This window comes from Paenibacillus lacisediminis (assembly GCF_046567315.2).
The window spans coordinates 57672-288357 of record NZ_JBKIAX020000007.1 but is presented as its reverse complement, the minus strand read 5'-3'; the positions used below and the strand labels follow the sequence as shown (position 1 = coordinate 288357).

The following is a 230686-nucleotide window of genomic DNA, read 5'->3' as shown; positions in this document are numbered from 1 at the left end:
TGGAAAAATGGGCAAACACTGTCCCGTGGGAAACTTTTGCCGCTTTGGCAATATCGGAGGTGCGCGTAGCTGTGAAGCCATTTTGAGCAAACTGCGCCAATGTAGTTTCGATCAGGCGTTTTCTAGTTTGTTCTTTTTGTAATTGGCGTTGGGTTTTATGTCCAATCATTTCAGTGACTCCTTACTCAATGACTTCTTGCTCATGATAAGTCTTTTCGTTTGTAATGTCAAGATTTGGATTTTCGGAGCAACAAAAAAACGCCAGAAAAATTTGTTCCGGCGTTTTTTGCTGCACTCTACTTCACGAATGCTTATGCTCAAAAACGGGCATCAATTACTTTTTCTCCACCTGCAGCAGGGTGATGCGTTTGGTCGCGTAAGTGTCCTTAATCCGCTCCTCGGGAATAACGTTCAGCTTAATCAATCCCGCCACCTTTTGCGCATCCGCTTTAGAAATCAACCGCCATACCTCAGGGTCGGGGAGCGCTTCGTACAGCTTTTGGTCGTCATATTCCTTCCGTTCCTGAAAAATCGTCTTCACTCTGTAGCTCCCGATTTCCAACTCGGCAGCTCCCTGCTCGAGACAATGCTTCAAAATTTCGCTGCGCAGTTCGGCCATTTCCAGCTCCGCCTCTTTTTGCTGCTGTTTTAATTGATAATACCGCTTCACTTTTTTATCCAACCTGCTCACGCTCCTTCTAAGGCATGTATATGAACGGACAAGATGGAATAAAACTTTACTTCCTATCCTGAGTGAAAATGCGGTAGATCACGACAGCCGCTTCAGCGCGGGTGGCCCCTTGCTGCGCGTCAAACTTGCCGGCCGATTTGCCCTTCATCACGCCAAGCTTGGCGACAAGGCCAACCGACTCCTTCGCCCAACCCGGGATTTGCGCCTGATCGGTGAAGCCGGAAGGTGCCGAAGCTGTTCCTGCCGTCCCCAGGTAAGCCAGCGCCTTGGACAAAATAACAGCCATTTCGGCGCGGGTAATCTGCCGGTTTGGCCCAAAGGTGCCGTCTTCGTAGCCGGCAACAAAGCCTTTGGCAGCCGCTATACCCACCGTCTCCGCGAACCAACTGCCGGCTGGAACGTCGCTGAATTGAGCTTTTCCGCCCGCGCGCTCATCCGCTTCCAGCTCCAACGCCCGAACCAGCAGCGAGACGAATTCGGCGCGGGTGACTTTTGAGCCTGGGGCAAATACGTTTGCGCTCATCCCGGTCACGATGTTTTGAGCCGCCAAAACCCCAATTTCGTTCACCACCCACGGATAATCCTCCTCGGTTACGTCGGCGAACGAAATTTCTCTGGCCATGAACATGTAACGACTGAAGCCGCTCAAATGAGCTACCACTTTACCGTCAATAAGCCGCCCTGCGCGCTGTTCAAGTACGCCTTGGCCGCCGAGCTTGAACAGGCCGATCTTTTTCCCGTTTACGCCTCCCGCGTTCAGGGCGCTTAATGGAATCGACGCCACAGCAGGCTGACGGAACACGACGTTCTCGATCGGCTTTCCGTCTTTATCCAAAATGGCTAAATCGTAATAAACCCCAAGCGGCTGCAGTTCCGAGCCAAGCTTCAGCCCCTCGATCAACGTGGTTGTGTCGGATTCGGAAGCGGGCGTGACCTGCGCAAAAGCCGCCTCCGAAGCTGGGATGACCCCGGCAGGGATCGTGAGCGTAAAGCCGTTCGGCAACGTAATAACCGTTGGTTCATTCGCTTTGATCGCTTCTTTTACCGCCTGGCTGGGAGACGGCTGTTTTTGCTGATCTTGTTGATCTTGCTGCGTTTGCGTTATTTTTCCGCTGCTTTTCTTTCCGCCGCTGCCGCCCGTGCCCGAAGAAACTTCCGCAACAGTAACGCCTACGGTCGCCGTCAAACCTTCATAGGTAATGCCGATGTTGGTTTTGCCGGCTTTATGCGCGGTCACCGTCCCTTTCGACACGGTTACGATTTGCGGATCCTCCGGCGCGTAATAAACCGCATAAGTCACGTCCGTGACCGTCCCGCCGGTGTCCTTGTAAGTGACGGCCAACTGGCCGGTTTCCCCTTTTTTAAGAGATAGGTTTTGCGGGGTTACTTGCAGTTCGGCCTGCATTTCAACCGACACTTGAGCATCGGAGACCAAACCGACCGGAATTTCGTTTCCATCCTGATCGTACAATGCCAGGTTAGCTACCTGGAATGTATATTGCCCGGCGGGTGCCCCCTGAAACGTAAAGGTAGCCAAAGAACCAGCGCCGGCATACCCTTGTGCGTCATTCAAGCGCTCCATCAATTCAAACCGGGTTTGACCGTTATCCTGTGCATACACCGCCTTCGACACCGTCAGCGTACGATCCGGGTTTTGCTCAGCCTGGCGGGCGCTAAGTTCGGGGCTTGGTGCAACGCTGACCTGTTCCAAGCCGCTGCTGTACAACAAATCGAATTTGGCGGCATAAACGGCCTCCGTCACCGAGAACAGCACATCCAGTTTAAACGGCTCATCCTGCTGTACCCGGGAAGGCTCCACAAAGGGAGTGACGTAACCCGAAAGCTTATAATTAACCACGTGGGCTGAAGTTGCCAACCCGTTACCCGCCAAGTCGTAAACATAAACTTCAAACGTATTATTTCCTGGTGTAATCGGAACCTCAATGGTGAAATGGCCCGTGCCGTCAACGGTTCCATCCATCTGTTCCCACTCGCCGTCCCCGTTGCCGTCAAACAAAGCGGCCACACCAATCACATCGCTCACAGCCGCCCCGGTCTCGGAAACGAGCAAATCGATCAGCAAATCTTTCGTCACCTGGCCGGAGATCACCCCTTGAAGGCTGGCCGTATCCACCTTAATAGCAGGGTCGCTTAACTGCGAGACCGGAGCCCCCCTATCAACGATAAACACCGCGAGCTGATCCTCCAAAGGCACGGCATCCGCCAAGCTGGTGCCGACCCAAGGCACCAACAGGTAACCGTCATCCGGAAGGTCCGATCCGTCCCAACTTCGAAGCGCATAGCTGCCTGGGAAAAGGCCGTCTTCAACTTCAATCAACGAACCAAGCCAAGTGCTGTCCAGTGTGAAAACATCCAGGGAAAAATACTCGGTATTTTCATTAACCGTAAACGTGATGTCCGTTGTATCAAGTTGGCCGTCTCCGTTCGGCGAGAACGGATTCGGAGTTAATGCGAGGTCCGTAACGACATCCGCCTGCGGGACTTCGCCGGCGTAAACCGAAACCGGCATATGGATGACGTGGCCGCTCGCAGATTCCGTCAGGATCAGCTCGCCTTCATAACGCTGACTAACAGCTTCTTCCGGCACTTCCACCGTTACGGTGAACGATGTTTCCCCGCCCGCCGCAACCGCGGCCCCGGTTTCGGACAAGATCAATGCTACGGGAGAATCGCCGCCATACCAATTTGATTCAATAGAATAGTCCGACGCTTCCCCGGCGATATCTTTAACGATGACCTCACGCTGCGCCGATGAACCGTAGCCGACATAACCAAACGAAAGGCTGCCCGTGTAGTACGTCGCAGGCTCATCGCCATCGACGGAATGGGTTACGTCCTCGGCCAGCGCCACCGCCTTCGCTTCGACAACCTGGTCCAGAGCGACGCGCCCGGCTCCCTGATCCATATGCGAGTAGCGGTTGCCGCTGCGGTCGGACAACTTAAACGCATTATTCATCAGCAGCGCTTTGATTTCGTAAGCTCCAAGCTCGGGGTAATGTTGCTTAAGCAGCGCCGCGGCTCCCGCGATATGCGGGGCGGCCATGCTTGTGCCGTTTTGCGCTTTATACCAGCCTTCATAACCCGGCACGCTGGAACGGATGGCGACGCCCGGCGCGGAAATATCCGGCTTGATGTCATAGGAAGGTTTGGACGGACCACGCGAGCTGAAAGCGGCCATAATGTCCTGTTCGACCGTCGAGCCAAACTCAGCCGTAAGTTCCTGCTGATCGAGCGCAGCCTTGATCCGCCCTCCATCCGCCCCGGACAACGCGTAAACCGGGATCGTCACATCGGCGTCACCCAGAGTACCGCTTTCCAACGCTTCCGGCAGATTGTTGTAGATCATTGCGGCCAGGGCTCCGGAAGTTTGAGCGTTTAATACTTTTTCCGCAAAAGGAATTTCTCCGCGTTTAATGAAAGCGACTTTCCCGCTTAAATCCTTGCCCTCAAAATCGCCCGGTTTGCCTAACCCGGCCTCAACGAGCGGATAGGACTCGGTCAAGTTTTCCAGGCCTGCCGATTTATCGAACGTGTCCATATAAAACGCTTCGCCTTCCAGCTCGGCAATTTTCATCACCGGCGTATTGAGCGGAGGTTTGGAAGCGCCGACCGTGATCGCCAGCTCCGCGCTGCCCGGATCCCCTACCGTGGCCTCCTCGGGACCGGAGTTGCCGCTGGATACGACCGCGATAACGCCCGCCTTCATCGCATTGTTGACGGCCACGGAATCCGCCGACTGTTCATTGTTGGAATCCGAGCCCAGCGACAGGTTGATGACGTCCATCCCATCCTCCACTGCTCGCTCGATTCCGGCGATCACGTTCTCCGTCGTACCGCTGCCATACGGGCCCAGCACCTTGTACGCATGGATTTCCGCTGCCGGCGCGACGCCTTCGATCCCCGCTTGACCATTTCCGCCTGCGCCGCGCCCGGCGACGATCCCGGACACATGGGTGCCGTGCGAAGTCCAATACGGTCTGCCGTCCTCGTTTACCTCCGGAAGTGTCGGATCTTTTTCCCGCGCTTTCTCGTAATCTTCCTTGGTCGTTTCGTACGGCTCGTTATCCTCGTTCACGAAATCGTATCCCCAGTCACCGTCCGGTACGGCGGCGGCCAAATCGGGATGATCCTTGGCCACGCCAGTGTCAATGACCCCGACCTTGATTCCCTGGCCTTTGATTCCTTGATCCCAAAAAGCCTCGCTGCCGATAAACGGAACACTGCCCAAAGGAGCGGACGGAGCTTCTTCTTCTTCGGCGGTGACATACACCTCGTTATTTGGGTACACCGCTTTGACCCCGGGAAGCTTAAGCAAATTTTCCACCTGATTGGCGGCGATCGTTAAGGAAAAACCGTTAAAAATCTCCGAATAAGCGCGGTTGAATTTGGCATTCAATTTGCTGATCGCTTGCTTTTTGAACGTTTGCTGCTCTGAATTCACCGTTTGCTTGTGCGCGGACAACGACTTGCTGCTGCTCAGCTTGCTCCCGGCCGCCTCGAACACCTTGACCGGAGCTTCCCGCAATTCTACGATGACGGAAATCCGTCCCGTGTTATCCGATTGAGGTACGAAGTTTTGCGGTTCCGCCGCGGAAGCCGGAGAGGCCTCCTGCCGCTCCAACTGCAATCCTTCACCGGCCAAAGGCGTTTTAGCCGACTTCGCCTTGGCGGTCTCTTTCTTGCTTTGCAGCTTAAAATCCTTCGCCTTGATCGCATCAAGCGCTGCGGGGTCGACGGGATTCAGCTTGGAAGCGGCAATCCTTCCTGCTTCCATTCCCTGCCGAGCGCCTTCCTCAGCCCCCGCCTCCGCCACCGGCAGCAGCAGCGAAAACGCCAGCAGGAAGCTTAATAGCCCTGCGACAACTCTCTTGCTCAAACTATCACTCTCCCTCTCCATATGTAGTTTTCTAGAAGCCGAAACAAGTTGACATATAATATTTATTTGGGGAATTACAATAAATTCCCATTTTATTTTGCAAAGAAAGCTCAGCGCAAAACATAAGGACAAAAAATGTCGCTATTCCGGCGATCCCCGTCCATTTGCGTGAAATAGAGGAAGTTTATGTCGCTATTTTCTCGAATCGCAAGGGAATGCCTGCGTTCTGGGACCCTTCATAAGAAAATAAGGACAAAAAATTCCGCTAATGGGGATAAACATGCTTGGCTTCGGAAAATAAGAACATAAAGTTCCGCTATTTTGAAGGCCTACGGTTCTTCGTCGTTCCAGTCGCCGGTTGCCAAGCGCCGATTTCTAGGTTGAACCCCCAAAAAAGCCCGGAACCCGCTGCTATAGCGTAATTTCCAGGCTTTCCGCATGGTTTATATTCATCGGCACCTACGATTCTATTATCGTTCTGCAAACTAGGAAGCTGACAAAATTTTAAATTCTTTTATATTAAAAAAAATCATCAAATGCCGATATTTTCTTATACGCATCTATATCAGGGGGAGGACAAGAACATACATGGATATTATTGCTGCACTGGTACAAGCCGCACCTTATTTCAAGCAAATTCATTCCCAGGATATTATGATCGGTATTACGGACCGGGAGATTTTTCATTATTACGCTCCCAGCCGGACGCTGGATTTCGGTCTGGTCAAAGGAAGTCCGGTCCCTCCCGAAGATCCGACCCTGATGAATGCCTTGGCCGGACAAAGAACGATCAACCGGCTTCCGGCGGAAATTTACGGCAATCCGGTCATTTCCGCGGGCGTGCCCATTTACGGTCAGGATCAGGAAGTCATCGGGGCATTTGCCATCGCGTACACGCTGGAAAATGAACAAAAGCTTGAAGCGTTGATGGAGGAAGTGAACGGGATCACCGGCCATTTGGTCGATATGGTTCAGAACGTGGCGGCCCATTCGGAGGAACTGTCCGCGACAACCGAGCAAATTCTCGAAAACACCCGCAAGACGGTAGAGGATTCGGAACAGGTAGGCAAAGTGGCCGGACTTATCCGCGAAATTTCCGAGCAAACGAATCTGCTGGGCCTGAACGCCGCCATCGAGGCCGCTCGCGTGGGCGAGCTTGGAGCCGGCTTCGGAGTTGTGGCGAACGAAGTCCGCAAGCTGTCGGTCCATTCCAAAGAGGCGACGCAGAACATCGAAAAATCGCTGGTTACCGTACAACGCTCCATCGAGCAGATGGAAAGGGAAATTCAATCGATCGCCGCCTCCTCCAATGTTCAGGCGGAGCTCGTCAATGAATTCAGCGAGGTCATCGACCGCCTTAACCAGGCCAGCAAGGAAATGGCCGGGTTTATCCAGTCGTTCACGAGATAGTTTGTCGGGAACCGCGGAGAATTGGGCCTACCGTTGAGCGTTTTCCTAGTTTAAACGAAAGTGGGGCCATCAAAAGTCATGTAGATGACTATGATGGCCCCACTGAAATGTAGCGACATTAATTTCACTAGCGTTGCATCAAATTCACACAACTATTCTAACGGTTGCCACAAGCGCTATTTGTTCCAAAAACGTTGATTTCAAATTCTAACGGTTGCCATGGCGCTTATTTCACTGAAACCCAGCCAATTTTGCTTAGATTCAGGTAAATAACGACGCTCACAACCGTTAAAATTTAGAAAAGGGCTTTTTTCGCAAAATAGCCGCTGCTACAACCGTTAGATCTCTGGCGCACGATAGTTTCGATTCGAAAACCTGAGCAATCGCGGAAATGTGGAAAATATTAGGTCTACAACTTTGTATTTTTTGCCCTTATGTTTATCGCCTTATCAGTAAACGAACAAATCGCCCGCCTTCGCCGCTTCCGCTGCACTCCCGCCATTCCCGGTACTCCCTGCACTCCCGGACGCCCCCTGACGGTTTCCTCTGATAAAATATTCGTAACGCCCAAACCGCTTAAGCGCCTCTTGGTCCGGCTGCCAAACCCAGGCCTCGATTTCCGACTGGCAGCGATGGTCCCGGAATGCGGCCAGCTTAGCCGGCAAGTGGCTCTGCACTTCGATTTTTACGATATCGCTGCGGGTGTAGCCAAAAACCTCCGGCCGCTCCATGGCATCGCCGAAAGAAATGAAATATAACGCTCCCCGCTCGCCGAGCCGCCGGAAGGCCGCCGTTGTCGCCTTGCCTATTGCGCAGTGGTCGGGATGGCCGCCTAGCTTCTCATGGAAAGTAAGCACCACATCCGGCTCGATCTCCTCCATCAATCCGGCGATGCGGCCGATCAACAGCTCCTCGTCGATAAACTCAACCGTTTTGTCGCGAATGTCCAAAAACCGCAAATCGCGGATGCCGAGGCTGGCGCACGCATTCCGCAGCTCCTGTTCCCGGGCCGCGCCCATCGTCTCCCTGTTCAAATACAGGGGATTGCCCATGCGCCGCCCCATCTCGCCCCGCGTGGCGCTGACCAGCGTGATTTCCACACCCTCATGGGCGTATTTGGCCAAAGTTGCCCCGCAAATAAAGCTCTCGTCGTCCGGGTGAGCGAAGACGGCCAGCAGTTTGCGTGTACGTTGTTCTGTCAGATTCGTTTTATTCATTCCGGAAACGGCTCCTTTCCAAGATGCAAGGCTACGTTCATCCGGCCCCGCTCATCATAGCCCGCCAGTAAAAGGCGCCCCCGCTCGTCTACCTCATAATGCGTGAGCTCCTCGATGCGCAGCCAGCCGTGCCCGTCAAACCGCAGCGCGGTCCGGTAAGGACCTTCCCCGGCGATAAAAGCTTCCGTCACACTCACTTTAAAATTGCGTACGAACATATAAGAAGTCGCCTCGCCGTGAACATACGCTACCGCGCCAGTAAAAGCCCGAAGCTCCTTCTCCACTTGCTCTCTGTCGATTGGTTTCATCATAAATGCATTCCTTTGCTGCCGTATTTTTTCGCACACCTGCACGACCTAGCTTTCTTTTTTACAGTACCATTATACTCGTCCCGCCCGGATTAACAATAAACTAAATTGCGGCTGCCCTTGAAAACCGCGTCTCCCCTATGTCAAAATAATGGAGGGCCGGGCTGTTCCGCATGATCTTGTGGCATCGCTTTCATATTATCAAAACCGAACAACCCAGCACCTAATCCGCTTTAAGGAGGAATCACGAATGAGAACGATCAAGCTTGGAACGAGCTCGCTGGAAGTGCCGGTCGTGGCCGTCGGCTGCATGCGCATAAATTCTTTGGACAAACCCGCGGCGGAACGTTTTGTGCAAACCGCGATGGAGGAAGGGGCCAACTTTTTCGATCACGCCGATATTTACGGCGGCGGAGCCTGCGAGGAAGTTTTCGCCGAAGCTATCCATATGACGGGCGATGTCCGGGAAAAGATCATCCTGCAGTCGAAATGCGGCATTCGCCAAGGAAGCTTCGACTTTTCCAAGGAACATATTTTGGCCTCCGTCGACGGCAGCCTGAAACGGCTGAAAACCGATTATCTTGACGTGCTGCTGCTGCACCGCCCCGACACCCTTGTAGAACCGGAGGAAGTCGCCGAAGCATTCGATCAACTGCAAAGCTCCGGCAAGGTACGCCATTTTGGTGTTTCCAACCAGAATCCGATGCAGATCCAGCTGCTGAAAAAACACGTCAAACAACCGATCGTGGCCAACCAGCTGCAGCTCAGCATCACCAACGCCACGATGATTTCAAGCGGCATCAACGTCAACATGGAAAACGCCTCGGCCGTAAACCGCGACGGCAGCGTGCTCGATTTCTGCCGGCTGCACGACATTACGATTCAACCGTGGTCGCCGTTCCAATACGGATTTTTCGAAGGCGTGTTCCTGGGAAGCGATAAATTCCCCGAGCTCAATCAAAAAATCGACGAAATCGCCGGCAAATACGGCGTAACCAACACGACCATCGCGATCGCCTGGCTGCTTCGCCATCCAGCGCAGATGCAGCCGGTGACCGGCACGATGAACGCCGAGCGGCTTAAAGATTGCTGCAAAGCGGCCGACATTCGCCTCACTCGCGAGGAATGGTACGAAATTTACCGCGCGGCGGGCAACGTGCTGCCTTAAAACGTGCTGCCTTAAAACGTTCTGCCTTAAAAAGTGCTGCCGTAAGGCGCAATCAGGAGCTCACGCTTCCATATCCATCATCTGCCCCCGACCTTGCCAACGACGGTCCGGGGCATTTTGTCGAGGCGGCTCTCGCTTAGGCTGCGGCCGCTTACTCCTCCAGCAGCCGCAGCTCCTGCGCGGCGGCGAGCGCCTGGGTGCGGGAGGATACGTTCAGCTTCCCGTACAGGCGCGACAGATACACCCGCACGGTGCCCTCGGACAAGCCCAGCGTTTGGGCGATTTGCTTGTTGGCCGCACCCTGCCGGAGCAGCTCCAGCAGCTCCAGCTCGCTCCGGCTCGGCGGCTCAACCAATGAAGCGCCTGGCTTGCGGCTGTCCGCTGCGGCATCCCCATCCGGGAAGCGGCAAATCAGCGCCTCGATGTAACCGTCGGAGACGAGGCCGCCGCCTCCCCCTTCCGGGGTGCCCTCCTCATCCTGATGGCCCGAGCGGCTGGAACGGTACGCTTTCAGCAAACGCAGCATCTCCGGCCCTTCGTCGAGAAAACTGCGGATATATCCGTTTTGTTCTCCCAACGCGAGCGTCTCATGAAGCCTGCTTAGCGAGTTCGTTCGCCGCCCCAGTTTGAACTCCGCCAACGCCTGCAGCAGCGTTATTTCCACGATGCCGGAAAGCTGGCGTTCCCTTTCCGCTTGCGGCTTCAACAGTTCGAGCAGCCGCAGCGCCTCCTCTTCTTTCCGCTGCCTTGCAAGCAGGCGTACCAGCGAAATATATTGAAACTCCTTGTTGTAGGTCGGCTTGTCCTTCGCGGAAATGTCCAGGCGGGCCAGTTCTTTTTTGACTTCGGCCAATTTTCCCTCCTGCAAAAAAACGCGGCAGCGCAGCGCCCGCAAAACCGGCAGCCATAATTCGCGCTGCGGGGGATCAAGCCCGTCCGCCGCTTCATCGATCGTCACATGGGCAAGCTCAAATTTCCCCTCTGCGGCATACAGCCGGACGGCCATGATGCGGTTCGGGATGAGCAGGCCGGCGATGTTGCGGCCGGCAATGGCTTGCCCCACCTCGGCAAGGAGCCTGCGGCTCTCCTCCAGGCGGTTCCATTCGTAATAGCCTTCGCACAGCGACTGCTTGACGTACAGATTGATCAGGGAATCCTTCCAGCCGCGGGCATCGAGCATACCTGTAAAGAGTAGGCCAATCGCTTCCGTATCCTTGGACAAAACTCCGTTCAGCCCCATCGGGGTGCGCCTGACCAGCGGCTCCTGTTTGTTGTAGTCAAAATTGTAGTATAGCGGATTGTCGGGCAGACGCCCCTCTAAAATTCCCCGGCCGGAAGCGAGCCATTTGCCGAAGTCCCCGCTCAGGAAAACGAGATTGGAGCGGACAAACAGTATGCCGCTTTGCAATTTGCCGCGCGCCTCCGAGACCTCCACCCCGCCGCAAGCTTGTTCAATCCGCCCCAGCATGCGCTCAGCCCCCGGTAAATCGCCCGTCAGCGCCCGGACAAAGGCGTACACCAAAGCCAACTCCAAAGGCAGCGAATCCTCTCCGGGAAAACAGCCGAACCAGCGCAGCAGCGTGCGGAATTCGCCGCGTTCCATCACGGCCTTGACATGCCGCTCCAAATAAGCTGCCGCAAGGGAAAAATCCTCCGCCGATACGGCATGATCAATCGCTTCATCCATGTCTCCCTGCCCGGCGAAATATTCCGCCGCCCGGCGGTGCAGCCCGGACCATTCGGCCGGATCATTCCGCCGCAGCTGCTCCTGCAGGAAGCGGGCGAACAGATGATGGTACCTGAACCAGGTCTGGCTGCCGCTTAAAGGTACGATAAACAAATTAAGCTGCTGGAGCGCCTCCAGCTTCTCCCGGCTTCCCCCCTGCTTTGTCACGGCATCGCAAACGGCGGCATCAAGCCGGGACAGAATCGACGTTTTCAGCAAAAACGGATAGATTCCTTCCGGCAGCCGCGACACGACCTCATGAAACAGATAGTCGGCGATATGCCGGGGATTATCCCGGAAATCCGCCGGGAAGTTAGTGCCTTCGGGCCGGGAGTTCAGCGAAAGTGCAAAAAGCTGCATGCCCGCAATCCATCCTTCCGTCCTCTCCGCCAGGCGTTGGATTTGCTCCAGGGAAAGCTCCCGCAGCGTAGACGCGCTCCCCGCCGCCTGCCTGAAATACCGTTCGGCTTCTTCGGAGGTGAACTGCAGCTCCGGGATCGCGATTTCCGCGCTTTGGCCCTGGGCCTTCCATTTAATCGCCGAAAAAGGAAGCTCCGTACGGGTAGCGGTCAAAACGTGCACGCCTGGCGGCAAATATTCAATGAAATAGGACAAGCCGTCATGAATGCCCTGATCCGTGATCGCATGCAGATCATCCAGCGCCAGCGTCAGCGCTTTGGGCAACTCGAACAGTTCATTCAGCAGCGCATCCAGAAACGCATCCCGGGACAACCCCGGCATGGACGCGGCCAGCCGCCGAATCCGCGCCCCCTGGCGCCCCGATACGGCGGAGGCGATAGAACCGGCGATATAACGCCAGAAACGAACCGGGTCGTTGTCCCGTTCATCCAGCGCGACCCAGGCGCACAAGTGCTCGCTCGCGTGCGCCCACTGGGCAAGCAGCGTCGTTTTGCCAAAGCCGGCGGGGGCCCGTACGACAGTGAGCCGCCCGGACGTGCCCGCCTCGATCGCAGCGGTCAGTCTGTCCCGCGGAATGAGGTTGCCTCTTAGGGCCGGCGGGGTGATTTTCGTCCTAAGCATCGGTGGTTCGGCGGATACCTCCGCAAAATCCAATATTTTCACAGGCTTCATCATGGCTGTCCTTCCCTCTCCGGTTCTTTCCCTCATTATAGGAGAAAATCAGCCGGAAGTTAACGTTTGTTAATATGCGAATCTATTAGCTTCTGATAGGATGTCGGTGATGAACAAAAAGAAGGGAGAAATCCATGAGAAAGCTCGGAAAATGCATCTTATCCCTGGTTTTGGCGTCACAATTGCCGGGGGCTTTTTTCCAGGTCAAAACGGTTAACGCGGATGCCGCGGATTTCGTCGTCGCTCCTATACTTGCCGCCGGTTATTATCATGGCGTATCGCTCACCAGCAGCGGAGAGGTATGGTCCTGGGGGCGCGGCGATTACGGACAGATGGGCAACGGTTCCTCGGCCTCCCGGGCTTACCCCGTTCAGGCTCAGGGAATGACTGAAGTCGTAGCGGTTGATTCGGGGGTTCGGGGTTCCATAGCGGTGAAAGCGGACGGAACCGTATGGACGTGGGGCAGCAACAGCAACGGCCAGTTGGGCGTAGGCTCATTGGACAATTCCACCGTCCCCGGGCAGGTCCCCGGATTATCGGACGTAATCGCCGTATCCGGGGCGCTTAGCTACCATAGCATGGCCCTGAAAAGGGACGGAACGGTTTGGGCCTGGGGAAAAAACGACAACGGGGAGCTCGGCGACGGGACGACAACCCAAAGCACGACGCCCGTACAAGTGGCTGGTTTAACCGGCGTCAAAGCGATCGCCGCGGGCGGATACTTTAGTCTGGCCCTGAAGAACGACGGGACGGTTTGGGCCTGGGGATATAATGGAAACGGGGAGCTCGGCGACGGAACCAATACGCAGCGCACCACCCCGGTGCAGGTTGCCGGCCTGAGCGGCGTCAAGGCGATCGCGGCCGGCGGATCGCATGCGCTCGCGCTCAAAGCGGACGGAACCGCCTGGGCTTGGGGACAGAACACGTACGGAACGCTGGGGGACGGAACGCGAACCAACCGCAGCACACCGGTTAAGATCGCAGGTCTCGAGCACGTTGCGGCGATTTCCGGCGGCGGCTACCACAGCATGGCGCTGGACGGGAACGGTGCCGTGTGGAGCTGGGGAAATAACGGCCAAGGTCAGTTGGGGCTGGGAACGGGGATATCCTCTTCCTATGTCCCGCGAAAAGTGGAAGGAATCGAAGATGTCCGGCTTATCGCGGCGAGCGGTTTTTCCAGTTTGGTGATGAAAAAGGACGGGACCGTATGGGGATGGGGACTTAACTCTTCCGGCGAGCTTGCCAACGGCACGTCCCAATCTCAACTCTCACCGGTCAAATCAAAAGCCGTGCTCGACACGACTCCGCCGGATACCGGAAACAGTGTGTTGACCGTTAGCGATGTAACCTTTACCGAAGCTGCGCTCAGTTGGGCCAAAGCGAGCGACAATTTGCTCGACGCGGAAGAGCTTAAGTATCGGCTGTACATGTCGGAACAGGGCAACCTTGCCACCGTGAGCGAAATCGAAGGGAACGGAACCCCGATCGGAGAATATGCAGCGAACAAGGATAGCGAACGGGTGACGGGTTTGTCGGAAGGTAAAACCTACTATTTTAACGTCATCGTTCAGGACGGCACCGGCAATAAAAAAGCTTACTCCATGCTGAAGGTTGCGACCAAAAAACCGGCCATCCACACCTTAATCTATGACGGAAACGGCCATACGGGCGGTTCCGTTCCACAAGACAGCGCCCTGTACGCGCAAGGAGATCAGGCAACCGTGATGGGCGCGGGCGGCTTACAGCGCGAGGGTTATGCCTTCGGCGGCTGGAATACGGCCCCGGACGGGAGCGGAACCAACTACGCGGCCGGCAGCCTTCTGACCTTTCCGGCCGGCGATATGGTCCTGTACGCGAAATGGACGGAAATTCCCGCGCCCGAGCCGTCAGGCGCTTCCTTGAAAAGTTTGGACGTTTTTTCTAATGCGGGTGAGCTGGTTCTTTTAAGCCCGGCCTTTTCCGGGGAAGCGTTCGACTATACGGCGGAGGTGCCTAACGGCGTGAACGCGGTCACCGTCACCACGCAAGTTTACCGGAACGGCTCCTCGGTTACGGCCAGCGTGTACGCCGGCACGAACGGCGGAGCCATCCTTGTGTTGGGGCCGCTTCCCCTTACGCCGGGAGAGAGCAGTCCCCTTCTGCCGCTTGCGGTAGGAGACAATCGGATCGAGCTTGCCGTCATGGCGGAGGACGGAACGCACCAAAAGTATACGGTCATGGCCAGCAGGAAAGCCGGAGAGACCGATCCTACTGATCCAACCGACCCGACAGATCCTGACGGCCCTTCGAATCCGTCCGACCCGCCGCCGGGTGATCCGGACTCCGGTGGAGGCTCGCCTTCACGCGGCTCCGGCTCAAAACGCGCCGCCAGCAATACTCAAAAGGCCGGCGATCCGCCTTCCCCAAGCGCGGACCGGGCTGCGGAAGTGCAGGTGAAGCTGGACGGGGAAACGATGGAGCAAATCGGCACGGGCCTGGTTCAGGAAGCAGAGGGCCGCACGAGCATCGTAGTTCAGTTGAACGCGGCTAAACTAACGGAGAACATCCTGTCCGCGGCGGAAAATCCGGTCATCGTCATCAGCTTGCGGCAAGCGGCCGGCAATATCGTCGTGGAATTGCCGGGAGCGGTCGTTCAAGCGCTGGATAGCCGCGGCGGAAGAATCGAATTGGGGACGCCAAACGGATATTTCATACTGCCCGCCGCAGAGGCCGGCGTCCAACGATGGACACCGCTTGCCGCCGAAGCGAACGGCGAACCCCTTTCGACGGATCGGCTCACGGTGTTGCTTGAAATCGCCGTGAGCTCGGCCGACAGCCAAAACGCTGCGCAAGCCGCAGCAAGCGCAAACGGGTTTACCCTGGCGGCCCCGGCGGCCGACTTCCGCATCGCCGCCCGGTACGACGGACAAACGGTAAACCTGAACCGGTTTGGAGCTTTTGTGGAAAAGGGGCTGCCGCTTCCTGAAGGAACCGCGCCAGGCGATATAACCGGGGCAATCGTCATTCACCAGGACGGAACCGTCGCTCCGGTGCCGATGCGCGTCGTGTCGGCTGACGGGCGGAAAATCGCCGCCGTAAGCAGCTTGTCGGGCGGAAGCTTTGCCCTGATCAGCAAACAGACCGTTTTTGCGGACGTCCCTGCCGATCACTTTGCCGGGCCGGCGATTGGCGATTTGGCCGCCCGCTGGATCGTGCAAGGTTTTGCCGCCGAGCCCGGCAGCGCGGCGGAAGGGAACGGCCGGCGTCAACCGCTGTTGTTCAAACCCGCCGAGCCCGTGTCGCGAGGCCAATTTACGGAGATGCTGATCCGTGCTTTGGGTCTTGGTGGCGAAATGCCCAACTCGCCGGAAACAAGCTTCTCCGATGCCGGTCCCGTAAACGGATACGGCAAGTCGGCCGCCGTTGCCAAAGAATACGGGATCCTGCAGGGGTATGCGGACGGAACCTTCCGTCCGGACGAACGTCTGACGCGGCAGGAAGCGATGGCGATGCTCGCCCGGACCTTCCGGCTGCTGGGACTGGAGGATAACGTCAGCCAGGAGGAGACCGATGGCGTCTTATCGGGTTTTGCCGATCGGGATAACCTGGCGGATTGGGCAAAACCGGCGGTTTCGGCGCTGATTCAAGCGGGAATCGTGCAAGGGGCCGGAAATGGACTGCAGCCCCGCAGCCAACTTACCCGGGCCGAAACGGCGGTCATGATCGATCGGTTGCTGCAGCAAGCAGGGCTGATCCTGTGATACATTAGGACCAACGACAAAACGGATGCCTCCATAGAAGGAAGCATCCGTTTTGTCATTTTTCCACCAAAGCAAGGTCAGCCTTCCTCGCTCCGCCTTTGCAATTGCGCGATTGCCGGCATGGTAAACCGGGCCAAATTGCCGGGAAGCCGGTCCAGTGAAAACCACCGCACCTCTCCGATGGCGCCGCCCTCCTCCATATTGCGCGGTTCTCCGCCCGTCACGGCCACTTCATATAACGCCGAAACCCAGTGATTTCCCTTCTCCGGTTCGATCAGTTCCGCCGTGCAGAGCAAACCCTTCACTTCCACGTCGAGGTCGACTTCCTCTTTGATTTCGCGGACAACGCAGGACTCCATCGTTTCATACGGGTCCACCTTTCCGCCGGGAATGCTCCAGGTATCTTTTTCCGGCTCCCGGTTTCGATGCACCAATAAAATTTCGCCCCGCTCGTTTAAAATAACGGCCCCTACGCCCAATCTCGGAACTTCCGGCACAACACTCACCCTATTCCCCGCCTTTCAATGAACATATTTGTCCATAATTATAAGGCTTAGGGAACGGGCGTTCCAATCAAAATTTGAACCGTTCCACCGATTTGCCGAGCTGATCCGCGATGGATTCCAGCCCTTTGGCGGAGGCCGATACCTGCTCCATATTGGCCAGCTGCTGCTGCGTGGAGGCCGAAATCTCCTCCGTGGAGGCCGTGGACTCCTGCGCTATCGATGACATGCTCTCGATCGTTCCGATCACCTCATCTTTGTCTTCGTTAACCTGCGCAATGCCGCTGACCAGCACCTCGATTTCCTGGGTGATTTGCTGTACCGTGTGATCTATCATGTTGAAAGCTTGTCCGGTCTCCAGGGACGCGGCGCTTGTCCGATTGATGGCTTCGGCTCCCTGCTGCATATAGCTTTTGGCGTCGGCCACGGCCGTGCCGACTTCCCGAACCATGTCCTCGATCCCCTGAACCGCTCCTCTCGTCTGCTCCGACAAAACCCGGATTTGTTCGGCGACCACGGCAAAACCGCGCCCTTGTTCGCCTGCTCTTGCGCTTTCGATCATGGCGTTCAAGGCGAGCATATTCGTTTGCCCTGCCACCGCTTTGATCACCGCCGCAACCTCCGTAATCGCTGCCGATTTGGTGCTGAGCGCGTTCACCTGTTCTTCGATTTTCACGGTGATCTCCGCATTTTCACGAATGGCCTGCTGCAGCTGCTCCATGCTGTTCATGCTGGTATGGTTGGCCTTCCGCGTCTGTTCAATGCTCGCTTTCATCCGGTCCGCGCGTTCTGTCAGCGCCATAATTTCCGCCGCCAGACGGTTAAGCCGGTCCAGCCCGGCCTGTGAATTCTCCGCCAAACCGCCGGATCCGGCCGCCAGTTCATCCGCGGCTTTGGAGATTTCCCCGGCCGCAAAGGAAGTTTCATCGATCATGGCAGTAAGCTTCCGGGAACTTGCAAACACTTGATCCGCGTTCTTCTGAATCGTTTCGACCATTCCGCCCAACGTTTGCCGCATATGAACCAGATCGCCGGCCATCGCCCCGATCTCATCCTTGCCGTGATGAGTCAATTCCCCAGTGAAATCCCCTTCGGCAAAACCTTTAATCCGCTCCGACATCATGGTGATCGGCCGGATCATTTTTCGCGCCAGGACGAGCCCGATGCCCGCCGCCAAAACGAAAATAATCAACGAAACAACAAGCGTTTCAAGCTGCGCCTCGCGGATCTGGCCGTACATGCTTTTGAGCGATAGTCCCACGTTCAATGCCCCCGAAAGCTCCGGACTGTACGTAAAATCGGTGGAAATATTGTAGACTTTCTCCCCGCCGGCCGTTTCCAAAATGCGGCCCTGCGTTTCCTGCCGCTCAACGACCGCCGACAAATCGCTGCCAGTGTTGGCGGTCGAAGCCGAAGAGACAGCATCCGCCGCTCCGGCTCCCCCTTCCGTTTGCAGGCTGCTGTCCGAAACGATCACCTGCCCCTTAGCATCGGCAAGCGAAATGTAGACGATATTGCCGCCGCTGTCTTGTTTGATCGTTTGAAACACCTGCTGCAATTCCTGCAAATTCAGCAGCTCATCCTTGACGATTTCCCTTTTTATGTTGGCCACAAGGGTTGTCCCGTCGCTTTTCATTTGGCTGGTCATCGATCTTTGGATTTCCGCGTACGAGACCAGCGCAAAAGACACGGCGCATACCGCAATCAACGACAGCAGGACGGCAAGTATTTTTCCGGTTAGCGATCTGAAAAACTTGATCCGTCCGGAGGAGAATACCGGCTGAGGCGTGTTGGGCTTAACTGATTTGCTTCGCTTGTTTAGGTTGTTCGAGTTGTTTAGGTTGTTCGAGTTGTTTGGCCTATCTGATTTGCCCGGCTTGACTGGCCAGATCATAAAATTCGCCACCTTGTACGATGATTTACACAACAAAACTAGATGCTTTTGCTGAATTTATCCTAGTAATTGAGACCTGACACCTAATAGGACTACTAAATTTTAACAATTACCACTAAAATCACAGTGACTATTTTCATAATGTCTATGACTTAGGACACGGGTCAGTAAAACGCTGGCGATAAAAACAGCACTATCTAGGGATGGCAAGTCAGGAGGAGGATGACCTGCAAATCCCACGAACGACCAGCAAATCCCGCGAAATGCAAAAGTGCATGCGGATTTCGTCGAACCCCCTCGAAAATGGCTCCTCAAATGCAAATGTGCAGTTCATTTCCGGTCAAAAGATACTTTTTGATCAAATCACTCTAAAACAGATGTATTTTTGCATTTCAATCGCTCTAAAGCGGAAATTTATAGAAAATGGAAGGCATTTTTGCAGTTGATTCGGCCCAAACCTCCAAAGTTTCGAACGCAAGCCGTCACAATTCTTTCACCAAACTCCCCTTTCCTGGAACGGAAAAACACGGCTGCCCGCATATTTGTCCGCAAACGGAAGACAATAACCAGTGAATACCAAATGAAAGGAGCAACAGGATGACCCAAATCAATGAACAGGAGCTGCAGAACCTGCGGCATCTGATTGGCGCCCATGAGACGGAGAACCAAAAAATGCTGACTTACGCGCAGCAATGCACGGACCCGCAGGTGAAGGCTTATTTTCAGAAATCAGCCCAGGACGCGTTAAACACCAAACAACAGCTGATGTCATTTTTGAAATAGGGAGGAATTAGGTCAATATGATGCAAGACAAAGAAATGGTCAACGATGCGCTTTCGATGGTCAAAAGCAGCCTGACCACCTATACCAACGTGATCTCGGAGTGCGCCAATCCCCAGTTGAGATCCACGATTCAGCAGATCAGAAACAACTGTGAAGCATCGCAATACGAGCTGTTTCAACTCGCCCAATCCAAGGGCTTTTACAAACCGGCGATGATGGCCGACAACCAGGAAATTCAGCAGGTAAAGTCGCAACTGGGCGGCTGATATTCGGAAATCTACGAACAGAAAAAAGATGGCCTCGGATAACCGCCGAAGTCATCTTTTTTTACGCGGCTGCCATAAGGGATGCATATCCCCTATACATCGCCATGAACGATAAATCAGCTCACCACAAAACGCGTGTAGCTGTGGCCTTCTTTCGTTTTCTTGACCTCGAGAATGGCCGGGATCGCCTGCTTCAGCTCCTGAACATGCGAGATCACGCCGATCATCCGCCCCGATTGCTGCAGGTCGATCAGCGTTTCGATCGCCTTGTTGAGCGATTCTTCGTCCAGCGAACCGAAGCCTTCGTCGATGAACATCGTTTCCAGCGAAATCCCGCCTTCGTAAGCCTGAATCACGTCAGCCATACCGAGCGCGAGGCATAGCGATGCGTTGAATTTTTCCCCGCCGGACAACGTCTTGACGTCGCGCAGCTGGCCCGTGTAATTGTCGAATACGTCGAGGCCAAGGCCGCTCTGTTTCCCGCGTTTCTCCATCCGTTCGCTGCGGACGAGATAAAATTGGCCGCCGGACATCCGGGCCAGCCGTTCGTTGGCATGGTGGATGATTTTGACCAAAAACTCGATTTGCAAATAACGCTCGAACGAGATTTTTTTGCTGTTTTCCCCGCGTACGACGTCATACAGTTCTTTGACCAGCCCATGTTCCCGTTCGGCATCCTGCCACGTTTGCTCCGCGCGCGCAATCTTCTCCTTGCTCTCCTCAGCTTCCTTGAATTGCCTTTCGGCTGTCTGGCACTCCGCCCGCAGCGCCTCCACTTGACGCTCAAGCTCCTGCAGCCGCAGCTCCAGGGAGGCCAGATCCCGCCGTTCCTTGCCGGCCAATTGCGCCGTCATTTCCTCAAGCTGCGCCCTATTGGCAGCGACGGCCGTATTGTAGGCTTCGATTTGCTCCTTCAGCGTCAGGCGTTCGGCATCCGCCATTTTTACGGCTTTATACTCTGCCTCGGTGGCAAAACCGGCCTGGGTCAAAGCTTCGGCATAATTTTGCCGGGCTTTCTCCCGCTGCGCCCGTGCATCCGTCAGCTGGCTCTCCGCGTGGCTGCGGTTTTCCTGGGCCTTGATGTTCTGTCCGCTTGCTTCCTGATACCGCTGCTGGGCTTCCTGCCACGCCGATTCCAGCCGATTTTTGTGCTGCTCCGCCTGCCGAATCCGCTCTTCCAGCTGATCCAGACTGCGCGCATCCTCGGGCAATGCCGTTAGCGCCTGATCGAACAGCGCCTTCTCCCGGGCGTAGCTTGTCTTCTTTTCCTGATAGGCATGGTCGGCCTGCTCTTTGCGAATCCGCAGCTCCTCCAGCCGCTGATCCAGAGCTTCCAGCTCCTTGCGTAGCTCCAAAAGCCCAGCGTGTTGCTCCTTGAGCGCTTTTTCCTCGTCGGCGAGCGCTTTTCCTTCCTTCACCAGCGCGTCAAAAACATGACGGATATCGGAAGGATTAAATCCGTGTTCCCGCACCTCCTGCAGGCGCTCGTCCATTTGCCGCCGCGTTGCGGCGAGTTCCGCCTGCGCTTGCAGGTAGGCTTTTTCGGCAGCCGATTTATCGCGGCGCAGCCGGTCGAGCGCTTCTTTGTCCGGGGCATCTCCCGAGGCCGCTGCCTTCCGGGGATGATGAACGCTGCCGCACACCGGGCAGGCCTCGCCGTCCTGCAAAAGGCTTGCGAGCAGGGCCGCCTGTCCTTCCATCCAGAGCTCCTCCATCGCCGTATACGCCTCGTTGGCATGATCGTAAGCCGCTTTTGCCGTTTGTTCGGCCTGAAGCTCTTTTTTCGCTTTTTCGGACTGCTTCAAATATTCCTGCACGATCTGGGCCTGCTGCCTAAGAACCGCCAATCTCGCGGACTTATCCGGCAAAGAGGCGACCCGCTGCTCGATTTCTTTAACCTGGGCCCCTTTGGCGGTCCGCTCCGTCCTTAACTGCTCTAACTCGCGCTGAACTTGCTCCGCCTGCTTGGACAGCTTCTCGGCTTCTGCGGCAAGGCCAGCAACTAGCTGCTGCCTGGCGTCGAGTTGTTTGACCGTCGGCAGGTAGCCCTGCAACCGGTCGAGCTCGCGCAAAGCCTGCTCCCTGTCCGCCTTCCTGCCTTCCTCCTCGGCATACCGGGCCGCCGCCGTCTCCAGCAACTGCTTGGCCGCCTCGCTTTGGGCTCGGGCCGCTTCCAGCAGCTTTTCTTTACGCGCCAAATCGTCCGCCGCCTCAAAGTCATGCCGTTCATACACCTGCAAATGTACGGCCTGCTCCGCCCGCTTAAGGCGCCCTGCTTTTTCCCGGTATTCCGGCTCCTGTTCGGTCAACTGCTGTTCGGCTGCAGCTTTCTGCTCGAGGAGATCAAACTGCTCGTTGATGCTTTTGGCCTGATGATACAACGCGGTCTGCCGCTGCTGCTCGGCCGTTTCCCGCTCCAGCAGCTGCTTTTTCTCCTCCGCCTGCCCGGCGTAATAGGCGATCTCCTGATCCAGCGCCTCAAGCACTTGATGGGTATTGTAATATTCCTGCCGAAAAACGTTGTAAAGCGCAGAGCCTTCGCGCCCGTCCAAAGCGCTTTTGACCTGCTCTATGTACAAATCCCGCGTCTTTTGCAGACTGTGGCAAATTTGCTGCATTTCCTTGCGCTTTTCGTTGAGGTGGTCGGCGACGTGCTTGTACAGTCCGGTCTTGAAAATCCGCCGCAAAATCTCCTCTTTGTTTTCCGTTTCCGAAGTGAGCAGCTTGCGGAATTCGCCTTGCGGCAGCATAACGATCTGAATGAACTGCTCTTTGGTCAAGCCGATGAGCTCACGGATTTTTTGGTCGATTTGCGAAACGATCTGGCGGTCGGTCAGCGCAACTTCTTCACCATTTGCCAATTCATACAGCTCGTACCGGTCGCCCGTCGCCACCTTGTTGCCCGCTTTGATGTGAGCAAGCTGACGGTACACCCGGTATACGCGTCCTTTCAGCTCGAACTCGAAATCGACCGAGGTGTACACTTGATCGTCCGCGAAGTGACTGCGCAGCATTTTGCTGTCGTTACGGTCCTCCCCGCTGGCGCTGCCGTACAAGGCAAAACAAATCGCATCGAAAATCGAGGTTTTTCCCGCCCCGGTATTCCCGGATACCACAAACAGGCGCTGCTCCTCCAACACGGAGAAATCGATGACTTCCGTATCTTTATACGGCCCGAATGCCGTCATCGTCAGCTTCAATGGCTTCATCCCGTTCCCCTTCCTTCAAAACGATTTCCTGCAAGGTTTCGGCAAACAGCCGTTCCGTTTCCGCGGAAGGCTCGTCGCCCGTAACTTCCTGGTAAAAAGCCCTGAACAAAGAATACCCGTCCATTTGCGCGCGGCCCTGGGTTTCCTGCAGATCTCCTGTGAGGCTGCGGATCGCTTGTTTCCGCTCCACGTGCATGGCGTTCGGATACACCGAGCGAACCCGCTCCATTGGCGCAAGCACCAGCGCCTCGTCCAGCAGACGCACAAATACGTAATCTTCGTTGACGGGATGGCGCTCGATATCGGAGATCAACCCTTCCACCGTGCGCATATCGCGCCTTGGGAGAAGCGGCCGCTGTTCCACTCGCACCTGCCCCGTACCATCCAGCTCGACGATCAAATATCCTTTCCGGTGATGCTCCTCGGAAATCGAATACTTTAGCGGCGAGCCGGCATAACGGACCGTTTCGTCGCCGACAAGATGCGCCTGATGCAAATGTCCCAGCGCCGTATAATGGAATCCGGCAAAATGCCGGGCGCTCACATGCTCGGCTCCTCCGATCGCGAGCGGCCGCTCCGAATCGCTGGTGTTCATTTCCGGCTCCCCATGCGGCGTCACGAAGGCATGTCCCACCAAGACATGTCTCGCGCCCTTATCCATCGTCCGCTTGATCGCGTCCGTGATGACCCGCATTGCATCATCATGGGAGCGGACTTCCTCCGCGCCGAACGTTTGCCGGATTTTGCCGGGTTCAGTATAAGGGACGAGATGAAAATGAACTTCCCCATGTTCGTCGTGAAGCACCACTGGTTCGAGCGGGGAGGACAGCAGCCCTACAATATGTAATCCCGACGCCCTCATAATGCGGTGACCGAAATCGAGCCGCGTCGGGCTGTCATGATTCCCGGCCACCGCCAGCACCGGCACCTTGAGCCGCAGCACGATGTTCTCCAGCAGATCGTCCAGCAATTGCACGGCCTCCGTCGGCGGAACCGCCCGATCGTACAAGTCGCCCGCAATGATCACCACATCCGGCCGCTCCGCTTCAATCTCTTTTACAAACTGCTGCAATACGTGCCTCTGATCCTCCGTCATGTATACGCCCTGCACTAACTTACCTAGATGCCAGTCCGCCGTGTGAAAAATTTTCATCAGCTTCCGACCATCCTTTCTGTTCTATAACCAAAACACGATTCTAGTGTATTTATACCTCGCCGGTTTCTATTTTCGTCAAGCAACTCTATTATATCAGAAGATCTAGCTCAACATGCTCCAACTGCCCCGTAGTTCCTACGCCCCGACCGCTCCAAATACCCCCGTGGTTCCAACGCCCGGCCGCTCCAAATGCAAAAGTGCATTTGAAATAAGCTAAAATCGGTAACTTTGCCCAATGAAATGCAAAAGTGCAGTTGAAAATAGGGTTTGGAGACAAATTTGATCAAAATGGAAAAAATCGCCTGCACTTTTGCACTTGATCAGCTATTTTGGGGCATTTTGGTGAGAATAGACTGCACTTTTGCACTTCGTTAGCTTGCGAGATAACATGAGGGTGACCACTTCTTTCAAAAGGCGCTGTCATTCATGGAAGAGCTATGAAAATTCGTATACGCTTACGGGAAATCCTCGCCGAACGGAATATTTCGCAAAGACAATTCGCCCTGTCGATGAATATGCGGATAGCGACCATTAACCATCTCTGTTCCGATTCGGTGGACAGAGTCTACATTCGCACGCTTGAGCAGATTTGCGATGCTTTGAATATTACGGTCGATCAACTCCTCGTCTCCGTAGATGAAAATGATCAATAGAGACTGCCCATAGTTTCGAAAAAACGACAAAGTTCTCAAGCCCACCCAACGGGTTTGAGAACTTTTTTAAGGCTTAAAACCAGAAACGGCGCTTGATGATCAGGAAGGCGGCCATCAAGAAGGCGACAATCAGCCAAGCATAACCTCCTCAAGCGGGGCCGCCATTCTAACGGTTGTGCCAGAGCCTATTTTGCCTTTTTTCTGCAGATTCGAACCCTTTTGTACCCAAATAAGCGCGCCTGCATCCGTTAGAAATTGAACCCCCGTCTTTTCGGCGAAATAAGCGCGTATACAATCGTTTAGCGAAAGACTAGGGTCCCGATATGCAGAGCCGTCGCTCCAGACAAACGGGTTGACCAATCACCCGCCCGGCCACCTGAAAGTAACCGCCGAATGCGCGGGCAACGAATAAGCGAATGAACGCGATTTCCAGACCACCTTGACGGTGCGCGGCGTCTCGCCGGTATTGGCGGCGATCAATACGATCGTTCCGTCCGCGTTGCGGAACGCGACGTTCTCGATGTCCGCTTCGGCCGGCGAGGAATCGATCCGGACCGCTCCGGGGGCAACGAATTTGCTGGCGTGGCCCAGCGCGTAATATTCCGCATTCCGGGTGACCGCCCCATTCTCCGGGTCGATGGTCACGACGCCGCGGCAATCCGCGCAGCCCCCGTTTACCGGTCCGCCTTCCGGATCAAGCGCCAAATTCCAGAGCAGCACCGTCTCCGACCAGTTGCGGGTGGCGCCGATAAGCAGCTTGGACATCAGCCAGCTCAGGTTATTTCCGAAATCCTCGCTCCAGCTCCCGCCGCTGCATTCCGTAAAATAGATTGCCTTGTCCGGAAAAGCGTCATGGACTTCGGTCATAACATCCGGCTCGCCGCTGTAACAGTGATAAGCCGTCCCCTCCGTGTACTTGTTCGCTTCCCTCTCGCCCAGCACGGTTCGCGCATACGGTTCACCGAGATCCCAGTTGTGATCGAAGGCGATAATTTTGGTGTCCAGCCCGCTCCGCTCAAGGGCCGGGCCGAGGTAGCCACCTATAAACTTCGCCTGCTCCTCCGCCCCCATGCTCATGCTCGGATAATCCGGGGTGGTGAATTCGGGTTCATTTTGCACCGTAATCGCATTGATCGGAACGCCCGCCGCTTCATATGCCTGAATATATTTGACAAAATAGTCGGCATAAGCGCGGTAAACCCGCTCGTCGGTATAATTCAAATACCAGCCGTTATATACGGTTTCTCCGTATTTCATCCAGGGCGGAGCAGTCCAGGGGGCGCCGAGGACCTTGATCTGCTGATTTTTATTGACGATTTCCCGCAGCAGACCGATAACCCGGGCGTCCCGCCGAACAGAGAAGTTGTTCAATTCAAAGTCTGTTTCTCCCGGAGGAACATCGTCATAGGTGTAGCTGCTCGGCTTGCCGGATCCATCCACCGAAAAATCGGAAGCACCGATCGTATGGCGAACGTAGCTGAGCCGAATTCCGTCTTCCGTAAACAAATCGTCCACAAGCGCCTCCCGCTGCGAAGCGGACAGCTTCCCGCCGATCAAATAAGCGCTTGAACCGGTAACGGCCGCGCCAAAACCTTCCATCGTCTGATACTGCCGACCGGCATCTACATTGATGACCGCGTCGGCATATTTGTCTGTCCCGCTGAAGACCGATACCGGCTGGGGTGTCATTAAATTTTTCCGGTCGGGAGTGGTAAGCCAGGATTCCGCGGTCAGTTTGCCGGCCGGAAAGCCGGTTCGGGACAACTGAAGGTATAGCAGGGCGGCAACACACGCGATAAAAACCAAAACAACCCGGTAGCGGATAAGCGTCTCCCCTTTCTCTTGACTTATAGACAGAAAGAGCCGAAGCGAAGTGCTGCGGCTCCTTCTGCTATGCGGTTTATTCCGTCCCTGACGGATGGCCTTGGTATACCTGCCGGTGTTATTTCCCCGACGGGCTTCCAACCGTCACGCTGGTCTTCAGGCGAACATCCTCGGAAGAGCTGCCGATATAAATCGGAACTTTCCCTTGCGACATCACCCATTCGCCCGACTGCTCGTCCCAATAAGACAGTGCCTTGGGATCCAGTTCAATCTCCACCCGCTTCTGTTTGCCCGGCTGCAGCTCGACCTTAGCCCATCCGGCCAGTTGTTTCGGCGCCGTTTCAACTGCGGCCGGCAGCTTGCCGGTGTAGACTTGCACCACTTCCGCCCCCGCTACCTTGCCGGTATTGCGCAAGTTCAGCGACACCTTGATTTTACGTTCGTCTTTATTGCCGCTTACCTTCACTTTCGTGTTGCGGTACTCAAAATTCGTATACGACAAGCCATGTCCGAAGGCGAACGCCGGCTTGATGCCGTCAAACTCGTATCCTCGATAACCAACCATCACGCCTTCGCTATAATCAGCCTTACTGTCGATCCCCGGGAACTGCTGCTCGGTCGACACCGGGGTGTGGTCATCATCCACCGGGAAAGTCACCGGCAGCTTGCCGGAAGGATTGACTTTGCCGAACAAAATGTTTGCGATGGCATGGCCTTGCTCCTGTCCGGCATACCATGCTTGGAGGATGCCTTTAACGTCCTGCCGCCAGGTGTCCATTTCGACCGCTCGGCCGCTCATCGAAACGACGATGGTGTTCGGATTGGCGGCGGCCACCTCGGCAATCAACTGATCCTGGTTGTTCGGCAGCTCCAAATCGGAACGGTCGATATACCCTTCGCTCTCATAAGTGCGAACCACAACGATCGCGACATCGGAACGCTTGGCGAGATCAACCGCCTTCTGCATCGTCAAGTCGACGGCTCCAGCGGGCGGCTCCCATCCGAACCGGATCAGTCCGCCGAAATCGGAATCCAGGTTGTCCGGCCAATCCGTACGGTATTCGATGCGCACATCGTGTTTTTCTCCGGCGGCAAGGTTCACCTTGGCTTTGCTTGTTCCTACCTTTTCGCCTTTGTTGTCGATCAGCAGCTCGCCGTCAAAATACAGCTTGCCGGAGCCGATGCTCGTAATGGACAATGTGTATTCGCCGGTTTTCGGCGCGGCGATGGTGCCCGTCCAACGGGCCGACATCATACCGTTATATTCGTTGGGCAGCTTCGTCAGTTTCTGGGATTGTCCATTGAGCCCATCATAGTTATAGAAGCCGAGATTCATGTTGACTTGGCGGTCCGTGCGGGTAAGCGACGGATTGCCTTCCATTTTGTTGTTGGTCCAGTATTCCCCACGCAGTCCTGATTCTTCGGATGACCCGTAAGCGGATGACTTGCCGCTTTGCGGGAACAGCATGGAAGAAGGCACCGCGGACGGACCGTTAACGATATCGCCGGTAGAGATCGGGTCGGTTCCCGGCGCATACTCCACTTGAACCTCTTTTCCGGCCTGCTCCCGGATTGCTTCAAGCGGGCTTACGGTATAGTTCGGCTGGACCAGGGAACTGCCGCCGACCGTTGCGTAGCTGTCCGCATCCGGGCCGATGACGGCGATGGAGTCCAATTTGTCCGCATTCAGCGGAAGCACGTTATCTTTGTTTTGGAGCAGCACCATACCTTCCTCGGCCATTTCCAGTGCGGCCTGACCATGTTCCTTGGCAGGGATCTGCACATTCACGGCCGGCTTATCGAACAATCCTTTGTCAAACATCTGCACCAAGATTCTTCCGGCCATACCGTCGATCACATCTTCTCCGACCTGGCCGTTCTTAACGGCAGCCAGCAGCTTGTCCCCCCATTCGCCATAAGGTTTGCCTGGCGTTTCCAGGTCGAGACCGGCCAGCGCCGACTCCGCCGTGCTTAGATTGGCACCGTAGTCGCTCATAATAAATCCTTTAAAGCCAAGGCGTTCTTTGAGAATTTTCGTCAACGCCGTCTCATTTTCGCAGGCGAAGACACCGTTGATCCGATTAAAGGAGCACATGGCGGAACCAAGGTCGGCTTCTTGAACCGCAGCTGCAAACGGACGCGAGTAAATTTCCATGATCGCCCGTTCGCTTGCCCGTGTATCGACCGCAAACCGGTCTGTCTCCTGATTGTTCAGCAAATAATGCTTAGCGGTGGCAATCACCGGATACTTTTGGACATTTTTCACATATTCGACTCCAAGCTTCGATTGCAACAGTGGATCTTCACCCAGCGATTCAAAATTGCGGGAACCCCAAGGCAGCCGCGCGATATCGAAGCCCGGACCAAGCAAAACGTTGTGGGTCGTATTGTACGCTTCATTGCCGACCAGATCTCCGTAACGTCCCGCCGTTTCCGTATTCCAGGTAGCGGCCAGCGCGATCGGCGTCGGAAAAGCCGTTGATTTTTTTCCCTGAACTTCAGGGTTTGCCACACGGACGCCGGTCGGGCCGTCGGCCATCGTCAACGCGGGGATTCCCAGGCGTTTAATCGGGGCATTGTAAAAACCGTAGTTGTTGTTTACGTCCCCCGTTACAAAATCGACCTTCTCCTCAAGCGTCATCTCCCGAAGCAGCAGTTCAGTCCTCTCCTCAGGGGTTTTGGACGTATCGAACCAAGGTTGTTCAGCGCTTGTCCCTGCCGCCTTGACCGTGCCAAACGGCGAAATGATTGCGGCCGAAGCGATCACCGCAACGAGCATCATGCGAAACAGCATTTGTGATGTTCTTTTCACTGGTTGTTCTCCTCCTCATGCATAATCGGATGCTGCAAATTTTTTCGTCGGTTGCCTCTAGTTCTCCTCCGTCTCTTAACGGTATGTACGTAGGAGGGGCAACGGTTGGGGCTGACATGCATCAGGCAATTTACGTGATCAAACGCTCTTAATATTAATTATTCACATGTGAAAAATAAGATTTGATGACGTTTTTCATCCCGGGCGTGTTTGGGAGCGTCCTATCTGCTGACCGCCGAATGCCATCATTCTCGGCTGCGTACTCTCGGATTGAACCGCTGCCCGTGCATGCCTAGTAACACGTTAAGCTAAAAATTAGCTGAATGCACTGTACAAAAAATGGAACTTTCATTTGTATATTTGGAAAATAATATAAGTAACCGTTTTATTGTAGGACTTTATAACTTAAAATTTTGTAACTTTTATGTCCTTTATAAGACTGGAGTTTCAGAAAAATAGTTCTCTTTTTTCATCTATTTATTACAAAAAATTAACTATTGAAAGCTAGAACGAAATAACCAGAAATCCAAAGAAAAAAGCGAAAGCGCACGAGTTATGTGCACCTTCGCTTTTGGGATCACTGGACCGTTTTTTTTAAACCGATGACACCTGCTTGCTCAACACATCAACCGCCAAGATGGCGTTGGCTACTTGCTCGGCGGTGATTTCGTTCGACAGGTTCACCATCGTTTCATTTGGCTGCGTGGCGGCTTGGCCCACTTTCAGCAGTTCCTCAAAAGTCACATGTTCCAGGTGCAGTTCCTTCAAGGTTGTCGGAAGCCCCAGTTCCTGGTAAAAGTCAATATACTTGATGATCTCCGCCTCAGGATGCAATTCCAGCACCAGTTGAACCAGCGTGCCGTAGGCTACTTTTTCGCCATGGGTTAAGTGATGGATATCGCCCGACAACACCGTAAATCCGTTGTGAATCGCGTGGGCCGCCGCCAAACCGCCGCTTTCGAAACCGAGGCCGGACAGCAGGGTGTTCGCTTCGACAACCGCCTCCACATGCCGGGTGACCAGTCCTTTTTGCACGGCTTGATAAGCGGGAATTCCGTACTTAAACAGCGTTTCTTCACAGGCTTGGGCAATCGCTTGCGCGGCAATGCTCGTTTTACCGCCGGACATGGCGGTACCGTTGCTTTTCACCGTGGCGCGCACTTCAATCCATGTCGCCATCGCGTCGGCGATCCCCGAAGCGAACAGGCGGGCGGGCGCTTTAGCCACAACGGCCGTATCGACCAGAACCAGGTCGGGATTTTTATGGTAAAACCGGTAGGACTCGAATACGCCTGCATCGCTATAGATTACGGACAAAGCGCTTGTGGGCGCATCGGTCGACGCCGTGGTCGGAACGATCACCACTTTGGATTTCAGTTCGTCGGAAACGGCCTTGGCCGTGTCCAGCGTTTTGCCGCCGCCGACGCCGATGACGAAATCGACGGATTGCGACTGCCCCTCCTGGGCGATGCGGTTTACTTCATTGCTAGAAGCTTCGCCGTTAAAAGAAACGAAATGAAACTCCTTGCCCTCCGAGGACAAGCTTTGTTTGATCACGTCCCCGGTAATACCCCAAACCACCTCATCGGCGATGATCAGCGGTTTACGGCCCAACTCTTTAATGTGTTTACCCAGTTCCTTGAGCGCTCCTGCGCCCTGAATGTATTTGCCCGGTGAGATAAAAACGATGTTTGCCATTGCGATCACTCCTTACGTGGTTTTTGTCCATATTCGGTTTTAACATGTGCCAATCATTCTATATTATGCCAAATTTATCATACCCAATTTATTATACCAAATTTTTATTTAAAGTTCGTGTTCAAAAAGTCAGGTTTTCAGGACCGAATGACTTTTTGAACAACCTCTAAACGTGGTATTTCTCGATCGGCTGGTTCAGCACCCATTCCAGCATCTCAATCTGGGCTTGTACAACAGGGTCATTGGCTCTTTTGGCCGACAGTTGTTTTAATTCGTATAGTTTGCGCTTGATTTGGTCTTCCGTTCTCATGATATTTCCCCCTTTTGCAGCGGGCCTGATGTAATTATTTCACCGTTCCGATGTATCTGCGCAAGCTGTCCTCCACGCACCCAGCGATCAGCTCCACAAACGGCTCCAGGTCACCCTGAACGCTGGCTGTTTCAAGAGCCTCATAATATCTCAGCCGCTCCGCACTTTCGGCTTTGACGATCGCCGGCGGGTAGCCAGATTTCATTAAGATCAAATTCATCAGCAGGCGTGCCGTCCGTCCGTTTCCGTCCGTAAAAGGGTGTATGTAAACAAACCGAAAATGGAACTCCGCGGCCAACTGGACGGGATGGAGCTTATCCTTATGTTCGTTATACCACTTCATGAACTGCTCCATTTGTTCAGGAACAACCGTAAAATGAGGAGGCGTATGCTTGGAACCGGATATCATGACGTTAATCTTGCGGTAATTGCCGGCATTTTCATCATCGATATTTTTTAAGATAAGTTGATGAAGCGACTTGATGACAAATTCCGAAAGCTCCGCTTCGCGCTGCACAATATCTTCCACATAGTCGATAGCTTCGGAGTGATTGATTACCTCAAAATGCTCACGCAGCTTTTTGCCACCGATCGTTAACCCTTCCTCAAGCACAAGCTTCGTTTCCAGAAGGGTAAGCGTATTGCCTTCAATCGCATTCGAGTTGTACGTCCATTCTATTCGATAAACCTCGTCCAGATTTTTGACGGCCGCCGGTGGCAAAGGCCGAAGTGCGTCCAGTTCTTTTTTTAATTGATCGATGTTGTCAAAGCGCATATCACCCCTCCTTAACTATATTTACCATTATAGCATCCCCCTTTCTGGAATCTACCTTCTCCCCTGCGGTATAATAAACTTACTGAATTATTTTTAGACTTCTTAGCAAAAAAGGACGGTAAACATGACCGATATTTCGTTACCCTTGGAACAAATGAAAGCCTTACAGAAAAAGCTGACCCGTTTTATGATGATGTATAAATTCGCTCTGCAAGAGCTGGAGACGAAGATCGAGATCTTGCAGGAAGAATTCCAGATGCTGCACGACTACAATCCGATCGAGCATACGAAATCGCGCCTTAAATCCCCGGAGAGCATCATGAGAAAGATATACCGCAAAGGCGGTCCGTTCTCTTTGGACGGCATCAAAAGCAGCATTCACGATATCGCCGGCATCCGGATCACCTGCTCCTTCATTTCGGACATTTACCGGATCAGCCAAATGCTGCAAAACCAGAAGGATTTAAATGTGTTGTCAATCAAGGATTACATCAAACACCCAAAACCTAACGGCTACAAAAGTTTGCACATGCTGGTCGAGGTTCCCGTGTTCATGTCGGACGGCGATGAGCCGGTGTGCGTGGAAATCCAGATCCGCACGATCGCTATGGATTTCTGGGCCAGCCTGGAGCACAAAATTTTTTACAAATATAACGAGTCCGTCCCCGAGCGTCTGCTGCAGGATTTAAAAAACGCCGCCGACACCGCGTACGAACTCGACATTAAAATGGAGCAGCTGCAGCGGGAGATGGAGGAGATCAAGCTTGCCAATCAGGCCGCCGCAGCAGGTGAATTTCAGCTGCTGATCGACGACCGCAAGATCAACATTCCCGAGAATTTACTCAGGCTGTTGTCGGGAGAGCCGGAATAATCCGCTGTATCAGGAGTTTTGAGATCAGCAAGGACAGCAAAAGCCGAGGTCCGCATCAACAATATGCAGCCTCGGCCTTGCGTACGTTAATCTCCTCGCTTCACATTCCGAAGCAGTGATTCTTCCCTATTAATCCATATGCGATCCGCCATTGATATCGATTTCTTCTCCCGTGATATAGGAAGCCTCTGCGGATGCCAGGAACGCGATGGCGGAGGCGATCTCCTCCGTTTCGCCCGGTCTGCCCATCGGGATGGAAGCAATGACGGAATCCGCCGTATCCCGGTCCAGCGATTTCCAGATGTCGGTGTTCACCAAGCCGGGGGCTACGCTGTTCACGGTAATTCCATCTTGAGCCACTTCGCGGGCAAGGTTCTTCGAGAAGCCGAGAACCGCCGCCTTGGAGGCGGAATAATGCGCGCCTCCGAACACCCCGCCGCCGCGCTTGGCGGATACGGAGGACAGGTTGACGATCCGGCCGTACTTTTGTTTTTTCATCGTTTCAAGAACGGCTTGCGTGCACAAGAATAAACCAAACATATTCACGTTAAAAATTCGCGTGATATCTTCAAGGGTCATGTCTTCCACTGTTACTTTTTGCGATATCCCCGCGTTGTTAACCAGAATATCGATACGGCCCAAGCTCCGCACTACTTGCTCAACCATGGCATGAACGGATTCCCAACTGGTTACGTTCAATTCAACGCCAAACGCTTCTCCCCCGGCTTCCTTGATGGCGTTTACGGTCTCCTGGACTCCGTCCAGATTGATGTCGGCCACGACAACCTGGGCTCCTTGCCGGGCAAGTGTCAAAGCTATCGTACGCCCGATCCCTTTTGCCGATCCGCTTCCCGTTACTATCGCTACCCGATTGGTCAATTCAAACATAAAATGCCACTCCTTTATGAATAATTGGTTTATTGCTTTCCTATAGCTTCAGCATGGCTTTGGCCGTGGCGACAATATTTTCGGTCGTGATTCCGTTTAGCTCCAGCAGCTTTTCATAAGGCGCGGACTCTCCAAACCGGTCTTGGATGCCGATTCTTCTGAGCACGGCTCCTCCCTCTTCGGCCACCACTTCGCTTACTGCACTGCCCAGACCATTCAGAATATTATGGTCCTCGACGGTAATAATTCTTCCGGTCTGCAGGCATTCGGCAACGGCTTCACGATCCAACGGCTTAATCGTATGCATATCCAGCAGCTTAACCGAAACGGATTGTTTCTCCAGCTCCTTCGCTGCCTCCAAGGCAAGATGAAGGGTGTCCCCGTTGGCGATAATGGCAATGTCTTTGCCTTCCCTTAGCTTCTTGGCCTTGCCGATCGCAAACTCTTCATGCTCGTCATAAACGACCGGAATGGCGTCCCGGGTAAACCGCAGGAAGACCGGCCCGACATGCTCCGCTGCGGCCGCAACGAGCTTACGGGTAGAGTAATAGTCCGCCCCCATGATCACCGTCATATTGGGAATGGTACGCAGCACCCCCATATCTTCGATCGCTTGATGGCTGCCCCCGTCATTCGCCGGAGTCAGTCCACCATGGGAACAGGCGATTTTCACATTCAGGTTCGGGTAGCACACCTCTTGCCGGATCTGTTCCGCCATCCGCAGCGACCCAAAAACGGCGTACGTGCTGACAAACGGGATTTTCCCCGTCGTCGCAAGCCCTGCCGCCAGACCGCAGGCGTTCTGCTCGGCAATCCCCACGTTAATATGCTGTTCCGGCAGTTGATTGGCAAATTCGGTCGTTTTGCAGGACTTGCCGATATCCACATCGACCACATAGATGCTTTTGTTCTTTTTTCCCAGCTCGACAATCTCATGTCCAAACGCATCCCGGGTCGCAATTTTCTTGACGATCGTTGTCTTATCCTGTGTACTCATGATTTCAAACCTCCCGCGATTTCTTCCATGGCTTGTTTGTATTCGGCTTCCTTCGGCGCGGCCCCGTGCCAGCCGCACACATTTTCCATAAACGAAACGCCTTTGCCCTTAACGGTATTGCATACAATGCATTTGGGCTTGCCGTTCTTCACGTCCCTGATTTCGTCCAGCGTATCAACGATTTTCCGCATGTCATGGCCATCGATTCTTTTGGTGTCAAAACCGAAGGCCTTGAACTTCAACTCCAGGTCCAGGTTGGGCATAACCTCGTCACATGTGCCGTCGATCTGCAAATTGTTGTCGTCAACGAAAACAACCAGGTTGTCCAGCTGGTATTTATTTGCCGTTTGAGCAGCTTCCCAGATTTGACCTTCCTGGCACTCGCCGTCTCCCAGCATCGCGAATACCCGGTAAGCCTTGCCGTCCCGCTTCCCCGCCAAAGCCATGCCTACCGCGCAGGAGAGACCCTGGCCGAGGGAGCCGGTGGAAATATCAATGCCCGGGCACTTTTTCATATCCGGATGCCCCTGAAAAGGAGAGCCGTATTTCCGCAGCGTGTGAATGTTGTCAAACGGAACATACCCATGGTGCAGCAAAGCCGCATACTGGATCGGGCAGACATGCCCTTTGGAGAGAACAAACCGGTCCCGGTCCTCCCACTTGGGGTTGGAGGGATCAATGTTCATTTCTCTAAAGTACAGGGCGGTTACAATATCCGCTGCGGAAAATGAGCCGCCGGGATGTCCGGATTGCGCCTCGTAAATCATCGTAAGGGCGGTTTGTCTCAACTCTGCCGCTTTCCGTTTCAGCTCCTCAATGCTTATAGGTTTCATGCCAATCCCCTCGCTCCTTATTTTTTTAATAAGACTTAAACATTTGTCCTGTTGTCTACTTGTCTCCTAAGTTGTTTGGAATAAAAGCGAGTATATCTTTTGCATCGCTATACTCGCCATCTGTATCTCTCTTTTCCGCTTCTGTTCCTTATGCCGACCGCATTCGGAAGCTGGCTGCCAAAAGCGGTTCGATCAGATTGAATTTTTAACGGCTTGGGCAGACTGCCGGGCTCTGCTCTTCCCCGACTGCTTCACCAGCAAAACGATAATACAAGCGCTTACAATCATGCTGATTCCCAAAATGAGCATGCCGAGCTTATGCGAACCTGTGGAATCATTAATAAATCCTACAAAGTACGGGCCGAAAAATCCGCCGAGGTTGCCGATGCTGTTGATCATCGCAATGGCTCCGCCTGCCGCCGCGCCGGTCAGGAATGAAGGCGGTATGGCCCAGAACGGAGAGTATGCTCCAAAGGCCCCGCACAAGCTGACCGTCAGCATAATAAAGGCGCCGACCGTACTGAATTCCGCCAAATATACGCTGCCGATCATAGCGGCGGCGCTGACGATCAGGCATCCGGCAACATGGAACCTTCGCTCATTGGTTTTGTCGGAGCTTTTTCCGATCAGATACATGACTACCATGGCGCAAAGGTACATCAGTCCAAGCACCCAGCCCATATTTTGCAGCGAAAGCCCGGTCGTTTCCGCCAATCCTTCCGAGATGGTCGGCAGGAACATGTTGATTCCATAGTAGCCGAACATCCAGAAAAAATAGCCGAGGGCCAGTATTAGCACATCCCGATCCTTCAGTACTTGCAGAAACGTATATTTCTTTACTTTTTGTTTCTCGATAGCCTCTTTGGTGGTCACGTCGAGAAGCCAGGTTTTCTCTTCTTCGGTTAGCCATTTGGCATCTTCAATACGATCCGTCAGATAGAAGTAGCAAACAAACCCGAGAATGATGGCTGGAATCGCTTCCAAAATGAACAGCCACTGCCAGCCGGCCAGCCCCAGCCAACCATGCTGCAGCAAAAATGTGGAAATCGGCGAGCCTATGGCGTTTGCCGCCGGAATGGCAATCATAAATCCGGCAATCGCTTTCGCATGGTGCTTGGATTGGAAAAATCCGCTCAGATAGTGCACCATGCACGGGTAAAAGCTGGCCTCCGCGGCTCCCAGCAATAAGCGGACGATATAGAACTGCAGCGGTGTCTGAATAAAAGCCATGATGACAGCGATAATGCCCCAGGATACCATGATCCGGCTGATCCACCGTCTGGCTCCAATCCTGGTCATAATGGCGCTACCCGGGACCTCAAGCAAGAAGTAGCCGATAAAAAAGATACCCGCCCCAAAACCGAAAACAGCGTCGGAAAAACCAAGGTCCTGATTCATGCGCAAGGCTGCAAAACCAATGTTTACGCGATCAAGTATCGAAATCGTAAAGCAAAGAAACAAAAAGGGAATCAGTCTTAATGTCACTTTTCGAACGGTTGACTTCTCCAACTGTTGAATATCCATTTGAACCCCCCCAAAAATGGCGCACACGTTGTCCACCGTTTCATTTTTTATTGTTCTTTACCCGCACTCCGGAAAATCAAGTCATATCCTTTCCAATTTTCAAAACATATAAATTGCTTACATGTTAATTACAGCGCTTTCATCAACCTCCTTTAAAAAATGCCAACAAGACCATAGATTTGATCACAGGCAATTTGTAATTGGTAATCTTAATCACTTGTATACTAAGGTACCTTACATCCGTAGTATAAAGTGTGACTTTTTTAATGTCAATAGTTTATAAAAAAGAAAAACCATCCGACAGTAACGTCGGACGGTTCATTTTTTCAATAAATCAGTGCCGGAACGTGGCGGTCCGTCAAAGTTCGACCTCAGTCCTTCCAATATCGATCGTACAGATTCTGCATATGGGAGGTCATGAGACGCATGGCCTCTTCGGCATCGTGATTTTCAATCGCCTGGATAATCCGCTTATGTTCGCTGAAATTCGTATCCCTGTAGTCCGGACGGGTGACCGTTCGGTCCCGGATAAACTTCCACATCTCCTGCTGCTTCATGGCATTGACAATGACAGCCATAAACTGCATGAACAGGTCATTGTGAGAGGCCTTGGCAATCTCCGTATGCAGCTGTTCATCAGTCTCCGGCACATAGTGGCCCGCCTTGGTTTCCTTCTCCATCTGCTTAATGGTGGCGCGCAGAGCCTCAATGTCTTCATCCGTCGCTCTTTGCGCCGCGAATTTGGCAATGAGGGGTTCGATATTCATTCTCGCGTCAACGATATCCTCCGGAGATACGGATTCAAGCATAAAAGCCGTGGCGGATGGCGGCTGCTCCGCCGGATTCTGGGTGCTTTTTACAAATACCCCTTCCCCCTGGCGGGAGTATATGTATCCGTTCATCTCCAGCGCGCTCAGCGCTTGCCTGATTGGCGCCCGGCTTACGCCAAACTGGGCGCAAAGCTCCCTCTCGGTCGGCAGCTTGTCTCCCACCTGAAAAGAGCCTGAAAGGATTTCGGATAATATCTGATCATATATTTGTATGTACAGCTTGTTGCTGGAAACCCGATTAAATTGAATTGGAATCGCCTCCCATTAAAACCCTCTTCAAGCTTAATTATATTCCGTTTCAACTTGTTAGACAACATCATATCATATAACCCTCCATCCTTTTTTGATTTCTAAACAAATTCCTCAACAAAGCCCAAGAGCCGGTTACAACAGGTTTTCCATCGCTTGCACTGCTTTTCTCGCGCCACCGAGACTTAGTAACTTTTCTCCGGCTATTTTGGCATTATTGGCGTATGCGGGATTTTCCTTAAAGTCATGTACGATTTTTTTCAGGGTTTCCGAGTTAAAATCAGTAGCTTCAAGAAATACGCCCGCATTTAACTTGGCTACGGAAGAGGCATTATACCGCCGTTCAAACACGCCGCCCGGACATACGATTTGAGGTACGCCATATATTAAGCCGGTCATAATACTATTTTGTCCTGCGTGATTGATATAGGCGCTGGCTTCCGGCATCAGTTTACTGAAATCAAATTTTTTGCCGGCAATGATGTTGCTTGTCTTAAAAGGTTTTACTTGCTCCGATGCAATATATACTTCATAATCAGATCCTGCAAAAGCTGTAGTCAACTCTTTGATCACTTGCTTTGGTGAAATCACGCCGTTTCCCATATAGGCTATTATTTTGTTTTTTGCCATTGTAGGATTTATTCCCCCTGACCCGGAGAGAGCTCCCACAAAAACTACATCTTCTCCATCCATGGGTTCCAGCTCATAAGAACTGGGAATAATCTTCAAATCCGCCCAATCAAAGATTTCCAAAACCGATTCCACTTTGTCCAAGCCGTTCTCTTGCAAGTATTGATTAACGCCCTTACTGTACTCAGGGTTGGAGGCAAAGCTTTTTTGCACCGGATAACTGAAGCCTGTGGCAATTTTCACTTTCTCCAACCGGGCGGCGACAATCGCTGATATTCTAAATTCCGAATACATCACATCGGGTTTAAACGCTTGAATCGCTTTTCTAATGCTGGACACATCTTTTCGGAAATACCGTCTATCAATGGCTCCGATAAAATGTAAAATATCTTCAAAGCTGTTGGCTTTTTTTTTGGGCTGAAATCCTAAGTGTTGAAACAGTTTAAACATCCCCTTGCCGATCAATACAGGCATCCCTAAGGGTGAAGGTACAGGCGCATAATAATTTTGCACTTTATTTATACTGTAATAATTGTTATCTTCCGGTGCGCATAACGCTACTTCATGACCTCTTTCCATAAATTCGTTTGCCAATACGGCTGTTCTTGAAAAAGGTCCTTTGGTCTCTACCATCGCCGACATGGGTGAAATTAAAACTTTCATAAATATTCACTCCCATTTCAAGGTCGATTCTCATTCAGAACTCCATGCTGAAAAATACGTATGGCGTCTTTAATGATCGCTTCGTGCTCATATTTCCTGTCTTTCAGGGGAACCATCTCTTGGAAAATCACAAACGACCAAATCGAACCGATAAACAGCCTAATCGAAAGAACGGGATCTAGCTCACTGGACACATAGGGCTTTAACATGTTGCCGATGTGCTCGGAGGTTTTTTCGATGACTTCATGGAAAAACAGTTCCCCTATTTCCGGAAAGTTAGGCGTTTCTCCGATAATAATCCGCATGAGCTTGATTCTTCGCGGATCTTGAAAAATAGATAAAAACACCCTGCCGATTTCAGCCAAAACCTCCTCTATATTTAGATTTTCCTGCTTAAACTTGGTAAGCTTTAAAAGGGTCCGCATCTGTGAAGATTCCTTAATGGTGGATATGAACAGTTCCTCTTTGCTTTTAAAATATTGATAAATCGAGCCTTTGGACATGCCGATTTCTTGGGCTATATCCTCGATATTTGTGCGGCTGTACCCTTTTGTCCCAAAAACATGAAGAGCAGCCTCCATAATTTCCTTCCGCCGGAGGTCCTGAGAAATGGAAAAATCCTTCAAATCCATTCGGCCTATGTCCATGAGGATGTCGTCCTTGCTTTTGTAATAGCGGTAAATGGTCCCCACCGCCACCTTGGCCTTTGTTGCAATATCCTGTATGGTCGTGTCCTTGTATCCCTTCTGTATAATCAGCTCCTCTGCGGCTTTTTTGATTTTTGTCTTAGCGTTGTCCTTCATAGGAATGATGCCCTCGCATTATGAATATTTTCTGACTGATTATTCAATTTACATTCACATTATAATGCCGCTTTTTCCGTTAATCAATAGGTTTTTTTCCTAAAAAATGTGAACAAACAATGATATAAAAGGAGCCGCCCGCACGTCAAATGATGACGCTTCGGACAGCTCCGCTTTGAAATCCTTGTATTACTTTAACGAGAAGCCGGCTTTATCGAAATTGCCGATGTACTTGTAGGTCGATCCGGTCGTACCGCGGAACACCACATAAAGGTCTTGCACGCCCGTTACGGTCTGCGTCAAGTCGGCGGTTACCGTAGCATAGGTGCCCCAACTGCTTGCCGTCGGCGGCGTGGCAACCGTACCAACCAAGGTGCCGTCCACGGAGCCAAGATGGATTTCGACTTTCGAGTTGGCCGCCGTGTTCGTGGAGTTGCCCGCATAGGTAACCGAGAACTGGTTCACGCCCCCACTGCCGAAATCCATTCCCTTGTAAGCCAGCCATGCGCCGTCAAACGTATTGGCTACTTGCTGGCTGTTATTGCCATTTTCCGTTTTCAGTGGACCGTTGTTGGCCGGATTGACGTCGGTTGACCAGGCATCGTATTTTTCCAGTTCCAGAGGAGCATAATCGCTTCTGATCTTATCAAACGTGAAACTGTCAAAGTTGCCGATATACGGAAGATCGCCCGTCGTCGTGCCTTTCAGCACGATATATACATTCTGGACACCGGTGACGGTGGTGTTCAGGTTCGCCGAGGCGGTCCGGTACGTCCCCCAGCCGCTGCCGGTATTCGTCAGCGCTACGGTGCCGATCAGGGTGCCGTCTACCGAGCCTAGGCGAATCTCCGCTCTGGCGTCGGCCGGCGCTCTCCCGGTTGGGGCGTCATAAACCACTTGAATCCGGTTCATCCCCGCCGTTCCGAAATCGGCCCGCTGATAGGCCAGCCATGCGCCGTCAAAGGTGTTTTTGACCACGGTCCCGCCGTTGTTCGGTTCCGTACCTAACGGCTTGCCATTAGGGTGCATATCCGTTGACAAGTCGGTATAAGCTTCAAATTGGATCAGGAGTTTCCCGTCTGCCGCCTCGAAATTCGGCGTTTCCGCCGGCGGTTCCGGCTCTACCGCTGGTTCCGGCACATCCGGTGTCTTCACCGGCACCGGCAATGGCTCCGGCAGCGGTTCTTCTTCGCCCGGTTGCCCCGGCTCTTCACCGCCCGGCGTACCCGGGTCCGGCTGCGGTTCGGCCTGCGAGACGATCGGCTCGGCCAGCCAAAGCGAATCATAAATGTTGCCGTCGTATTTGTCGACCAGGTAAATATTCACCTGATATTTGCTGGCGTTGACGTTGAAGCTTTGCGTCAGATCAAAGTTTCCGGTTGCCACCGGCACCGCGCTGGATACAAATGCCTGTTGGCCGCCGTTCATCAATTGGATGACGGCAACGGCCGAATCCGCATAAGCGCCTTTCAGTGTGCCTGACACGTCAACGACCATGTTGCCGGTCCGTTTGACATCGGCGTTCAGATCAAACACGTCCCACTTTATGTCGGAGGTGTATGCAGCATCCGAAAGCAGCGGCTCCCCAGCGGTTACGCCCAGGCTTTCGTTCGCCTTGATTCTGACCTGCACAACGCCCGCGCCGTAAGCGACCGGACCCACGATTTGCGGATTGGCTGTGGCAATCGTCCAGGTGCGGCCTCCGTCCGTGCTGAATTGATAGTCGGACGGCTGCTCGAAGCCCGGCACGTTGGTCCAGCCGAAGGTGTTGGCCGTATCGTCCACGACCGGTCCGGTCGGCGCGGCCGGCTTCGCCATTTCCTTCACCGCGACAAGACCGAAGTCAAAGGCGATATCCGAACTGGTCGCATTCACCTGATGCACCTCTGCGGTCAGCACGTTGGTGCCTTTCACGAGCAGAGAAGGATCGATTTGATAAACATTCCGGTCCCGCTCGTCATTAACGGTCGCATTGGCGTACGTGTTATAGCTAACCGGTCCGGTTGGCATATTGGTACGAATGACTTCATGCCCGTTCAGGTACACAACGGCCCCGTCATCACGGACCAGCGTAGCGTCCAGTTCGAGGATGCCTGCGGTGTCCGCAACCTCGAACGTTTTGCGGAAATACGTCGCCGGGTACTTGTTGTTGCCGTCCGGCCCATAGCTGACGACTGTTTTCGCGTAGCCTTTGTTGTCGTATCCAAGCGGCGCCGGACCCGACTTCCACGCGCTGACGTCATAGGCCGCGCCTGTCCAGCCGTCGCCGGCGTATTGGCCTTTGTCGTAGTATTTCCAGGCCGAGCCTTCGACGATCAGCGCTTGACGGGACAACGAGTTTTCGAAATCGGTGCCGTAGTTGGTCATCGGCGGTGCCGCTTTGGCCTTGGCTCCCCAGGCGGTGTTCGGCTCCGAACCCATGTCGAATTCCAGCGTGCCGCCGGCCATAATATCCTCGTACTTGATCCAGGCTTGATCAAATTCCCCGCCGTTCAGCGTGGCGGATTGAATAAAACGGTTTTCGCCGGACACATTGTCCGCTTTGATCGTAAACGTTTTGCCGCCATCCAGATGCAGCTTCACTTCCGAGAAAATCGGCGATCCGATCAGGAAAGCCGCGTCGCCCGGATTGGCGGGGAACAGCCCCATCGCGCTGTAGACGAACCAGGAAGCCATTGCACCCGCATCATCGTCCATCGACGGCAGGTAGCCTTCCGGGTCGGCCCGGTACAGGCGCGATTTCAGCGGATAGGAATACGCCCCGTGGTTATGGTATTTATGCGTCACCACTTCCGTCGTATACTCGCGGGCAAAATATTGGGTCAAATACGGATAACCCAGGTAGTTGAACAAATATGGCGCCTCCAAATCCTGCTCGTTGACGGCCATATATTCGTCTCTATTGAAAAAGTCCAACAGTTGCTTGGCCATTTCCGTTTTACCGCCCATCAGTTCAGCCAAGCCCTTCATGTCCTGTGAAGCGGACCAGCGGTAATGCCACAGGTTCCCCTGGTAGGCGTATCTGTCCACCGCCGTCACATCCCCACTGCTAACGGTAATCCCGTTCGGGGTAAAGAACCCGATCTTGTCGCCGTTTTCGTCGACCTGATCCGGATTCCACAGGTCCTTATAAGACAAAGCTGCCTGCTTGAATTTCTCGTAAGTCGCTTTGTCGCCGAGCAGCTCGGCCAGTTTCATCGGGAAATAACCGCTTTTTGCTTTTTCCAACTGACCCGATACTTTATCCTGATCGCCGAAGTTGTTCACGTCGACGCCCATGCCCTTCAACGCCGCGTACGCGTCAAAATCCCGGAATCCCTTGGCATATGCGTCCAGAAGGACCGCGCCGTTAAATTCGTTCCGCACTGTCGGGCTCGGCCAGTATCCGTCCCCAAATTGCGTATAGGTGCCGCGTGTCTCGTACAGATCCGCCAAAGATTTCACCATGTTGTTGTATTCCGTTGGCGTCAGCACGGAGAACAAGGCGTATTTGCGAAAATCGTCCCACGTCGCCCAGCCGTTGTAGTACTCAAAATCGTCGCCCAGCTCGGAAGCCTGCCGGATCGTGTTTTCGTCCCGGCCCGCTTTGAAGGTACCGACGGAGCTCGTTACGTTTTTCGGATGAAGGAACGTATGATACATTTGCGTGTAAAAAATCCGTTTGTTCTCTTCGTCGGCATCGGTGATTTCCACTTTGCCGAGCAAATCGCTCCAGGCGCCGCGAATCTTGGCGTGCTGAGCGTCGAAATCCCAGCCCTCGATGTCGTGATCGCGCTCATATTTCGCCTGTTCCACGCTGATCGGCGACAGGCCCACTTTCGCCTGAATCACTTTGCCGGCGGCGTTTTGGAAGTTCACCCACACGCCGCTGTTTGACCCGCTGCGAACCGCGTCCGTTCCCGTCGCATCGCCCTGCCAGGACGTGTAGGAGTCGAAATCATGGTCGAACTGGATGGAATAATACATAACGTAATATCCGTATCCGCAGACGTTTTTCGATTTGACCATGCCGGAAATTTCATTGTTGTTTTCCACTTTAAGATTGGCGTCGATCATGCCGGCATACGAGTTGGACAGATCAACCAGCACGGAGCCGGTCGTTGCCGATGCCGGAAACGTATACCGGTGAAAGCCCACATTGTCCGAAGCGGTCAACTCAACGCCGACACCGGAGTTCAGGTTCACTGCGTAATATCCGGCGGAAGCCTGTTCGCTGGCTTTATCGTATTTTTGCTTGTACTCGTTGACGTTTTTCGTGAAAGAGCCGGTTTCCGGCATCATCAAAATGTTGCCGCCCGCCCCGCTGCAGCCTGCGCCGCTGAATCTTAGGTGCGAGAAACCCTTCAGGTTCTTATCCTGGTAGTAGTACCCGCTGAACGCTCCGCCATCGCTATCGGGCCCCAGGGAAACAAGGCCAAACGGCATCGTGGGTCCCGGATTCGTCTGGCCGTTGTCGCCGAGCGTATTGATGAACGGATCCACGTAGTCGACCGGATCGAGGTTGGCCGGCGGATAAGCCGGCGTTTGACCGGCATCAACCCCGTAGAGCTCAAGCTCATACAAGCGCACGGTATTGGAGTCATGTGCTCCTTTGCTTACGTAAAACCGGACGTACCGGGCGGAAAAAGGCTCCGGCAAATAGCGGTCGACGATTGTCTGCGCATTGTTTTGCACGACATCGACGTCCGTCCAGGTTTTGCCGTCAGCGCTTTTTTGCAAGCGGAAATTTTTCGTGTTCCAGAACGGGCTGTTGCTTTCGTTGATGCCCGCGTTGATGACGACCCATTCATTGATGTTGTACACTTGGCCCAAATCAAGCTTCATCCATTTGATTTTGGCGTTCGTATTGTCGCACCATTTCGTGTCGGTTTTGCCGTCGACGGCAAATTTGGCGGCTTCATTGCTGTTGCATTGCCCCGAGGCCGTCACGGTCGCGTTCAAAGCGACGTTCCGCGTCGGTTCTCCCTGGACCGCAGGGCCCGCGGCCGCGGCGGAAACGGGAACGGCGCCCGGAAGCATCGACTGGACCAAGCCGCTCAGCAGCAGCACCGTCATGAGCGCTGCAAAAATCCTCTTCTTCATTGCGTTTGGTTCTCCTCCTTCTTGTTCGCACTTATAGAGGTAATTCAAAAAGTCATCTTTTGATCACGAAGCAGGTCAAGGAGCGGACTCGACATCGAATCTTGAATTCAGCCGGGCCTTCCGTTGCTCACGTACCCAAAACGTACGCTCCGCTACTCAGTCCCTAGCTTCATCCAACCTTCTCGGTGCTGAAAACCTGACTTTTTGAACTCCTATTATAGAGAACTGTCCGTAATCAGCCGTTTAACCATAACAGCAACCTCGGCACGGGTCACGGCCCGGTCCGGGCTGAATTTCTGCCCATCGCCTTGAATCAGGCCTTTGCTCCATGCGCTGCTGGCGGCGGCCTTCGCCCAGCCGGAAATGCTGCCGGCATCGGTAAAAGCGGGCTGCCCCCCGTTCGCCGCCAGGTTGAAATAATCCGCAGCGCGGACCAGCGCAACGACCGCTTCCTCACGGGTGATTTGGTCGTTCGGCCGGAACTTGCCGTTATATCCGGTAACGATGCCAAGCGCCGCCGCGTCAGCCACATTCCGGGTGTAATATTGGCCAGCCGGCACGTCCGTAAATGCCCCCTCAGTGCTTTGGTCTGCCAGCAGTTTGCCCGATTGCTCAAGCGTCCGCATGATCAAAGCGACGAATTCGGCGCGGGTAATGCTGCGTCCCGGCGCGTAATGGTTTTCGTCGACGCCCTTTACGATACCCTTGGCGGCCAGCGATTTGACGGAGCTTTCCGCCCAATGCCCGACCAAATCCACAAATGTTTTGCTGTATTGCAGAATCGTGTAATAGGAGAAATGCCCAACGGTAAAGTTAAACGTTCCGTTCTTCACCGTACCAGGCGTATATACAAGCGTTTTGCCGTCCGCATAATAAACACCGGCAAGATCCGCAGAAATCTGCTTCGCCTGCTCGTCCGTCAGCTTCAGCGTTACCACAGCGGGTTTGTCCAACTGATGGATTTCCGTCACGTTGTCGCCGGAGATCAGTTGTATCACGACGGAGAGCACAACGCCGGTGGATGTATAGTCAGGATTTGCGCGCAGCGACTGCTCGACCACCGCCTTGGCTTCATCGCTCCAGGCCGCGTTCAGCACGATGCGGACTCGCGTGAGCTCATCGGCGGAAACCGCCAGTGAGCCTGCCGGGAAACGGACGGTTCGGTTGCCGGACGTTACGATCAGATCGATCTCGCGATCCTCCAGTCCGGTTAACGATTTCGCCGGGAATTCCAGCGCCGATCCGGCTTCCGCGGCGGATGCGGGCAGTTCGATCGTCACCGCATCGCTCGCTTGCTGCGCGGCTTTCGCCAATACGTCGCTGCCGGCAATATACCGGCCGTCCTTGGCCAATTCCAGCTGAACATTTGCGCCGCTCACCTGTCCCGCGGCCGGCGGAATATCTTTGGAATCGGAATTATTCGCCGGTGGAGTCGTTGTGACGGGATTCGAATTCGAGCCTCCGCTCGGGTTATTTGGTCTGGAGGGCTCCTCGGGATTATTTCCGCCTTTGCGCGGAATCGTAAACGTACCGGACTGAGTCAAGCCGCCGTTGCCGGCAACGACCGTATAAACGCCGGAGGGCGCCAGGTCTTCCGTCTCCGGAATTGCCACCGTCTTCGTATAAGCTCCGTTTTCGGCAGAGATAACATCGATATATAAAACCGTTTGATTCGGGCTCACAATTTTGACCACGACGTCGTCCGTTTCGTCCGCCACCGTTCCGGAAAGCGTAATTTCGCCGCCGCGCAGCACCTCCTTCACGCTTAACTCCAGCGTGAAGGAAGCCGCGGCGTAGACCGAAACCGGCGTAAGCACGAACAACAACGCCAGGATGGCCGCCACATATTTTTTCACCGTATTGTCCTCTCTTTCTGTCCGTTACTGAAACATAACCGGTCTAGCCAGCTGGAGCGGCACTTCAAGGTTGCTGTTAAACTCGTCGAACACAAACACTTTGACACTGTACTTGTCTCCGCTGACATTAAAATATTGGGAAACATTTAGCTTGCCGTCCTGCAGCGGAATAGCGTTGATCAGCAACGGCTCGTTTCCATTCAGCAGCTCAAACACCACGTAGGCGGGGCCGGTGTAATCGGCCAACCGCTCGACCTCAACGTCCACCTGAAGCTGGTTTTCTCTCTTGAGGACGCCCGACAGGGCATACGTATCCCGAACTCCGTTTACGGTAAACGGTTTATCCGAAGCCAACGGCAAACCGGCTACGGTTCCTGCCGCTTCGTCCCCTTTTACGCGCACCAGCACCGTGCCTGCGGGGTAATCATAATCCCCTACCGGCTGCGGTTTGGCCGTTACCGGCTGCCAGGTTTTGCCGCCATCGACGCTATATTCGTAAGCGGATGGCTCGTCATAACCCGGAACCGCGGTCCAGTCAAACGTGTTGCGCGCGTCGTCGACCACCGGAGCGGTCGGCTCCGGCGGCACATCGCCCTGCAAAACGGCCGTTTGAATGTCCGAATTGTCCCGCTTATCCACCGCTCTAACCGCAAACTCGTACGTTAAAGCAGGATCCGTTTTGTCTACCGTGTATTGATATTCCGTTTGACCTTGTACCGCCGGTACGTATACGCTCCAATTCGGGCCAAGTCTACCGTTCACTTCGTAAATCCGGAAGCCTCGAACAGCGTCATCAGCGTTTTTATCTGTCGGTTTGGTCCAGGAAAGCTCCGTTTTCTTGCCGTCAACCATCTTGGCGGACAGCCCTTCAACCGGATTTGGTTTTTCACTGTTTTGGACGATCGTATACTTGTCGAACGGAGTATCTTCACCCGAAATATAGGTGCTGATGGTCAGGTTGTCCTCCGTGATATGAACGCCCGAATAAATCGGTTTATTCGGTTGCTGATAAGTCGCAGCGTAATACTTGTCCGCGTTTGGATTGATTTGATAATATTTCCGTCCCGGCGAGTTGTTGATCATATAAAGCGTTCCGTCCGGATTGAGCAGCCGGCCGTTCGCGTCCTTCTTCACATTCGTCACGGGTTGGTTGTTGTACATTTGATAGGATCTCATGAAAGTATGGTCATGCCCTTGCAAAACCAGGTCGATCCCAAGCTCGTCCAGCACCGGATAAAGCTTCTTCCGCAACTCTGCAATATCGGTATCGGTAGCGTGATTGCCCACGGAATAAATCGCTTTGTGGAAGGCTACAATTTTCCATTTTTTGTCCGTTTGGGCCACTTCTTTTCTCAGCCACTCGATTTGCTTGTTGAACGAATTTGTCTGCGCTGCGTCCCAAGGGATATCACCGGTATTCAATACCATGATATGAGCGGGTCCGTAATCAAACGAATAGACCGTACCTCTCGGTTTGGGATCAGTGTGCGAGTCGTCCGGCAAATTAAAATGATAGAAAAAATTGTTGTTGTTCGGCCCCTCATGGTTGCCGATCGTTGCCATCAAGGGCAGGTTCATCAGCTGGTCTTGCGGCTGGCCGAAATAATCGCTCCACTGTCCTTCGTTCGCTCCAGCATCCACCAAATCACCGGGCATGACCAGAAATCTTGCGTCAGGATAGTCGTCCAAGGCATTCTTGAGCGAATTGGCCCAGACGCGGTAATCCTCGGTATTCGCGCCCTGCGAATCCGTCATATACAGGAAATCGTATTCGTTCTCGGTATTACCCTCAGTCGTAATGCGACCGGTTTGGCTCCAGTTGCCGTCACTGCCCACCCGGTATTTGTAGGCCGTTCCAGGAGTAAGGCCCGTCGCAATCGCCTTATGGCTGATAAAAGAGCCGGTGGTGCTGCCAAGATTTAAGTTCTTAAGGATCTGCGTATCCTTAGGATCGCCGACAAAACGCATCCCCGCCGCCGAATCGAAATCCTGATCGGCAGGCACGACTTCCACGATGCTGTCCAAAATATTGGCCGGCGCGTTATCCGGGATCTCATAAGAGGTATACCAGGCAAACGAACGGGTCGTTTTCGCGTCGCCGTAAAGGGACATCGCTATATCCTTCGGCGAATAGTCCACGGCTTCGGATTGGTTGACCGGACTGAAGGTAAAGCCGTCCACGCTTCCGCCGCCGGCAAACTTCAGCACGGCTTGCCCGTCATAAACGACATTTACGAGTTCCTTGGGCTTGACGGTAGCCTCCAGCTTAAGCTTAAGCACGGACAGATCGGCGCCCTGCTCCACGCTTTCGACTTTAAGCTCTTTGCCGCCGGCTTTCACCGACAGATGGTCCTTCAAAGCGGATGGCAAATCACTCAGATCCGCCATCAGGTTAAGCGAAACGGTCAGGCCGTCCGCCGCCAAGTTGCCCGAGATCGGCCCGGTATAATTTTCCGGCAAATAAAAAGCGGTCGCCGGCACGATATCCTTGAGCATGTTCGGCGTCGACCAGCGCAAATACAGGTTCGAGCCGCCGTAATCCTCGAAATACTCAACCTTGAAGTTGTATTTGACACCGCCCTCCAGGGTCACCGGCTGGCTAGTCTGCTCCTTGTCCCAGTCATTCACCCAATGGTCGATGACGACTTTATCGTCGATCCATAACTTGAACCCGTTGTCGCCGATCATGTAAAACGTATAATCGCCCGATTCCGGCGCCATGATCTGCCCGGTCCAACGCACGTTGGCGTCGTCCTGTCTGCCCGCCCAGGTTTGCAGGACCGGGTCGAGATTCGTGAAGTTGATTTGCGAGTCGACGATAGTCGCTTTGTGTTCGACAAAATTAAATGGCATATCGCCGTTGTTGGTGTAATATTCGCCCAGCAGCCCTTGATTTTTTCCAAGTACGGGCGGGGTCGAGTCGGAACTGTTCAGTTCTAATGAAAAATAGAGGTCGGAACTGTCCGCGCGCTGCTGATGGACTTCCGCGGCAATCACGTTCGTGCCGTCAACAAGCAGGGACGGATCGATATCGAAATGTTCCTCGTCCCGCTCGTCGCCCACCGCTTCGGGAGCAAGCGTATTGTACGTGATGGCGCCTTGAGGCAGATTCGTGCGGTGCACCTCCTGACCGTTCAAATAGATGACCGCGCCATCGTCACGGATCAAAGCGGCGGAAAGCTGTTTAATCGCGTCGGCATCCGCTACCTGGAATTCCTTGCGGAAATAAGTTGTAATGTATTTATTGCTTGAACTGGAGCCGTATTCGATCACGGTTGTCGGCTGCGGTTTGCTGCTGCCGGCATATCCAAGCGAAGCCGGAGCCGTCTTCCATTCGCTGTCATCAAAGGCAACGGCGCGCCAGGCCGTTCCCTGATCGGTGCCGTTGTCGAGATAGGTCCAAACGCTGTTCTTCGCAATCAGTTGTCCGTCAGCGAGAGCTACCGATGCCACCTCCGTGACGGTGACCAGCGCGGACGCTTTATAACCGCCATCCGCCGTGGACGCGGTGATTCCGGTCGTACCCGGCGATTTGGCCGTAACGAGACCGTCGGCGTTTACCTCGGCGATAGCCGGATTATCCGACGACCATGTATAGGCAGGATTGGTCGCATCGCTAGGCACAACCGTCGCCATCAACCGCTCCGATTCCCCGGCCGCAAGCTCCAAGCTCGGCTTGTCCAGCTTAATGCCGGTCACCGGTACGGCAGCCGGATTTTCCCCGAACGCACCGTAAGCCTCAAACTCATAGATGTTCGCCTGATAGTTCCCGTTTTCGTTCGCATCCCCTGGATCGGTGATGTTCAGCTTGAAATAACGAGCCGTCACCGGTGTATCCAATTCATGTTCCGTCGTGCCGTACGTGTTGTCCGTCACTGTCACCGCGGTCGTCCAATGCACGTCATCGGAACTGGTTTCAATCGTAAAATCGCGGGTATTGAAGCCGTCCGGTTCGCCCGCCGCGCCCGCATGGGCCACCACGAACCTGTGCACCGTCGCTTCCGAGCCCGCGTCGATTTTGAGCCAATAAGGGTTCTGCGCGTCAGGGGACTGCGTATCTCCCTCATAAGACCACTTACTATCTGTAACATTTCCGTCAATCGATTTAGACGAGGCATAACCGCCCGATATCTCTCCGTTTGCCGTGGCCGTTACGCCCGCGCCGGCAAACACATTGACGTCCCCGGACTCCGCCAGCGCCGGCCGAACCGGAACATACCCCGCCGAGAATAACGAGGTTAAAAGCATAACCACCGCAAGCACCCGGCTTGTCAGCGCAACCCTACTTTTCACTCCCAAACTCCCTCCCAGTCAAAGTAATGATGATCGAAGGAAATGATACGCTTTAGCTTGGTTTCATTCAATTCATGCATCGTTAAGGGGATATTAAATTTTCGTTAAAGACTTTTGATAAAATGGCCCGATCCAAAAACCCCCTCCCATTCGCGGCAAGTTATTAATCCCGCGGCTGCTTTTTTTTGTAAGGAAAAGGATGATAATGTGAAGGATTTAGACCTATGCGGAAAACAAGCCAATCTGCTAATGCCTCTAGAAACCCGATAAGTAAGCGTTTGCAAAAATGTTATTATCACCGCTCATGTAAGCCTTATGGAACGTCCTCCCCCTTTGTTAAATCTATGTAAAAAACGTCGCTATATTTCCTAAATTATGGGTGATTTATTTTTGCCGGAAAACGCAAAAAAAACGCTGGAGTGTCAGCGGCTTTCAAATATATGTAAATCCCGATATATGCAAAACACGATAGCGGTATTTTTTGTACTTATTTCGGCCCCATTGCCTTTTTCGAATCAATAGCGTCATTTTTTGTACCTATTTCCTCACGCCCCCCTCGGAACCCTCCTGTTTTACCCGGTCTACGGAAAATAAGAACCTTTAAAGTCTCTATTTTGCTCATAGCCCGGATTTGCCAAGAAATAAGAACATAATTTTCCGCTATTCCAGATCCGGAGGGCCAGCGGCATTACTCCTGTCCGGGAGCATGTACTCTGTCGTAGGAGACATGCACGTCTGTCCGAGCCCAGAGAAGCCGACGATTCCCTCACTTCACGAAATCCCTCACATCGCACAGCCAAATCATGTGATCCTGGCCCGGGCCCCAGTAGTCTTTAGCCACCTTATAGGGTTGGCCGAATTTCCGCAGCCATTTTTGCTGCGCGCGCCGGTAGCCGCTGTCCAGGCAAAACCGGCCGACTCCCTGCCCGGCCAGCAGCGTCAGCATCTCCCTGATCAAAGCCGAGCCAACGCCCCGGTCCTGGTATGAAGGCAGCACATACAGGCTCCCCAACTCTCCGACGTCATTCAGCTCGTTTGCCGTCGTGCATTGCCGGATTTCCTCCCCGCACGGGCCAAAAGAGATCGTGCCGACCACCTCCCGCCCCACTTTGGCGATCAAAAACTTGACGTCCGCATCCGCCGAAGCCAGCGCCGCGTCCAACAGCTTTTGCTTATGCCCGATTTCCCCACGGATGTCTTCCTTTAAATGTCCGAGCCCTTCCCGGGCAAACGCATCGGGGATGGCCAGCTCAAAAACCCGGCAGGCCGCTTCCCGGTTGCCCCGGGACAGTGAGGTTACAGTGATGCCGACTGTCATCATCGCGCTTCCCTCTTTTCATTATTTTTTTCAGACCAATAAAAAAACTTAATATCCAGTTCATATTCTAAATAATGTAACGAAATAAAAGCAAAGGGATGATTCCATGAAGAAAACGCAGTCTTACGTGTCAACATGCGGGAATATGCGGGTTTTACCTGCTGATGGATATGGTATAATCTCCATGATTTGCAAATTGGAAAAATCATCTTTCAGCGTAAATGAGAGAACAAACAGAAGCAGGTGATCAGATGTTTGAACTAAAATGGCTGTGGCAAAATCTGCGCGGGGACAGGACCAGGTACATACTGGCACTCATCCTCTCCGTCGTGGGCTCCTCGCTCATGATCGTGAATCCGTACATAGGCCAGCGTATCGTCGATACGTTTATCGCCGGGCCCGATGCCATGCAAAACTTGACGCAGGAACGGCAATTGCTGATTATGCTCTGCCTGGGAATGGTCGGCTTTTCCTTGCTGCGCACGGGTCTGGCTTACTTAACGATGATGCAGTACGAGCGGGCCTCGCAAAACATGCTGTACCGCATCCGCATTTATCTGTACGACAAAATCCAAGAACAGGACATGCATTACTACGATCACAACCGCACCGGCGATCTCATGACCAAGATGACAGGCGATCTGGACATGGTTCGGCACTCGATGGCGTGGATTATCAAAACGATCATCGAATCGCTGACGATTTTCGTTGCCGCGGTTGTTTATTTTTTCACCATCGACGCCGAACTGACCTGGTGGCTGCTGATCCTGTCGCCGCCGATTTTCATCGTGGCCTACATGTTTGCGAAACGCGTTCGCCCCATGTATGTTGACCTGCGCGAACGGCTGTCCCAGCTGAACACGACGACCCAGGAAAATATTTCGGGCAACCGCGTCGTCAAAGCCTTCGCCCGCGAGAAGTACGAAATCGAGAAATTCATCGAGAAAAACGAAAACTTCTCAAAGGCCAACAAAGCGGCCGCGCTCGTATGGCTGGACTATTTTCCTTATCTGGAAACGTTCGCGCAAGCCTTCAACGTGATCCTGATGATCGCCGGCGGGCTGTTCGTGATGAACGGACGGATCACCTTTGGGGAATATTCGGCGTTTGCTGCGCTGGTGTGGGCGGTTTCCAACCCGATGCGCAACATCGGTATCATCATCAACGACATTCAGCGCTTTTTCGCCAGCTTGACCAAAATCGTGGAGATCTATTATGCCAAACCGCAGATCGTCAACGGGCATAATGCCGAGAAGCCCCAGCGCTATGAAGGACGGATCGAATTCGATCATGTCAGCTTTAAATACGACAATGCGCTGGTGCTGGACGATGTGAGTTTTACGGTCGAGCCGGGTGAAACCGTTGCCATCATGGGCTCGACCGGATCGGGCAAAACGACGCTCGTCAACTTGATCCCGCGCTTTTACGATGTGACCGAGGGGCACGTGCTCGTAGACGGCACGGACGTGCGGCAGCTTGAGCTCGATGAGCTGCGCGGAAACATCGGCGTCGCGACCCAGGACGTGCTGCTCTTCTCCGATACGATTGACGGCAATATCGCTTTCGGCGATCCCGACCTGCCGGAGGAGGAGACCGTCGAATACGCCCGGCTCGCCGCGGCGCACGACTTTATCGTCAAAATGCCCGAAGGATATGACACCATCGTCGGAGAGCGCGGCGTCGGCTTGTCCGGCGGCCAGAAGCAGCGGATCGCGCTGGCACGCGCCATGGCGGTCCGCCGGCCGATTCTGATCCTGGACGATACGACCTCGGCGGTCGATCTTGAAACCGAAGAGCATATCCAGAAAAGCCTGCGCGAGCTGGAATACCCCTGCACGAAAATCATTATTGCGCAGCGGGTGTCCACGACTGCCGAAGCCGATCGTATCCTCATTCTAGACGGAGGCCGGGTGATCGAGGAAGGAACCCACACCGAGCTGCTGGCGAAGCGGGGTTATTATTACGATGTGTTTATGCTGCAGAACGAAGGCGTTGGAAGGGCGGTGACGGCAAATGGCAAGGAATAGATTCGACATCGACGAAAACCTGGAATCGCCTTTTGACATCAAGCACTTCCGGCGTGCGATGGTCTATATTAAGCGGCAGAAAAAGCCGATGCTCGTCGCCTTTGCGCTCAGCGCTTTGTCCGCGGCGATCGGGCTGTCGGCCCCGCTGATCATGCAGCACGTCGTCGACGTGACGATTCCCGAGAAGGCCGTCCTTCCCCTGCTGGGCTGGTCGGCGCTGATGCTGGCGACGATCGTCGTCAGCGTGATCCTGGCGACGATCCGCTCCCGTATTATGACGGTCGTCGGCCAGGATATCATCTTCGACATCCGGACGGACCTGTTCAAGCATTTGCAGGAGCTTCCGTTCAAATATTACGACGACCGGCCGCAGGGCAAGATCCTGATCCGGGTCGTCAACTACGTCAACGCAGTTTCCGACGTACTGTCCAACGGCATCATCAACTTTATTTTGGAATTGCTCAACTTGATCTTTATCGCCGCGTTCATGTTCGCCGTTGACGTCCGGCTTTCGCTGATCACGCTTGCGGGGCTGCCGGTGTTCCTCGGCATCATGCTGATGATTAAAAACAAGCAGCGCCGGTCATGGCAAGCGGTATCGAACAAAAGCTCCAACATGAACGCTTATTTGCAGGAGAGCATCAGCGGCATTCGCGTGACCCAGATTTTCTCCCGCGAGCAACGCAATGAGGGGATATTTACCCGCCTGGCCGGCAATTACCGGCGCGAATGGATGCGGGCGATCCACTACAACGCGCTGATTCCGTTTTCGGTCGACAATCTGGCAACGATCGTGACGATGCTGATCTACATGATCGGCCTGCTTGCGCTAAATCCGGCGGAGGTCACCTTCGGCGTGATCCTTGCAATGAGCAACTATGCGGCCCGCTTCTGGCAGCCGATCCTGAACCTGTCCAACCTGTACAACAACTTTATCAACGCTGTCGCTTATCTGGAGCGGATTTTCGAAACGCTGGATGAGCCGGTCACCGTCAGCGACGTTCCGAACGCGAAGGAACTGCCGCAGGTGAAAGGCAATGTGACCTTTGACGACGTCACCTTCGCGTATGACCCGGGACTTAACATCCTGGAGAATCTCTCCTTCGAGGTGAAGGCCGGGGAAAGCATCGCACTCGTCGGCCCGACCGGGGCAGGCAAGACGACCGTCGTCAACCTGATATCGCGGTTCTATAACATAACGGACGGCAGGATCCTGATCGACGGTGAAGACATTTCCCAGGTAACGCTGAAGTCCCTGCGCAGCCAAATGGGGATTATGCTGCAGGACAGCTTTATTTTCTCCGGCACGATCTTGGACAATATCCGCTACGGCCGGCTGGACGCCACCGAGGAGGAAATTATCGCCGCCGCCAAGACGGTATGCGCCGACGAGTTCATCCGCGAGTTCGATCAGGGGTATCAGACGGAGGTGAACGAGCGCGGCTCGAAGCTGTCCCAGGGGCAACGCCAGCTCATCTCGTTTGCCCGGACGCTGCTCGCCGATCCGCGCATCCTGATCCTGGACGAAGCGACCTCGTCCATCGATGCCAAAACCGAACGTTTGCTGCAAAAAGGCTTAAACGAGCTTCTCAAGGGGCGCACCTCGTTCATCATCGCGCACCGGCTGTCTACCGTAAAAAACTGCGACCGGATCATGTACGTCTCGGACAAAGGCATCGCCGAATGCGGCTCGCATGACGAACTGATCGCCCGCCGCGGCCTTTACTACCGCCTGTACACGGCGCAGAAGATGGAAGCTATGTAAAAGAACCGCCGGGGCATCTCGCTCCGGCGGTTCTTTTGATGCAGCTCCATACTTTAAGCGTTGCTAGAGGATGGGAGAGAAACCTCCCCTGCCGCTTTAAATCCGGCCGAGAAGATGATCACATGGAAAGCTAACTTGACATTCAACGTTTGGGTGTGTTAATTTTTATGTAAAGTTAACTTTCCATTTCAAGTATTTGAGGTGAATATGTGAAAAACAGGCTTGAGGAAATACGCAAACGGGACGGGATTAGTCAGGAAGATCTGGCTGCTGCGCTCAAGGTTTCACGGCAGACGATCGGCTCGCTGGAGAACGGGCGGTACAATCCGTCCATCATCCTGGCCTTCAAGATTGCCCGATACTTCGGTATGCGTATAGAAGACATTTTCATCTATGAGGAGGAGACATCATGAAAATAAAAACATCGGTTTATATAGTTGCGTTGATCGCGGGCATTTGCTGTATCGCGGCCAGCTTCGGTTTCAAAAGCGAGGAGGTAAAAGCCGTATCCGGAATGCTGATCGGCGTCGGGGCGGGATTGATCGGGATGAGCGTGGCTCAGCTCTATATGAAACGGTATGAATCCAAGAATCCCGAGTTCGTAAAGCAAACGGAAATCGAAATAAGCGATGAGCGGAACACGATGATCCGCCATCGGGCCAAAGCGAAAGCCGGTGACATCACCCAGTGGCTCATTATGGGCATTGCATACATGACGATCCTCATTTCAACCCCCTTATGGGTCACGCTGGCGGTTGTAGCCGTTTTTCTGCTCCATACCGCAATCGGCCTCTATTATATGAACAAATATCAGAAGGAAATGTAGGCCGCCAAGAACTATCCCTCCATCGGCAAACATGTAATTCGAGAGAAAATGAGCGGATGCTCCCGCTTGGAAACTTTGTCCTCCGGATCAAAGATTTTCATTGACTCCCCCTCTCCAGGAGGCTACAATTTTCGACATGAGCATGGATTATCCGAGGAGATGGGGAAAATAAAAAATATCATCATCGGCATTCTGAAGAACACCGGAGTTCTTCTATTATATGCGTGTTTTCTTTTTATCGAATTCAGGTTTTACGGGCATATTCCGCTGCCGATCCAATTGCTGGCCATCGCGCTCCTGATCGTGTTTACCTATTTCGTCGCCTCGCCCCTATGGATGAAATCGTTCCCCAGGAAAAGAAATTTCGCGATCCGCCTGATGTTGGGCATTATTATCTTTTTAAGCTACGCTTGGGATTTTCTGAGGTCTCAACACTCGAACCATGTGTTCAGCGTTGAGATTTTTATCGTGCCTATCATTTTAACGTTATTGTTTTTCTCTCTGAAAGAATCGGTTTTCGTCCTGATGTCCTGTGTCGTGATCAGTGCCGTCAACGTCCTCTGGCATATGCGCGGCATCAACGGGGATGCGGTTTTTTCGGGGGTGCTGGAGGTGGGGATCTGTACGCTGCTCATTTTCATCATGAATCGGGCGCTGAAAGTAAGATCCAGACTCATCAACAAGCAAAACATTTTCGTGGAAAACTCTCGCGCCTTAATGATCGGAATCGACCGCACCGGAAAAATCGACTTGTGCAATCCGGCGATGTGCCGGCTTTTGAAAATGAAACAAGACGAGGTGTTGGATCACTTTTTTTGGGAGGTTGGCGCCAAAGTATCCGGCGAAGCGGTAGATCAAATCTTTCAACTGCTGGCTCAGCGCAAAAAAACGGGGCAATTCGAGCTCCAGGTTCCGGACGGCCAGGGGGCTTCCACGTTTTTGGCGGATACCTATCCCGTCGAGGATGACGGTCTGGTAAGCGGTATTATCGTCGTATTAAATGATATTACCGACCGAAAAACCGCCGAAAAGAAGCTGTACGAGCTGTCCGTTACGGATGATTTGACGAAGCTGGCGAACCGGAGGCATTTTGAGCAGCGCCTTGACGAAGAAATCATTCGCTCCAATCGATATGTCCGCCCGCTTTCGTTATTACTGATCGATCTGGACCATTTTAAAGACATCAATGATACATACGGTCACCGCATCGGGGATCTTGTGCTGTCAACGGTAGCCAAGCAACTGGAAAGCCATGTGCGGGATACCGATGTTGTGGCCCGCTGGGGCGGAGAAGAATTCGCCGTTTTAATGCCTGAGACCGAACTTAAGGAAGCGGAAAAAATCGGAAACAGATTGTTAACAACGGTTCGAGAAACCCCCATTCCGGTTCCGGAAGAGCATGGAGAACCTATTATGGTGACCTTCTCGGCGGGAGTCACCACCCAAACATCCGGCATTGTGAAAGAGCAAATTATCGAATCCGTCGACACGGCCTTGTATGAGTCCAAGAATAACGGCAGGAACCAGGTTACGCTCGGTCTTTAGAAGGATTTGGGAGAGATTTGTCGAATAGGTCTACAGACCTGGAATTATGAATTGGAGGGAATCTAAGGAAGTGCAACGCCCATCGAAACCAACCGCAAGCCCGGCGCAAAGATCATCCGCGCCTCAAGCCGGACGAACGGCCAGCGGGCAGGTCAGAGCGGCCGGCAACTCGCCAAGCCGCGCGTCTGCCGCTACGTCCCCAGGAGCAGGAAATCCGGCTAACAGCGCAAACCAAAAAACCGTTGTTTGCCGAAAATGCAAGTCCCCGCAGATCGCTGCCAACAAGCGGGGGTACAGCTTCGCCTACCTGTTTACCTGTCTTGTCACCATGATTCTTTTCGGCATTTTCCTCTTTATACTTAACGGCGTGATGCTCATTTCCGCCAATACGGCTTCGGCTTTTGGCTTTTTGGGGCCCCTCGGGCTAGTTTTTATATTCTTTTCATTGCCTGTCAGCATATTGGTTGGCTTTGTCGGAAGAAGCACGATTGTAAACGGCTGTATGAACTGCGGACACAAATGGACACCTGCCAAGAAAAAATAAGAAAACAACGCTGCCGATCGATATTGGCGGCGTTGTTTTCTTTCCGGACTATGAATTGTTTCACACAGTTTGTGAATTTGTTCACAAAATTTTGCAGGCAATCATGCTATAGTAAACGGGAACAACAGGCATAGAAAGTGGAGGGGTAATCATGACCAAGAAAACAACGACAGCACTGATCCTCGTTCTCTCGCTCGTCCTCGTACTGGCGGGATGCGGCGGCGGGAACCAAAATCAGACCAAGAACCAGACCCAGGACCAAAACCAGAGCCAAAACGCCGGAAACAAGGACGCAGGCAAAGAAGCCGAAGCCGTTTCGGGCGCGTCGCAAACGAGCTATACGCCAATCGACCAGCTTAAGGACAAATACGATATCATCATCGTCGGCGCGGGCGGCGCCGGGATGACGGCCGCGCTTGAAGCGAAAGCCAGCGGGATGAACCCGGTGATTTTCGAAAAAATGCCGGTGGCCGGCGGAAACACGACGAAAGCCTCGTCGGGGATGAATGCTTCCGAAACGAAATTTCAAAAAGAGCAAGGCATCGAAGACAGCAATGATTTATTTTATGAAGAAACTTTAAAAGGCGGCCATGACACCAACGACAAAGAGATGCTCCGCTACTTCGTTGATAATTCCGCAGCGGCGATCGATTGGCTGGATTCGATCGGGATTCGCTTGAACAATATTACGATTACGGGCGGGATGAGCGAAAAACGCACCCACCGTCCCGAAGACGGCTCCGCCGTCGGGCAATACCTTGTCAACGGGTTGCTGAAGAACGTCAATGAACAAGGAATTCCACTGTTCGTGAACGCTGACGTCAAAGAGATTACGGAAAAAGACGGCAAGGCAAACGGCGTCAAAGTGCTTTTTAACCAAACGGATGAAAAAACGATCACCGCGGGTGCCGTTGTCGTGACGACCGGCGGTTTCGGGGCCAATATGGATATGATCTCTAAAGTTCGGCCGGATTTGCAAGGATATGTGACCACGAACCAGACCGGCAGTACCGGCGACGGCATTCAGATGATCGAAAAACTCGGCGGTACGACGGTCGATATGGATCAAATCCAGGTTCACCCGACCGTGCAGCAGGAAAAATCGTATCTGATCGGGGAAGCCGTTCGCGGGGAAGGCGCGATTCTCGTGTCCAGCGAAGGCAAGCGGTTCACCAACGAGATGGACACCCGGGACAATGTCACGGCGGCAATTAATAAACTGCCGGAAAAATCCGCTTATCTCGTATTTGATTCCGGCGTCAAATCACGCGTGAAAGCGATCGAACAGTACGAAAAAATGGGCTTTGTGCTCCAAGCGGATTCCACCGAGGCGTTGGCCGAGCAAATGAGCGTACCGGCGGATGCGTTGAAAGCGACGCTGGACACGTGGAACGGCGCGGTGAAAAACAAAAACGACGCCGAGTTCGGCAGAACGACCGGGATGGACAACGACTTGTCCGCGGGTCCGTACTACGCCATCAAAATCGGCCCCGGAATCCACTACACGATGGGCGGCGTAAAAATCAACACCAACACGGAAGTATTGAATAAAGAAGGCCAAGCCATCCCAGGCCTGTTTGCAGCCGGAGAAGTAACCGGCGGCCTGCACGGCCAAAACCGGATCGGCGGCAACTCCGTAGCGGAAATCATCATTTTCGGCCGCCAAGCCGGGATCAAATCGGCGGAATATGTGAAGGCGCAGTAAGAAACTAAGAACAAACGATGCAACAAAACAAACAAACGCTTGGGCCAGGTGGGCCCAAGCGTTTGTCGTTTTGGGTTGTTATTTCAAATCAAGGCAAGCCTACCCCTCGAGAGCTAACGTATAAGGTGTACCATTCATCGCGGCTCAATACGATGTTTTCGGCTTCCGCGCACGCCTGAATTCGGGAGGGGCTGGTTGTCCCGATGACCGGTTGGATGGCGGCAGGGTGTTTCATCAGCCACGCAAGCACAATCGCTTCCGGCGAAGTGTGCTTCTCTTCCGCCAGCCGCTTAACTAGCTGAGCCGTATTTTTCACACTTTCGCTGGCATTCTCCAGGCTGGCTCCTGAATATAAGCCTTTGGCCAACGAACCCCAGGCTTGGAGCTGAATGTTTTCCAGTTGGCAGAATTCAAGTGTGCCCTCGGGAAAAATATTGCCCTTCGCCGCGTCTTGATTCACATGGATGCCGGTTTCAAGCCAGCCGATTTTGTGCAAGCTCAGTTCCAACTGGTTTATCACCAGCTTTTCACTGCAATGGGCTTGGAATAAACGAATTTGTCCGGCGCTCATGTTGGAAACGCCAAAATAGCGGACTTTTCCTGATGCTTTTAACTGATGAAAGGCTTGCCCTACTTCCCGCGCGTCCATGAGCGCGTCCGGTCGATGCAAGAGCAGAATATCCAAGTAGTCAATCCCCAGTCTGGAAAGAATCCCGTCCACACTCTCCAAAATATAGGCCTTGGAAAAATCATAACGAGCCGGAATGCCCCCCGCTTCATCCGGAAAGCGAATCCCTAACTTGGATTGAACGATCATTTTTTCTCTTAACTCCGGTTTTTCCTGCAACACCTGGCCAAAGACGGTCTCAGCTTTTCCGTAGGCGTAAATATCCGCATGATCGAACATATTGATCCCGCTGGCCAAAGCCGTCTCCACCGCTTCATGCGCCTGCTTTACATGTTCGGTTAGAATGGGATCCCGGCTCCAGCCTCCGCCAAGCCCCATACATCCAAAAATAAGCCGGCTTGCGTTCAATCCGTGATTATGAATTGGCAATACTGTCATCTCAAGCACATCCTCTGTTATACAAAATATTGTTTCATAACGCCATTTTCATCCGTGTAATCGATGACCGACTGCTTCGTTTTAAGATTAACGAACAAGGTGCACCGCGTTTCATCCTTTTGCCAGGAAAGCCGAATTTCATCCGCCGCGGAGTTAAGCACCTGGAACTCCCCGTTAAACGCCTCATATTCATTGCGAAACCGGATCAGCTTCAACAGTCTCTGAACCGCTGCTTTTTCCAAAGCTTGTTCGATTTCCCCAAGGGTAAAATTGTGGCGGTTGATTTCCCGCCCTTCCCCGGTTTTTTTCACATTTTCAAGATCGTTTTCCCCGGCCAGCAGTCCGACATAATAAACCTGGGGTACGCCCGGCGTAAAGAACTGCAGCGCCCGGGCAGCCAAATAAGCATCGTCATCGCCATTTAGAACGGAGTAGTATGAGCATCTGATTTGATGAACATCAAAACCATCCTCGGCTTTATGCTCGTCCGATAAAATCAGGCTAAGATTCGCCCCTCTTTCCAGGCAGGTATCGACTAATTTTCTCGCTTCTTGGGTATCCAGCAAATCGTCCAAATCCGGCTTGACCGGAATGCCATCATGGCAGTCCAGCATCGTAAACTGTTTAGGCGGCCGAGCTTTCAGATACTGCTTCAGAGATTCGCCCGACTCATTGATGAACGCCTCCAATATGCGATAAGGCAAAATGAAATCGTAAATCCAATAGCCGCGTTCCGCCAGTTTGTACTGGATGGAGTAATGAGCGTGCACTTCGGGAAGCAATTCGATTCCCAAGGACTCGGCAAGCCCTTTGATCCAATCGAGAAACTCGTAGATTTCCGGCTCCACGAAAAAGCAGCTCGTGCCCAATTTTTTAACGACATATCCGACAGCGTCAAGACGTACGATTTTCACATGATGCCTTTTAAAATGCATAAAGAAGTCGCTAAACAGCTGCTTGACCTTCGGCGAGTTTACATCCAAATCGATTTGTTCGGAGGGATCGGTTTTTCCAAACGTCGTCCACACCTTTTCTTCCTGGCCGGTTTCTTCGATGGTAAACGCCGAATACGGCAGCGGTCTGCGCAAGAACATTTTTTCAATATCCGCTTGTACCGGTTCTCCGTCTCGCCAAATCTTATCCAGCGTAATAAAATAATCAGCGTATTCGGATTTCCGGCCTTTTTGGAGAAAATCCTGAAAATACTGTGACTGCCGCGAAATATGATTCACCATCAAATCGACCAATACGTCAAAGTTTTCGCCAATTGCTTTCACATCGTCCCAGGTGCCGAAGTTCGGATCAATTTCCAAATACGTAAGCGGAGCAAACCCCCGGTCTCCCGAGGAAGGAAACGGCGGAAGAATATGGACTCCGCCTTTAAAGATATCCGGGAAATACGTGGAGAGAACGCGGTTGAGCGTCTTTAAATCACCTCCTAACGAATCCGGATACGTGATCAGTTGCACTTGATTATGGACTGCCACTTTTTTACTCCTCCCGTAATCCATACATGTCTTTTATGACTTCCAGCTTTGGCAAATCGGCAATGGCGCCGGTATATTTCAACTTATAGGCGCTGACCGCAAACCCCAGGGTCAAGGCTTGTCTGATCGTATACCCTTTTACCGCCGCCGCGTAAAATCCCGACCAAAAGGCATCTCCCGCACCCGTCGTATCCGCCACCTCGGTGGCCAAGGTGGCGAAGCGGACGGTTTCCGAACCGTTGGAAACCAGGGCGCCGTCTTTTCCCAAGGTCAGGATGACAAGTTTCGCCCCAAGCTTCAGAAACGTTTCCAGATATCGTTCGGGCGTTTGTTTGCCAAACAATCTTTCCGCATCGTCCTCGGACGGTTTTACAATATCCACCTTCCCGATGAGCGACTTCACATACCGGACGCCATCTTCACCGTCTTCCCACAACATCGGGTGGTAGTTTGGATCAAAACAGACCAATAATCGATTCGTTTTTGCCGCTGCTATGATCTTTTCAATCGTGTCTCTCGCCGGTCTCCTGGAGATGGGCCAGCAGGAGAAATGTACGACTTTGGCATTTTTCAAAGCCTCTTCAAGCTCCGCAGTGTAAGACAGGTGATAATCCGCTCCTCGATAAAAAACAGGAATCGGCGTAGATTGACTTTTTGTTACGACGACCATACTCGTGGAATAATCAGCTGCCCTCTGAACATAACTCGTATCTATACCGGCGTTGTTTAATTCATTGATTAAAAAGGCTCCTAATCCGTCTTCCCCCACGGCCGATGCTACAACAGGCCGAATTCCTAATTTCTTCGCGTTCATCGCGATATTGGAGGGCGACCCGCCAAAAAACCTGTGGTAAGTATGGCATGTAAAATCATCATTATAGTCCGCGGATATCATATCGATCAGAATTTCTCCTGCCACGAGCAGATCGTTACTATTATTTTGAAGCTCGATTGGATGATCAAAATTGAACATGTCAGTCCCCCGGAATCCGCTTACTGAGCCCATATTCTTGTTGAAGTTCTTACTTCTTGATGCGGATTTTTAAGCGCCGCGTCCATCATCAAAGAAATATAAGTATCCTGCAGCGCTTCTTTTAATGAATAAAATTCGATTCCGTCAGCCAAGTATTCCCCCATCCGCTCCAAGCAAGCGGACACGGCGATTTCATCATCGTTCAATCGAGCATTCGCAAACGGATTCCTATAAACGAATTCTTCACCCAACATGATTCCGTAATGAGACCATTCCTGATTGTTGTATTTGCCTAAGTCGATACGGTTTAATTCCTGCGTTACCGGCACGTTGCCAGGCGCAAGATATCGCACGGTCAGGTCATCGATTTCGCCTCTTACGCCTTGTACGGTCAGTTGGCGGGTACGGATAAAAGAGTGGTACTGCGCCGGATCGGAAAAATCAAAAAACGCGACTTTCCCATGATCGAATTCCAATGTCAAACGGTCTCTTGTACAGGAAAAAATCTGCCCGTCAACGACCATCCCTTCCCGTCCGTACGTTTCCGTGACATCAAAGGAAAACCTTTTCCCGTAGATGATACAGTTTTCATATCCCGCGTTCAAAAACTTTCTGATGATGCTGACGCCGTGATACCCATGCAAGGACGATAGATTCATATTGCTGACTTCTCCTAGTTTACCGTCTTGAATCACCTTTAACCAAGCGGCATACAGCGGTTGCACAAAATATTGTTCGGCGATTTGAATTTTGGCGTTGTATTTATTGGACTGTTCCCATAGCTCTTCCAATGCTTCTATCGATTCTCCCGGTGGGGTCTCGCATAAAACGGGGATTCCTTTTTTAAATAAATCGATTAAATAATCGGTAACAAAACCTCTTTTGACGGATAACACCACATAATCAGGCTGGCTTTTGAGCAGCTCGTCCAGCGAATGGACGACGTTTACTCCAAATTTCCGGGCGAACTCCTCTCCTTTTTCCCGGTTCCGAATCACCACCCCGGTTAATTCGAATTTCTCGGGAATGGCCTTTGCAATACGAATGTAAAATTCAGCTCTCCACCCTGAACCTATAAGCCCAAATCTTATTTTATTCATCCTCATTCTCCCTTTGAAGTTTCTATCCTTTAATCCCCCCGGAGGTTAAGCCGGCAATGATTTTCTGCTGGAAGATTAAAACCAATACGATGAGCGGAACCGTTACAACGATGGACGCCGCCGCCATGTCACCCCATGGCAGTTCATAATTGCTGGGAAACAGCGCGATCCCAACCGGCACCGTTCTCATGCTGTCGTCCGTCATAAAAGTCAAGCTATAAATATACTCATTCCAGGAATTGATAAAAACCAAAAGGCCTACCGAAAAGGTGGCGGGTTTAATGAGCGGCAGCATAATTCTGAAAAAAGTTTGCAGCCTGGAACACCCATCGATGGTTGCCGCTTCCTCGAAGCCCTTCGGCAGTTGACTGAAGAAGTTCGTTAATAACCAGATCGCCATAGGCAAAGCAAAGGTTGTATAAGGGATAACAAGCCCGGCATACGTATTTAACAAGTCCATCTTTTTCAAGATTAAGAACAAAGGGCTGACCGTGGAAATGGTGGGAAACATGGAAATCGTCAGGATGGACAGCAGGATGACTTTTTTCCCTTTAAAGCGCAGTCTCGCCAAGGCATAGGATGCCGAAGCGCCAATTAAAATGCTTACAACGGTGGTGATCGTTGCAACAATCACACTGTTGAATAAATATCTGGCAAACGGATGTTTCTGGAATACATTAAAATAATATTCAACGTTAATTTTGCCAGGTATCCATTTGGCCGGAATGGCCGATATCTCCGCAAGCGGTTTAATCGAAGTTAAAAATTGCCAGATATAGGGCAGCAAAATGAAGGCTAAAAATAACAAAACCAACACATATAATAAGCTCGACTTTAACGTCCTCGATATTTTAAGATCCATTGGAACTTCCCTCCTTTCCGAAAAATACTAGGCCAGATTTTTGCCGATTAATTTCATATAAATTAAGCTAATGGCAAACACGACCAAGAAGATCAGAATCGATAACGCTGAACCATAGCCAAAATTCAGAAATTTCATCAGGTGGGCGTAAGCATATAGAGATACGCTTTCCGAACCGTTTGCCCCGCCGGTCATCACGGAAACCAAATCGAATACCCTGAACGCGTCGATCGTTCTGAAAAGAAGAGCGACGAGCACGGTGCTCTTGACCATCGGCAAAGTAATTTTTACGAACGCCTGAAAAGCATTGGCGCCGTCGATTTTCGCCGATTCATACAAATCGCCGGGAATCATTTGCAGCCCCGCCAAGATGAGCAGCGCCATAAACGGAGCCGTCTTCCAAACATCCGCAATAACCAGCGCCATGAATGTACCGCTTTCCGTGCTTAACCAGGCTTTATAGCCGTCAATCATCCCAAGTCTGTACAGCACATCATTAAACAAACCGTACTGGTCATTATATATAAATTTCCACATCAGGGCCGATACGGTAGTCGGAATCGCCCATGGAATAAGAATCGCCGCTCTAACCAATCCTCTGCCTTTAAACGTTTTGTTCATAATCATCGCCGCAGCAAAACCAACGATTAATTCTAAAAAAACGGTTGCAATCGTGAATTTAAATGTAAAAAAAATCGAAGCTCCCGCTCTTTCATCCCGAAATATATCGGAATAATTTTTTAAACCGACGAACGGATATCCTGAGCCCGGATCCGTAAGCACCATCTCATGCAGACTTAACCAAAATGTCCTTAAAATCGGATAAACCGCAATGACCAATAAAATAACTAGCGCAGGGAACATCATCAGCCAGGCGTCTCTGGTTTCCTTTCTTTGCTTTAAACTCTTCATTCCCTCATTAACTCCTTCTGGCGGCATGGACTGCAGCGAAGCGGGTATTATTTAAGTTGCCCCGATCCGTACAATCAATAGTTCAACTTTTTAACCCTGCCTGCAGTCCAAACCGTCCATTTTCTTTATTTGCTTAATGCTTCGAGATCACTTTGGATGGTGTCCAAAGCCGTTTTTATATCGATATGTTCCGACAGCGCCGCATGGATATTACGTTGAATCGAATCGGAAACTCTAGAATAATGAGGAGACATCGGTCTTGCTTTCCCATTCATAATAATGTCATAGAAATCCGCGTAGAATGGATTCGCTTTCAAAACTTCGGGATCTTGATAAACCTCTTTTAATACCGGCGGTTGGGCGGCGATCAAATTCATTTTCTTCTGTACGCTTTCGCTGGACAAATATTTGATAAAGTCGACGGCAGCCGCTTTATGCTCGTCATCGATGGAGTTATTGATCACCAAATTCAGACCGCCTAAAGTGGAATGCGCTTCGGTTCCTTTAGGACCAACCGGCAGAGCGGCAACGCCCACTTTATCCTTTACTTTGGAACCTTCTTTGTTGGCTTGGCTCCAGAATCCGGACCAATCCCGGATAAAAAGCGCTTTGCCGTCCAAGAATACTTGCTCACTTTCCGGCTCGGTATAAGTTGTTACACCTTGAGGAGCATAGTTTTTGACCATATCAAGCATGATTTGCGTCGCTTCGATATTATTTTCCGAATTGACAACCGGTTTGCCTGATGCATCCAAGATCTCTCCACCGTTGTTGGCTACATATTCAACCCAGTTGCATACCAACGCTTCGGACAGAGCCGCTTGAAAAACCCCTGTGTATTGAACATCGTTCATGCCTTGCACTTTGCTTTGCAGATCCATCCAGCCTTGATACGTAGTAGGAGGTTCTACACCCAATTGATCAAGGACGTCTTTACGGTAAAAGAGAGCGCTTGCATTTGTAAACCACGGAAAAGCGACAAGTTGACCGTTGTATGTTGCCGTTTCAATGGTACCCGGCAAATATTTATCCTGCGTTGCTTGATCAAAATACGGAGTTAGATCGGTTAACCACCCGGCAGCCGCGAACTCTGCCACATAGACGACGTCCAAAGCCATAACGTCCACGCTTTTATCGCCGGAGGCCAGCTTATTCACAAAATCATCGTGAACCACATTGGCGTCCTGCGGCAGGATTTTCGTTTTGACAACGTACTGATCCTGGCTTGCGTTGTATTCATCAACAAGCGTTTGCGCCGGCTGCCCGATTCCTTGGTCAAACGAAAAGGTGATGGTCACCGGGTCTTTTGTGCCGTTTGTTGCCGGCTCCGTTTTGGCCGAATTCCCGCCGCATCCTGCCAACGAAAAAACAAGAGAACCCGCAATTAAAGGCAACCAAAATTTTTTCCCTTTTAACAGTGTCATGAAAGTACCCCCATCTAAGTATAAATTGCTAACCTTCTAATACAAAAAAACAAATAGGAAACGCTTTCTTGAATGGCTAAAAAAATTTATCCCCCTTTAAAATCATCTTTAGGAAAACCTTTTCCTGCTACTCAAAAAAATAACTCTCATTTTTACCCCTAATCCCCCCCTTATTTCCTCAGAAGCAAGGTTTTCCGAATCAATTTCAGGAAAACCTTTTCCCGATGTGTGTATATTATACCTCGAATTTTTGGTAAAAATCAATAGAAATTTTGCACCTTTTCAAAGAGATATTTGGCGCACACTAATTCTTCTTATAATTTTATGCGGAATAAATTGGGTTTTTGGTATAGCTTGCTGCTTATGGTGAATCAGCTTGAACAGAGTCTTCACGGCTTTTAGCCCCTCATCAAAATACGAGATTCGAACCGTTGTCAATTCGGGACTGAAATACTTGCCGAACTCCAAGTCGTCAAAACCCATAATGGAAATATCCGCAGGTACCGAAACCTTCGCATTTTTTAAAAACCGGATAGCCCCAATCGCCATAACATCGTTGCATACCATGACGGCGGTTGGCAGAACATTATTTTCTTCATATATTTTTCTCATGCACTCATACCCGGATTCGAAGGAAAAGTTCCCATGCTCGATATAAGAATCCGGAACTTCAATGTTCTGTTCTTTCAGGGCCAGCTCGTATCCTTTTAAACGTTTTTGTCCAGAGGAATAGTCGTTTTCCGGTCCGCCTATAAAAGCAATTTTTTTATGCCCGTTTTCAATTAAAAAAGAAACCGCATCATACGTAGCCTTCACATTGTCATGAATAACCGTATGAATAACCTCGTCTCCTTCCGAAGCTTCTTGGGTGACCAGCACGATGGGGTAATCTCTCCTTTTCATTTCTTCCACCAGGGTAGAATTAACGTCGACTCCCGCAAACAAAACCCCATCAACCTTTTTATTGGCCAATACCCCCAGCAATTCAATTTCCTTTTCCTGTTGTCCCCCCGATTCACATACCATTAAAGTATAACCTTTCTGTTGGCAGAAACTGTTAATCCCCCTGGTCAAGGCACCGAATACCGGATTTGAAATGTCCGGAACGATGATCCCGATAATGTTGGTTTGATTCATGATTAAACCTCTGGCCAAGGAATTCGGCTTAAAGTTTCTTTTTTGAATTACATCATTTACTCTTTTTTTCAGCTCCGGACTAACCGCTTTGGAATTATTGATCACTCTGGAAACGGTTGCGACCGAAACCTGGGCCTCTTTGGCAATATCTTGAATCGTAACAGACATGACACCACTCCTAAAAACTCACTATTTGCTTGTAATCGGATTTTCCGAACACATACTAATTTTGACAACATTGAAGTATTAAATCAACGTGGAACTTTTGTACAGCCGGTACATCGGCAGCTCCTCGCTCATCGTTATGGCCAGGGCGTAAGCTTCTTCCCCGCTTTTTCCGTGCTGGATCATTTCATAGAAAAACCGTAGCACGAACATGAGCGCATCATTCCCGTCCGGATAATCGTCCGGGCCGATATAGATGTGGCAGCCGCGCTTGAGAAACGCCCGGGCAAACTCTGGATCGCCGAGCGTACACCCGTTGCCGATCACGATTTTCCCGTCCAGCTTGGCATAGCGTAAAATCTCGGCCGCCCCGAAGTCTCCTTGGGGTTCCCCTTCCTCGTAAATGTCCTCGCCCAATTCCGGCATGATGAATTTCCCTTCATCGCCATGAAAACTGAGGACGATCATATCCGTCCCGGCGTACAAATCTTCGCCCGACAGGACGGAAATCAAATCATTGGGCCGGCCGATCCAATACGTAAACACCCGTGCGCCAAAAAGCTCCAGCGCGGCCCGCACCGCCTGCGTTTCCATATCGCAATCCGGCCCGCATACCAATGCAATGTTCATTACAGGCTTAGACATCCCAAACCTTCGCTCCTTCCGCTTATTTATCGTTATTTCGCTTTTGCCCGCTTTAGCTTTCTTTTTCTTTCTCTTAAATAATGAGCCAGCCCTTTAAAGAAATGTCCGTTGGCAATCAGCAAAATCCCGTCGAGCATCGGCATGTTGACGACGCCGCCGGTCATTCTGGCGATTCCTCTGAACGGCATATGATAGACCGACATCATGATCAGATTCGCCGTGCTGCGTTTGCCTATCTTTCTTAGAAACCAGTAAGCAAACACGATGGTATGATAGGCCAACCGGGCAAATACGCCCTTGGCATACTGACATTGCTCGATCGTATCGTTGTACCCGAGCGGTTTGGCGCGGTCCCAGTTGGGAACCGGCACCTTGCGTCCAATCAGGGTTTCGAATTCCGCGGTGCCGACGTCGGCGATTTGGCCCGAATAATAGGCCGGAAGCTTCGCCTTGTTATAAGGCGCAGGCGCGCCCGTACCCGCCACAAACAAGGTATCGGTCAACCGGATGTCTGCGCTCGAGGCGCCAACCATGATGGTGTAGTCCGCTTCTTCGATTTCCCACCCGTTTGTTTTTACGTTAAAATAGCGGAACGTCTTGTCGTCAAACGGAATATACACCGTCTTGGACTCGCCGGCATTAATAAATACTTTGACAAACCCCTTTAATTCTTTGCGGGGTCTGAATATTTCTCCGGAATTGCAGCCGACGTAAAGCTGCGCGACTTCCATCCCGGCAACACCGCCGGTATTGGTCAGTTTGAACGTGACCCCCGCCTTATCGATTTGCAGGCCGGAGTACTCAAACGTCGTATAACTCAGCCCGTATCCAAAAGGAAATAGGACGTCGACATCCGCCGTATCGTAATAGCGGTAACCGATATAAACGGCTTCCCTGTACTCCGCGCTGGCTTCATTGCCGGGAAAATAGCGGGAGGACGGGGTGTCCTCATAACGAAGCGGATACGTTTCCGCCAGTTTGCCCGAAGGATTGACGTCTCCCGACAACACCCGCAGGATCGCTCTTGCCCCGGCCTGTCCGCCCAAATATCCGTGCAGCAGCCCTTTCACTTTATCGATCCACGGCATAGCCACGGCGGAACCGCAGGAAAGAATCGCCACGATATTCGGGTTCACCCTGTGCAAAGCATCCAGCAGCTCAATCTGATTGTCCGGAATCCCCATGCTCTGCCGGTCCAGACCGTCCGCCTCCGTCACTTCATCCAGACCGATATATAATAGAACGACGTCCGCTTGCTCCGCAAGGGCGCAGGCTTTGCCGATTTTTTTCCGGTCCTTCTTACCGTAGCGCTCAAAGCCGGGTTCATAGCCGATGCTGACGATGCCCGACTGCTCAAAACAATCAAGGGTATGATCCAAAATAGTCGGGTTGACGATTGAGGAACCTGCTCCCTGAAACCGGGCGTTTTCCGCAAAATCGCCGATCACCGCCACCTTTTTACCAAACTTGAGCGGCAAAATATTCCCTTCGTTTTTCAGCAGCACGATCGACTCTTCCGCCACCTTCTGGGACATCCGGTGATGATATTCCACATTAAACTCCAAATGCGGCCGCTGAAAAGCCTCTTCGCTGGTAAAAACCAGTTCAAGCAGCCGGTCCACGTTTTCGTCCAGCACTTCTTCCCGGATTTTTCCGCTGCGAACGGCCTGGACAATCTCCTGATCGGTCTCGCCGGCGGTTGTCGGCATTTCCAGTTCATTTCCGGCCAAGAGTCCTGCCACCCGGTCGTTGCTTCCGCCCCAATCTGTGATCACAACCCCTTGGTACTCCCACTCGCCGCGCAAAATATCCTGCATGATATGTAAGTTTTCGTTCGTGTAGGTACCATTCAATTTATTGTAAGAAGACATGATCGCCTTCGTTTTGCCTTCCCTCACCGCAATTTCAAACGCGGTCAAATAGATCTCCCGCAGCGTTCTTTCATCAACGATGGCATCGATCGACATCCGCCGCTTCTCCTGATTGTTGACGGCAAAATGCTTAACGCAAGCGGAAATGCCCTGCGACTGAATGCCCCGAATGTACGCCGCCGCCATTTTCCCCGCCAGATAAGGATCTTCGCTGAAATATTCGAAATTCCGGCCGCACAGGGGATTGCGCTTCATGTTGACGCCGGGACCCAGCAGGACGCTGACTTTTTGCGCGATCGCTTCTTCCCCAAGATACTCTCCTACGGTTTCTCCCAGTTCAACGTTCCAGCTGTTGGCCACCGTCGCGGCCGTGGGATAACAAGTGGCAGGGACGCCTTCATTAAGGCCCAATTTGTCCGCCGCCACCGCCTGTTTCCGGATTCCGTGCGGTCCATCGGCAAGAAATATACTTTGAATGCCAAGGCGCTTAATGTCCTGGGTCTGCCAAAAATCTTTCCCCGACATTAAAGACGCTTTCTCTTCCAATGTCATTTGTGCAATGATCTCTTTGTATTTCATCTTTGGTTCCTCTTCTGTATGATGGACGGGATATTCAAAGATATTCTACTATAGATTTCCTTCACTTTCTAATCGGAAAAGAAGAAGCAGGACACCCTACAGGCTCCTGCTCTCCTCGTTAGTTAAACCCTACCAATCGTTGCGAAATCTTGTAAGCCCCCACGGAAATGCGGCGGCCGGCCCGTCCGGGCAAATTGATCATTCTTCCCATCAGGCCGTATTTCAGATCCTGGTACAGCTTCATATCTTTATTTTTAATATAGTCCCATAATTCATCTTTCTTCTCAAGATGTTCGTCCGTTCCCGAACGGATCAAAAGAATCACCGATACGACCGTGACGATTTCCAGATGCCTGAACATATAGCGGCGCAGGTTCGGATTTTCGATCATATCCAGCTGCACTTGGTCAATCATCAGTTTATTGACTTTAATTTGCTGATCGATTCTGCGGATCATAATGCTCTCCTGAACCGACTGGCCTTCCCTGCCAATAAAATACCGGTAAAAATCAACGTTGACATAATAGAGCGTTTTGACATGCGCCAGCGGCGTATAAACAAATAAATTGTCGACATAAAAGGTGTGCTTCGGAAGCTCCAACCGGCAATCCCGGAGAAGCTGCGTCCTGTACATCACGGAATGCATCAACATGTACTGGCCTTTGCGAAAACACTGGATATCATCCCACGTAAAAATCCGGCCTTCCGGAAGCACATCATCGTATTTCATGATTTTTCTGTACTTCTTGCCTTCTTTTTCATAGACGAAATTGCTGACCAGCATGTCCACATGTTGATCTTCCCGGGATAAACCGCTTAGGGTCTCCAGGATTTTCAGATATGCCCGGACATCCACCCAATCATCGCTGTCGACGACTTTAAAATATAAGCCCGTTGCATGCCGGATCCCGGCATTGACCGCTTCCCCGTGTCCGCCGTTTTCCTGATGGATCGCTTTGACGATCCCTGGGTACCGGGCTGCGTACTCGTCCGCGATTTGCCCGGTCCGGTCCGCCGAACCGTCATTGACGATCAGCAGCTCCACCTGCTCTCCCCCAGGCAAAAGAGATTCAATGCAGTACTTCATATAGTCTTGCGAGTTGTAGCAAGGAATTACCACGGATAATAGTTTCATTAACTCACACTACCTTTAAGAGGTTGAACTCACACTTTAACTGTTCCTACTTTTCGGGTTCCTGTTTAAAAATGATTTTGAAAATCGGGAAAAACACCCAGAACGAAATGGCGCTGTTGATAATCATCGTAATCACGTCGGCTGTCGTCTCGCCGGTGGCGCCCCATCCCCACGTGTTGATGAACAGGTTGTAGATCGGCGCTTTGTAGAAGCCTTGAGCCGCCGCGGCGCCGAGCGTGATCACGATATAAGCGACGACGTACCAAAACGCCGCCTGCCAAATGTTGCTGTTCGATTTGAACGTAATGCTTCTTTGCGCAAAAAAATTGAGGATCTGGGCGATCGCAATCGTGATTTGCACGGCGAGAAAATAGGCCAGACCTCCTCCTCCGCCCGCGGCCAGCGGGCCCGCGGCATAATCGAATACATAATAAAGGCTGCCGTCAAAGTTATGCCCAAACTGCAAAATTTGAAAATTGCTGTTTACTAGAGACGTCCGGGCGAACAGGCTTTTAAATGCGGGCATTAAAAACAACTGCAAGACGGTAATGCCGTTGCTCAATATAAAGAATATCAGAAACTGCGCAATATGGGGATGTTTTTCTTTGTATCTGGCCCAAAGGCCCAGCGGCCTGGCCGCTGTTTTTCTACCGCTCATATTTCTTCTCCTTTTGTGGCTTGGGCTGGCAGGCTTGCAGGCGCTTTGACGCCCTTTAACATCTTGCTTCTCTCTTTCAGAAAATACTTAAGGCCCTTGAAGAAACGGCCGTTAACCATCATTAGGAGGCCGTCCAGCATCGGCATATTTACGATCCCGCCGGTCATTCTGGCAATGCCGCGAAACGGCATATGGTAGACCGACATCATAATCAGGTTGGCCGTGCTTCTTTTGCCGGTTTTCCACAAAAACCAATGGGCAGCATTCATCAGGCGGAAGGCCAATCTGGCCACGCCGCCCTTGGCATACTGGCATTGGGCAATCGTATCGTTGTAACCGAGCGGCTTCGTCCGATCCCACGTGGAAACCGGGACTTTCCGCCCCAGCAGGCGTTCGAATTCCTCCTGACCAACTTTGTTCGCTTTGCCCGAATAATAGGAAGGAAGATTTTCCTTCTCATATGGCAGCGTCGCCCCCGTCCCCTCTACCTCAAGGGTTGCGGTCAGCCGGATATCCGCACTGGAGGCGCCGATCATGATTTCGTATTCTGCGGCTTCGATTTCCCACCCGTTCGTGTTCACGTTAAAATAACGGAACGTCTTATCGTCAAACGGGATCGTGACCGTTTTCGTCTCGCCCGGATCAACGAATACTTTAGCAAATCCCTTCAGTTCTTTATTAGGCCGGAAGACTTTTCCCGATTTGCAGCCGACGTAGAGCTGAGCGATTTCTTTGCCGGGCACGCTGCCGGTGTTCATGATTTTAAAAGTGACGCCATCCCGGTTCACTTGCACGTCGGAATAGACAAAAGTTGTATAGCTAAGACCATATCCAAACGGGAAAAGCACCTCTACCTGCGCCGTGTCATAGTAACGGTAGCCGATATAAGGGCCTTCCCGGTACTCGACGCTGACTTCCTTGCCGGGAAAATGGTGAAACGACGGCGTATCCTCGTAACGGAGCGGATATGTTTCCGCCAATTTTCCGGAAGGATTCACCTTCCCCACCAGCACTCTAAGGATCGCTTTGGCTCCCGCCTGCCCGCTTAAATAACCATGCACCAGTCCTTTTACTTTACCGATCCACGGCATTTCCACCGCGGAGCCGCAGGACAGAACCGCCACGATGTTCGGATTCACCTGATACAAGGCGTTTAATAGTTCGACCTGGTTCTCGGGAAGCTGCATGTTTTGCCGGTCCAGGCCTTCCGCTTCGGTCACCTCGTCCAGGCCGATATATAACAGCACGACATCCGCTTGCTTGGCTAGGTCGCACGCTTTGGCGATTTTCCCCCGGTTTTTCTTGCCGTACCGTTCAAATCCGGGTTCATACCCAACGCTCGTCAAGCCCGCTTCCGCCAAACCATCCAGAGTGTGGTCCAGCACGGTCGGGTTAACGATCGAAGAACCGGCGCCTTGATAACGCGCTTCCTTGGCAAACTCGCCGATGATCGCTACTTTCACGCCATCGTTAATCGGTAATATATTACCTTCGTTTTTCAGCAGCACGATAGATTCTTCGGCAGCCTCCCGGGCCGCGCGATGATGCTGATTTACGTCAATCTGTTGTTTATCCGCCGCTGTCTTAAACACTTCTTCCGTGGAAAAAATCAGCTCAAGCAGCCGATCCACACATTCGTCCAACACTTCTTCTTTGATCTGTCCGCTTTGCACGGCCCGGATGATCTCCGCATTGGTTTCCCCGGCCGTCGTGGGCATTTCCAGCTCGTTTCCGGCGATCAGACCGGCCACGCGGTCATTGCTGCCGCCCCAATCCGTGACGACAACCCCGTCGAAATTCCATTCCTGGCGCAGAATTTCCCGCAGCAAATGAATGTTTTCATTCGTATACTCGCCGTTCAGCATGTTATAGGAGGACATCACCGTCTTGGTCCGGCCTTCCTTCACGGCGATTTCAAACGCGGTCAAATAAATTTCCCGCAGCGTCCGCTCGTCGACGATCGTATCGATCGACATCCGTCTTTCTTCCTGATTGTTGACGGCAAAATGCTTCACGCAGGCGGAAATGCCCTGCGACTGAATGCCTCGGATATAGGCCCCCGCCAGTTTGCCGGCCAGATAAGGATCTTCGCTGAAATATTCGAAGTTTCTGCCGCACAGCGGATTTCTCTTCATATTTACGCCCGGCCCCAGCAGCACATGGACTCGTTGGCTAAGCGCCTCTCTGCCGAGATATTCGCCAAGCCTCTCGCCCAGCTCGGTATTCCAGCTGTTGGCGACCGTTGCGGCCGTCGGATAGCAAGTGGCCGGAAGGCTCGGATTCAGGCCGAGATGGTCCGCCGCCTCCGCCTGTTTGCGAATGCCGTGCGGTCCGTCCGCCAGAAAAATGCTGGGAATGCCAAGGCGCGGAATATCTTGCGTTTGCCAGAAATCTTTCCCCGACATTAAAGAAGCCTTTTCTTCTAACGTCATCTGCTCTATCAAGTGTTCGTGTTTCATCTCCAAATACCCCATTTTAGCCTTCGGGCGGTAGCCGACAAATCAGCTACCGCCTAAAGATCTTATATAATCTATATATTTTGGTTTTGCATTTCAATCGCTTCGATTTTACGGACCTTCCGGTGTGCCACTTTATAGAACCCGAGTGTCAGCAAGGCCAGAAGGATGATGTTGGCGAGACCGAGAAGCAGCAGCCAATACGGATACGGCGCGGCGTTGATTTCCAAAGCTTTGCTGTTCGCCACAGTATAAAGGATGTTGTGGCTCGCTTTGCGCATTGCCTGTTTCCCCGTATTCGTGTCCGTGCTCAGTTTCGTCGGTTTGTCGCCCAGCGTTGTCAGCATCAGGTCGCCCCCTGCGCGAATCGCCCGGTCCACATCCATATGCGGGAACATGTCCCAGTCGGTGATGACCATGCCTCTAAAGCCCCATTCATCGCGCAGCACGGTGGTCAACAGGCCGTAATGTTCGCCCGCCCATGTCGTGCCGATCCGGTTAAAGGAGGACATGACGGCGGTGGTTTTCCCTTGCTTGACGGAAATTTCAAAAGGCTTCAAGTAGATTTCGCGAACCGCCTGCTCATTGGTCCATACGGCCACGCCGTCGCGGTTTGTCTCCTGATCGTTCAGGGCATAGTGCTTGATGTAAGCATATACGCCTTTGGACGCGGCTCCCTGAACCACAAAGGCCCCCATTTGGCCGGAAAGGAAAGCATCTTCCGAATAATATTCGAAGTTTCTGCCCGAGAACGGCGTACGGTGAATGTTCATGGCCGGCGCGTACATCCCGGTCACGCTGTAAACCAGCGCTTCGTTCGCCAGAGCTTCGCCCATTTTTTGAGCGAGCTCCACATTCCACGTCGACGCCAGCACCACTTCGCTCATAAACTGCACGCCGTTAATGCCGGTAAGCAGCGCATTGATCCCGGCCGGGCCGTCCAGATCGGTTGTAGCCGGCTTGTTGATCGACTCGACCGGCTGGGTCGCGTAGCCGCCAAACCCGATTAACTTCGCCATATCCTCAACGGACAGCTGCTCCAGCAGTTCGCCCCATTTCGGATCGTTGTAGTCCAGCCCGGCCATATCTTCCAGTTCCAGGCCGTGTTTGGCCAAGACGATATCCTGGTCGTCCGGATTGTCGGCCACCTGCTTGTTTTCCAAAGCCTGGACCAGTTCCTGCGGAGCATCCTTTTCCGGAGTCCGCTGTGCCGGCAAGGTGCCTTCCCAATCGGCTCTGGACACATAGGTCAAATCGCCGATCGCATCATCAAACACATTCGTTGCCGTGACTTGATCCGAAGCACGTTTGTTGTCACCGCCATAAACCATCGTGTCTTTCACTTCATACGTTCTGGAATCGATCGCCTCATGGGCGTTTTTCATCAGCTTGATTCCGTAGGTTCCCGCTTCGAGTACGTATGCTTTCTCATTCTTGTAGTCGTAAGACGCCATGTCTTCCACCGGGATTTCCAGCGAGACCGTCGCGGAAGCGCCCGGCTCGAGGATTTCCGTTTTATCGAACGCGCCCAGCACGACATGGGATTTTTCAATGCCGCCCTCATAGTAAGGCGGAGTGTAATACAACTGCACGACGTCCTTGCCGGCTGCATCGCCGGTATTCGTCACTTTCACCTCGACGGTAATCTTATCGTTCGTCGTTTGATAGTTCGTAATTTCCTGTTTGAAATTCGTATAGCTTAAGCCGTAACCGAACGGATATTGAACGGCTTTGCGGTACGCCGCCTCATCCACTTGCCCTGTCGCGTTGTCGGCGTAGCGGGTTTCGTAGTAGCGGTAGCCGACGTAAATGCCTTCGGCGTAATTGACGAAAGCGTGGTATTTTTCGCTCTCTTTGCCGAATTTGTCTACGGATTTATGTTTGGTGTTCAAGTACCTGAAGTCGCCCGCATTGTAAAAAGCCGGGGATGTCGATACATCGTAAGCATAGGTGTCGACCAGACGGCCCGACGGATTCACTTTGCCGGCCAAAATGCTGCCGACGCTGTTGTTGCCGGTCGAGCCGGGACCGCCGATCAGCATTGCGGCATCGATCCCCTTATTTCCCAGGAATCCAAGTTCCATGGCATTGCTGGAGTTAATCACCACGATCACCTTGGCGAAATCGCGTGAAGTGACCATGTTGATCATTTGTTCTTCGGCTTCCGACAGCTCAAGATAATGACGGTCTTTGGAACCGCCGTATTCCGCCGTTTCAAATGGCAGGTCGCCGCCTTCGCCGCCCGATCTGGAGAGCACGATAACCGCCACATCGGAAAATTCCTCCGCTTTAGCGAGCAGCTCGTCGCTGAAATCGCTGGTAGCCGGTTCGCTGAGCGTATAGTCGCCGCCGTCCAGATTAAAGGTGTCCGTTTTCTTTTTCTCGGGGGCATGGGCTTTATAGAACTCGGTGAGTTCGCTGTTCACCTTAAACCCGGCCTTCTCCAGACCTTGCTGGATCGTAACGTTCGCGCTTTCGTCGCCCGAACCGGAGCCGCTCCCGCCGTAAATCATTTTTACCGAAGCCTGGCCAAATACGTTGACATTTTTCTCCTTGGCGTTGTTCATATCCAGAGGCAGGGCATGCTCTTTATTTTCGAGCAGCACGATCCCTTCGTCTTCGATTTGTTCCGTAACCGCTTTGGAATCCGCGGAAGCTTTCGCCAGCGCCGCTTCGTCAATCTTCGCTTTGGTCAGGTATTGGTTAACGACAACCTGATACTTGTATACGGCCACGTCGAGGCCAATCACGATGACCAGCCCTAAACTAAGCAGCGCCATCAGCGTTCTTCTTAAGCCTTTTCTCTCTGTTTGGTTCCGTCTCGCCCACATGAAACCGCTAACCAATACAATAATGGAAACAATAACGGCCGCAACGAGCAGAATTTGGATCGTTTTTGCAACCGATGCCATTGAAACGGTTACAACCATACCGATGGCCAGCGCCAAAAATAATGCCGCCCATGCCTTAAAAGTTTTCTTGCCTTTGCCTGACTTGCCCACTTCTTCGCCTCCTATGTAAATAACCGAGTTGCAACAATCATAAAAATTTTGTATGTGCTTTCATGATTGCAAATTAACGGGTACCCTTAGCTAAGGTTACTTCATCGGCCGGCAAATAACTATCAACCAAGCGTTAGGGGGCGGCAACTTTTAGTTTATAGAGGTAATTCAAAAAGTCGTCTTTTGATCACGAAGTAGGTCAGGAAGTATTCTCGACGTCGAATCTTGAATTCAGCCGGGCCTTCCGTTGCTCACGTAGCTCATCCTACGCTCCGCTACTCAGTCCCTAGCTTCATCCAACCTTCTCGGTGCTGAAAAGCCGACTTTTTGAACCCGACACTTATAACGAAAAAAGCCGTTTCGACGGGCGGTTCGTTCCGTCAAAACGACTTGCATTTATCCGTGACATAGCTCTGGAACAAGGCGATGGCTTTCGATTGAATCCCCCTTTTGCGGAATACGAGATAGATATCCTGGGGGATCTTTTCCTTCAATCTGATCCGTTTCAGGTTGTCATTGCTAAGGGAGTCCTCGACAAAATCGATCGAAACGGCCACGGCTCCATTTCGCTCGCACAGCCGGTGAGCGGATATAATATTGCCAAACTCATGGATCACATTGGGGGTAAAGCCCTGCTCCAGGCATTTTTCGACAAACCCGTTTTCCTTCCCGCTTCCCGCCGCTTTAACGACCAGCGCCTCGTTCGCCAGCTCTTTGACGGAAATTTCATCTTTGCCGGCCAGGGGGTGGCTTTTCGCAACAACAACAACGACCTCGCCGCGGACCAGCATCTCAAATTCACAGTCGTCCATCTCTTCGATTCCGATCACTAGCCCAACATCCGCTTCTTCCTGAAAAATCTTCGTCAGGGGATATTCGTCGGGGAATTCTTTTAGCTTGATTTGAATCTCGGGATAATTCGCCGAAAACCGATACAAAAAATCCACCGGCAGCACCGATGAGATCGAATAGGTGATCACCACATTTAAAGTCCCTTTTCGGCCGTTCATGATCCGGATCTCTTTTTTGATGTCTTCGATCAGGTAATGGATATGTTTGGCCCGGGCATGCAGCAGCTCACCGGCTTTGGTCGCCTCCATCCCTCGCGGGCCGCGGTAAAACAATTCGGTTTCCAGCTCCATCTCCAACTGCCTGATGGTTTTGCTGATGCCTTGCGGAGTTATGTACAAGTCCTTGGCGGCCGCCGTAACGCTTTTTTTCTCGTAAACTTTGATAAAATATTCCAATGCTTCGGTATTCATTCCGGCTAGAACCCCCTACATCCCCGTCCCGGACACTCATTAGCCAATAGTATAGCATAAATTTCTTGGCACGCTGTAGTTGGCACCGCGCGATTATGCTAAGATGTGATGGGAGCAAAACATTACGAGGAGTTTCTATCATGTATGATTACTTAATCGTCGGCGCGGGTTTGTTCGGAGCCGTCTTTGCTTATGAAGCCAAAAAAAGAGGCAAAAGCTGCCTGGTCATCGATAAAAGAAACCATATCGGCGGAAACGTCTACACGGAAGAAGTCGAAGGCATTCAGGTGCACAAATACGGCGCCCATATTTTTCACACGAACAGCAAAGCGATCTGGGATTATGTGAACCAGTTTGCCGACTTCAATCGCTATACCAATTCGCCCATCGCCAATTACAAGGGAGAAATCTACAATCTCCCGTTTAATATGAACACGTTCAACAAACTATGGGGCGTCGTCACCCCGGATGAAGCCAAACGGAAAATCGACGAACAAAGAAAAGCCGCCGGCATCACGGAGCCGAGGAATCTGGAGGAGCAGGCCATTTCTCTGGTCGGAACCGATATCTATGAAAAACTGATCAAAGGCTACACGGAAAAACAGTGGGGAAGATCCGCCAAAGAGCTGCCTTCCTTCATCATCAAACGCCTGCCCGTGCGTTTTACTTATGACAACAACTACTTTAACGACACGTATCAAGGCATCCCGATCGGCGGTTACCAGGCCATTATACAAAAGATGCTTGAGGGTGTGGACGTTAGATTAAATGCGGATTTCTTTCATGACCGGGGAGCGTTGGAACCACTGGCCAAAAAGATCGTTTATACCGGCATGATCGACCAATATTTCGAGTACGCCTACGGCGTGCTTGAATACCGGAGTTTGCGGTTCGAGACGGCCGTATTAGGCGACAACGCCAATTATCAAGGCAATGCCGTGGTCAATTATACGGATAGAGAAACACCGTATACGCGAATCATCGAGCATAAACATTTTGAGTTCGGAACGCAGGACAACACGGTCATCACCCACGAATATCCCACAGAGTGGAAGCCGGGAGACGAGCCTTATTACCCGATAAACGACGATAAAAACAATGAAATCTACAAGAAATACAAGGCTCTGGCCGATGCCGAGGCAAATGTGATCTTCGGCGGCCGGCTCGCCACCTACAAATATTACGACATGCACCAAATCATCGGCGCCGCCTTGGCTGCGGTTGATAAGGAGTTTGGGGACTAAGCAACCTTGTATGGTCGTCCAGTACCTTGTTTTGCCGTTGGCAATGCATGAAAATGTGAGAAATGAGTATTATCGTTAGAGGTGCTGATCCCAACTTGACCTATTTCATGCGGGAGGTTTGACATGAGCGAAACAACGATCGTTATCTTACTCATCGTATTCGGGTTGACCACAGGTTCGTTTACTTTGATTGCCGCCCTAAAAACACTCCGCGCCAATCAGAAAACCCAGCGGGAGCGTCAGGATATCTTGGACGATGGAATCCGGGCAAAAGCACTCATCCATTCCGTTCAGCAGACTTCATCCAGTATAAATGATCGTCCGGGCATCCAGCTCGATTTGACGGTTACACAGGAGGATGGCCAAACCTTCCGGGCCACGGTGAAAACCTTTATATCCGTCGTTCACATTCCCCGTTACCAAGAGGGGGCCGTCATTGATGTAAGATACAAAATGGTTGGGAATGAACGTAAGGTCGAAGTGGCGGAGGCCTATATTCCATCCGCGTAAATGATCCGGAAATAATATGGCTTCTCTACGGACAGGGGCCATGGATCACTTTGTTCTATTAGTCTTGTGCTCAGTATCATCCCCATAAAATAGAGGAACTTTTGGGTCTTATTTTCCGAATTTGAGCCTATTCATCACCATAGGGGAACTTTAGGGTCTTATTTTCCGATGAACAGGTCCAAAGGCGGCCTTTCGCTAATAAATCGCAAAAATAGCTCCATAAAATTCCTCTATTTCACGCAATATGGGGATATCGCTAAAATAGCGCCCTTTTTTTCCTTTAAGTTGTCACCCAGGATCTTCAATTAGAGACTAATTTTGCCTTTTTCTCAAGTCTTCACTTGCCATCATGTTAACGTTATTTCCAGAATCGTCTACTAATTGTTTTGTCAAGCCCCGGTTTGATCACTAAACCTAAAAAAGACGCTGATTTGTTCAGCGTCTTTCATGTTTAATCTCGTCGACGATCCCTTCCAGACAACGATTCAACTCATCTAGCGTAACCCCGGTTCGGCCAAGCAGACGGCCCTCTTCAACGGCTAACAGTTCTGCACGAAGGTTCAACTTTTTCTCGCGGCGGGAAAAGGCTTCCATATCCATGACAACAAGATCTACCTTGCCGTTTTTGGTTAAGAATACCGGTTCTCTGGAAGACATCTCTCCGCTTCATACTTTTTTAAAGAAATTCTTAGAACTCCCGCTAGTGTTGCAGAATTTAGATACGGATGACCATAATGAAATGTTGTATTACGAATTTGCTCCGATACTATTTTTTTGAATCTGTCGGTGTCATCTATACTCCTCTCTTTAAATTCTTCTTCCAAAGATTTATGATATATAAATTCATATTCTTTGATCCCTTGAATTACCCAAAATGTGTCGTACAACGGCGTCCCATATGCCCGAAGCCAATCCCACATAATCTCTGGATCTGTGACATTAGGGTTTTCCAAATGGCATCTATGGCATAGCAATACAAGATTCGAGGGAGCATCCTCACCGCCCAAAGAAGCAGGAATAATATGACACCTTTCTAATGACTTTTCGGATCCACATCTCCAACATCTCTCATGTGCCTCGGATGCGTCAACACCTAATCCACACTCATCTACTATTGAAAACCAATAATCTACTATTTCCTCTTTTGAAATTTTCATTTTTTCCCTTCCCATTTTGTATCTCCTCCGAACATTTTCAAAACTCTCCCATTGTTAAATAGACCACGTACGAACTTTTCATTAAGGATCAAGGCCAGGCCATAAATTAAAAAGATAGTGCCGAGAAAAAGCCGAAACATGGCGGGTACCGATTTGCTTAAGATGCGAATAACCAAAAATCAGACTTCCCCTGCTTCATCCATGCTTAAAAATCGCTGCCGCTGCTCCGGCGTTGGCAACATGCATTCGCTGCGTTTGCCGAACCAGCGGTATCGGTTGCGGGCAAATAAGCGGTAGGCCCAGTTCCGAACCGGTTTGGGGACGATGAGGAACAAGGCCGCTGCTTTCCAGATCCCGTCCAGCTTTCGAGCGATACGAAGCACCGCGGTGGATTCGGTGAACACCCGATCATTTTCAATCAAAATGATCGAGTCAAGACTGGGCGCTTCCACCCGCCCTGCGAGCAGCAACTTCGCCGCATCCGACTGTAGCGAAGCAAACCGGAAGTAACCAGCCCGATCCCTCCGAATGATGAACTGCACTGATCCGTTGCAGAAATTACATACTCCGTCAAAAAGAACAACGGCATGGTTTTCCGATTTGCCCACGGCGTGAGCCCCCTTTCACCTGTTGCAATGTCTATTGTAATATAAAGTGGTTAACTTTTAGTAAGATATTCATTTAAATTTGAATTAAAAAAACTTTGCCTTTCAATATAAATTTGATGATTTATTTTGTACTTTTTTCGCAAAACGGTATATAAGATTTGACTTTAATCAACACTAATGCATATATTTAAATTGTAATTTGCGAAAAAACCGCAAAATGGAGGTGTCACTTGTGTTGCTTGAGTTTAGAACCAAAAACTTCAAATCGTTCCAAGGTGAGCTTGTTTTCTCCATGATCCCTGCACCCAAGCAAAAGGGACTGGACTTTAGTTTGTTAAAAGAAAAAATCGGAGCTAAAGAATACAAGGGCCTAAGTTCAGCGGTCATTTATGGTCCAAACGCATCGGGCAAATCAAACATCATCGGGGCAATGGATGTCCTAAAAAATATTATTTTAAGAGGGCATATCCGAAATGAGGATAAAAAATCCCGATTCAATCCTGCAGCGAATACATTGGAACTAATCCCCAATAAAGCAAACAAACATAAAAGTCCTGTAGAGTTTGGCATAAAGTTCACAGACGGCGGATTTCTCTTTGACTATAGATTGTCCCTTGATTTAGGGAGTTTTTTGGAAGAGGACTATGATCGTCAAATACTGATGGAAACTTTGTATATAAACGAAAAGATGCTCTTTTCGCGGAATCCTTCGCTGGAGTTCGGCGATACAAAATTAATCAAAAATTATTTGATCAACGGGTTTGAGGAGAACGAAACCGGCGTAAAAACTTTAGCCAAAAACAATTTAATTGACGATGAGCTATTCTTGATGAACGGCTTTAAAGCCTTGTTCAGTTCAAAACTGGTCACCATTATAACAAAGTGGCTTGAGGATAAATTCATGGTTTTCTGCAGAGCGGACGCTCTTCAGTCCCGGCCTTCCAGTTCCAAGAAAGATACCATCTACATCAACACAACGGTGAATGATGCAGCCCGAATATTCGGAATCAATTCCAATGCGCTTGGCTACCTTTCATCGGAGGAAAATGCCGAACCGAAACTTTATTCGATTTTGGACAAAAACATGATAGTTCGATCAGACACTTTTGAATCTTTCGGGACCATCCGCTTTGTAAACATCTTCCCGGTTGTTATCGATGCTCTACTCAACGGGGGGACGTTAGTCATTGATGAATTCGATGCTTCCCTGCATCCGATGGCTTTAATGAGTATTGTGAACGTCTTCCATAATGATGACCTGAATAAAAAAAATGCACAGCTCATCTTCAACACACATAATCCTATATTTCTTAATTCGAACCTGTTCAGACGCGATGAAATTAAATTTGTCGAGCGTGATGAAGAAACTTTTTGCAGTACCCACTATTCATTATCCGATTTTGGTACTTCAGGAGAAAAGGCCGTCCGGATGGGCGGAGATTACATGAAAAATTATTTTATCAGCCAGTATGGCGCTATCAAGGATGTGGACTTCACCTCTGTGTTTGAAAAATTACTGGAAGCCAGAGGGGAGTTGTAGAATGGATGGCCGCTAAGAAGACAAATATGAAATATTATTTTACCGTCGAAGGAGAAACGGAAAAATGGTATCTGGAATGGCTGAAGCAATTAATAAACAACAATCCTTCGTCAGTTCACACAGTAACCATTGATAGCAAGAAAGAAAAAAATCCGGTGAAGCGAGTTAAGTCATTAACAGTGCTAAGTGAAACGACCATCACGCATTGGTTTGACTACGAAAGTAATGATGAAATTCATGAGAGACAATTTAAAGAAACATTGGATGCCCTAAAAAAGACCTCGACCTTAAGAAAACAAATCAAATACAAACTAGGATACAGCAATTTCACTTTCGAGCTTTGGATGATCTTGCATAAAAAAGATTGCAATGCTGCTCTTGCACACAGACGGCAATATCTGCAATGGATAAATAATGCTTTCGGAGAAAGTTTTGCAGAACTCTCTGATTATAAAGAAGAAGCAAATTTCAAAAGAGTCCTCAAAAAAATAACTTTAGATGATGTACGGGCAGCAATAATACGTGCAAAGAGTATCATGAATAGAAACAAAGAAGCCGGCTTAACCTTGCATGAGTACAAGGGATACAAATTTTATAAGGAAAATCCTTCTCTCTTGGTTCATGAATCTATTGAGAAGATATTGAGAGATTGCGGACTGATCTAAATGTGTATTGCGGTCGCCAAGTCAATGCAACAGCCATCACTAAAGTCAGCGTAACAAATGGCTGAAGCGGAATTGTCTTGGCGACTTCCAAAACAAAGTACTTTTAGAAAACCACTATTAAAAATACATCTGCTCCGTTTCGTTTTCCATAATCCGCTCAAAATGCTCTATTTTCCCCCGAACAAAATCATAAGTCCCTTTGTCTACACCTATACCTTCTAACTCCTTTAGAGAGATCGGGACAATCATCTTGCCACCGGAAAGTTGGTGTTTAATTTCTTCTATAGCAAACGATGTAAAACCTGCCCTGCTAAAAACCATTGCCCCAGTAATTCCTTTAGCCTCCATAGTTGGAACCAGGTTGCGAATATCCGATACCTCTACCTTATTTTTTCGATTCTTGCATTCGATCAGAATCAAGGCACCAAGTCTCCAAAGCCAGGAATCATACGAAACATTGCAGCAGTATATATCGACCTCGGCCCGTCCTCTTTTTGATCTGATGTCCGTGACTCTTATTCCAGGTATGGCACTCATAAAATACTTCGTCAACTCTTCCAACTTCTTTCCCTTTTCATATGATCGTGAGATTTCTTCCAGTTGAGAAAGAGCCTCCCTCCAATAGCCATAATCCAATGTAATGGCGGGTGTGTTATTCAAAACTAGACCAGAATTCCTGCGAATAAATCGATGAACTTCAGGTAAAAAGGCATGTCGGTTTCGCATCATCAGCAAAATATTTTTAGAAACTCCCGTTTCCTCACCCCCTTTTAAAAACTCTCTCATATTGGCCAACGTTTTTTTCAGTACTACTATAAATTGATCTACCTCTATAATTTTTTGTTCGATTATAATGTAGGAGCAGATATGTTTTCCTAAAAATTCACAAAAACGACGGTATAAGAATTCGAGATTAATGGTTGCTAGTTCTTCCTCATCAATTGTCGCCAGCCCGTAAAGAAAAACGTAGAACCACTCACAAATTAAATCAATGTGTTGATAATCGTATCCAAAAGCATAAATTGGATTGAGCAATATCTCTTCCACTTCTCCTATGGTCCATTGGCCAATATGCATACTATTCAGCTTGCTTAGGCCTACTTCAAAATCGTCTGCTAACGGCAAAAAAATTCCACCCTCCAATAGCATGCCCCAGTTTCCAAGCCTGTCGGGGAAAGTAGCCAACACCTTACGTCCGACCATATTCCGCAAAATAGAAGAACGGCTTAAACATTGATAACCTCTTAAAGCTAATTGCTCACGATCCAACCAAAAAGAGATAGTATGCCCCACCTGATCTATAGGATCAACGTTTGGACTAGGAGTCCAATAAAAAACTAATATAACCAATTCCTTGTCCTCTGTTGAAAATTCTGTCATTCTAGGATAATAAACGTTATCAGTAGTTATCAACTCAGCTAGGTAAAGCCAAAACATTGATTCCAGACAGTAATGATCTGTTTTTTTGATCATTCCTTTTATTCTTCTCTGGATATGCTTATTCCGTATAAGTTGTTCAAAGACTTGGTTAATTCTTGTTCTCCAAACTTGCCCTACACGGCGGATCTTTTCATTATGACCAGCGATAATATACAGTCTAGGAGCTTGTACACAATCTTTAAGATCCACCGAGGTCAAATCTCTTTTTAGGGCCTTCACTATAAAATCACGAAAGGGATAGTGATAATTATCAACACACTGAACCATCATTTCTTCATCCTTGATAAAACCATCGACAATGGAAAGTAATAACCCTGAACTGTTAGGAAATCTCATACCTCTCCCCCGTATTAATCGAAAAATGCAAATCTGCGAATCTTCGAATCATGTGCATAAGAATCAAGGCGGAATTTATACTGGGCAGCTACTGTCTCTTCTACCTTTCCTAATACTTGATGGTACGAATTCCACAGAAACTCGCATACGCCTAAAGAATCAAGAATGTCCAATAGTTCTAGATTTTCACAGTGTTGAGCTAAGTCAAGTTCATATTCTTTCTCATCGTTATCTATTAAAGAGCCCTGTTGCATAATGAACCGGCCTAACCGTAATAAAGCTGAGTGATTGTTCTTGCTTTCCCCCTCAGAACTACTCATATAAAGTTCCACTTCCAACAAATCGTGGCCAATAAACTCTAACGCAGAAATCTGTAACCCATTGCAGCATGATCCTGAAAATTCAGGAAGAAATGTATCCTGGGAAATTTTAAAATTTATAGTGAGTTCAAGAAAACTAAAAGTTGAGGAACCTACTGTCTTGGGACTGGTTGTGTCTACAGCATCTAAGTATTCCTTTAAAACCGGGATTAAATAATAGCGATTAAAATTTTGAAGATCTAACTCCGAGCTTAATATCCAAATATCGTGTTCAATATCAATAAAATAAGAACCAAGATCCAAAAAATTACTATAGGTAGCTGCACTTTCTTTTTCATTAAGGCAAAGAAATTTTTTTAATGACAAATAAGCCTGAAACTCCAAAGTTTGGAACTCATACCACTTACCTCTTAGAACTAAGAAAGGAAAAGACAGTATACTTAATAAGTCTATCTGACTGTCTTCCAGTTTCTCCTTAAAGGCAGGATGGCTTTCGATCATTTGTTCAGAAAAAATCGTCTGTCCTTTTTTCATCGTATCAAACGCAAATTCAGAAAACATGTTTACGATAGAATTTACATTGCTAAAAGAAGCCGTCTCGCAATACTGGTAAATTAGGTAAGACGCTAATTGCTCATAAAATAATGCACCAGTTGGCGGTAACTTTTTCACATCATGATAATAAGCCAGCAAAAGTGATAATCTGTTCCAATAACTAAAAAACGGCCAAATATACCATGGATTTTCATTCTCAAATAAAGAAATCAGCTCCGAAGCTTCTGTTACACTTTGCGAGTTCTTTTGAATGAAGTCAATGATATCTTCGTCATTCATTTCATCTGTTACTCCTAAAAGTGCGTCCCTTTCCGCCTTCATCATTTCTTGTATTTCTTTCTCGTTTTCTTCTTTATCTCCAATTCTTGTTCTGTCTTTTATATTCATATCCAACGTTTTTTCATAGTTTTCGTAATCTTCATCATCATAATAACCTGCAGCTAACCTTAACTCCTTCCAAAATGACTTGATGTCACGGAGTCTATACTCTTTCAATATCATTGGATAGATATAATCGATAAGAAAATCGATTCTGTCATATTCCCCATCTGAAGCAAAAAAATTGATATCATCAAGGAGTAAAAATTTAATATTATGCTTTATCGTTCTATAGTTAATTTTCTTAAAATCGTTAAATTCCTTTGGGAAAATCTCTTCAAAATCATTAAGTACCAATAGATGTTCAGCAAATCTAGACCGCTTATAATAGTCATTGATTAATAAATTTCCGTCAAATTTAATTCTTAATGGGGTGACCGTTTTGATTAAATGAGGGAACTCAACCATATCATCGTAAGAAAATGGGTACTTTTTCTCGTGAAGTCTCGAACATAAATATTGAGTTTTATCTATAATAAAGTTATCCATTTTAACATTTTCATTTACTTCAAAATGAAATGAAACATCCTGTAATTTTCTTACAATACATTCTTCAGGATCAACGTACACGGAAGGTTTATTTTCGAAAACATCTTTTTCGACATAAGAGTACTTTAGAGCATCGAATTCAGAAATAATTTTATCACTCAGCATATCTTTAAGTTTTTCGGGTAAATATATCTTTTTTTGATAAAAAATATCCCCTTCTGAATCAATATCATCAATATAACGTACTGAATTTGTAGCTTTAAACATAAATAGAAGTTGGTTTAAAAAGACGCACCCTTTGATAAGCATCTTGCCGTAATAAAGCACATTTTCGGCCAAATGCTGGTATAGAAAGTCCTTAATAGATGGATTCTGAAACTTTACTAAAATTGTTGCTGTTTCGTTCTGATAGGTCTTAATGATGGTTTTTTCTAATTGAGCAACAATGCTATCGAACTCTAGCTCTTGAATTGTTACGTTACTTTTCCCACCAGCCTCTATGCAAGAGTAGTAAGAGGCCTTTAAATCGCTTAATCTCATAGGTTGGGAAGATAGAAACAAAATAAGAGCTGTTAGTTGAGCACCATAAGTCTGCTTCATAAAGATACTCTTCCAGAAAGCTAGCGGCTCTTTTAAGTATTTTAGGAATTCCTTATAATACTCCGATGGGGAACTATTCTTCAATAAAACCGACCCTTGACTGAGAAAAGTTTCAATTATTCTTGGATTATAATTAGGATGGGTAATAATTCGTTCATATTCATCAGCAATAACCCTGACATAATCCCACTCAAGGAGGCGGGAAAAATAAAGGTGGTTGAATAAAATTTTTGCCTTGACTAAATCCGAATAATCTTCTAGTTCAAGAAGGCATTTTCCAATATCGAATGTTCTTTTGAGTTGTTCATCTTGGTATTCGGCTAAACCTTGCTGTAATACATATTCACGGGAGGTTAAAATCAAAATTTTATTGTGAGAGTTAGAAACACGTTGAATAAATTTTATCAAGTGTTTTTCTTCGTTATGGGGGAGTTTTTCATCTTTAAATATATCTCCCCAAAAATCATTAAAAAAGAAAATCTGTTTTTCCTTCTCTTTGTACATCCTGAGAGCTGACCCTACCGTATCTGCATAAATAAACTCTGCATATCCCCTTTGCTGTAAAAAATAAGCAGCTAAACAGCGGCCTAAAGTTGTTTTTCCAATACCGGGCTCACCCGAAATCAATACGTATTTGAAATTTTCTAACATATCAATAGCCCGTCCAAAACTAGGATTTTGAACGAAAACTTTAACCGTGTTCTCTATTTCTTCTAACTCCGCCCTTGATTCCGCATAGATATCTCGGTGGACAATTTCCTCAATAAGCGAAGTCAAGACGCCGGTACTGCTAAGCCATAGTTTATAATGGGTACGTTCAACATTTTGATAAAGCTCTTGACCAAGTAGTTTGTTCAATACGCCCCTATCTATAATGTCATCCCGAGTCTTTATCAAACCGTCAAATAAATCAAATATTTCATCCCGCTTCTTAAAATCCAGTTCAATGGAGGTGACAAGAATGTAGCGGGTTGGCTCTAACGCCTTCGCTTTTTGTTTTTCTTGGTTTTTTAAGACATTGAACAACTGGCTGTAATTGTTTTGATAACATTTTACCTGAGCGATAATTTTTGTCGTGCTGTCCCAAAAGCGGAGATCAGCTCCCCCATCTTTCCCCCGACCGGAAATTTCAAATGGAACTTTTTCCTTGATCTCCAAAATATCTCGGACCAATTCCTCAAACTCACGCGGAGACAAACAATTATGGAAATCATAATTAGGCATTTACTCACCTGCTTGGGTATTATTTAAAAATTGCTATCTTTAATCAACAAAGGTCGTGACCCGCTATGGCTCGCATCAAAAGACTCCACCGTAACGGAGGAGTCTGATATAATTTTCCGTTTCATTTACCTTCCGTCATGGTTCCAATAAATTAAGCCAAATAAACATTCTCATTATGCCATAAAAGAAACTAAGCTGATGGTCGTTCGTATTGCTCTTGTGGCATTTCCATCATTTTTTTGCCGTGAAAGGCATAGTATTCTTTCCCATTGCCAGTCCTCTTTAATACGTTTACTTACTTCAATTCGAAGCTCTTCATTAATGGTTAAGTAACCGCGGTCAAACAATGTATGCATATCTCTACTTAACAAAAGGCCATTACTTGTAATATTGGTGCCGTTTTGAGAATACGGCTTGATATGTGCAGCCCCAAAACGGGAAGTGTTTTTTCACCTATTATTGCACATCTTCGATGATAGGCTTCCGTTACCATAACCTTAAACGTTCCCTGGCCAATTCTCGGGTACACAATTGGGGCCGCCCCGTAACGCTTCAATTCACTCTCTTCCATTACGTGCTGAGAATCTGAAATTAATGGACCCTGGATTATAGACAACCTTCAAATGAAGAAGCTGACCCAATCAGTATCTGTATCATAGATTTTACCTTGTACAATATTGGGTTTCCAATCTACAGGAACGGGAATCCAGTCTTTCATATCAAAGAAAAACGACGTGGTCAGGATAATACAACCAATTGTCGGATCAGGCTCAGTACGAAAATCAGTCTTTCTATATCTATAGATTGCATTTCTAAAGCTCAGATAGTCGGTTGTATCATTCTTATTTCCAAAGGCTTCCCATGCCAACGAGATCGGTAAAAAAGAGTGACGGACAAAAAAACGCCACCAACAATGAAATTCCGAGGACTATACAAATAGAAACAGATCATTGGAATGTATCGCTTTAAAGGACCGTTTTCCACCGGGTTGCCAAAATTCAGCTCACCCGGCTTTTCGGTAGCCAGGTATTGAAACCAATTCTGGACTGTACCCCCCACATATATCTTCATTGTCGGCCTCCCATTTTCTCCCACGGACAATCCATATTATACCATACGCTCTATCTCTTTCATGGTAAAAAAATCAAGATTCTCAGGTACCGATTGAATATTCTCACATTTGATAACAGCATCGCAAGCAAAGACTCCGAAACTTTTACTTTCATTTATCTAAAAAATGCCTGACACATTTTTGTGTCAGGCTTATTTAATCAAAGGCCATTGCCTCAGTTATTTATCGCACGCGAATCATGATACAGGGAATTGATTTTCTCCACGGAATTTTTATTCGTCAAGTATTCGGACCAGGTCATAAAGTAGACAAACCGGGGTTGTCTTTCCTTTAAGACCTTAGGGTCGGGCAGCTCCCCGTTTTCACCGATGGCGATAGGTCTTCCGCCGCTAAGTTCCATCAGCTTTTCGTAATAGGCGTCCTTGTAGTCGTTATTGTAGATGTCCATGGCCAGCACATCCACATAATCGTGGCCGGGGTAATAAGGAGCTGAGTCAAAGGCCCATTCGCTTTCCGCGTTTGGACTCCATACCCAGATCAAGTTATTCAAATGGTGAACATTGGTGAACCTGTCATACATGTTTGTCCATAATTGCTTGGACAGTTCCGGACGTCCGCCCCACCAGAAAAATTCGGCGTTCATTTCATGGTAAGGCCGCCATAACACGGGAACTCCCGCAGCCTTAAGCTGAGTCAGGTAACCGGCTACCTCGTCCACCTGGGCGGCCCACTGATTATACAGGTCCGTACCGGGCGTAACGATCTGCTCCATTTGCTCCTCCGTCACCTTCGCTTTAACGCTTTCCCATCCGGCGGTTTTGGCGTCAAAAGGACGAATCTGATGATAAGTCAGGGTGATCATGGCGCCGCTTTGGGCTTTGGCGATGGCGGTATTAATCATCTTTTGCCTTAAGCCCGCAAAGTCGCCGCCCGTATAATAGGCAAAATCGGAGCCCCACAAGGCCGGATAAACACCGGTTATTTCGGCTGCCTTATTGTACCAATTGGAGGGGTCCTCATAGTAATTGTGCTGCCCGGTAAAAATACCGTTCCCCGTGGTGTCATACAATCGCTCCAGCAGAGATAGCGCCTCGGTGGAGGCATCCGGGTTGGAGGCTCTCACAGAGCTTGTGGCTGCCCGTAAAGCCGCTCCCTCCGAAACCAGATCTCCTTCGCTGACAGCTTTTACTTCAATGTCATAATCCGTTTCCGGGGATAAACCCTCCAGTTTATAGGAATAAGACGTCTGCCCCTGGACAGCGGGAACCGTTACCGTCCGCCCTTCCTCATTTTCCCCCTCTTCCTTATAGGATATCGCATAAGCCTTGACTCCATAAGGTCCTTCCGACGCCTCCCACCTCAGGTCCGCCGATACCCAGTCCACTCCGTTTACCTTAGCATTGGCCGGGGCGCTGGGCTCAAGGTTCTCCGGAAGCTCAGGCAGGGCCCCCACAAAAACATCATCCATAAACATATCGACGCCCGTCGTATTCCACATGGCCAGTCTCATCAGCTTGTCGCTGCTTCCGGCCTGAGCCTGTCCCTCAGTCTTGGTCCATTCCGTGCTGACCGGGACAGCCATTGGCACCTTGGTTTCCGTTGACCCGAATAAGCTGAAATCCAGTCCGAAGCTTGTGACCGGTGCGCTGGCGAACCGGGTCCAAAAGCTGACCAAATAGGTAGTATCGGGTGTTGTGTTCATTTTTTTGGTGCCGCCGCCGGTCAGATTTTTGATTTTCAGGGCGTATTGGCCGCTATGCGGATTGTCCTTTGTGGTCTCAAGGTTTTTCCATACCTCCCAAGGGGATACGGAACCGGTCTCAAGCCCCGGATTTTCCACCAGGTTGGGACCTGGTGTGGCTTCCAGCCCAATAACGGCGTCCGAGATGTTGCCCGCCTCGTCCACGGCAGTCAGCTTGATGGCATATACCTGATAGGCTTCCAGATTTTTGAGGTTATAGGTGTACTCGCTTTGTCCCTTCACATGGGGGACATTCACGGTCTGCCAACCGGAATCCTCCGTCTTCTTGTAGGAAAGCTGGTATGCCTCCGCGCCGGAATCATCCGCAGAACCTGTCCAGGTCAGCTTAAGACCATTTTGAATATGCTCCGTCTTCAATGCCCCGGGTGCGGTTGGCGGTTCATCGTCCGCATATTCCTGAATCATCGCATCATCAATAAAATAATCAACCGCCGTGTTATTCCAAAAAGATACCCGGACATGCTGCACACCGGCAGTAGGAGTAAATAAGACTTCTTGATATTCCCAGTCCGTTGATCCGGAGAATTTCAGGCTTTCTTTTCCCTGCTGGGAACCGAAATACTCCATTGAAATCGCATGGCTGGTCACGCCGGTGCCGGCAAATTTAACCCAAACGCCGATCCGGTATGTTTTTCCGGCTTTCACGGCTACGGATTGGGAAGCACCGCCCGTATTTCGCTTCACCTGAAGGGACTGACTTCCGCTGTGTTTTTCCGCCTTCGTAACCACCGGGTTCCCCCACTTCTCCCAAGCGGTATCCCCGGCTTCAAATCCGGGATTCGTCAGCAGATTGTCTCCTGCGGCCAGAACTTGGCCAGGCGATGCCACGATCACCGTTGACGCCAGAATGACTGCCAAAAACGCAGCCGCAATCCGTACAAAAATTGCTTTGGACCTTGCTCGTACCCTACTTGCCATAAATGTTTTCCTCCTTGTGCGGAAAGAATATACAACTTTTCTAAAGGCAAGTAGGTAATTCGCCAAAATACGCTATTTCCCTTCATATTCCATTCATGATTTTTCCAGTAGAGAGCCGGTTATTGCATACGTCTGTATATTAGATTCCTGCTTAAACGTTTGCCCAGGCTCTTCATGGCGTCACCCACAACAACAACAATTATCACAATGATGACAGCAACAACTTTGAAAGCTTTCATTTTCGCACATCCTTTCAAATTTCACATCCCTCGAAGAAACGGCAAAGTTGCTCTCCGCTGGATCCCGTATTTTCAAATGTTTCCCCTCATGATGTCGTCCCTATTCTACCGGTGCGTTGTTTTAGAGTTGCTTCTGAAATGTTTAAGAAATATTAATCGTTAGACACAAAAAAACAGCACATCTTCGTAAATAACCGAATACATGCTGCTCTACCTGCGTGATTACCGCGTAGGGTTGACTTTCAGCCTTACGGTGAAGGTAGCCCCTTGGCCTGGAGCGCTCCGGACCGTAATTGAGCCGCCGGCCAGTTCAATGACACGCAGCGAAAGCGCGAGTCCAAGACCGTTGCCTTCGCCGGAATGGGAGGTGTCTCCTTGATAAAATTTATCGAAAATATGCTTCATCGTTTCCTCGTCCATGCCGCAACCGGTGTCGGAAATGGTTACTGTCACATGATCCTCATCCGAGACTTGCGTTAAAGTGATTTTGCCGCCGGGTTCCGTAAATTTTAGCGCATTGGAGAGAAGGTTATGCCATACAATCTCCAACATGCTTTCATCGGCATGGATGATCGCACGGTCCTCGATATCGGCCACAAACTCAATCTCTTTCCGCTCCCATTCATTCTCAAAGGTAAGCGCGCAGTCGCTGAGCTGACGGCACAGGTCAAAAGGCTTGATGGCCGGAGCGATCTCCTGGTTTTCCAGCTTACTGAGCTTTAAAATATTGGTCACCAGTGCCGTCAGTTTTTTGGAGGCAGCGATGATCGTGTCGGCGTATTCCTTGCGCTGTTCCGGCGGCAAATCTTGCTTTTGCAGCACCGTGGCGTAGCTTTGGATCACCGACAGCGGGGTCTTGATTTCATGGGATACATTGGCGATAAAATCGTTTTTCAGCGTTTCGATGCTGCCCAGTTCCTCCACCATTTTATTGAAATCCTCAAACATGACGTCCACATAATCCCGTTTGTCCGCGGAGTGGATAGGCTCCAGATAAACCGAAAAATCGCCCTCGGCAACTTGTTTGGCGGCCAAGCTTAGTTTTCTCATCGGTTTGTCGAAGGTACGGAACTTTTGACGGGCGGTGACAAAGCAAAAAATGGCGGTAACAATCGCCCAATATCCGAGCATCCCAAAAATAAAATCCGGCGGCATGTCGTAAACCTTCATATCCATAGTTCTGGCATAAATCATCACTTGTCCGGCGGACAACGTCAGCAGTACAAAATAGATCAGCGCGTATTCCTTCCACGAAAAATGCTTTGCCTTGACCCGGTCGTCCTTTTCGATCGGCTTCTTTTTCATTCTACGACCGCCTTATATCCCAAGCCATGCACGGTAACGATTTTAAAATCGTCACAGCTGGAGAACTTGTCCCGGAGCTTGGTGATATACACATCCACGGCGCGCAGGCTGGTTTTGCTGTCGATGCCCCAGAACTCATCCATAAGTTGGGCACGGGAAAAGGTGTGCTTCGGATAAGACAGCAGCTTATACAGGATATTGAATTCACGCACGGTCACCGGAATGTCTTCCCCGTTCACCGTCGCCGTCATCGCGTCCGCATCCATCACCAGGCTCCCCACCGTCAAGCGCCTTTCATTGGCTATATTCGCCCGGCGGAGCAGCGCACCCACCCGCAGCACCAATTCATCCAGATCGATCGGTTTCACCATGTAATCGTCAATGCCGACCCGAAACCCCCGCTGCTTGGAAGAAATATCGTCACGGGCCGTCATAAACAAAATCGGGATATTCTTGTTAAGATCCCGCACGGTTTCGGCAAATTCATAACCATCGATCTCCGGCATCATAATGTCCGAAATGATCAGATCGTACAGATTGTTATACATCAAATCATAGGCCTCTCGCGGATTCAAACACCCTTTGGCGGCATATCCGTGATCGCTTAAATAACTGCAAACGATTTGATTGAGCTTTATATCATCTTCCACAACAAGTATATTGATCATAATAAAACCTCATTTCTCCGCAAGTGGAATCATCATAACAGGCAAATGTTAAAGAAATGTTTGAGGGGCTCAATAATCAGATTACCCAAAATGAGAAATTGTTGCATCTCCAATCCTGACAACCATGGTGTCAGAATTATTAGTGTAGGATCGATCTCAGATGACCTGCACAAGTTTATCGGCAGAGGAGGCAATGGCTGTGAGATTGGACCGTTTGCTCGGAATCACGCTGGAGCTTATGGCTAAAAAGAGGGTGACCGCCGCGCAGTTGGCCGGCAAGTTCGAAGTGTCGGTGCGCACCGTCTACCGTGACGTCGAATTGATCAATCAGGCCGGCATCCCGGTCGCCTCGTTCACCGGCGCGGATGGCGGATTCGAGCTGATGAACGGATTTTTTCTGACGCGGCAGCACTTCTCGCTCGAAGACTTGTCGGTGATCTATTCGCTTTTGAAGGCGATGGAAAGAGCGATGGGCGGCGCGGCGGCATCCACGATGCGGAAGCTGGCCAGCCTGCATCCGGCGCTGGCGAACGATGGAAACCATGAAGCCGTCATTCTTAGCATGAACGCGCCGGAACAGGAGCGGGACTACGTCCGGCGGCTGTTCCAGGCCATCCGGCAGTCGCGCGTGGTCGAACTGGCATACGCGAACGCCTATGGCGCGCCATCCGAGCGCAGCGTGGAACCATTGAATCTGCTGTGGGAAAACGGCGTCTGGTATCTGGAAGGGTACTGCCGCTTACGCCAGGCGAAAAGGTATTTCCGCGTATCGCGTATCGTCCGCCTCGATGTGTCGGAAGCCACATTCGTCCCCAGAACTACTCCGGACGAGCCGGAGCAGGAAGAACCGCCAGGGATCCGGGCCCATCTTCGCTTCGCCCCCTCGGCGCGCACCCGCGTGTTTGAGCAGTTTCCTGGCGAATGTACGTACCTGGGGGATTGCATCGACGTGCATACGACCTTTTATACGAAGGAGTATGCACTCTCGGTGATCGCCAGCTACGGAACAATGGTCGACATTGTGTCGCCGGGCGAACTGCGGGACGACATTGTCGCCCATCTCGAAGCCATCCGCCAGCATTACGCGAAAAAACAAGGAGGAGATGCGACATGACGATTTTGGTGACAGGTGCAACAGGAACGGTCGGACAACATGTGACGGATTTACTGGTGAAGCGGGGAATGCCCGTGCGGGCATTAACGCGGAATCCCAGGCAAGCGAAAACGAAGCTGCCGGAAGGCGTGCAGATCGCCGCGGGCGACCTGATGAAGCCCGAAACGCTGCGGGATGCAATGCAAGGCGTGGAGGCGGTGTTTCTGATCACCTCCAGCGACGAGCCTGAGGCTGACCTCGATACGGACCCGCAAGTGGTGGCGCTGGCGGAAGCGGCCGGCGTGAAACGGGTCGTCGTGTTGGTCGGCTTCGAAGAAGGACCGGTCGAGACAGCGCTACAGGCCAGCGGTGTACAGTGGACGCTGGTGAAGCCGGCTGAATTTATGGCCAACGTGCTGGCGGATTGGCGGGATATGATCCGCACGGAAGGCGTCGTGCGGGAATTTTACGGCGAGGCGCTGAGCGCGCGGGTGCATGAAGGAGACATCGCCGCGGTCGCCGTTCGGGTACTGCTGGAAGAAGGCCATCACGGGCGGACGTATCCGCTGACCGGTCCCGAAGCGCTGACGCGCAAAGAAGCGGTGCGCACGATCGCGGCCGCCATCGGGAAGGACATCCCTTTCGTCGAGCTGTCGGAGGAAGATGCGCGGCAGCAATGGCTGGGCCAGGGCTATGACGAGGAGAGCGTCGAGTTTTTCGTACAGATGGCGAAAAACACGCCTGAAGCCGGCTACACCATCCTGCCGACGATCGAGCAGGTGCTCGGTAGGCCGGCCCGCTCGTTAGCCGAATGGGCGAACGAGCATAAGCGGGAGTTTCTGTAGAACGGAGGAAGCGTGTAAATGAACTTCGCCATCGAAGCGCACAATTTGCGCAAATCGTTCCGGACGCATGAGGCGGTGCGGGGAGTGGATCTGGCCATTCGGCAAGGGGAGTTGTTCGCGCTGCTTGGCCCGAACGGCGCTGGCAAAACAACGACGATCCGCTTGCTGACAACGCTGCTGCGCCCGGACGTCGGATCGGCGCGCGTCTGCGGCTGCGACGTCGTGCTGAACGCCGCTGAAGTGCGCAGGCGCATCAGCGTCACGGGGCAATACGCGGCGCTGGATGAAGCGTTGACGGGCGTCCAAAATCTAACACTGTTCGCCGGGCTGCACGGCTATTCGCGCAAGGAGGCCCGCGCGCTCGCGGCGGAGCTGCTCGAATCGTTTGGGCTTGCGGAGGCCGGCGGGCGGACGGTCGCAACTTACTCCGGCGGCATGCGCCGACGGTTGGACCTGGCCGCCGGCATCCTCACGCAGCCCGAGGTACTGTTCCTCGATGAGCCGACAACCGAGCTGGACCCGCAGAGCCGGCACGAGCTGTGGGACATGGTCCGCCGTCTGGTGAAACAAGGGACAACCGTGCTGCTGACGACGCAGTACCTGGAAGAAGCCGATCGGTTGGCTGACCGCATCGGATTTATCGCCGAGGGGCGGATCATCGCCGTCGGTACGCCGGCGCTGCTCAAAGCTTCCATCGGCGGCAAGATGCTGACGATCCGGCTGGCGGCAGGAACCGATCCCGCCGGCGTCTGCCGCCTGCTCGCAAGCGAGCATGGGTTGGCCGGCCAGCCGAATGAGGATGGGTCGATCGTGAAAGCAGCGGTGCAGGAAACCGGGCTGGCGCACGCCGTTATCGGCACGCTGCTCGGCTACGGGGCGGCGATCGACGATTTCACCATGGGCGATCCGAGCCTCGACGACGTGTTCTTCGCGCTCACCGCCGCTCGCGGAAAGGAGGTATCGTCTGCATGAATATCACCCAGGCAACCGGAGCGAGGAAGCCGCGGCGCAGTCCGGGCGGTCTGGCCGCGACGGCCTTGTTCATGCGAAGAACGCTGTATCACATGCGAAACAACGGCTTCGGCTTCGCCATAGAGGCGCTCTTGTCGCCGATCATCATGCTGCTCATCTTCGCCTTTTTGTTCGGCGGAGCGATCGCCGGTTCCGTTACGGAGTATATCCAGTATCTGCTGCCGGGCATTCTCGTGCTGACGGTGGTGCCGATGACGGTATACAGCGGGACGACGTTATGCACGGATATCGCTAAAGGCGTCTACCATCGTTTCCGTACTATGCCGTTTTGGCAGCCCGCCGCCATTTTGGGCTCGGTTGCGGCCGATGGCTTGCGTTATTTGGCCGCGATGCTCGTCGTCCTGGCGGTGGGTTTTACGCTCGGATTCCGGGCGGACGGCGGTGTCGCCGGTACCATCGCAGCCGCATTGTACGTTCTCTTTTTCGCTTTCGGCGCAAGTTGGGTATTTGCACTGATCGGCAATGTGGCCAAACGGCCGGAGACGGTATCGGGCACAAGCATGATGATCGTGTACCCGCTTCTTTTTGCCAGCAACGTGCTCGTCGACACATCGACCATGCCCGGATGGCTGCGGACGGCGGTTGATTTGAATCCAATCAGCATCGCCGTCCAGCTGACAAGGAAACTGCTGCATGGTACGGCCGACGCGGCCGACCTGGCGTCCGGCATCGGCGCAGGACTGCTCCTGATCGCCGTCTTCGCCCCGCTGACGATATACGTTTACTTAAGAAGGCAACTGCGGTGAAAAGGGAGGCATTTCGCCTCCCTTCGATCGCGCCTTGGTGACATCTGAGGCATTTTTTTCCGGTGAGGCTTGATTAGATTTTCCCTTCGCTGCGCAGCCACTCCAACGTGTCAGCGATGGTTTCTTGAAACGGCCTTGTGCGGAAATAGAGCTCCTGCCGTGCCTTATCGGAAGAGAACTGATTGTTGCGGGTTAAGTTGTAGATTTCAAATTTCAGAGCCTCAAGGTTGGCCTCGCCTTCGGATTGGGCGAAACTGTGTTGCGGCATGGCCTGCATCTGTTCCGGCGTCAAAATGGTCTCGACACGCGGGGCACCGCTGGCTTCGCTGATCAGGTCGAACATCCGCCGCATTGATACCATCTCATTGCTCAAAATGTACCCCTCCCCCTTTCGTCCCTGCTCCGTGCAGGCAATTACGCCTTCCGCAAGATCGCGGACATCCACTGCATTGAAGGAGCCTTCAACGCCCACGGGCATTTGCCCCTGGCAATAACGGATCACAAAACTCGTGAATGGCCCAAAGGCGCTGTCGTTGGGTCCGGATATTCCGGAAGGATAAATGATCGAAGCATCCAGATCTTTACCGCGCACCGCTTCCAACACATATTGCGTAGCGGTGGCCTTGGTTTTTGCATAATAGCCGACCACCTGATCCGGAAAAAACGCTTCCGGCTCCCGGATGACCTGACCGTGCGGCGCTTCAAGAATGGCCCCGGTGGAGCTGACATACACCAATTTTTTCACCTGTTTGGCAACGCACAAGTCTACAATATTTTGTGTTCCCGTCACATTGACGTCATATACTTTTTGACTTGCCTGCGGCGATGTCGTTACAAGGCTCGCACAATGAATCACAACGACCTCGTGGTTCTCGGGCACCGTAAAAAAAGATTCCAACGAATTCAAATCCGTTAGATCGCCATAAACCACATCCGCCTCATCCGGTACATATTTCACCGCGGGATCGCCGTTTAATACCAGAGTCCGTACTTTTTTGCCCTGCGATACCAGCTTGCGGGAAATATTGTTACCCAAAAATCCGGCCGCACCCGTCAGCAAATAAATTGTATCCTTCATCCTGTTAATCCCCTCTCCTATCCCAATTTCAATATTGTTTTTATCTGCCTCCTACCTTACTGAGAATTTGTTTATGAATTACTTCAGAAATGTTTGAGAAATGCTAATAAACGAAAAACGTTAAAGACGAAATTTGTTTAGGAGGTCATCTTATGAACGACAACGAAAAAGCAGAAAACCAGCTCGAACAGGCAAAGGCCAAGGACTCGACCGATGAGGGACGGACGAAGGCGCTTATGACGAAGGACGCGTGGAATCAAGACGGCAATCCCGCCGCGGCAGTTGATGAATTCGGTCCGGAAATGGAACAGGAGAACCCGCCGACACATAATGGGAGGCCGATGTAGATCAGCCATAGGGGAGTTTGTATTGTGTACTAAATTTCGGCGCCGGCGGATAAAGGAGCAGTTGCCATAAAACAAACTGCTCCTTTTTTATATTGCTACTTGTCTACAACGGATTCGGGTGAAGGTGGCGATTTGTAGGGTTAATCCGTTTACCGGTTGTCTAACAAGATGTCTGCGGTAAGTTGGATGTGCGCTCTAAAGATCTCGACGGCACGATCGCTGTCGCGGCTAAGAACGGCATCGGTTAATGCCTTATGCTCGGCGCGGCCATCGCGAGTTGGCTGCTGCTGGCTCGACCAATGCCGATAAAATTCGCTCAAGTCCCAAAGGCGTTTGCAAATATCCAGGAGAATCGGATTTGGACATGCGGCGATAAGTTCGTAATGAAATTGACGGTGGATTTCAGACCATTCCTCGCGAACGGCAAGCTTTTGATTCACTTCCATGTACTCGGGTGTTTGCGATAATTTGTGATGAACGGCGATTACATTGGATTCCCATGTGAGATCGCCATGAGCGATGGACAGGCGTAATGCTGCGGATTCATTGATCGAACGCGCCTCTATGATGCTATTCAGTTCTTCTTCCGACACCGTCTTCACGGAAAATCCGTGATTCGGGTTTTGCAAGATGAGGCCTTGGGTCGCCAACCGGGTCAGTGCTTCTCGAACGACGGCAACCGAGACATCGAAACCTTGGGCTAATTCTGAAACAGTTAATGAAGACCCCGGTTCATATTGTCCAGACAGAATATCGGACTGCAGTTTCTTTCTGACATTTTCGCTTAAAGTGGACGAACCGTTTCTTTTGGCCATGAAGCCAGCACCATCCTTCATGAAATTCGGGATTATACACGTTTAAATATTTTACATCAAATCTATAAAAAAACAAACATCAAATTCGATAATTAGTATATTAAACGATTTGTATTTACAAAATCGATTCTTATCAATATAATCGAATTATATTTTAATTAAGGAGGTCATATACAGTGAGCAATAATCCATTTGCCAAATTGCCGGAAGTCGCAGGCTTCCAGATAACAAGTAACGACATTGCGGAGGGCCTTCCTCTACCGCTTCAGCAATACTCGGGGATGTCAGGAGTTGAGGGCGGCAAAGATCTTTCGCCCCATTTGAAATGGTCGGGTGCGCCCGAAGGAACGAAAAGTTTCGCCGTAACCGCGTATGACTCGGACGCCCCGACCGGATCGGGCCTCTGGCATTGGGCCGTCATCAACATCCCGGCCAGCGTCACCGAACTGCCGACCGGCGCAGGCGACGAGCATGGCAGCGGGTTGCCGCAAGGCGCTTTGCAACTACCGAACGATTTGCGGCTCGAACGGTTTATCGGTGCAGCGCCTCCAATGGGACACGGCCCTCATCGGTATTATTTTGTCGTTCATGCGCTGGATGTCGAGAATATCGGGGTCGACCCTAGCGCCACGCCGGCTCTCTTGGGATTCACCATGCTGGGCCATACGCTGGGGAGAGCCGTTCTCGTGGCAACAGGGGAAATCAAGTAACCCAAGCCGTTTAGGGGACATAGGAGACGATGGTAACGTCCAATGCTAGAAGCGAAGCAGCGTCAAGTACGGAGGAAGTGGTGAAGCTGGGCGATCCGCTTCATCAAGGTGTATGCTCTATGTGCCACCAGCCAATTAAAAATTTGAAGCATACGATCATTTGCGGCTGTGGGAGCAAAATCAAAAACAAAATCAAATTCATATAACTCGAAAAAAAGCTTATCCTTGTACGTAAAGGATCACTTTGAAAAAAAGAGTCAGGCCACATTAAAGAGATGACTCCTGTATTGTACAGGGGTCATCTTTTTAACCCATTGGTGCAACTTCTTTAAGCGCCCCTTCTTTATTCTTATCGATTTGCTTTAATGGTCCCCCTATCAGTCTGCATTCGTGTTTAACGTATTCGATGTTATCTCTGGTTTTTCGGAAACGAAAGGAGGATCGTTAAACAACGCAACAACAAGTTGCATACCGTCGATCATCCCTTGCATGTATAAACGTTCATTTTCTAATGCCCGCCTGAAGTGGTGCTTGTCCTCCCAGTCCATAAACTCTGGCAGCATCGTTTTATTCACGCCAGAAAACATAGCATCAAAAGCCTCGTGTTCTTCGGCTCGAAGTTTACGTAAATCAGGCTGACGTTGAATCCGCGCCGAAACCTCGTCCAGCCTTTGCTGTATCGCTTCCCGAAACCATAATGGAAATGGCATCGCTGCTTAACCTCCTTTGACAATGGTTTACCCGATAAATCCATTATCCGTCTGTTATACCAACCACACCAGATAAGGTTTGCAACAAAGTGGAATTTATTTGCAAATTAAGCTTCATTTTTTGGAGTACTCTCCCTCTAAAAAATTAAAAAAGCGCCCTCAGCACTAAGTACTTAAAGGGCGCTTTGGTGCTATTCTTTTGATTTGAATTCCGGAAAGAAATAAGCCACCATGGCCGCATACCGGTCCTGTGCCGATAAACATGTATCGATTAGATACCCTCTTTCTATCTGAAACTCCTTTAATCCCCGATAATAAAAAAGCTTATACTCGTGATCAATAATGAAAGGCATGACATCATACTTCAGGCATTCTTTGAACATGATCATCCTGCCTACCCGGCCGTTCCCATCCTGAAAAGGATGAATGCTTTCAAACTTATGATGAAACTCTATTATATCCTGGGCGGTAATATGTTTTATCTGATGATAGGCAGCAAGCAGCTTTTTGATTTCTCCTTCAACCTTACCCGGTGCTATCGTCTCGCTATCCCCAACTACGTTGGGTCGCGTTTTGTAATCTCCAACACGGAACCATTCTTTTTTTTCATCTGAAGTATTTCTTTTCAGGAGCCGGTGAAACGCTTTGATCATTTCTTCAGATAAATCCTCCGCTGCGTGGTCCAGCATATAATCAAAGCAGGTAAAATGATTTACCGTTTCAATGATATCATCAACGCTTGCCGCTTCTTCCTGCTCCATATAAATAGTATTGGTTTCAAAAATATACCGTGTCTGATCCTCGGAAAGTCGGCTGCCCTCAATACGATTGGAATTATAGGCAAGCTTAATCTGGGTCTGATGGTACAGGCCTCCCTTTAAGCGCATCTCTTTTTCTTCCTGTAACAGTTTAAGCAATCTATGTTCCATGGGCATCGCTCCTTTCCTCTTATGTTATTAATATAAATATAGCATATTTCCATTCTTTATCTTTATTCCTTATTAAAAGTATTCCCCTGATGACATCCACATACAACATCAAAGCGCATAAAAAAAGAACGCCGGGGTTACCGACGTCCCTTTACACTCCCACTTCTCCGTTACACTCATATCTAATCAATCACCAAAACAAGCGGCGAACCTTATCGTTTCGCAGCCACAGTCCTCCCCAGGCAAGTATCGCCAAATAGACCGCAAACAGCGTGTTCGAGAACAAGGGAGCATCCACGCGAATTTGCGTGGCAACGACACCGCCATAAAATGCGGTCAGCAGTACCGCCCCCAGGATAGCCGTTCTCGGAATCGCATACAACACGGTAGGAAGAAGCGCGAGTATACCGATCGTCACGATATGATGCTCGGCAAACCCGAGCGTTACCGTGCCCTCAACTACGACGGCTGGCTTGAAAAGCTTGGATATGCCATCAAACAGCATAAACAAAATGACAATTCCGCTCATAATTCGCCCTGTCCAGAGCCGGCCTTTGGAGATCTTTTCGTTCATCGTTCATCCACCTCGATCATGAATTTACTCGTATCATAGCATGAACGACACTCCTTCGTTTCTTACGGATTGCCATCTTTCTAAGGCTAGCGTCCAGCATGCCCCCCATCACCCGGAGTCATACCTAGAAGCTTGCCTTGGCAAAACAACAAAAAAAGCCCTCCACTCGTACAAAAACGAATGAAGAGCTGCTCCAATTCAACTAGTTAACGGGTGAGGAGGAGTGAACCTCCATCTCCTTCTTAGCGGGAAGGTGTTCTCATTAAACCCAGCTGATTCTCCGTATCTGCAATTGCTGAATCCGGAACTAAGCTTGCTTGCTTCCTCTTCGCAGCTGCAAAATTCATGGACGGCGGAGTCCCAGCAAATTTCCGTGGTCGAGATGCTCGAAGTGCAATTAATCAACGTGACCGCGCCCTTTTTAATCAATACCAAACTGAAAAATGCCATGACGCAAAGCCCGAATCCTAACCGTTTTATCGTAAATGTGTCTGCGGCGGAAGGCCGCTTTCAAATGAAAAGAAAAGGGGGCTACCACGTTCACACCAACATGGCGAAGGCCTCGCTGAATATGATGACTCTAACCCAGTCCAAGGAATATAAAAAGGAGCGCATCTTCATTACCAGCGTGGATCCTGGATGGGTATCGAACCAGTTCCCGGAGCAGACGAAGGCCCGCAAGGTAATCGAATTGCCTCTGGACTTTGAGGATGCCGCAGCCAGAATCTGCGACCCAATTTATGAAGGCAAAGATGCCGAGCGCCCTTGGACCGGAGTATTTCTAGAGGATTACAAGCAGGTGGATTGGTGAAAAAGAAAGCTCTCTTTCGCCGGGAAAGAGAGCTCGTTTGCGTTCGAGGCGCGATTTTACGATTTTATTGAACTCTTCTCGCCTCCAATTCCGCAATAATCTCATGATGCGGTTTCTCCCACCGGTACAGAAAAACCAAGATGAGAATCGACAATATACATAAAAGGATCGGCAGCCAAATAAAGCTGATTTCTATCATATGAAGTGCGGATGGCGTCTGAGTTTGATTCGCAACATATCCCCCTGCCGCAAGCAACCAAGCCGGAATCGCTCCGCCAAGACCGGAGCCTAATTTAATCGCGATCCCGGAAGCGGTAGAAGCAAGCAAGCCTTGCGCGCGGACGCCCGATTTCCATTCGCCATAGTCAACCGTATCGGCAATGAGTGCAAACAATAACCCGACCGGCAAGCCTAGACCAACGGCGCCAATGACTATACCCGTAAGCACCATGGCCGTACTATTACCACCAAGATAAATAATCAACTGACCGAACATGCTGATGGCCATTCCGACGATCATCAACGTTTTTTTACTAAACTTCTTGGATAAGAACGGCACACAGATAATTCCCACCAGTGTCAATGAGCCGAGCGTATTGGCCGTAGTGACAAGGTCGGGCTGATTAAGATTGTAGGTAATGTAATAAATGCCCGACGACAATTTCACCACGTACAAGATAAAAAATACGACGCCTACTAAAACCCCGGCAACCCAGGGCATATTGCCTTTAATCGCTTTGACGCTCTCTCTTACAGGCAATGATTTGCCCCCGGATCGATCCTGAACCCGTTCTTTCGTATTGAAAAACGTGATCAGGAACATCACAAGCCCCACCGCGCCAAAAAGAATCATCGTATGGAAGAAGCCTTTTTGCTGATCCCCATTCCCGAAAAACGCGACAAGCGGCAATAACGTCAGATTGACAAGCAATCCGCCCAGTTGCCCGCCAAACATCCGAAAGGAGTTAGCTACCGTTCGTTCCTGAACATCGCTGGACAAGCTCGGAAGCAAGGTGGTTAACGGATTGTTAACGGCGGTATACAGGATGTTGGAAGCAATATAGAAAATGTAGGCATACGCCAGCTTCCCGGACGCGCTTAACTCAGGTCCCATAAACAACAGGATCGTCACGATAGTGAACGGAAAACAGGACCATAAAATCCACGGTCTTGATTTCCCCCACCTGGTATGCGTCTTGTCGATAAAGATGCCGAAAATGGGACTGTCCAGCATATCCACAAGTCTTGCAACCAGCAATAGCGTACCTACGGCGGCAGCGCCTATGCCATAGACATCCGTAAAATAGAAAGTTAAATAAGTGGTAACCACCGCATAAATCAAGTTTGAAGCCGTGTCCCCCAAACCGTAGCTTACTTTTTCCAATAAAGACAACTTTTGATTCGACTCTTCTCTTGTAGCCATTGTGCACCCTCCTGATGGGAACGTTTTCAAGGAGAAACTAGTGTAAGTTAATGCTTCCCTTGATTAAATCCTTCTCCGCGCTGCTGGTTCCGATGTACACTTCATAGACCATCTCTTCAAGCTCCCACCGGTTTGCGGCAGGATTAAACCACTTGATTTTTTCAACCGGGCAGGCGAGTTCAACCTTCGCTTTTTGACCCGGCTTCAGCGTAATCCGCTTAAACCCGCGCAAAACTTTAACAGGCCGATCTATCTTGGAGTTGGCGAAACCGACATACAGTTGCACGACTTCGTCGCCCGTTACGTCCCCTGTATTTTCAACCTCGCAAGCTGCGATGATTTGATCATCCGCTACTTTGAAGGAGGCATTGGAAATTGCAAAGCTGGTGTAAGATAAACCAAATCCGTATGGCAAGGAAGGCTCGATGCCTTCTTTCTCCAATTTGGCATACCCGTGATAATAGTCATATTTGATCTCGGTTGCATCCCAATCCACTTGGGGAAGGTGGCTTTCGCTCGTCGGCACCACAAAAGGCAGTTTACCGCCCGGGTTGACGTCCCCGAACAACGTTTTGGCTATGGCGGTGCCGCCTTCCATTCCGGGATAATAGGCCATCAGGATGGAGGAAACCGACCGCTTCCATTCTTCAATCATGATCATATTGCCGCCGATCAATACCGCAACGGAGTTTGGGTTAACGGGTCCAACCGCGTTGATCAGTGCGATATCCTTCGTATGCAAACCAAGACTGTTTTTACGGTCCCCGCCCGCCTTCAAATCGGCATCTTCGTTCGTGACGGATTCCCCTTCATCATCGTGGTCATATCCTACGACAAAGACAACAGCATCAACGGATTTCGCCAATTGCTTCGCCTGCTCCAGGTCTGCTCCGTTATCGAAGATCACCTCGGCATTTGGAAGTAAAAGTTTGATCCCCTGGAGCGGCGTAACAACGTATGGCGGAAACACACGGCTTGAACCATGATCGCCAATATTTCCTTTGCTGCCGAGTCCGCCAATGACCGCGATACGTTTTGTCTCCGTTTTGGAGAACGGCAGGACATGGTGATCGTTTTTCATCAAGGTCATGGACTTCTCGGCCGCTTCCAGCGCCAATGCGATATGCTCTTTGCTTGCGATCAGGTCTTTGCCGTACGTATCCTTGTCCGCTTCCGTAAATGCCAGTAATGTACGGACAATTCTTACTGCCGACTCATCGATTTTATCTTCACTGACTTGACTGTTTCTTACGGCTTCAACCAGCTTGTCGCCAAAAAATTTCGTATGGCACATTTCAACATCCATGCCGCCATTTGCCGCTTCGACCGTATCTTTGATGCCCCAGGCAAAATCACTGACCACAAATCCGTCAAAATCCCATTCATCCTTCAAAACCCGGTTTAACAAATAATCATGATGCCCGCAATGAATGCCGTGGTACAAGTTATAAGCACTCATGACACTGCCGGCACCCGCATCAACACAATCCTTAAAGTGCGGTAAAAAGACCTCGCGTTCCGTTCGTTTATCGGCGATGACGCTCACCTTAAACCGAGCCCATTCCATGCTATTGAAAGCATAATGCTTCACGCAAGCGATTACATTTTCTTCCTGAACGCCTTTTACCAAAGAAGAACCCATGACGCCCAAGTGGAACGATTCCTCGCCGTATACTTCCTGGCTTCTGCCCCAACCCGGGTTATACGGGAGATTAATGCAAACGCCGCCGAAAAAATTGCCGCCTTGCGCGCGAACTTCTTTGCCTATCGCATGCCCAACGCGCTCTTCAAGTTCCGGGTCAAAGGCAGCGCCTCTTGCCATGGAAACCGGAAAACAGGTGCTGTTGCCGGACACAACTCCGCGCGGGCCGTCGACAAATTTCATTTCCGGCACCCCCAAGCGGTCATTTCCGCCGGCGGGATAAGGTCTCCAGTTGTAATGTCTAACCTTAAAATCTTCCAGCATCTCTTCCATGGAGACTCTTCCGCTCATGAGATATACTTTTTCTTCCAAACTCATTTGGCTGACGATTTCCTTCGCCTTCGCGGTATAAGATAAGCGAACCTGTTTATTGGCCTTCATCCAATATCTCCTCCAATCTGTTTGTCAAATCTCTATAAAACCGCTTTCAAACAAATTTTAAGGCAGATCAGTCCGTGATTCCTTCCGATTTCTTGGCCAAGTGATAGGAAGATAAGCACAAGTACAGCGGATATCGTAAGAAAAAATAAAAAACCAAAGAATTACCCCCAAATAAAGTGGGGATTTCCTTGGTTTGCTTTCAGGAAAGTCGTTTTTCAACTCTTACTTGTAGAACTTATTTAAAATGATGCATTCGATCCCGTGAACCGGAACATGCAAAGTAAGATGAAAATCGCCTGTTAAGGTAAGCTGCTTTAATTGCAGAGAGGGTCTGGATATATTTTTCAAGTAATCCGTCTCTTCATGATTCAGATCAGCATATTCGCCCATGCGAATCCATTCGTCATAAGCGGAGCCATGTTTTCGGTTAAGGCTGTATTGTTTGCATTTATAGGTTCCGTATATATTTTGAAGGCGAATATTTAATAGTAAATCATTGGATTCCTCAAAAATATCATAAGAATGTTGCTCCGCTTGATCTCCCTTCATAAACAATTGGTCAGGATAGGTGTGATTATAGACCAAAATTTGGATATTGTCGCCTTGTTTAGTCATGATATAATTTTTGCCTTTGGCAAACACGGTGTTTCCTAACTTAGATAAAAATACAAAGGCATAGTATGCGGATTTCTTTATCCCTTCCGTATTAACCAATCCTGTCCCCCCAAAAAAGGGATTGCTTTTAATATCCCATTCATAGAGAATATCGGAAGCCGATAAAAAACCGATGGCCTTGGCATGTGCCGCCGACGGATCAAGCATATTATCGATAATAAAAGTGGCCATAAAGGCCGTATCATGAAGAAAGTTCGTAACATCCCAGCTAAAGTTCCAGCGTGTTACGATGAATTCAATATCCTCCTGATCGTGAGCTTTCAGCATGCGATGCATCTTTTCCAGCAAATGCTTGGTATGGTTTTTGGCTTCATATTGAAACGGAATTACCTTAATATCAACGGGACTTGTTTGGGACCGTTCCAGCCAATCTTTAAATTTGACGCGATTGTGGTAAATATTGCAACTGTAAAAGTCAAGGGGCACTGCATTTTTTCGACAGAATTCGAGCAGTTTCTCGGAAAGTTGATCGTCCGTATGGAAATTTTCCGCTGCAGGTCCCACCTTGAGCAATGGAGATATTCCCTTGATGAGCAGCGCCGTTTGCTTATATAATTCGAAATACTGCTCCAGCGTGCCGCTCCAATGAATACCCTGCACCGGAAACTCGGTCCATATTTGAAAATACCATTCCGAAACCGCATCAAGGCCGTAACGATTAATGCAATTCATCATAAAGGATTGAACCAGGGATAGCCACTGGCTCATTTCTTTGGGGGGAGAAGTATTTCCCTGATAATTAAAAAAACTGGTGCTTTTGCTGGCAAATAAAAGCGGCATGTAACTTAAGCAAATAAATGGTTTGAGTTCAAGCTCCCGTGTATAATCCAGAATATTGTTAATAAATTTCCAATTGAATTTTAACCCGTCTCGATCTTTCTGAATCACGTCCAATTCCTGATTGAATACGCCTTCAAAACGTAAATATTCGATCGGGATTTCTTCCCGCATCTCTTTGATTTGATCGCGAATATTTTGATTTAACAGCGTATTGGCCGATCCAATGTTCATCATTTTGTTCCACACCTGCTTCAATTCGTATCCATCCGATTGAATATCTTTGACAATGGCGGATTGGTTCGTATGTTCCTGTATTGTTTTTAATTCGATCGGAAGCGAAGCGTAATGATGAATCAATTGCTCCTTGGAAGCGTCGATCAAAGCCGGGCCTTCGTTATTCGCCTCTTGATTTTTTTTGCGCAGCTGTAGCGGGGTTAACGAAAATTTACTTTTGATGGCTTTATAATAGCTTTTTTCATCGCTAAAGCCTGAAGACAAGGCCACGTTCATGATGGATGTTTCCTGGTTTTGCAGCAAGAACAAGGAATACCTGATCCGAACTTCCTCCAAATAAGCTTTAAAAGTAACCCCGACGTTTTTTCGGAAGATATCAGACAGATAAGATGAATTATAATGTTGTTCCCGTGCGATTTGATTTAACGTAACTTTCCCTTTGAAATTCAGCTCGACCCTGTTCAATATTTGCTGGACAATATTAAAATCTTTATTCGAAGCAGGATGTTTCGGTTCCGGCGAAGGGAGCTGTTTACTGAAACGAGATGTTAAGTATCCGAGCAATCGAAGAACATCTTTGTTCTTTGCCCGACTCCCTTTGTTCGGATAGGCAATCAATTGACTGAATAAAATACGAACAACATCATACGGATGTTGATTATCTTCACTATTTTTAAAGGATTTCAGATTATAATTCAAGCTGTAAAAATCGTGATTGTGTTTATATATATAAAGACTGTCCACATGCAACTGAATAAAGCGAGTATTAAAAACTTGCGGAACGGCGCGATGGGATTCGAAATGGTTAATTAAAAACAGATCGTCTTCATGCAGATCATAATCATTTTGGCCGACCGTTACTTTCAGTTTTCCGGCCAAGAGCCAGATAATTTCCAGTCCTGAGTGTTGATGGAGCTCTTCGGAATTAGTATCATTCATCATGAAATGGATCGGACATCCCGGCAGATATGGAATCGGAACAACGGAATACTTCAAATCAACACCCCCTCTTTAATAAATAATTATAACCAACCGGTTTGTTACCAAGTCTACAAAAAAATCGTTAAGTTTATAAAAATTTAGGGATTCAACATACTCATTTGTATGTGAATCCCCGTTTTTTGATTGGATTTAATTCGCCATAATTCCACATGCCATCGTATAATTTATTTTAGTGTATACTTAGTAAATTAATCAATTATTATTTATGAGTACCGTTCACTCCCCCCGGCTCACCCGAAAACCTTGATCAGCCCCAAAGCCATTCGCCTCGAACTTGCCGCGAAAAAACAACTCGATGCTGTGGATGTCGCCAACCCAACCGCCGCCTTTTACAACCCGGTAAGATCCGCCGCTACTAGTATCCAAATCGTCTCCGTACCAGTTCCAGCACCATTCCCGTACATTGCCCGACATATCGTAAAGCCCCAACTCGTTGGGTTTCTTGCCGCCGACAGCTTTTGTTTTACTGTTGTTGTTCTCTATGATGGGCCAGTTCCAGTCTCCGGATAAGTATTGATCTCCGGCGTTTCGCCAATTCCATGCTGCTTCATCCGCGTTATTGCTTCCGCTGTAGGTGTAGCTCTTGCTCATTTGGCCGCCGCCCGCGGCGTATTCCCACTCCGCTTCCGTCGGCAATCGGTAACCGTTAGCGCCCGCATTGATCGTTACGGTCCATTTTATATGATCGTAATCGCTCAGATTATTCGGGTCCTTTTTATCCTTATCTATATTGTAGTAAGGTTCTAAGCCCTCTTTTATACTCCGTTTATTACAGTACTCAACAGCGTCATACCAAGTTACCATTTCTACCGGCATATTATCGCCTATGAAATGTGAAGGGTTGCTTCCCATGACCTCGACCCACTCTTTTTGAGTGACCTCGTATTTGCCGATATAAAAATCCGATAGGGTTACATCTTTGCCATAGTAATTGGACTTGGTGTTCTTAAAAGCTCCGCCTTTGACGAATACAAGGGTATTATTCTTGTCAGTCTTTTCTTGCGAACAAGCGCTAACCACAAACATGATTGCTATTAAAAGGAAAATCAATAGCTTTCTCACTACTATATCCTCCTTTAAAGCCATAGGCTGTCCTATAGTATGTAAATAAGTGCCTTTTGCTGAAATAGTTAAGGCCGTCGGCCGTGAGACCGTCCGGCCTTAAGCAATACCAATGATTAACCGCTTACCACACCGTTACGTTGGAGCTTCCGCTGCTTTGATATCCCTCCGTCGCCAATACCTGATAAGACCAACTGCTTCCCAGATTCATTCCTGCATTTCTCCATGCATTTACGTGGTTGCCAAAATTGATAGAGACGTTGCTCCCGGTTGGTCTCTTCGACTGCCGCACGCTCCAGAATTGTTGGAATGTTTGTACGCCGTCAATGGAAGGTGCGTTGTAGCGCATCGTCGTATATATGTCATAGGTGCCCCCATCGCTGTTCACGGTGCCTTTATACGTTCCGGTAGGTCTGTAAGTACCCCAGCTATCCACGACGTAATATTCGATGAGCGAGTTTCTCGTCCACCCGTAAAGCGTCAAATACGCATTGCCGGACGGCGCCCAGACACCGGCATTGTAGTTTACTGTTCTGGATGGCGATCCGGTAGTCCAACCTTTACCGACAACAAAATTCCCGGTATTTTGCCATGTGACACTATAGTTGCCGCCGGAACCATTGACCGCGTTGACTGTCCCGCCGCCATCGGTCCAATTTTGCCAATAGTCTGTCGCCGCATTTGAGGTTGCCGCCAACAAGCTAAAACTCATTAAAGCTGCCGTAAATACCGTCAAAATTTTCTTCTTAAACTTAAACATGCATTTACCTCCTCAACTATTTTTCATCGCCGCTTTAACCTCTACCCTACTTCTTACCGGCTGCTTCTCTTTGCGGTATACCGCTTATCCTGTGTCTAAGAACATCTTACTTCCACCCCCTTTATTAGAAAATTATAGAAGGTAAGCGCATACATTTCACTTCACAAATTAAAGATGTTACCCCCCTATTTTTTACATAAATGCACAGAAACTGCCGAAGAAGCGAGGTCATAACGGGTTCGGCAGCGTCTCCATAATGCGAAAAGCCGCCCTATTAAAGGACGGCTGGACGATACGACACTACTTTTGTGTGCCGCCATATCCTTCCGGCGCGGGAATCCCCTTTTCAGCCGATCTGCTTACAGATTCCCAATCTTCCCATGTTTTTATGCGCTCTTGATAGGTGTTCCTAACGAGGTCAAAGATCATACTTCCCAAGATCAGTCTTAAGGGAGGATTTTCACTTTCCACCAACTTCATAAGAGCCTCAGCAGCTAAGATGGGATCGCTATCTGACGAGCCTTCCGCATACTGTTTCACCAATTCTTCCCTAAGGGAATCGTAGGCGTCCAGCGGATTGCTGTAACGCATTGCTGTATACAAATCTGTCCAGTAGCCGCCAGGTTCCACCATCGTGAGCTTCACCCCAAAGTGGGCAGCCTCTTGTGCCAAAGCTTCACTCAATCCCTCTAGCGCAAATTTGCTTGCACTGTATAAGCCTGACATTGGACCAGAAATCAATCCCCCGATACTGGAAATCTGAATCAAGTGCCCTGCCCTCTGTTCGCGCAGGTAAGGAAATACCGCCTGACAGACCCAAAGAGCACCGAAAAAATTGGTTTCCATCAGGTCTCTTGCATCGCTTTCACTCAATTCTTCGACCATACCTAAAGTCATAACACCCGCGTTATTCACAACGATATCAAGATGTCCAAAATGTTCTACAGCTACTTTAACAGTTGCAAAGACAGCCTCCCGATCCCTTATATCGAGATGCAAAAACAGTAACGAGTCTTGGTATTGCTCCTGCAGCTTTTCTAATTTACCAATGGTTCTTGCAACAGCCACAACTTGATCTCCTGCTTCTAAAGCCGCACTGGTGAATGCATAACCAAGACCTTTGCTCGCTCCTGTAATAAACCAGACGCGCCTTTTTCCAATATTTCTATCCGTGAGTTTATCGGGCTTTTGTGTTGTCATTGAAATTCCTCCTATTGAAAAATAAAAAGCACAGGCAATTCTCTGCCTGTGCAAATCGTAATCGAATAGGAATATCCATATGAGTCCATGTTAACAGCAAAGATAAAGAAGCTACCCCAGAAAAACAATGGAGACAACACTTTATACTTACACTTATAAATGAACAAGACAGCATATGGACAGACTCATCCCGATTACTCTGCTAACAGGCAGAGTTAAAAGAAAGCTCAAATTAATGCAATGTGCATTAATGTTTGCTTATCGGGAAGAATCTATCACACATAACCCTCCGTTCATTTCAGATAGAGACAGTATAACAATGGCTATCACAATTTTCAACTATGATATCTGCACTTTATGAATTATTCTCCCTTTCCGGATAACCAATCAATTGTATAAAGCACGCTTTAAAGCCGCGTGATATTCTTGAATCACTCTCTGGCTGATCTCGGCTGAAGGAAAGTATTCTTCGCAGCCATGAAAACATCCGGGGTACAAATGAAATTCCGTTGGCACACCAGCCTGCGTTAGCCTTAGTACATAGTCGATAGTTTCATCGCGAAACGGATCCAGGTCACCGACACAGGTGTACGTAGGCGGAAGTCCCGACAAATCGGCTGCGCGTGCCGGAGCGGCATATGGAGATGCTTCACCTTGTTCCCCTAAATACATTTCCCAAGCCAATTGGGTTTTGGCTTTGCTCCACACTCTGTCATCCGTGATTTCATTGCTGGACTTGGTTATGATTCGATCATCAAGCATCGGATAAAGAGGCATTTGGAACAGAATCGAAGGGCCGTTTCGATCTCTTACCAAAAGAGAAACAGCAGCCGTTAATCCGCCGCCGGCACTGGGGCCCGCAACCGCGATTTTGGATGAATCACTCCCCAGTTCTTCAGCGTGTTCGGAGAACCATTGGAGTGCGGCGTAGCAATCTTCGAGCGGGGCCGGAAAAGGATGCTCCGGAGCCAGCCGATAATCCACGGAAACGATGACGCACTCGATTTCCGATACCAGATGCTGCAAAGCAGGGTCCATCATATCGGCGGAACCGAGGATATAGCCGCCGCCGTGAATATATAGAACGCCCGGAAGCGGTCTGTTCTTCACTTTTGGTTCGTAAATCTTGATCCGGACATCCGGATCTCCCGCTGCGCCCGGAACATATCTTTCCGAGGTCAAAACGGCGTCATTAACAGGCAACGAGGCTGCCGTACCGGCAGCAAACTCTTGCATCTCTTTCCTTTTGGCCGCTAAATTCTCCCTGGTGTAAACGACTTCCGGTAAAAGGGAAAACATATTTTTAAGTTCCGGATGTACTCTTTCTTCCATCGTCATTGAATGTCACCCCTGACTGTTTCGCCACGCCGTTTGCCCTAGCAGATCCCGCATGGTTGCCATGTACTTTTCTTCCGACTGAGACCATCTCAGTTTAGCCGTTTCTTCCGCGTCCGGACCTGCGAGATAACGCAGCCGATCCGACGGATCACACGCGGCGGCGTAAACCTGATCCGCAACCTGGTTCTCATCCGCACTATCAAACGGGTAGTTCATCATGGAGTTCATCATATGATCAAAATAAGACTTGTACGTTTGTGGAATGGATACGTTTTGGGCGGCGGCCATGGTGTTCGACGCGAAATTCGTGGTTCGCATAGCTCCGGGTTCCACAAGTTTGACGGAAATATTTTGCGATTCCAGCTCGTACGACAGCGATTCCGACAACCCCTCGACGGCATGCTTGGTCGCCACATAGACCGTCAAAAGCGGGTTGGATACAAAGCCCACGTTCGAAGTGATATTGACGATGGTTCCGCCCCCTTGTTCGCGAAAATAAGGGGTAATCGCCTGGATGACGTTCATGACACCGAAGACATTGGTCTCAAAAATCCCGCGGATCACATTCATCGGTGTGGCTTCAAATATCGATAGGATGCTGACTCCGGCGTTGTTCACGACGGCGTCGATCCGGCCGAATCTGGCGATCCCTGCCGCAATCGCCGCCTCGATGGTGGCGGGCTCAGTCACATCAAGTTCGGTTACGAAAATCCGTTCGGGATTTTCCTCCGCCAGGCGCCGGTCCGGCTTGCGCATCGTCGCAACCACGTTCCATCCTTCATTGGCAAACTTCTTCGCTGCCGTATTCCCTAGTCCGGTCGAACTCCCGGTAATCAATACCGTTTTGCTCATTGAAGATCCTCCTCTTCATCACTTTTGTTATTTCTCCCTTAGCTTACCGGGTTGAAGCCGCTCTAAGTCAAATCCAAAACTCGATCCCTTATGGACAAGGGGATGATAGACTGATAGCAAGTTCAGATTGTAAAATAGATGAGAGTAACTCTAACACTCAAAGGCGGTGAAGAAGGCTTATGGCTTATACGATGAAGGAAGTGGTGAAAAAAACGGGCATTAACCCGTATACTTTGCGTTTTTATGAGAAGGAAGGCGTATTGCCGGCGGTTGACCGGGATGCTAACGGGGTGCGTAAATTCAACGACCACTACGTCGATTGTGTAGAGATGGTACAAGCGCTTCGTTCAACAGGTTTGCCTTTGGCGGAAATAAAACAATATGTTGAGCTGTACAAGAGCGGAGATCGGACACTTCCTTTAAGAAAAACGATGCTGGCCAACCAAAAAAGCAGAGTGGAGGAACAAATAGCACGACTGATAAAAACGCTGGAAAAGCTCAATTACAAGCTGGCGTTAATCGATGCCCAAGAAAACAAATTTGACAGGCTGCCCTGAAAGATGGAAGCTGTTAGCACTGCTGAAGTGTACAAAAAAATGCCGTTTGAGCCTGGTTTCCCATTGGCATTGGCGGCATGGTGATCTTATTAGGCTTTCCGTAGAATATACGCGAAATCTTTACACTTTCTGAATGACTCTCCCTTGACCAAGCATAAAAGGAGAATAGCGATTTATTAAAAGCACCAGAGGAATGATGACAATCACCGCCGAAACGGTATAGCTAATTCTTTTAATGATCAAGGCATAAGTGTTATCCATCGCATATAGAGGAACGGTCTCCAGTATGATACCAATAATAGGGAACACAATGTATTGGTGCAGGCACAAATAGATGAGAGAATGCTTGCCAATAAAAGTCAGCACTCGGATTTTCTCCAGTTGCCTTTCAAATTTTTTCGCTAATGAGATCATGGCAAACACACCGCTAAACGCCGAAATATAAAATAACAGGTAAGTGCTATACTGGTTTTCAAACATGTTGACCCAGCCATTTATGTAACCTGCAACAATGTTGATAACCAGAAACGGAACGAACAACCCCATACTGCCATCTATTTTCTTTATTTTTTCCTTCAGAAGATATCCTGCTCCCAAAAACACAACCCCTGTGAGAGCAGCATCAAAACTCCAAGGCAGCTTTACACCGAGATATGTGCAATATAAATAGCCAAGTACTGAACAAAGCAATAAGCATATGCCTGCTTTCTTATAGGAATCGCCTGTTAATTTAACAATAAAGTAAAGCAATAGTTCACTCAAAAATAAGCACGGTAAAAACCACAGAGCTACGTTATGCAGGGTCCATGGCAAATCACGCATAGCCAATATTGTTCCCCAAAGCGGGCTTAATATATTAATGCCGCCATTAGTGTATGGGTTATTTCCGACATTGTGATAAACCAATAGCCAAAAAATATAATTCAATATAGAAAACGAAAGATAAGGAACAACTAAAGTTATAAACTTCCGTTTAAAAAATGAACCAAAACTGCTGTACTTCTGAACGGAAAATAAGATCCCCGATAACAAGAAAAAGAGCGGTACATGAAACGTGTAAATCGCTTTTTTCAGTTCCTCGGGAATGGGCGCATGTCCCAGCATAATCAAAAGCATACCGCTGCCTTTGCTGATATCAATCCAACCTAATCTCTGCTTTGATTTTTTTTCCATAAGTTTCTCCTTGATCTTTTCTTGTCACTGAATGCGGCAAAAACAATACCCGGAATGATAAAATAACATCCGTCTCTAAAAGTTGAACTATAGACTGCCTCAGCACCGGAATTTATTACCGGGGTGGAAGCCGCAATAGAATGAATTGTCTGAGCATTCATGTTTATGTTAAATAGAGATACGACTCTTCAATTCGTTTGGCAACCAATATCATTGAAATGATCCCAATCGGCAAGTTGATGAAAAAAACGGCTCTCCAACCGGCCATCTGAGTAATAACCCCACCAAGAGCAGGACCGCTGGCGGAGGCTAACCCGGCAATAGCGCCCCATAAACCGACGACCATTCCATGTTTTTCAGGAGGAAACAGGTTTACCGCCAAAGGCACTGTCACAGGAACGATAAAAGCTGCCGAAAATCCTTGCAGGACTCTAAAAGCAATCAGCATTTGTACATTTTGAGATACCCCCGCCAAAAGCGAGGAAATGGTAAATAACAACAATCCCGCTGAAAATAATTTTTTTCTGCCAAATTGATCGGCAAGTTTGGAAGCGGTGATCAGCATAACCGCAAAAGCCATGTTATACCCGTTGGCCACCCATGACATATCCTTGACCGTCGCATGGAAGTATTCCGTCATTTTCGGAAGTGTAATATTCACAATCGTCGTATCAAGCAATGCCATAAAGAATCCAAGAATAATGGCAATAAAAGAAATGGCGGTATTTGTTTTTTGGCGAATCATATGATCCTCCTTTTCACTTCCCAGTGTATTTTATACTACTATACTTTATAGTATATATTTAAAAAAATTGATGCTTTCGCATCAATCGTTATCGCGGTCCATCTTTTTCTGTAAATCCGCTGACCATTTGTGCAGCAGCCCATATATCTCTTTATATAGTTCTACCAACTCCGTCACATGCCCCGGTCTACCCTTCTTTATTTCCTGTTCATACACATCGTCCATCATCCTTTTTTTCTCATCCATCGATGCCTTGAAATGAGCAACAAGCTTTCTTTTCTCATCTTCCGGCATATGATAAAGATTCACAATAAATGCACTGAAATCAAAATAAACACCGGAAAAATCAGCTGCATTCTCTTCCATTAGCTCATAAAAATGGGCACGTCCGGCATCATTAATTTCATACATGGTTTTTTCCGGCATTTCGCCTTCTTTAACCGTTCTTGCGTTTAAATACCCGCTCTTATGGAGCTTTATAATATTCTTGTATATGGATGGATTACTTATTTTAACCCAATGACCGATGTTCCAGTTCTCAAACTCTCTGACCATCTCATAAGCACTTTTCTCTCCATTAAGCAAAGACCCCAAAATGACTAAATTAATTGAAGACAAGCATCCCATCCTCCATATCCTTTATACTACTATACAGTATAGTATGTGAATGGTTTTGTCAATTTAATTGGTATTTTGTTTAGTAAATGGAATTGCTCCGACCTTCTTAGGATGGTACAATTGCTCTAGATTGGGAACACGATTTGCTCGCGTCCCCATTCCATCGGAACAAAATCAGAAACCCAAGTGGAAAAGAGCGTGATGTATGAATATTAGGGCAGCAAGTGAGATTGACTTTCCCGAAATAAGGCAAATCTATCTGGAATCCCGCCGCGGAAGTTTTCATTGGGCAAAGACTGAGGAAATGAATTTGGAAGACTTTGATAGGGATACGGTAGAGGAACTTATCATTATAGCGGAGGAAGATTCGCACATTCTTGGTTTTGCTTCGCTGTATTTGCCGGAAAATTTCATTCATAATTTATTTGTGCATCCTGATTTCTTCGGCAGAGGAGTTGGCGAACAATTGCTTCATACCGCTCTGACAAATCTGGGTAGACCCGTTAGATTAAAGTGTGTCTCTGCCAATCATAAAGCAATGAAATTTTATGAGAAGCATGGTTGGAAAAAAATCGTTGAAGAAGGCCCCTCAATAGAAAAGTATTGGGTTATGGAATACAAATAACTAAAAATTATAGGTGCCTCCCTCTCTTTCAAACAAATCTTGCCTCCTATCCTGAATTATGGACGGGAGGTTTTTTTGCGTTAGGAAAATGGTTCAAACCCGATTTGGAACGAACAAATGGTGTTAACATGGCTCGAATTTGTCCGGATATCATTCCAATTTGAATCTATAAGAATAGAAAAGTAATGCTACGAAGCGATAAAACATGCGGCTAGGTATTCAGGTTATGGAGGTTGCGGGAAATGACGATCTACGGACATGCCCTCCGATCTGCGGACCAGGCAGCCGCCGATAAACTGGATCAGCTATTTGCTCCACGCAAAGACAAACAGGACAAAAAGACGCTCGGCTAAACGAATCCGGGCGTCATCTTTTATGTCGAATCATCGCCATTTGTTGGCTCTTATTTAGATTTTTTACATCAATTTAACATCAATACACCAATTCAAACACTGTAATATTCGATTTACGAAAGCTTCAACAACTCAAAATTCCTTTTACATAGCGGTTTTATCAGACTGTATCACTGACGTACCAATATCGCGACACTCTCAACGTGCCTCGAGTGTACAAAAATGATGCCGATTAAACCTGGAGGGGCCTTGGCGGAAAATCTATCGTTTTTAGATCAGATTCTTTATTGTATTAGTTTCATACCCTCATGGATAATAAATCATTGCCCGGATAGTAGCGGTAATGATGTCCGCAAACATAACAGAATCCGAATTTTGGGTCAACAGTACTGATATGGTTTTTGTTTTTTCCCTTCATACGTTTATTGTTGCTCGGCAAATCTCCACCAAGCAAATATTCCAACTATTCCGGCTATTCCCGTAAAGCCAAGAATAATTATACTACTCAAATTTAAGAACCCGATGCTTTGAAATATCGACGGGATTGTCCACGGAAAATAGGGGGCAAACCCAAAAGAGGCTAAAACATTTGAGAGAATAACGATTACCAGGATGAGTCCTAATGGGGCTAAGTACCCCCTGCTAACATTTGCCAGAAAAGCACCTGGTGTGGTAACAATAATAAACAATAGCGATGTTATAATAAATTTTGAAAAAATATTCCAAATAAGAGAAACTGACCAGCCCGTAACCCCTAGAATACCTCCAACGGCAAGAGCCGTGGCAAACATATAGATGGAAAGTAATATGCTCCACGCTAAAATTACCAGCAATTTGGACAGTACAATATTTGATCTTGATACGGGCTTTGCAAGCAAATCCTTAATTGTTTTATCTGTAAACTCTCGCCCAAATACCCATGCGGCGATAAATGTGTATCCGATCAGTCCCAGTGGGGCAAGATTATTAAGCAAATCTGTTAAATACATTTGCCAATTGATGCTACCGGTGTCACTGGATAAGATAATTCCGATTCCCATCATGATTGGCCCAAAGGCAAAAACAAGAAACACCAACCAAAACACATTAGCGCGGATAATCTTACGAATCTCACAATGTAAAACAGAAAAAATATTCATTAAATATTCCCCCGCGCCATACCAATTGTACGAAGAAAGTAACCTTCCAAATCTTCCGTAATCACTCGAAGCAGTGTTGGCGGTTGATTAGATTTAACCAGCAGTTCGGCTAGCCGTTCAGGACGATCTGCTGCGTGGTCATCGGTTAGTTTGATATAACCGTCCATTGTTTCCTCAAATTCATATCCATGCTCTTTAAGCACATTCTTTAAAGCATTTTTGTCGCGGCCATTCACCACCAAGTTTTTCTGTAACGATTGTTCCAGCCTATCCATTGCTATTTCCTTCATAAGTTGACCATTGTGAATAATCCCAATGCGTGTGGCAACTTTTGAGAGTTCTTCTAACAGATGGCTGGATATAAAAATAGTTACGCCGGAATTTTTCGCTAAGTCATACAACATATTCCGTATCTCAACAACTCCTGCCGGATCAAGACCATTTATCGGTTCATCCAGTATTATGATTTCCGGATTGTGTATCATAGCTTTCGCAAGTCCCAGGCGCTGTTTGTTTCCTAAAGAAAGATTCTTCGCCTTTTTCTTTTTGTGCGGCTCAAGCCCCAACTTACGGATAACCCGATTAACGGATTCTTTGTCAGGTACTCCTTGCATACGTCGTGCTATGTCAAGATTTTCAACTACGGTTAAATCAGGATAAAACGTAGCTTCCTCCAAATACCCAACCTTATCCCATAATTTATAGTTTCCGGCATCAACCTTTTCGCCTAACATATAGAGCTTGCCGGAGGTTGGCTTGAGCATCGCTAGGAGTGTCTTTATGGTCGTTGTCTTTCCAGCGCCATTCAGCCCTAGAAATCCAAATATCTCTCCTCGGTTCACTTCCAGCGAAAGATTGTTCAATGCTGTATATTCGCCAAATTTTTTGTGCAATCTCTCAATTTGTATTGCGGCTGTTCCACTGATTGTTTGCTTTGAGAAAATACTCATAGTCTTCAACTCCTCCCTCATGGGCTCTAAGTATGAAACTCCTGAACAAGCTCAATCAGAAATCTTCTAGCGATCACTTGGGCGAGGTGCGGCCGGCCCAAGCCCAATCGAGCAGAGCCAATTCAGCACTACCTCGTGCGGCATCCATTTAAGCATTGCATCCCAGTCGAACGCGTGCGTGCCGCCGTCGGAGATGACGGCAGCAATCCTGTGGTCGAACGAAGCGAATCGCAGAGAATCGTATGCCGCGAAGCTCTCCCCGTGCACAATAATCTTATCCGGATCGACTTCCGGCCGTGTCAGAAGAAAGTCGATCGCTCGTGAATGGAAAGCCTCGCTATCAGCTCGCCTCGCCTTTCCCTTTTCATACAGTGAGAGGCCGGTCCCAGGCTGGTCGTAGACCAAAAAGTTGTATCCACACGCAATAACGGCGGGACCTAGCCAGAAATAGTTCTCAATTGACCACTCATCGCCACCGTTGAGAGCAAAAATTGTCGGCTTCGGACCTTTTATCCAGGGAGGGGAGAAGAAGTACCCATCGAGCTTAACATTCTCGTAATCGACTTGGATCTTCTCAGGGGGGACATCGAAGTACTTTCCGGCGGCTTCGAAGAGTTCATTTACCTTCCTAAATAGACGGATTTTCTCGGTGTCATCATCCATCACCACATATTCCGAAATTCGGTAGTAATTGCAGGAGCGAATATAGCAGTTTCGCGCTGTATACCAGTTTCCAACCGCTTCGGCCTCCTTGCCGTGCCTTTCTAGGGCTTGAGCGGTTATGAGCCATTCCCTGTGCCACGTGCCCCCATCATTTGGGTCGATTTTTTTGCAGGCTTCGTAGATCTCGGTAACGTCCGTAGCACCGAGGCTTGCCATACCCAGAGCTTTGGTGACTTGGTACGACATCCCGTAGTTATTGGGCCAACGGCTGAATTCGATTGACATTGCAATATCCTCCTCTTCTAGTTCTAGCGATTATGGCGGCGCCGCGAAAATGACTACAAGTAAGTTTTACGACACAAAGATAAAGCTTCCCTAAAAGGAAAATAAATGTTTGTAAAGATAATATAAAAAATTATAAAGCACTGAAAAATAAAAATGGCCACTACCTTAGTGCTCACAGCTGGCAGCGGCCTTTAACTTTGTTATAGAGGTTGTTTAAAAAGTCCGCTTTTGATCACGAAGTAAATTCAAGAAGTTAATCGGCATCGAATCTTGAATTCAGCTGGGCCCTCCGGTGCTCACGTACCCAAAACGTACGCTCCGCTCCTCGGTCCCGGCTTCATCCAACCTTCTCGGTGCTGAAAACCGACCTTTTTGAACACGCACTTATAAAGAAAATGTGCAAAAATAAAATTAATGTTATGCCACAAGGGGGAGGCTGAACTTTATCCCCAAACCTCCGTATTCGGAAGGATATGCATAAATTTTGCCCCCATGATGTTCAATAATGGATTTACAACTTGCAAGGCCAAGCCCCAGCCCGCCCTTTTGGATTTGCCGCGATTTATCCACAGTGAAAAATTTAAGGAATAGAGAAGGTATATCCTTATCTGGCACTCCAATTCCATTATCTTCAATATGAAAATAGGCATAATGCCCTTGTGGGTATCCGGTCATATACACTTTTAACTCATTTTTTCCTCCATATCTTACAGCATTGCTGAAGAGATTACCGAAAACCCGGCGTATCATCGGTTCATTGACCGTCAGCAACATATTTCCCGTGAATGAATGGCAGCAAGTAAGCTCGCAATCAAGTCCTGCCAACTCATATTCATATTCTAGGGCAATGTCTTCGAATAATTTTGATGCATCTATAGGTTTGGCTATCATTGATTCTAAATCCAGTTTTTCTTTGGTGAAGCTGGAGAAGTCATCGATGAGTTCAACCATATATTTTGACTTCCTTTGAATCAACTCATAATATTCCTGTTTTTCAGTTTCTGGTAGATTCTTGTGCGTAGCTAGCAGTTCAGCAAAACCATTAATAGAGGTTAAGGGTGTTTTTAAGTCGTGGGCGATTGCCGCAATCATATCGGTTTGCTCTTTATGCGCTAGTCGGAGCCTCTCTTCCATCTTATTAAAGTGTTTATAAAGGTCTCCAATTTCATCATTACTCCTTTGAGCAAGTGGAGGCATTGGATGCACAATATTTACTTTCTCCAACCTGGTATTAAGAAGCTGAATTGGTTGTTCTATACGAAAATGAATATAGATAATCAAAATAATAAATATGAAACAGGCAATGGCAAATATGGGCAGAAGCAATCCTATATATCGCGGATCCAGCAAGGAACTGCGTATAGGTGAATATGCTGCAAAGATAATCTTCAGATATATTCCAATTGAAACCATAAAAACTATAAACATCAGCAGGAACAGCAGGGGAAGCTTTATTTTCAGTGTCATACTCTTACTCTCTTTCCGTGTATTTATATCCTATGCCCCAAATTGTTTTAATAAAGTCATATTCAGGACCAAGTTTCTTACGGATATTTTTTATATGAACCGTTACGGTATTTAATTCTCCGTATCCGTCTCCCCAGACATTTTCATATATCTGCTCACGAGTCAATACATTATTGGGGTGATGCATGAGGAAGGACAATATTTGAAATTCCTTCGTTGATAAGTCGAGCTTCTTGCTGTTCAGGAATGCTTCAAACGTCTTATCGTTCAAAATGAGCGGAGAATCCGCCTTTTCGTTATTGGGACTAAATTCATTCCACTCTTTAAACAGCCTATCAACTTTTCTGAAGTGGGCCTTTATCCTGGAGGTAAGCTCCTGAATACTGAAAGGTTTGGTCATGTAATCGTCTGCTCCTATTTCGAGCCCCACGATTTTATCAATATCCTTATCACGCGCGCTTAAAAACAGAATTGGAACATTATAAAATTCTCGGATACTTCTGCAGACATCAAGTCCATCCATATCAGGCATCACTATATCAAGAACAATGAAATCAATGTGATTTTCTTCCAATGCTGTTAAGGCTTCTTTCCCGGAATATGCCGGAAGTATTTCAAATTGCTCATACCTTAAACTCTTTGTGATGAGTTTTACGATATCTTCATCGTCGTCTACAACTAATATCGTTTTTAGCATATTTATTCCCATTCCTTCCGTTTCGTTCAGGGCAAATTGGTTTTCTTCATATCATTCTAAAATTGGCTGGTCCGTGTTACACATCTCTAAACTACTTTACCTCTCCCCTTAGTAAAGGTATAGTCACTTTCTATTATAATTTTAATTTCTAGCATTCTGAAAATACCGAATGTCACCTATAAAAACACTAAAAAAAATCGGGCTGAAAAACGCATTTTCAGCCCGATTTTGCTTATCTTTTTTTAAACCTGCCTAAATAACATCTTAGTTCTTACCGCCATAGCCCTTATAAGTAGCGTAAACTGCATCTGCATATTGATTAGCCAGAATAGGACGGCCATAAGAGTCTGTAGCTCCCGGATACCAGTTATCTCCTCCGTTATAGTGCAATAAGCCATTATATATGTTGCCGAATCTAGCAATCTTTTCATTTAAAATCAGTCCGCCCAAGCATACCTGATCTTGTTCACTGCCGTGATTATAAGCACGGCCAAATTTTGAGCTGAATTGAGATAAATAAGCATTACGTGTGTTTGGTTCTACCTGCATCAATCCGTCGCCGGCTGATGGACTACCCGGTAAGCCTGCTCCAAAGCTGCTTTCCTTTTTGATAACAGCACTCAGCAATAAAGCAAAGTCTCCGCCTTTACCAAATTTTTTGTCTACATTCATTGCATATTTCCATATGTGGCTTGGAACTTCGGATGGCTTTGTTACTGAAGGATTTGGTGAACCAGTATAAATCTTAACCGATGACATTTTGTCATTGGCAGCGTCTCCAACCCAGGAAGAACTAGATTTATAGGTCCATTTTTTCCCTCCAAAATTATCATTTTCATATACTTCAACAGTCCAGCCGCTAGGAACCTTGAGAGAGGACATCCAGTCATTCGGAATTCCTTTTGCGTTCAACTGAGACAGTGTATAATTGCCTACTCCAAGTGTTTTTGCTGTTCCACCATAGTTTTTATCTGCATAGAATGTCACTCCGTTTGTTGCTGGTGGTGTTGTTGGTGTAGTTCCGCTGCCGCCTTTCTTCCATAAAGCAGGAACATTGGATGGTTCCCAGCCTACAAGGGAAGTATGTGCCTGAAGACAGGTATAAGTACTTCCGCTATATGTTACTGTATCATTTACCGCATATGCAGTATTTGGAGCCCATGCTCCTCTACCGGCTGCGCTCACCGGCAAGACCGCGCAAAAGGTGGATATGAATACTGCTAAAACTACCAAAAGTGATGTGGCTTTAAAAGAAAACTTTGTATTAGTCATTATCAGATCTCCTTTGTACTTTATTTAGCCAACTTTTTCGTCCTGCTCATTTTTAAAAATTACTCCCCCCCTATGCTTTTACAAATACTTCAAATTTGTTTCATATTAATACGCGCTTAGACAAATTATTACAATGCAGATAATACAGTAACATGAAAATAATTCCAATAGGACATAAGTTCTACTTTACTTGAAATTTTTATTGGGCTGGAAATCTTAAAATGAGAGCAACGTATTATGGCAAGGAAGCACAACAGGTACCAATAATACAAGAGGTTCTGCAATCGTAAAAATAAAGAGGCTAAGCCTCCAGGTCATTAAAGTTAACCTAAATACTCAGCCTCTTGATTTCGCATAAAATTTTAAATAAACTTTTTCTTATTTAATACCGCAAATCCAAGCTGGCTCATGAAATAACATTTCAGCTTTTCCCGGCTGGCCACTCGAACCGGGGACGCTCCCAATCTACAACGTCTCCGTACTGAGCGTAAATCCTTCAATCACGGCGTCTTCGTCAACTTCGATCAAGATGCAGCGTTTCCCTTGATAATTCACCTGTCTCACGTACTTCAAATCTTGAGGACTGATCGATATCGTGGCAATCTTCGTATCGATCTTAATCGATTTCGAAGTGAACTTCGGAATAACGCTGCTCGCTTTGATTTCATAGTTTTTATCGTCAACGATCGTTTGGAACGCCCGTTCCACCTTTTCCGTCGTCACGTTCTCCACGCCGCTCACCGTCAGCATGCGTTCCACATCTTTATAATCCAGCTTCGGCGGTTCTTCCTCTTCGTGGGTCTCGATGACCTGATGAATTTCCTCGTATACGCTAGCGATCGTCGAGGCATCGAGCTGATCTCCCGTCACTTCTTTCACGATCTCCTCAAAAATGGCTCTCTCTTCTAACGCAGTCACGCTCTTCTCAGCATTCAAGACTTCCTCAACGAAATGCTGATTCGGTTCATGCGCTCTCCCCGAGGAATATAGAATACGATTCACATCGGAATAACCATCCGTCACGCTGGGGTAGAAAAAACCTTGCTCCGGCGAACTTAACTTTATGATCGGATCTACGATGACGTTATACTTGAATTCCCGCTCGACATAATCGAACATGAGCGTTTTCTTCTGTTGTTCCGTAGAATTTATGCTGCACAGAATGAAAGGATTCGCGAACATTTCGTCGTTTTCGCTCTCCTCGGCATCTTCGTTCCTGGCCTTGGTCGGCTGGTAATATTGCCCGCGAACAAAAGTAATCACCGTATCCCGTTCATATTGGGTATCCGCCAGCATTTTCTCCACCAACAGCAGCATCAGATCGTGCCATTCTTCGGGGTCGCCGGTCACCAGACCTTGATGAAGAAGCACCCGCGTTGGCGTCTCCGCCTCCTCATGAAGCTTTAACTCGAACAGCTTTTGATCCAATTCGCCGGCCAGCAGCTTTTTGAAATTGCCCATATGCAGCTCCTGCTTCTCCCTGTCCAATAGTTCGAACGGCTGGCGCTCGTAATGATAGATTTCATTGGTTTCCTTCATAATATACACATTAAGAATATCGTAAATATGAAGCTTTTCATGGTCCAGCTTAAACTGCTTGCGAATATACGCAACTTCTTTCTTTAACATGATGTATCAGACATCTCCTATGAAGTGAAATGGACTTACTAGAAAACGATGGAACTGGATGTTTATAACGGAATGATTTGGCTCTTGATCCCACCTGAAGCCGGCTTCCCTCCAAAATTCAGACCCTTAGCAAGCCGCGGAACCCCCTGGCAGCATAGTAGGATTCTGCTCCATTGTGGTACACAAAGACAGTCTCGTAGCGACGATCACAAAAGATGGCCCCGCCGAGTTTTCTAATATTAGCGGGTGTTTTCACCCAGCTCGATGTTTTCGTATCAAACTTTCCAAGTTTCTGCATCTCCCGGTATTGTTCTTCCGTTAAAAGCTCAATGCCCATGGCAGCAGCCATATCAATGGCGTTATTTTCCGGTTTATGTTCTTTCCTTGACTCCAGCGCTTCACGGTCGTAACAAACACTCCTGCGACCTTTAGGACTTTCCGCTGAACAATCATAAAAAATGTATTCGTCCGTCTCTTTATCATGACCAACAACATCCGGTTCGCCGCCAGTCCTCTCCATTTCATGGAGCGACCACAGTTTTTCAACATTAGCTTCGAGTTTTGCTTGAACATTAGCCCATTCAAGACCATTATGGCGGCTCATGTTTTTCTCAAATCGGGATTTCAATGTTCCGAGCAGCTCTTCACGCTGTTCTGGTGACAATTCCTTTTTGTTGTTGGTTTCATTACTCTTGGTCATGGTCGATCCTCCCTCATACGTATTTCAAAAATTACGCATTTGCTCCATTCTACCTCAGCTCTTTATACCACAACTTTATTATAGTTGTTTAATGCTCTTGTGAATATGTCCATAGGATTCGTTCCAGAATAGGCCGATGCTTTCTTTCGAAAACTTAACAAGCTTTTCATATACTCATAATGTTTTACGCCGTAGTTCATAAAAATACTGCACAATGGGATGCTTTAACTTCATCTGATCGGACATGTTTAAAATCCGCTTTTTCCCAACTCTTCTGTCCACCAAAGCTAGAATATTCAATAGAATATCATGGCTCTCCATGCTATCCTCTACAGACGTAGATAAGAACTTATTAGCCACAGCGATAAAATTGGATTTACTTAATGAAGCCTGTGCGGACAAAAGCTCTTTTGCATGCTCAGAGCTTTTTCTGCTTCGGGCAATGACTATTAAGCGATCCTCCGGCACGGGCCCCTTGGTATCTTTTCTGACCGCTTCAATTTCGTCACTGGTGATAGGAATTTGAATATCGGGATCATTCTTAATTTCCAGCTCCGTTTGATACCATCTGATGGAGTTCGTTTTATCACTCATATTGAGTACGTTCTTTTTATCAACTGAAATATAACAAATCCCTGATTTATCAGGTAAATAACGGTAACCCGGTGCGCGGTATTCTACCCTTCCATGTAACGCAGGACTGAGAAAGCTCTCCAGTTGTTGCTTCAATTTGCTCCAGGACAAGTAAAGTCCCCCTTCATATAAAAAACAGAGGAAAGGCTTGTTGGTTCTGGGTTTGTCCCCTCTCCATTCATCCGATCCTCATGCTCTTGATGTCTTTTTTTATTTCCCACACGGATTCATTTGGAATTACTTAATCCCCACGTTCCTCCGCCCCGGCATGCTCCTTGTTTCTAAACTCATCGAGCAGCGCGCGTACTTCACTTGTGGACCTTGCGTTCATTAAGCTGTTTCTTAATTCGCTCGCCCCTCGAAATCCGCGGACATATATTTTAAAAAATCTGGGTAGAGGGCTGAACGAACGCGGCGGCCCCAGTGCTGAATAGTGATCATGGAGATCCAGATGCAACCGCAGCAAATCAAGCAATTCTTCGCTGCTGTGTTCCCTCGGCTCCTTCTCAAAGGCAAACGGATTATGGAAAATACCGCGCCCGATCATAATCCCATCCACACCGTATTGCTCTGCGAGCTTGAGGCCGGTCTGGCGGTCAGGGATATCCCCGTTAATGGTCAGAAGGGTATCCGGCGCCACCTCATCACGAAGCTTCTTAATCTCCGGGATGAGCTCCCAATGCGCAGCCACTTTGCTCATTTCTTCTCTCGTGCGCAGATGAATGGACAGATTCACAATGTCTTGTTTCAAAACATGGGTTAGCCAGTCACGCCATTCGTCAATCTCGCTGAAACCAAGTCTTGTTTTTACGCTGACGGGCAGTCCTCCGGCTTTGGCGGCCTGGATAATATCCGCTGCGGCTTCCGGACGGCAGATCAGGCCGCTGCCCTTCCCGTTCTCCGCTACATTCGCTACAGGACACCCCATGTTAATATCGATGCCTTTAAAGCCTTCCTTCGCCATACCGATGCTCATTTGACGAAAGTATTCCGGCTTATCTCCCCAAATATGCGCTACCATGGGCTGCTCATCCTCTGTAAACGTCAAACGCCCGCGCACACTCTGGTTCCCCTCCGGGTGACAATAGCTTTCTGTATTCGCAAACTCCGTAAAAAACACATCCGGTCTGGCCGCTGCACTGACGACATGGCGAAAAACAACATCCGTCACATCTTCCATGGGCGCCAGTATAAAAAAAGGCCGTGGCAAATCACGCCAAAAATTTTCAATCATTTCAAAAACCTCTCTATATCAAACGTCTGTAAGTGTTAATGGTCTACATTTAAACGAGTATATCATAAACCCTGGAGTGAAGCATACTTACCCAACAGCTTCAAGATGAGGGGGAAGCCTCCTCGATCATTGGCCCGGATACATTTTCTGTTGATTTCTTGAATCGCACTTTTATGAAGGATATCACAGGAATTTATCGAAATATATATTGAAATAGACTCTCCAAAATTGGCGAGTGAGAATTCCCCTGTTCATGGGTAAAACGGAGGTTTAGAATATGGCGCTTTTTAAAAGCGGTGAAAACCGCGAGAAACACATACAGCAGCTTCAAGAGTTTTTATTCGAAGGTGAGCAGATTGAACGCACTTATGGCCTTTCCTCTGACTTCGTCGCACTAACCAATAAACGTTTGATTTATGTAGACGCTCGGCTGAACGAATCCGGGCGTCTTCTTATATGTCGAATTATCACTTATGAATAACTATTTATTTAATAATCTTTCTGTTTCTGAAATGAGCTCTTGAAGTATTCCAATACCTTCCTTTGTACTGTCTTGATTTGAGGAAATCAAAGTAATAATTTGGTCTATCTTTTTCTTATAATCATTGGGTTTTGTATTAAAACCTTCAATCATCCGCACTGCCTTTTTCTCATTGATGCAGTATTCCCCATTTAATGCAAATATCACTTGATTTAGACATGAAATAGAGCGGAAAGCATGGCCTGCAACGTACGAAATGTCATCCTTATCTAAATTTTTCTCAGCAAACATGAGGGAGAAGGATGATTCAAACATAAAATATCCAATCATTGCATCTTTTAATGGTTGTGGATACGGCATGGCTTTAGCTTTTAGTTCGGCTATTTGATTGGCGGGGTCAGATAATACTTTACAAATTGAGATTTCACCCATATACATAACGTTAATATAAGCATGGGGGTGTCCTGTCTGATAATTGGGAGAAACCTTTCCCATCAAACAGTCATCCATAACCTGTGATACACGTTTTACATCACGGAATAAGAAATCCACATGATATCCTTGAACAATGAGCCATCCCCCACCATTTACCCATGGACCCCATTCTCCTAAAGATGTAATGATATTTTCCCGATGTTCATCATCTAACTTTGTAGCGATCTTACTAACTTCACTGACATCAAAGCCTGCCGCTTCATCATAATAAATCCCAATATCAATGTCCGAAGTAGCATGATTAGTTTCTCTTGCTCGTGAACCTCCTAGAACTACGCCCACAATGCCCTTAACTCCACTAAGTTCTTTATTTATTTGATCAATAACCTGTTGTACAGTCATACATTCTTCATCTCCAATTCAAAAAAATCAGCATTTTATTCATTAAAACCCTTCCATAATACTCGTTTATATTAATATAGGTCATAGGTTTGCAGTTCATATTGCACCGCATTCCTTTTCTTCCGTGGCTACAAATCCCAGCCGGGCAGCGATATCTTGTAATTCAATATCTGTGTCCTTTATGACTAATACCTGCTTGTTTTGTATAATTTCTAAATTTTATAGACATAATTTTATCCTCCCTTTAAGGAGTATTGTATATGCTAAATCCGTACAAAAGTATTCCGACTTTATCTATAATCATTCTACACCAAGGTTTAGGGGGACGTAGAATTAACCACGCCCCCCCTTTACTAATCCAATCACCCCACGCTAATCTCCTCAAGGATTCGGCATATTTGCACACTCGCCATCCATCGTAATAAACCGCCTTGCAGCATAGTTGGATTCTGCTCCATTATGGTACACAACGACAATGTCGTAGCAACGACCACAAAGGATGGCCCTAAGGCCTGGTCGCCCCTTGGCGGAAAATCTATCGTTTTTAGAATAATTTATTGCTCAACTACCCCAAAATCATCCACATAAACATATGCTGTACCAGGATTCTTGTAAGCATACACTGTTGCCCTGGTAGCGCCTGCTCCGGTTGTAAAAGGAATGTTTACCATTGTCCAGGACGTACTGTCAGATGTTGCAGATGCATCCGTTCCTTCAAAGCCATTAACGCCAATCTGAATCTGCTCTCCTTTGTCTGCCTTAACCCAGGCGGTACACACATAGCTGGTATTAGGTCTTAGCCCCGTAAGTTCCTGCTTGATACCATCTTTTCCGGGTCCCAATCTAACGCTCTTAGAGCCGCTTCTTGGTACCGATACACTTGCAGCAGTATCTGAATATGTTGCTGCCCATGGTGAGATTATCCCTTTCTCGAAATCAGATTGCCTTACGTTATTAACATAAAGTAAGCTGACACTCTCAAAAACCGGGTCCGGAGGTGAAGAAAAATCATGCCCGGCAGTCCAGTCAGTTCCACCGAACTCATATGCTCCAATATCCGGTGCCGCACCAACATAATCATTCGTGATTCCGGATATTACAACCCCTGCATTAATAGCTGGAGAATTAGACTGCAGCCTGAAATCATATGCTGTAGGATTCACAAATAACGGATTGGTTTCTGAGGTAATGTTATTTCCCTCTATATGAGTACCAGGCAGTGTAAAGGCTGTAGTAAAGATATTGTTGAAAATTCTATCGCCGTACATATCTGACTGAAAATTACTTCCCCAATATCCTACATTTCCGTTACTGTAGGTGGTATTGTTATAAATCAGGTTAAAATTACTGGGTGTATTCAATCTTATCCCTGTATAGTTTCCCCATACAACATTATGATGCACAATATAGCCCTTGCTCCCGTTATCCAGATAGATACCCGTGCCGGAATAATTCTTTGCCAGATTATCATGAATGTAATTATGATGAATTACCGTCCCTTGCCCATCCCAGGCAAATTCATAGAGTATTCCGCAGTCTTTTGTCAGCTTTCCTGCATTGTACAGATTATTATATTGTATCTGGCTGTTTTGGGTAGGCATAAATATCAGGTGACGCCCAGCGTTATATACCGTATTATGACTGATTAGATGGTTTGCCCCCAATAGATAGATTGCCGGAATATCCGCTGCCGAATAATTGGCTTCATGAATAAGATTATTAATTATTTTATTTCCTGTTCCCTCTATACTCACCAGATTACCGGAACTGTAGGTCAAAGTACTGTCTCTAAGCTCATTATTGGTACCGGACATAAATATCCCTGTACTGTATTGTCTGGTAACATCCGAATCATGACTGACATATTTCGCAATCATATTAGAAACTTTACAGTAATTAGAATTAGACATTTTAATGCTGGAGGCAAAGATATTAATTCCGGTAATATTTATGTAAGAGCGGGAACTTAAATCAAATGCATAAGTCCGCTTCTTTGCTTCTACTGTCAAAGTATTCGGATCAACTCCACCAGACGCCCATAAATAAAGTCTGCCAGTAATGCTGTCATAATACCATTCTCCCGCACTGTCAAGATCTTCAAGATTACCAGTAATATAATAGCTGTTACCGCCTGTCGCTGCAGTAGCCATTTGATCAAAGGTAATGGAGCCGTCACTTGAGCCGGTAATGGTACTTTTATAAGATTTATAGCCTGTTCCCGGAACACTCCAAACCGTTTTGCCAACCCAGTATCCAGGTGCCTGAGTTAAGTCCCTATCCTTGATGGTTGTAGTGGAACCGGAATCAACTGTTGCATATGTTGAATTTAAGGGATCAAGTGTTGGTGAATTGGGCCATCTGGCTTCAAATTGCATTTGCTTATTAACAAATATCTGATCTTTTGTTCCAAGGGAACCCGTCATTTCCGCATAATAGATGGATCCGGAGTAATTTTTCCAGCCAGTAACCGGATCGGCACCGGATACCGTTACGTTCTCTCCTGTATAAGCCTTAAAGTTTATGGGATTTGCAGAAGTTCCGGAAGTATGAAGTGTTACTGTTTCCCGGTATGTACCACCTCGTATGATGCAGGTATCTCCGGCTTTCATGGTATCTGCTGCCTTTTGTATGGTTTTCCATGGATTTGATAGTGTACCGGTTCCAGTGATGTCATTCCCCGTTGTAGAAACATAATATACGGAATTTGCCTTTACAATTTCCACACCCAGATTAAAAGTAAATACATAAATCAACATAATTACAACTAAAAATCTAATGCCTGTTCTCTTATTCATAGCTTGCCTCCTGTAATGAATTCTATTTTTAGATACGGCTTCTACGCCTGAGCTTAAATTAACTGCTAGGTATGTTCTAATATAGAAATTTATGTATATAAGCCCTAATTATTTAATCGACTTATACCGACCTAAAGTTTATGATTCGTGAAAATGCGATCATCGTGGAAGCGGAAAACACCTCAGACTATGAGCCGGGATTATTCGGGCATGCCGAATTCAACCTTGTGCATAAACTGGCCAACAAGTACCCGGATAAATTATATTTGGCAAAAGAAAAGACAGCCCTGCGGCTGTCGTCGAGTTTAAGCTTTGGATGGTGATGTAGGGAGTACATTTTTGCTTACTGTCTCAGCACTTATACTTCTTCCATAGACAACCCCGTTGCTTCCGAAACAGTTTGCAGATCTACCCCTTTGTTCAGAAGTCTGATGGCAATTTCTTTGCTTGTTTCAGTCTTGGCTCCCTCAATTCGGGATTTCTCATCGCTCAGCACCTCCCAATTTGATTTATCTACACCCTTTAAAAATAGCAGCCAGTTCACCAGACCGCCTTCTTTAAGCTCTGCTCATGCTCATTCAGCTTGGTCAGCTCGATGGTATGTATCTCAATATCATTCAGGAGCGGAATCCCTGTGCGATCCTCACGTAGATGAAACACGCTATGGTAGCGGTCGTTGGGCAGAGATGAATAATTCAGTATATTGATAGTCACGCATTTCTTTAAATTATTGTAATTGCCGCCCTTCTGAGTTAATTGCCCCTCCGCACCAACAGTGAACATCACTCCACGTGCACCATATGCGGGAATATAGGCTAGTTGGTTCCCATCTGTCGTTCGGGAGCTAACGAGTTAGGGCTCAAGACCAAAATCAGTGCTTGACAAAATAAAAGATGACGGAGATAGGGGGTGTTGTCTCTCCAAATCACTTTGCACGATTATCCCTCTGGTTCAGGAAGCCAAGTCACCCGATCAAACGGGATAATCGTGAAAGCCCCCGGATCACGAGTCTCGCTTCAGGCCACGGTCTGTTGCCGGCTTGACTGTCAAGCACTGATAATTAGGTTTAACCCTTTATAGCAGGGAATACAACGTTAACGATAAAAAGCGGACCGCCAAATGTAAGGCGATCCGCTTCTGCTTGCTTCATTAGAAATTAAATTGTTCGACGTTTTCCTTCGTAAATTCGGTCGGCGGTCCCATGATGACCGTTTTGTTGTCCGATTTCACTTGAATTTTGCTTACGCCCGGCACCTCTTGCCCGTCGGTCGGAAGCTTGCCGCTAACCAAGTCTTTCGCTAAGGAGACCGTCAAATAGCCGAGGCTTTCCGGGTTCCAGAGCAGCGCGGAAGACATCGAACCGTCCAAGATGTACGGCTTCGAGTCGGTCGGCAGAGACGCGCCGACGAGCGCCACTTGGCCCTGCAAGCCTTTCTCTTGAATTGCTTGCGCCGCGCCGAGCGGAGCGACCGTCGAGAACGCCATAATTCCCTTCAAATTCGGATATGCTTTTAACAGGTCGAGCGTTTTTTGGTAAGCGACTTGCTGCTTCTCGTCGGTCGCGATTTTATCATTGACGAGCTTCAAATTCGGGTATTTTTCTTCCGCTTGCTTTTTCGCCCAGTCGATCCACGTATTGAGGTTCGCCGCCGACATGCCGCCGGTCAGGATTGCGATTTCGCCGGAATCGGTGCCCATTTTTTCGACCAATTTATCCGTTACCGTACGTCCGAAGATTTCGTCGTCAATTTGATGAACGGACAAATCGACCACCGATTGATCCGCAGGCGTATCCCAGTCCATCACTTTGATGCCTTGTTCTTTTGCGCGCTTGAGCACCGGCGTGAGCGATGCCGGGTCGTTCGGCGCCACCGCGATGACGTCGACTTTTTGCGAGATCAAGTCTTCAATGATTTTGACTTGCTGTGCCGCGTCCGCTTGGGTCGGGCCAGTGTATATCACTTTGACCCCGAGATCTTCACCCGCTTTTTTCGCGCCGGTCTCCGATGCGTTAAAGTACGGGATGCCAATCACTTTCGGCACGACCGCGATTTTGATCTCCCCGCCCTTCTCATCTTGTCCGCCGCCAGACGTCGCCGAATTCGTGCTGCAGGCCGACAGTACAAGCATGCTTGCCAATACTGTCGTAATAACTCTGGAAAACTTCTTCATCTCTAATTGCCCCTTCCTTTTCTTATAAGAATGGATTTATGATTCATGCCCTTCGAGAGATGGACAGGATCAATTTAAACCGACGCTTTCGAGCTTATCGCTTGCTTCAAAGCTTTTTTGCTTTCCTGTTTGGCCGAGAAATAATTCAGCGTCAGCACGGCTATCAAAATGATGCCCATCAGGATGTCGACGATCGTCCGCGGCACTCCAAGCAAGTTTAGCCCGTTGGACATCACCTGGAAAATAGCAACCGCGAACACCGTGCCGACCACTTTCCCGTAACCGCCCGAAATTTCCGTTCCGCCGAGTACCGATGCAGAGATGGTGAGCAGCAAATACGAGGAACCTAGGTCGACCTTCGCCGAATTGTAGCGCGAGATCATAATGAGTCCGGCGATCGCCGCCATTAATGCCGAGAACAAATAGACGCCCATTAACACTTTCTTGACATTAATGCCGGAAAATTGGACAGCGATCGGATTGATGCCGACTTTATATACGCTGCGCCCCCACGGTGTCCGGTTGAGCATCACCGACGTGATTACCGCAATCACTGCGAAAATGATGACTGGCAGCGGAATCGGGCCAACCGACACGTTGCCGAGCAAGCTGAAAGATTCCGGAAAACCGGAGATGGCGTTGCCCTTCGTAATCGTCAAAATAACGCCTTCGAACAGTACCATGCTTCCGAGCGTGACCAAAATCGGCGAGATGCCGATGACCGAGACGAAAAATCCATTAAGCAACCCGCACAATAGCGCGCTCGCGACGCCGGCGGCGACCGCCAGCGCCGTTGGCATGCCGGAAGCCAAGCAAAGTGCGGTCATAACGCCGGCGAAGGCGGCGGTGTACGTGATCGATAAGTCGATGCCGGAAGTCACAATGACAACCATCATGCCGAGCGCCAATATGCCGAGCTCAGGCAATTGGAACATCATGTTGCTCAAGTTGTACGGGTCCAAAAATCCCGGTGCAACAACCGCCATAAGAATGAACATGCCGAGTAAAATGACACCGAGTATCGATTCTTTGGAAAATTTGAATTTCATTCGCCACCCCTCCCTACTCCTGTACTTCGACTTTCATCAGTTTCGACTCGGCGCGCTTGCGCTGAATGACATCGTAGCTGACAGCCGTCAAGATGACGATACCGACGACGATTTTTTGCCAGTACGTATCGATGTGCGTTAGAATGAGACCGTTCTGCATGACGCCAAGCAGCAACACGCCGAGAAACGTCCCCCACGCGGAGCCGCTGCCGCCGAGAATGTTCGCACCGCCGATGACGACTGCGGAAATAACGGTCATTTCAAACCCAAGCATACCGTTGGGGTCGACCGACTTCGTATACATCGTCTGCGCCATCGCCGCGACGCCCGCCATAAAACCTACGTAGCCATATACGAACATCTGCGTCCGCTCCAAGCTTATGCCGGCGCGCACTGCGGACACCGGGTTGCCCCCAATCGCGAATACGGAACGGCCGATTTTGGTATGCTTCATGACATACCAGGTCAAAACAGTGATGATCAGCATCAAATAAACCAATATCGAAATGCCGGCGATTTTTAGATCAGCGAACCGGATGAAAACTGCCGGGAAGTTGCTGCTGTTCATGTACATGCCGTTGGTGAAATACAAAATACTGCCATTGATAATGCTCATCATGCCGAGCGTGGCAACGATCGGCGGAATTTTCACCCTCGAAATGAGTAAGCCATTGATGAGTCCAAACACGATTCCGCACAAAATTGAAACCGCAAACGCGATGATTACGGACAACGGCGAGTCCGGCAGCTTGGCCATCAAATGCCCCGTAATGACGATGGATGCACTCGTGACGGCAGCCACCGACACGTCGATCCCGCCCGTAATAATTACCAGCGTCATTCCCATTGCCAAAATGGCAAGTACGACGTTTGCTTTTAAAATATCATGAAGATTGCCACCCGTTAAAAAGACGGGATTAATGACGCTAAGCACGACGCATAAAAACAGCAGAACCGCGAGAATCCCCGTCTCTTTGGAACGAAATAACGCTTTCACTTCTTCCACCTGCCCCTTATTCTCACAATCCTAAGCGTTTTGGGTTTGTTGGTGATGCGAGCCCAGGACCGCCAGATTCATAATTTTCTCTTGCGTCGCTTCTTTGATGTCGAGCTCACCGGATAGGCGTCCTTGCCGCATGACGAGGATGCGGTCGCTTACCGCGAGCACTTCCGGCAGTTCGCTGGAAATGACGATGATGCCCATGCCTTTGTTGAGCAGCCGCCGCAGCAACCGGTGAATTTCCGTCTTCGCACCGATATCGATGCCGTTGGTTGGTTCGTCGATAATCAATATTTTCGGTTCGGTTGTCAACCATTTGGCGATGACGATCTTCTGCTGGTTGCCCCCCGACAATTGCCCGGCGTTCATCTCCGGCAACGGCGGACGAATGTCGAGAATTTTAACGAAATTGTTCGCAAGCCGCTCTTCTTTCGCCCGATCGAGGAGGCCGAGCTTATTTTTCATCTGGCCCAACACCGTCACCGAAATATTGTCGATCATCGATTGGCGCAAAAACAGCCCTTGCGTTTGCCGGCTTTCGGGGATATAAGCCATCTTGTGCTTCACCGCGTCGCCCGACGATTTAATGTCGACTTTCTTGCCCGAGATGTAAACGACGCCGGAGTCCGGCTTGTTCAGCCCGAATAACGCCTGAGCGAGCTCCGTCCGCCCCGAACCGACGAGACCCGTGATGCCGACGATTTCACCTTCGCGCAGCGTAAACGAAATGTCTTTGAAGTTGCCGCGTTTCGACAGCCCTTCGACGCGAAGCACTTCCGCGCCCGCTTGTGACACGTCCAGCCGTTCTACCATCTCGATTTTCCGGCCGACCATCAATCCGATCAATTTGTCCTCATCCAGCTCTTCTTTGTCGTAACTGCCAACGAATTTGCCGTCGCGCAGGACAGTGAACCGATGTGCAACCCTGAACAACTCTTTCAATTTGTGACTGATATAAATGATGGCGATGCCTTTCGCGCGTAAATTTTCGATGATTTTGTATAATTGTTCCACCTCGCCCGAAGAGAGCGATGAAGTCGGCTCGTCCATAATGATCAGCTTCGAGTCGAAGATGAGGGATCTTGCGATCGCCACCAATTGCTGTTTCGCAATGCTCAGTTTTTCCAGCGGCATGGACACATCAACCTCAAGTCCGAGCTCAGCGAGCGCCTGCTCCGCAAGTATTTTCATGCGGCTCCAAGGCACCCGTGACAATGCTTTGTTGGCGTTTTCACGACCGATACAGATGTTTTCGGCGATTGAAAGGTTCGGAAATAAACTCAAATCCTGATAAATCATTGCTATACCGCGAAGCGTCGCGTCGATCGGCTTTTGGAATTGCACCTTTTCCCCCTCGAACACGATGTCCGCTCCGTCGTCCGGCCGCTCGGCTCCAACCAATATTTTCATTAGCGTCGACTTGCCCGCTCCGTTTTCGCCGATCAAGGCGTGCACTTCGCCGGGCTTAATGGCGAGCTGTACGTTGTCCAGCGCTTTGACCCCGGGATACGTCTTGCTTACGCCGCGCATTTGCAGCAAATATTCCATTTACGATACACCTCCCTCGTTTTTCCGCACGTCTACGGAAATCCCGCGTTCTCGGCAAAACGCTTCCAATTCGGTCCGCGTCGGCAGGCCTTTTTGCGCCCCGAGCCGCGTCACTTTCAACGCGCTCACCGCGGTCGCGAACCGTGCCGCTTCCGGAAGCGTCGCGCCGTCGTCCAATGCAGCGGCCAAAGCCCCTGCAAATGAATCGCCCGCTCCCACCGTGCTGACTGCATCGACCGGAATACCTTCGATCCTGAAGGCTTTCCCTTCCGTGTATAGTACGGAACCTTGTTCCGCCATTTTAATGATGCTGCTCTTGACGCCTGCTTGTTCGAACCTTTTCGCCGCTTCGTTCGCCGACGCCTCGTCGGTGACGTCGATGCCGGTCAAATGTCTCGTCTCTTGCCTGTTCGGCGTTATAAGATCCGCATGTTTCACCATATCGAGCGTTAAACCCTCCGCTGGCGCGGGATCCAAGATGATGTAAACGCCATGCTTTTTCGCGGTCTCCATCGCGTACAGGACGACGTCGTGCGGCACCTCCATTTGCACGAGCAGTACGCTGCTCTCTTTAATCCGTTCTTCGCATGCGTCGATGTGAGCCTTCGTCAGCCGCTCGTTCGCGCCTTTGATGACGATCATCGTGTTTTCCGCTGTCTCGTCGATCGTCACGATAACAGTGCCCGTCGAAGCTTCGTCCGTCCTGGCGAGCAGGGCGTCGCTGACGTTGTTTTCCTTTAACGACTGTACGAGCAGGTCGCCGGCCTGATCGTTTCCGACACAGCCGATCAGCGCTACACTCGCTCCCAGCTTGCCGCACGTGGCGGCTTGGTTCGCGCCTTTGCCGCCCGGCAACATCTCGACCGATTTACCGATTTTCGTTTCGCCGTAGAGTGGGTATTTATCAACTACCGTAACGACATCCATATTGATGCTGCCGACCACTGTAATCATCGAATTATCCCCTTTTTTATCCGGGTAGCTTCATATTGAGCCGTTTTTGTTCTCCCGCAATAAATTGTTTCAACGTAATCGTGTTTTTCTCTAAATCGTTGCCGCAGAACAAACTGGATGTGCCGCACACGAGCATATCCGCCCCGCGCTCTAACACTTTCGGAATGGTATCGTAACTAATATTTCCATCGACTTGAATTTTTACGTCGACTTTCCGGCGGTCGATCAACGTTTTAAGGTCGGATATTTTTTCGTACATGCTCGGAATAAACTTTTGGCCGGCGAACCCCGGATTTACCGTCATGAGACAGACATAGTCCGTCACGTCCAGAACGTATTCCAACACCGCGAGCGGCGTCGCTGGATTGAGCGCCACGCCAGCCTTGAGCCCGAGATTGCGAATTTGCTGCAGACCCCGTTGGAGATGAATCTTCGTCTCTGCGTGAATCGAGATCATGTCGGCACCCGCACTCGCAAACAATTCGATGTATCTCTCCGGTGCTTCCACCATCATGTGAACGTCGAACGGTTTCTTCGTGAGTCCGCGCAACGATTTCACCATGTCCGGCCCCATCGTAAAGTTCGGAACGAAATTCCCGTCCATGATGTCGAAATGATAATAATCCACTCCCCCAAGTTCCAACTGCTCGATATTTTCTTGCAGTTTGCCGAAGTTGGCGCACATGAGGGACGGCCCGATGAAAGCCATTTCTCCCACTCCCTTACTGACCTCTTCTTGATCCAAAAGAGGTTCTCTCTGTTTTTTTATTTGAACCACATTGAAAACGCGTTCATATCTGCATTTTACACTATAATAATCTTTGTTTTCAACATATTTTTTTTGAATCAGACAAAAAAAAGACCGGATGCCATGTTAGCACCCGGTCACTTGCGCTTATTTTCAGCAATTCCAAGGAGTGTTTAAGAGGTTGTTACGATTTTTATTCCTTTGTTTTTCAGCGATTGAACATCGGAGTTCGCCATCTTCGTGTCCGTAATCAACAGTTCCACATCTTCGAGGCCAAGCAGGCGAATCAACGATTTTTTGCCAAACTTGCTGCTGTCCGCGACCAAAATATGTTGGTCCGAGATGTTCAATATTTTCTCTTTCAACCTGGCGTGCGACTCGTAGGGTTCGCTCACGCCGCGCTGGTCGTCGAACCCTTGGCAGGAGAAGAAAAATTTGTCCACGTGATACGCTTCTACCATATTTTCCGCCGACATGCCGGTGATCGCCATCGAATCGCTGTCGAAGTTGCCTCCGATCAAAATGACGGAAATCTCTTTTTTCTTGATCAGCTCGTTGACAACGGCCAGCGAATAGGTCAACACCGTCAGCGGCCTGTTCGGCAAATGCTTAACGAGCTGTAGACAAGTCGTGCTGGCGTCCAGGGCGATGATTTCTCCTTCTTCGACAAGGGACGCGGCGTATTTGCCGATCGCTTCTTTTTGTTCCAAATGAATCGATTCCCTCTGCAATACCGGCGGTTCGAACCCTTTCTCTTTCGGCACGAGCACTGCACCGCCGTGCGTCCGCAAAATGACGCCATCCGCCTCCAGCCGGTCCAAATCCCGCCGGATCGTTTCTTCCGTAACGCCAAATAGCTTGCTCAAATCCGCCACTTTCGCATTCCCGTTTTGTCTGAGCAATTTTACAATCTCTTCTTTACGATTTGTAGCCAAGGATGAACCTGCCTTTCCGCCCGAAACGTCCCGATCCCGGCGTCACCGGCACAAACATAAAATCTTCGTTTCACAGAAAAAACTGTGTTTAAAAATAAAATGACTCTACCTCAATATACCAAAATTGTTCCATTTGTTCAATTTTATCTTCTTTTCCGAATTTCTCTTTCATTATACCAAAGATATGTGTGCGCGTAACAACAAGGCGTCCTTTCCAACAAAAAAAGCATTCCGTATGTTTGATTCATCCATAATTCACAACTTAGAAATATTTTCTTTTAGAACTAGAACTGGCTTAAACCTTTATTTTATAGAGCTTGGCGAGCCCGCCTTCTGCAGTTTCGCGGTAACCACTGCTCATATCCAGGCCTGTTTCATACATGGTCTGTACAACCAGATCAAAAGATATTTTACGGGTTTTAGATAAGAATTTTGCCAGGCTAAGCGCATTGATAGCTCGCATCGCACCCACAGCGTTCCGCTCAATGCAAGGGATTTGAACCAATCCGTTAATCGGATCACAGGTTAACCCCAAGTGGTGCTCCATAGCAACCTCCGCCGCATACTCAATCTGGTCGATCTCCATACCAGACAGTTCAGCCAGTGCAGCCGCTGCCATAGAGCAAGCCGTGCCAACCTCCCCCTGGCAGCCGCACTGAGCGCCGCTGATGGAGGCGTTCTGCTTGACCAGGTTGCCAATGAGCCCGCCTACAGCCAGAGCCCGGAGGATCTGTTCGTCCGGGACCTGCATCTTTTCCTGCATATAACGAAGCGCGGCGGGCACGACACCGCTGGCCCCGCAGGTCGGGGCCGTTACGACTGTGCCGGCGGCGGCATTCTGTTCGTTGACGGCGAAAGCGTACGCGCTGACGATCCTGTTCTCCCGCGTCTCCGGGCTCTCATCCATATGCCGCTGATGATACAGATATTTCGCCTTGCGTTCGACATGGAGACCGCCTTCCAGAATACCTGTGACTGAAAGCCCTTCGTTGACCGAACGCTTCATCGCTTCCCAAATTCCTTGGAGGAAATCCCAGATCTGTTTGCCTTCACACTGCTCGACGTAATCGCTTAGGCGGATATTATTCGCTTTACAAATTTTACTGATTTCTGCAAAGCTGTTCTCCCGATAGACATCGGGCGCCAGCATCTCCTCCCGTCCCTCAATAACGATGTCCCCGCCGCCGATACTTACAGCACGCATGGATGTGGTTTGCCGCCCGTCTTTGTAAGCAATAAAATCAATGGTATTGGGATGGGGCAGAATAAAATCTGCGTGTGGAACAAATTCAATCTCCGTTGGAACGGGTGACAGTGCTTTAATAATGGCCTTGTCCGTCATATGGCCTTTGCCTGTTTTGGCAAGGGAACCATATATCAACGCCTTGAATTGTTCTGCGCCTTCATTTTCTGATTTGAAGATTCTGGCAGCTTTTTCCGGCCCCATGGTATGGGAACTGGACGGTCCACTGCCAACCTTATATAATTCTGTCAACGATTTCATAGCACCCTTATCCCTTCTCAGTTGTCCTTGGCATAAGATCTTCCTATTGCTTGACCAAAATATACTATCGCTCATTCCTCTGAAAACGTTCCCTAATTCTAAGCAGTCGCTCAAAAGCACCTTCTTCATCAATGGCCATGTCATACAATTGGTGAGTAAGCTGGAACCCTTGATCATTGGCAAGGGCTTTTTTCCATGGGTGCGACAGAATTGAATGAGTAAGATGTCTTGAAGAGCGGGGTGCCTGCATGATCATCTCTGCCAGTTCCCACGCACGTGGAAGAAGCTTTTCATGAGGCAGTACCTCGCTAACCATACCGAGCTCTAATGCCGCTTGAGCATTCATGTTCATACCCGTGTATGCGTAAAATGCCGCTTTCTTGATTCCTACTATTTTTTGAAGCGCTAAGACGATTCCATCTCCAGGAGGTACACCGCCCAGGTAGTGAGCATCGAAAAACTCTGTGCCTTCAGCACAAATGGTAATATCACAAAGCGTTCCCATTTGCCAGTGTGATCCTGTCCCATTGATCACCCCAATGGTGGGAATGTCGATGCAATGGATCATATTTTCAATCATTCTCAACGATTCATGATACAATTCCAGTTTCCGGCTATTCGGCCAATCCATGAATTTTGTTGTCCAGACTTCAGGATTGCCTATTTGCCACAAATCTCCTGTCCCTGTAAGGATCATGACCTCATTCTCAGGGTCACGGCCAACATCTGACCATATATTACCATATGCAGTTTGGGCGGCCCAGTCAAATTGTAACGGTCCCCCGCGAGTGTGCATACGCACTTCGAGTATGCCGCTGCTGCGGGTCATTAAGAACAAGTCCTTGTACTTCTCCGAGTATTCTTCGAATCTTGTAGGTCCCACTATACATCTCTCAGACATTCCGATCCCTCTTTAGCATAAAATGTCATTTTTTCTTAAAGGGAATATAGCAAAGAGGCTGTTTGGCCTTTAGCATTATAGTTAAAGACAAGTACAGCCCCTCTGCCAATATTCCTTCACTTTCAACGCCAATGGACTGCTATTACACTTCTTTGCCCATTAAACGTCCTTGCATCTTCATCAGTCTCTCAAGAGCACCTTCTTCATCAATAGCCATGTCGAACATTTGGTGAGCAAGCTGGAACCCTTGATCACTGACCAGGGCTTGTTTCCATGGACGGGATATAATTGAATGTGAAAGATGTCTCGTTGAACGCGGTGCCTGCATGATCATCTCCGCAAGTTCCCATGCGCGAGGAAGAAGCTGTTCGCGGGGGAGGACTTCACTAACGATGCCTAGATCCAATGCGGTTTGACCATTGATATTCTTGCCAGTGTATGCGTAGTATGCTGCTTTCTTAAAACCTATCATGTTCTGCAGCGTAAGTAACATTCCATCTCCAGGAGGTGTGCCTCCCAGAAAATGCGGATCAAAAAAGTCTGCGTCTTCTGTACAAATGGTAATATCACAGAGAGTTGCGAGTTCACAATGCGTTCCCGGCCCATTGATCGCCCCGATTGTGGGGATGTCAATGCAGAATATCAAATTTTCAAGCAGTCTCAGCGATTCATGATACTGTTCCAGCTTCTTTTGCTTCGGCCAATCCATAAATTTTGTATTCCAGACCTCCGGGTCCCCTACTACCCATTTATCCCCCGTTCCAGAAATAATCATTACTTCGTTCTCAGGGTCGCGGCCAATATCTGACCATGCATGGGACCATGCCGTATGGGCTTCCCAAGAATGCTTGTACGGTCCTCCGTCGGTGTGCAGCCGTACTTCGATGATTCCGTCACGACGGGTCATTAATAGAAATTCCTTGTATTTCTCCGAGTACTCTTCAAATTTTGTTGGTCCAATCATACGTCTCTCTGTCATTTCAATTCCTCCTAGTTTTGTTTAGTTATTATCTATTACTTTCAAGCCAATCTCTGGCGAAAGCAGCGTAAGCCGCAGCCCCTCTATAGAGCACCTCATCCGAGAACATTGTCTTTGGATGGTGCACAGGGTAACCATAACCTTCTTCGGCATTGCCTGCGTTAAGAAACACTGAGGTACTTGGCACCGCTTGTGATACAAATGCGAAGTCTTCCGATCCCATTAATTTACCACCGGGTATCAATTGTGTTAGATCGATAAAGGAACTGGCGCCAAAGGTATTTGCAATAGTAATTCTCATTTGATGGTTAAGCTCACTGTCACTTTTCACCTCAGGACAGCCCCTGGTATACGTCACATCCACCTTTGCATGAAATATTTCTCCAATACCTGCAGAAATTTCGTGGATGCGGGTTTCGATTGTATCACGCAATACGGCGTTAAATGTGCGTACGCTGCCTTTCATTCTGGCAGTATCGGGAATCACATTGTTTGTACTTCCACCTTCCATCACTCCAATTGTAAGGACTGCACTCTCCATTGGCGAAATTTCACGGCTTATAATCCCCTGCAGCGCCAGATGAAGATGAGCAGCTACATTTAATGGATCCACCGCGGCACTCGGCATCGCTCCATGTGCGCCCCTTCCGCGGATGATTAGTTCAAACCAATCTGAAGAGGCTGAAATTGCTTCTCCGGCCTCAGGCACTACAAATTGCCCGGCAGGAATTGGCATTCCAGTCAACACATGAAGCATCATTGCCGCATCCACTTTAGGATTTTCCAGGATCCCATTTTCAATCATCATCTTGGCCCCGTGTAAAGTTTCTTCGCCCGGCTGAAACATAAGCTTGACCGTCCCGCGAAGCTGCTCTTCGATTGCCTTTAGGATCTCTGCAGCGCCCAGCAGCATTGAAGTATGCAGGTCGTGACCGCATGCATGCATATTTCCGTTGGATGACGCAAAAGGAAGATCTGTTTCTTCTTTCATTGGCAGCCCATCCATATCCGCGCGGATAAGGATTACCTTCCCGGGACGTTGTCCGCCGATGGTAACCATTAAGCCTGATTCTCCTACGGGAGTGGGCTCAAGACCAATCGACTCCAACACCTCTTTTACATAAGCAGTAGTCCTGGGTAAACTTAAATCAAGTTCCGGAATCGCATGAAGATGATGCCTGTACACGACCAATTTTTCCTGTAGCTGATTAGCCATACTCAAAATGTCTCCGGTCAATTCAGCCATAATTATTCCCATTCCTTTCGCTTCGTTCAAGGCACAAAACGGGATGAAATCCGTCAGCCGTGTCGCCTCGAACTCGTTTATAGCTGGGCAATCAGTCCCTGCCGGCTATCTCTGTACTACACCTCCCTAAACATGAATTGAATTAGCGGAACAACAGAAAGAAACTTGCCCTTTTTTATTTCAGGACATTTTAAGAACATACTTACTATACTTTAAAAAAGAAAATGGTGTCAACAATATTTTAAGACATTTTAGGAATAATATTTACTAGCTGTTGAGGAGATTGAACTTCACATTCTCTATGATATAATTTTTGTCATTGAATGGTTTATGAAAGGAATTTGCCATGAAAATCAGGTTGGGTATAATCACGACGGAATCTTATATAGACTATTTCCGCGACATTGAAGAAGAATTTCGGTCGGTATGTCAGTTTCGGATTCTTACGATTAGTAACTTCCGGGAAACTAAAGACGTATATCTGGAAAACTTAGGTTCGGTGGACGGATTTGTTATCAGCGGCAGGCTTCTTTACGAGTCAATAGATAAGGAATGTTTGGATGCGAAAATACCTACGCACATTTTACAAGATAATGAAACCCTTCTTTATAGAGAACTTTTCCGACTGCTGATTACGGAACCGGGGCTTGACATATCCAGGGTCTATGTAGACTTTGCATATATTATCGATTCTTTCAGTGAATTCCAAAAGTACCTGACTGATCAGGGAAAGCCTATTGACAGCGACGATCTGTTCGTAAGAGTGGAGACAATGCTCGAAAACCATATAACACTGTGGGAAGAGAAGAAAATAGACCTGTCCATCACGGCGTTTGGCCATTTTGTTCCGGAACTCAGAAAGCATGGGGTAAGATATATCTTAATACGGTCCACTTTGGAAAACGTTAAGGAGGCCATAAGCGGGATTATCAACGAAATTACCATCCTCAAGCTTAAGAACCGGAGGGCAGTTGTAGCATGTTTGTCGATTGAAACAGAGCACTCGCCATCCGAAGAGCAACTTTATGAGTTGAAAGTCCTGGCCAGCAGGTTTCTGCGAAACCTAAATCTTGCCGACACAGCCCAAATTTCGGAAGGCTCTGTCAGACTTTACACCACCTACGGAAGTTTTAAGAAAATCACCTCTAACGCACAAAACTGCACTCTACTGAAATATCTGGAAGAGTGTGTGAGCGACAAGGTAAAAATCGGGTGGGGCACGGGGTATGAATATTATCAGGCCAACGAAAACGCAGCCAAAGCTCACCGACAGGCCAAAGCCTATACAGGCAGCTGCAGCTTTTTTATAAACGAGGATCAGAAGGTTATCGGTCCAATGCAGAACATGAATGTTATACAGTTTAGCGAACAGGGGGATCCGGAAATCATCGCATTGGCCAAAAGTATTGGAATAAACAACATCAATCTTCAGAAAATCATGTCCTATGCAGAAATTATGAGAACAAATAAATTATCCTCTGAGGATGTTGCCGGGTGTCTGTCCATCACCGTAAGAGGCGCAAACCGCATCCTAAACAAAATCGAAGAAAATAAATATGCTCAAACGGTTTTTGAAAAACGAGAGACCGGCAAAGGAAGGCCCCAAAAGTACTATGAGCTACTGTTTCTCGACAAGGAAGGGCGCAATTCAGGATTGTAACCACGGTACTGCGGTTAAATTCCCTTTTAACATGGAGATAGCGGGATTCGAACCCATGACCTCTTGAATGCCATTCAAGCGTTCTCCCAACTGAGCTATACTGTGTCTTATTTTCTTTACAAATGCCTATTTAATAGACATTTCTCTGATTACACTCAATGTCATCCGTGGAAGAGCCAAAAAAACGGGGCCAAAAATCGCATTTTTCAGCCCCATTTTTTGCTCATTTTTCACCCAAAAGCCACTACATATTGTGGTACAACCCATCTATTTCTTCTCTTTACCACAATACGTCATCATTATCACTGCTTCAACATGCACCGTATGCGGGAACATAGGCTATTTGGTTCCCATCTGCCGCAGCAGGCTAAAACCTTGATTTATAAGGGGCTCAACGATTTGCATACGGTCCCGTTTGGCTGCCGTTGGCTCGAAAATGATGGCTTTCGTCCCCAATCCGTCCCCACAACAGTTCAGCATGGAGAAAATTATTATTTGCCAAGCATTTTCTCAATGACATGAGCGTAGTTGATTTGTGGTACCGATGCCATTTTCGCCACCTCTTCTCGTAAATGGGTTGTGCTACCACGCGAACCGCTTACACCTTATCAAGTGCTCAGTTGAATTGCCAATATCGAGTGCAGTACCGATACGAATATCTAATTTGAAAAAATCATCAAGTGTTGCCATGAGTATGCCTTGCTCCTTGTAAACAGATTTTTTATCTCTTCAGCGCAATTATTCGTCGTACCCTAGAATCATTTGGTCCAGCGGCGTGCCGGCAAGCACCATGGGGTACACATTCTCATTGGTCGGGATGACGAACTCGACGAGCACAGGTGCTGTCGTCTGCAGCGCTTCTAACCAGACCTTGGAGGCTTCATCCTTGTTCGTTGCCCTTAATCCCTTGATCCCGTATGCTTCCGCTAGCTTGACGAAGTCCGGACTGCCGGACAGATCAATCTGGCTGTAGCGTCGTTCGTACATCAATTCCTGCTGCTGCTTAACCATGCCGAGCACCTGGTTGTTCAAGACCACGATCTTGACCGGAATCTGATGAATCGCGCAGATCGCCATCTCCTGCGCGCACATCTGCATGCCCCCGTCGCCGTTGATCGAGACGACGAGACGATCCGGATTTCCGACTTTAGCGCCGATCGCGGCCGGGAAGCCAAAGCCCATCGTGCCAAGACCGCCCGACGTGATGAGCGAGCGAGGATGCTTGAAGCGGTAAAACTGCGCGGTCCACATTTGGTGCTGGCCTACATCGGTGGTGATGATTGCCTCTCCTTGCGTCGTCTCGCTAATCATCTCGAGCACATATTGCGGCTTAATGACTGCATCCGAATCGGTATACCGAAGCGGATGCTGCACCTTATACTCTTGAAGCTGCTCAAGCCAGGTGCCCGTCTGGGCTGCTTGCGCTTTCGTGTTCGCATAAGCCAGCACGTTTTTAATATCGCCGATGCATGCGAGATCTGTCTTGACGTTCTTGCCGATTTCCGCAGGATCGATATCGATATGGGCGATACGTTTGGCCTGAGGCGCAAACCCGTCCAGCTTCATCGTGACCCGGTCATCGAAACGCGAGCCGATCGAAATAATGAGATCCGCATTCTGCACCGCCATGTTCGCCGCATATACGCCATGATGTCCGAGCATGCCCAGCCACATCTCGTCATCGCTCGGAAACCCGCCGAGGCCGAGCAGAGTGGTCGCGACCGGAATCCGCGTAGTGTGGACGAACTTGATCAGCTCCTGCGAGGCGTTCGAATAGACAACGCCGCCGCCTGCGATAATAACCGGCTTGCGCGCTTCCGCAATCGCCTGAAGCAGCGCATCCATTTCTGCCGGATTCGGTTCCGGGGCTCCATGGTATCCGCGCAACCGAACCGTGTCCGCTGGACGATATGCCATCCGCTGATTGGTCACGTCTTTTGGAATATCGATCAAGACAGGACCTTTGCGGCCCGTATTTGCAATGTAGAACGCTTCATGAATGATGCGAGGAAGGTCGTGTACATCGCGAACCATATAGCTGTGCTTCGTAATCGGCATCGTAATGCTAATGATGTCCGCTTCCTGAAAAGCATCCGTGCCCATGACATTCGTAGATACGTTCCCCGTTATGATCACCAGCGGCACCGAATCCATATAGGCGGTTGCAATCCCGGTCACCAGATTTGTTGCTCCTGGACCGGATGTCGCGATGCATACCCCAACCTTCCCCGTCGACCTGGCATAGCCGTCCGCCGCGTGGATCGCGCCTTGTTCGTGTCGGGTCAAGATATGCTTGAAATCTGGCTGATGTACCATCGCGTCATAGATATAGAGCACATTTCCTCCAGGATAACCGAATACGCACTCTACGCCTTCCTGCAGCAAGCCGCGCAAAAGCACCTCCGAACCGGTGATATATTCCTCTGATGACGTCGTTGTTTCATTCGTCATTCCTAATTGCTGTTCCACTTGGGCAGCCTCCTTTGCAAAATAAAACCCCTCTCCTCCTGAGCAAACTGACAGCGGTCAGCTCATACAGGGACGAAAGGGGATTTTTTCGCGGTACCACCCAAGTTCGCTGCCACCCTCGCGAATGCAGCCTCATGAGGTAAGGCCGATGCCTTACCTGCGGCGCGTTAACGAGCACCATTTCGGTTAAGCCTACTTGCGGGCACGGAAAGAGATCAGCCGCGCTTTCGGTTAACAGCTCCGAGACGACACCATACAAAGGGTTAAGGCAAAGGTTTCAGCGTTTCCTCTGCTCTCTGGGCATAACCGCCCTTGCCGGCTTTCTCTTCATCGCCTGTTGGTATTAAATAACCCCTTCCTTCCCAAGGCTCAAGCTACTGCTTGAAGCCTTGGGACGAAAGGGGAATGTTCGCGGTACCACCCAGGTTTACTGCAATCTCGCAATTGCAGTCTCATGAGGTAAAGCCGATGCTATACCTGCAGCATGTTAACGGATGCCAGGCCGGTTGATCCTACTTGCGGGCGTGTTATCACGCCTTCCGCGTTCGGTCAACAGCTCCGAGACGACACTATACATACGTTACGACGGAGGTTTCAGCAATCCCTCCGCTCTCTGGACATAAACGCTAGTGCATAGCCTTCTCTTCTTCGCTATATTTGAACTTTTTCTGATAATAGCACAGACTCGGCTTTTTTCCAACCGAATTTATACTAAGCTGCTTTATGATTATTGAGCTCTTGTACCCGTTAAGTTTAACCCATTCATGCTCCAGATGAGAATTCACGGTTTCGAAAAATATAAAATTGCCGGCAACACCACATGATCAACAATCTCTTCCAATTTCTGATGCGACACCCGTCCATTTTCAAGCATAAACGTATAGCGAATTTGCTCAAAAAGAATGAGTTTGGTCGCTTTAGGTGGGAGCTTTGTGATTTCTCCCCGTTGTACGGCCTGTTGAAGAACGTAATCCATAATCTTAATATTGGAACCCGTTGCTTCGGCCAACATCTGGCTTGTCCGTTCTCGCTCCTGCTGGCTAATCATCTCGGAAAACAGCATTTTAAATAATCTAAACGGTCCATTGTCGGACTCCAAAATAAAATGCTGACCAACATATACTAAATGATCACGGAGACTGCCTTCGTCAAAATCCAAATTCTTGAATTTCTCTTCCGATTGTTGCATCCGTTGTTGGACAGCTGCAAACACTAAATCAAACGGGGTATCCCAATAACGATAAACCACCGAACGACTGGTATTCGCCTCACGAGCAATACGCGTAAAATTAATCGCACTGTACCCTTCCGTCTCCAGCAGACGATACGTTGCTGCATAAATATCATTTTGTAATTGGTCGCCGCGGCGGCGGCTTTTATTTGATTCCGTCATCACTCTTTCTCTCCTTGTACATTCATTATACAGCAAACTGTATCTTAAATAAATAAGATTCACTAGTGTATCTAATTGACTTTTTAAGATACGTTAATGTATCCTAATTATAAAATAAGATACAGCGATGTATTTAAAGGAGAGGTAATCATGAAAGTTATTGTTTTAGGAGCATCGCACGGGGGGATTGAAGCGGTTGAAGCGTTACGATTGATGTGTCCAAAAGCGAACGTTCAATGGTATGACAAAGGAGACTTCTCCTCCACTTCGGCCAAGGATCTTAAATCCATTCAACAACAAGGAGTATCCATCTTCAGCAACACTGAAATAACTAAAGTAGAACCTCGCAAACACCAAGTGGAAATATTCAATCATGCGACAGGGGAAACGCGAAAGCAGGGTTATGACAAAATCATTATAAGTCCTGGTGCAAAACCATTTATTCTTCCTGTCCCTGGACATCATTTAAAAAACATCGGTACGATGAGCAGTCGACAAGATCTATTCAATATGAGAAAACATGCTGCAGATCCAGATATTAAAAACGTTGTTATTGTTGGCGCAGGATACATTGGGACTGGAGCAGCTTCATTATTTGCCGAATCAGGGAAAAAGGTTACGTTAATGGACATCAACAATCGTCCTTTAAGCTCCTATTTAGATCAAGAATTTACGGATGTACTTGAAAAAGAAATGAAAGATCGCGATGTGGAATTGGCACTAGGCAACTCGATCATCGAATTTGTCGGTGATGAAAATGATAGAGTCATCGAGGTTGCAACTATAAAAGGCACCTATTCAGCTGACCTCGTCATCTTGTCTGCCGGCAATCGTCCCAACACGGAATGGTTGCGAGGCGCAGTGGAATTATTGCCGGATGGCAGAATTAAAACAGATGAATACATGCGTACAAGTGATCCCGATGTTTTCGCCATTGGGGATGCAACAACGGTTTGGTACAATCCCGGTAAAATGCGGATGAATGTTTCATTAGGAACCAACGCGCGTCGTCAAGCACATTATGCAGTAAAAAATTTATTCGAAGCCATTCATCCGCTTCCTGGTGTACAAGGCTCTTCAGGTGCGCATATCTTCGATTATTATTTCGCTACAGCTGGTTTGAATGATAAAACGGCAAAAAAGCTAGGCATTGAAATAAAATCCGTTTACTTGGAACAAGAGACGCCCCTGTTTTCTCCGGAGACGACCGTTATGTTCAAGCTGGTTTACGATCCAACAACTTTAGAGATTTTAGGAGGACAAATCATGTCTAAAGTTGATTTGACTGCTAATATCAATACGGTCTCCCTTGCGATTCAAACCGGATGCACATTAGAACAATTGGCCTATGCCGATTTCTTCTTTCAGCCAGAATTAAATACACCATGGAATGTAATAAATACGGCAGGATTAAAAGCACTACTACAAGAGAATTAATGTAACAGACTTTCATTTCGCATCCACGAGGATGTAGAAAGGGCTTTTGCTATCTAAGGAAAAGCCCTCAGATTGCAGACAAACTCTTTTGTTCCGAATAGAACTCAGGAGTTTGTCTTGTTTTGAAAGCAAACCCCTTTAAATGAATGTTGAGCAAAGGTGTTCCAAAATTTCATCGGGTGAATAGCCACGAACATCTCTTTGATAAAAATATGAATCAATACTTATGGCGATCAGCAGCATATCTGCTTTAAATATACTATTTGGGCTTGGATGATCCGCTGCTGCCATCTCATCGAATAACTCGACTGCGATTTGATGCATTTTGTTATAGAGCGGATTCTGTGATTGATACGGAAGTCGCTGAGCTGACGCGGATCCCTTGCCTCCTGTTAGCAGTTGTGCTTTCTTCTCAATGAAAGGCATGTAAATTTTGAGAATTCCTTTTAACCGTTGATCCGGCGGCTCTTGCTGATGCTGCAATAGATACTGCTCAATATCTTCGAAGAACCGAAGGACACTGTCTTTTATTAAATCCAAACACAATTCACCTTTATTGGCATAACGACGATATAGGGTGCCCGGACCTATCTGGGCTTCCGCTGCGATCTGGTTCATACTTACCTGGTCCACGCCGTTCTGCTCAAAAAGTTTATGGGCTGCGACCAATATTCGTTGACGATTCTCGGCGGCATCACGTCGTTCAATTCGCGACTGAATTACCTTGATTTCCTCAGACATGTTAACCCCCTTAATACTAAACTTGGTTCATATTGACATGTGGAGACCTCTCCGTTTAATGTAAAGAGGAGAACTCTCCGTTTAATGTTAATCTAAATTTAGTGCAAATTCAACAGAACTATGGCCGAAGGAGATTGAGGATGGATTCTATCGCAAAACCTATAAACGAAAAAGCATTACTAGCCCTATTATTAATTGCCTCATCATTGGCTACGATGAATGTCTATATGTTCAACATTGCTGTTCCATTTATTATTAAAGACTTGCATCTGTCCACTTCCGAAAGCAGTCTGGTAACGACGCTGTATGCAGTTGTACTAGCAGCAGGTTCGGGTACGTATGGAAAGCTTACCGACCGTTTCTCTGCACGGTCATTAATACTAATAGGGATAGCCCTATTCACTCTGGGTTCGCTAATGGGGGTTTTTTCGAGCTCTTTTCCGGCCGTTGTAACCGCAAGAATTATTCAAGCAGCTGGTGCTGCGGCTATTCCCTCCCTAGCGTATGTAGTTCCGCCTAAATATTTCAAACCCGAGAACAGAGGCAAAGCATTAAGCCTTGTGTCTACTACTTTCGCGCTGATGGGCGGAGTAGCCCCGGTCCTCAGTGGATTTATTATTCAACTGTTTGGTTGGCACGGTCTTTTTGTTGTTTCTCTCTTGATCGTATTTATTATCCCATTTGTTGTGAAACACTTCCCTACTAATGTTGCACAAGGGGAGAAATTCGATGTCTTAGGAGCTATATTATTCTCCTTGGCAGTAGGCATTCTGGTACTAGGTATCAGCCTAAATCCTTACCTTTTAATAATTGCTGTCCTGATGCTTATTGCGTTTTCATTCCACATACGCGGGAAGAACGCACCTTTTATCACCATCTCTTTACTCGCTAACAAAAACTACAGAAATTCCTTGCTCTCTGTATTTGTAGGCACATCTGCATATCCGGCCGCTTTATTTTTATTGCCCTTGGGTCTAAAACAGGGCGGTAACTTGCAAGCAAGCCTGATCGGCATCGTCATGTTCCCAGGCGCACTGATTGGTTCGTTGTTCGGCCCTTACATGGGAGCACTTTCTCGCAAGTACAATGGCAGGATCATTATCCTAGCTGGTCATGGTTTTATGATTCTGGGAGCACTGCTTATGGCGGTTTTGCAAGACATGCCCATCGGCATTGGGATAGTCATGTTCATCTTTGCGCTCGGCTATACTACATTAGTATCATCCGCTGCCAATGTTGTGCCATCGACCTTGAAAAAGACGGAGATTGGTATCGGGATGGGACTCTTCACGCTTTTAAGTATTTTAGGAGGTGCATTTGGTCCTTCTATTTTAAGTCGATTTTTATCCTTCAATACTAACTTTACAATCTCCTTTATCATTGTCATCGTTATGTCAGTTATCGGCATTTTTCTAATACTCGCAACGCGAGCAGATAATTCCCAAGATGATCTGAACAGGCATCCGGCCAATGGCTTAAGGTGAAAGCATTTTTTAAGCTTAGCCCCTTCCGCTGAACCAATAGCGCAAGGGGCTTTTCCTTTATCCGACACTTTGAGCATTCTGTCACCCTTCACTATGACAATGTCATACTCTGGCTGATTCGCACCTTACTGTACAGATACATCAAAGTCACACCATGCAAACAATATTAATAATTATATGGGTACACAGCAAAAACTTCGCCCTACTTGTGATAAGGTTCACCGCGCTGTCTGTAACGGCAAGTTTTTTCACGGCTTTTCAAATAAAGCCCCCTTTCGCAAGGAGGCTTTCAATTTTTCAGGAGAATAAACATGCCAGCCATCATCACCTGGCGGTTAGTTCCTCATACATACGCCACAATCGTTTCCGCACTTCTTCATCAAAATTAGCCTTAACAGGCACCACCTTCATTTTGTCGTTAATAAAGGCTCCATTCATGTTCTAAATCTCTTGTGCTGTATATCCTCAAAAGAACCGGATCCCGCTATCCGTGTCTTTTTGGCTTTGACATGCGTTCCATGATCAAGGCTACCCTGCGCCTGCTAAAAAATCGGACCATTTGAGCCATAAGGTAATTGTTACGGCCATCGATGATATAGCTGCGTCCCTGGTCAATCCCTCGAAATCCGACCCGTACAACCTTCTCCGGGGTCGAGAGCTTTTGGCCCGCCCCCATTTCCTCGCTGCCGACCGCATCGAAAAATCCCGTCTCTGTTGCACCCGGGCACAGTGCGAGCACGCGAATACCACGCCCGCGCGTCTCCGCCCATAGCGCCTCAGAGAAGGACAATACAAATGCTTTGGTACCCCCATAAACTGCAGAATATGCACAAGGCATGAACGCAGCCATCGAAGCTACGTTAACGATGACTCCATCCTTTCTCCTCAGCATATCGGGCAGCAGCCGATGCGTAAGATCGACTAACGCAGCCGTGTTCAGCATAATCTCTTCTTGCTCGCGCTCCGGGTCTATTTCCTCGAAACGGCCATATGTGCCAACGCCTGCGTTGTTGATGAGAATATCGACCGACAAGCCCAGTTCGGATATTTGTTCGGCCAGTTGACGCGGGGCATTCGCTTTGGACAAATCGCAAGCGAGCGCATAAGCCTGTACGCCGTACTGGCGGTTGATTTCCCTTGCCATTGCATCCAGTTTGTCCTTGGAGCGCGCTGCCAGAACGACATGACAGCCTCGTGCCGCCAGTTCTTTGGCATACGCTTTCCCGATTCCGGATGAAGCACCGGTGACTACAGCCAGCTTGTTTCTATATGCATACTTGTTCAAGATACAAAGCCTCCTATCGATAGCACTGCACTGATGTAAATTATCTTAATCGTACTATCGGTAGGAGGGGTTAGCCACAGCATGTTTATACTATTAACGGGAGTAACAGCATCGGTACTCGTTATGGTTCTCTTTTGTGGCAACGAAACCTTAACAGAGATTATAATGATCGTATATGAAGTGCTTTGAGTCCATTTGGTTAATTACGATACGTATTCTTCCATATAAGTAATTAGAGGTGAGCTTCTTGAAAACAAATCGTTTCTCATCCGCATTGGGTGAGTTCATAAAATCGCGCAGAGAACGCTTGCAGCCTTCAGAGGCAGGGATCCAGCCGCTGCCCGGACGAAGACGCACTCCGGGACTTCGAAGAGAAGAAGTCTCTTATCTTGCCAATATAAGCGCGACTTACTATGCCTGGCTGGAGCAAGGCAAGGAGGTGAATCCTTCGCCGGAAGTGCTGCTAAGTATCAGCAAAGCGCTTCAGCTTGACGAAGACGAGCAGAAGCATCTATTCGATCTGGCCAATGTAGACGCGGCGAGTGTCGTCACAGTGCCAAATAACGGAGGGCCGGATACGGGAGTTTTGCAGAAAATCGTAGATCAACTTTATTATCCTTCTTTTATCACGGACGAAGGTACGGATGTTATCGCCTTGAATCGAGCGGCAGAACTGATCGTAGCCGATTTCGGCAGTCTGCCGGACAACGAACGGAATATGATGAACATTATGTTTTTAAAGCCGGATTACCGTACAAGACTGCTGAATTGGGAAGGTTTTGCTCGTTACTCCGTAGCGGTTCTGCGGGCAAGCTTCGACCTTTACAAGAACAACCCGTTATATATGGAACGGTTCGAACGCTTGAGACGGGAAAGCGAGGAATTCATGCATTTCTGGGAGCTATATGAAATCAAACAAAAACGCGTAGCCACCGCTTTATTCTGTGTTCCTGACGGACAGGAGATGGAGTTCGAGCTCCATTCCGCGGCTGTAATCGATAATGACCCGGGACTGCACTGGTGTTTCTTTGTTCCGGTGCCCGGTTCAGGTACGGAGGAGAGATTATTGCGTTTACTTGAGCAGGACAGGCAGCTCCCGTAGACTGTTACTCCCGTTAATAGAATAGACGTGCTGTGGCTAGCTCCCTCTAGTTGTTTGTATAATTCAGTGGATGACAACGAATGGAGGGTGTTTAGCATGCAAACATGGTTCATTACAGGAGCATCAGGAGGCTTGGGTTCACGTATAACTCGCCAGTTGCTTGATAGAGGGGACCGTGTAGCCGCAACGGTACGCAAGCCGGGTGTGCTGGATGATCTGCAGGCACAGTATGGCTCTGGGCTTTGGCAGGCTAATTTAGATCTGACAAACTCTCAGCAAATTGCTGAAGTGGTGGAACGTGCATTTTTAGAACTGGGCACGATCGATGTGTTTGTCAATAATGCAGCCTATGGCTTGTATGGCGCAGTGGAAGAAGCAAGCGACGGGCAAATTGAGCATCAGTTTATGACCAATGTGCTTGGCTCCCTGCGTGTAGCGCGTGCAGTCCTGCCCTTTTTCCGTAAGCAGGGCGGCGGTCACATGGTACAGATTTCGAGTATGGCGGGTCATTATTCTATTCCGGGTATGGGACTGTATTGCTCTTCGAAATGGGCGGTCGAAGGAGCCTTTGAAGCGCTGGCTAAGGAAGTGGCTCCGTTCAATATTAAGACCACGATGGTGGAGCCCGGCGGAATCCGAACGAATTTCATTACAAGCAACGCCGTATTCGGTGAGCGGATGGACGAATACCGGGATACGGAGGCGGGCCAATTCGTTAGCCTGATGAAGGGAGAACTGCCTGGTATAGATATGAGCATGTTCAATCAAATGGTTGTCGGCGATCCGGATAAAATGGCGCAGCAGATTATCCGTCGTGTCGACCAGGGAGAGGGTCCGATACGTATGGCGTTGGGCAGTGACGCCTATGAGCAAATCCGGGCAGCCCTGCTGGACAGACTGGCCGCTCTGGAAGCACAGAAAGAGCTGGCTTACTCCACTGATTCAGATGATGTGGTAAAACAATTTTAAAGGACCAAAGAATTCGACATCCACGGCAACTGATATGCTCCTCTGAAGTAGCCGGTTTATTTATTAAACCTGCTTACTTAAAGGGGAGCATATTTCATACTTGCCGTTATTTGCGATATTGATCAAAATTCAGAATGTACCACACCCGCTTGAGGGATATAATGACGATGTATCAAGAAGAGGAGGAAAATCATTTTGACTATTGAACGTTTTCAAATTCAGGTCTCTGATGAAATCCTGGACGATCTGCAATACAGACTTCATCACATCCGTTGGCCGGATCAATTGGAAAATGCGGATTGGGAACGGGGCACGGAATTAAATTACTTAAAATCGCTAGTTTCGTATTGGAGGGACCATTATGATTGGCGCGCACAAGAAGCCAAGTTGAACCGCTTCTCCCAGTTTCGCTGCAAGATCGATGGGATCGACGTGCACTTCGTACATGAACGCGGTAAAGGACCTACCCCTTTGCCCCTGATTCTTACTCACGGATGGCCCGACAGTTACCTTCGTTACCAAAAAATCATCCCGCTGCTTACGGATCCGGCCAGCCATGGCGGCAACCCCGAGGACGCTTTTGACGTAATCGTCCCTTCATTGCCTGGCTTTGGATTCTCCAGCCGCCCTAAATATCCCGGGGTCAACAATTTTCGTGTCGCCGAAATGTGGGTTAAACTCATGACCGAAGAATTAGGCTACAGAAAATTCGCTGCCGCCGGTGGGGATATGGGCTCCGGTGTGACCAGATACCTGGCGGCAAACCATCCCGACCGGTTATACGGAATCCATCTAACCGATATCGGGATTATTCGAGATCGAACTTTCTTTAATTCTCTATCAAATCGCCATAATTTGATTTGAAGTCCCTCTTCAAACAACTCCAGTCAATCCAATCTAAATACACTTCTGTCTAGCAGATAATAAGAAAAGTACCACGGACCGCGGTCGTTCCATGATCCTGCATCATGTTGCCGCTCAGTTCCCCTGTCGGAAAACGAGCGGCTTTCTCTTGACCTTGTTGAGGTAGGTTAGCGATAGAAGTCAACCATATCTCCAAACAGCCGTTTAATAAATTCGAGCTCGCTTTCGTTATATCTTTCCAAAAATTCGTACATTCTTTGCTTTTCCTTCGCATGGAGCTCATCATGAGCAGCAAATAGCTTTTTGCCGACAGGCGTTAGCCGAAAATACACTTCCTTTTTGTTATCGTTGAGTTGGGCTTTTCGCACCCAACCGGCCTTTAGTAATTTATTTGCGATCTTGGAGGTATTCCCTTTGCTTAAATTTATCCTTTCCGCGATGGAAGTGACATTGATCGGCTCCTGCTCTCCGATACACGCAATGGCGTGCAGTTCCGTCATGTTCAAACTGAATTCCAGTTCGGTATGCTTCCGGATATCCTCCAGATATGTGGCAGTAATTCGGCTTTCATATTGCTCTTTTTGCTCAAGAAACTGAACGAAAAATTCATGAATTGCAGCTTTGTTTTTATTGGCAGTATCCATGGTTATGCTGGCTCCTTGACTCATTTGTTTTATTATATCATAGATTGTTTCGCTAGAAACAAACTTGTATGCTCATATTGAGATTGGGGTTGACAGGATATATAGTGACCAAATACAATAATATTGTTTCATATGAAACAAAAATTATATATAATTTTTATCACACCTATTTTTAACAAGCAATAAAAAGGGTTCTAACGAAACAATAATTAATGAAGGAGGTGCATACCTGCCTATGGAAATCGTGAATCCGAAGACATTGACGGATAAGGTTACACCTGTAATTTCTCATGTCGTGGTAACTACTGTCTCTAAACTGGCCTTCATCTCAGGTCAGGTTGCTGTAGATGAAACAGGCGCATTGGTCGGTTCAGGGGACTATTACGCACAAGCGATTCAAGTGTTCACCAATCTAAAGCATGCATTAGAAGCCGCACAAGCGGAACCATTGTACATTGCAAAAATGAATATTTTTGTGGTAAACCACAAACCGGAATTGATTTCGATTATTTTTGACGCCGGATTTCATGTGTTTGGCTCTAACTGGCCGAAGACAGCAAGTACCTATATAGGCGTTCAAGCACTAGCCGATCCTGAATGGCTTATCGAAATAGATGCTATCGTGATCTTCCCATAATGTTTAAGAAAAGAGGTAATTTATATGAAATATGAAGTCATCCTTATCGGTGGCGGACCTGTCGGCATGATGTTGGCTGGAGAGTTGGCATTAGCCGGTGTAAAGGTCTGCGTCATTGAGCGGTTAAAAGAGACAACCCCATATTCGCGTGCGCTTACCGTACATCCACGAACTCTTGAAATATTAGATATGCGTGGAGTGAAATCACAATTAGTCAGTAAAGGCCGCTTACTTTCGAGAGGACATTTTGCCGGATTAGAAACTCCTTTGGATTTCTCGGCGTTGGATTCTTCCTCCAATTACACTCTCTTTTTACCGCAGAGTGAGACGGAGAAGGTGCTGGAGGAATGGGCTCTTAGCCTTGGCGCAGAGGTCTGGAGAGGGGTTGAGGCTCTATCTGTGCATCAGGATGAGGATGGGGTCGACGTTAAGATCGCCGGACCTAATGGAGAAACAACGTTACGATCTGCTTATGTGGTAGGTACGGACGGAGCCAGAAGTTTGGTTCGCAAACATGCAAATATATCCTTTGAAGGTACAGACGCGACCTTCACGGCTATTCTGGGGGATGCCGTTCTATCTGATTTGGCTCCTATGAGTGTCATATCCCGGATTACAGAACAAGGTTTGGTCAGCATCATGCCGATCAATGATCATATCTATCGGGTCTTAATTATCGATATGGAGAGACGCAACATCGCTAAGGATGAGCCCGTTACATTGGAAGAGTTTCGTTCATCGATCATCCGTACGACCGGAAGCGACCTGGGATTGAACGATGTGAAATGGGTGTCCCGTTTTGGAAATGCGACGCGGCAAGCGGGACGCTATCGGAATGGTCGATTGTTTTTGGCGGGAGATTCGGCGCACATTCATTTTCCCGCTGGTGGACAGGGAATGAACGTCGGCTTACAAGAAGCGATGAATTTAGGCTGGAAGCTTGCAGGAGCAATCAAAGGCTGGGCTCCGGACTGGCTATTGGACAGTTATCATGCCGAACGTTTCCCATGGAATACAGCCTTGCTCCGGAATACCGAGGTCCAAACCCTGCTTCTGGACGTGACTCCTCCCATCACGGAACTGCGAAGCATGTTGGCTAATCTTTTTCAAATACCAGAGGCTAATTATCAAATCGCCGCACAAGTTTCCGCAATGGATGTACATTATGCTCCCGACGCCGAAGCGCCTTCCCATCCTTTAAATGGGAAACGGTTCAAGGATCTCAGATTAAAGCTGAAAGACGGGCAATTGATTAACTCCTATCCGTTCCTGCACAAAGGTACTTTTCTTCTGTTGCATTTCCATTCTAATGAACAGAATAGCGGCCAATGGGAAACGTATAGCAACCTCCAAGTTTTACATGCATCTTTGGCTGAGGCAGACGCGGATTGGAACGACGTCCACACGGCACTTATTCGGCCGGATGGACATATTGCCTGGGCAATTTCTCTATCAGATCCGAATCCAATGCAAAAAATAAATGAAGGAATCACTCGCTGGTGCGGAGACATTACGGATTAGTGATTCGTTTGAGGTGTGTAACCGCCTCCCCCTTACCCAGCTAAGGCAAGGTCTGTAGATAATTGAACAAGCACTGTCCTTTACGTCAATGGAATCAAGTTCTTGTCCTCAGATTGGATAAAACTTGATTCCTTAAATTCCTCTACGTTATGGCTATGCCGATTCTGAGGCGTAATTTCCGCTTCGATCTCCTACTCCTGCAAGATGCGCCCGTAGCTTTACATGATACGGTTCAGCTTAACGGGTCTTTCGGCGAAAAGCGCGAAAGAAGCTTGTCACCTCGCGTAGTTACCTACCTTTTTAATACCCGACCCAGAAGCTGTAATCAAGCTAACATGCACAGAAGGCCACCGAAGAAATCGGCAGCCTGATCTGTCAGTGATTCAAAGGTAAGCAAGTGAAAGAATGCGGGAGAAGCAAGCGTATGCTTCCGAAGCGAAAGCCCCTTCACCGCGTTTCGTCCCCAAATCCCCTAACTACCTACTCAAAACCCTTATAAATCAAGGAACAAACCGCTTCTACATGCACCGTATGCGGGAACATATCGACCGGTGTGACCTCGACCGTCCGATACCCGCCGTCCTCAAGGATGCGTAGGTCGCGGGCCAGAGTCGCGGGGTTGCACGATACGTACACCACTCGCTCAGGCTTCATTTCCAGGATGGTGTCCAGCAGGCGCGGATCGCAGCCCTTGCGTGGCGGGTCCACGACGATGACATCAGCTTCGATGCCCTGCTCCTTCCAGCGCGGGATAACATCCTCCGAGGCGCCAACCTCGAATTTCACGTTGGCCATTCCGTTCAGTTGCGCATTGCGGCGTGCATCTTCAATCGCCTCCCTGACAATCTCGACCCCGTACACCTGGTCTGCATGCCGCGCCAAAAATAGCGAAATCGTGCCGATGCCGCAATAGGCGTCAATGACGGTTTCCTTGCCGGTCAACCCGGCGTACTCCACCGTCTTGTTATACAGAACTTCCGTTTGCACCGGATTCACCTGATAAAAAGAACGCGCCGAGATCGCAAACTGCACCTCGCCAATATAGTCATAAATCACGTCTCGCCCCCAGAGGACACGCGTTTCGTCTCCGAAGATGACATTGGTCTGCTTCGTGTTCACGTTTTGGCAGATGCTGACCACCTGCGGGATTTGCTCCCGGATGAGGCCGATCCAGGTATCGGCATGCGGGATATCCCGCCCGTTGGTGACGAGAACCAGCATCATCTCGCCTGTGCGGAACGCCTTCTTCACGACGACATGGCGCAGCAAGCCGCGCCCGGTCTCCTCGTTGTAGGCGGTGACGCCAAGCTGGCGGCCGATCGCTTTGACGCGGGAAACGACATCGTCGTTATGTTCGTGCTGAATCAGACACGTTTCCATATCGACGATGCGGTGACTGCCCCGCGCGTAAAAGCCGCCGACCAGGCCGCCCTCGGTGACGCCGATCGGCACCTGCGCCTTGTTGCGGTAGCGCCAAGGCTCGTTCATGCCCAGCGTCGGGCGGACGACGATGCCTTGCTCCGGCACGGTGAGGCTGCTGGCGCTACCAACGGCATCATCTGTACCGAAGCCGCTTGGAACTGCACCTTCGGCAATTGCCGTGTCCATGCCAGGTGCGTCCTTCACCGCTTTGGTTGCACCTCCGCCCGCCGCAATAGCGCCCCCGTGCATACTGCCGGCCGAGTCGGCCGCACCAGAAGGCGCGGATGCCGACTGTGCCGCTGTGGGCACCACGCCTGACACGGCCGGTTGCGCCGCCCTCGCCACGCGCAGCTTGCCGATCCGCTCCAGCGCGTCGACGACGTGCTGCCGCTTCCAGGACAGTTGCGCCTCATAGCTCAAGTGCTGCAGCTGGCACCCGCCGCACTGGTCGTAGATCGGGCAGGGTGCCGCTACCCTGTCCGGACTAGCCTTCACGACGTCAAGCAGCTTAGCGTAGCCGTACTGCTTTTTCGTCTTCAGCACCTTGACGCGGACCTTCTCGCCCGGCAGCGCACCGGCCACGAACAATGTGTAGCCTTCGGCACGGCCGACGCCTTCCCCATCATGATTCATCCCGATGATATCGATGACGAGTTCATCGTTTTTGTTGACGGGAAGCCCGGTAAGCCCCGCCGTGGCTGCCGCGTTCCGCATATGCTTCTCCCCGCCGCCAGCCGCTTGTCCCTTACTTCCAGGGGGGCGCCCGCTTCCAGGGGCTCGCCCCCCTTTCCCAGTACCTCCGCCTGCTCTACCGCCGGAACCGGCTTTGAAGCTTTTTCGTTGCTTAGTCATGGAACTGCTCCTTCACGTTTTACCAAAGATTTATGCGAAAAGTTCGAAGGCTTCTTTTTCCCCGAAACTTGTTGGTTTGTCTATTCGCTCGCTATCATCATCATATCCTAAGCCCGGCCATTTGTATCCAAACTTTGAGTCCATCACTGGAAACTACACCCAAAAATTGTGGCAATAACGCGACCGCTTGATGGTACTGAGTGTTGCCGTTTCCCTAACGGACAGGAGAGACCTTATTCGCTCATTTCCCCGGTATTTCCCGCGCTAACGGACTCAGATGACGCTATTCGCCCCAAACCAGACGATTTTGGGGTGGTTTGACGGAAATAACGGCACCTCGGTCCGTTACAATTTTGCCGCGCCCATTTTGAGCTTTTTAAGGTCTCTGGAGTCCGTTAGCGTACGGGTAGCCGTACGGGGTAGCATACGAGTGGCCATACTTGTGAGAGCGTACGAGTTCGTACAGTAATCGTGTAGTCAATGTGTAGTTAGCATAGAGTTATCGTGCAACCGGCGTACAGTCTGCGTGCAGTCAGTGTGCAGTCAGTGTGCAGTCAGTGTGCAGTCAGTGTACAGTCTGCGTGCAGTCACATCCAGCCAGCGCACAAATCCCCCGCCATCCCGGCGGGGGACCCTACACCAATATTAGTGCTTCTCCTAAGCACTAAGCGAAAATCCGCAAATGCTGCGGCAAAATCTCGAACACGCCCGGCAGTTCGCCGCCCAGCTCCCCGTCGAGGTTGAGCTGCACGCGGGCCGGCGAGGTGACCTCCATCCGCCGCGTCTTGAAGTACAGCACGTGCGGATCGCTGAAATGATCGCCGCGCAGCGCCATCGTCACCAGGCGGATGAACTCCGCCAGGTTGCATTTCTTGAGGGCGATGACATCCAGCAGCCCGTCGTCGATGCGCGCATCCGGCGCCAGCTTCTCGAAGCCGCCGACCGAATTGCTGTTGGCGATCAGGAACAGCATGAACTCTCCTTCGATGACCTCGTACCCCTCGGCCTGAAAAATCAGCTCCGTCGGCGACAGGCTAGCCATCTTTTCAATGCCCTTCATATAATAAGCGAGCTGCCCGATCAGCGTCTTCAGCCGGCTGGGGACCTCATACGTCAGTTCCGTCAACTTCCCGCCCCCGGCGATGTTGATAAAGTGACGGCCGTTGACTTTGCCGATGTCGATCGGTCTTGTCTTATTCTCGATGACCAGGTCGCAATAATCCTCCCAGCGCCTCGGTATTCCCATCGCCCGGGCGAAATCGTTGGTCGTCCCCAGCGGGAAAATGCCGAGCGGCGGCAGATTGCTTTTCCCGGCCATGCCGTTCACGACCTCATTCAGCGTACCGTCGCCGCCGGCCGCGATGATGATGTCGTATCCACGCCCCACCGCCTCGGCGGCTTCGCGCGTAGCATCCCCCGCCCCTGCCGTCGCGTGACAGGACGTTTCGATGCCGTGGCGATCCAGACGCTCCAGTACATCCGGCAAAATGCGCCGCATTTCTTCCCTTCCCGAGGTGGGATTATAAATCAACCTAGCTCTTTTCATCCTAACGCCACCTGATTTTCATATTGTCAATGATCCCATTATATGCAAAATATGCTGCGACATCCAGCGGGACAGGAGCGGATGCGGCAGCAGGGCATCCCCCGAATACCGGTACGATAGCCCGTTTAACCGGGAAGGAATCATCGTTTTGGTAAAATACCCGGCGCTTAAAAACAACGGGGCCACGATGACGTCATATCCCTGCTCTTCCGTCCAATAGCCGACTTTGCGCCGCACGCTGTCAGGATTAAGCAGAGCGTAGTCGGCGGCCGCCAGCCCGCTGATTTGCCCCACCCGCGCGGCCAGCGAGGAAATCCCCCGCTCCCAGCGTTGCAGAAATGCCTCATGGATGCTGCCATGGCCCACGAGCAGCAGTACCTCTCGATCCGGACGCGCCGACAGTCCCTTCACCTTGTCCCAGACCATCTCGGCGACCAGTGGATCATCATCTATAGGATCGCCAAAAAACACGCGGGCGGATACCCGGAATCTTTCCAGATCGGTTTCCTTCTCCGGCGTATCCTTTACGCCCAGCGCGTAAGCGATCTCATCGATATGCGTGCTGCCCGAAGATACAAATAAAGGAATGACAAGCAAATCTGTCACTCCTTGCGCTTCCAGTTCGTTTATCCCGTCCTGAATGAGGCGGCCCTCCACGATTTCCAGAAATGCCGACACCACGGGAAGGTCCGCAGGCAAACAAGCTGCCGCTTCCGCGACAGCCTCGTCCACCAGAGCTATCCAATGATCGTCTGGAGACCCGTGGCTGATCACCAGTACTCCCGGTTTTGAAGCAAGCGAATCCAAAGGCGGCGGCTCCTGAAGCGGCCGAGCCTTTGCCGCCCGCCCCTTGTCCGCCGTCCGCATCTTTTCCTGCATCGGCTTACCGCCCCAAACGGTCCAGCGTCATCTTGTACCCGTCGTTGCCGTAATTCAGGCAGCGCTTCACGCGGGAGATCGTCGCCGTGCTGGCTCCGGTTTCCGCCTCGATCTGGTTGTAGGTGCTGCCTTTGCCGAGCATTCGCGCAACCTCCAGCCGCTGGGACATCGATTGGATTTCATTTATGGTACACAGATCGTCGAAAAAAGTATAACATTCCTCAATGTCTTTTAACGTTAAAATAGCTTCAAATAATTGATCGATCGTTTTGTCATTCAATTTCTTCAGCTGCACTGGATAATCATCCCCTACCATTACTTAACCACACCCCCATTGTACCCGAGCGGAGTCCCCCTTTTCAAGCATTAACGGTTTCACGCATCACAGAAAGAACGCCCAAAATCCGCGAACACCCACCGGAACCGGGACATTCGTCCATACGCCACGCGCCCGGGTCTCATAAAGTATAGTATTACAAACGCCTATATCCCCAAAAAAAGGCGTTCCGATAAAATACCCTAAAAAGGACAGTGATACCATGCCACATCATCATGCTTACCGGCAAAGCACCGCGCCCACGGCATTTCCGTATAGCGACTATTACCCGGGGGTAACGTCCCCCTCCGATTCTACGGCGCTCACGCCCTACACTCCGCCATCCATCGAACCGTTCGATGGCGCTTCGAGCGCGGCGGCGGGCGGTTCCGCGGGATCGGCTGGCGGCCTTTCCATCCCCAATCTGGGCGATCTGAAAGGCATCGTCGACAAGCTTGGCGGCGTTGACGGAATACTGGCCACTGTGGGCAAAGTGCAAAAGGTGATGGAAACCGTTCAACAATTCGCCCCGATGGCCAAAATGATTGCCAGCCTCCTTCCGTTCGGCAAAAAACGGCAAGGCGGAGGTTCTGGAGGACGGTACGATGAATACCGGCCCCGCCGCCGCAGAAAAAGCCGCAGCGGCTCGCGCAGACGCGGCAATGGCCGTAAGCGCAGCAGCAAGTCAGGCAAGCCGGCCAAACGCCGCCGTTAATCCGGCGGCGTTTGCCCTACACCCTATTTAAACCAGCCCCGCTTGCCGAACCAGAGAATCATCCACCCTACAAGCGCCAGCATCAGGGCTATGACAGCAAAATAACCGTATTTCCACGACAGCTCGGGCATATAGACAAAATTCATCCCGTAGATGCCGGTGATCAGCGTTAGCGGCATAAACACTGTCGTAATGACGGTCAATGTTTTCATGATCCCGTTCATCCGGTTGGAATTCAGCGAAATGTAGGAGTCGCGCAAATCCGCAGTCATTTCCCGGTCGGCCTCAACCATTTCGGACAGCTTCAGCAGATGGTCGTGAATGTCCGCATAATAGGCGCGCGGCTCCTTATCGCCCTGCACATGCTGCGAATTCAAGATGCGGTACATCAAGTCGCGCATCGGCACGATCGTCCGCCGCAGCTTCAGCAGCCGGCTCCGCAGATCGAACACCTGGTTCATCAGCAGCTCCACCGATTCATGGCTTCCCTTTTTCTCCAGCTCGTCCAGCTCATCCTCGATCGCATACACACAAGGGAAATACTGATCCACCAGGCTGTCGATCACCATATATGCCGCGGAATAAGGCCCGTGCACCCAAACCTTCCGGTCATGGGCCCGCTTCAGCATGTTTTCCCACGCCTCGTTCATTTCCCGCAGCCTGCGCTGATGGAACGACACCAAATATTTGTCCCCGATAAACAGGTTCACTTCCACCGTGCCCAAAGTGTCCGGGTCCAGGGCGTGCAGCACCAGAAACTGATAATCCTCGTAATAGTCCATTTTGGGGCGCTGCAATACATGCAAACTATCCTCGATCGCGAGCGGATGAAAGTGAAAAAAAGAACCCAGCAACTCGGCTTCCTCCGGCACCGGCTCGTTAAAATCGGCCCAGATCCATACGTATTTCTCGTCAAACGACCGCTCCAGCGGAAGGTCCGAAACGACTTTATGGTCGTGCGTCATCCCCATTACTCTGATCAAGCCGTCTTCTCCCCTTTCTCCATGCCGCTGCTAATGATGATTTTAGCGTACGCGAAAACGCCCCTTTTCGCAATTTGTCTCCGGCGCCCTATTTGGCTTTCCGCGCCCCCAGCTTGCCGCGGATCCAAGCTGTCGCCCCTGGGTAATCTTTCCCTTTTCCACCATTTACAGCACCTCATCAACTTATTAAGCTGGAAAGCGGCCGGTACAGCCAGTCGATCAACATAAGCGGTCCCGGTATTTTCGGAAATAGAATGATCAGCAGGGCAGAGACCCAGCCTATGGCCATCACGGCGACGAGTGCCGCCCGTTCCCGGGTGCTGCCTTCGTTCAGACGAAGCCACTCGAACCTGACGATCAAAGCGGCGATCAGCGATATGCCCGCAATTTTCAGCCAGATCATTGCTTCTTTTCCTCCTGCTGCGTCAACCCGACGGGAATGCTGTTCATGCCGATGCGGCGCAAGTCCGTCTCAACCTCTACCTTGACGGCCATCTGGGGAAAGAAACGATCCCAACGGGGCGCAAGCTTTTTCCATTCGCGGGGATTCCGGCGGTTGATCGCTTCCCCGAATCCAAAAATATCGGTACGCATGCGCTGCGCCTCTTTTACAGTCTGCTCGACCATCTCCCGCATATGTTCAGCCATTGCCGTTTCAAGCTTCCGGGCATGTTGCGGATCGGCCATGGGCAGACGGGTTGTGTTTTGGATCATGCTTAGTTCCGAACCGATGCGAATTTCCATTTGCCATTCCCCTTCCTTACGGGATGGAATCAAGCGGGAGTTCGAGGCGGTGATCACCAGCGTTACGCGGGAGGGAGACCCGCTCCCCACGTTTACGGTTTGGACATCGTTTTTCAATTGATTCATCACCCATTTCGCGGCGAGAAAAGAGTCCCCCGTCATTGTTCCGATCATCCGCCCCTGGTTTAAGACCGCGAACCCCTTAATGTACGGATCCCCGCCATTCTCCCCTCCTTCTTGCGGAACATCTACAAAGGGCAGGATCGCTCCATTCTGATCACCGCTAAAACGCTGAACCAGTTGACTTATCGTCAACGGTTTATGAAAAACGCGCGCGGCTTCGCTCTGCAGAAAGTCGGCTTTCGTCTTTTCCAGTAAATAAGGCGATTCGAAAAAGTCCCGGACCTTTCCGCGCGTGACGAAAGGCATAACCCGCAAGCGGATTTCATTGTCGCGCACCAGATAATCCAGTTGCTCGCGCAACCCGTCCCTCGCGAGCGCTTCCCCGACAACAAGTACTTGCAATTGTCCCCAATAAATCGTACGCGGCAGCATCATTTGCAGCCGGCCCTGCGCATCTGCCGCCGTTTTCCCGGCCGCGGTGCGTATGATCGTTTTTCCGTTCTTTTGCTTTTGGTCCCCGCTTGGCGGCTTGCCGCTTTCTCCCTGCTGCGGAGCGGCGACTTCCAAAGTCAGTTCGATGGTTCCGTCCTCCGCCCGGTCAAAGCCCGCGCTCGTGACGATCGCAAGTCCGTTCACTTCCTCCCTGTCCCAGCAGCCGGTCAAGGACAGAAACGCCGCTCCTGCCAATATAGGCAAAAGCCGTTTGCCGAGCAGAAACATGGCGGATATCGTTTTACTTTTTCGCATATCGCTTCAATGTTCCCCGCCTTTCCCCGGATTCGGCCGCTGCCCCGGCGCAAGGCGCCGGCGGTTTCTTGTTCCTGAAAAGCTCGGACGCGTAAGCATTTTCCACCACGGTACCCGAACCGCCGCATCCTTCATCTCGCTCGCCACAAAGGGCGCGATCGGGGACAAATAAGGCACTCCGTAAGAACGCAGCGTGCACAGATGGATCGCAATGGCGATCAGACCGTACATGACGCCAAGAATGCCGAGCGTCCCTCCGGCCAGGATGAGCAGGAGGCGCAGCAGACGGACAGAGAACTCCAGCGAATAATGCGGAGCCGTAAATCCCGCGATGCCCGTAAAGGCGATGATAATGACGATCGGCGCCGATACGAGGCCGGCGGATACCGCCGCTTCGCCCACAACGAGCGCACCGACGATCGTCACCGCCGAGCCAATTTGCCGCGGGAGACGAAGCCCGGCCTCGCGCAGTACCTCGAACGCCAACTGCATCATCAACACTTCCACGATGGTCGGAAACGGGATTTCCTCCCGCGAGGAAGCGATGCTCATCAACAGTTTGCTCGGAACCATCTCCTGATGGAAAGTCAGCAGCGCGACGTACACCGCCGGAAGCGTCAGCGAAATAAACAGCGTGCAGTAGCGAAGAACGCGCAGCAAGCTTGAGTATAACGAGCGGTTGTAATAGTCGTCCGCCGCCTGCAGCAGTGTAACGAGCGTTACGGGAACGATCAGCACGTCGGGCGTACCATCGACCAGGATGACGATACGGCCTTCAAGCAAGCCGGCCGCGGCGATATCGACCCGTTCCGTAAACTGGTTTTGAGGAAACGGAGAAAACGGATCGTCCTCCGTAAGCTCTTCAATGTATCCGGTTTCCAGCATGCTGTCGATATCGATGCGTTTCAGGCGGTTCTCCACCTCCCGGATTAAGGCCGGCTTCGCAATGCCTTCCAGATAAGCAAGATAAACCTCGGTTTCGGTATAGCGGCCAAACCGGAACGATTTTAACTTCAGCTTGACGCTTTGGACTTTTCGCCGCAGGAGCGACAAATTGGTCGAAATCGATTCGGTAAATCCTTCGCGGGGGCCGCGCAGCGACGGCTCGGTCTGCGGTTCTTCCACCGACCGTTTATCCCATTTGGCGATCTTGAGCAGCAGTGCCCGGTCGCTGTCCTCGAGCAGCAGTAAAGGGTAACCTTTAATCAACTGTCTGACGCATTCGTGGGCATCAGCGACTTCCTCGATCGACCCAACGGGCAAAACCCGGTTTTTGATCGCAGACAAATCCCTGGGTTCCGCATCGGTCATCACCATAAGCGGCTTCAGGACGTTATTGTCGATTTCCAGTCTGTCCGACATATCGGGAATGTACACGAGCTGCGCCGCCAGCTCTCCGCCTATCCGGAAGGAGCGGAACATCACATCGTCGGCTTCGCCCAAAATGGTTTTCAGCGTTTCGATATTCCGGTCAAGCGATGGAACCAGCGCCGTAGCATCGGCTGGGGTGTTTTCTCCGGACTTTTTTGGGGGAAGCGAAGATCGTTTTTTCATTGCGGGCCACCTTACCTATCCTGTCAAGTCAATTCGATCATGATTTACATATGTTTTCCTCTTTCCGTTATTTTCACCAAAAAGTCCAATTTCATTTCCCGGTATTTGGGCTTATGTAAGAAAAACGCCTGACGGCGTCCTTTAGTGGCTCTGAATGGCTCTGACTTCTACGCCAGAGCGATTCCACGTCTTTCATGAGCCGAGGCACCGAGAACTTTGGCCCTTTCCAATCTTTGTACGCTGCTCTAACGGACACCAGCGACCATATCCGCCCATTTCCCGGATATTTCCCAGCCTAACGGACACAGGCGGCCCTATTTCGCTCTAAACCCGTTCATCCATGCCGATTTGAGGTGAATAAGGTCATCTGTGTCCGTTACATTTTGCAAACCTCCGTTTCTCCGCAAATAACGGCTCTGGTGTCCCTTACACCCAGATTCCTCTTCTCCCCCCTCTCTACCTGCGCTTCGCCTTCTACCATGCACAAAATTTAATAAGGTTTAAAAAAAGAACCACCGGAGTAATTCCCTCCGGCGGTTCTTTGATATCACTAGCAGACAAACGATTCTAACGGTTGCCACAACCGCTATTGGTTCTAAAAAAGTTGATTACAAATTCTAACGGTCGCCATGGCGCTTATTTCACTTAAAACCGGCTATTTGTGCCTCGATTAAGGCGGATAACGGCGCTCACAACCGTTAGGATTTAGAAAAGGTCTTTTTTCATTAAATAGCGGCTGCCACAACCGTTAGAGCTCCGGCGGGCCGGGCCCAATTTCGCTGCGAAAACCTAAGCTTTTTCCGGGAAATCCGAAACCGTTAAAACAGCAGCAAATAAATGCCGCCGGCCATCACGGCCACGATCGGAATCGTAATTACCCAAGCGACGACGATCCGCCCGGCCATCGACCAGCGTACGGCGGAGAAGCGCTTCGCCGAACCGACACCCAAAATCGCCGATGTGATGGCGTGCGTCGTACTTACCGGCAGGTGAAACAGCGTGGCGCCGAAAATCACGGATGCGGCGGACATGTCCGCGGCGAAACCGTTAATCGGTTCGATTTTGAAAATTTTCGTTCCCATCGTTTTGATGATTTTCCAGCCGCCGATCGAAGTGCCCAGCGCCATCGCCGTCGCCGCGGCGATTTTGACCCACAGCGGCACTTCCATGTGATCCTGGAACTTCGCCGTAACCAGGGCAAAGGTAATGATCCCCATCGCCTTCTGCGCGTCGTTGGTGCCGTGCGTGAAGCTTTGCAGCGCCGCCGTAACGATTTGCATCGAGCGGAAGCCTTTATTCACCGTATGCGGGCTGCGGTGCGCAAAAATCCACTTCAAAATCAGCATGACGATATAGCCGATCGCAAAAGCGATCAGCGGGGAAAAAACCAGCCCTTCGACAATCGTCCGAAAACCGCTCCAGTTCAGCTTGTCCGGCCCCCCGCCGACATACACCGCGCCGGCCAAAGCGCCGATCAGGGCGTGGGAAGAAGACGAAGGAATGCCAAACCACCAGGTAATCAGGTTCCATATAATCGCCGCCAGCAGCGTCGCAATCAGAACCTCAAGGCCATTGTCCAGCGATGCCGGATCCGCCACGCTGCCCCCTATAGTTTTGGCGACACCGGTGAACATGATTGCTCCGAGGAAGTTCATAACCGCCGCCATCAAAATCGCCGTGCGCGGCTTGAGCGCCCGCGTGGACACCGATGTCGCAATCGCGTTCGCCGTGTCGTGGAAACCGTTGATGAAGTCAAATCCGAGCGCCAGTATGATAACGATGATAATGATCAGTAAACTCGTATCCATATCTATTCTTTTGCACAGATCGTTTATCTATATGTGTAACCCGCGCAATTCCACCCTCCCGAATATCAAGTGTTAAGCGAAGTTCTCAAGAATTACGCATGATGATGGATTCCAGCATGTTGGCTACCTTCTCGCAGGCATCCGTCGTCGTTTCCAGACGCTCGTAAATTTCCTTCTTCTTGATCAGTTCGATCGGGTCCGTCACCTTCAGGAACAGCTCGTTGATGCAAATCCGCAACAGCTCGTCCCCCTGGTTCTCGAGGTCGTTCAAGCGGATCGTGTATTCGCGGATCGCGAGAAGTTTTTTCTGGGAAAGCAAATGAACCGCTTTTTGGATCTCGTATGCCGAAATACGCAAGATTTCCGCAAAGCGGGCGATGTATTCGTCCGGCTGGGAGAGGTGGTACATGAAGAACCGGGATGTCGACGCCTCCAAACCGTCTATGACATCGTCCAGCGCCGTGATGAGGTTCATGATGTCGTCACGTTCGATCGGGGTGATAAACGTTTTGTTCAACTCGACGATAATGGTATGTGTGTATTCATCGCATTTGGATTCGAATTCCTTCATCTTTTTGGCGAACTGTTCCACGTCCTTGAACTCCGCTACCTGCTGGGCGAAATAATCCGCCGAATGCACGATCGTGTCCGCCATGTTTTCTAACGTCTGGAAAAAGATGTCCTTCTTCTTCACTCGCATCAGTATCCCCTTTTCTCTGCATGAGGTATTTCTATCGGACTGCGCTTTTACACGGTTTTAACACAGCCCTGATTATCTTAACACAATCGGTCGAAAGATGGTTAATAATGTCGCAAACATTTCATGACCTTTAGCTTAAAGTTGCCTGAATAAGCCAGAAATATCCTTTATCCTCCTCAAAAATACAGACTTCCCCAGTGCGTCCGCCTGCTATTCCACGGCAACATGGCTGTCGAAATCCGGCGAAACGGGCACGACATGAATAAACGTATTGCCGGGAACAAATGGCAGCTCTTGATTGTCCACAATGAAGCGAATGATGTCGCCCTTTTTATGTATCCATTCTGCACGGATCATTTTGCCCTTTTCGAAAACGATCGCGTCTCCGCCCAGCTCCAAACCGACGTCCAGGCGCCCCACATCATCCAGCACCCGGTGTTCGGCGCCCAGAACTGCGACATTGGCGACCGTCAGCTGTTCACCGGTCTCCAGATCAGTGTGCGGTTCGCCATTAATGAAACGTTTATATCGTCCGCTCGCCGCGTCATATTCATAACTCACCCGGTAATTGTCCAGTTGAAACTTGATCTCTACCCGGTTTGCCGCCTGTCCGGAAACAGGTTCTTCTCCTTCGCGGTAAAACGTATACCCCGGCGCGTTCGTATCTTCGGTGGCAAACCCGCGTTTCTCCGTCCCTTCGAGCAATTTTTCCGGATTCGAGTACAGGTTGTGCGGCGCCTTCCGGGACTTGTCCCGCCAGAAGTAAGCCCCCGCGTTCGTAATCTCGTCGAGATCCTCTTTATGCTGCCGCTGCAAAATAGCGAACGCATCGTTGCTCGCCCCCGCGTGGACCAATACGCCGTGATGGCTTTCCCCCAGCTCGATCATGTACGGGCGAATGCTGCGGATCGGGCCGATTTTGGCGCTGTCCGCCTTGCTTTGGTAAATCGTCACCAAGCGGGTTACCCCGCCTTCGGCCAGCACTTCATACACCAGATCGGCGTCCATCAGGCCAGACTGGGGGCGTGCGGCCGGCGCATTGTTGATCATGACCGCCAGCGGGCGGCGGGTTACCGGCGCTTCAGCCGGCAAGCCTGTAAGCGGAGCCGTATAAGCGGGTACCTCCGGTTGGGGCGGCTCCGTCTCCTCCGGTGCTGTTTCGGGAGGAGCGATAACCTCCCGGGTGGCCGCCTCCTTCACTCCTCCGCAGCCGGAGATAAGCAGCAGAAAAACCGACAAGATCAGTAGTATTCCAAATTTAGATCGTATTAAGTTCATCGTACCTCCGTCATCCCATGCGTTTTTTTACATTATACGTCGAATTAAAGCGCTTGGTAAACGCCAAGGATCACATCTTAATTTTGAAAAATGATAATTTTAGATTTTCATATTTTCAGCTAACCTGTACAATAGACATGTCCCTTGAAAGCTAATTGAAAAGAAGAGGAGAGTGAATTATGATCGTTTCTTGGTTACGCGGCAGCGTGTCAGCCTCCTGGCTGCTCCTGCTTATCCGGCTTTACGTCGGGTACCAGTGGCTAACGTCCGGATGGGGTAAAGTGACGGGAGGATTCGACGCCGCCGGCTTCCTGAACGGCGCCATCGAGAAAAGCACGGGAGAACATCCCGCCGTTCAGGGATGGTGGGCAGCCTTCCTTGAGCATTTCGCCTTGCCCAATGTCGGATTATTTAACGTACTTATACCTTATGGGGAAATGCTTGTCGGAATCGGGCTTATTCTGGGGACATTCACCTGGGCCGCCGCGTTTTTCGGCATGGTGATGAATTTCGCCTTCTTATTTTCCGGGACGGTCAGTACGAATCCGCTGTTGCTTCTGCTTGAAATCTTCATCGTCGTTGCCGGAGCCAATGCCGGATGCATCGGTCTGGATCGCTACATACTTCCTTTTTTCCGAAGATCCTTCGGCCGCAGTTAGGCGAATAACAACAAAAGCGCAGCAACCGTACGAATCGGTTCTGCGCTTTTTAATTATGTTCTATCGGTCTTCATCCCTCGGCGCCGAACCTCCAGCAATTGAGGCTTAAGCAGCCATACTGGTAGTCCTGGAACAGCTTGACGGCCTGCCGGTCGTCATCGGCGGCGCCCATCGCATAGAGCAGCGGCACAAAATGCTCCCTGCCGTAGGGAGGAATGGCGTTTCGGACATGGGGGGCCTTTTTGTCGTAATCGAACAGCATACGCAAATTCCAGTCCTGAAGCTGCTCCCCAATCCAGGCGTCAAATTCGACAGCCCAGGGGAACGGCTCGCTCTCCTCGTCTCCGACCATGCGCAAATTGTGGACCAAACCGCCGCTGCCGATGATGAGAACGTTTTGCCGCCGAAGTTCGGTCAGCATTTTGCCGATCGCATACTGCTCCTCAGGCGAGCGCTTGGAATCGACGGACAACGCCACCACCGGGATGTTACCTTCCGGAAATAGCGCGCGCAGCACTACCCACGCCCCATGATCCAGCCCTCTCCCTTCGGAAAGCCGATATTGCAGATTGTGGGCATGAAACATAGCGCCGATCTCTTCACTGAGCTCCGGATCACCCGGGGCGGGGTAGCGAATTTGGTACATTTCCTCGGGAAAACCGTAAAAATCATGCAGCGTTTCATGTCTGCGATCCGTCGTCAGCCATTGATCGGGCGAATCCCAATGTGCGGAGAAGATAACAACGGCTCTGGGCGGCTTTAGCGCCGCTTGCCCCAGTTGCCGGAGAAAGCTCGTATACGCATTTTGCTCGATTGCCAGAGTCGGCGATCCATGTGCGATAAACAATGCAGGTTGAGTCATCGCTCTCAAACCTCCCTGCGCCAAATTGGTGATATCTATCTTCATTGTATCCCTACAGGAAGTTATTTACCAGTTCGGCATGATTTTATCGCCACATCACCTCGCCATCGCCCGCTCCAACGCTCGAAACTTAGATCATCCAGTGCTGCCAATCCGTCTGGATCGCCTCCAGGCTGTCAAGCCACTCCTTCGTTTTGTCGATGAGCTGGGCTTGATGTTCCCCGGAAGAATACGTATGGTTGGCCTGAAAAATAATCTCCTTGTCGCAGCGTCCTTCCGCACGCATCCAAAACACCTTCTGGTACAAAAAAGCATAATCGACCGGAACCGTATCGTCCGAAGTTCCGTGCACCACCAGCACATTTCCGGGAAATTTGAGCGCTTCCTGATAGGGCTGCGACGAACCCAGCGAATCGAAAAACTGCGGCGTCAAACCGTAGCCAAGGTAATCGGCGGACCCGTGTTTGACGGCCTCGTCATATACCTCACGCCCGGTAATCTTTACGATATCATTAAAAGGATATCCGACGGAGGACCATAGGACGAGATTTTTGATGCGGCGGTCCCTAACGGCGGCCAGCAGCGCAACGGTCCCGCCCAGGCTGTGCCCGATCAACGTGACCCGCTGCGGATCGATATCAAAGGATTCGAGGCCGTAATCCAGCACGGAGCGGGTTTGGGCGATCAGGGAATCAACGTCCTGTTCCCCGTAGCTCCCGCTGCTTTCGCCGCAGCCGACGTAATCAAACCGGACTACGAGAAATCCAGCCGCCGCAAGCACTCTGGCCGCTTTGAGAAACAGCCGGTCCACGCCGATCCGGTTGCCGACAAAGCCGTGGCAAATCAAGACCAGCGGAGCGCGCTGGCACCGCCCTTCCCGTTTGTTTTCCGACGGATAATGGATATTCGCCGCAATTTCTTCTGTCCCATATTTGATCGTAATTTGTCTTTCCATACAACCGCCTCCCGCCCGTGGATATCCGAAATTGTTTATCCATTAAATTCCGATAAGTTTAATGTGTTTTATGAAACTTATCTTATCACCGGCCGGAAAACGTGTCAATCAGGCTCACTGGTTATTCATAAGATTGCCTAAAATAGGCATGGGTTTGCACTCGTCCTTCCCACTCTTTCATGAACTGCTGATTGCCTAAGCGCTCTTCATCGCCGCAATCGTCCCCGCACAGAAAATCCGCGTTTTCTTCCGAGTTGGCCTCGTTCGAAGCCACCTCTTCCAAACTGCCCCGAGCGCTTTCGTTAAGCAAATACCTCCGGGTCAGCTCCGAATCATATTTTCCCACTGTATCCGCCTCCCGATCAAAAGATGACTTTTTGAACTACTTCTTTTAAAGTAGTTTTTGGAGGGATGGGGCGTTTTTATACCTTGTTCACCAAATGTCCATCATTCCCTGGTCCGCCCTACTCCCTCCTGAGGACTCTTGCGGAACGGACAAATTTTGCAGTATACTACGAAAGAAAATTAGTAATTTTTTGGCAGAGTGTCGTATGTTCGAGAGTGACTTGTACGGATCTGGGAGGAGAGATACTTTCATGTACATCCATGAAATGATCGGAGAGACCAAAAAATTAAGGCAGCAGATGACAGCAGAGAACGAAAGTTATTTCGGGGAAATGGTGATGTATTTCCGCTCCGGAGCCAGTTCGCTGACCGAAGCCAAAGGGGAGGAAATTTTGCTTAGCCTGGCCCGGCAAATTGTCAAAAATCAGGACAAAGGCGTGTCCGCCATGGATCTGTTTGGCGGTGATCCCAAGGCTTATTGCGCTGAGCTGGCGGACGATGTCCTGACGGGCACACCCCGCAGCCTGAAAGATAAAATCATCTATTATACGATGATTCCCTGGGTCGCTCTAACCTGGGTTTTCTTTATTTATATGATCACTGGCTTTTTCAGCAAATGGTTTGGCGGAGAGCTGGAATACACGCTGATCAGCAGTTCGTCGCTGATCATCATCGCCGGGTTGGCGATTGTGCTGGTCGAACTGGTCACGCGCTTTCTCGGCCCCGGCCGCACACGGGCCGGAGGTTCCCCCGAACCCGCGGAATCCCCGGAGCCTTCGGGTCCCCGCCGGTTTGATCTGAAGGCGCTGGGCATATACATCGGCGGCGCGGTGCTGCTCATCGCTTTGGGAACGCTGCTCAACCGGATAATGCCGGCATTCACCGTATCCCCTTGGAACAGCCTGATCATTTTTGTGATCGGCCTGGCTGGGCAAATCGTTTTGCTGCGGGTGCGCTCCAAAGCGTGATTGAAAAGGGGCCATAAGCAGCCCTATGGCTGCTTATGGCCCCGCTTTATATTTACTCGTTGGTCTTTGATTCCTCAGAGGAGTGCACAGGCGTTGGAGCTTTCACCTTGTCGATGACAATAATTCCGTCGTACTGCTCCTTCGGGGTAAAGCGCATGACGTTCGGCAGCACCTGCTCCGTGGTCATGCCGTCCTCAGAAGCGTAGATCGGCCGGAACATCCAGGCATTCTGCCCATTCTTCACTTTATGCCGGCTCAAATCAATAAAGGAATTGGCGTAACCGCTTTGCATGATCAGGTGCTCCAGGCTTCCTTTTGTCGCCGGCTGGATGGTGAATGGCTTGCCCGAAGTAATCGTTACCGATGAACCGCGATTCATGTAGAGCCCGATCACATACATTTTATCCCCGAGCTTCCGGTGCATCAGTTCACCCATGCTCGTAAAGCTGTTCGTCCACTTGCCGTCTTGCTTGACCCGCATTTTCGAGGTGTTTTTGGCCAGATGGTCATTGTGGGCCCACAAAATCACCTTTTTCCCCGGATACAACGTCTGCATCACCCATTCTAGATTTTCCGTCATCAACTCATCCCGGGAAGAATACATATCCTTCACATCCTTCAATCCGCTCTCAAGAAAGGCGACATGGTCGCTTAAAGATTTCAGGATGATTGCGTCAAAATGCGGCTGGCTGGGATAAAAAACTTTCAACTTGGCATTTAATTCGTCACGGTGCTGCTCAACATACTTGATCACCTCTTGATACTGAGGCAGATATTTGTCGACAACGGCCTGCAGTTCCTTTTTGTATGCCGGATCCTTGCTGAAAGGAGCGTCCGGGAACTTATTAAGAACCTTATAAGCATCCGGGATCGCTTGATATTCCATTTGCACGAAGGCCTTTCCCTTCTCGGAGTCCAGCTTGCCGATCGCCGCCCCTATAAACTGGGTCAAAAAGTAGTCCGTAAATTGATTGTCATATCCCGCCAAATACAGCGGTTTGTCGCCCTTTCCCTGCTCTTTGATATAATTAAACAACTCCAGCGTTTCCTTGGAATGCCAGATTGGAAGGAGCGACGCGCCCATCATCTCCTCCGGGGTAAGGGAATCCCGGTTTTCGTATACGGCCGCCGCGTCTCCCATCCCCGATTCAAAAGCGATCACGTCAAAGTCCATCTCTTCATGCAAAAACTTGATCAGCCTTGTTTTTATGCTGCTGTATTCGGCCACCTGGTGAAAATTTTCCCCGAGGCTGACGACGGTTTTGTCCTTTAACAGCGGCTTTAAAAAGGCCAGATCGCTATAATCCTCGGACTCTAGCGACTTCAACTGATGGGCGTTTTGCCGCAGCCATTCCTTTTGGCTTCCGGAGGCCGCCGCCGCAGCGCTTGTGGCTGACGGCAACATGGAACAGACTACTGCTAAAGATAACACGGCTCCGGCCAGTTTATTTAATCCCTTTTTCATCATTATCTTATCTCCCTAATTGGTTCTATTATATTTCCATTCTCTTGCTCAACAAATAAATCGTGGCATAGAACATCAACCCCGCAAACACCGCTTCAAACAAGAACTGGGCAATGCTCAGAAACTGAATGCCGCCCGTTGCCACCGTAAGCGCATCATTCGTGCTCCCGCGGAAAATACCAAGGCTTAAATCGGATGAGTCGCTGTTCCCGAACAACAGGCTTTCCAGCCAGCTCATCACGTTAATGATCACGAAGAAAGAGACGATGCCGATCCAGGTTCCCGCTTTTCCCCGTATGCTGATGCTCGCGCCGATGGTGATCGCTGTGAAAATGGTCAATACCAGCACGGTATATCCCCACGCCGCCGCCAAAGCGATTAGGAGCCAATCCTTCGCGCTTGCCTGCCCAAAAGTCAGATCGTACGAAATCCCCTTGAAATGGAGATATAACAAGGCGTGGGTAAACATAACAGCTACGAACACAGCCGCCGTAACCAGGCCGAGCAGCAGCGATGACAGCACCGTCCAGGCTGGATGGACCGGCAGCAGTCTACGGTTGTACGCCTTGATATTGGCCTCAAAGGTTTTGCATACAAGCACCAGCATGATAATGCCCGCCGACACGTACAAAATGATGTTGAAAGCTATAATCAGCCCGTCGTCCCAGCCCTTGACATTGCCGACGATCGACAACACGGCCTGCACAATCACCAGAATCGCCGCCATCCCCAAAAAGGTATTGGCATTCCGTTTCAAGTCATATTTCAGCAGTTTCATCATTCCGCAAACACCTCTTTAAACATGTCGTCTACGCTTTTACCATATTTGATCCGCAAGTTTTCGACTTCCTCCTGCAGCACGATCTCCCCGTCACGGATAAACAGCACCTCATCAAAGATCCGCTCGATGTCCCGCACCAAATGCGTAGAAACGATCAAGCTGCTGTCCTCGCTGTAAAACTCCACGATCGCATCCAAAATTTTGGCCCGCGCTAGCGGGTCTACGCCTCCAATCGGTTCATCCAGCAAATACAGCTTGGCGTTCCGCGACAGCGTTAGCGTAAGCTGCAGCCGCTCATTCATCCCTTTGGATAGCGAGCTGATTTTATCCCCTTCATTCAGCTGCATAAACTTCAGCATCGCCCGGGCCTTCTCTTCGTCAAAATCGCTGTAAAAATCCCGGTAAAACCCTACCGCGTCACGCACCTTCATCCATGACTCCGTCAGCGGCCGGTCCGGCATAAAAGCGACGAGCGACTTGGTCGCCAGTCCCACCGGCGTGCCGTCTACCGTCACCTGTCCGTTAGAAGCCGGTATCAAACCGGCGACAATCTTCATCAACGTGCTTTTGCCGCTGCCGTTCGTACCGAGCAGGCCGACGATTTTCCCCTTGCCGATGCCAAAGGAAACGCCGCGCAGCGCTTTTTTGCTGCCATAAGACTTGGACACGCCTTTCAGCTCCAATAGTTGGTCCGTCTGAACTGTCTGACCTTTCCAATCTATTTGATCCATTCTATCGCTTCTATCCATATGATCTATCTTATCCTTCTGATTCTTCTGATTCTTCTGATCCATCCGATCCATCGTCCTCCCTCCTATTCCCGTTTTTCGCCTTGCACGGCTTCCGCGACAATCGCCGCGATGTCCTGATTGCTAAAGCCAAGCTCCTGCATGCCGCCGATAAAGCGGTCGAGCAAATCGCCGGCCATTTCTTTTTTGATCGTCATAATTTTCGATTCCTCGCTTGTCACATATCTTCCGAGTCCGCGTTTCGTTTCCACGACGGCTTCACGCTCCAATTCCTGAAAAGTCCGCTGTACGGTATTCGGGTTGATTTGCAGTTCGGCTGCCAATTCTCGCACGGAAGGGATTTTGTCCCCGGCCTTCAATTTGCCGGTCACGATCTCCTTTTTCAAATAGTTCATGATTTGCAAATAAATCGGCAGATTATTATCGAATTCGATGCTCACGTTCGGGTCAGCTCCTTTCCGCCATTATGCCGCCAGCAGCGCCTTGATTTGATGGGACGGCATCCCGTTGATCTTTAAACCCAACCATGCCGGCTTCGGGAATTTCGCTCCCCGCATTAGCTGCCGCACATAACCACTCCTTTGATGTATCAGTGTTATAGTTAAATAGTACACTAGTGATTTGGTATTGTAAAGCCCTTTTTCAAATGCGTGTTCAAAAAGTTGGGTTTTCAGGACCGAGAAGGTTGGATGAATCTAGGAACTGAGTAGCGGAGCGTACGTTTTGGGTACGTGAGCAACGGAAGGCCCGGCTGAATTCAAGATTCGACGTCGAATCTTCTTCATGAACGGCTTCGTCATGGAAAGATGACTTTTTGAACAACCTCTAAAAAAATAAAAAAACCTTCCCCGACTATTAGTCAAAGAAGGCTGTATGCCACGTTATAACGGCCCATGTTACATTACTTTTGCCTAAGATTCCCCGTCAAAAAGCTGCCCGAAAATCTAACGGTTGTATCAGCGGCTATTTTCCAAAAAAAGCCCTTTTCAAAATTCTAACGGTTGTGAGCGCCGTTATTTGCCTGAATCTAAGCAAAAATAGCCTGGTTTAAGTGAAATAAGCGCCATGGCAACCGTTACAATTTGAAATCAACGTTTTTAGGACAAATAGCGCTTGTGGCATCCGTTAGAGTATAAGTGCAGTTGAAAAAGGTATCTTGTCAAATCAGCAAATTAAACAGGTTCAAATCCCGGTTGAGCTCGGTATAGGCGATGCCTTTCGAGGCCATTCTGCCGATCAGCGCTTCGTAATCCGCCTTGTCGCTCAGCTCGATGCCGACCAAGGCCGGGCCGTTTTCCTTGTTGTGCTTTTTCGTGTATTCGAACCGCGTGATGTCGTCGTTCGGGCCCAGCACCTGCTCCAGGAACTCCCGCAGAGCGCCAGCGCGCTGCGGGAAGTTGATCAGGAAATAATGCTTTAGCCCCTCGTAGATCAACGAGCGCTCCTTCATTTCCTGCATCCGGTCGATGTCGTTGTTCCCGCCGCTGATGATGCAGACGACGTTTTTGCCGCGGATTTGGTCGCGGTACATGTCGAGCGCGGACACCGGCAGCGCTCCGGCTGGTTCCACGACGATGGCGCTGTCGTTGTAAAGCTCCAAAATCGTCGTGCACGCCTTGCCCTCCGGCACCTGAACGATATCGTCGAGGATTTTCGCGGAGATTTCGTAGTTCAGATCCCCCACGCGTTTGACCGCCGCACCGTCCACAAACTTGTCGATCGCTTCCAGGGTCACCACTTGCTGCTGCTTTAACGCTTCCGTCATCGAAGCCGCGCCCGCCGGTTCAACCCCAATCAATTTCGTCTGCGGACTGACCGTTTTCAAATACGTACCCACGCCCGACACCAGTCCCCCGCCGCCGATCGTCACAAACACATAGTCGGCCGGCACATTGAGGTTCTCCATGATTTCCATACCGATCGTCCCGTTGCCGGCAACGATTTTCGGGTCATCAAACGGGTGGATGAACGTCATCCCGCCCTCAGTGCACGCCTTCATCGCTTCTTCATAAGCGTCGTCGTACGTGTCGCCGGTCAGCACCACCTCGACATGCTCGCCGCCAAAGCGTTTTACTTGCCTAACTTTCTGGTTTGGCGTCGTGCTCGGCATAAAAATCTTGCCTCGGATTCCCAGCGCGTTGCAGGAAAAAGCCACGCCCTGCGCATGATTGCCGGCGCTCGCGCAAACGATGCCCCGCTCCAAATCCTCTGGCTGGAGGCTGCGGATCATATTGTAGGCCCCGCGGATTTTAAATGAACGCACGACCTGGAGATCTTCCCTTTTTAAATATACATTACAGCCGTATCTTAACGATAACGTCGCATCCAGCTGCAGCGGAGTCCGCACCACAACCTCGCTCAGCACATGATGCGCTTTGACGATATCTTCCATCCCTACCGTTTGGCGTTCCGCCTGCTTCATCGCTTTCTCCTCACTTTGGCTCTATTTCTCTCATTCTTATAAAAGTACACCTAAAACCGCTTTCCGTTCAAGTCATTTTCCGATGCAAACGAGGAAATCCCCGCCAATGTGCAGGCTGCAAAAAAAGCCTCTCCGGCAAATCCAGCGCGTAGGCCGGCAGGCCGGAGAGGCTTCGAGTGGGCGGATCAGTCTTTTTTCGGAATCAAACGGTCATCGGTATGCCCCTTGGAGTTTTTCTCCTGAGCAAGCTCTTTAAGCTCCCACTCCATCGTCCCGTACACCGGATCGGACGGAAATTCCTCGCCCTTCCGCAAGTACTCCTCGCGCCCCAGCTCGTCCCGGTACACGCCGCTCACTTCCACTTCTTCGCGCGATACCGGAAGCATTTCCTTCATTTTGTCGCTCATGATGATGCCGCCTCCCGCAATCAGAGAATGACAGGGACTAATCTCCCCATTCTCCCTTAACATGTGCGAAAAAAGAGCGGATTATCCTCGCACGCCCCGAAAGGCGGAGCCTCGTCCGAACCGCTGCTAAACGAGCGCCTTGGCCGCAATATCCGTACGATTGTGTTTGCCCTCAAACGTGATGCGCTCCGCCGCTTGATAAGCTTTGTCCCGCGCTTCCGCGATCGACTGCCCAAGCCCGACAACGCCCAGAACGCGGCCGCCGTTCGTAACCCACTCGCCGGCTTCGTTCCGGGCCGAACCGGCATGGAACACAAGAGCCTCCCGCACCTCGTCCAAGCCTGCAATCGGCAGGCCTTTCGGATAGGAAGCCGGATAACCGCCCGAGGCCAGCACGACGCAGACGGCCGCTTCGTCGCTCCACTCGATTTCCGCCTGATCCAAGGTGCCGTTCACCGCCGCCAGAAAAATATCGAGCAGATCGCTTTTCAGCCGCGGCAACACGACTTGGGTTTCCGGATCGCCAAAGCGGGCGTTAAATTCGATCGTTTTCGGCTTGCCGTCCGGCGCAATCATCAGCCCGGCGAACAACACGCCGCGGAAAGGCCGGCCTTCGGCCACCATCGCCTTAGCCGTCGGTTTGATGATCGTTTCGACCGCTTCTTCAATGATGCCGGGGGCGATATGCGGCAGCGGGGAATAGGTGCCCATGCCGCCCGTGTTTGGCCCTTTGTCGCCGTCGTAAACCTGCTTGTGATCCTGCGCCGCCGCCATCGGCCGCACCGTTTCCCCGTCGACGAACGAAAGGATCGACATTTCCTGGCCTTCAAGGTATTCCTCGATGACAACCTGGCTCCCGGACTCGCCAAACACCTTCTCGACCATAATGTCCTTCAAAGCGGCTTCCGCCTGTTCTCGGGTGAAGGCGACCGTCACGCCTTTGCCCGCCGCCAGCCCGTCCGCCTTAATGACGATCGGCACCGGCCGGCTGCTCAAATACGCCAAAGCCGGCTCATAGCTGTCGAACTTCTCGTAAGCCGCTGTCGGAATGCCGTATTTTTTCAGCAAATCCTTCATAAACGTTTTGCTGCCCTCGATATGGGCCGCGTTTTTGCGCGGGCCGAACACTGGAATATTCTTAGCCTCGAACACGTCGACAATGCCGTCGGCCAGCGGATCGTCAGGCCCGACCACAACCAAGCCGACGCCCTTCTCCTCGGCAAACGCGGCCAGCTTGTCGAATTCATGCACCTGAATCGGAACCAGTTCAGCCACCTGGCCGATCCCGGCGTTGCCCGGGGCGCAATAAAGCTTGCCGGCTTTGGGGCTTTTCGCCAAACTCCAGCAAATCGCGTGCTCGCGCCCGCCCCCGCCAATCACCAATATATCCATTTGTCGTCTCCTCCTTGATAGCCCGCAAGCGGACCGTAATGACGTTATTCACTCATTTCCCCGCCCGCGTATAATCCGAAAATCGGCAGACCGCCGCACGCCGCAGCGGTCTGCCGATTGGAGCCGTGGCTTAATGTTTGAAATGGCGGACGCCGGTGAATACCATAGCGATGCCGTATTCGTTCGCGACTTTGATCGACTCTTCGTCCTTCACGGAGCCGCCCGGTTGGATAACCGCCGTAATGCCGGCCTTAGCCGCCGCTTCCAGCGTATCGCCCATCGGGAAAAACGCATCCGAGGCCAATACGCTGCCTTTCGACTTCTCACCAGCCTGCTCGATGGCGATTTTCGCCGCGCCCACGCGGTTCATCTGACCGGCGCCGACGCCAATCGTCATATCGTCCTTGGCCAGCACGATCGCATTGGATTTCACATGCTTAACTACTTTCCAGCCAAACAGCAGTTGCTTGAGTTCTTCCTCCGTCGGCTTGCGGTCCGTGACCACCTGCAGGTCCGATTCCTTCAGCACATGAACATCGCTCTCCTGAACGATCATGCCGCCGTCGATCGAGGTAACGACAAACTGGCTGCTCCGTTTGCTGCCGAGTTCCAAGCCGCCGAGCTTCAAGAGGCGGATGTTTTTCTTTTTCGTCAAAATGTCCAACGCTTCCTCAGTAAAGCCCGGCGCCAAAATGATCTCCAGAAAAATTTCCTTAAGCAATGTCGCGGTATCGGCATCAATGATGCGATTGGCAGCGACGATGCCGCCGAAGATCGACACCGGATCGGCCTCATACGCCTTTTGATAGGCCTCCAAAATGCTGCTGCCTACGCCTACCCCGCAAGGGTTCATATGCTTCACCGCAACGACGGCCGGCTCCTCGAATTCTTTCACGATTTGCAGCGCCGCGTTGGCGTCATTGATGTTGTTATAGGACAATTCCTTGCCGTGCAGCTGCTCCGCATTGGTCAGCGTATCCGCTGCGGCCAGCGGTTTGCGATAGAACGCCGCTTGTTGGTGCGGATTTTCGCCGTAGCGCAAATCCTGGATTTTCTCGTAAGTGACGGTGTAGCGCTCCGGCAGCGGATCGCCGGTCACCTTCGACAAATAATCGGAAATCAGGGCATCGTAAGCCGCCGTATGGCGGAAAACTTTGGCCGCAAGCCGTTTGCGTGTGTCCAGCGTCGTATCCCCGCCCTCGCGGATTTCCGCAAGAACCGTGCCGTAATCGGCCGCATCGACAACCACGCTGACGAAGGCGTGGTTTTTGGCCGCGGAACGCAGCATGGTCGGCCCGCCGATGTCGATATTTTCAATCGCATCCTCATAGCTCACATCCGGCTTGGCGATCGTTTCCTGGAACGGATACAGGTTTACAACGACCAAGTCAATGTAATCCAGACCCAGCTCCTTCATTTGCGCCTGATGCTCTTCGCTGTCGCGGATCGCCAGCAGACCGCTGTGGACGGCCGGGTGCAGTGTTTTGACGCGTCCGTCCAAAATTTCCGGAAAACCTGTCACATCGGAAATGCCGATCACCGCCACTCCTTCCTTCGACAGCAGGTTTTTCGTTCCCCCCGTCGAAATGATCTCCACGCCTAACTGCGACAGCTCGCGGCAAAAATCCACGATCCCCGTTTTATCCGACACGCTTACCAGCGCTCTTTTGATACTCAAAATCGGCCCCTCCTTTAATTTGGCGAATCATGCCCGATATTTCTCGGGAAATATCGAAACCCCTGCGCACTTTATGTCCTATAAAAGTATGCCCTATTGTTCCTCATCCGACAGAATCGTCACTTTTCGGCCGTCTGCCTTAATCCGGCTTTTGGCAAACCACGACACGACTTGCGGGTACAACTGCTGTTCTGCAGTATGAATCCTAGCCTCCAACGACTCCAGGGTATCCGAGGCGAAAATTTCCACCGGTTTTTGGGCGATCACAGCGCCGCTATCCATTCCCCCGTCGACCAAATGCACCGTTATTCCGGTCACTTTGACGCCGTAGTCCCACGCTTGCCCGATCGCATTTTTGCCCGGAAAAGCCGGAAGCAGCGAAGGGTGGATGTTGATCATTTTTCCCGCGTAAGGCTCCACCAGCACCGGAGTCAACAGCCGCATATACCCGGCCAAAACGACCAGGTCAATTTGCCGCTTGTCCAGCTCCGCGGCGATTTCCGCCTCATAATCTTCCCGCCGCGCATAGTCCTTAGGTTGAAAAAGAAAGCAGTCGACCCCGGCCTTGCGGGCCCGTTCGACGACAGGCGCCTGCGGTTTATCGCACACCAGCAGCACGATGTCTGCGCCAAGCGTTCCCGCCCGGGAAGCATCCAGCAAATTTTGAAAATTGCTGCCCTGCCCGGAGGCGAACACCGCAATCCGAAAACCCGCCGCCATTACACGTCCGCCCCCGCAAACGTCACTTCCCGGCTGCCTGTGGTCACTTTGCCGATGACGTATGGGCTTTCGCCGGCTTCGCGCAGCGTTTGCAGGGCTGCCTCCGCCTGATCGGCGGCAACGATAATGACCAGCCCGATTCCCATGTTGAAGGTGGTAAACATGTCGCGGTTGCTGACGTCGCCCTTTTGCTGCAAAAGCTCAAAGATCGGCAAAATCGGCCACGAGCCGTGTTCGATCTCCACATTTACGCCTTCCGGCAGCACGCGCGGGATATTTTCGATAAATCCGCCGCCCGTAATGTGGGCCATGCCTTTGACGTCGGCCTGCTCAAGCAGGGAGAGCACCGGCTTCACGTACAGCCTGGTCGGCGTCAGCAGCACTTCGCCAAGCTTCTGTCCGCCCAGCTCCGGCAGGGTATCCTGCAGGTTGTATCCGGCCTGCTCCAGCAGCAGCTTGCGCACCAGTGAAAAGCCGTTGCTGTGCACGCCGCTGGAAGCGAGGCCGATCACCGTATCGCCGGGAGCGATGGTGCTGCCGTTGACGATTTTGCGCTTGTCGACGACGCCGACGGTGAAGCCGGCGATATCGTATTCGCCTTCGCTGTACATGCCCGGCATTTCAGCGGTCTCGCCGCCGATCAGCGCACAGCCGGACTGGCTGCAGCCTTCGGCGATGCCGGCAACGATCGCCTCGATTTTCTCAGGAACGACCTTGTCGCATGCGAGGTAATCGAGGAAAAACAGCGGCTCCGCGCCCTGCACGACGATGTCGTTGACGCACATCGCCACCGCGTCGATCCCGATCGTATCGTGCTTGTCCATCGCAAACGCGATTTTCAGCTTGGTGCCCACGCCGTCCGTCCCGGAGACCAGAACCGGCTCCTCATATTTGGCTTTGTTCAATCCGAACAAAGCCCCGAAGCCGCCCAGATCCGTCATCACTTCCGGACGAAACGTCCGTTTGACGTGTTTTTTCATCCGCTCCACGGCTTCATTCCCGGCCGCAATATCGACACCGGCGTTTTTGTATGCTTCTGACACGAGAAGGACACACTCCTTAGGTTTATTTTTTTGGGGGACATGCGTTTCTTTGTAACGCTGCCTGCTCTAATTGGAAAAAATCCAATAGATCGCCGGAAATCGCACGCCATTCTGGACCCTCATTGGAAAATATCCAATAGATATCGCTCAAACCGCCTGTTTTGCACCCTATCGGACCTCATCTATTGGAAATATCCAATCGCGCCGCTGTATTTACCACTTAATTTCCAATTCTATTGGATATATCCAATCACTATGTGGTGTTAGCGCAGAAACCTGTCACTCGACTATAACGGCTTGTAAGCTGGCTAAATCGGCTTGCAACTCGCCACCCACCAGTACTGCCTCGTACCTATGCCGAGTTCCCGCCATCACCTCAAAAACTTTTAATCATGTAAAATAAAGCTGCCTAACACGTACACCCGTACTTCTCTTCCCCGTCAAAATCCGTCCGCGTCGGGTAATCATTGTCAAAGCAGGCCATGCAGAGGCCGCCTTTGTAATCCCCGGCGTTGTCGCCGCCTACAGCCCGGATTAAGCCCTCCGGGCTCAAAAACTCCAGCGTGTCCGCATTGATCTCCCGGCAAATTTCCTCGACGGATTTGTACGAAGCGATCAGTTCGCCGCGGTCCGGGGTGTCGATCCCGTAGAAACACGGGTTCTTAAATGGCGGCGAAGTGATGCGCACATGCACCTCCGTCGCCCCGGCCTCACGCAGCAGATTGACGATCCGCCGCGAGGTCGTGCCGCGGACGATCGAATCGTCGATCATCACCACGCGTTTGCCTTCCACGACGCGGCGCACGGCGCTCAGCTTCATCTTCACGCCCTGCTCGCGCAGCTCCTGGCTCGGCTGAATGAACGTCCGGCCGGTGTATTTGTTTTTGATCAGACCAAGCTCGTAAGGGATGCCGGTTTGCTCCGCGTAGCCGATGGCGGCGGAGATGCTGGAGTCGGGCACGCCGGTCACGACGTCCGCGTCGACAAACGACTCCTGCGCCATCACCTGCCCCATCCGCTTGCGGCTCGCGTGCAAATTCGAGCCGTTCATATCGCTGTCCGGGCGCGCGAAGTAGATGTATTCCATCGCGCACAACGCCTTGCGCTGCGGCTCGGTATAACGGTCTTCGTGCAGACCGTTGCCGTCCAGCACCAGCATTTCGCCCGGCTGGATCTCGCGGATCGTCTCCGCGCCGACCACCTCAAATGCGCACGTCTCGGACGAAAACAGGTACGCGTCGCCGAGCCGGCCCATCGTCAGCGGCCGCAGCCCATTGGGATCGCTGGCGGCGATCAGCTTGTCGTTGGTCAGCAGCAGGAAGGCGAAGCCGCCGACCAGTTGCCCCAGCGCGTCCTTCGCCGCCTCGACAAAATCCTTCGGCGAGCGCGCGATCAAGTGCGCGATCACCTCCGTGTCGCTTGTCGTCTGGAAGATCGAACCGCTTTGCTCCAGCTCGCGGCGGATTTTTGGCGCATTGACGATGTTCCCGTTCGTCGCTACTGCCAAATCGCCGTCGCGGTATTTGAAAATCAACGGCTGCGCGTTCGTCAGCCGGCTGTCCCCGCTCGTCGAATAACGCACATGCCCGATCGAGCGATCGCCGACCAGCGAAGCGAGCTTGTCCCGGTCAAACACTTCTTTTACGAGCCCCATGCCTCTGTGGTAATTAAACTCCGATCCGTCCGTCACGCACATCCCTGCGCTTTCTTCGCCCCGGTGCTGCAGCGCATGCAGGCCGTAATAAGAAAGGGAAGCGGCATCGTGATGGCCGAATACGCCGAACACACCGCACTCCTCCCGCAACGTGTCGAACGGATCTACACGTCCCGCACCTTCGTTGTAATATGCTCCTGTCCAAAGCCCACGCGGCATTATTTCATCAGACATGGAATGACATCCTCCCAGATGCGTTTCAACTGCTCGACCGGCTTGTTCAGCACGGAAGCACCGTCCACCGCAACGGCCAGCTCCGCCCTAGCGGCAGCCGCGCCTGCAACCGACCCGATCCGCGCCACCGGCACGCCGCGCTCTGCAACGAGCCGCTCCAATGCATCCGCCTGATCAGGCGATGTCGACAGCAAAATCCGCGACTGCGACTCGCTAAACAGCAAAACATCCGCACGCAGCCCGCCGCTCACCACATCGACCTTCGCGCCCAAACCGCCGCTGATGCATGATTCCGCCAGCGCCGCGGCCAGCCCGCCTTCGGACAGGTCGTGCGCCGAGCGAACCAGCCCGCCTTGAATCGCTTCAAGCACAGCGCCCAGCAGCTTTTTCTCGACTGCCAGATCCAACTCTGGCGGACGCCCTTCAACGACGCCATGCACAACCGCTTGGAACTCGCTGCCCCCAAGCTCCGCCTTTGTTTCGCCGAGCAGAAAAATCACGTCACCCTCGGACTTGAAGCCCTGGGTCGTAATGTGGTCCACATCGTGCACAAGCCCCACCATGCCGACGACCGGCGTCGGGTAAATCGCGCCTTTGGCGTTTTCGTTGTACAAGCTGACGTTTCCGCCGATGACCGGCGTATCCAACTCGCGGCAAGCTTCCGCCATGCCGTCTACGGCCTTTTCCATCTGCCAGAAAATATCCGGTTTCTCCGGGCTGCCGAAATTCAGGTTGTCCGTGATCGCCAGCGGCTCAGCGCCGGAGCACACGATGTTGCGCGCCGCTTCGCTGACCGCGATGCGCCCGCCCACCTCCGGATCGAGGTATACGAACCGGCCGTTGCAGTCGGTCGTCATCGCCAGCGCCTTGCGCGTGCCGTGGATCGTCACGACCGCCGCGTCCGAACCCGGGCGAACCGCCGTGCTGGTACGCACCATGTAGTCGTACTGATCGTAGACCCACGCTTTGCTTGCGAGCGAAGGCGAAGACAACACTTGCTCAAGCGCCCCGCCCAGATCGCGCACTTCTTCATACCGCTGCGTATCCACCGCCGCGTTCTGCTCATAATAAGCCGGTACCGCCGAAGGCTTGTCATAAATCGGGCATTCGTCTACGAGCGCCTTGACCGGCATATCGCCGACCACTTCCCCGTGATGGAACAGCTTCAGCCGCCCGTCGTCCGTCACCTTGCCGACCTTCGCGCAAATAACGCCCCAGCGCTCAAAAATCTCCCGCGCCTGCGCCTCATCCTTCGGCTCGACGACAAACAGCATCCGTTCCTGCGATTCCGACAGCATCATTTCGTAGGCGGTCATGCCCTCTTCGCGCTGCGGCACCTGATCGAGATACAGCTCCAGGCCGTTGCCGGCCTTGCTCGCCATCTCCGCGCTGGAGCACGTCAGCCCAGCCGCGCCCATATCCTGAATACCCAGCACGATGCCGGTGTCGATCAGTTCGAGGCAGGCTTCCATTACCAGCTTTTCCATAAACGGATCGCCGACCTGCACCGCCGTCCGCTTCGCTTCCGACTCCTCCGTCAGTTCCTCCGACGCAAACGTCGCGCCGTGGATGCCGTCGCGGCCCGTTGGCGGGCCCACGTAAAACACCGGGTTGCCTACGCCCTTGGCGACGCCGCGCTGGATTTTATCGTGGTCAATCAGCCCGACGCACATCGCGTTGACAAGCGGGTTCCCTTCATAGCTTTCGTCAAACACTACTTCGCCGCCGACCGTCGGGATGCCGATGCAGTTGCCGTACCCGGCGATCCCGGACACGACGTGCTCGAACAAATATTTCACACGCTCGCTCTCCAGCTTGCCGAAACGCAAAGAGTTAAGCAGCGCAACCGGTCTGGCCCCCATCGAAAAAATATCGCGGATAATCCCGCCCACACCCGTCGCGGCCCCCTGGTAAGGCTCCACCGCGGAAGGGTGGTTATGGCTTTCGATTTTGAACACAACCGCTTGGTTGTCGCCGATATCAACGATCCCCGCGCCTTCCCCCGGGCCCATCAGGACGCGTGGTCCGCTGGTCGGGAAGCGGCGCAGCAGCGGCTTCGAATTTTTGTAGGCGCAGTGCTCGGACCACATGACGCTAAACACGCCGATTTCCGTGTAGTTCGGCTTGCGGCCCAAAAACCCGCAGATCAGCTCGTATTCGCTATCCGAAACGCCCATCTGTTTGTAAATTTTCTGCTCCGCAATTTGCTCTGCATTCGGTTCCTTAGCGGACACTTGCTGACTCATGCCGATCCCTCCAAGCCTTTAAAATGGATGTAAACATTTTTTTGCCGTCTTCCGAACCAAGCAGGGCGTTTACCGCACGCTCCGGATGGGGCATCATGCCGACCACGTTGCCGCGTTCATTGGAAATGCCGGCGATATCGTCCACCGACCCGTTCGGATTGTCCACATACCGGAAAATAATCTGGTTGTTTTGCCGCAGCCGGGCCAAGGTTTCTTCATCACAATAGTAATTGCCTTCGCCGTGCGCGATCGGAATCGTAATCTCTTCGCCCGGCGCATACAGCGACGTAAACGGATTTGCGTTGTTTTCGACCCGCAGTACCGTATCATGGCAGCGGAATTTCAGCGACATGTTGCGGCGCAGCGTCCCCGGGAGCAGCCCGGCTTCCGTCAAAATTTGAAACCCGTTGCAGATACCGAGAACATATTTGCCTTCCTCTGCGGCTTTGGCCACCTCGGCCATCACCGGAGCAAACCGGGAAATGGCCCCGCAGCGCAAGTAATCGCCATAGGAAAAGCCCCCGGGAACCAGGATGCAGTCGTACGCGGAAAGATCGGTCGCCGTATGCCACACGTAATCGACGGGTTCGCCCAAAGCTTCCTCCACCGCTTTATAACAGTCGATATCACAGTTGGAACCGGGAAATACGAGTACCGCGAATTTCATCGATTCAGCCCTCCAATTCAAAACGGTAATCTTCAACCACCGTATTGGCCAAAAGCTTCTCGCACATCGCCTTGACGCGGGCTTCCGCCTCAAAGCGGTCGTTCGTGTCCAGCGTAAGCTCCATATATTTGCCGATGCGCACGCTCTCCACTTCCTTGAAGCCCATGGAATGAAGCGCTCCCTGCACAGCTACTCCCTGCGGATCAAGTACGCTTTGCTTGATCGTGACATAAACGTTCGCTTTAATCATGTTACTCGTATTCCTCCTATTGTTTGGACTTATGCAGCGGTTTGGACTTATGCGCCCCGCCGCATGTGTTTGTCTTTTCCGCCTGCCTGCTCCCTACTCCAACTCGTGCCCGGTCAGCCGCCGGTAAATGTCGCGGTAACGCCGGGTCGTCTCTTCAACCACATGCCCCGGCAGCGGATCAGGCTGGCTGTTCTTGTCCCAATCCGAACCGGCCAGGTAAACGCGCACCGGCTCTTTGTCCATGCTGTCGATTTCGATGTCCAGGGCATAATTTTCCTTAGCCCAAAAACGCGACGCATCTGGCGTAAAAATCTCGTCGATCAAGATCAGCTTGCCGTCCACCAGCCCAAATTCCAGCTTGCAGTCGGCGAGCATGATGCCGCGTTCTTCGCAGGTATCGCGGGCAAAAGCGTAAAGCTCCAGGCTGCGGCTGCGCAGCTGCTCCGCCAAGTCCGCGCCGACCTTGTCCGCCATCTCCGCAAAGGAGATGTCTTCGTCGTGGCCGACGTCGTTTTTCGCCGCCGGCGTAAAAATCGGTTCCGCCAGCTTGGCGTTTTTGCGCAGGCCCTCCGGCAGCTTGATGCCGTTGATCTCGCCGCTGTGCTCGTACTGGCGCCAGCCGCCGCCGGTAACGTAGCCGCGCACCACGCATTCGATATCGATGCGTTCGGCTTTGCGGGTGACCATCACGCGGTTTTTCAGCAGCGGCTTGTGCGCTTCGGGAACGACATCCTTCAAAAGCTCCACATCCGCATGAATCACATGATTCTCCAGCAGATGCTGCGTCTTGTCGAACCAGAACGCGCTCAGGCGGTTCAGCACATTGCCTTTGTCCGGCACCGCCGGCTCAAGCACATAGTCGAAAGCGGAAATACGGTCGGTCACGACGATCAAATAATGCTCGCCAAGATCGTACAGCTCCCGCACTTTGCCTTTATACAACAGCGGGGCGTTCACCAACTCCGCCGCCGTGGAAATTGCCTGTGATGACATGTCGCCGTCCTCCTCAAATTACGCTTAATGATTGCAATAACGGTATAAAAAGCAGCTATCCTTCCGCGATTCAACAAAATTCGCAATATAGCGGTAAAATGGGGCGCTATTTTCTTCTGCTCCGGCTGCAAACGTCCATTTTGACCACTTTCCCCGAAAATAACGTCTTTTTGTACCGCTATTTGACGGTGCTACCGCAAAACCGGATAAATAGCGGTATTTTTTACCACTATCATCCGAGATGGCGCCCTTCCTACTCAGCCAAACCCAGCTTGCGGAAAATCGTATCCACATGCTTCAAATGCCAGGCCGGATTAAATGCGTCGTCGATCTCTTCCTTGCTCAGCACGGCGGTGATTTCCGGCGTTTCCTCGATGATGTCGCGGAACTGCCGCTGTGTTTCCCAGGCCTGCATCGCTCGCGGCTGTACCGTATCGTACGCCTGCTCGCGGCTGAAGCCTTTGTCGATCAGCTTCGTCATGACGCGGCCGGAAAATGGTACGCCAAACGTGCGGCCCATGTTGCGTTTCATGTTTTCCGGGAACACCGTCAAGTTTTTCACGATGTTTCCGAAACGGTTCAGCATGTAGTTCAGCAGCATCGTCGCATCGGGCAAAATCACCCGCTCCACCGAAGAATGCGAGATGTCGCGTTCATGCCACAACGTCACGTTTTCGTAGGCCGAAACCATATGACCGCGGATCACCCGCGACAGGCCGGAAATGTTCTCGCAGCCGATCGGATTGCGCTTGTGCGGCATCGCCGACGAGCCTTTTTGCCCTTTGGCGAACGCTTCCTCCACCTCGCGGAATTCGCTTTTTTGCAGGGCGCGGATTTCCGTGGCGAATTTGTCGAGCGACGTGGCGATCAGCGCCAGCGTGGCCATATACTCGGCGTGGCGGTCGCGCTGCAGCGTTTGCGTGGAAATCGGCGCGGCCGTTGTGCCCAGCTTCTCGCACACAAACTGCTCAACGGACGGATCGATGTTCGCGTACGTCCCTACCGCACCGGAGATTTTGCCGAATTGCACTCCGTCCGCCGCACGGCGGAAACGCTCCAGATTGCGCTTCATTTCTTCATGCCAAAGCGCCATCTTCAGCCCAAACGTCGTCGGCTCGGCATGCACCCCATGCGTCCGGCCCATCATCGGCGTGTCTTTGTAGGCGATAGCTTTTTCCTGCAAAATATCGATAAAGTTCAAAATATCCCGCTCGAGAATTTCGTTGGCCTGCTTCAGCAAATATCCCAGCGCCGTGTCCACCACGTCCGTCGAAGTGAGGCCATAGTGCACCCATTTCCGCTCCGGGCCCAGGCTTTCCGAAACCGCCCGGGTAAAGGCGATCACGTCATGGCGCGTCTCCTGCTCGATTTCGTAGATCCGGTCGATGTCGAACGAGGCGTTTTGGCGCAGCAAAGCCACGTCCTCCTTCGGGATGACGCCCAGCTCGGCCCAAGCCTCGCAGGCGCAAAGCTCGACTTCGAGCCAAGCCTTGAATTTGTTTTCCTCCGTCCAGATCGCTCTCATTTCCGGTCTGCTGTAGCGTTCGATCATTTGCGTTCATTCCTCCAAATATTGGTTTGCTCTATCCAACGAAGTCCGTCCTCCACATCCCGGCAGAGCAGATTGATATGCCCCATTTTACGCTTCGGCGCGGCTCCGTTCTTTCCATATAAGTGTACTTTGGGAATGACCGGGAATCCAGCTTGCCGTCCGGCCTTTTTCCCATCCACCGGGGTGGAGTCCAGCAAAGGCCGCCCGGCCGGCGAACCGTCTTCCTGCGCCGCCATTTCCTTCCCGCTCCCTTCGCTCGGCCAACCCCCGCTTACCATCGCCTCGCGCACGGCCTCCAAATGCTCGCCGAGCACGTTCACCATCACGACCGGCGAGAGCAGTTCCGCCTTGCCGAGCGGCAAATTGCAGATGGCCCGAACGTGCTGCTCAAACTGCGAGGTCGTGCAGGCCTCCATCGTATAGTGGCCGGAATTGTGCGGCCGCGGCGCCAGCTCGTTGACGAACAGTTCGCCGCCCTCGGTCAAAAACATCTCCACGGCCAGCAGCCCCACCGCTTCCATGCCTTCCGCGATGCGGGCGGCCAACCGTTCTGCCTCCCGCTGCACCCGCGCTTCCACGCGGGCCGGCACGATCGATAGATGCAAAATATTATCGACATGGATGTTTTCCGCCACCGGGAACGTTTGGATTTCCCCGCGCGGACTGCGCGCCGCGATCACCGACAGCTCCTTCACGAACGGAATAAACTGCTCCAGCACAAGCTCGGTGCCGGCTTTGCTCAGCTCGGCGTAGGCCGGGGCGATTTCCGCTTCCGAGCGGATGACCCATTGCCCTTTGCCATCATAACCGCCGGTGGCCGTTTTCAACACCGCTGGAATGCCAAGCCGCCGGACCGCCGCCCTGAGCTCCTCTTCGCTGCCGATCTCCGCATACGGAGCCACTTTCACGCCCGCCGCCTCGATTGCGCGTTTCTCGCGCAGCCGGTGCTGGGTCGTGTACAGCAGCTTGCTCCCCTGCGGCACGTACGACAGCTCCTCGAGCAGCGCGGCCACGCCCGCGTCCACGTTCTCGAACTCGTACGTGATCACGTCCGAACGCTCGGCGAGCTGGCGAGCGGCCTCTTGGTCGTCGTAGCGGGCGACGATTTGCCCGGCCACCTGGCCGCACGGGGAGTCCGGCGCCGGATCCAGCGTCACGAAGCGGTAGCCGAGGTTACTGCCGGCCAGCGCCATCATCCGCCCCAGCTGCCCGCCGCCGAGCACGCCGATCGTCGCGCCCGGAGCGATCACTCTCGCTTCGTGCCTCATTCCGCCGCCTCCAGCTCCGCGCCGCTCGCCAGCACCTCTTCGCGAATCCGGTCGCGGCGCTCCTGCACGCGGCGCATCAGCTCGGGATCAAACGCGCCGAGAATCTGCGCGGCCAGCAGCCCGGCATTGATCGCGCCGGCTTTGCCGATCGCCACCGTCCCGACCGGGATACCGCCCGGCATCTGCACGATCGACAGCAGCGAATCGAGGCCGTTCAACGCGGCCGACTTCACCGGCACGCCGATGACCGGCAGCGTCGTTTTCGCCGCCACCATGCCCGGCAAATGGGCGGCGCCCCCGGCGCCCGCGATGATCACCTTAAGCCCGCGCTCCGCGGCCTGCTCCGCAAACTCGAACATTAAATCGGGCGTGCGGTGTGCGGAGACGACATTTTTTTCATATGGAACTCCCAATTCATCCAAAACGGCGCAGGCGTGGGACATCGTCTCCCAATCCGATTTACTGCCCATGATCACTGCAACTTGTGCTGCCATCCCTCATCCCACTTTCTATCATTATTCTATGGTTCCAAAAAGGCTCAAAACCAAAAACGGCGCTGACATTAGAAGGCGTAGTACGTTAGGCGAATCCCCCATCAAGCGATGACGTAATTCTAACGGTTGTGAGTGCCGCTATTTCGGTAAAATGCAGGTGAAACCAAATTTAACGGTTGCTACAGAGCTTATTTTGCCTTTTTTCTGCGGATTCGAGCCTTTTCCATCCAAATAAGCGCGCTTGCAACCGTTAGAAGTTGAACTCCCGGCTTTTCGGCTAAATAAGTTCGTGTACAACCGTTAGCGAAAGACTGGAGCCCCGCGAGGCCAAACAATTGGATAGATCAACTATCCCTGTAGTCAAGCGCCGATTCTCTAGGTAAAGCCTTCAAAAAGGCCGGATACTTAAAAAGGCCCGCACCTCTGAAAATAACGAAGTATTTTCGAGAAATTCGCGGACCATGAGAGAATACGGTGGACGAGGCCTGAAGGTAAGAGTTAGGCGAGCGGCGCTGCATGACGGTGGCCGGTCCATCCGGCCGTTCAAGACCGGGCTAACTCGAGCCGCTTAAGCGGCGATGCGAACCTGCGCAGCCATCGTGCCGTCACCCTTACGCAGAGGCGAAAATCTTTCGCCAAGGGAACATAAAGCCCGGTGCATGACGCCCAGGCCTTATACGAGGTAGCTCAAAAAGTCATCTTTTGATCACGAAGCAGGTCAAGAAGCGGATTCGACGTCGAATCTTGAATTCAACCGGGCCTTCCGGTGCTCACGTACTCAAAACGTACGCTCCGCTCCTCAGTCCCTAACTTCATCCAACCTTCTCGGAAAACCTGACTTTTTGAACTCGCACTATAAGGAAATTCCCCTCCGATATCTTAAAAAGGCTTCCACTGCGGATCCGCCTTACCTTCATCACGTATTCGCTCGTAGTCCGAAAATTTACGGTTCTCGGGTAGAAACTTCCGGGCCTTATCCCCGGTATTATACGAGTTTAAGAGGTAACCCTCACTCTATTATGTTCGACAGAGGACTGCCGTTGCTCTACTAGTTTACCAATGGCGGACACGACATGTCAACTCAAACACGAACATTAATGGAATGTAAAATGCGAATGTTCGTTTTTAGAATCTCATTTCTCTAATCCCCTTACCTTATCACCCGAGTCCAGTTGTCAGGGTTACAGTCTGCGAAATACCGCAAAATTCCATCAAATGCAAAAGTGCAGGCGATTTCCGCCCAAACGCCCCAATACCGCCTGTTCAAGTGCAAAAGTGCATTTCATTTTCCAATAATCAACTAAAATTTACCACTTTCACCTTTATAAAATGCACTTTTGCTCGCCAACCGGCATCGGAATCGGCATTTTGCCCTATACGAGATGCACTTTTGCCGTTGCTTCATTTATTCTACTTGCAGCCGGAAAACAGATAATCCATCGTATAAAAAAGCTCTGCAAGACGATATATCAAGATCTTAATCCGCAAGAACGCCTATTGAATAAGTACAAAAAATGGCGCTATTCCAGCGATATCCGTTCATTTAAGTGAAATAAGGGAAATTTATGTTGCTATTTTCTCGAAGTGCGAGGAAATGCCTGCGTTCTGAACCATACAGAGGAAAATAAGTACATAAAATTCCGCTAAGGGTATGAACATGCTGGTGCGCCGGATAATAAGCACATAAATTACCGCTATTCTAAGGCAAGTACCGCTCTAGACGGCAAGTACTACTGTTTTACGGCAACTTCCGCTATCTTAAAGCCGACGCTACCACCCGGTCGTTCCAATCATCATCAAAAAAGCCGCAAGGCAGCGGCGAACTATCCGTTCATCTGCTCCTGCAGCTCGATATACAGCACCTGCAAAAACTTTTTGATGTTGACCTTCACCTTACCGCCGCCGCCCCCGGTCTCCCGGCCCTCTTCGATCTCCTTCATCTTCAGCCGCACGTCCTCGAAATCGAAATATAGCGGGGCATAGTACTCGAACCGGGGGTTGCCGTAGTCGGTCAAACCGAGCGAAGCCAGATTGGTCAGCCCCGCCGCCAGCGCGCGGCGCAGCCGCTGCTCGATCGCCTTGACTTCCTTGGCGATCTCCTCCGGCTTATCCTTGTACGTCGCCGCCGCCTGGCGGTACAGCTCCTTCAGCGGCGGCATGTTCGCTCCGGCTCCGCGTTCAATCAGCAGCTCCATGATCGTGATCATGTCGCGGCTGCCGCTTTCCCCGATCAGCCCCATATTCATCAGGATCGGCTGAATCGCTTCGCGCACGGCCCGTTTTCCGGCCGTTACGTGAGGCACAGGCCGAAGTCCCTCCAGTTTTTTCAGGCTGGAGCGGATTTCCTCCAAATAATGCCCCATGGCGTAACGTTCGTTCACCTTTCGCAGCACGGTTTCCACCTCGATCCGGTTGATCGGCTTACGAATAAAAAACTCGATGCCGCTCCGGTACGCCCGTCCGACCATATCCTGATTTTCAATCTGCGAGATCATCACGAATTTGGCGCTGCAGCCTTGGGCGCGCAGCGAATCGATCGCCTCGATGCCGTCCTGATCGGGCATCAAAAGATCCATCAGCACGATGTCCGGGGCCTCGCTCAGGATTTGCCGCACTCCTTCCTGCCCGCTGCCTGCCGTTCCCGCCACTTCGCCGAGCCCGCCGTCTTCAATGATATGCTGCAGCATTCTTCTCGCGCTAATATCATCGTCTACGATACAGAAAGAAAGCGCCATGCATGACCCCTCCCCAAAGTTTTGTGAGCACTACTGCAATGAATTGCCTCGAACAAAACTTACTTCGGAAGCGTAGGCTTACGCAGTTTTCCCGTCGGAATGCGGACCTGGAACATCGCTCCCCCGAGCGTGGGAGACGTGCCGACTTCAACCTCCCCCGCAAACATGCTCACGATGTCGCGCACATGGGACAGCCCGATGCCCGTGGCCGCCACCCCCTCCTGGTTAAACTTAGTCGTAAAACCCGGCTCAAACAGCAAATCGCGATCGCGCTCCGCCACGCCGCCGCCGCTGTCAGCTACAATAACCAATGTATACTCCTCACGCTCGCCTACCTCCAGGTGAATCATGCCCTTCCCCTCGATCGCCTCAACGGCATTGGCAGCCAAATTGTTCATGAGCGTCAGCAGCGGAACATAGCTTGCGGTCACATAATCGGTACGGATATCGTACGAAAAAGAAATCGTTTTGCCCAACATTTCGGCGTATTTGCCATTGCTTTTCAAGGTAAAATGAACGAGTGCGGACAGCGGCATATCCCCCGGCGCTTCCCGGTCGGTCAGCTTGACCAGCCCGGCCAAAATCCGCTGCGAATCCTTTTTGACCTCATGGATCTGTTGCGTAACGCGCAGCACCTGCTGCCGGTTCTCCTGCCGCCCCTCCTCGCTCAAACGCCGGTACAGCTCGTAACTGCTCAGGGTGACATCCTCCAGCGTGCCGATCGATTTTTTCAGATAAAAAACTTCCCCATACAGCCCCGAACTAAAACTGAGCATCTGCTCGATCCGGCGGTTTTGCTCCTTTTGAATGATCCGCATCCGGCTGACCGCAATGCTGCTGTAGATGCCCGTAACGAAATACGTCCGCAGCATGGCGATCGCCATCAGAAACGTCCACTCGTTCAGCTTGAACGTGGCCGTGCCCGTGACCAGCAGCCGGGTCAGCAGCTCCGCTTCATTGGACAGCAGATCGATGACCGCTGTCACCGCGCCCAACATAAGCGGGTAAAAACGATCCACCCTCGCCCTGATGAATTGCATCCCGCAGGCAAACACAATGTAATAGACGCCCGCCGAACAATGCCGGCTGAGGCTGTCCGCCACCGTCAACCCGCCTGCCATCACCTGGTCCAGCCCCATCCGAAACACCAGCACAACGGCGCCGGTGATGACGCCGGCCATGATGTAAGGCAGCTTCCTCATGAGCAGCAAAAACAGCAGAAACGCGCTGCTGCCCAGCCCAATCCTGAAAATATCGCCGTCAAACGGGTTGATCTTCAATTCCCCGGCCACAGCCGTCCCGGCCGCAACAAGGCCGAGCTGCACATATTTCGATTTGAAAAGAGCTGTCCCCATGCCCCTCTCACCCGGCTCCCGCAAGTAGATATTGCCCACTATACTACCATATTTCGGGCTGGGCGCCTATACCTTCCATGCCACGCCGTGTCAGGGTTAAGCTTAAACGTGCCGGGCCTCCAAACGCCTGGAAACGAGAGACAGCAAAAAGTTGACCGTAAAATAAATCAGCGCGACCAGCAGCAGGATCGGAATCGTGTAGGCGTAGCTGTGTCCGATTACAATGCCGGCGTGGTGCATCAGCTCCGGCAGGGAGATGACAACCGCAAGCGATGTGTCTTTCAGCAAGGATATGAACTGGCTGACGAGCGGCGGGACCATCCGCCGCAAGCCCTGCGGCAGCACGATGTGCCACAACGTCTGCAGCGAGCTTAAACCCGACGAGCGGGCCGCTTCGATTTGCCCTTTGTCGATGGAGGCCAGTCCCCCGCGCACGATCTCCGCGATCATCGCCGCTTCGAAAATCGTCAGCCCCGTAATCGTGGCGGTCACCAGCCCCAGCTTAATGCCGATCTCCGGCAGGGCAAACCGCATAAAAAAGATGATCAACAGCAGCGGCAAATTGCGAATCAGCTCCACAGCGACCAGCAAAACCGGCGACAGCACCGGCAACCGCGTATAACGAATAATGCCGACGATGCAGCCGAACAGGAAGCTAAGCACAATCGAAGCCACCGCCACCAGCAGCGTAAAATACAACCCTTCCAGCAAAAAATGCAGATTCTCCGCGGAATACGCCCCGGCAAAGTCCATCAGGATTACCTCCTTTCAGCCGCAAAGCCCCCTCAATATTTACGTGCCAGCTTGCGCTCCCAGACCCGCACGCCGTAGCTGAGCGGCAAGGTGAGCGCCAAATAAAACAAAGCGACAAAAACATAGGTATCGAACGTTTGGAACGTATCGGTATTGACGATGTCGGCAAAATACATCAGATCCAGACCGGCGACGATCGACAGGACGGACGAGTTTTTGATCAGGTTGATAAACTGGTTGCCCAGCGGCGGGATGACCAGCCGGATCGCCTGCGGCAGCACGATGTGGACCATCGTCTGCGCGTAGCTGAGCCCCGAAGAGCGGGCCGCCTCTGTCTGGCCCTGCGGGATCGACATAATGCCGGCGCGGATAGCCTCGGCGATGAAGGACGACGTGTAAACCGCCAGCCCGATCGTCCCGGCGGTAAAACCGTCAAGCGGCAGCCCCAGCGCCGCCGGACCGTAATAAAAAATATATACGACGAGCAGCAGCGGAATATTGCGGATAAATTCGACGTACCCCGTACCAAACCAGCGCAGCCCGCGAATGGGCGCGATCCGGAATACGGCGATGAGCGTCCCCAGCGCAAAGCTTCCGACGAGTGCAAGCAAGCTGGAAGCGACCGTCCCGCGAAATCCTTCCATAAAGGTGCCGAAGTAGTCGGTTAAAACTGAAAAGTCCATGCTCCCATCACCTTCCCCTGACCGGCAAAAACGCTCTCAACTTACAGCGCCCCGGTGCAACGTTGACAGCCGCGGCCCGCATACCCGCATTATTGCGCCGGCTTTTTGCCGATCCATTTTTCGTACAGTTTGTCGTATTCCCCGTTCTCATGCAGCTCCTTCAACGTATCGTTGATGGCCTGCACGATATCGGCGTTGCCTTTCTGCACCGCGATGCCGTACGGCTCGTCGGTGAACGGCTCGCCGACCACCTCGAAATTGGAATCCTGGGCGGCCATGCCGTACAGAATGGAATCGTCTGTCGTCAGCGTGTCGCCTTGGCCGGCTTTAAGCGCGTTGAATGCATCCTGGTAGTTGTCAAACTCCAACACTTTGACCCCGGACACCTTGTCGCGGATATTTTTTACCGAGGTGGAGCCTTTCGTCCCCAGCACGGTTGTATCGGCCGTGACGTCCTCGATGCCCTTGATCGGGCTTCCTTTCTTCACCAGCAGCGATTGGCCGGCTTGAAAGTAAACGTCGGAGAAATCGACCTCCTTCTTGCGTTCCTCCGTAATGGTCATCGTGGCGACGATCATGTCGATCTCGCCGTTGTTCAGCATCGGAATCCGCGTCTTGGAGGTAACCTCCTTCAGCTCAAGCGCATTTTCATCGCCGAGGATATGTTTGGCAATCGCCTTTGACATGTCGATGTCGAAGCCCTCAACGTTGCCGGAGGCCGGGTCCTTCAAGCCAAACAGCTTCGTATCGAACTTCACGCCGACCACAAGCTTTCCGCGCTCCTTGATTTTGTCCAGCGCGCCGGAGCCGCCCTCCGTCGCCGCAGCATTGCCGCCGTTGCCTCCCGCACCGGTGGATGCACTGCCTCCGCCCGCGTTATTGCCGCCGCAGCCCGCAAGCACGAACAAAGCGCATACGATCGCGATCCCGGCCAATTTCCATCTCTTCTTTTTTGCCATGGTAAAAACCCCCTCGTTTTTAATGACTTAACAAACGACTAAGAAATGTTCGCGTCCGCTCTTCGCGCGGATTGGAAAAAAACTGCTCAGGCTGGGCCTCCTCCACGATTTGCCCCTGATCCATAAAAATAATCCGATCGGCGACCTCCCGGGCGAACCCCATTTCGTGCGTGACCACCACCATCGTCATCCCTTCGCGGGCCAGCGTGCGCATCACGTCCAACACCTCCCCGACCATCTCGGGGTCGAGCGCCGATGTCGGCTCGTCGAACAGCATGATTTTCGGCTTCATCGCCAGCCCCCGCGCGATAGCGACGCGCTGCTGCTGTCCACCTGACAGCTGGGACGGGTAGGCGTGGGCCTTTTCAGCGATACCGACCTTTTCCAAATAAAACATCGCCGTTTGCTCGGCTTCGGCCTTCGAGTTGCGCAGCACCTTGATCGGAGCGAGCGTAATGTTGTCGATTACTTTTTTGTGCGGATACAGGTTGAAATGCTGAAAAACCATGCCGATATCGCGCCGGACCTTGTTGATGTCCGTTTTGCGGTCGTTCACCGGTACGCCGTTCACCGTCAGTTCGCCGCTAGTGATCGTTTCCAGGCGGTTGATGCAGCGCAGCATCGTACTTTTGCCGGAGCCGGACGGGCCGACGACAACTACGACTTCGCCCTCCTGAACATGGAGATTAATCCCCTTCAGAACATGGAAACTCCCGTAATGTTTATCCACCTCGTGAAACTGGATCAATCGCAGCCCTCCTTTGTGGTCAGATCGTTTTTTACGACACTACGCAGGCCTTATGTAAGTAATCGTAACATTTGAATTCAACCTTACTTTAGAGACTATAAAAAACTACATAATCCTACGGAAAATGAATTTACCGTTTTAAATTTAATTTTATTAAAGCGTTTTCTTGGTAGCTTGTTTCATCCGCCCATTGGACAAGCGTCACCTTATCTGACACCGATCTCCCTCCCTTTTGATTATAAATCCGCACAAAAAAAGAAGACCGTCCATCAGGTCATTCATCGACCTAAAGGACAGCCTTCTTGCCTGCTGTTTACTGGTTATTTGACGACCAGCACCGGGATTTGCGCGTGTTGAACGACATTATGGCTGACGCTCCCGAGCACAAACTCGCGAATGCCGCCCAGCCCGCGGCTGCCGATGACGATCAGATCGGCTCCGTTTTTGCCCGCATATTCGAGAATCGTCTCCGCCGCCGGGCCTTGCACAAGTTCCATCTTAGCGCTTAACCCGGCTTCTTTGATCCGCTTTTCCGCCTCATCCGCCGTTTTCGACGCCAGATTGAAATAATCCTGATTCATCGAAGCCGGGACCGGAGCAAATCCCTCGGCCACGTAAAACCGCGGGAAATCGTAAACATGGAGTACCACAAGCTCCGTATCCGGCGACAGCTTGGCCAATTCGAGCGCCTTGTCCAACGCTTTGTTCGCCGCCTTCGACCCGTCATACGCAGCAACGATTTTGTTAAACAACATGCGTGACACCTCTCTTTTGTTATAATGTGAGTTCAAAAGATGACTTTTTGAACTACCTCTTATATTAGGAAATATCCGTAGAGTACCGCGTTAAGTAGAAGCAGAAGTGGAACGCCAATCCGAAAGCTAAGATGTTTCGTCTTATGCCGCTTCGTATTCATCGCCAGCAGCACGCCAAGTGCCCCTCCGATCGCGGCCAGCAGAAACAAGGTTTTCTCGGGAATCCGTTCCCGCCTCTGCTTCGCGCGCTTTTTATCATCGGACATCACCAAATAGGCCACGACATTAATAAACAAAAACCAAAACAGCAAAACCGTTCGCGTATGCGCCGCCTCCTTCCTGCTTGAGAGCATTCTAAGCGCTTGCCTTAATTCCATTATAACTTTATAGCCTTCATAAGCAAAAGCGGGTTTAGACAAGGCATATCCTCAATGATGGCAGATAGGCAAAAGCGATGGGCCGTCTTTACATTCCGGCATCATGTGACTCTATATTAAACACATAATATTCTTTCATAGGCACAATAAACTTATCATAGGTCATCCGAAAATAAATGGTTGCTCCATTCGGAACATACATTTGATTGTTCATTCACGGATATAGAAGCGCTGTTATCCGCAAACACACAGGCTGCAAAGTGATAAGCGAAGAAACGGCTAGCATGGCAACAATAAACTTTTTGACTTTCATTTCATCATCCACCTTTCGAAAATATAGAATATATTCAGGCTACATAAAGGCCCTTCACTATATATGACAATCCAAATCAATGATTTCATGACAAAATTTTTATTATTTGTCTGGAATTTCTTCGGAAGCTTGCTTGCTTCTATTATTTCGGCCCAATAAGAAAAACGTCTATCGGCGCACTCTCTAAGAAGCCAGACCGCCTTTAGCGATTGTTTTTCTTGCGATTATAGAAATTGTTCAGCTCCGCGGAGCTTATAACTCAACTTTCGCAGCAAAAAATCGGCAGGCAAGCCTTGATGTAGCTGGGTAAAGCAGCAATCCATTGCCGGAGTTGACGCTTCAGAGGCGGACAGTGTCTTCCCGGCTTTTTGGGCTTCTTCGTTGATCAAGAGCATAGGAGATCCCTTGTAAAACGTGCTGGTGGCATGATCTCTAAACCGGGCAAGCAACTCGACCGCTTTGCTGCAATTCCGTTCAAACACGGAAACATGGAAGCGTCAACGATGAAGAGGGCGTCACGATCCGCCGAGGTCAGCGCATCTACCTTTTGCACCGTAGCCGTTTCGAACAGTGTCGCAAATCGACGCCAAGTGAGGGGGCTGCCCAAAGGGTTGGTGTCTTGGTGTCTTGGTGTCTTGGTGTCCCTGCCTTGGTGTCCCTGCCAGCAGCCTTTGCACGATTATCCCTTTCGTTCAGAGGGCAGGGGGTGGGGGCTAGGCAAGGGTTCCAACAAAAGAGAGAAGAAAAAATAAAAAGATGAGGAAAAAATGAGGCGGTTCAGGTGAGATTTTCGGCTTGATAAGAGAACGTACGTTTGGTATAATGAAATAAACGGAACTTATGTTCGCAAATTCTTGATTTGGGGGCGAGCAAACATGGAGATCAATGCGGGAACGGAACTTCAGCCATTCACCAGCCGTTATAACAGCGAGCAGGCCTGCATGGAGGCGCTGATCGCGATGAAGTGGCCAAACGGCTTCGTCTGTCCGCGCTGCGCTCACACCCGGTGCAGTCGTTTGACCTCTCGGAATATCCCCTTATTCGAGTGCGGAAAGTGCAAGCATCAAACGTCGGCTTTGGTCGGCACGATTTTTGAAGGAACGCATCTCCCCCTGGTGAAGTGGTTCCAGGCGCTGGAGTTGTTCCTGCTCCCTGACGGCATCTCGGCGCTGCGGCTGAGCCAGGTGATCCGGGTGACCTACAAAACCGCCTGGTTGATGCTGCACAAAATACGCCATGCCGTCGGGGAATTCGATGCCCGGGAGCTGCTCAGCGGAGACGTGAAGGTGAACAGCGATCTGTATGGGCGTAACCCGTCCCGGTGTGAGCTTTCGCATCCATATGCCACGGCGGTCGTAGCGGGATGCACGGTGACGGAATCGGGCGAGCCAGAGCAGGTCAAAATCCGCCTGGTGCCACATAAGAGAGGAGACGGGAAAAGAGTAAACCGTCACGAACTCGCCGCTTTCATCAACGGGCATGTGGATGCTCGCACATCGGCGGTACAGTCATTCCCTCTAGCCTTTCGTCTGTATGCACCCTTGCGGAAAGTAGTGAGAGAGGCGTGGGAATCGCTGAAGAGTACATATATGGCCTTGGGACTGAAGCATCTGCAGGCGTACCTAAACGAATATACCGGACGCCGCTGGCTGCGCATGCCCGGAGCGGAAGAAACGATGCGGAAGAAGTTGCTGCGTATGTGTATGACGATTCCGGCGATCCCTTACCGCTGGCTGATCGCGCGCCAACCGAATCGGCCCCTTGCGGCTGCGGCCTGATCGAGACGCTAGAACGGTGGGGGGAGCTTGACCCAGATCAACTTAATGGGTAGGGGTTAGCTTAATGCGGATAAACTTGATTGGTGTGAGTTAGCATGAACGGTGCGGGCGTTGCTGCAGAGGGAAGGGTTTAGGCTACAGCAAAATCACGGTCTTTTCGTTTCCCTCGCGTCTTGTCCTTGATCCCTTGTCTTGATGTCTTTGTCTTGATCTTTTGTCCAATCTGTTTCACCTCCCCTAAACCTGATTCCTTCTCCTAAGCCCGTCTAAATTATTTCGAGCCTATCTGCTTCTCCACTAAATATTTTCTTCTCCCGAGCTTGTCTGTTTCTCTGCTACCCTGATCAAACGGGATAATCGTGCAAAGCGTCCGGCAGCGAGTGTTGATCTGCCGCCCAACCTACCGGTCTCGGTCTTCCTATCCTCAAGCTTTCAACGCCCTTGGCAGTTGATTTAGGTCTGGCTGATGTCTATAACAATGAAAGACACAGCTGCTGTCTTCTGCGAATGTTGAGTTATAAATTCTATAATTTTAAAAAAAGCTCCCTGCCAAGGGAGCCCCACATCGTTTAAATCAAGTTTCGTTTTTTGCAATTTCGTTCAGATTAGGGGGATAGTCCGCCTGTTTTTTCGGTTTAGCGGCGACGGTCTTCTCCAAAATGCTCGATTTGTTCTGCCGGTTTTCAGTATCCCGCGCTTTATGATGCGGCACCCTCATCACCTCCAGTACGTAGCGTCCCGTAGAGGCGGCCGTTTTATGCGGCAATCCTTACGAATTGTTCTTTTTCTCCATCGCCGCTTTCAGCAAATCGCCCAAATTGGAGCCGATCGATTCCGGTTTGGAGTATTGCTTAACGAGCTTCTGCTGTTCGCGTTTGTTCACATGCTTGTTGTCCTTGTCTTTGCCGAGCACCTCAGTAATTCCGCAAGACAGGCACTGTACGTACATTCCAGCTTTGCCTTCCTTCAGCTCCATCTTCTTGTGGCACTGTGGACAACGGCGGTTCGAAAGCCGCTTCTCCCCGGACCGGCGGTAGCCGCAATCCTCGGCCGGACATACAAGCAGCAAGCCGCGCTTGGTCTTCTTCTCCAGCAGCCGCGTTCCGCAATCGGGACAATGACTGTTCGAGACATTATGCAGCTTGTAGGTCGCGTCGCTGTTTTTCACTCCTTGCACCAGCCCCACGGCCATCTCACGGATTCCTTGCAGGAACGGTTCCGGCTTGCCTTTGCCGCGAGCGATGCGTTCCAGCTCCGCTTCCCATTGGGCGGTTAATTCCGGCGTGCGCAGATCCGAAGGAGCCAGCTCGATCAGTTGCTTGCCTTTGCCGGTCGGGTGCAGGAAATTGCCCTGCCGCTCGATCGTGTCGGAGTTGACCAGCTTTTCGATGATATCCGCCCGCGTCGCCGGCGTTCCCAGGCCGTGCTTCTCCATTTGGGTCAGCAGGGCCGCTTCGGTGTAACGCTTCGGCGGCTGAGTCCGGCCGGGCGTTACCCGGCAGCGGGTCACCGTTACCGTCTCGCCCTGGCTTAGCTCCGGCAGCGCGCTGCTACCGTCCTCTTCGCGGTCGTCTTCGTCCTCGTCCACCGCTTCGCCGTCGTACACCGCACGCCAGCCGCTGTCTTTGATCGTCGTTCCCTTCGCGTGAAGCGTCTCCCCGCCTGCCTCCACCGTAACACTGACTTGGTCGAAACGGGCCGGCGGATAAAACAAGCTGATAAACCGCCGCACGATCAAATCGTACAGCTTCCGCTCCTCCGTGCTTAACGCGTTCAGCAGCACGGTCTGCTCGGTCGGGATAATGGCATGGTGATCCGTCACCTTGCTGTCGTCAACGATGCGTTTGCTAATCGGCAGTGATTTCCGCAGCAGCGGACGCGCCAGCGGCGCGTAAGGCCCGACGGCGACGCTGGTCAGCCGCTCCTTCAGCGTATCCGCCATATCCGCGGTCAAATACCGCGAATCGGTCCGCGGATACGTGACCAGCTTGTGCTGCTCGTACAGCCGCTGCAGCACGTTCGAAGTTTGCTTGGCTGAAAAGCCGAGCAGCCGGTTGGCGTCCCGCTGCAGTTCGGTTAAGTCGTAGGCGAGCGGATGCGGCACTGTTTTTTCGTTTTTCACAAGCTTGACGATTTTGCCGGTCTTGCCTTCGAGTTTGCTTTTGAGACCAGCCAACCGATCCGCGGCAAAAATGCGCGAATCTCCGCCTGTCCCCCGCCACACCGCTTCAAACTTGCCAAAATCGGCGTGCAGGACGCTGTACTCCTCGGAGCGGAAATGCATAATTTCGTTTTCCCGCTGCATGATCATGCCAAGCGTCGGCGTTTGCACGCGTCCGGCGGACAGCGGCGCGCCAAATTTGCAGGTCAGGGCCCGTGTCACGTTCAGCCCCACCATCCAGTCAGCCTCGGCCCGGCAGCGCGCCGATTGGTACAACCGCTCGTATTCGCTGCCTGGTTTCAGCGAAGCAAAACCTTCCTTGATCGCCTTATCCGTTTGCGAGGAGATCCACAGCCGCTTAAACGGCTTGTTCCATTTCACCATATCCATAATCCAGCGGGCCAGCAGTTCGCCTTCCCGGGCCGCGTCGGTCGCCACAACCAACTCGCCGACATCCTGACGGCGCATGAGCTGCTGCACCGCCTTAAACTGGTGGCTGCTTTCCCGCAGCACCTTCAGCTTCATTTTTCCCGGCAGGATCGGCAAATCCTCTAAGGACCAGGTCCCAAATTTCCCGTCGTAATCCTCCGGTTCAGCCAAGCCCACCAAATGGCCCAGCGCCCAGGTAACCACGTACTTCGGTCCTTCGAAATGGCTCTTATGCTTATCGCGGCTGCCGATCACCCGGGCGATTTCCCGTGCGACCGACGGTTTTTCCGCCAATACCAACGTTTTCATGAGTTCTTTAGAAACACTCCTTTCCTCACTACATTATACCATTACCTATCTTCCGCGGAATCCACCGTTTCAAGCGGCTGCGTATTCCCATAGCCACACCGCTTCGCACTTGCCAAAATCAGCATGCAGGTCGCCGTACTCCTCCGAGCGGAAACATGAAATATGCGGGGCCCATAAGCTTTATCACTTACATAGCCGATAAAAATATGAGAAAACCTTTTATCGATTTGGAATTGTTTTCCATAAAACTAATGTGAGGTACATAAAAATATGGATAAATCGGGTTTGACGCTCCCGAAAGGTGGTTCGAGTTTCAAATGACCATCTGGGAACGATTAGGTATCGGCCGGACGGAAGATATCAAAGTCATTAAACGGGCCTATGCCAAACAGCTTAAAATATATCACCCGGAGGACGATCCTACAGGTTATCAGGCTTTACGCGAGGCCTTCGACGCCGCCATGTCCTATGCCAAGAGACAGGCCTCCATGGTAGAAAAGGAACCGGAGGGAGAACGACAAGCGGAACCAGTTCATATGGAATGGACGGAAACAGGGCATCCTGATGCTGCACCGGAGCCGGACGAGCCGGGGCCGCTTCTCCCGCCTCTCCGAATCCCGTTCGGCTCTCTTTGGAATGAGCTGGAGCCGGATGCAAGCGAACAAAGCGAAACGAACCGGCCGGCCCCGCCGGAATCTGCCCCAGAGTCCATTCCTGATTCCGCTCCGGTAAATGCGATCCGAACGGTTGAAGCGTTCCTGGAGCAAGCCGCCGCGCTGTATGACGATTTCCCGTCACGGATTTCCCTGGAGAAGTGGGTGGAGCTTCTGGATGCCGACGTAATGTGGAACATGGACGCCAAACCGGTCATCGGGTTTCAGCTTCTGAAGTTCATGCAATCACACCGGTATCTGCCCGCCGAAATTTGGCGGCTGCTTGAAAACAGTTTTGGCTGGCTGTATCTTTTGCAAGAATCGGAGCAATCCGACAATGATCCTGCCAGCGTTTCGTTTCTGATTTATTACAAAAGGCAGCTTGCCGACCCGGGCCTCCGCTATCGCTTTCTGCTGGGCGCGGAAGGTATCGATACCGATAAATTTCTGCATGACCGGGATCAGGGACAACTGGCCTTGGTTCGTAACGATTTAAAGAAGGCGATGGAGTTTTTAAAACAGGCTTACGCGATGTTCCCGGATGATCCCGATCTGCTTCGCCTGCTCGGCGAGCTCTATCTTCGCGAAGGCGATAAAGAGAAGGCGCTCGCTATGTTCGAGCGTTTGGTCGTGCTGGCGCCTGGGGAAATCGACGGATACCTGTACCGGGCTAGAATTTGGCGAGATTTGGGACAACCTGACCGGACGGTAGACGAATGTCGGTTTATCTTGTCTCGCTGGCCGAACCGGAGCGAAATCGCCATCTTAATGGCGCATGCCTTAGAAAGGCTAAGCAATCGCGATGAAGCGGAGAAATACCTCAAGCAAGCGGTACAACCCGGCGCTTCCGATGCCCCGGCGGACCGCTCACTCGACACTTCCGACGGCCCGGCGGACCACTCTCTCGGCGCTCCTGCTCCTTCCGGCGAAGGTAAGCGGTGGAAGCTGTTTTTTAACTGGCCTATTCTCCTGCATTTGTCGCTTTCGCTTGTCCTTGCTTTATCTCTGATCGTATGCCTGTACTACTATAGGGAGAATGTCCATACCCGTACGCCGGAAAAGATTGCCGGAGCACAAGAACTGATCGGCATGGACGAGCAGCGTTATGCTGAACTAACCATTAAGAATGTCACGGACATACACCTGGGCAAATATTTAACCAGCGATGGTAAGGTCGTCTTTCAAAATGAAGACTACGCCTTTATCCATGCTGACTACTACGTAAACCTGTCAGGACATGTGTTTCTTGAGGAATTTTCCGAAAAACAACTGATCGTTCTGGCGGATTACACACTTGGCCTGCTAGATGACCGGAAGGAGATAAACATTAAAGGCTATGTTCATCCCCTAGATACGGACATGAAAACGTCAGTGAGCAGAATGCTGCAGTGGGAACCGGCATATCCCGCCGATTCTACCGAAAGACTTCTGGAAGCTTACCAATACGACTTAAATAAAGTTTCGAGCTCCCAATCGGAGGAATCCGCCGCATCCGTCCCGGAATTTCAGCCCGTATACTTTGAAGTCGCCAAACCGCAGGTAAAATCGGAATTCACAATACCGAACCTGCTGCTCTTCGGATTTCTGTTGGCGCTGTGGATTTACAGTCTGTATCGGCTTGCTTTCGAATACCGAAAGGTACGCCTGCTAATCACAATCTTAGACTTGAGGGGACAAAACGATGCGGGTTAAATCTTTACTGAAACAACCCACCTTCTATCATTGGATGACCGCACCGCTGTTTAATGCGGGAACGGTTCGCTTCGGGAAACTCCGCAGTTATCATACGCTGGATACCTGCCCGAAATCCGGGCTCAAGGCTTGGCTGATATTTCAGGGAGTGCGCGATGGTAACAGTTATCATAACCAACGAAGGTGGCTGCTGTATGAAGGATACCGCAAGGAGTTTAACGAACTTTCCGAAACGTTATCTTCCTTGTCGTTTGAGGCCCGAGTACGGCACCTGTCGTCAGCCGAAGCGCAGGGCAAGAACGAAGCGCCAACGCTGGCTTGCGTACATCAATTAATGAATGTTGTTCCTACGGCCACGATCGCGGCCTTTGATTTCGCCCTGCTGGTAGCCTTAAATAAAGCGGGGGAGCGGTTAAATCTGCTGGACGGGAAAGAGGCGGCTTTCTCCAACATGGACGCCGTCAAAATCGTCCAATCCAAATACGCCAGCTGGTATGAATTTTATAGCGGATGTATCGCGGGAGTCTACTTCCGGAACCCGCCCAAGGATACGGCCACATTGCTGCCCGCCTATGCACAATGCCTGCTGGAATTTTCCCGGATCCCCCCCTCCATACGCTGGGATTATCCATTTTAAATGAACAAAGCCAACCCCCGATCAGGCCGTTAGTTAAGCTTCGGGGCGTTGGCTTCGTTATTTAGGAAAGTACATAATATCCGGATGTCTGAGACGGTATTCATCCCAAATCGTGCCTTCGCCATCTCCGTATACCGCAAATTTGATTTGTACGTTCTGGACATATTCGTCCAACTCGTCAAATCCTAACCTCCGAAACGTCGGAAAAATACCGTAATTCACGAACTCTTCCTCTACCTGCTCGATGAGCTGCTCCTTTTCCTTGTAATACTCAATAGCTTCAGGCGAGGACAACCTTCCAGGGTCAATAGATTGGTAATAAACTTGCTGTGCCAAAGGATATAACTCCTCGATCATTTGGGTTATACCCTTCGACTTTACGTCCTCCCCATTTTGCAGAGCTGTCAGGATTCGATCCTGTCTTGCCTTCAAGTCCAACAATTGCTCTATGTAGGGGGCTAAGCTGGTTTGCAGCTGGGCCATTTCAAAAACGGCCAAGTTTCTTTCGTAGCCGTCATCAGGGTTGTAGGGGTAGAACTCCCGGGCCAGTTGAAAGTAATCGTAGGCCACTTCTAACTGTTTGTCCTTGATCGCCTCGTCCCCTTTGCGGATCAGCGCATTCGCCACCTCGACCGCTTTCAGCGCCTTTTCTTTTTTCCACCAGGCCTCCGCATCTTGGGGGCTTCTCTCCAGAAGCAGCTCGTATTTATAGATGGCACCGTCGAAGTTACGCTCCCCCAATAAACTATCGCCTTGCGTCATAAGCTCCGGTTTTTCGCTGTTCGCTTGTTCTCCCCGGTCGGCACGCCCCCAAGCGAATATCAGTAAAACGCAAGCACAAGCTATAAAAAAGATTCTCCTCTTCGATCTCCGAAACATAAGTCTTCAAAATCCTTTCGGCATGGCGATTCAACTCAAGTCAGTTGCATATACAATGTATGTCGGCAAAAGCCGGGGGAAATGTTATCTAGACTTGATATTAAATTTCACGTCAAACCGGACTTTTTGTATTCAAACGGTGTTTTCCCCATCACTTCCTTAAAGGCCTTGCGAAAAGACTTTACGTTGGGGAACCCCGTTTCATAAGATATTTCCGTAAGCGACTTATTTGTGGTTTCCAATAAATCGATAGCCTTCTCCAAACAAAGAATCTGCTTATATTCGGTAAACGTCTGGCCGGTGTATTTATGAAACATGCGGGACAAATAAGCCTCGGAGTAGCCGCAGATGCGGGCGGTTTCGGCCAGGCTGATATTTTCGGCGTAATGCTCTTTCATGTAGTCCATAATGGTCTTGATTTTTTGTTGCTTTTCGCTGAATATTTCCGGCGGAATGTCCGCGGCCTGGCCAAAATGATGGACCAGCCGGTATTTCAGCTCAATAATCCGGCTTTGCTCCAGGATGTAGTCGTATTTGCCCGCAGAAAAATGCAGCTCGTATATTTCCATCAGCAGCTCTCTTAATTTAGCGAGGATAATTTCTTCAGCCTGATTCTCATGCGTATTTAATTGGATGATGACTTGTTCATTGGCAAAAAAAGTTTCCGGAAATTGCAGCACAAGAACGCGGTTTTCCGTAATGCTCTGGGTGGAATGCGGAACATTGCTGTTCATGAACAACATGTCCTTGTCCGTTAAAATCGTAATTTTTCCTTCATGCCACACCTTTAGGCTTCCACTCATACAGTAGATCAGCTCCATATTGCTGTGAAAATGCATCGGAATGACCCGCTCCGTATCTCTTGCTTGGAACATGAACAGGTTGATCATTTTTTTACGGTCGATTTCGATATGTTCATAAATTTTTTTCATCGGACACCTCACCTGCCAGTCATGAGCAATCGTCAGCTAGTTACTACTATACTGATGGTAAATTACCCGGACAAGCCGTAATTCATCCCGTAGGCCCCAGACAAAAAGAAGGCCGCTCTTTCCCACGCAAGCGGAAAAATGAACGGCCTTTCTCTCTTTAATCTAAACATTCTTGCAACCGATAAATGCTGACTTCTCCTTCATTGCCGCCGGCCTCGATCCGGACGCTTCGCTGCTCGGCATCTTCCGTGAAATAACGCAGAGAAAACACTTCCTCTCCCCCGTTCACAAAGATCTCCAGGCTTGAGCTTTCCAGAAATAACCGCATTTCAGCGAGTTTATGAGTTAATGGTGCTTTTCTGTGTTCTCTCTGCTTGGTCGCCCAGTTGGTTCTCCAGACGGTCAGACTGTTTTGATCCCGATCATAGTCAATTTGCACGGCATCCCTGATCATCATCCGGAAATTTTCGCTGAGCTTGGAAAAATTAATGATAAGTTCCGCTTGCAAAGCAGGCAGCTGCCATACTCCATTGTTGCCGAGATTCCCCTGCATGCCGTCCTGTCTTAACCCTTGCAATTCCCGGATTGGCTTCTGGTAAAGCCTGCCGTCCGCCAGCACGATTTCCCGGGGAAGGGTCAGCGTGTGGATCCAGCCTTCCTGAACGGTCGGAACGGCCTTCTCCGTTTCCTCATTCATGGCGCTCATCCAGCCAAACATGATGATTCGATCGCCAACCTTAAACGATTGCGGCGCATAAAAATCAAATCCGCGATCGAGCTCTTGAAAATCGGCCAGCTCACCGTGGAATTTGCCTGTCTCCGCTATTTTCCCAACAATATATCCCGATTGATTGGGATTTCTAAAGTTTTCTCCTTGTTCCGGCAATCCTTGAGGACAAAACACAAATACATCATTTTCGGGAAATTGCAGAACATCCGGGCATTCCCACATGTAACCGAATTTATGATCATGTTCCAAAAACGATCCTTCACAGGTCCAAGCGCTCAAGTCCGCGGATTTGTAGACCAGCGCGTCACCCGTTAAATCGTCCGTTTGCGCGCCGACAATGAGCCGCCAGATTCCGCTTTGATCTCTCCATATTTTAGGGTCCCGAACATGTCTCGTATAGCCGGAGGGATGTTCAAACAACGGGCCGATTTTGCGGAAATACTCGCCGTCTTCGGAAACGGCCGCGCACTGATAACTTTCCTTCACCCCGTCGTCCCGGATTACATTTCCCGTGTAAAAGAGGTACAGCTTGCCATCATGAACAACACTCCCGCCGGAATAAATCCCGTCCTTGTCATACCATTCCGAAGGCTCCAGCGCGGCGTTTTTCCTGCGCCAATTCACCAGGTCGTCCGAAACCATATGGCCCCAGCATTTATTTTTATGTTCGGTACCGTGTGGATTCCATTGATAAAACACATGATATTGACCGTTGAAAAAAGCAAGTCCATTCGGGTCGTTTAATAACCCGTAAGGCGGGGTGATATGATATTTCAAGTCATAAGCGCCGCTTCTATTCATGTTCCTCCTCCGGCAATAAAACAAAACTAAAACTCAAGGAAATGTCTTGCGAGCTTGCCCCGATATAAACTTCAAACTCGCCCGGCTCGCTTTTGTACTCCATGTTGTTTCCGTAAAATTTAAGCATCTCTTCGCCAATCGTAAATTGAACCTTTTCGGTCTCGCCGCTGCGCAGGAAGATCTTTTGGAAGTCTTTCAATACCTTCACCGGCCTTGCCACACTTGCAAACTTATCGCGAATATACAACTGGACCGTTTCTTTCCCGTCATATCTCCCGGTATTGGAGACAGCGACGCTGATCTCGATCGACTCATTTTTTTTCATTTCCTTCCGGCTGACAGACAAAAGGCTGTACGCGAACGAGGTGTAGGATTTGCCGTAACCAAACGGATACAACGGTTCATTCACTTCATCGATATAGCGTGACGCGAACCGGTAAGAGCCGTTTTCCGGCAAATTCGGTCTGCCTGTATTGAGCTCGTTGTAATGCACCGGAATTTGTCCGACGCTGCGTGGAAAAGTCATCGTTAATTTCCCGGACGGATTTGCTTTTCCGTACAAAATATTGGCCAGCGCTTCCCCGCCCATCGTTCCCGGATACCAGGCCTGAATCAAGGCATCGGCTGTCTCAGCAACTTCGGTGAGAATCAAAGGTCTGCCGCTATAAACGATCACGACGAGCGGATTGCCCAGCCCGCTTAATTCGCGAAGCAGATTCAACTGCGGTTCGGGAAGCGCCGGGTTTGTGCGCGAGCCGCCTTCCCCGCTCTGGTAAATGCTTTCCCCCAAGGCAAGGACGATGACGTCCGCTTCGTGCGCATTCCGGATCGCTTCCTGCAGCAATTCCTCCTCGCCGGCCGTTTCGGCAGACAGCTTGTCCGCATATTTGCCAAGGGCTTCCCGTTCGTCAAGGGGCACCATATACGCCCCGCGGCAGACCGAAAGCCGGGCGGGATCGGCATGCTTAAGCAACCCGGTTTTCAAGTTGACGGTATCCGCCTCGTTCCCTTTAATCGCCCATATGCCCAAGGTGGAGTTTTCTTCCGCGTAAGGACCGATTAAAGCGATCTTAGTTTGAGGCGGCAACGGCAACAGTTCTTGTTCATTTTTCAGCAAAACGACGGATTCTTCCGCCAAAGACAGCGCGGCCTCTTTATGTTCATTTGACAGAATGCTGCTGCTCCCCCGCCGTACGGTTTCCTGCAAACCGCGGAACGGGTCCTCGAACAACCCCAGATCGTTTTTCAGTTTTAAAACGCGGTATACAGCCTCATTCAAAAACTCCAGCATATGCTCATTGCCGGAAATGACCTGCTCCAACTGATTGGCGTATACCGCCGTCTTCATATCCACATCGACGCCGGCCAGCAGGGCCAGTCTGGCGGCGGCAGCCTCATCTTCGGCATAACCGTGCATGATCAGTTCCTCGATCGCGGCGTAATCCGAGATCAACACACCGCCAAAATTCATCTCCCGCCGGAGCACATCGCGATTAAGCCATTCGTTCCCGGTTGCAGGGACGCCGTTCAAGGTGTTAAATGCGGTCATCACCAGCTTGGCCCCCGCTTCGATGGCGGCTTGATAACCCGGCAAATAATATTCCCTGAGCGTATGCTCGGACATGTCCACCGCATTGTACTCCCGCCCGGCGACAGGCGCTCCGTAAGCGGCAAAATGCTTGACGCAAGCGGCGATTTTATCCGCCGGGACAGCGCCGCCGCTCCGCGCATTTCTTCCCTGGATTCCCAGCACCGTGCTTTCCGCATATTTCCGCGCCAGTAAAGTATCCTCGCCGGGCGATTCCATCACCCGCCCCCAGCGGGGGTCTCTGACGATATCCACCATAGGCGAAAAGGTCACGTGAGTCCCCTCTTCGTAACATTCCCGGGCCGCGATCGCAGCGGCGCGCTCGATTTGCTCAAAGTTCCAACTGCATGCTTGAGCCAGCGGAATCGGGAAAATGGTCCGGTATCCGTAGATAATATCGGCCATAAACAGCAGCGGAATTTGATGAGCCGAATGTTCCAAATACTTCGTTTGCAGCCGGATCATTTTTTCCGGATCGGTGACGTTCAAGATGGAGCCGGTGTTGTAAACATTGAAACTTGGATTTAGCCCCAATTTTTTCAGCGGCCCTGTTACGACCGTATCGATATCGCCTTCAAAAAAGTCCCCGGTCAGTTGGACCAATTGGCCGATTTTCTCTTGAACCGAAAGGCTGTCCAGTTTTTCACACAGTAATTTGTCGTCCATGTTTCTCTCCACAAAAGTTTTATTTGTTGTCTGTTTTCTCTTTAAACCCAAAGAACCAAGTGAGGCCAAAAGCCACCGCAAAGCCGATGATGCAGACGGCGATATACGGAATGATTTGATTGTTCAGATACAATAACATCCCCGGGATGGCCGTAATCGACATGCCTGTTGCTTGGACGTTGAATATTCGGGCGAAAAATCCGCCGGCCGCCCCGCCGATCAACGCCATCAGGAACGGCTTGCCGTAGCGGATATTGACCCCGAAGATAGCCGGTTCCGTTATGCCCAATAACGCGGATAAGGAGGATGGATAGGCGATGGATTTGGTTTTTAAACTTTTGGCCTTCAGACCAACAGCCAAGGCCGCCCCAGCCTGCGCACAAATCGACGCCGAGCTGATCGGGTTGACGATATTCCAGCCGCTGTCCACCAGCATCTGGATTTCTATCAAGTTCAAAGCGTGGTGCAGTCCGGTAATGACAATAAGCTGATTGATGCCGCCGTAAATCAAGCCGCCGATGCCAAACGGCAATTTCAAAATCGCCGTAACCCCCGCCAAAATAAGCACCTCAACCTCGTGAAAAACAGGGCCGATCACGAACAAGCCCAGCACCAAACTGACCAGCAAGGTTAAAAACGGCGTTAAAATCAGATCCAAGGCTTCGGGGACCCATTTTCTGATTCTCTTCTCCAGCAGCGCCCCTACGACCCCCAGGATGAAGGCCGGAAGTACCGAGCCCTGATAGCCGGCGACTTTAATGAATCCGAAAAACACCATGGGCTCCTTTACATGTTGGGCGACATCCCAGGACGTTGGCAGCGAAGGACTGACCAGCATTAATCCGAGCAATATCCCCAATAGCGGCGACCCGCCAAATACCCTAAAGGCTGACCAGCAGACCAGTACGGGTAAAAAGGCGAAGGCAGTATCGGTCAATATTTGCGTAATCAGCAAGAAATCCGCCGAAATATTCTCGGGGGTAAGACCAAATAATTGAAGCAGCGCAGGCTGAGTGACCAACCCTCTGACCCCCATGAACAACCCTGTAGCTACCAATGCCGGGATAATCGGGACAAATACGTCTCCGAATATCCGAAGCATTCTTTTGAAAAAGTTATCATCCTGGGCCGAGGCCTTTTCCTTCAGCTCCGCTTTGGAGGTGGCGGATACGTTCTGTCCGATCATCGCCTCGTAAACCCTATTCACAATACCGGTGCCGAAAATAATCTGATATTGCCCGGATGTAAAAAACACACCCTTGGCCTTGTCGATATTTTCAATGAACTCATCGTCGATAATGTCCCTGTCTTTGACGATCAGGCGCAACCGTGTGGCACAATGGGCCATGGAAATAATATTGTCTTCTCCTCCAAGCCCTTTAATCACGTCCTGGGCTATTTTAACGTATTCTTTGTCGGAACTCATCAGGCTCTCCCTTTCCTCTCAACTGGTTGTAGTATTGACCGGTTTGCTTCTCAAGCATATCATGAGCGCGCTTACAAACAGCGGGATTATTTTACTTCATTAAGGTCAAATTTTGACCTTTTTATACCGCCGTGCAAACACGGAAATACTATAATCCGAGCACATGGACAGCAGAACGATTGGAAAATGAAAATAAACCTGCTATACTCTTCTTAATACCTGGTACTAATACTTGATAATAAAACTTAATACTAAAACTATGTAAGCCACATCTCGAAGGAGTGATTCGTTTGTCAATCGTATCGAAAGCTCGCATTACCGCGTTTGGTTCGTATGTTCCGGACCGGATCCTCACCAATGAAGACATGGAGCGGATCGTGGACACCAGCGATGAATGGATCGTGCAACGCACGGGCATCAAGGAGCGCCATATCGCCGCCGACGAGGTGTTCACCTCGCATTTGTGCATTCGCGCCGCCGAACGGCTGCGGGAAACTTACGGTGCGTCTTTGGACGATGTCGATTTCATCATCGCCGCCACGACGACGCCCGATTACTCGTTCCCGACGGTCTCCTGCCGGGTTCAAAAGCATTTCGGCATGGAAGGCGCCGGGGCTATCGACCTCAACGCAACCTGCGCCGGCTTCACCTACGCTCTGCATATGGCCAATGGCTTGATCAGCTCGGGGCTGCATAAAAAAATCCTTGTCGTCGCCGGAGAAACGATGTCCAAAATTACCGACTACAGCGACCGCACCACTTGCATTTTGTTTGGAGACGGCGCCGGTGCCGCCCTTGTGGAATTCGACCCGGAGCAGCCCGGATTCGAGGCGTTTGTCATGGGCACGAACGGAGCCGGCGGCATCCACGTATACCGCTCCGGGCTGGCTGACGAAATGGACGGCATGGCGCTTGCGGGGAACGGGAAACTCGTGCAAAACGGCCGGGAAGTGTTCAAATGGGCAGTGCGCACCGTTTCCGCCGGGATCGAACAGATCCTGGAGCAGGCCGGCTTAGACCGCGACGATATCGACTGGTTCGTTCCGCACAGTGCCAACCTGCGCATGATCGAATCGATCTGCGAGAAATCCTCGCTGCCGCTCGGCAAAACGCTCCAGAGCGTACGGGACATGGGCAATACGTCCTCTGCATCCATCCCGCTCGCACTGCAGGCCGGCCTGGATGCAGGCCAGCTGAAATACGGCGACCGCGTGCTCCTGTACGGCTTTGGCGGCGGCTTAACCCATGCCGGTCTGATTTTGCGCTGGGGCGTACCCAACTTGCGTTCCTAAATTACCAAATTTCAGGGTGTGTGGAATGAAGTAGGCAGCCTGCGTTTTTGTGGAGCTCCTGGGAATAACGGTAAAAAAAGTCCCTATTTTCATCTAAGAAGGGAGTACAACAGAGATAGGGGAATTTTTTACCTCTATTTCGGAAATATGAGGGCACACAGCCTCTTTTTCCCGGACTAGTTCCAAAATAACGGAAAAATTTTCCCTTAATTTGCGTTAGAGGAA

186 protein-coding genes, 2 pseudogenes and 1 riboswitch (1 of these 189 running past the window's edge) are annotated in these 230686 nt (G+C 50.4%); of the genes and pseudogenes, 44 read left to right on the top strand and 144 right to left on the bottom strand.

The genetic code is table 11. From position 1 onward, the window contains the following. From ACLD72_RS16105 to ACLD72_RS16095, 3 genes are all read right to left on the bottom strand, one after another. Positions 1-169 carry the start of a TetR/AcrR family transcriptional regulator gene (locus ACLD72_RS16105; protein ID WP_410996788.1) on the bottom strand. The gene continues 431 nt to the left of window position 1, outside the view, so 169 of the gene's 600 nt are visible here — the first part of the coding sequence; its start codon is at positions 167-169; its stop codon lies beyond the left edge, outside the window. A 165-nt stretch (positions 170-334) separates the two neighbouring features. Then, a complete protein-coding gene (locus tag ACLD72_RS16100; protein ID WP_410996786.1) occupies positions 335-682 on the bottom strand; it encodes a hypothetical protein in 348 nt (115 codons plus the stop codon). A gap of 55 nt (positions 683-737) precedes the next feature. Then, a complete protein-coding gene (locus ACLD72_RS16095) occupies positions 738-5588 on the bottom strand; it encodes a S8 family serine peptidase (protein ID WP_410996784.1) in 4851 nt (1616 codons plus the stop codon). 588 nt (positions 5589-6176) lie between these two features. Here ACLD72_RS16095 and ACLD72_RS16090 point away from each other — a divergent pair. Further along, the gene (locus ACLD72_RS16090) at positions 6177-6998 is read left to right on the top strand and encodes a methyl-accepting chemotaxis protein (RefSeq protein ID WP_251590803.1); all 822 of its coding nucleotides are present in this window, start codon (positions 6177-6179) and stop codon (positions 6996-6998) included. Between the two features lie 449 nt (positions 6999-7447). On the opposite strand, the gene ACLD72_RS16085 is transcribed toward ACLD72_RS16090, so the two are convergent. Continuing rightward, the gene (locus tag ACLD72_RS16085; RefSeq protein ID WP_410996782.1) at positions 7448-8215 is read right to left on the bottom strand and encodes a PIG-L family deacetylase; all 768 of its coding nucleotides are present in this window, start codon (positions 8213-8215) and stop codon (positions 7448-7450) included. Next, positions 8212-8523 (bottom strand): DUF1806 family protein, encoded by a 312-nt coding sequence (locus ACLD72_RS16080; RefSeq protein WP_458475948.1) that lies wholly within the window; start codon positions 8521-8523, stop codon positions 8212-8214. Before ACLD72_RS16080 ends, ACLD72_RS16085 begins: the two co-directional genes overlap by 4 nt. A gap of 250 nt (positions 8524-8773) precedes the next feature. Here ACLD72_RS16080 and ACLD72_RS16075 point away from each other — a divergent pair, with 250 nt between their 5' ends. Then, positions 8774-9691, top strand: coding sequence for an aldo/keto reductase family oxidoreductase (locus ACLD72_RS16075; protein ID WP_410996778.1), 918 nt, complete (start codon positions 8774-8776; stop codon positions 9689-9691). 151 nt (positions 9692-9842) lie between these two features. Here the strand turns inward: ACLD72_RS16075 and ACLD72_RS16070 are convergent, their stop codons facing one another. Then, on the bottom strand, positions 9843-12509 hold the full coding sequence (locus tag ACLD72_RS16070) for a LuxR C-terminal-related transcriptional regulator (protein ID WP_458475945.1): 2667 nt from the start codon (positions 12507-12509) through the stop codon (positions 9843-9845). 134 nt (positions 12510-12643) lie between these two features. Between ACLD72_RS16070 and ACLD72_RS16065 the strand changes: the two genes are divergently transcribed. Next, a complete protein-coding gene (locus tag ACLD72_RS16065; protein WP_410996774.1) occupies positions 12644-16249 on the top strand; it encodes an RCC1 domain-containing protein in 3606 nt (1201 codons plus the stop codon). 77 nt (positions 16250-16326) lie between these two features. Here the strand turns inward: ACLD72_RS16065 and ACLD72_RS16060 are convergent, their stop codons facing one another. Beyond that, positions 16327-16755, bottom strand: a complete 429-nt coding sequence (locus tag ACLD72_RS16060; protein WP_410996773.1) for an NUDIX domain-containing protein — start codon at positions 16753-16755, stop codon at positions 16327-16329. Between the two features lie 67 nt (positions 16756-16822). Next, entirely contained in the window at positions 16823-18646 is a 1824-nt protein-coding gene (locus tag ACLD72_RS16055; RefSeq protein ID WP_410996771.1) for a methyl-accepting chemotaxis protein, read from the bottom strand. A 597-nt stretch (positions 18647-19243) separates the two neighbouring features. Between ACLD72_RS16055 and ACLD72_RS16050 the strand changes: the two genes are divergently transcribed. Together ACLD72_RS16050 and ACLD72_RS16045 are read left to right on the top strand one after the other, a co-directional pair. After that, a complete protein-coding gene (locus ACLD72_RS16050; protein ID WP_128631855.1) occupies positions 19244-19429 on the top strand; it encodes a hypothetical protein in 186 nt (61 codons plus the stop codon). Positions 19430-19446: 17 nt separating this feature from the next. Further along, positions 19447-19695 (top strand): spore coat protein, encoded by a 249-nt coding sequence (locus tag ACLD72_RS16045; protein WP_128631854.1) that lies wholly within the window; start codon positions 19447-19449, stop codon positions 19693-19695. Between the two features lie 116 nt (positions 19696-19811). Here ACLD72_RS16045 and ACLD72_RS16040 read toward each other — a convergent pair whose 3' ends face one another. Next, entirely contained in the window at positions 19812-22904 is a 3093-nt protein-coding gene (locus ACLD72_RS16040; protein ID WP_410996769.1) for an AAA family ATPase, read from the bottom strand. Further along, positions 22861-24057, bottom strand: a complete 1197-nt coding sequence (locus ACLD72_RS16035; RefSeq protein WP_410996767.1) for an exonuclease SbcCD subunit D — start codon at positions 24055-24057, stop codon at positions 22861-22863. The genes ACLD72_RS16040 and ACLD72_RS16035 overlap by 44 nt, the downstream gene beginning before the upstream one ends. Before the next feature lie 440 nt (positions 24058-24497). On the opposite strand from ACLD72_RS16035, the gene ACLD72_RS16030 reads away from it, so the two are divergent. Further along, positions 24498-24713, top strand: a complete 216-nt coding sequence (locus ACLD72_RS16030) for a helix-turn-helix domain-containing protein (protein WP_251590822.1) — start codon at positions 24498-24500, stop codon at positions 24711-24713. Positions 24714-25073: 360 nt separating this feature from the next. On the opposite strand, the gene ACLD72_RS16025 is transcribed toward ACLD72_RS16030, so the two are convergent. The 5 genes from ACLD72_RS16025 to ACLD72_RS16005 form a co-directional block, all read right to left on the bottom strand. Continuing rightward, positions 25074-26519 carry a glycoside hydrolase family 30 protein gene (locus ACLD72_RS16025; protein ID WP_458475941.1) on the bottom strand — a complete coding sequence of 482 codons (1446 nt, stop codon included), beginning with the start codon at positions 26517-26519 and terminating at the stop codon, positions 25074-25076. Positions 26520-26655: 136 nt separating this feature from the next. Next, positions 26656-29349 carry a glycoside hydrolase family 3 C-terminal domain-containing protein gene (locus ACLD72_RS16020; RefSeq protein WP_410996765.1) on the bottom strand — a complete coding sequence of 898 codons (2694 nt, stop codon included), beginning with the start codon at positions 29347-29349 and terminating at the stop codon, positions 26656-26658. Between the two features lie 594 nt (positions 29350-29943). Then, positions 29944-31047: a glycerol dehydrogenase gene (locus ACLD72_RS16015; protein WP_410996763.1), complete on the bottom strand. Its 1104-nt coding sequence runs from the start codon at positions 31045-31047 to the stop codon at positions 29944-29946. A 166-nt stretch (positions 31048-31213) separates the two neighbouring features. Then, the gene (locus ACLD72_RS16010; RefSeq protein WP_251590829.1) at positions 31214-31357 is read right to left on the bottom strand and encodes a hypothetical protein; all 144 of its coding nucleotides are present in this window, start codon (positions 31355-31357) and stop codon (positions 31214-31216) included. A gap of 34 nt (positions 31358-31391) precedes the next feature. Beyond that, complete coding sequence (locus tag ACLD72_RS16005; RefSeq protein ID WP_410996761.1) at positions 31392-32132, bottom strand: Fic family protein; 741 nt, start codon at positions 32130-32132, stop codon at positions 31392-31394. A gap of 154 nt (positions 32133-32286) precedes the next feature. Here ACLD72_RS16005 and ACLD72_RS16000 point away from each other — a divergent pair, with 154 nt between their 5' ends. Then, positions 32287-33003: a GTP pyrophosphokinase gene (locus ACLD72_RS16000; protein ID WP_458475937.1), complete on the top strand. Its 717-nt coding sequence runs from the start codon at positions 32287-32289 to the stop codon at positions 33001-33003. A gap of 129 nt (positions 33004-33132) precedes the next feature. Here the strand turns inward: ACLD72_RS16000 and ACLD72_RS15995 are convergent, their stop codons facing one another. From ACLD72_RS15995 to ACLD72_RS15945, 11 genes are all read right to left on the bottom strand, one after another. Continuing rightward, on the bottom strand, positions 33133-33891 hold the full coding sequence (locus tag ACLD72_RS15995; RefSeq protein WP_410996757.1) for an SDR family NAD(P)-dependent oxidoreductase: 759 nt from the start codon (positions 33889-33891) through the stop codon (positions 33133-33135). A gap of 40 nt (positions 33892-33931) precedes the next feature. Continuing rightward, positions 33932-34888 (bottom strand): transketolase family protein, encoded by a 957-nt coding sequence (locus ACLD72_RS15990; RefSeq protein ID WP_410996755.1) that lies wholly within the window; start codon positions 34886-34888, stop codon positions 33932-33934. Then, on the bottom strand, positions 34885-35721 hold the full coding sequence (locus tag ACLD72_RS15985) for a transketolase (RefSeq protein ID WP_410996753.1): 837 nt from the start codon (positions 35719-35721) through the stop codon (positions 34885-34887). The genes ACLD72_RS15990 and ACLD72_RS15985 overlap by 4 nt, the downstream gene beginning before the upstream one ends. A 192-nt stretch (positions 35722-35913) precedes the next feature. Then, positions 35914-37245 carry an MFS transporter gene (locus tag ACLD72_RS15980; RefSeq protein ID WP_410996751.1) on the bottom strand — a complete coding sequence of 444 codons (1332 nt, stop codon included), beginning with the start codon at positions 37243-37245 and terminating at the stop codon, positions 35914-35916. Between the two features lie 371 nt (positions 37246-37616). Continuing rightward, positions 37617-38330 carry a FadR/GntR family transcriptional regulator gene (locus tag ACLD72_RS15975; RefSeq protein WP_410996938.1) on the bottom strand — a complete coding sequence of 238 codons (714 nt, stop codon included), beginning with the start codon at positions 38328-38330 and terminating at the stop codon, positions 37617-37619. Between the two features lie 129 nt (positions 38331-38459). Then, a complete protein-coding gene (locus ACLD72_RS15970) occupies positions 38460-39617 on the bottom strand; it encodes a glycosyltransferase (RefSeq protein ID WP_410996750.1) in 1158 nt (385 codons plus the stop codon). A gap of 17 nt (positions 39618-39634) precedes the next feature. Next, positions 39635-40420, bottom strand: a complete 786-nt coding sequence (locus ACLD72_RS15965) for a TetR/AcrR family transcriptional regulator (RefSeq protein WP_410996749.1) — start codon at positions 40418-40420, stop codon at positions 39635-39637. 189 nt (positions 40421-40609) lie between these two features. After that, a complete protein-coding gene (locus ACLD72_RS15960; RefSeq protein WP_410996748.1) occupies positions 40610-45502 on the bottom strand; it encodes a glycoside hydrolase domain-containing protein in 4893 nt (1630 codons plus the stop codon). A gap of 215 nt (positions 45503-45717) precedes the next feature. Then, positions 45718-47358 carry an S-layer homology domain-containing protein gene (locus ACLD72_RS15955; protein ID WP_458475932.1) on the bottom strand — a complete coding sequence of 547 codons (1641 nt, stop codon included), beginning with the start codon at positions 47356-47358 and terminating at the stop codon, positions 45718-45720. 24 nt (positions 47359-47382) lie between these two features. Then, on the bottom strand, positions 47383-51651 hold the full coding sequence (locus ACLD72_RS15950) for a PA14 domain-containing protein (protein WP_410996747.1): 4269 nt from the start codon (positions 51649-51651) through the stop codon (positions 47383-47385). A gap of 766 nt (positions 51652-52417) precedes the next feature. Further along, positions 52418-52972: a GNAT family N-acetyltransferase gene (locus ACLD72_RS15945; RefSeq protein ID WP_410996746.1), complete on the bottom strand. Its 555-nt coding sequence runs from the start codon at positions 52970-52972 to the stop codon at positions 52418-52420. A gap of 248 nt (positions 52973-53220) precedes the next feature. Here ACLD72_RS15945 and ACLD72_RS15940 point away from each other — a divergent pair, with 248 nt between their 5' ends. The 7 genes from ACLD72_RS15940 to ACLD72_RS15910 all read left to right on the top strand — a co-directional run bounded on the left by ACLD72_RS15940 (position 53221) and on the right by ACLD72_RS15910 (position 61381). Then, a complete protein-coding gene (locus ACLD72_RS15940; RefSeq protein WP_410996745.1) occupies positions 53221-54996 on the top strand; it encodes an ABC transporter ATP-binding protein in 1776 nt (591 codons plus the stop codon). After that, entirely contained in the window at positions 54983-56761 is a 1779-nt protein-coding gene (locus tag ACLD72_RS15935; protein ID WP_410996744.1) for an ABC transporter ATP-binding protein, read from the top strand. Before ACLD72_RS15940 ends, ACLD72_RS15935 begins: the two co-directional genes overlap by 14 nt. Before the next feature lie 209 nt (positions 56762-56970). Continuing rightward, the gene (locus tag ACLD72_RS15930) at positions 56971-57174 is read left to right on the top strand and encodes a helix-turn-helix transcriptional regulator (RefSeq protein ID WP_251590841.1); all 204 of its coding nucleotides are present in this window, start codon (positions 56971-56973) and stop codon (positions 57172-57174) included. Continuing rightward, complete coding sequence (locus tag ACLD72_RS15925; RefSeq protein WP_410996742.1) at positions 57171-57587, top strand: hypothetical protein; 417 nt, start codon at positions 57171-57173, stop codon at positions 57585-57587. The genes ACLD72_RS15930 and ACLD72_RS15925 overlap by 4 nt, the downstream gene beginning before the upstream one ends. Positions 57588-57746: 159 nt before the next feature. After that, positions 57747-59132 (top strand): diguanylate cyclase, encoded by a 1386-nt coding sequence (locus ACLD72_RS15920; protein WP_410996740.1) that lies wholly within the window; start codon positions 57747-57749, stop codon positions 59130-59132. Between the two features lie 70 nt (positions 59133-59202). Beyond that, a complete protein-coding gene (locus ACLD72_RS15915) occupies positions 59203-59676 on the top strand; it encodes a hypothetical protein (RefSeq protein ID WP_410996739.1) in 474 nt (157 codons plus the stop codon). Positions 59677-59827: 151 nt separating this feature from the next. Continuing rightward, positions 59828-61381, top strand: a complete 1554-nt coding sequence (locus ACLD72_RS15910) for a flavocytochrome c (protein ID WP_410996737.1) — start codon at positions 59828-59830, stop codon at positions 61379-61381. Between the two features lie 88 nt (positions 61382-61469). Here ACLD72_RS15910 and ACLD72_RS15905 read toward each other — a convergent pair whose 3' ends face one another. The 15 genes from ACLD72_RS15905 to ACLD72_RS15835 all read right to left on the bottom strand — a co-directional run bounded on the left by ACLD72_RS15905 (position 61470) and on the right by ACLD72_RS15835 (position 82115). Continuing rightward, on the bottom strand, positions 61470-62447 hold the full coding sequence (locus tag ACLD72_RS15905) for an aldo/keto reductase family oxidoreductase (protein WP_410996735.1): 978 nt from the start codon (positions 62445-62447) through the stop codon (positions 61470-61472). Between the two features lie 17 nt (positions 62448-62464). After that, a complete protein-coding gene (gene gtfA / locus ACLD72_RS15900; RefSeq protein ID WP_410996733.1) occupies positions 62465-63934 on the bottom strand; it encodes a sucrose phosphorylase in 1470 nt (489 codons plus the stop codon). A gap of 4 nt (positions 63935-63938) precedes the next feature. Further along, on the bottom strand, positions 63939-64907 hold the full coding sequence (locus tag ACLD72_RS15895) for a carbohydrate kinase family protein (protein ID WP_410996731.1): 969 nt from the start codon (positions 64905-64907) through the stop codon (positions 63939-63941). Between the two features lie 20 nt (positions 64908-64927). Next, a complete protein-coding gene (locus ACLD72_RS15890; protein ID WP_410996729.1) occupies positions 64928-66007 on the bottom strand; it encodes a Gfo/Idh/MocA family protein in 1080 nt (359 codons plus the stop codon). 22 nt (positions 66008-66029) lie between these two features. Then, positions 66030-66869, bottom strand: coding sequence for a carbohydrate ABC transporter permease (locus ACLD72_RS15885; protein WP_410996727.1), 840 nt, complete (start codon positions 66867-66869; stop codon positions 66030-66032). A 27-nt stretch (positions 66870-66896) separates the two neighbouring features. Then, the gene (locus tag ACLD72_RS15880) at positions 66897-67781 is read right to left on the bottom strand and encodes a carbohydrate ABC transporter permease (protein WP_410996726.1); all 885 of its coding nucleotides are present in this window, start codon (positions 67779-67781) and stop codon (positions 66897-66899) included. A gap of 125 nt (positions 67782-67906) precedes the next feature. Next, the gene (locus ACLD72_RS15875; RefSeq protein WP_410996724.1) at positions 67907-69205 is read right to left on the bottom strand and encodes an ABC transporter substrate-binding protein; all 1299 of its coding nucleotides are present in this window, start codon (positions 69203-69205) and stop codon (positions 67907-67909) included. Between the two features lie 282 nt (positions 69206-69487). Then, positions 69488-70510 (bottom strand): LacI family DNA-binding transcriptional regulator, encoded by a 1023-nt coding sequence (locus ACLD72_RS15870; RefSeq protein WP_410996722.1) that lies wholly within the window; start codon positions 70508-70510, stop codon positions 69488-69490. A gap of 78 nt (positions 70511-70588) precedes the next feature. Beyond that, entirely contained in the window at positions 70589-71152 is a 564-nt protein-coding gene (locus tag ACLD72_RS15865; RefSeq protein WP_410996720.1) for a delta-aminolevulinic acid dehydratase, read from the bottom strand. 32 nt (positions 71153-71184) lie between these two features. Continuing rightward, on the bottom strand, positions 71185-73602 hold the full coding sequence (locus ACLD72_RS15860; RefSeq protein ID WP_410996718.1) for a beta-glucosidase family protein: 2418 nt from the start codon (positions 73600-73602) through the stop codon (positions 71185-71187). A gap of 118 nt (positions 73603-73720) precedes the next feature. Next, entirely contained in the window at positions 73721-74737 is a 1017-nt protein-coding gene (locus ACLD72_RS15855) for a glycosyltransferase family 2 protein (protein ID WP_410996717.1), read from the bottom strand. Positions 74738-74783: 46 nt separating this feature from the next. Continuing rightward, on the bottom strand, positions 74784-75395 hold the full coding sequence (locus ACLD72_RS15850; RefSeq protein ID WP_251590859.1) for a hypothetical protein: 612 nt from the start codon (positions 75393-75395) through the stop codon (positions 74784-74786). After that, positions 75392-77854, bottom strand: a complete 2463-nt coding sequence (locus ACLD72_RS15845) for a beta-glucosidase family protein (RefSeq protein WP_410996716.1) — start codon at positions 77852-77854, stop codon at positions 75392-75394. Before ACLD72_RS15845 ends, ACLD72_RS15850 begins: the two co-directional genes overlap by 4 nt. A 71-nt stretch (positions 77855-77925) precedes the next feature. Further along, a complete protein-coding gene (locus tag ACLD72_RS15840; RefSeq protein ID WP_410996715.1) occupies positions 77926-80853 on the bottom strand; it encodes a glycoside hydrolase family 3 C-terminal domain-containing protein in 2928 nt (975 codons plus the stop codon). A 380-nt stretch (positions 80854-81233) separates the two neighbouring features. Continuing rightward, a complete protein-coding gene (locus tag ACLD72_RS15835) occupies positions 81234-82115 on the bottom strand; it encodes a LysR family transcriptional regulator (protein WP_410996714.1) in 882 nt (293 codons plus the stop codon). 140 nt (positions 82116-82255) lie between these two features. On the opposite strand from ACLD72_RS15835, the gene glf reads away from it, so the two are divergent. Then, positions 82256-83359, top strand: a complete 1104-nt coding sequence (gene glf / locus ACLD72_RS15830) for a UDP-galactopyranose mutase (protein ID WP_410996713.1) — start codon at positions 82256-82258, stop codon at positions 83357-83359. Between the two features lie 123 nt (positions 83360-83482). Beyond that, positions 83483-83869 (top strand): hypothetical protein, encoded by a 387-nt coding sequence (locus ACLD72_RS15825; protein ID WP_410996712.1) that lies wholly within the window; start codon positions 83483-83485, stop codon positions 83867-83869. Positions 83870-84304: 435 nt separating this feature from the next. Here ACLD72_RS15825 and ACLD72_RS15820 read toward each other — a convergent pair whose 3' ends face one another. The 3 genes from ACLD72_RS15820 to ACLD72_RS15810 form a co-directional block, all read right to left on the bottom strand. After that, entirely contained in the window at positions 84305-84526 is a 222-nt protein-coding gene (locus ACLD72_RS15820) for a prevent-host-death protein (protein ID WP_410996711.1), read from the bottom strand. Further along, complete coding sequence (locus ACLD72_RS15815; protein WP_326044106.1) at positions 84499-85041, bottom strand: HNH endonuclease; 543 nt, start codon at positions 85039-85041, stop codon at positions 84499-84501. The genes ACLD72_RS15820 and ACLD72_RS15815 overlap by 28 nt, the downstream gene beginning before the upstream one ends. Positions 85042-85205: 164 nt before the next feature. Next, complete coding sequence (locus ACLD72_RS15810; RefSeq protein ID WP_410996710.1) at positions 85206-85634, bottom strand: thiol-disulfide oxidoreductase DCC family protein; 429 nt, start codon at positions 85632-85634, stop codon at positions 85206-85208. Positions 85635-85866: 232 nt separating this feature from the next. On the opposite strand from ACLD72_RS15810, the gene ACLD72_RS15805 reads away from it, so the two are divergent. Together ACLD72_RS15805 and ACLD72_RS15800 are read left to right on the top strand one after the other, a co-directional pair. Continuing rightward, positions 85867-87174: an AAA family ATPase gene (locus ACLD72_RS15805; protein ID WP_410996709.1), complete on the top strand. Its 1308-nt coding sequence runs from the start codon at positions 85867-85869 to the stop codon at positions 87172-87174. A gap of 5 nt (positions 87175-87179) precedes the next feature. Beyond that, a complete protein-coding gene (locus tag ACLD72_RS15800; protein ID WP_410996708.1) occupies positions 87180-87839 on the top strand; it encodes an RloB domain-containing protein in 660 nt (219 codons plus the stop codon). A gap of 117 nt (positions 87840-87956) precedes the next feature. Here the strand turns inward: ACLD72_RS15800 and ACLD72_RS15795 are convergent, their stop codons facing one another. The 6 genes from ACLD72_RS15795 to ACLD72_RS15770 form a co-directional block, all read right to left on the bottom strand. Further along, the gene (locus ACLD72_RS15795) at positions 87957-89615 is read right to left on the bottom strand and encodes a restriction endonuclease (RefSeq protein WP_410996707.1); all 1659 of its coding nucleotides are present in this window, start codon (positions 89613-89615) and stop codon (positions 87957-87959) included. A gap of 14 nt (positions 89616-89629) precedes the next feature. Further along, positions 89630-93181: an nSTAND3 domain-containing NTPase gene (locus ACLD72_RS15790; protein ID WP_410996706.1), complete on the bottom strand. Its 3552-nt coding sequence runs from the start codon at positions 93179-93181 to the stop codon at positions 89630-89632. A gap of 173 nt (positions 93182-93354) precedes the next feature. Continuing rightward, entirely contained in the window at positions 93355-93570 is a 216-nt protein-coding gene (locus ACLD72_RS15785; protein ID WP_410996934.1) for an HNH endonuclease, read from the bottom strand. Positions 93571-94467: 897 nt separating this feature from the next. After that, entirely contained in the window at positions 94468-96933 is a 2466-nt protein-coding gene (locus ACLD72_RS15780) for a glycosyl hydrolase (RefSeq protein ID WP_410996705.1), read from the bottom strand. A gap of 461 nt (positions 96934-97394) precedes the next feature. After that, complete coding sequence (locus ACLD72_RS15775) at positions 97395-98477, bottom strand: ATP-binding protein (protein WP_410996704.1); 1083 nt, start codon at positions 98475-98477, stop codon at positions 97395-97397. Continuing rightward, positions 98474-99145 carry a response regulator transcription factor gene (locus ACLD72_RS15770; protein WP_410996703.1) on the bottom strand — a complete coding sequence of 224 codons (672 nt, stop codon included), beginning with the start codon at positions 99143-99145 and terminating at the stop codon, positions 98474-98476. Before ACLD72_RS15770 ends, ACLD72_RS15775 begins: the two co-directional genes overlap by 4 nt. A gap of 199 nt (positions 99146-99344) precedes the next feature. On the opposite strand from ACLD72_RS15770, the gene ACLD72_RS15765 reads away from it, so the two are divergent. The 4 genes from ACLD72_RS15765 to ACLD72_RS15750 are packed head-to-tail and all read left to right on the top strand — an operon-like array spanning position 99345 to position 102861. Further along, positions 99345-100259 (top strand): helix-turn-helix transcriptional regulator, encoded by a 915-nt coding sequence (locus ACLD72_RS15765; RefSeq protein WP_410996702.1) that lies wholly within the window; start codon positions 99345-99347, stop codon positions 100257-100259. Then, on the top strand, positions 100256-101083 hold the full coding sequence (locus tag ACLD72_RS15760; protein WP_410996701.1) for an NAD(P)H-binding protein: 828 nt from the start codon (positions 100256-100258) through the stop codon (positions 101081-101083). The genes ACLD72_RS15765 and ACLD72_RS15760 overlap by 4 nt, the downstream gene beginning before the upstream one ends. 18 nt (positions 101084-101101) lie before the next feature. Next, positions 101102-102055 carry an ATP-binding cassette domain-containing protein gene (locus ACLD72_RS15755; protein ID WP_410996700.1) on the top strand — a complete coding sequence of 318 codons (954 nt, stop codon included), beginning with the start codon at positions 101102-101104 and terminating at the stop codon, positions 102053-102055. After that, positions 102052-102861, top strand: a complete 810-nt coding sequence (locus tag ACLD72_RS15750) for an ABC transporter permease (protein WP_410996699.1) — start codon at positions 102052-102054, stop codon at positions 102859-102861. The genes ACLD72_RS15755 and ACLD72_RS15750 overlap by 4 nt, the downstream gene beginning before the upstream one ends. A 73-nt stretch (positions 102862-102934) precedes the next feature. On the opposite strand, the gene ACLD72_RS15745 is transcribed toward ACLD72_RS15750, so the two are convergent. Continuing rightward, positions 102935-103939 (bottom strand): NAD-dependent epimerase/dehydratase family protein, encoded by a 1005-nt coding sequence (locus ACLD72_RS15745; protein WP_410996698.1) that lies wholly within the window; start codon positions 103937-103939, stop codon positions 102935-102937. A 152-nt stretch (positions 103940-104091) separates the two neighbouring features. On the opposite strand from ACLD72_RS15745, the gene ACLD72_RS15740 reads away from it, so the two are divergent. Beyond that, the gene (locus ACLD72_RS15740) at positions 104092-104286 is read left to right on the top strand and encodes a hypothetical protein (protein WP_410996697.1); all 195 of its coding nucleotides are present in this window, start codon (positions 104092-104094) and stop codon (positions 104284-104286) included. A gap of 149 nt (positions 104287-104435) precedes the next feature. Here ACLD72_RS15740 and ACLD72_RS15735 read toward each other — a convergent pair whose 3' ends face one another. Then, positions 104436-105101: a GntR family transcriptional regulator gene (locus ACLD72_RS15735; protein WP_410996696.1), complete on the bottom strand. Its 666-nt coding sequence runs from the start codon at positions 105099-105101 to the stop codon at positions 104436-104438. A 176-nt stretch (positions 105102-105277) separates the two neighbouring features. Between ACLD72_RS15735 and ACLD72_RS15730 the strand changes: the two genes are divergently transcribed. Beyond that, on the top strand, positions 105278-105811 hold the full coding sequence (locus tag ACLD72_RS15730; protein WP_410996695.1) for a YbhB/YbcL family Raf kinase inhibitor-like protein: 534 nt from the start codon (positions 105278-105280) through the stop codon (positions 105809-105811). Positions 105812-106188: 377 nt separating this feature from the next. Here the strand turns inward: ACLD72_RS15730 and ACLD72_RS15725 are convergent, their stop codons facing one another. The 3 genes from ACLD72_RS15725 to ACLD72_RS15715 all read right to left on the bottom strand — a co-directional run bounded on the left by ACLD72_RS15725 (position 106189) and on the right by ACLD72_RS15715 (position 108024). Further along, on the bottom strand, positions 106189-106521 hold the full coding sequence (locus ACLD72_RS15725; protein WP_410996693.1) for a hypothetical protein: 333 nt from the start codon (positions 106519-106521) through the stop codon (positions 106189-106191). A gap of 191 nt (positions 106522-106712) precedes the next feature. Next, on the bottom strand, positions 106713-107450 hold the full coding sequence (locus ACLD72_RS15720; RefSeq protein WP_410996692.1) for a Fic family protein: 738 nt from the start codon (positions 107448-107450) through the stop codon (positions 106713-106715). A gap of 190 nt (positions 107451-107640) precedes the next feature. Then, complete coding sequence (locus ACLD72_RS15715) at positions 107641-108024, bottom strand: DoxX family protein (protein WP_410996691.1); 384 nt, start codon at positions 108022-108024, stop codon at positions 107641-107643. A gap of 292 nt (positions 108025-108316) precedes the next feature. On the opposite strand from ACLD72_RS15715, the gene ACLD72_RS15710 reads away from it, so the two are divergent. Beyond that, positions 108317-108835 (top strand): hypothetical protein, encoded by a 519-nt coding sequence (locus ACLD72_RS15710; protein WP_458475913.1) that lies wholly within the window; start codon positions 108317-108319, stop codon positions 108833-108835. A 64-nt stretch (positions 108836-108899) separates the two neighbouring features. Here ACLD72_RS15710 and ACLD72_RS15705 read toward each other — a convergent pair whose 3' ends face one another. The 8 genes from ACLD72_RS15705 to ACLD72_RS15670 form a co-directional block, all read right to left on the bottom strand. Continuing rightward, on the bottom strand, positions 108900-110258 hold the full coding sequence (locus ACLD72_RS15705; RefSeq protein ID WP_410996689.1) for a glycoside-pentoside-hexuronide (GPH):cation symporter: 1359 nt from the start codon (positions 110256-110258) through the stop codon (positions 108900-108902). 37 nt (positions 110259-110295) lie between these two features. After that, positions 110296-112341: a beta-glucosidase family protein gene (locus ACLD72_RS15700; RefSeq protein ID WP_410996688.1), complete on the bottom strand. Its 2046-nt coding sequence runs from the start codon at positions 112339-112341 to the stop codon at positions 110296-110298. Between the two features lie 222 nt (positions 112342-112563). Continuing rightward, on the bottom strand, positions 112564-115026 hold the full coding sequence (locus tag ACLD72_RS15695; protein WP_410996687.1) for a GH39 family glycosyl hydrolase: 2463 nt from the start codon (positions 115024-115026) through the stop codon (positions 112564-112566). Positions 115027-115248: 222 nt separating this feature from the next. Beyond that, positions 115249-116094: a formylglycine-generating enzyme family protein gene (locus ACLD72_RS15690; protein WP_410996686.1), complete on the bottom strand. Its 846-nt coding sequence runs from the start codon at positions 116092-116094 to the stop codon at positions 115249-115251. A 124-nt stretch (positions 116095-116218) separates the two neighbouring features. Next, a complete protein-coding gene (locus tag ACLD72_RS15685; protein WP_251590893.1) occupies positions 116219-116854 on the bottom strand; it encodes a glycoside hydrolase family 11 protein in 636 nt (211 codons plus the stop codon). 300 nt (positions 116855-117154) lie between these two features. After that, on the bottom strand, positions 117155-118054 hold the full coding sequence (locus ACLD72_RS15680; protein ID WP_410996685.1) for an SDR family oxidoreductase: 900 nt from the start codon (positions 118052-118054) through the stop codon (positions 117155-117157). 387 nt (positions 118055-118441) lie between these two features. Further along, positions 118442-119392 carry an alpha/beta hydrolase gene (locus tag ACLD72_RS15675; protein ID WP_410996684.1) on the bottom strand — a complete coding sequence of 317 codons (951 nt, stop codon included), beginning with the start codon at positions 119390-119392 and terminating at the stop codon, positions 118442-118444. Between the two features lie 6 nt (positions 119393-119398). Then, complete coding sequence (locus ACLD72_RS15670; protein ID WP_410996683.1) at positions 119399-120244, bottom strand: SDR family oxidoreductase; 846 nt, start codon at positions 120242-120244, stop codon at positions 119399-119401. 179 nt (positions 120245-120423) lie between these two features. On the opposite strand from ACLD72_RS15670, the gene ACLD72_RS15665 reads away from it, so the two are divergent. Then, a complete protein-coding gene (locus ACLD72_RS15665; RefSeq protein WP_120460041.1) occupies positions 120424-120801 on the top strand; it encodes a MerR family transcriptional regulator in 378 nt (125 codons plus the stop codon). A 120-nt stretch (positions 120802-120921) separates the two neighbouring features. Here the strand turns inward: ACLD72_RS15665 and ACLD72_RS15660 are convergent, their stop codons facing one another. The 3 genes from ACLD72_RS15660 to ACLD72_RS15650 form a co-directional block, all read right to left on the bottom strand. Then, positions 120922-121974, bottom strand: a complete 1053-nt coding sequence (locus ACLD72_RS15660; RefSeq protein ID WP_410996682.1) for an acyltransferase family protein — start codon at positions 121972-121974, stop codon at positions 120922-120924. Positions 121975-122137: 163 nt separating this feature from the next. After that, positions 122138-122719: an MFS transporter gene (locus ACLD72_RS15655; protein WP_410996681.1), complete on the bottom strand. Its 582-nt coding sequence runs from the start codon at positions 122717-122719 to the stop codon at positions 122138-122140. Positions 122720-122800: 81 nt separating this feature from the next. Next, positions 122801-123337 carry a PadR family transcriptional regulator gene (locus tag ACLD72_RS15650; RefSeq protein ID WP_410996680.1) on the bottom strand — a complete coding sequence of 179 codons (537 nt, stop codon included), beginning with the start codon at positions 123335-123337 and terminating at the stop codon, positions 122801-122803. A gap of 205 nt (positions 123338-123542) precedes the next feature. Here ACLD72_RS15650 and ACLD72_RS15645 point away from each other — a divergent pair, with 205 nt between their 5' ends. Continuing rightward, positions 123543-123962: a GNAT family N-acetyltransferase gene (locus tag ACLD72_RS15645; protein WP_410996679.1), complete on the top strand. Its 420-nt coding sequence runs from the start codon at positions 123543-123545 to the stop codon at positions 123960-123962. 775 nt (positions 123963-124737) lie between these two features. On the opposite strand, the gene ACLD72_RS15640 is transcribed toward ACLD72_RS15645, so the two are convergent. The 10 genes from ACLD72_RS15640 to ACLD72_RS15595 form a co-directional block, all read right to left on the bottom strand. Further along, complete coding sequence (locus ACLD72_RS15640; protein ID WP_410996678.1) at positions 124738-125454, bottom strand: ABC transporter permease; 717 nt, start codon at positions 125452-125454, stop codon at positions 124738-124740. After that, positions 125454-126404 (bottom strand): ABC transporter ATP-binding protein, encoded by a 951-nt coding sequence (locus tag ACLD72_RS15635; protein WP_410996677.1) that lies wholly within the window; start codon positions 126402-126404, stop codon positions 125454-125456. Before ACLD72_RS15635 ends, ACLD72_RS15640 begins: the two co-directional genes overlap by 1 nt. Before the next feature lie 66 nt (positions 126405-126470). Continuing rightward, positions 126471-127352, bottom strand: coding sequence for an alpha/beta hydrolase family protein (locus ACLD72_RS15630; RefSeq protein ID WP_410996676.1), 882 nt, complete (start codon positions 127350-127352; stop codon positions 126471-126473). A 417-nt stretch (positions 127353-127769) separates the two neighbouring features. Beyond that, positions 127770-128819, bottom strand: coding sequence for an ATP-binding protein (locus tag ACLD72_RS15625; RefSeq protein ID WP_410996675.1), 1050 nt, complete (start codon positions 128817-128819; stop codon positions 127770-127772). Between the two features lie 4 nt (positions 128820-128823). Further along, positions 128824-129516: a response regulator transcription factor gene (locus ACLD72_RS15620; protein WP_410996674.1), complete on the bottom strand. Its 693-nt coding sequence runs from the start codon at positions 129514-129516 to the stop codon at positions 128824-128826. Positions 129517-129780: 264 nt separating this feature from the next. Then, positions 129781-130788 (bottom strand): carbohydrate-binding protein, encoded by a 1008-nt coding sequence (locus ACLD72_RS15615; protein WP_410996673.1) that lies wholly within the window; start codon positions 130786-130788, stop codon positions 129781-129783. Positions 130789-131253: 465 nt separating this feature from the next. Beyond that, positions 131254-132417, bottom strand: coding sequence for a DUF4317 domain-containing protein (locus ACLD72_RS15610; protein ID WP_410996672.1), 1164 nt, complete (start codon positions 132415-132417; stop codon positions 131254-131256). Between the two features lie 118 nt (positions 132418-132535). Further along, on the bottom strand, positions 132536-133117 hold the full coding sequence (locus ACLD72_RS15605) for a DUF4256 domain-containing protein (protein WP_410996671.1): 582 nt from the start codon (positions 133115-133117) through the stop codon (positions 132536-132538). A 174-nt stretch (positions 133118-133291) separates the two neighbouring features. Continuing rightward, positions 133292-133861: an SF0329 family protein gene (locus ACLD72_RS15600; protein WP_410996670.1), complete on the bottom strand. Its 570-nt coding sequence runs from the start codon at positions 133859-133861 to the stop codon at positions 133292-133294. Positions 133862-133991: 130 nt separating this feature from the next. Continuing rightward, positions 133992-134984 carry a tRNA dihydrouridine synthase gene (locus ACLD72_RS15595; RefSeq protein WP_410996669.1) on the bottom strand — a complete coding sequence of 331 codons (993 nt, stop codon included), beginning with the start codon at positions 134982-134984 and terminating at the stop codon, positions 133992-133994. Between the two features lie 277 nt (positions 134985-135261). Between ACLD72_RS15595 and ACLD72_RS15590 the strand changes: the two genes are divergently transcribed. After that, the gene (locus ACLD72_RS15590) at positions 135262-135465 is read left to right on the top strand and encodes a PH domain-containing protein (RefSeq protein ID WP_410996668.1); all 204 of its coding nucleotides are present in this window, start codon (positions 135262-135264) and stop codon (positions 135463-135465) included. On the opposite strand, the gene ACLD72_RS15585 is transcribed toward ACLD72_RS15590, so the two are convergent. The 3 genes from ACLD72_RS15585 to ACLD72_RS15575 all read right to left on the bottom strand — a co-directional run bounded on the left by ACLD72_RS15585 (position 135466) and on the right by ACLD72_RS15575 (position 139097). Next, positions 135466-136302, bottom strand: coding sequence for a nucleotidyltransferase domain-containing protein (locus ACLD72_RS15585; protein WP_410996667.1), 837 nt, complete (start codon positions 136300-136302; stop codon positions 135466-135468). 381 nt (positions 136303-136683) lie between these two features. Further along, positions 136684-136803: a hypothetical protein gene (locus ACLD72_RS15580; RefSeq protein ID WP_410996932.1), complete on the bottom strand. Its 120-nt coding sequence runs from the start codon at positions 136801-136803 to the stop codon at positions 136684-136686. 53 nt (positions 136804-136856) lie between these two features. Beyond that, a complete protein-coding gene (locus ACLD72_RS15575; RefSeq protein ID WP_410996666.1) occupies positions 136857-139097 on the bottom strand; it encodes a right-handed parallel beta-helix repeat-containing protein in 2241 nt (746 codons plus the stop codon). Positions 139098-139237: 140 nt separating this feature from the next. Here ACLD72_RS15575 and ACLD72_RS15570 point away from each other — a divergent pair, with 140 nt between their 5' ends. Beyond that, a complete protein-coding gene (locus tag ACLD72_RS15570; protein WP_410996665.1) occupies positions 139238-139420 on the top strand; it encodes a hypothetical protein in 183 nt (60 codons plus the stop codon). A gap of 35 nt (positions 139421-139455) precedes the next feature. Here the strand turns inward: ACLD72_RS15570 and ACLD72_RS15565 are convergent. The 12 genes and pseudogenes from ACLD72_RS15565 to ACLD72_RS15510 all read right to left on the bottom strand — a co-directional run. Next, positions 139456-139859, bottom strand: a pseudogene (locus ACLD72_RS15565) (PD-(D/E)XK nuclease family transposase); the annotation flags it as partial. 387 nt (positions 139860-140246) lie between these two features. Further along, entirely contained in the window at positions 140247-141269 is a 1023-nt protein-coding gene (locus ACLD72_RS15560) for an autoinducer 2 ABC transporter substrate-binding protein (RefSeq protein WP_458475902.1), read from the bottom strand. Between the two features lie 74 nt (positions 141270-141343). After that, positions 141344-142318 (bottom strand): ABC transporter permease, encoded by a 975-nt coding sequence (locus tag ACLD72_RS15555; RefSeq protein WP_410996661.1) that lies wholly within the window; start codon positions 142316-142318, stop codon positions 141344-141346. A 13-nt stretch (positions 142319-142331) separates the two neighbouring features. Beyond that, positions 142332-143315: an ABC transporter permease gene (locus tag ACLD72_RS15550; RefSeq protein WP_410996659.1), complete on the bottom strand. Its 984-nt coding sequence runs from the start codon at positions 143313-143315 to the stop codon at positions 142332-142334. A 30-nt stretch (positions 143316-143345) separates the two neighbouring features. Then, positions 143346-144866, bottom strand: coding sequence for a sugar ABC transporter ATP-binding protein (locus ACLD72_RS15545; protein ID WP_410996657.1), 1521 nt, complete (start codon positions 144864-144866; stop codon positions 143346-143348). After that, positions 144867-145820, bottom strand: coding sequence for a ribokinase (gene rbsK, locus ACLD72_RS15540; protein ID WP_410996655.1), 954 nt, complete (start codon positions 145818-145820; stop codon positions 144867-144869). It abuts the gene before it with no gap. A 16-nt stretch (positions 145821-145836) separates the two neighbouring features. Then, complete coding sequence (gene rpe / locus ACLD72_RS15535; RefSeq protein WP_458475899.1) at positions 145837-146529, bottom strand: ribulose-phosphate 3-epimerase; 693 nt, start codon at positions 146527-146529, stop codon at positions 145837-145839. Positions 146530-146741: 212 nt separating this feature from the next. Beyond that, complete coding sequence (locus tag ACLD72_RS15530; RefSeq protein ID WP_410996651.1) at positions 146742-147503, bottom strand: DeoR/GlpR family DNA-binding transcription regulator; 762 nt, start codon at positions 147501-147503, stop codon at positions 146742-146744. A 295-nt stretch (positions 147504-147798) separates the two neighbouring features. Beyond that, complete coding sequence (locus ACLD72_RS15525; protein WP_410996650.1) at positions 147799-149007, bottom strand: L-serine ammonia-lyase, iron-sulfur-dependent, subunit alpha; 1209 nt, start codon at positions 149005-149007, stop codon at positions 147799-147801. A 64-nt stretch (positions 149008-149071) separates the two neighbouring features. Continuing rightward, on the bottom strand, positions 149072-149908 hold the full coding sequence (locus ACLD72_RS15520) for an enoyl-CoA hydratase/isomerase family protein (RefSeq protein WP_410996648.1): 837 nt from the start codon (positions 149906-149908) through the stop codon (positions 149072-149074). Between the two features lie 142 nt (positions 149909-150050). After that, positions 150051-150887 (bottom strand): enoyl-CoA hydratase/isomerase family protein, encoded by an 837-nt coding sequence (locus tag ACLD72_RS15515; RefSeq protein ID WP_410996646.1) that lies wholly within the window; start codon positions 150885-150887, stop codon positions 150051-150053. Between the two features lie 28 nt (positions 150888-150915). Continuing rightward, on the bottom strand, positions 150916-152163 hold the full coding sequence (locus ACLD72_RS15510; RefSeq protein WP_458475895.1) for a M20 metallopeptidase family protein: 1248 nt from the start codon (positions 152161-152163) through the stop codon (positions 150916-150918). A 316-nt stretch (positions 152164-152479) separates the two neighbouring features. On the opposite strand from ACLD72_RS15510, the gene ACLD72_RS15505 reads away from it, so the two are divergent. Further along, positions 152480-153793: a transcriptional regulator gene (locus tag ACLD72_RS15505; protein ID WP_410996642.1), complete on the top strand. Its 1314-nt coding sequence runs from the start codon at positions 152480-152482 to the stop codon at positions 153791-153793. Positions 153794-154531: 738 nt separating this feature from the next. Here ACLD72_RS15505 and ilvB read toward each other — a convergent pair. Further along, complete coding sequence (gene ilvB / locus ACLD72_RS15500; protein WP_410996926.1) at positions 154532-156244, bottom strand: biosynthetic-type acetolactate synthase large subunit; 1713 nt, start codon at positions 156242-156244, stop codon at positions 154532-154534. A 799-nt stretch (positions 156245-157043) separates the two neighbouring features. After that, positions 157044-157655: a TetR/AcrR family transcriptional regulator gene (locus tag ACLD72_RS15495; protein WP_458475893.1), complete on the bottom strand. Its 612-nt coding sequence runs from the start codon at positions 157653-157655 to the stop codon at positions 157044-157046. A gap of 150 nt (positions 157656-157805) precedes the next feature. Here ACLD72_RS15495 and ACLD72_RS15490 point away from each other — a divergent pair, with 150 nt between their 5' ends. After that, positions 157806-159092 (top strand): FAD-dependent oxidoreductase, encoded by a 1287-nt coding sequence (locus ACLD72_RS15490; RefSeq protein WP_410996640.1) that lies wholly within the window; start codon positions 157806-157808, stop codon positions 159090-159092. Positions 159093-159230: 138 nt separating this feature from the next. On the opposite strand, the gene ACLD72_RS15485 is transcribed toward ACLD72_RS15490, so the two are convergent. Further along, positions 159231-159833 (bottom strand): TetR/AcrR family transcriptional regulator, encoded by a 603-nt coding sequence (locus ACLD72_RS15485; protein ID WP_410996638.1) that lies wholly within the window; start codon positions 159831-159833, stop codon positions 159231-159233. A gap of 140 nt (positions 159834-159973) precedes the next feature. Here ACLD72_RS15485 and ACLD72_RS15480 point away from each other — a divergent pair, with 140 nt between their 5' ends. Next, positions 159974-161317, top strand: a complete 1344-nt coding sequence (locus ACLD72_RS15480) for an MFS transporter (RefSeq protein WP_410996636.1) — start codon at positions 159974-159976, stop codon at positions 161315-161317. Positions 161318-161801: 484 nt separating this feature from the next. On the opposite strand, the gene ACLD72_RS15475 is transcribed toward ACLD72_RS15480, so the two are convergent. After that, positions 161802-162602, bottom strand: a complete 801-nt coding sequence (locus ACLD72_RS15475; protein ID WP_410996634.1) for an SDR family NAD(P)-dependent oxidoreductase — start codon at positions 162600-162602, stop codon at positions 161802-161804. 247 nt (positions 162603-162849) lie between these two features. Between ACLD72_RS15475 and ACLD72_RS15470 the strand changes: the two genes are divergently transcribed. The 3 genes from ACLD72_RS15470 to ACLD72_RS15460 all read left to right on the top strand — a co-directional run bounded on the left by ACLD72_RS15470 (position 162850) and on the right by ACLD72_RS15460 (position 165537). Continuing rightward, a complete protein-coding gene (locus ACLD72_RS15470; protein WP_410996632.1) occupies positions 162850-163704 on the top strand; it encodes a helix-turn-helix transcriptional regulator in 855 nt (284 codons plus the stop codon). Positions 163705-163800: 96 nt separating this feature from the next. Continuing rightward, positions 163801-164673, top strand: coding sequence for an SDR family oxidoreductase (locus ACLD72_RS15465; RefSeq protein ID WP_410996630.1), 873 nt, complete (start codon positions 163801-163803; stop codon positions 164671-164673). 195 nt (positions 164674-164868) lie between these two features. Continuing rightward, entirely contained in the window at positions 164869-165537 is a 669-nt protein-coding gene (locus ACLD72_RS15460) for an epoxide hydrolase family protein (protein ID WP_410996628.1), read from the top strand. 167 nt (positions 165538-165704) lie between these two features. Here ACLD72_RS15460 and ACLD72_RS15455 read toward each other — a convergent pair whose 3' ends face one another. Beyond that, complete coding sequence (locus tag ACLD72_RS15455) at positions 165705-166181, bottom strand: MarR family transcriptional regulator (RefSeq protein ID WP_410996626.1); 477 nt, start codon at positions 166179-166181, stop codon at positions 165705-165707. A gap of 235 nt (positions 166182-166416) precedes the next feature. Here ACLD72_RS15455 and ACLD72_RS15450 point away from each other — a divergent pair, with 235 nt between their 5' ends. Further along, complete coding sequence (locus tag ACLD72_RS15450) at positions 166417-166818, top strand: RidA family protein (RefSeq protein WP_410996624.1); 402 nt, start codon at positions 166417-166419, stop codon at positions 166816-166818. A 24-nt stretch (positions 166819-166842) separates the two neighbouring features. Beyond that, positions 166843-168339 carry a monooxygenase gene (locus tag ACLD72_RS15445; protein ID WP_410996615.1) on the top strand — a complete coding sequence of 499 codons (1497 nt, stop codon included), beginning with the start codon at positions 166843-166845 and terminating at the stop codon, positions 168337-168339. A gap of 480 nt (positions 168340-168819) precedes the next feature. On the opposite strand, the gene rlmD is transcribed toward ACLD72_RS15445, so the two are convergent. The 4 genes from rlmD to ACLD72_RS15425 form a co-directional block, all read right to left on the bottom strand. Further along, complete coding sequence (gene rlmD, locus ACLD72_RS15440; protein ID WP_410996613.1) at positions 168820-170475, bottom strand: 23S rRNA (uracil(1939)-C(5))-methyltransferase RlmD; 1656 nt, start codon at positions 170473-170475, stop codon at positions 168820-168822. Between the two features lie 802 nt (positions 170476-171277). Next, on the bottom strand, positions 171278-172159 hold the full coding sequence (locus ACLD72_RS15435; protein ID WP_410996611.1) for a diacylglycerol kinase: 882 nt from the start codon (positions 172157-172159) through the stop codon (positions 171278-171280). Positions 172160-172177: 18 nt separating this feature from the next. After that, entirely contained in the window at positions 172178-173038 is an 861-nt protein-coding gene (locus ACLD72_RS15430) for a sirohydrochlorin chelatase (RefSeq protein WP_410996609.1), read from the bottom strand. Positions 173039-173042: 4 nt separating this feature from the next. Continuing rightward, positions 173043-173333, bottom strand: coding sequence for a YerC/YecD family TrpR-related protein (locus ACLD72_RS15425; protein ID WP_251595662.1), 291 nt, complete (start codon positions 173331-173333; stop codon positions 173043-173045). 244 nt (positions 173334-173577) lie between these two features. Between ACLD72_RS15425 and ACLD72_RS15420 the strand changes: the two genes are divergently transcribed. Continuing rightward, positions 173578-174069, top strand: coding sequence for a hypothetical protein (locus tag ACLD72_RS15420; RefSeq protein WP_410996607.1), 492 nt, complete (start codon positions 173578-173580; stop codon positions 174067-174069). A 23-nt stretch (positions 174070-174092) separates the two neighbouring features. On the opposite strand, the gene corA is transcribed toward ACLD72_RS15420, so the two are convergent. The 7 genes from corA to ACLD72_RS15385 form a co-directional block, all read right to left on the bottom strand. After that, complete coding sequence (corA, locus tag ACLD72_RS15415) at positions 174093-175052, bottom strand: magnesium/cobalt transporter CorA (RefSeq protein WP_410996605.1); 960 nt, start codon at positions 175050-175052, stop codon at positions 174093-174095. A gap of 178 nt (positions 175053-175230) precedes the next feature. Further along, a complete protein-coding gene (locus ACLD72_RS15410) occupies positions 175231-175455 on the bottom strand; it encodes a hypothetical protein (RefSeq protein ID WP_410996604.1) in 225 nt (74 codons plus the stop codon). Then, positions 175452-176666, bottom strand: coding sequence for a Ger(x)C family spore germination protein (locus ACLD72_RS15405; RefSeq protein WP_410996602.1), 1215 nt, complete (start codon positions 176664-176666; stop codon positions 175452-175454). The genes ACLD72_RS15410 and ACLD72_RS15405 overlap by 4 nt, the downstream gene beginning before the upstream one ends. A 6-nt stretch (positions 176667-176672) precedes the next feature. Continuing rightward, positions 176673-178220, bottom strand: a complete 1548-nt coding sequence (locus tag ACLD72_RS15400) for a spore germination protein (protein WP_410996600.1) — start codon at positions 178218-178220, stop codon at positions 176673-176675. Positions 178221-179038: 818 nt separating this feature from the next. Further along, entirely contained in the window at positions 179039-180028 is a 990-nt protein-coding gene (locus ACLD72_RS15395; RefSeq protein WP_410996598.1) for an anion permease, read from the bottom strand. Positions 180029-180113: 85 nt separating this feature from the next. After that, positions 180114-180728: a DUF47 domain-containing protein gene (locus ACLD72_RS15390; RefSeq protein ID WP_251595669.1), complete on the bottom strand. Its 615-nt coding sequence runs from the start codon at positions 180726-180728 to the stop codon at positions 180114-180116. A gap of 210 nt (positions 180729-180938) precedes the next feature. Beyond that, positions 180939-182006: a DUF3048 domain-containing protein gene (locus tag ACLD72_RS15385; RefSeq protein WP_410996596.1), complete on the bottom strand. Its 1068-nt coding sequence runs from the start codon at positions 182004-182006 to the stop codon at positions 180939-180941. A gap of 179 nt (positions 182007-182185) precedes the next feature. On the opposite strand from ACLD72_RS15385, the gene ACLD72_RS15380 reads away from it, so the two are divergent. Next, positions 182186-182665: a DoxX family protein gene (locus ACLD72_RS15380; protein WP_410996594.1), complete on the top strand. Its 480-nt coding sequence runs from the start codon at positions 182186-182188 to the stop codon at positions 182663-182665. A gap of 70 nt (positions 182666-182735) precedes the next feature. On the opposite strand, the gene ACLD72_RS15375 is transcribed toward ACLD72_RS15380, so the two are convergent. The 3 genes from ACLD72_RS15375 to ACLD72_RS15365 all read right to left on the bottom strand — a co-directional run bounded on the left by ACLD72_RS15375 (position 182736) and on the right by ACLD72_RS15365 (position 184828). Further along, positions 182736-183527 carry a DODA-type extradiol aromatic ring-opening family dioxygenase gene (locus ACLD72_RS15375; protein WP_410996592.1) on the bottom strand — a complete coding sequence of 264 codons (792 nt, stop codon included), beginning with the start codon at positions 183525-183527 and terminating at the stop codon, positions 182736-182738. A gap of 130 nt (positions 183528-183657) precedes the next feature. Beyond that, positions 183658-184482, bottom strand: coding sequence for an alpha/beta hydrolase family protein (locus tag ACLD72_RS15370; RefSeq protein WP_410996590.1), 825 nt, complete (start codon positions 184480-184482; stop codon positions 183658-183660). 121 nt (positions 184483-184603) lie between these two features. Further along, complete coding sequence (locus ACLD72_RS15365; RefSeq protein ID WP_251595674.1) at positions 184604-184828, bottom strand: hypothetical protein; 225 nt, start codon at positions 184826-184828, stop codon at positions 184604-184606. 250 nt (positions 184829-185078) lie between these two features. Here ACLD72_RS15365 and ACLD72_RS15360 point away from each other — a divergent pair, with 250 nt between their 5' ends. Continuing rightward, positions 185079-185795 (top strand): DUF1129 family protein, encoded by a 717-nt coding sequence (locus tag ACLD72_RS15360; RefSeq protein WP_410996588.1) that lies wholly within the window; start codon positions 185079-185081, stop codon positions 185793-185795. A gap of 52 nt (positions 185796-185847) precedes the next feature. Here ACLD72_RS15360 and ACLD72_RS15355 read toward each other — a convergent pair whose 3' ends face one another. The 27 genes and pseudogenes from ACLD72_RS15355 to ACLD72_RS15225 form a co-directional block, all read right to left on the bottom strand. After that, positions 185848-187260, bottom strand: coding sequence for an erythromycin esterase family protein (locus tag ACLD72_RS15355; protein WP_458475882.1), 1413 nt, complete (start codon positions 187258-187260; stop codon positions 185848-185850). A 28-nt stretch (positions 187261-187288) separates the two neighbouring features. Continuing rightward, positions 187289-188041 carry a hypothetical protein gene (locus ACLD72_RS15350; RefSeq protein ID WP_410996584.1) on the bottom strand — a complete coding sequence of 251 codons (753 nt, stop codon included), beginning with the start codon at positions 188039-188041 and terminating at the stop codon, positions 187289-187291. Then, positions 188038-188772 (bottom strand): ABC transporter ATP-binding protein, encoded by a 735-nt coding sequence (locus ACLD72_RS15345; protein ID WP_410996924.1) that lies wholly within the window; start codon positions 188770-188772, stop codon positions 188038-188040. Before ACLD72_RS15345 ends, ACLD72_RS15350 begins: the two co-directional genes overlap by 4 nt. 83 nt (positions 188773-188855) lie before the next feature. Further along, positions 188856-189230, bottom strand: a complete 375-nt coding sequence (locus ACLD72_RS15340; RefSeq protein ID WP_251595678.1) for a GntR family transcriptional regulator — start codon at positions 189228-189230, stop codon at positions 188856-188858. Between the two features lie 719 nt (positions 189231-189949). Next, complete coding sequence (gene ilvA, locus ACLD72_RS15335) at positions 189950-191212, bottom strand: threonine ammonia-lyase IlvA (RefSeq protein WP_410996582.1); 1263 nt, start codon at positions 191210-191212, stop codon at positions 189950-189952. Between the two features lie 185 nt (positions 191213-191397). Further along, positions 191398-191619: a hypothetical protein gene (locus ACLD72_RS15330; RefSeq protein WP_128631765.1), complete on the bottom strand. Its 222-nt coding sequence runs from the start codon at positions 191617-191619 to the stop codon at positions 191398-191400. Positions 191620-191745: 126 nt separating this feature from the next. Next, on the bottom strand, positions 191746-193011 hold the full coding sequence (gene purD / locus ACLD72_RS15325; protein ID WP_410996580.1) for a phosphoribosylamine--glycine ligase: 1266 nt from the start codon (positions 193009-193011) through the stop codon (positions 191746-191748). Positions 193012-193141: 130 nt separating this feature from the next. Beyond that, entirely contained in the window at positions 193142-194689 is a 1548-nt protein-coding gene (purH, locus tag ACLD72_RS15320) for a bifunctional phosphoribosylaminoimidazolecarboxamide formyltransferase/IMP cyclohydrolase (protein WP_410996578.1), read from the bottom strand. Positions 194690-194782: 93 nt separating this feature from the next. Then, complete coding sequence (gene purN, locus ACLD72_RS15315) at positions 194783-195409, bottom strand: phosphoribosylglycinamide formyltransferase (protein WP_410996576.1); 627 nt, start codon at positions 195407-195409, stop codon at positions 194783-194785. After that, entirely contained in the window at positions 195409-196452 is a 1044-nt protein-coding gene (gene purM, locus ACLD72_RS15310) for a phosphoribosylformylglycinamidine cyclo-ligase (RefSeq protein WP_410996574.1), read from the bottom strand. The genes purN and purM overlap by 1 nt, the downstream gene beginning before the upstream one ends. Before the next feature lie 409 nt (positions 196453-196861). Continuing rightward, positions 196862-198340 (bottom strand): amidophosphoribosyltransferase, encoded by a 1479-nt coding sequence (purF, locus tag ACLD72_RS15305; protein ID WP_410996572.1) that lies wholly within the window; start codon positions 198338-198340, stop codon positions 196862-196864. Beyond that, a complete protein-coding gene (purL, locus tag ACLD72_RS15300) occupies positions 198325-200586 on the bottom strand; it encodes a phosphoribosylformylglycinamidine synthase subunit PurL (protein ID WP_410996570.1) in 2262 nt (753 codons plus the stop codon). The genes purF and purL overlap by 16 nt, the downstream gene beginning before the upstream one ends. Next, on the bottom strand, positions 200564-201253 hold the full coding sequence (purQ, locus tag ACLD72_RS15295; protein WP_410996568.1) for a phosphoribosylformylglycinamidine synthase subunit PurQ: 690 nt from the start codon (positions 201251-201253) through the stop codon (positions 200564-200566). Before purQ ends, purL begins: the two co-directional genes overlap by 23 nt. Positions 201254-201257: 4 nt before the next feature. After that, positions 201258-201503, bottom strand: a complete 246-nt coding sequence (purS, locus tag ACLD72_RS15290) for a phosphoribosylformylglycinamidine synthase subunit PurS (protein ID WP_036625850.1) — start codon at positions 201501-201503, stop codon at positions 201258-201260. A 93-nt stretch (positions 201504-201596) separates the two neighbouring features. Next, on the bottom strand, positions 201597-202496 hold the full coding sequence (locus ACLD72_RS15285; protein WP_410996566.1) for a phosphoribosylaminoimidazolesuccinocarboxamide synthase: 900 nt from the start codon (positions 202494-202496) through the stop codon (positions 201597-201599). A gap of 253 nt (positions 202497-202749) precedes the next feature. Continuing rightward, positions 202750-204048, bottom strand: coding sequence for an adenylosuccinate lyase (gene purB, locus ACLD72_RS15280; RefSeq protein WP_410996564.1), 1299 nt, complete (start codon positions 204046-204048; stop codon positions 202750-202752). Next, positions 204045-205316 (bottom strand): 5-(carboxyamino)imidazole ribonucleotide synthase, encoded by a 1272-nt coding sequence (gene purK, locus ACLD72_RS15275; protein ID WP_410996562.1) that lies wholly within the window; start codon positions 205314-205316, stop codon positions 204045-204047. The genes purB and purK overlap by 4 nt, the downstream gene beginning before the upstream one ends. Next, on the bottom strand, positions 205313-205810 hold the full coding sequence (gene purE, locus ACLD72_RS15270; RefSeq protein ID WP_251595691.1) for a 5-(carboxyamino)imidazole ribonucleotide mutase: 498 nt from the start codon (positions 205808-205810) through the stop codon (positions 205313-205315). Before purE ends, purK begins: the two co-directional genes overlap by 4 nt. 911 nt (positions 205811-206721) lie before the next feature. Continuing rightward, a riboswitch (purine riboswitch) is annotated at positions 206722-206823 on the bottom strand. Between the two features lie 810 nt (positions 206824-207633). Next, on the bottom strand, positions 207634-208545 hold the full coding sequence (locus ACLD72_RS15265; RefSeq protein WP_458475874.1) for a response regulator: 912 nt from the start codon (positions 208543-208545) through the stop codon (positions 207634-207636). 59 nt (positions 208546-208604) lie between these two features. Next, positions 208605-209900 carry a sensor histidine kinase gene (locus tag ACLD72_RS15260; RefSeq protein ID WP_410996559.1) on the bottom strand — a complete coding sequence of 432 codons (1296 nt, stop codon included), beginning with the start codon at positions 209898-209900 and terminating at the stop codon, positions 208605-208607. Between the two features lie 102 nt (positions 209901-210002). Continuing rightward, positions 210003-210653: an amino acid ABC transporter permease gene (locus ACLD72_RS15255; protein ID WP_410996557.1), complete on the bottom strand. Its 651-nt coding sequence runs from the start codon at positions 210651-210653 to the stop codon at positions 210003-210005. 32 nt (positions 210654-210685) lie between these two features. After that, positions 210686-211336 (bottom strand): amino acid ABC transporter permease, encoded by a 651-nt coding sequence (locus ACLD72_RS15250; RefSeq protein ID WP_410996555.1) that lies wholly within the window; start codon positions 211334-211336, stop codon positions 210686-210688. Between the two features lie 89 nt (positions 211337-211425). After that, positions 211426-212295, bottom strand: a complete 870-nt coding sequence (locus ACLD72_RS15245; RefSeq protein WP_410996553.1) for a glutamate ABC transporter substrate-binding protein — start codon at positions 212293-212295, stop codon at positions 211426-211428. 19 nt (positions 212296-212314) lie between these two features. Next, on the bottom strand, positions 212315-213043 hold the full coding sequence (locus ACLD72_RS15240; RefSeq protein WP_410996551.1) for an amino acid ABC transporter ATP-binding protein: 729 nt from the start codon (positions 213041-213043) through the stop codon (positions 212315-212317). A gap of 320 nt (positions 213044-213363) precedes the next feature. Next, positions 213364-213798, bottom strand: coding sequence for a universal stress protein (locus tag ACLD72_RS15235; protein WP_410996549.1), 435 nt, complete (start codon positions 213796-213798; stop codon positions 213364-213366). A 59-nt stretch (positions 213799-213857) separates the two neighbouring features. Next, entirely contained in the window at positions 213858-214151 is a 294-nt protein-coding gene (locus ACLD72_RS15230) for a DUF1294 domain-containing protein (protein WP_410996920.1), read from the bottom strand. Between the two features lie 726 nt (positions 214152-214877). Beyond that, positions 214878-215077, bottom strand: a pseudogene (locus ACLD72_RS15225) (IS4 family transposase); the annotation flags it as partial. 286 nt (positions 215078-215363) lie between these two features. On the opposite strand from ACLD72_RS15225, the gene ACLD72_RS15220 reads away from it, so the two are divergent. After that, the gene (locus ACLD72_RS15220) at positions 215364-216266 is read left to right on the top strand and encodes a transposase (protein WP_458475869.1); all 903 of its coding nucleotides are present in this window, start codon (positions 215364-215366) and stop codon (positions 216264-216266) included. A 574-nt stretch (positions 216267-216840) separates the two neighbouring features. Here the strand turns inward: ACLD72_RS15220 and ACLD72_RS15215 are convergent. Together ACLD72_RS15215 and ACLD72_RS15210 are read right to left on the bottom strand one after the other, a co-directional pair. Continuing rightward, positions 216841-217032, bottom strand: a complete 192-nt coding sequence (locus ACLD72_RS15215; protein ID WP_155620811.1) for a hypothetical protein — start codon at positions 217030-217032, stop codon at positions 216841-216843. A 3-nt stretch (positions 217033-217035) separates the two neighbouring features. Further along, positions 217036-219165, bottom strand: a complete 2130-nt coding sequence (locus ACLD72_RS15210) for a DNA topoisomerase 3 (protein ID WP_411002988.1) — start codon at positions 219163-219165, stop codon at positions 217036-217038. 317 nt (positions 219166-219482) lie between these two features. On the opposite strand from ACLD72_RS15210, the gene ACLD72_RS15205 reads away from it, so the two are divergent. Both ACLD72_RS15205 and ACLD72_RS15200 read left to right on the top strand, forming a co-directional pair. Further along, on the top strand, positions 219483-221510 hold the full coding sequence (locus ACLD72_RS15205; protein WP_411002986.1) for a tetratricopeptide repeat protein: 2028 nt from the start codon (positions 219483-219485) through the stop codon (positions 221508-221510). Continuing rightward, positions 221500-222147: a DUF1266 domain-containing protein gene (locus ACLD72_RS15200; RefSeq protein ID WP_411002985.1), complete on the top strand. Its 648-nt coding sequence runs from the start codon at positions 221500-221502 to the stop codon at positions 222145-222147. The genes ACLD72_RS15205 and ACLD72_RS15200 overlap by 11 nt, the downstream gene beginning before the upstream one ends. 57 nt (positions 222148-222204) lie before the next feature. On the opposite strand, the gene ACLD72_RS15195 is transcribed toward ACLD72_RS15200, so the two are convergent. The 5 genes from ACLD72_RS15195 to ACLD72_RS15175 all read right to left on the bottom strand — a co-directional run bounded on the left by ACLD72_RS15195 (position 222205) and on the right by ACLD72_RS15175 (position 229169). Next, on the bottom strand, positions 222205-222909 hold the full coding sequence (locus tag ACLD72_RS15195) for a hypothetical protein (protein WP_458475866.1): 705 nt from the start codon (positions 222907-222909) through the stop codon (positions 222205-222207). 224 nt (positions 222910-223133) lie between these two features. Next, positions 223134-223958 (bottom strand): helix-turn-helix domain-containing protein, encoded by an 825-nt coding sequence (locus ACLD72_RS15190; protein WP_411002983.1) that lies wholly within the window; start codon positions 223956-223958, stop codon positions 223134-223136. A 157-nt stretch (positions 223959-224115) separates the two neighbouring features. Beyond that, positions 224116-225489 (bottom strand): glycoside hydrolase family 32 protein, encoded by a 1374-nt coding sequence (locus ACLD72_RS15185; RefSeq protein WP_411002982.1) that lies wholly within the window; start codon positions 225487-225489, stop codon positions 224116-224118. Beyond that, positions 225482-227743, bottom strand: coding sequence for a beta-glucosidase BglX (gene bglX / locus ACLD72_RS15180; RefSeq protein ID WP_411002981.1), 2262 nt, complete (start codon positions 227741-227743; stop codon positions 225482-225484). Before bglX ends, ACLD72_RS15185 begins: the two co-directional genes overlap by 8 nt. A 19-nt stretch (positions 227744-227762) precedes the next feature. Beyond that, positions 227763-229169 carry a sucrose-specific PTS transporter subunit IIBC gene (locus ACLD72_RS15175; protein ID WP_328272585.1) on the bottom strand — a complete coding sequence of 469 codons (1407 nt, stop codon included), beginning with the start codon at positions 229167-229169 and terminating at the stop codon, positions 227763-227765. Positions 229170-229459: 290 nt separating this feature from the next. Between ACLD72_RS15175 and ACLD72_RS15170 the strand changes: the two genes are divergently transcribed. Beyond that, entirely contained in the window at positions 229460-230461 is a 1002-nt protein-coding gene (locus ACLD72_RS15170; RefSeq protein ID WP_411002979.1) for a ketoacyl-ACP synthase III, read from the top strand. Positions 230462-230686: the final 225 nt, after the last annotated feature.

What these genes read in the sequence shown, in the direction of transcription:
- ACLD72_RS16090 (WP_251590803.1), top strand. Translation starts at nt 6,177, where the DNA reads ATGGATATTATTGCTGCACTGGTACAAGCCGCACCTTATTTCAAGCAA.
- ACLD72_RS16085 (WP_410996782.1), bottom strand. Translation starts at nt 8,215, where the DNA reads ATGAATAAAACGAATCTGACAGAACAACGTACACGCAAACTGCTGGCC.
- ACLD72_RS16080 (WP_458475948.1), bottom strand. Translation starts at nt 8,523, where the DNA reads ATGAAACCAATCGACAGAGAGCAAGTGGAGAAGGAGCTTCGGGCTTTT.
- ACLD72_RS16075 (WP_410996778.1), top strand. Translation starts at nt 8,774, where the DNA reads ATGAGAACGATCAAGCTTGGAACGAGCTCGCTGGAAGTGCCGGTCGTG.
- ACLD72_RS16070 (WP_458475945.1), bottom strand. Translation starts at nt 12,509, where the DNA reads ATGAAGCCTGTGAAAATATTGGATTTTGCGGAGGTATCCGCCGAACCA.
- ACLD72_RS16065 (WP_410996774.1), top strand. Translation starts at nt 12,644, where the DNA reads ATGAGAAAGCTCGGAAAATGCATCTTATCCCTGGTTTTGGCGTCACAA.
- ACLD72_RS16055 (WP_410996771.1), bottom strand. Translation starts at nt 18,646, where the DNA reads ATGATCTGGCCAGTCAAGCCGGGCAAATCAGATAGGCCAAACAACTCG.
- ACLD72_RS16050 (WP_128631855.1), top strand. Translation starts at nt 19,244, where the DNA reads ATGACCCAAATCAATGAACAGGAGCTGCAGAACCTGCGGCATCTGATT.
- ACLD72_RS16045 (WP_128631854.1), top strand. Translation starts at nt 19,447, where the DNA reads ATGATGCAAGACAAAGAAATGGTCAACGATGCGCTTTCGATGGTCAAA.
- ACLD72_RS16040 (WP_410996769.1), bottom strand. Translation starts at nt 22,904, where the DNA reads ATGAAGCCATTGAAGCTGACGATGACGGCATTCGGGCCGTATAAAGAT.
- ACLD72_RS16035 (WP_410996767.1), bottom strand. Translation starts at nt 24,057, where the DNA reads ATGAAAATTTTTCACACGGCGGACTGGCATCTAGGTAAGTTAGTGCAG.
- ACLD72_RS16030 (WP_251590822.1), top strand. Translation starts at nt 24,498, where the DNA reads ATGAAAATTCGTATACGCTTACGGGAAATCCTCGCCGAACGGAATATT.
- ACLD72_RS16015 (WP_410996763.1), bottom strand. Translation starts at nt 31,047, where the DNA reads ATGGCAAACATCGTTTTTATCTCACCGGGCAAATACATTCAGGGCGCA.
- ACLD72_RS16010 (WP_251590829.1), bottom strand. Translation starts at nt 31,357, where the DNA reads ATGAGAACGGAAGACCAAATCAAGCGCAAACTATACGAATTAAAACAA.
- ACLD72_RS16005 (WP_410996761.1), bottom strand. Translation starts at nt 32,132, where the DNA reads ATGCGCTTTGACAACATCGATCAATTAAAAAAAGAACTGGACGCACTT.
- ACLD72_RS16000 (WP_458475937.1), top strand. Translation starts at nt 32,287, where the DNA reads ATGAAAGCCTTACAGAAAAAGCTGACCCGTTTTATGATGATGTATAAA.
- ACLD72_RS15995 (WP_410996757.1), bottom strand. Translation starts at nt 33,891, where the DNA reads ATGTTTGAATTGACCAATCGGGTAGCGATAGTAACGGGAAGCGGATCG.
- ACLD72_RS15990 (WP_410996755.1), bottom strand. Translation starts at nt 34,888, where the DNA reads ATGAGTACACAGGATAAGACAACGATCGTCAAGAAAATTGCGACCCGG.
- ACLD72_RS15985 (WP_410996753.1), bottom strand. Translation starts at nt 35,721, where the DNA reads ATGAAACCTATAAGCATTGAGGAGCTGAAACGGAAAGCGGCAGAGTTG.
- ACLD72_RS15980 (WP_410996751.1), bottom strand. Translation starts at nt 37,245, where the DNA reads ATGGATATTCAACAGTTGGAGAAGTCAACCGTTCGAAAAGTGACATTA.
- ACLD72_RS15970 (WP_410996750.1), bottom strand. Translation starts at nt 39,617, where the DNA reads ATGAAAGTTTTAATTTCACCCATGTCGGCGATGGTAGAGACCAAAGGA.
- ACLD72_RS15965 (WP_410996749.1), bottom strand. Translation starts at nt 40,420, where the DNA reads ATGAAGGACAACGCTAAGACAAAAATCAAAAAAGCCGCAGAGGAGCTG.
- ACLD72_RS15960 (WP_410996748.1), bottom strand. Translation starts at nt 45,502, where the DNA reads ATGAAGAAGAGGATTTTTGCAGCGCTCATGACGGTGCTGCTGCTGAGC.
- ACLD72_RS15945 (WP_410996746.1), bottom strand. Translation starts at nt 52,972, where the DNA reads ATGATGACAGTCGGCATCACTGTAACCTCACTGTCCCGGGGCAACCGG.
- ACLD72_RS15940 (WP_410996745.1), top strand. Translation starts at nt 53,221, where the DNA reads ATGTTTGAACTAAAATGGCTGTGGCAAAATCTGCGCGGGGACAGGACC.
- ACLD72_RS15935 (WP_410996744.1), top strand. Translation starts at nt 54,983, where the DNA reads ATGGCAAGGAATAGATTCGACATCGACGAAAACCTGGAATCGCCTTTT.
- ACLD72_RS15925 (WP_410996742.1), top strand. Translation starts at nt 57,171, where the DNA reads ATGAAAATAAAAACATCGGTTTATATAGTTGCGTTGATCGCGGGCATT.
- ACLD72_RS15920 (WP_410996740.1), top strand. Translation starts at nt 57,747, where the DNA reads ATGGGGAAAATAAAAAATATCATCATCGGCATTCTGAAGAACACCGGA.
- ACLD72_RS15910 (WP_410996737.1), top strand. Translation starts at nt 59,828, where the DNA reads ATGACCAAGAAAACAACGACAGCACTGATCCTCGTTCTCTCGCTCGTC.
- ACLD72_RS15905 (WP_410996735.1), bottom strand. Translation starts at nt 62,447, where the DNA reads ATGACAGTATTGCCAATTCATAATCACGGATTGAACGCAAGCCGGCTT.
- ACLD72_RS15895 (WP_410996731.1), bottom strand. Translation starts at nt 64,907, where the DNA reads ATGTTCAATTTTGATCATCCAATCGAGCTTCAAAATAATAGTAACGAT.
- ACLD72_RS15890 (WP_410996729.1), bottom strand. Translation starts at nt 66,007, where the DNA reads ATGAATAAAATAAGATTTGGGCTTATAGGTTCAGGGTGGAGAGCTGAA.
- ACLD72_RS15885 (WP_410996727.1), bottom strand. Translation starts at nt 66,869, where the DNA reads ATGGATCTTAAAATATCGAGGACGTTAAAGTCGAGCTTATTATATGTG.
- ACLD72_RS15880 (WP_410996726.1), bottom strand. Translation starts at nt 67,781, where the DNA reads ATGAAGAGTTTAAAGCAAAGAAAGGAAACCAGAGACGCCTGGCTGATG.
- ACLD72_RS15875 (WP_410996724.1), bottom strand. Translation starts at nt 69,205, where the DNA reads ATGACACTGTTAAAAGGGAAAAAATTTTGGTTGCCTTTAATTGCGGGT.
- ACLD72_RS15870 (WP_410996722.1), bottom strand. Translation starts at nt 70,510, where the DNA reads ATGTCTGTTACGATTCAAGATATTGCCAAAGAGGCCCAGGTTTCGGTC.
- ACLD72_RS15865 (WP_410996720.1), bottom strand. Translation starts at nt 71,152, where the DNA reads ATGTCTAAGCCTGTAATGAACATTGCATTGGTATGCGGGCCGGATTGC.
- ACLD72_RS15860 (WP_410996718.1), bottom strand. Translation starts at nt 73,602, where the DNA reads ATGAAATACAAAGAGATCATTGCACAAATGACATTGGAAGAGAAAGCG.
- ACLD72_RS15855 (WP_410996717.1), bottom strand. Translation starts at nt 74,737, where the DNA reads ATGAAACTATTATCCGTGGTAATTCCTTGCTACAACTCGCAAGACTAT.
- ACLD72_RS15850 (WP_251590859.1), bottom strand. Translation starts at nt 75,395, where the DNA reads ATGAGCGGTAGAAAAACAGCGGCCAGGCCGCTGGGCCTTTGGGCCAGA.
- ACLD72_RS15845 (WP_410996716.1), bottom strand. Translation starts at nt 77,854, where the DNA reads ATGAAACACGAACACTTGATAGAGCAGATGACGTTAGAAGAAAAGGCT.
- ACLD72_RS15835 (WP_410996714.1), bottom strand. Translation starts at nt 82,115, where the DNA reads ATGAATACCGAAGCATTGGAATATTTTATCAAAGTTTACGAGAAAAAA.
- glf (WP_410996713.1), top strand. Translation starts at nt 82,256, where the DNA reads ATGTATGATTACTTAATCGTCGGCGCGGGTTTGTTCGGAGCCGTCTTT.
- ACLD72_RS15825 (WP_410996712.1), top strand. Translation starts at nt 83,483, where the DNA reads ATGAGCGAAACAACGATCGTTATCTTACTCATCGTATTCGGGTTGACC.
- ACLD72_RS15820 (WP_410996711.1), bottom strand. Translation starts at nt 84,526, where the DNA reads ATGTCTTCCAGAGAACCGGTATTCTTAACCAAAAACGGCAAGGTAGAT.
- ACLD72_RS15815 (WP_326044106.1), bottom strand. Translation starts at nt 85,041, where the DNA reads ATGGGAAGGGAAAAAATGAAAATTTCAAAAGAGGAAATAGTAGATTAT.
- ACLD72_RS15800 (WP_410996708.1), top strand. Translation starts at nt 87,180, where the DNA reads ATGGCCGCTAAGAAGACAAATATGAAATATTATTTTACCGTCGAAGGA.
- ACLD72_RS15795 (WP_410996707.1), bottom strand. Translation starts at nt 89,615, where the DNA reads ATGAGATTTCCTAACAGTTCAGGGTTATTACTTTCCATTGTCGATGGT.
- ACLD72_RS15790 (WP_410996706.1), bottom strand. Translation starts at nt 93,181, where the DNA reads ATGCCTAATTATGATTTCCATAATTGTTTGTCTCCGCGTGAGTTTGAG.
- ACLD72_RS15780 (WP_410996705.1), bottom strand. Translation starts at nt 96,933, where the DNA reads ATGGCAAGTAGGGTACGAGCAAGGTCCAAAGCAATTTTTGTACGGATT.
- ACLD72_RS15775 (WP_410996704.1), bottom strand. Translation starts at nt 98,477, where the DNA reads ATGAAAAAGAAGCCGATCGAAAAGGACGACCGGGTCAAGGCAAAGCAT.
- ACLD72_RS15770 (WP_410996703.1), bottom strand. Translation starts at nt 99,145, where the DNA reads ATGATCAATATACTTGTTGTGGAAGATGATATAAAGCTCAATCAAATC.
- ACLD72_RS15760 (WP_410996701.1), top strand. Translation starts at nt 100,256, where the DNA reads ATGACGATTTTGGTGACAGGTGCAACAGGAACGGTCGGACAACATGTG.
- ACLD72_RS15755 (WP_410996700.1), top strand. Translation starts at nt 101,102, where the DNA reads ATGAACTTCGCCATCGAAGCGCACAATTTGCGCAAATCGTTCCGGACG.
- ACLD72_RS15750 (WP_410996699.1), top strand. Translation starts at nt 102,052, where the DNA reads ATGAATATCACCCAGGCAACCGGAGCGAGGAAGCCGCGGCGCAGTCCG.
- ACLD72_RS15745 (WP_410996698.1), bottom strand. Translation starts at nt 103,939, where the DNA reads ATGAAGGATACAATTTATTTGCTGACGGGTGCGGCCGGATTTTTGGGT.
- ACLD72_RS15740 (WP_410996697.1), top strand. Translation starts at nt 104,092, where the DNA reads ATGAACGACAACGAAAAAGCAGAAAACCAGCTCGAACAGGCAAAGGCC.
- ACLD72_RS15735 (WP_410996696.1), bottom strand. Translation starts at nt 105,101, where the DNA reads ATGGCCAAAAGAAACGGTTCGTCCACTTTAAGCGAAAATGTCAGAAAG.
- ACLD72_RS15725 (WP_410996693.1), bottom strand. Translation starts at nt 106,521, where the DNA reads ATGCCATTTCCATTATGGTTTCGGGAAGCGATACAGCAAAGGCTGGAC.
- ACLD72_RS15720 (WP_410996692.1), bottom strand. Translation starts at nt 107,450, where the DNA reads ATGGAACATAGATTGCTTAAACTGTTACAGGAAGAAAAAGAGATGCGC.
- ACLD72_RS15715 (WP_410996691.1), bottom strand. Translation starts at nt 108,024, where the DNA reads ATGAACGAAAAGATCTCCAAAGGCCGGCTCTGGACAGGGCGAATTATG.
- ACLD72_RS15705 (WP_410996689.1), bottom strand. Translation starts at nt 110,258, where the DNA reads ATGGCTACAAGAGAAGAGTCGAATCAAAAGTTGTCTTTATTGGAAAAA.
- ACLD72_RS15700 (WP_410996688.1), bottom strand. Translation starts at nt 112,341, where the DNA reads ATGAAGGCCAATAAACAGGTTCGCTTATCTTATACCGCGAAGGCGAAG.
- ACLD72_RS15685 (WP_251590893.1), bottom strand. Translation starts at nt 116,854, where the DNA reads ATGTTTAAGTTTAAGAAGAAAATTTTGACGGTATTTACGGCAGCTTTA.
- ACLD72_RS15680 (WP_410996685.1), bottom strand. Translation starts at nt 118,054, where the DNA reads ATGACAACACAAAAGCCCGATAAACTCACGGATAGAAATATTGGAAAA.
- ACLD72_RS15675 (WP_410996684.1), bottom strand. Translation starts at nt 119,392, where the DNA reads ATGACGATGGAAGAAAGAGTACATCCGGAACTTAAAAATATGTTTTCC.
- ACLD72_RS15670 (WP_410996683.1), bottom strand. Translation starts at nt 120,244, where the DNA reads ATGAGCAAAACGGTATTGATTACCGGGAGTTCGACCGGACTAGGGAAT.
- ACLD72_RS15665 (WP_120460041.1), top strand. Translation starts at nt 120,424, where the DNA reads ATGGCTTATACGATGAAGGAAGTGGTGAAAAAAACGGGCATTAACCCG.
- ACLD72_RS15660 (WP_410996682.1), bottom strand. Translation starts at nt 121,974, where the DNA reads ATGGAAAAAAAATCAAAGCAGAGATTAGGTTGGATTGATATCAGCAAA.
- ACLD72_RS15655 (WP_410996681.1), bottom strand. Translation starts at nt 122,719, where the DNA reads ATGATTCGCCAAAAAACAAATACCGCCATTTCTTTTATTGCCATTATT.
- ACLD72_RS15645 (WP_410996679.1), top strand. Translation starts at nt 123,543, where the DNA reads ATGAATATTAGGGCAGCAAGTGAGATTGACTTTCCCGAAATAAGGCAA.
- ACLD72_RS15640 (WP_410996678.1), bottom strand. Translation starts at nt 125,454, where the DNA reads ATGAATATTTTTTCTGTTTTACATTGTGAGATTCGTAAGATTATCCGC.
- ACLD72_RS15635 (WP_410996677.1), bottom strand. Translation starts at nt 126,404, where the DNA reads ATGAGTATTTTCTCAAAGCAAACAATCAGTGGAACAGCCGCAATACAA.
- ACLD72_RS15630 (WP_410996676.1), bottom strand. Translation starts at nt 127,352, where the DNA reads ATGTCAATCGAATTCAGCCGTTGGCCCAATAACTACGGGATGTCGTAC.
- ACLD72_RS15625 (WP_410996675.1), bottom strand. Translation starts at nt 128,819, where the DNA reads ATGACACTGAAAATAAAGCTTCCCCTGCTGTTCCTGCTGATGTTTATA.
- ACLD72_RS15620 (WP_410996674.1), bottom strand. Translation starts at nt 129,516, where the DNA reads ATGCTAAAAACGATATTAGTTGTAGACGACGATGAAGATATCGTAAAA.
- ACLD72_RS15615 (WP_410996673.1), bottom strand. Translation starts at nt 130,788, where the DNA reads ATGACTAATACAAAGTTTTCTTTTAAAGCCACATCACTTTTGGTAGTT.
- ACLD72_RS15610 (WP_410996672.1), bottom strand. Translation starts at nt 132,417, where the DNA reads ATGTTAAAGAAAGAAGTTGCGTATATTCGCAAGCAGTTTAAGCTGGAC.
- ACLD72_RS15605 (WP_410996671.1), bottom strand. Translation starts at nt 133,117, where the DNA reads ATGACCAAGAGTAATGAAACCAACAACAAAAAGGAATTGTCACCAGAA.
- ACLD72_RS15595 (WP_410996669.1), bottom strand. Translation starts at nt 134,984, where the DNA reads ATGATTGAAAATTTTTGGCGTGATTTGCCACGGCCTTTTTTTATACTG.
- ACLD72_RS15590 (WP_410996668.1), top strand. Translation starts at nt 135,262, where the DNA reads ATGGCGCTTTTTAAAAGCGGTGAAAACCGCGAGAAACACATACAGCAG.
- ACLD72_RS15585 (WP_410996667.1), bottom strand. Translation starts at nt 136,302, where the DNA reads ATGACTGTACAACAGGTTATTGATCAAATAAATAAAGAACTTAGTGGA.
- ACLD72_RS15575 (WP_410996666.1), bottom strand. Translation starts at nt 139,097, where the DNA reads ATGAATAAGAGAACAGGCATTAGATTTTTAGTTGTAATTATGTTGATT.
- ACLD72_RS15570 (WP_410996665.1), top strand. Translation starts at nt 139,238, where the DNA reads ATGATTCGTGAAAATGCGATCATCGTGGAAGCGGAAAACACCTCAGAC.
- ACLD72_RS15560 (WP_458475902.1), bottom strand. Translation starts at nt 141,269, where the DNA reads ATGAAGAAGTTTTCCAGAGTTATTACGACAGTATTGGCAAGCATGCTT.
- ACLD72_RS15555 (WP_410996661.1), bottom strand. Translation starts at nt 142,318, where the DNA reads ATGAAATTCAAATTTTCCAAAGAATCGATACTCGGTGTCATTTTACTC.
- ACLD72_RS15545 (WP_410996657.1), bottom strand. Translation starts at nt 144,866, where the DNA reads ATGGAATATTTGCTGCAAATGCGCGGCGTAAGCAAGACGTATCCCGGG.
- rbsK (WP_410996655.1), bottom strand. Translation starts at nt 145,820, where the DNA reads ATGATTACAGTGGTCGGCAGCATCAATATGGATGTCGTTACGGTAGTT.
- rpe (WP_458475899.1), bottom strand. Translation starts at nt 146,529, where the DNA reads ATGGCTTTCATCGGGCCGTCCCTCATGTGCGCCAACTTCGGCAAACTG.
- ACLD72_RS15525 (WP_410996650.1), bottom strand. Translation starts at nt 149,007, where the DNA reads ATGAAATCGTTGACAGAATTATATAAGGTTGGCAGTGGACCGTCCAGT.
- ACLD72_RS15520 (WP_410996648.1), bottom strand. Translation starts at nt 149,908, where the DNA reads ATGTCTGAGAGATGTATAGTGGGACCTACAAGATTCGAAGAATACTCG.
- ACLD72_RS15515 (WP_410996646.1), bottom strand. Translation starts at nt 150,887, where the DNA reads ATGACAGAGAGACGTATGATTGGACCAACAAAATTTGAAGAGTACTCG.
- ACLD72_RS15505 (WP_410996642.1), top strand. Translation starts at nt 152,480, where the DNA reads ATGAAAATCAGGTTGGGTATAATCACGACGGAATCTTATATAGACTAT.
- ilvB (WP_410996926.1), bottom strand. Translation starts at nt 156,244, where the DNA reads ATGACGAATGAAACAACGACGTCATCAGAGGAATATATCACCGGTTCG.
- ACLD72_RS15495 (WP_458475893.1), bottom strand. Translation starts at nt 157,655, where the DNA reads ATGACGGAATCAAATAAAAGCCGCCGCCGCGGCGACCAATTACAAAAT.
- ACLD72_RS15490 (WP_410996640.1), top strand. Translation starts at nt 157,806, where the DNA reads ATGAAAGTTATTGTTTTAGGAGCATCGCACGGGGGGATTGAAGCGGTT.
- ACLD72_RS15485 (WP_410996638.1), bottom strand. Translation starts at nt 159,833, where the DNA reads ATGTCTGAGGAAATCAAGGTAATTCAGTCGCGAATTGAACGACGTGAT.
- ACLD72_RS15480 (WP_410996636.1), top strand. Translation starts at nt 159,974, where the DNA reads ATGGATTCTATCGCAAAACCTATAAACGAAAAAGCATTACTAGCCCTA.
- ACLD72_RS15465 (WP_410996630.1), top strand. Translation starts at nt 163,801, where the DNA reads ATGCAAACATGGTTCATTACAGGAGCATCAGGAGGCTTGGGTTCACGT.
- ACLD72_RS15455 (WP_410996626.1), bottom strand. Translation starts at nt 166,181, where the DNA reads ATGGATACTGCCAATAAAAACAAAGCTGCAATTCATGAATTTTTCGTT.
- ACLD72_RS15450 (WP_410996624.1), top strand. Translation starts at nt 166,417, where the DNA reads ATGGAAATCGTGAATCCGAAGACATTGACGGATAAGGTTACACCTGTA.
- ACLD72_RS15445 (WP_410996615.1), top strand. Translation starts at nt 166,843, where the DNA reads ATGAAATATGAAGTCATCCTTATCGGTGGCGGACCTGTCGGCATGATG.
- rlmD (WP_410996613.1), bottom strand. Translation starts at nt 170,475, where the DNA reads ATGCGGAACGCGGCAGCCACGGCGGGGCTTACCGGGCTTCCCGTCAAC.
- ACLD72_RS15435 (WP_410996611.1), bottom strand. Translation starts at nt 172,159, where the DNA reads ATGAAAAGAGCTAGGTTGATTTATAATCCCACCTCGGGAAGGGAAGAA.
- ACLD72_RS15430 (WP_410996609.1), bottom strand. Translation starts at nt 173,038, where the DNA reads ATGCAGGAAAAGATGCGGACGGCGGACAAGGGGCGGGCGGCAAAGGCT.
- ACLD72_RS15420 (WP_410996607.1), top strand. Translation starts at nt 173,578, where the DNA reads ATGCCACATCATCATGCTTACCGGCAAAGCACCGCGCCCACGGCATTT.
- ACLD72_RS15410 (WP_410996604.1), bottom strand. Translation starts at nt 175,455, where the DNA reads ATGATCTGGCTGAAAATTGCGGGCATATCGCTGATCGCCGCTTTGATC.
- ACLD72_RS15405 (WP_410996602.1), bottom strand. Translation starts at nt 176,666, where the DNA reads ATGCGAAAAAGTAAAACGATATCCGCCATGTTTCTGCTCGGCAAACGG.
- ACLD72_RS15400 (WP_410996600.1), bottom strand. Translation starts at nt 178,220, where the DNA reads ATGAAAAAACGATCTTCGCTTCCCCCAAAAAAGTCCGGAGAAAACACC.
- ACLD72_RS15395 (WP_410996598.1), bottom strand. Translation starts at nt 180,028, where the DNA reads ATGGATACGAGTTTACTGATCATTATCATCGTTATCATACTGGCGCTC.
- ACLD72_RS15390 (WP_251595669.1), bottom strand. Translation starts at nt 180,728, where the DNA reads ATGCGAGTGAAGAAGAAGGACATCTTTTTCCAGACGTTAGAAAACATG.
- ACLD72_RS15385 (WP_410996596.1), bottom strand. Translation starts at nt 182,006, where the DNA reads ATGAACTTAATACGATCTAAATTTGGAATACTACTGATCTTGTCGGTT.
- ACLD72_RS15380 (WP_410996594.1), top strand. Translation starts at nt 182,186, where the DNA reads ATGATCGTTTCTTGGTTACGCGGCAGCGTGTCAGCCTCCTGGCTGCTC.
- ACLD72_RS15375 (WP_410996592.1), bottom strand. Translation starts at nt 183,527, where the DNA reads ATGACTCAACCTGCATTGTTTATCGCACATGGATCGCCGACTCTGGCA.
- ACLD72_RS15370 (WP_410996590.1), bottom strand. Translation starts at nt 184,482, where the DNA reads ATGGAAAGACAAATTACGATCAAATATGGGACAGAAGAAATTGCGGCG.
- ACLD72_RS15360 (WP_410996588.1), top strand. Translation starts at nt 185,079, where the DNA reads ATGTACATCCATGAAATGATCGGAGAGACCAAAAAATTAAGGCAGCAG.
- ACLD72_RS15355 (WP_458475882.1), bottom strand. Translation starts at nt 187,260, where the DNA reads ATGAAAAAGGGATTAAATAAACTGGCCGGAGCCGTGTTATCTTTAGCA.
- ACLD72_RS15350 (WP_410996584.1), bottom strand. Translation starts at nt 188,041, where the DNA reads ATGATGAAACTGCTGAAATATGACTTGAAACGGAATGCCAATACCTTT.
- ACLD72_RS15345 (WP_410996924.1), bottom strand. Translation starts at nt 188,772, where the DNA reads ATGGATCAAATAGATTGGAAAGGTCAGACAGTTCAGACGGACCAACTA.
- ilvA (WP_410996582.1), bottom strand. Translation starts at nt 191,212, where the DNA reads ATGAAGCAGGCGGAACGCCAAACGGTAGGGATGGAAGATATCGTCAAA.
- ACLD72_RS15330 (WP_128631765.1), bottom strand. Translation starts at nt 191,619, where the DNA reads ATGAGCGACAAAATGAAGGAAATGCTTCCGGTATCGCGCGAAGAAGTG.
- purD (WP_410996580.1), bottom strand. Translation starts at nt 193,011, where the DNA reads ATGGATATATTGGTGATTGGCGGGGGCGGGCGCGAGCACGCGATTTGC.
- purN (WP_410996576.1), bottom strand. Translation starts at nt 195,409, where the DNA reads ATGGCGGCGGGTTTTCGGATTGCGGTGTTCGCCTCCGGGCAGGGCAGC.
- purF (WP_410996572.1), bottom strand. Translation starts at nt 198,340, where the DNA reads ATGTCTGATGAAATAATGCCGCGTGGGCTTTGGACAGGAGCATATTAC.
- purL (WP_410996570.1), bottom strand. Translation starts at nt 200,586, where the DNA reads ATGAGTCAGCAAGTGTCCGCTAAGGAACCGAATGCAGAGCAAATTGCG.
- purQ (WP_410996568.1), bottom strand. Translation starts at nt 201,253, where the DNA reads ATGAAATTCGCGGTACTCGTATTTCCCGGTTCCAACTGTGATATCGAC.
- purS (WP_036625850.1), bottom strand. Translation starts at nt 201,503, where the DNA reads ATGATTAAAGCGAACGTTTATGTCACGATCAAGCAAAGCGTACTTGAT.
- ACLD72_RS15285 (WP_410996566.1), bottom strand. Translation starts at nt 202,496, where the DNA reads ATGTCATCACAGGCAATTTCCACGGCGGCGGAGTTGGTGAACGCCCCG.
- purB (WP_410996564.1), bottom strand. Translation starts at nt 204,048, where the DNA reads ATGATCGAACGCTACAGCAGACCGGAAATGAGAGCGATCTGGACGGAG.
- purK (WP_410996562.1), bottom strand. Translation starts at nt 205,316, where the DNA reads ATGAGGCACGAAGCGAGAGTGATCGCTCCGGGCGCGACGATCGGCGTG.
- purE (WP_251595691.1), bottom strand. Translation starts at nt 205,810, where the DNA reads ATGGCAGCACAAGTTGCAGTGATCATGGGCAGTAAATCGGATTGGGAG.
- ACLD72_RS15265 (WP_458475874.1), bottom strand. Translation starts at nt 208,545, where the DNA reads ATGGCGCTTTCTTTCTGTATCGTAGACGATGATATTAGCGCGAGAAGA.
- ACLD72_RS15260 (WP_410996559.1), bottom strand. Translation starts at nt 209,900, where the DNA reads ATGGGGACAGCTCTTTTCAAATCGAAATATGTGCAGCTCGGCCTTGTT.
- ACLD72_RS15255 (WP_410996557.1), bottom strand. Translation starts at nt 210,653, where the DNA reads ATGGACTTTGCCGGGGCGTATTCCGCGGAGAATCTGCATTTTTTGCTG.
- ACLD72_RS15250 (WP_410996555.1), bottom strand. Translation starts at nt 211,336, where the DNA reads ATGGACTTTTCAGTTTTAACCGACTACTTCGGCACCTTTATGGAAGGA.
- ACLD72_RS15245 (WP_410996553.1), bottom strand. Translation starts at nt 212,295, where the DNA reads ATGGCAAAAAAGAAGAGATGGAAATTGGCCGGGATCGCGATCGTATGC.
- ACLD72_RS15235 (WP_410996549.1), bottom strand. Translation starts at nt 213,798, where the DNA reads ATGTTGTTTAACAAAATCGTTGCTGCGTATGACGGGTCGAAGGCGGCG.
- ACLD72_RS15230 (WP_410996920.1), bottom strand. Translation starts at nt 214,151, where the DNA reads ATGCTCTCAAGCAGGAAGGAGGCGGCGCATACGCGAACGGTTTTGCTG.
- ACLD72_RS15220 (WP_458475869.1), top strand. Translation starts at nt 215,364, where the DNA reads ATGGAGATCAATGCGGGAACGGAACTTCAGCCATTCACCAGCCGTTAT.
- ACLD72_RS15210 (WP_411002988.1), bottom strand. Translation starts at nt 219,165, where the DNA reads ATGAAAACGTTGGTATTGGCGGAAAAACCGTCGGTCGCACGGGAAATC.
- ACLD72_RS15205 (WP_411002986.1), top strand. Translation starts at nt 219,483, where the DNA reads ATGACCATCTGGGAACGATTAGGTATCGGCCGGACGGAAGATATCAAA.
- ACLD72_RS15200 (WP_411002985.1), top strand. Translation starts at nt 221,500, where the DNA reads ATGCGGGTTAAATCTTTACTGAAACAACCCACCTTCTATCATTGGATG.
- ACLD72_RS15195 (WP_458475866.1), bottom strand. Translation starts at nt 222,909, where the DNA reads ATGACGCAAGGCGATAGTTTATTGGGGGAGCGTAACTTCGACGGTGCC.
- ACLD72_RS15190 (WP_411002983.1), bottom strand. Translation starts at nt 223,958, where the DNA reads ATGAAAAAAATTTATGAACATATCGAAATCGACCGTAAAAAAATGATC.
- ACLD72_RS15185 (WP_411002982.1), bottom strand. Translation starts at nt 225,489, where the DNA reads ATGAATAGAAGCGGCGCTTATGACTTGAAATATCATATCACCCCGCCT.
- bglX (WP_411002981.1), bottom strand. Translation starts at nt 227,743, where the DNA reads ATGGACGACAAATTACTGTGTGAAAAACTGGACAGCCTTTCGGTTCAA.
- ACLD72_RS15175 (WP_328272585.1), bottom strand. Translation starts at nt 229,169, where the DNA reads ATGAGTTCCGACAAAGAATACGTTAAAATAGCCCAGGACGTGATTAAA.